Annotated in this window: 189 protein-coding genes, 3 tRNA genes, 11 pseudogenes and 4 riboswitches (1 of these 207 cut by a window edge); of the genes and pseudogenes, 106 read left to right on the top strand and 97 right to left on the bottom strand. The window is 72.8% G+C overall.

Annotated features, from left to right (window positions below):
• Positions 1-353, top strand: a pseudogene (locus MM438_RS13365) (hypothetical protein); the annotation flags it as partial.
• Between the two features lie 195 nt (positions 354-548).
• Here the strand turns inward: MM438_RS13365 and MM438_RS16980 are convergent.
• Positions 549-770: pseudogene (locus tag MM438_RS16980) on the bottom strand (DUF2382 domain-containing protein); the annotation flags it as partial.
• A gap of 155 nt (positions 771-925) precedes the next feature.
• On the opposite strand from MM438_RS16980, the gene MM438_RS13375 reads away from it, so the two are divergent.
• Positions 926-1,111, top strand: a complete 186-nt coding sequence (locus MM438_RS13375; RefSeq protein WP_241453981.1) for a hypothetical protein — start codon at positions 926-928, stop codon at positions 1,109-1,111.
• 54 nt (positions 1,112-1,165) lie between these two features.
• A pseudogene (locus tag MM438_RS16985) lies at positions 1,166-1,570 on the top strand (ATP-binding cassette domain-containing protein); the annotation flags it as partial.
• Positions 1,571-1,696: 126 nt separating this feature from the next.
• Here MM438_RS16985 and MM438_RS13380 read toward each other — a convergent pair.
• A pseudogene (locus MM438_RS13380) lies at positions 1,697-2,104 on the bottom strand (6-phosphofructokinase); the annotation flags it as partial.
• Positions 2,105-2,271: 167 nt separating this feature from the next.
• Here MM438_RS13380 and MM438_RS13385 point away from each other — a divergent pair.
• Complete coding sequence (locus tag MM438_RS13385; RefSeq protein ID WP_420914041.1) at positions 2,272-2,769, top strand: 6-phosphofructokinase; 498 nt, start codon at positions 2,272-2,274, stop codon at positions 2,767-2,769.
• Here MM438_RS13385 and MM438_RS16990 read toward each other — a convergent pair.
• The 5 genes and pseudogenes from MM438_RS16990 to MM438_RS13405 all read right to left on the bottom strand — a co-directional run.
• A pseudogene (locus tag MM438_RS16990) lies at positions 2,697-2,963 on the bottom strand (hypothetical protein); the annotation flags it as partial. The gene MM438_RS13385 and the pseudogene MM438_RS16990 overlap by 73 nt on opposite strands.
• A gap of 1,375 nt (positions 2,964-4,338) precedes the next feature.
• Positions 4,339-4,401, bottom strand: a complete 63-nt coding sequence (locus tag MM438_RS16995; protein ID WP_420914042.1) for a hypothetical protein — start codon at positions 4,399-4,401, stop codon at positions 4,339-4,341.
• A 1,816-nt stretch (positions 4,402-6,217) separates the two neighbouring features.
• On the bottom strand, positions 6,218-6,595 hold the full coding sequence (locus tag MM438_RS13395) for an iron chelate uptake ABC transporter family permease subunit (protein WP_241453534.1): 378 nt from the start codon (positions 6,593-6,595) through the stop codon (positions 6,218-6,220).
• Position 6,596: 1 nt separating this feature from the next.
• Positions 6,597-7,601 carry an iron-siderophore ABC transporter substrate-binding protein gene (locus MM438_RS13400; RefSeq protein WP_241453536.1) on the bottom strand — a complete coding sequence of 335 codons (1,005 nt, stop codon included), beginning with the start codon at positions 7,599-7,601 and terminating at the stop codon, positions 6,597-6,599.
• A gap of 137 nt (positions 7,602-7,738) precedes the next feature.
• A complete protein-coding gene (locus tag MM438_RS13405; RefSeq protein ID WP_241453537.1) occupies positions 7,739-8,632 on the bottom strand; it encodes a siderophore-interacting protein in 894 nt (297 codons plus the stop codon).
• A gap of 138 nt (positions 8,633-8,770) precedes the next feature.
• Here MM438_RS13405 and argS point away from each other — a divergent pair, with 138 nt between their 5' ends.
• From argS to MM438_RS16435, 4 genes are all read left to right on the top strand, one after another.
• Entirely contained in the window at positions 8,771-10,504 is a 1,734-nt protein-coding gene (gene argS / locus MM438_RS13410; RefSeq protein WP_241453539.1) for an arginine--tRNA ligase, read from the top strand.
• 123 nt (positions 10,505-10,627) lie between these two features.
• A complete protein-coding gene (locus tag MM438_RS13415) occupies positions 10,628-12,010 on the top strand; it encodes an NAD(P)/FAD-dependent oxidoreductase (RefSeq protein ID WP_241453541.1) in 1,383 nt (460 codons plus the stop codon).
• Between the two features lie 235 nt (positions 12,011-12,245).
• Positions 12,246-12,515 (top strand): hypothetical protein, encoded by a 270-nt coding sequence (locus MM438_RS13420; RefSeq protein WP_241453543.1) that lies wholly within the window; start codon positions 12,246-12,248, stop codon positions 12,513-12,515.
• A 349-nt stretch (positions 12,516-12,864) separates the two neighbouring features.
• A complete protein-coding gene (locus MM438_RS16435; protein ID WP_277628421.1) occupies positions 12,865-12,987 on the top strand; it encodes a hypothetical protein in 123 nt (40 codons plus the stop codon).
• 219 nt (positions 12,988-13,206) lie between these two features.
• Here the strand turns inward: MM438_RS16435 and MM438_RS13425 are convergent, their stop codons facing one another.
• Both MM438_RS13425 and MM438_RS13430 read right to left on the bottom strand, forming a co-directional pair.
• Positions 13,207-14,691, bottom strand: coding sequence for a cation:proton antiporter (locus tag MM438_RS13425; protein ID WP_241453545.1), 1,485 nt, complete (start codon positions 14,689-14,691; stop codon positions 13,207-13,209).
• A complete protein-coding gene (locus MM438_RS13430; protein ID WP_241453546.1) occupies positions 14,688-15,533 on the bottom strand; it encodes an SMP-30/gluconolactonase/LRE family protein in 846 nt (281 codons plus the stop codon). The genes MM438_RS13425 and MM438_RS13430 overlap by 4 nt, the downstream gene beginning before the upstream one ends.
• Here MM438_RS13430 and MM438_RS13435 point away from each other — a divergent pair.
• Positions 15,514-15,750 (top strand): nucleoside/nucleotide kinase family protein, encoded by a 237-nt coding sequence (locus tag MM438_RS13435; protein ID WP_241453547.1) that lies wholly within the window; start codon positions 15,514-15,516, stop codon positions 15,748-15,750. The two genes, MM438_RS13430 and MM438_RS13435, sit on opposite strands and share 20 nt — an antisense overlap.
• Before the next feature lie 27 nt (positions 15,751-15,777).
• Here the strand turns inward: MM438_RS13435 and MM438_RS13440 are convergent, their stop codons facing one another.
• From MM438_RS13440 to MM438_RS13460, 5 genes are all read right to left on the bottom strand, one after another.
• Complete coding sequence (locus MM438_RS13440) at positions 15,778-16,164, bottom strand: hypothetical protein (protein WP_241453549.1); 387 nt, start codon at positions 16,162-16,164, stop codon at positions 15,778-15,780.
• A 198-nt stretch (positions 16,165-16,362) separates the two neighbouring features.
• Positions 16,363-16,959, bottom strand: coding sequence for a riboflavin synthase (locus MM438_RS13445; protein WP_241453550.1), 597 nt, complete (start codon positions 16,957-16,959; stop codon positions 16,363-16,365).
• A gap of 91 nt (positions 16,960-17,050) precedes the next feature.
• Positions 17,051-17,857, bottom strand: a complete 807-nt coding sequence (locus tag MM438_RS13450) for a hypothetical protein (protein WP_241453552.1) — start codon at positions 17,855-17,857, stop codon at positions 17,051-17,053.
• 9 nt (positions 17,858-17,866) lie between these two features.
• Entirely contained in the window at positions 17,867-18,685 is an 819-nt protein-coding gene (locus tag MM438_RS13455) for a hydroxymethylpyrimidine/phosphomethylpyrimidine kinase (RefSeq protein ID WP_241453554.1), read from the bottom strand.
• Positions 18,686-18,741: 56 nt separating this feature from the next.
• Positions 18,742-19,140, bottom strand: coding sequence for a TfoX/Sxy family DNA transformation protein (locus MM438_RS13460; RefSeq protein WP_241453555.1), 399 nt, complete (start codon positions 19,138-19,140; stop codon positions 18,742-18,744).
• A gap of 364 nt (positions 19,141-19,504) precedes the next feature.
• Between MM438_RS13460 and MM438_RS13465 the strand changes: the two genes are divergently transcribed.
• The 4 genes from MM438_RS13465 to MM438_RS13480 all read left to right on the top strand — a co-directional run bounded on the left by MM438_RS13465 (position 19,505) and on the right by MM438_RS13480 (position 23,750).
• The gene (locus MM438_RS13465) at positions 19,505-20,380 is read left to right on the top strand and encodes a hypothetical protein (RefSeq protein WP_241453557.1); all 876 of its coding nucleotides are present in this window, start codon (positions 19,505-19,507) and stop codon (positions 20,378-20,380) included.
• Positions 20,381-20,908: 528 nt separating this feature from the next.
• Entirely contained in the window at positions 20,909-21,970 is a 1,062-nt protein-coding gene (locus tag MM438_RS13470) for a hypothetical protein (RefSeq protein ID WP_241453983.1), read from the top strand.
• A gap of 211 nt (positions 21,971-22,181) precedes the next feature.
• The gene (locus MM438_RS13475) at positions 22,182-22,850 is read left to right on the top strand and encodes a sortase domain-containing protein (RefSeq protein ID WP_241453558.1); all 669 of its coding nucleotides are present in this window, start codon (positions 22,182-22,184) and stop codon (positions 22,848-22,850) included.
• A 192-nt stretch (positions 22,851-23,042) separates the two neighbouring features.
• Positions 23,043-23,750, top strand: a complete 708-nt coding sequence (locus MM438_RS13480; protein ID WP_241453561.1) for a phosphatase PAP2 family protein — start codon at positions 23,043-23,045, stop codon at positions 23,748-23,750.
• Positions 23,751-24,030: 280 nt separating this feature from the next.
• Here the strand turns inward: MM438_RS13480 and MM438_RS13485 are convergent, their stop codons facing one another.
• Positions 24,031-24,438 carry a hypothetical protein gene (locus MM438_RS13485; protein ID WP_241453562.1) on the bottom strand — a complete coding sequence of 136 codons (408 nt, stop codon included), beginning with the start codon at positions 24,436-24,438 and terminating at the stop codon, positions 24,031-24,033.
• Between the two features lie 31 nt (positions 24,439-24,469).
• On the opposite strand from MM438_RS13485, the gene MM438_RS13490 reads away from it, so the two are divergent.
• The 3 genes from MM438_RS13490 to MM438_RS13500 all read left to right on the top strand — a co-directional run bounded on the left by MM438_RS13490 (position 24,470) and on the right by MM438_RS13500 (position 27,779).
• Positions 24,470-25,873, top strand: a complete 1,404-nt coding sequence (locus MM438_RS13490; protein WP_241453564.1) for a hypothetical protein — start codon at positions 24,470-24,472, stop codon at positions 25,871-25,873.
• A 254-nt stretch (positions 25,874-26,127) separates the two neighbouring features.
• The gene (locus MM438_RS13495) at positions 26,128-26,901 is read left to right on the top strand and encodes a histidine phosphatase family protein (RefSeq protein ID WP_241453566.1); all 774 of its coding nucleotides are present in this window, start codon (positions 26,128-26,130) and stop codon (positions 26,899-26,901) included.
• On the top strand, positions 26,898-27,779 hold the full coding sequence (locus MM438_RS13500) for an NAD(P)H-hydrate dehydratase (protein ID WP_241453567.1): 882 nt from the start codon (positions 26,898-26,900) through the stop codon (positions 27,777-27,779). The genes MM438_RS13495 and MM438_RS13500 overlap by 4 nt, the downstream gene beginning before the upstream one ends.
• A 39-nt stretch (positions 27,780-27,818) precedes the next feature.
• Here MM438_RS13500 and MM438_RS13505 read toward each other — a convergent pair whose 3' ends face one another.
• Complete coding sequence (locus tag MM438_RS13505) at positions 27,819-27,980, bottom strand: hypothetical protein (protein ID WP_241453568.1); 162 nt, start codon at positions 27,978-27,980, stop codon at positions 27,819-27,821.
• 405 nt (positions 27,981-28,385) lie between these two features.
• On the opposite strand from MM438_RS13505, the gene MM438_RS13515 reads away from it, so the two are divergent.
• A complete protein-coding gene (locus MM438_RS13515) occupies positions 28,386-29,132 on the top strand; it encodes a PIG-L family deacetylase (RefSeq protein WP_241453569.1) in 747 nt (248 codons plus the stop codon).
• Between the two features lie 59 nt (positions 29,133-29,191).
• On the opposite strand, the gene MM438_RS13520 is transcribed toward MM438_RS13515, so the two are convergent.
• A complete protein-coding gene (locus MM438_RS13520; RefSeq protein WP_241453570.1) occupies positions 29,192-30,553 on the bottom strand; it encodes a dicarboxylate/amino acid:cation symporter in 1,362 nt (453 codons plus the stop codon).
• A gap of 165 nt (positions 30,554-30,718) precedes the next feature.
• Here MM438_RS13520 and MM438_RS13525 point away from each other — a divergent pair, with 165 nt between their 5' ends.
• The gene (locus tag MM438_RS13525) at positions 30,719-32,107 is read left to right on the top strand and encodes a DUF2786 domain-containing protein (RefSeq protein ID WP_241453573.1); all 1,389 of its coding nucleotides are present in this window, start codon (positions 30,719-30,721) and stop codon (positions 32,105-32,107) included.
• Positions 32,108-32,517: 410 nt separating this feature from the next.
• Here the strand turns inward: MM438_RS13525 and MM438_RS13530 are convergent, their stop codons facing one another.
• On the bottom strand, positions 32,518-33,198 hold the full coding sequence (locus MM438_RS13530; RefSeq protein ID WP_241453575.1) for a uracil-DNA glycosylase family protein: 681 nt from the start codon (positions 33,196-33,198) through the stop codon (positions 32,518-32,520).
• 175 nt (positions 33,199-33,373) lie between these two features.
• Here MM438_RS13530 and MM438_RS13535 point away from each other — a divergent pair, with 175 nt between their 5' ends.
• On the top strand, positions 33,374-35,236 hold the full coding sequence (locus tag MM438_RS13535; RefSeq protein WP_277628422.1) for a phytoene desaturase family protein: 1,863 nt from the start codon (positions 33,374-33,376) through the stop codon (positions 35,234-35,236).
• Here the strand turns inward: MM438_RS13535 and MM438_RS13540 are convergent.
• A complete protein-coding gene (locus MM438_RS13540) occupies positions 35,127-35,570 on the bottom strand; it encodes an SRPBCC family protein (protein WP_241453576.1) in 444 nt (147 codons plus the stop codon). The two genes, MM438_RS13535 and MM438_RS13540, sit on opposite strands and share 110 nt — an antisense overlap.
• Positions 35,571-36,056: 486 nt before the next feature.
• A complete protein-coding gene (locus MM438_RS13545) occupies positions 36,057-36,479 on the bottom strand; it encodes a transposase (protein ID WP_407568213.1) in 423 nt (140 codons plus the stop codon).
• Positions 36,480-36,873: 394 nt separating this feature from the next.
• Between MM438_RS13545 and MM438_RS13550 the strand changes: the two are divergent.
• A pseudogene (locus MM438_RS13550) lies at positions 36,874-37,761 on the top strand (ISL3 family transposase); the annotation flags it as partial.
• Between the two features lie 8 nt (positions 37,762-37,769).
• Here the strand turns inward: MM438_RS13550 and MM438_RS13555 are convergent.
• Both MM438_RS13555 and ykgO read right to left on the bottom strand, forming a co-directional pair.
• Positions 37,770-38,595 (bottom strand): annotated as a pseudogene (locus MM438_RS13555) (transposase family protein).
• Positions 38,596-38,737: 142 nt separating this feature from the next.
• On the bottom strand, positions 38,738-38,860 hold the full coding sequence (gene ykgO, locus MM438_RS13560; protein WP_241453578.1) for a type B 50S ribosomal protein L36: 123 nt from the start codon (positions 38,858-38,860) through the stop codon (positions 38,738-38,740).
• 72 nt (positions 38,861-38,932) lie between these two features.
• Between ykgO and MM438_RS13565 the strand changes: the two genes are divergently transcribed.
• The gene (locus MM438_RS13565) at positions 38,933-39,940 is read left to right on the top strand and encodes a GTP-binding protein (protein WP_241453581.1); all 1,008 of its coding nucleotides are present in this window, start codon (positions 38,933-38,935) and stop codon (positions 39,938-39,940) included.
• A gap of 30 nt (positions 39,941-39,970) precedes the next feature.
• Here MM438_RS13565 and MM438_RS13570 read toward each other — a convergent pair whose 3' ends face one another.
• Positions 39,971-41,209, bottom strand: a complete 1,239-nt coding sequence (locus MM438_RS13570) for an oligosaccharide flippase family protein (RefSeq protein ID WP_241453583.1) — start codon at positions 41,207-41,209, stop codon at positions 39,971-39,973.
• 55 nt (positions 41,210-41,264) lie between these two features.
• Here MM438_RS13570 and MM438_RS13575 point away from each other — a divergent pair, with 55 nt between their 5' ends.
• The 5 genes from MM438_RS13575 to MM438_RS13595 all read left to right on the top strand — a co-directional run bounded on the left by MM438_RS13575 (position 41,265) and on the right by MM438_RS13595 (position 49,667).
• Positions 41,265-43,049, top strand: a complete 1,785-nt coding sequence (locus tag MM438_RS13575) for a hypothetical protein (protein ID WP_241453584.1) — start codon at positions 41,265-41,267, stop codon at positions 43,047-43,049.
• Between the two features lie 107 nt (positions 43,050-43,156).
• Positions 43,157-43,339: a hypothetical protein gene (locus tag MM438_RS13580; protein WP_241453585.1), complete on the top strand. Its 183-nt coding sequence runs from the start codon at positions 43,157-43,159 to the stop codon at positions 43,337-43,339.
• A gap of 33 nt (positions 43,340-43,372) precedes the next feature.
• The gene (locus MM438_RS13585; RefSeq protein ID WP_241453588.1) at positions 43,373-44,650 is read left to right on the top strand and encodes a glycosyltransferase family 4 protein; all 1,278 of its coding nucleotides are present in this window, start codon (positions 43,373-43,375) and stop codon (positions 44,648-44,650) included.
• Entirely contained in the window at positions 44,647-45,450 is an 804-nt protein-coding gene (locus tag MM438_RS13590; RefSeq protein ID WP_241453589.1) for a class I SAM-dependent methyltransferase, read from the top strand. Before MM438_RS13585 ends, MM438_RS13590 begins: the two co-directional genes overlap by 4 nt.
• A complete protein-coding gene (locus MM438_RS13595) occupies positions 45,447-49,667 on the top strand; it encodes an alpha-(1->3)-arabinofuranosyltransferase domain-containing protein (RefSeq protein ID WP_241453591.1) in 4,221 nt (1,406 codons plus the stop codon). Before MM438_RS13590 ends, MM438_RS13595 begins: the two co-directional genes overlap by 4 nt.
• Here the strand turns inward: MM438_RS13595 and MM438_RS13600 are convergent.
• Together MM438_RS13600 and MM438_RS13605 are read right to left on the bottom strand one after the other, a co-directional pair.
• Positions 49,654-50,616 (bottom strand): hypothetical protein, encoded by a 963-nt coding sequence (locus MM438_RS13600; protein WP_241453592.1) that lies wholly within the window; start codon positions 50,614-50,616, stop codon positions 49,654-49,656. The two genes, MM438_RS13595 and MM438_RS13600, sit on opposite strands and share 14 nt — an antisense overlap.
• 140 nt (positions 50,617-50,756) lie before the next feature.
• Positions 50,757-51,983: an acyltransferase family protein gene (locus MM438_RS13605; RefSeq protein WP_241453594.1), complete on the bottom strand. Its 1,227-nt coding sequence runs from the start codon at positions 51,981-51,983 to the stop codon at positions 50,757-50,759.
• A 195-nt stretch (positions 51,984-52,178) separates the two neighbouring features.
• Between MM438_RS13605 and pgfA the strand changes: the two genes are divergently transcribed.
• Entirely contained in the window at positions 52,179-53,213 is a 1,035-nt protein-coding gene (pgfA, locus tag MM438_RS13610) for a cell envelope lipid trafficking protein PgfA (RefSeq protein WP_241453595.1), read from the top strand.
• Between the two features lie 217 nt (positions 53,214-53,430).
• Here the strand turns inward: pgfA and MM438_RS13615 are convergent, their stop codons facing one another.
• Complete coding sequence (locus MM438_RS13615) at positions 53,431-55,632, bottom strand: glucose PTS transporter subunit IIA (RefSeq protein WP_241453597.1); 2,202 nt, start codon at positions 55,630-55,632, stop codon at positions 53,431-53,433.
• Positions 55,633-55,995: 363 nt separating this feature from the next.
• On the opposite strand from MM438_RS13615, the gene MM438_RS13620 reads away from it, so the two are divergent.
• Positions 55,996-57,066 (top strand): CAP domain-containing protein, encoded by a 1,071-nt coding sequence (locus tag MM438_RS13620; RefSeq protein ID WP_241453600.1) that lies wholly within the window; start codon positions 55,996-55,998, stop codon positions 57,064-57,066.
• 86 nt (positions 57,067-57,152) lie between these two features.
• Here the strand turns inward: MM438_RS13620 and MM438_RS13625 are convergent, their stop codons facing one another.
• Genes MM438_RS13625 through MM438_RS13670 form a run of 10 tightly spaced genes read right to left on the bottom strand, consistent with a single transcriptional unit; the run spans position 57,153 to position 73,543 of the window.
• Positions 57,153-58,589: an ABC transporter ATP-binding protein gene (locus tag MM438_RS13625; RefSeq protein ID WP_241453601.1), complete on the bottom strand. Its 1,437-nt coding sequence runs from the start codon at positions 58,587-58,589 to the stop codon at positions 57,153-57,155.
• Positions 58,583-59,305 (bottom strand): energy-coupling factor transporter transmembrane component T family protein, encoded by a 723-nt coding sequence (locus MM438_RS13630; protein ID WP_241453603.1) that lies wholly within the window; start codon positions 59,303-59,305, stop codon positions 58,583-58,585. Before MM438_RS13630 ends, MM438_RS13625 begins: the two co-directional genes overlap by 7 nt.
• Positions 59,302-59,970, bottom strand: coding sequence for an MptD family putative ECF transporter S component (locus MM438_RS13635; RefSeq protein WP_241453604.1), 669 nt, complete (start codon positions 59,968-59,970; stop codon positions 59,302-59,304). The genes MM438_RS13630 and MM438_RS13635 overlap by 4 nt, the downstream gene beginning before the upstream one ends.
• A gap of 53 nt (positions 59,971-60,023) precedes the next feature.
• Entirely contained in the window at positions 60,024-64,376 is a 4,353-nt protein-coding gene (locus MM438_RS13640) for a non-ribosomal peptide synthetase (protein ID WP_241453606.1), read from the bottom strand.
• Positions 64,373-65,467, bottom strand: coding sequence for a Gfo/Idh/MocA family oxidoreductase (locus tag MM438_RS13645; RefSeq protein ID WP_241453608.1), 1,095 nt, complete (start codon positions 65,465-65,467; stop codon positions 64,373-64,375). The genes MM438_RS13640 and MM438_RS13645 overlap by 4 nt, the downstream gene beginning before the upstream one ends.
• Positions 65,464-66,558: a saccharopine dehydrogenase NADP-binding domain-containing protein gene (locus tag MM438_RS13650; protein WP_241453615.1), complete on the bottom strand. Its 1,095-nt coding sequence runs from the start codon at positions 66,556-66,558 to the stop codon at positions 65,464-65,466. Before MM438_RS13650 ends, MM438_RS13645 begins: the two co-directional genes overlap by 4 nt.
• A gap of 17 nt (positions 66,559-66,575) precedes the next feature.
• Positions 66,576-66,926, bottom strand: coding sequence for a phosphopantetheine-binding protein (locus MM438_RS13655; RefSeq protein WP_241453617.1), 351 nt, complete (start codon positions 66,924-66,926; stop codon positions 66,576-66,578).
• Positions 66,926-68,263, bottom strand: a complete 1,338-nt coding sequence (locus MM438_RS13660) for a class I SAM-dependent methyltransferase (protein ID WP_241453619.1) — start codon at positions 68,261-68,263, stop codon at positions 66,926-66,928. Before MM438_RS13660 ends, MM438_RS13655 begins: the two co-directional genes overlap by 1 nt.
• Entirely contained in the window at positions 68,256-69,047 is a 792-nt protein-coding gene (locus tag MM438_RS13665) for a thioesterase II family protein (RefSeq protein WP_241453620.1), read from the bottom strand. Before MM438_RS13665 ends, MM438_RS13660 begins: the two co-directional genes overlap by 8 nt.
• Entirely contained in the window at positions 69,044-73,543 is a 4,500-nt protein-coding gene (locus MM438_RS13670; protein ID WP_241453622.1) for an amino acid adenylation domain-containing protein, read from the bottom strand. Before MM438_RS13670 ends, MM438_RS13665 begins: the two co-directional genes overlap by 4 nt.
• A 147-nt stretch (positions 73,544-73,690) precedes the next feature.
• On the opposite strand from MM438_RS13670, the gene MM438_RS13675 reads away from it, so the two are divergent.
• On the top strand, positions 73,691-75,436 hold the full coding sequence (locus MM438_RS13675) for an ABC transporter ATP-binding protein (protein ID WP_241453624.1): 1,746 nt from the start codon (positions 73,691-73,693) through the stop codon (positions 75,434-75,436).
• A complete protein-coding gene (locus MM438_RS13680) occupies positions 75,429-77,198 on the top strand; it encodes an ABC transporter ATP-binding protein (RefSeq protein WP_241453625.1) in 1,770 nt (589 codons plus the stop codon). The genes MM438_RS13675 and MM438_RS13680 overlap by 8 nt, the downstream gene beginning before the upstream one ends.
• Before the next feature lie 652 nt (positions 77,199-77,850).
• Here MM438_RS13680 and MM438_RS13685 read toward each other — a convergent pair.
• The gene (locus tag MM438_RS13685; RefSeq protein WP_241453626.1) at positions 77,851-78,504 is read right to left on the bottom strand and encodes a TenA family protein; all 654 of its coding nucleotides are present in this window, start codon (positions 78,502-78,504) and stop codon (positions 77,851-77,853) included.
• 72 nt (positions 78,505-78,576) lie between these two features.
• On the opposite strand from MM438_RS13685, the gene MM438_RS13690 reads away from it, so the two are divergent.
• Positions 78,577-79,485: an HNH endonuclease gene (locus MM438_RS13690; protein ID WP_241453629.1), complete on the top strand. Its 909-nt coding sequence runs from the start codon at positions 78,577-78,579 to the stop codon at positions 79,483-79,485.
• A gap of 69 nt (positions 79,486-79,554) precedes the next feature.
• Here MM438_RS13690 and MM438_RS13695 read toward each other — a convergent pair whose 3' ends face one another.
• From MM438_RS13695 to MM438_RS13715, 5 genes are all read right to left on the bottom strand, one after another.
• On the bottom strand, positions 79,555-80,052 hold the full coding sequence (locus MM438_RS13695) for a lamin tail domain-containing protein (RefSeq protein ID WP_241453631.1): 498 nt from the start codon (positions 80,050-80,052) through the stop codon (positions 79,555-79,557).
• Positions 80,053-80,173: 121 nt separating this feature from the next.
• Positions 80,174-81,394, bottom strand: coding sequence for a sensor histidine kinase (locus tag MM438_RS13700; protein WP_241453634.1), 1,221 nt, complete (start codon positions 81,392-81,394; stop codon positions 80,174-80,176).
• 18 nt (positions 81,395-81,412) lie between these two features.
• Positions 81,413-82,072: a LuxR C-terminal-related transcriptional regulator gene (locus MM438_RS13705; RefSeq protein ID WP_241453638.1), complete on the bottom strand. Its 660-nt coding sequence runs from the start codon at positions 82,070-82,072 to the stop codon at positions 81,413-81,415.
• Between the two features lie 243 nt (positions 82,073-82,315).
• Positions 82,316-83,524 carry an IS110 family RNA-guided transposase gene (locus MM438_RS13710; RefSeq protein WP_241453487.1) on the bottom strand — a complete coding sequence of 403 codons (1,209 nt, stop codon included), beginning with the start codon at positions 83,522-83,524 and terminating at the stop codon, positions 82,316-82,318.
• A 503-nt stretch (positions 83,525-84,027) separates the two neighbouring features.
• Positions 84,028-84,113: transfer RNA gene (locus tag MM438_RS13715), tRNA-Leu, on the bottom strand.
• A gap of 154 nt (positions 84,114-84,267) precedes the next feature.
• On the opposite strand from MM438_RS13715, the gene MM438_RS13720 reads away from it, so the two are divergent.
• The 6 genes from MM438_RS13720 to pknB are packed head-to-tail and all read left to right on the top strand — an operon-like array spanning position 84,268 to position 91,927.
• Positions 84,268-85,419: an FhaA domain-containing protein gene (locus MM438_RS13720; RefSeq protein ID WP_241453641.1), complete on the top strand. Its 1,152-nt coding sequence runs from the start codon at positions 84,268-84,270 to the stop codon at positions 85,417-85,419.
• Between the two features lie 8 nt (positions 85,420-85,427).
• Entirely contained in the window at positions 85,428-85,895 is a 468-nt protein-coding gene (locus MM438_RS13725; RefSeq protein ID WP_241453643.1) for an FHA domain-containing protein FhaB/FipA, read from the top strand.
• 5 nt (positions 85,896-85,900) lie between these two features.
• Positions 85,901-87,295 carry a PP2C family protein-serine/threonine phosphatase gene (locus MM438_RS13730; protein ID WP_241453925.1) on the top strand — a complete coding sequence of 465 codons (1,395 nt, stop codon included), beginning with the start codon at positions 85,901-85,903 and terminating at the stop codon, positions 87,293-87,295.
• On the top strand, positions 87,292-88,659 hold the full coding sequence (locus tag MM438_RS13735) for an FtsW/RodA/SpoVE family cell cycle protein (RefSeq protein ID WP_241453644.1): 1,368 nt from the start codon (positions 87,292-87,294) through the stop codon (positions 88,657-88,659). The genes MM438_RS13730 and MM438_RS13735 overlap by 4 nt, the downstream gene beginning before the upstream one ends.
• Entirely contained in the window at positions 88,656-90,125 is a 1,470-nt protein-coding gene (locus tag MM438_RS13740; protein WP_241453647.1) for a peptidoglycan D,D-transpeptidase FtsI family protein, read from the top strand. The genes MM438_RS13735 and MM438_RS13740 overlap by 4 nt, the downstream gene beginning before the upstream one ends.
• Positions 90,122-91,927: a Stk1 family PASTA domain-containing Ser/Thr kinase gene (pknB, locus tag MM438_RS13745; RefSeq protein ID WP_241453649.1), complete on the top strand. Its 1,806-nt coding sequence runs from the start codon at positions 90,122-90,124 to the stop codon at positions 91,925-91,927. Before MM438_RS13740 ends, pknB begins: the two co-directional genes overlap by 4 nt.
• A gap of 262 nt (positions 91,928-92,189) precedes the next feature.
• Here the strand turns inward: pknB and MM438_RS13750 are convergent, their stop codons facing one another.
• Genes MM438_RS13750 through MM438_RS13765 form a run of 4 tightly spaced genes read right to left on the bottom strand, consistent with a single transcriptional unit; the run spans position 92,190 to position 94,464 of the window.
• Positions 92,190-92,813, bottom strand: coding sequence for an aminodeoxychorismate/anthranilate synthase component II (locus tag MM438_RS13750; protein ID WP_241453651.1), 624 nt, complete (start codon positions 92,811-92,813; stop codon positions 92,190-92,192).
• 48 nt (positions 92,814-92,861) lie between these two features.
• On the bottom strand, positions 92,862-93,026 hold the full coding sequence (locus MM438_RS13755) for a hypothetical protein (RefSeq protein ID WP_241453653.1): 165 nt from the start codon (positions 93,024-93,026) through the stop codon (positions 92,862-92,864).
• Positions 93,026-93,694, bottom strand: a complete 669-nt coding sequence (locus MM438_RS13760) for a class E sortase (RefSeq protein ID WP_338155561.1) — start codon at positions 93,692-93,694, stop codon at positions 93,026-93,028. Before MM438_RS13760 ends, MM438_RS13755 begins: the two co-directional genes overlap by 1 nt.
• Positions 93,691-94,464 carry a DUF881 domain-containing protein gene (locus MM438_RS13765; RefSeq protein ID WP_241453657.1) on the bottom strand — a complete coding sequence of 258 codons (774 nt, stop codon included), beginning with the start codon at positions 94,462-94,464 and terminating at the stop codon, positions 93,691-93,693. The genes MM438_RS13760 and MM438_RS13765 overlap by 4 nt, the downstream gene beginning before the upstream one ends.
• A gap of 75 nt (positions 94,465-94,539) precedes the next feature.
• On the opposite strand from MM438_RS13765, the gene MM438_RS13770 reads away from it, so the two are divergent.
• Complete coding sequence (locus tag MM438_RS13770; protein WP_241453658.1) at positions 94,540-94,833, top strand: cell division protein CrgA; 294 nt, start codon at positions 94,540-94,542, stop codon at positions 94,831-94,833.
• A gap of 365 nt (positions 94,834-95,198) precedes the next feature.
• Here MM438_RS13770 and MM438_RS13775 read toward each other — a convergent pair whose 3' ends face one another.
• Together MM438_RS13775 and MM438_RS13780 are read right to left on the bottom strand one after the other, a co-directional pair.
• A complete protein-coding gene (locus tag MM438_RS13775; protein WP_241453659.1) occupies positions 95,199-96,101 on the bottom strand; it encodes a rhomboid family intramembrane serine protease in 903 nt (300 codons plus the stop codon).
• A gap of 198 nt (positions 96,102-96,299) precedes the next feature.
• Complete coding sequence (locus MM438_RS13780) at positions 96,300-96,785, bottom strand: peptidylprolyl isomerase (RefSeq protein ID WP_241453660.1); 486 nt, start codon at positions 96,783-96,785, stop codon at positions 96,300-96,302.
• A 153-nt stretch (positions 96,786-96,938) separates the two neighbouring features.
• Here MM438_RS13780 and MM438_RS13785 point away from each other — a divergent pair, with 153 nt between their 5' ends.
• Both MM438_RS13785 and MM438_RS13790 read left to right on the top strand, forming a co-directional pair.
• Positions 96,939-98,330, top strand: coding sequence for a hypothetical protein (locus MM438_RS13785; protein ID WP_241453662.1), 1,392 nt, complete (start codon positions 96,939-96,941; stop codon positions 98,328-98,330).
• Between the two features lie 169 nt (positions 98,331-98,499).
• The gene (locus tag MM438_RS13790) at positions 98,500-98,946 is read left to right on the top strand and encodes a DUF2871 family protein (protein WP_241453664.1); all 447 of its coding nucleotides are present in this window, start codon (positions 98,500-98,502) and stop codon (positions 98,944-98,946) included.
• Positions 98,947-99,071: 125 nt separating this feature from the next.
• Here the strand turns inward: MM438_RS13790 and MM438_RS13795 are convergent.
• The 7 genes from MM438_RS13795 to MM438_RS13825 form a co-directional block, all read right to left on the bottom strand.
• A tRNA-Ala gene (locus MM438_RS13795) sits at positions 99,072-99,144 on the bottom strand.
• 167 nt (positions 99,145-99,311) lie between these two features.
• Positions 99,312-99,388, bottom strand: a tRNA-Ile gene (locus MM438_RS13800).
• Between the two features lie 89 nt (positions 99,389-99,477).
• The gene (locus MM438_RS16830) at positions 99,478-100,092 is read right to left on the bottom strand and encodes a DUF3566 domain-containing protein (protein ID WP_241453666.1); all 615 of its coding nucleotides are present in this window, start codon (positions 100,090-100,092) and stop codon (positions 99,478-99,480) included.
• Positions 100,089-102,788: a DNA gyrase subunit A gene (gyrA, locus tag MM438_RS13810; protein ID WP_241453669.1), complete on the bottom strand. Its 2,700-nt coding sequence runs from the start codon at positions 102,786-102,788 to the stop codon at positions 100,089-100,091. The genes MM438_RS16830 and gyrA overlap by 4 nt, the downstream gene beginning before the upstream one ends.
• Before the next feature lie 66 nt (positions 102,789-102,854).
• Complete coding sequence (gene gyrB, locus MM438_RS13815; RefSeq protein ID WP_407568209.1) at positions 102,855-105,011, bottom strand: DNA topoisomerase (ATP-hydrolyzing) subunit B; 2,157 nt, start codon at positions 105,009-105,011, stop codon at positions 102,855-102,857.
• Between the two features lie 403 nt (positions 105,012-105,414).
• Complete coding sequence (locus tag MM438_RS13820) at positions 105,415-107,226, bottom strand: FUSC family protein (protein ID WP_241453670.1); 1,812 nt, start codon at positions 107,224-107,226, stop codon at positions 105,415-105,417.
• Positions 107,227-107,316: 90 nt separating this feature from the next.
• Positions 107,317-107,709: a PaaI family thioesterase gene (locus MM438_RS13825; RefSeq protein WP_241453672.1), complete on the bottom strand. Its 393-nt coding sequence runs from the start codon at positions 107,707-107,709 to the stop codon at positions 107,317-107,319.
• A gap of 59 nt (positions 107,710-107,768) precedes the next feature.
• Here MM438_RS13825 and MM438_RS13830 point away from each other — a divergent pair, with 59 nt between their 5' ends.
• Positions 107,769-108,164 (top strand): DoxX family protein, encoded by a 396-nt coding sequence (locus tag MM438_RS13830; protein WP_407568208.1) that lies wholly within the window; start codon positions 107,769-107,771, stop codon positions 108,162-108,164.
• Between the two features lie 86 nt (positions 108,165-108,250).
• A complete protein-coding gene (locus tag MM438_RS13835) occupies positions 108,251-108,979 on the top strand; it encodes a hypothetical protein (RefSeq protein ID WP_241453674.1) in 729 nt (242 codons plus the stop codon).
• A gap of 48 nt (positions 108,980-109,027) precedes the next feature.
• Here the strand turns inward: MM438_RS13835 and MM438_RS13840 are convergent, their stop codons facing one another.
• From MM438_RS13840 to dnaA, 5 genes are all read right to left on the bottom strand, one after another.
• A complete protein-coding gene (locus MM438_RS13840; RefSeq protein ID WP_277628423.1) occupies positions 109,028-109,684 on the bottom strand; it encodes a DciA family protein in 657 nt (218 codons plus the stop codon).
• Entirely contained in the window at positions 109,681-110,886 is a 1,206-nt protein-coding gene (recF, locus tag MM438_RS13845) for a DNA replication/repair protein RecF (protein ID WP_241453676.1), read from the bottom strand. The genes MM438_RS13840 and recF overlap by 4 nt, the downstream gene beginning before the upstream one ends.
• Before the next feature lies 1 nt (position 110,887).
• Positions 110,888-111,892, bottom strand: coding sequence for a phosphogluconate dehydrogenase (NAD(+)-dependent, decarboxylating) (gnd, locus tag MM438_RS13850; RefSeq protein ID WP_241453678.1), 1,005 nt, complete (start codon positions 111,890-111,892; stop codon positions 110,888-110,890).
• Positions 111,893-112,034: 142 nt separating this feature from the next.
• Positions 112,035-113,168 (bottom strand): DNA polymerase III subunit beta, encoded by a 1,134-nt coding sequence (gene dnaN / locus MM438_RS13855; RefSeq protein WP_241453680.1) that lies wholly within the window; start codon positions 113,166-113,168, stop codon positions 112,035-112,037.
• A 744-nt stretch (positions 113,169-113,912) separates the two neighbouring features.
• Positions 113,913-115,571: a chromosomal replication initiator protein DnaA gene (gene dnaA, locus MM438_RS13860; protein WP_241453682.1), complete on the bottom strand. Its 1,659-nt coding sequence runs from the start codon at positions 115,569-115,571 to the stop codon at positions 113,913-113,915.
• Positions 115,572-116,097: 526 nt separating this feature from the next.
• Here dnaA and rpmH point away from each other — a divergent pair.
• The 8 genes and pseudogenes from rpmH (at position 116,098) to MM438_RS13900 (ending at position 123,516) form a co-directional block, all read left to right on the top strand.
• Entirely contained in the window at positions 116,098-116,235 is a 138-nt protein-coding gene (gene rpmH / locus MM438_RS13865) for a 50S ribosomal protein L34 (RefSeq protein ID WP_013885212.1), read from the top strand.
• A gap of 9 nt (positions 116,236-116,244) precedes the next feature.
• The gene (rnpA, locus tag MM438_RS13870) at positions 116,245-116,646 is read left to right on the top strand and encodes a ribonuclease P protein component (RefSeq protein ID WP_338155563.1); all 402 of its coding nucleotides are present in this window, start codon (positions 116,245-116,247) and stop codon (positions 116,644-116,646) included.
• Entirely contained in the window at positions 116,643-116,933 is a 291-nt protein-coding gene (gene yidD / locus MM438_RS13875; RefSeq protein WP_241453686.1) for a membrane protein insertion efficiency factor YidD, read from the top strand. Before rnpA ends, yidD begins: the two co-directional genes overlap by 4 nt.
• Positions 116,934-117,008: 75 nt before the next feature.
• The gene (yidC, locus tag MM438_RS13880; protein WP_241453689.1) at positions 117,009-118,013 is read left to right on the top strand and encodes a membrane protein insertase YidC; all 1,005 of its coding nucleotides are present in this window, start codon (positions 117,009-117,011) and stop codon (positions 118,011-118,013) included.
• A gap of 85 nt (positions 118,014-118,098) precedes the next feature.
• Entirely contained in the window at positions 118,099-118,686 is a 588-nt protein-coding gene (locus tag MM438_RS13885; protein WP_241453690.1) for a Jag family protein, read from the top strand.
• The gene (gene rsmG / locus MM438_RS13890; protein ID WP_241453692.1) at positions 118,686-119,432 is read left to right on the top strand and encodes a 16S rRNA (guanine(527)-N(7))-methyltransferase RsmG; all 747 of its coding nucleotides are present in this window, start codon (positions 118,686-118,688) and stop codon (positions 119,430-119,432) included. Before MM438_RS13885 ends, rsmG begins: the two co-directional genes overlap by 1 nt.
• Positions 119,433-121,535: 2,103 nt before the next feature.
• A complete protein-coding gene (locus MM438_RS13895) occupies positions 121,536-122,378 on the top strand; it encodes a ParA family protein (protein WP_338155566.1) in 843 nt (280 codons plus the stop codon).
• A pseudogene (locus MM438_RS13900) lies at positions 122,375-123,516 on the top strand (ParB/RepB/Spo0J family partition protein). Before MM438_RS13895 ends, MM438_RS13900 begins: the two are co-directional and overlap by 4 nt.
• A gap of 203 nt (positions 123,517-123,719) precedes the next feature.
• Here MM438_RS13900 and MM438_RS13905 read toward each other — a convergent pair.
• The gene (locus MM438_RS13905; protein ID WP_241453694.1) at positions 123,720-124,670 is read right to left on the bottom strand and encodes a D-alanine--D-alanine ligase family protein; all 951 of its coding nucleotides are present in this window, start codon (positions 124,668-124,670) and stop codon (positions 123,720-123,722) included.
• Positions 124,667-125,974: an aminotransferase-like domain-containing protein gene (locus tag MM438_RS13910; protein ID WP_241453696.1), complete on the bottom strand. Its 1,308-nt coding sequence runs from the start codon at positions 125,972-125,974 to the stop codon at positions 124,667-124,669. Before MM438_RS13910 ends, MM438_RS13905 begins: the two co-directional genes overlap by 4 nt.
• Positions 125,975-126,146: 172 nt before the next feature.
• Between MM438_RS13910 and MM438_RS13915 the strand changes: the two genes are divergently transcribed.
• Entirely contained in the window at positions 126,147-126,908 is a 762-nt protein-coding gene (locus MM438_RS13915) for a hypothetical protein (RefSeq protein ID WP_241453698.1), read from the top strand.
• Here the strand turns inward: MM438_RS13915 and trxA are convergent.
• From trxA to MM438_RS13955, 8 genes are all read right to left on the bottom strand, one after another.
• The gene (gene trxA, locus MM438_RS13920; RefSeq protein WP_241453701.1) at positions 126,896-127,225 is read right to left on the bottom strand and encodes a thioredoxin; all 330 of its coding nucleotides are present in this window, start codon (positions 127,223-127,225) and stop codon (positions 126,896-126,898) included. The genes MM438_RS13915 and trxA overlap by 13 nt on opposite strands.
• A gap of 62 nt (positions 127,226-127,287) precedes the next feature.
• The gene (gene trxB / locus MM438_RS13925) at positions 127,288-128,307 is read right to left on the bottom strand and encodes a thioredoxin-disulfide reductase (RefSeq protein ID WP_241453704.1); all 1,020 of its coding nucleotides are present in this window, start codon (positions 128,305-128,307) and stop codon (positions 127,288-127,290) included.
• A 195-nt stretch (positions 128,308-128,502) separates the two neighbouring features.
• The gene (locus MM438_RS13930; RefSeq protein WP_241453985.1) at positions 128,503-129,309 is read right to left on the bottom strand and encodes a hypothetical protein; all 807 of its coding nucleotides are present in this window, start codon (positions 129,307-129,309) and stop codon (positions 128,503-128,505) included.
• Positions 129,310-129,382: 73 nt separating this feature from the next.
• Entirely contained in the window at positions 129,383-129,958 is a 576-nt protein-coding gene (gene sigM, locus MM438_RS13935; protein WP_241453709.1) for an RNA polymerase sigma factor SigM, read from the bottom strand.
• Positions 129,959-129,967: 9 nt separating this feature from the next.
• Complete coding sequence (locus tag MM438_RS13940) at positions 129,968-131,788, bottom strand: protein kinase family protein (RefSeq protein ID WP_241453710.1); 1,821 nt, start codon at positions 131,786-131,788, stop codon at positions 129,968-129,970.
• A gap of 252 nt (positions 131,789-132,040) precedes the next feature.
• Positions 132,041-133,957: a murein biosynthesis integral membrane protein MurJ gene (gene murJ / locus MM438_RS13945; protein ID WP_241453712.1), complete on the bottom strand. Its 1,917-nt coding sequence runs from the start codon at positions 133,955-133,957 to the stop codon at positions 132,041-132,043.
• Entirely contained in the window at positions 133,957-136,416 is a 2,460-nt protein-coding gene (locus tag MM438_RS13950; RefSeq protein ID WP_338155564.1) for a DUF6049 family protein, read from the bottom strand. The genes murJ and MM438_RS13950 overlap by 1 nt, the downstream gene beginning before the upstream one ends.
• Positions 136,320-136,793: an NUDIX hydrolase gene (locus tag MM438_RS13955; protein WP_241453944.1), complete on the bottom strand. Its 474-nt coding sequence runs from the start codon at positions 136,791-136,793 to the stop codon at positions 136,320-136,322. The genes MM438_RS13950 and MM438_RS13955 overlap by 97 nt, the downstream gene beginning before the upstream one ends.
• Before the next feature lie 161 nt (positions 136,794-136,954).
• Between MM438_RS13955 and MM438_RS13960 the strand changes: the two genes are divergently transcribed.
• From MM438_RS13960 to MM438_RS13970, 3 genes are all read left to right on the top strand, one after another.
• Positions 136,955-138,493, top strand: a complete 1,539-nt coding sequence (locus MM438_RS13960; protein ID WP_407568204.1) for a CCA tRNA nucleotidyltransferase — start codon at positions 136,955-136,957, stop codon at positions 138,491-138,493.
• A gap of 76 nt (positions 138,494-138,569) precedes the next feature.
• Positions 138,570-139,634 carry a non-hydrolyzing UDP-N-acetylglucosamine 2-epimerase gene (gene wecB, locus MM438_RS13965; protein WP_241453716.1) on the top strand — a complete coding sequence of 355 codons (1,065 nt, stop codon included), beginning with the start codon at positions 138,570-138,572 and terminating at the stop codon, positions 139,632-139,634.
• Positions 139,634-140,809, top strand: a complete 1,176-nt coding sequence (locus MM438_RS13970; protein ID WP_241453719.1) for an acyltransferase — start codon at positions 139,634-139,636, stop codon at positions 140,807-140,809. The genes wecB and MM438_RS13970 overlap by 1 nt, the downstream gene beginning before the upstream one ends.
• A gap of 12 nt (positions 140,810-140,821) precedes the next feature.
• On the opposite strand, the gene MM438_RS13975 is transcribed toward MM438_RS13970, so the two are convergent.
• Complete coding sequence (locus tag MM438_RS13975; protein ID WP_241453722.1) at positions 140,822-141,865, bottom strand: glycosyltransferase; 1,044 nt, start codon at positions 141,863-141,865, stop codon at positions 140,822-140,824.
• Positions 141,862-142,986, bottom strand: a complete 1,125-nt coding sequence (locus MM438_RS13980) for a glycosyltransferase (protein ID WP_241453724.1) — start codon at positions 142,984-142,986, stop codon at positions 141,862-141,864. The genes MM438_RS13975 and MM438_RS13980 overlap by 4 nt, the downstream gene beginning before the upstream one ends.
• A gap of 82 nt (positions 142,987-143,068) precedes the next feature.
• On the opposite strand from MM438_RS13980, the gene MM438_RS13985 reads away from it, so the two are divergent.
• Positions 143,069-144,058 (top strand): glycosyltransferase family protein, encoded by a 990-nt coding sequence (locus MM438_RS13985; RefSeq protein WP_241453726.1) that lies wholly within the window; start codon positions 143,069-143,071, stop codon positions 144,056-144,058.
• Positions 144,051-146,072, top strand: a complete 2,022-nt coding sequence (locus MM438_RS16835) for an acyltransferase family protein (RefSeq protein WP_241453728.1) — start codon at positions 144,051-144,053, stop codon at positions 146,070-146,072. Before MM438_RS13985 ends, MM438_RS16835 begins: the two co-directional genes overlap by 8 nt.
• Before the next feature lie 69 nt (positions 146,073-146,141).
• On the opposite strand, the gene MM438_RS13995 is transcribed toward MM438_RS16835, so the two are convergent.
• The 9 genes from MM438_RS13995 to MM438_RS14035 all read right to left on the bottom strand — a co-directional run bounded on the left by MM438_RS13995 (position 146,142) and on the right by MM438_RS14035 (position 156,524).
• Positions 146,142-147,938, bottom strand: a complete 1,797-nt coding sequence (locus MM438_RS13995) for an ABC transporter ATP-binding protein (protein WP_241453730.1) — start codon at positions 147,936-147,938, stop codon at positions 146,142-146,144.
• Entirely contained in the window at positions 147,935-149,113 is a 1,179-nt protein-coding gene (locus MM438_RS14000) for a glycosyltransferase family 4 protein (protein WP_241453733.1), read from the bottom strand. The genes MM438_RS13995 and MM438_RS14000 overlap by 4 nt, the downstream gene beginning before the upstream one ends.
• A gap of 148 nt (positions 149,114-149,261) precedes the next feature.
• Positions 149,262-150,341: a glycosyltransferase family 2 protein gene (locus MM438_RS14005; protein ID WP_241453735.1), complete on the bottom strand. Its 1,080-nt coding sequence runs from the start codon at positions 150,339-150,341 to the stop codon at positions 149,262-149,264.
• 175 nt (positions 150,342-150,516) lie between these two features.
• A complete protein-coding gene (locus tag MM438_RS14010; RefSeq protein ID WP_241453737.1) occupies positions 150,517-151,503 on the bottom strand; it encodes a Gfo/Idh/MocA family protein in 987 nt (328 codons plus the stop codon).
• Entirely contained in the window at positions 151,503-152,600 is a 1,098-nt protein-coding gene (locus MM438_RS14015) for a DegT/DnrJ/EryC1/StrS family aminotransferase (protein ID WP_241453740.1), read from the bottom strand. Before MM438_RS14015 ends, MM438_RS14010 begins: the two co-directional genes overlap by 1 nt.
• 7 nt (positions 152,601-152,607) lie before the next feature.
• Positions 152,608-153,231, bottom strand: coding sequence for an acyltransferase (locus MM438_RS14020; RefSeq protein WP_241453741.1), 624 nt, complete (start codon positions 153,229-153,231; stop codon positions 152,608-152,610).
• On the bottom strand, positions 153,232-154,566 hold the full coding sequence (locus MM438_RS14025; RefSeq protein ID WP_241453743.1) for a nucleotide sugar dehydrogenase: 1,335 nt from the start codon (positions 154,564-154,566) through the stop codon (positions 153,232-153,234).
• Between the two features lie 126 nt (positions 154,567-154,692).
• A complete protein-coding gene (locus MM438_RS14030; RefSeq protein ID WP_241453745.1) occupies positions 154,693-155,361 on the bottom strand; it encodes a GOLPH3/VPS74 family protein in 669 nt (222 codons plus the stop codon).
• A 71-nt stretch (positions 155,362-155,432) separates the two neighbouring features.
• Positions 155,433-156,524 (bottom strand): inositol-3-phosphate synthase, encoded by a 1,092-nt coding sequence (locus tag MM438_RS14035; protein ID WP_241453748.1) that lies wholly within the window; start codon positions 156,522-156,524, stop codon positions 155,433-155,435.
• 185 nt (positions 156,525-156,709) lie between these two features.
• On the opposite strand from MM438_RS14035, the gene MM438_RS14040 reads away from it, so the two are divergent.
• From MM438_RS14040 to rplI, 6 genes are all read left to right on the top strand, one after another.
• Positions 156,710-159,043 (top strand): transglycosylase domain-containing protein, encoded by a 2,334-nt coding sequence (locus MM438_RS14040; protein WP_241453751.1) that lies wholly within the window; start codon positions 156,710-156,712, stop codon positions 159,041-159,043.
• A gap of 43 nt (positions 159,044-159,086) precedes the next feature.
• Positions 159,087-160,511 (top strand): hypothetical protein, encoded by a 1,425-nt coding sequence (locus tag MM438_RS14045; protein ID WP_241453754.1) that lies wholly within the window; start codon positions 159,087-159,089, stop codon positions 160,509-160,511.
• 141 nt (positions 160,512-160,652) lie between these two features.
• Positions 160,653-160,940, top strand: a complete 288-nt coding sequence (gene rpsF / locus MM438_RS14050; protein WP_241453755.1) for a 30S ribosomal protein S6 — start codon at positions 160,653-160,655, stop codon at positions 160,938-160,940.
• Between the two features lie 69 nt (positions 160,941-161,009).
• Positions 161,010-161,618 carry a single-stranded DNA-binding protein gene (locus tag MM438_RS14055; RefSeq protein ID WP_241453757.1) on the top strand — a complete coding sequence of 203 codons (609 nt, stop codon included), beginning with the start codon at positions 161,010-161,012 and terminating at the stop codon, positions 161,616-161,618.
• Between the two features lie 112 nt (positions 161,619-161,730).
• Positions 161,731-161,967: a 30S ribosomal protein S18 gene (gene rpsR / locus MM438_RS14060; RefSeq protein WP_154592099.1), complete on the top strand. Its 237-nt coding sequence runs from the start codon at positions 161,731-161,733 to the stop codon at positions 161,965-161,967.
• 20 nt (positions 161,968-161,987) lie between these two features.
• Positions 161,988-162,437 carry a 50S ribosomal protein L9 gene (gene rplI / locus MM438_RS14065; protein WP_241453759.1) on the top strand — a complete coding sequence of 150 codons (450 nt, stop codon included), beginning with the start codon at positions 161,988-161,990 and terminating at the stop codon, positions 162,435-162,437.
• Positions 162,438-162,818: 381 nt separating this feature from the next.
• Here the strand turns inward: rplI and MM438_RS14070 are convergent, their stop codons facing one another.
• Positions 162,819-163,559: a GntR family transcriptional regulator gene (locus MM438_RS14070; RefSeq protein WP_241453761.1), complete on the bottom strand. Its 741-nt coding sequence runs from the start codon at positions 163,557-163,559 to the stop codon at positions 162,819-162,821.
• Positions 163,560-163,660: 101 nt separating this feature from the next.
• On the opposite strand from MM438_RS14070, the gene MM438_RS14075 reads away from it, so the two are divergent.
• From MM438_RS14075 to MM438_RS14100, 6 genes are all read left to right on the top strand, one after another.
• Positions 163,661-164,641: a substrate-binding domain-containing protein gene (locus MM438_RS14075; RefSeq protein WP_241453763.1), complete on the top strand. Its 981-nt coding sequence runs from the start codon at positions 163,661-163,663 to the stop codon at positions 164,639-164,641.
• On the top strand, positions 164,641-165,759 hold the full coding sequence (locus MM438_RS14080; RefSeq protein WP_241453764.1) for an ABC transporter permease: 1,119 nt from the start codon (positions 164,641-164,643) through the stop codon (positions 165,757-165,759). Before MM438_RS14075 ends, MM438_RS14080 begins: the two co-directional genes overlap by 1 nt.
• Positions 165,756-166,565 (top strand): ATP-binding cassette domain-containing protein, encoded by an 810-nt coding sequence (locus tag MM438_RS14085; protein ID WP_241453766.1) that lies wholly within the window; start codon positions 165,756-165,758, stop codon positions 166,563-166,565. Before MM438_RS14080 ends, MM438_RS14085 begins: the two co-directional genes overlap by 4 nt.
• 113 nt (positions 166,566-166,678) lie before the next feature.
• Positions 166,679-167,701 (top strand): Gfo/Idh/MocA family protein, encoded by a 1,023-nt coding sequence (locus MM438_RS14090; RefSeq protein ID WP_241453767.1) that lies wholly within the window; start codon positions 166,679-166,681, stop codon positions 167,699-167,701.
• A 30-nt stretch (positions 167,702-167,731) separates the two neighbouring features.
• Complete coding sequence (locus tag MM438_RS14095) at positions 167,732-169,105, top strand: mycothione reductase (protein WP_241453768.1); 1,374 nt, start codon at positions 167,732-167,734, stop codon at positions 169,103-169,105.
• Between the two features lie 61 nt (positions 169,106-169,166).
• Positions 169,167-169,982 carry a hypothetical protein gene (locus MM438_RS14100; protein WP_241453770.1) on the top strand — a complete coding sequence of 272 codons (816 nt, stop codon included), beginning with the start codon at positions 169,167-169,169 and terminating at the stop codon, positions 169,980-169,982.
• Positions 169,983-170,114: 132 nt separating this feature from the next.
• Here MM438_RS14100 and MM438_RS14105 read toward each other — a convergent pair whose 3' ends face one another.
• Entirely contained in the window at positions 170,115-171,503 is a 1,389-nt protein-coding gene (locus MM438_RS14105; protein ID WP_407568203.1) for an MATE family efflux transporter, read from the bottom strand.
• A 670-nt stretch (positions 171,504-172,173) separates the two neighbouring features.
• Here MM438_RS14105 and MM438_RS14110 point away from each other — a divergent pair.
• The 3 genes from MM438_RS14110 (at position 172,174) to MM438_RS14120 (ending at position 176,384) form a co-directional block, all read left to right on the top strand.
• On the top strand, positions 172,174-175,233 hold the full coding sequence (locus tag MM438_RS14110) for a replicative DNA helicase (RefSeq protein ID WP_241453959.1): 3,060 nt from the start codon (positions 172,174-172,176) through the stop codon (positions 175,231-175,233).
• Positions 175,234-175,663: 430 nt separating this feature from the next.
• Positions 175,664-176,047: a VOC family protein gene (locus tag MM438_RS14115; protein ID WP_241453772.1), complete on the top strand. Its 384-nt coding sequence runs from the start codon at positions 175,664-175,666 to the stop codon at positions 176,045-176,047.
• Positions 176,048-176,123: 76 nt separating this feature from the next.
• Positions 176,124-176,384: an ABA4-like family protein gene (locus MM438_RS14120; protein WP_241453774.1), complete on the top strand. Its 261-nt coding sequence runs from the start codon at positions 176,124-176,126 to the stop codon at positions 176,382-176,384.
• A 27-nt stretch (positions 176,385-176,411) separates the two neighbouring features.
• Here the strand turns inward: MM438_RS14120 and MM438_RS17000 are convergent, their stop codons facing one another.
• From MM438_RS17000 to MM438_RS14140, 6 genes and pseudogenes are all read right to left on the bottom strand, one after another.
• Complete coding sequence (locus tag MM438_RS17000) at positions 176,412-176,678, bottom strand: integrase core domain-containing protein (protein ID WP_420914043.1); 267 nt, start codon at positions 176,676-176,678, stop codon at positions 176,412-176,414.
• Positions 176,679-176,728: 50 nt separating this feature from the next.
• Positions 176,729-176,926, bottom strand: a pseudogene (locus MM438_RS17005) (DDE-type integrase/transposase/recombinase); the annotation flags it as partial.
• 118 nt (positions 176,927-177,044) lie between these two features.
• A pseudogene (locus MM438_RS17010) lies at positions 177,045-177,479 on the bottom strand (IS3 family transposase); the annotation flags it as partial.
• 27 nt (positions 177,480-177,506) lie between these two features.
• Positions 177,507-178,583, bottom strand: a complete 1,077-nt coding sequence (locus tag MM438_RS14130) for an ABC transporter ATP-binding protein (protein ID WP_241453778.1) — start codon at positions 178,581-178,583, stop codon at positions 177,507-177,509.
• Positions 178,580-179,662, bottom strand: a complete 1,083-nt coding sequence (locus MM438_RS14135) for a FecCD family ABC transporter permease (protein ID WP_241453780.1) — start codon at positions 179,660-179,662, stop codon at positions 178,580-178,582. The genes MM438_RS14130 and MM438_RS14135 overlap by 4 nt, the downstream gene beginning before the upstream one ends.
• Complete coding sequence (locus MM438_RS14140) at positions 179,659-180,873, bottom strand: ABC transporter substrate-binding protein (RefSeq protein WP_241453782.1); 1,215 nt, start codon at positions 180,871-180,873, stop codon at positions 179,659-179,661. The genes MM438_RS14135 and MM438_RS14140 overlap by 4 nt, the downstream gene beginning before the upstream one ends.
• A gap of 89 nt (positions 180,874-180,962) precedes the next feature.
• Positions 180,963-181,097: riboswitch (cobalamin riboswitch) on the bottom strand.
• 520 nt (positions 181,098-181,617) lie between these two features.
• Here MM438_RS14140 and MM438_RS14145 point away from each other — a divergent pair.
• On the top strand, positions 181,618-184,242 hold the full coding sequence (locus MM438_RS14145) for an alpha/beta hydrolase (RefSeq protein ID WP_241453784.1): 2,625 nt from the start codon (positions 181,618-181,620) through the stop codon (positions 184,240-184,242).
• A 91-nt stretch (positions 184,243-184,333) separates the two neighbouring features.
• Here the strand turns inward: MM438_RS14145 and MM438_RS14150 are convergent, their stop codons facing one another.
• The 4 genes from MM438_RS14150 to MM438_RS14165 all read right to left on the bottom strand — a co-directional run bounded on the left by MM438_RS14150 (position 184,334) and on the right by MM438_RS14165 (position 188,165).
• Positions 184,334-185,788 (bottom strand): GGDEF domain-containing protein, encoded by a 1,455-nt coding sequence (locus tag MM438_RS14150; protein ID WP_241453789.1) that lies wholly within the window; start codon positions 185,786-185,788, stop codon positions 184,334-184,336.
• A 183-nt stretch (positions 185,789-185,971) separates the two neighbouring features.
• Complete coding sequence (locus MM438_RS14155) at positions 185,972-186,967, bottom strand: SRPBCC family protein (RefSeq protein ID WP_241453790.1); 996 nt, start codon at positions 186,965-186,967, stop codon at positions 185,972-185,974.
• Entirely contained in the window at positions 186,964-187,224 is a 261-nt protein-coding gene (locus MM438_RS14160) for a hypothetical protein (protein ID WP_241453792.1), read from the bottom strand. Before MM438_RS14160 ends, MM438_RS14155 begins: the two co-directional genes overlap by 4 nt.
• Positions 187,225-187,313: 89 nt before the next feature.
• Positions 187,314-188,165, bottom strand: coding sequence for an FkbM family methyltransferase (locus MM438_RS14165; protein ID WP_241453794.1), 852 nt, complete (start codon positions 188,163-188,165; stop codon positions 187,314-187,316).
• A 458-nt stretch (positions 188,166-188,623) separates the two neighbouring features.
• Between MM438_RS14165 and MM438_RS14175 the strand changes: the two genes are divergently transcribed.
• The 5 genes from MM438_RS14175 (at position 188,624) to MM438_RS14195 (ending at position 193,938) form a co-directional block, all read left to right on the top strand.
• Positions 188,624-189,544: an SDR family oxidoreductase gene (locus tag MM438_RS14175; RefSeq protein ID WP_241453795.1), complete on the top strand. Its 921-nt coding sequence runs from the start codon at positions 188,624-188,626 to the stop codon at positions 189,542-189,544.
• Positions 189,545-189,883: 339 nt separating this feature from the next.
• Positions 189,884-190,090, top strand: coding sequence for a cold-shock protein (locus MM438_RS14180; RefSeq protein ID WP_241453796.1), 207 nt, complete (start codon positions 189,884-189,886; stop codon positions 190,088-190,090).
• 160 nt (positions 190,091-190,250) lie between these two features.
• Entirely contained in the window at positions 190,251-191,729 is a 1,479-nt protein-coding gene (locus MM438_RS14185; RefSeq protein ID WP_241453797.1) for a protein adenylyltransferase SelO, read from the top strand.
• 336 nt (positions 191,730-192,065) lie between these two features.
• On the top strand, positions 192,066-193,271 hold the full coding sequence (locus MM438_RS14190) for an IS110 family RNA-guided transposase (RefSeq protein WP_241453376.1): 1,206 nt from the start codon (positions 192,066-192,068) through the stop codon (positions 193,269-193,271).
• 82 nt (positions 193,272-193,353) lie between these two features.
• Positions 193,354-193,938, top strand: a complete 585-nt coding sequence (locus tag MM438_RS14195) for a hypothetical protein (protein WP_241453798.1) — start codon at positions 193,354-193,356, stop codon at positions 193,936-193,938.
• A gap of 100 nt (positions 193,939-194,038) precedes the next feature.
• On the opposite strand, the gene MM438_RS14200 is transcribed toward MM438_RS14195, so the two are convergent.
• Positions 194,039-194,936, bottom strand: a protein-coding gene (locus tag MM438_RS14200) for an IS5 family transposase (RefSeq protein WP_407568202.1) whose coding sequence is annotated in 2 segments (ribosomal slippage) — positions 194,039-194,575 and positions 194,577-194,936 — 897 coding nt in all. Because the reading frame shifts where the segments join, the coding sequence is not laid out codon by codon here.
• A 306-nt stretch (positions 194,937-195,242) separates the two neighbouring features.
• On the opposite strand from MM438_RS14200, the gene MM438_RS14205 reads away from it, so the two are divergent.
• The 4 genes from MM438_RS14205 to MM438_RS14220 are packed head-to-tail and all read left to right on the top strand — an operon-like array spanning position 195,243 to position 200,411.
• Positions 195,243-196,772 (top strand): ABC transporter substrate-binding protein, encoded by a 1,530-nt coding sequence (locus MM438_RS14205; RefSeq protein ID WP_241453802.1) that lies wholly within the window; start codon positions 195,243-195,245, stop codon positions 196,770-196,772.
• Positions 196,772-197,785, top strand: coding sequence for an ABC transporter permease (locus tag MM438_RS14210; RefSeq protein WP_241453803.1), 1,014 nt, complete (start codon positions 196,772-196,774; stop codon positions 197,783-197,785). Before MM438_RS14205 ends, MM438_RS14210 begins: the two co-directional genes overlap by 1 nt.
• On the top strand, positions 197,782-198,600 hold the full coding sequence (locus MM438_RS14215; protein ID WP_241453806.1) for an ABC transporter permease: 819 nt from the start codon (positions 197,782-197,784) through the stop codon (positions 198,598-198,600). The genes MM438_RS14210 and MM438_RS14215 overlap by 4 nt, the downstream gene beginning before the upstream one ends.
• A complete protein-coding gene (locus MM438_RS14220) occupies positions 198,597-200,411 on the top strand; it encodes an ABC transporter ATP-binding protein (protein ID WP_241453807.1) in 1,815 nt (604 codons plus the stop codon). The genes MM438_RS14215 and MM438_RS14220 overlap by 4 nt, the downstream gene beginning before the upstream one ends.
• Before the next feature lie 88 nt (positions 200,412-200,499).
• Here the strand turns inward: MM438_RS14220 and MM438_RS14225 are convergent, their stop codons facing one another.
• The gene (locus MM438_RS14225) at positions 200,500-202,203 is read right to left on the bottom strand and encodes a choline/carnitine O-acyltransferase (RefSeq protein ID WP_241453808.1); all 1,704 of its coding nucleotides are present in this window, start codon (positions 202,201-202,203) and stop codon (positions 200,500-200,502) included.
• Positions 202,204-202,539: 336 nt separating this feature from the next.
• Here MM438_RS14225 and MM438_RS14230 point away from each other — a divergent pair, with 336 nt between their 5' ends.
• Complete coding sequence (locus tag MM438_RS14230) at positions 202,540-203,904, top strand: polysaccharide deacetylase family protein (RefSeq protein ID WP_241453809.1); 1,365 nt, start codon at positions 202,540-202,542, stop codon at positions 203,902-203,904.
• Positions 203,905-203,911: 7 nt separating this feature from the next.
• Here the strand turns inward: MM438_RS14230 and MM438_RS14235 are convergent, their stop codons facing one another.
• A complete protein-coding gene (locus MM438_RS14235; RefSeq protein WP_241453815.1) occupies positions 203,912-204,250 on the bottom strand; it encodes a DUF2218 domain-containing protein in 339 nt (112 codons plus the stop codon).
• Between the two features lie 97 nt (positions 204,251-204,347).
• Between MM438_RS14235 and MM438_RS14240 the strand changes: the two genes are divergently transcribed.
• From MM438_RS14240 to MM438_RS14295, 12 genes are all read left to right on the top strand, one after another.
• Positions 204,348-205,277, top strand: a complete 930-nt coding sequence (locus MM438_RS14240; protein ID WP_241453818.1) for an exodeoxyribonuclease III — start codon at positions 204,348-204,350, stop codon at positions 205,275-205,277.
• Between the two features lie 166 nt (positions 205,278-205,443).
• A complete protein-coding gene (locus MM438_RS14245; protein ID WP_241453819.1) occupies positions 205,444-207,096 on the top strand; it encodes a metallophosphoesterase family protein in 1,653 nt (550 codons plus the stop codon).
• A 73-nt stretch (positions 207,097-207,169) separates the two neighbouring features.
• Entirely contained in the window at positions 207,170-207,535 is a 366-nt protein-coding gene (gene ligD, locus MM438_RS14250; protein ID WP_241453821.1) for a non-homologous end-joining DNA ligase LigD, read from the top strand.
• Positions 207,536-207,751: 216 nt separating this feature from the next.
• Positions 207,752-208,687: a sensor histidine kinase gene (locus MM438_RS14255; RefSeq protein WP_241453822.1), complete on the top strand. Its 936-nt coding sequence runs from the start codon at positions 207,752-207,754 to the stop codon at positions 208,685-208,687.
• Positions 208,684-209,382: a response regulator gene (locus MM438_RS14260; protein WP_241453830.1), complete on the top strand. Its 699-nt coding sequence runs from the start codon at positions 208,684-208,686 to the stop codon at positions 209,380-209,382. Before MM438_RS14255 ends, MM438_RS14260 begins: the two co-directional genes overlap by 4 nt.
• A gap of 149 nt (positions 209,383-209,531) precedes the next feature.
• Positions 209,532-210,029 (top strand): cytochrome c nitrite reductase small subunit, encoded by a 498-nt coding sequence (gene nrfH / locus MM438_RS14265; protein ID WP_241453835.1) that lies wholly within the window; start codon positions 209,532-209,534, stop codon positions 210,027-210,029.
• Between the two features lie 3 nt (positions 210,030-210,032).
• Positions 210,033-211,595 (top strand): ammonia-forming cytochrome c nitrite reductase subunit c552, encoded by a 1,563-nt coding sequence (locus tag MM438_RS14270; protein WP_241453837.1) that lies wholly within the window; start codon positions 210,033-210,035, stop codon positions 211,593-211,595.
• Between the two features lie 406 nt (positions 211,596-212,001).
• Entirely contained in the window at positions 212,002-212,997 is a 996-nt protein-coding gene (locus tag MM438_RS14275; RefSeq protein ID WP_241453838.1) for a tetratricopeptide repeat protein, read from the top strand.
• Position 212,998: 1 nt separating this feature from the next.
• Entirely contained in the window at positions 212,999-213,718 is a 720-nt protein-coding gene (locus tag MM438_RS14280) for a cytochrome c biogenesis CcdA family protein (RefSeq protein ID WP_241453839.1), read from the top strand.
• Between the two features lie 10 nt (positions 213,719-213,728).
• Complete coding sequence (locus tag MM438_RS14285) at positions 213,729-215,258, top strand: cytochrome c biogenesis ResB family protein (protein ID WP_241453841.1); 1,530 nt, start codon at positions 213,729-213,731, stop codon at positions 215,256-215,258.
• 2 nt (positions 215,259-215,260) lie between these two features.
• Positions 215,261-216,187, top strand: a complete 927-nt coding sequence (ccsA, locus tag MM438_RS14290) for a cytochrome c biogenesis protein CcsA (protein WP_241453843.1) — start codon at positions 215,261-215,263, stop codon at positions 216,185-216,187.
• Positions 216,187-216,813 carry a TlpA family protein disulfide reductase gene (locus MM438_RS14295; RefSeq protein WP_241453845.1) on the top strand — a complete coding sequence of 209 codons (627 nt, stop codon included), beginning with the start codon at positions 216,187-216,189 and terminating at the stop codon, positions 216,811-216,813. Before ccsA ends, MM438_RS14295 begins: the two co-directional genes overlap by 1 nt.
• 40 nt (positions 216,814-216,853) lie before the next feature.
• On the opposite strand, the gene MM438_RS14300 is transcribed toward MM438_RS14295, so the two are convergent.
• A complete protein-coding gene (locus MM438_RS14300) occupies positions 216,854-217,192 on the bottom strand; it encodes a DUF4288 domain-containing protein (RefSeq protein ID WP_241453847.1) in 339 nt (112 codons plus the stop codon).
• Between the two features lie 207 nt (positions 217,193-217,399).
• Here MM438_RS14300 and MM438_RS14305 point away from each other — a divergent pair, with 207 nt between their 5' ends.
• The 12 genes and pseudogenes from MM438_RS14305 to MM438_RS14355 all read left to right on the top strand — a co-directional run.
• The gene (locus MM438_RS14305; protein ID WP_241453849.1) at positions 217,400-218,446 is read left to right on the top strand and encodes a hypothetical protein; all 1,047 of its coding nucleotides are present in this window, start codon (positions 217,400-217,402) and stop codon (positions 218,444-218,446) included.
• A 56-nt stretch (positions 218,447-218,502) separates the two neighbouring features.
• Positions 218,503-218,717, top strand: a riboswitch (cobalamin riboswitch).
• 140 nt (positions 218,718-218,857) lie between these two features.
• A pseudogene (locus MM438_RS17015) lies at positions 218,858-219,847 on the top strand (EamA family transporter); the annotation flags it as partial.
• A 65-nt stretch (positions 219,848-219,912) separates the two neighbouring features.
• Positions 219,913-220,088, top strand: a riboswitch (cobalamin riboswitch).
• A gap of 37 nt (positions 220,089-220,125) precedes the next feature.
• Positions 220,126-220,839 carry a (2Fe-2S)-binding protein gene (locus tag MM438_RS16845; RefSeq protein WP_241453851.1) on the top strand — a complete coding sequence of 238 codons (714 nt, stop codon included), beginning with the start codon at positions 220,126-220,128 and terminating at the stop codon, positions 220,837-220,839.
• Positions 220,809-221,846, top strand: coding sequence for a FecCD family ABC transporter permease (locus tag MM438_RS14315; RefSeq protein WP_241453852.1), 1,038 nt, complete (start codon positions 220,809-220,811; stop codon positions 221,844-221,846). Before MM438_RS16845 ends, MM438_RS14315 begins: the two co-directional genes overlap by 31 nt.
• Before the next feature lie 7 nt (positions 221,847-221,853).
• Entirely contained in the window at positions 221,854-222,651 is a 798-nt protein-coding gene (locus MM438_RS14320; protein ID WP_241453854.1) for an ABC transporter ATP-binding protein, read from the top strand.
• A 1-nt stretch (position 222,652) separates the two neighbouring features.
• The gene (locus tag MM438_RS14325) at positions 222,653-223,705 is read left to right on the top strand and encodes an ABC transporter substrate-binding protein (RefSeq protein WP_241453856.1); all 1,053 of its coding nucleotides are present in this window, start codon (positions 222,653-222,655) and stop codon (positions 223,703-223,705) included.
• Between the two features lie 54 nt (positions 223,706-223,759).
• Positions 223,760-223,983: riboswitch (cobalamin riboswitch) on the top strand.
• Positions 223,984-224,098: 115 nt separating this feature from the next.
• Positions 224,099-224,611 carry a hypothetical protein gene (locus MM438_RS14330; RefSeq protein WP_241453858.1) on the top strand — a complete coding sequence of 171 codons (513 nt, stop codon included), beginning with the start codon at positions 224,099-224,101 and terminating at the stop codon, positions 224,609-224,611.
• The gene (locus tag MM438_RS14335) at positions 224,608-226,515 is read left to right on the top strand and encodes a methylmalonyl-CoA mutase family protein (protein ID WP_241453861.1); all 1,908 of its coding nucleotides are present in this window, start codon (positions 224,608-224,610) and stop codon (positions 226,513-226,515) included. Before MM438_RS14330 ends, MM438_RS14335 begins: the two co-directional genes overlap by 4 nt.
• Positions 226,512-228,731 (top strand): methylmalonyl-CoA mutase, encoded by a 2,220-nt coding sequence (scpA, locus tag MM438_RS14340; RefSeq protein ID WP_241453865.1) that lies wholly within the window; start codon positions 226,512-226,514, stop codon positions 228,729-228,731. Before MM438_RS14335 ends, scpA begins: the two co-directional genes overlap by 4 nt.
• Positions 228,724-229,740: a methylmalonyl Co-A mutase-associated GTPase MeaB gene (meaB, locus tag MM438_RS14345; RefSeq protein ID WP_241453866.1), complete on the top strand. Its 1,017-nt coding sequence runs from the start codon at positions 228,724-228,726 to the stop codon at positions 229,738-229,740. Before scpA ends, meaB begins: the two co-directional genes overlap by 8 nt.
• 229 nt (positions 229,741-229,969) lie before the next feature.
• A complete protein-coding gene (locus MM438_RS14350) occupies positions 229,970-230,593 on the top strand; it encodes a superoxide dismutase (protein WP_241453867.1) in 624 nt (207 codons plus the stop codon).
• Positions 230,590-230,686, top strand: the beginning of a protein-coding gene (locus MM438_RS14355) for a hypothetical protein (protein ID WP_241453869.1). Its footprint extends 203 nt past the window's final position; the window shows 97 of its 300 coding nt (coding positions 1-97); it begins with the start codon at positions 230,590-230,592; the stop codon falls past the right edge of the window. The genes MM438_RS14350 and MM438_RS14355 overlap by 4 nt, the downstream gene beginning before the upstream one ends.

The raw sequence follows: 230,686 nt of genomic DNA on the forward strand, positions 1-230,686 counted from the left end.
CAGGTCATCGACGCGGTCAAGGGCGTCACCCGCGGCGGCACCCGCTCTACCAGGCCGTTCGAGGCCTACACTACACCCAGAGCTGTAGAACGAGCCCGCACTACGTCAACCAGCTGGTGGTCCTCTCCGACGGCGAACCGGACAGCACCAGCCCGGACACGCTGGCCGACCTCCTGCGCACCTGGGAGAAGGCTCAGGACCCCGGCGACCCGTCCATCATCTGCCTCGGGTATGGCGCGGAGGCGGACATGGGCGCCCTGGCAGGCCATCGCCCTCCGCGACGGTGGGCGCGGCGGCGGGTCGGTCGCCGGCCGAGATGCCCCGCCGTGAAGTTCGCGCTCTTCTCGCTCTGACCGACCGCGAGGCAGGGGTCCGGCCACCGTGATCGGTGGCCGGATCCCTCGGCATAGACCTGGTCCTGCCGGAGCACGCGCGCACCTCGGTCGTGGCGATGCTGCGGCCGGTGGAAAGGCCGACCCCCTCGAGGCTTGCGGCCCTTGCCGAGACCTCGCGGTCCGAGCAGTGCTCAGACGCGATGCTCGATCAGATCAACCGATCTTGCCGTCGTTGTCGCGGTCCAGCTTGTCCTTGATCTTGTCGCCCAGGCCGACCTTGCCGTCGTGGTCGTAGTCCACGCCCTCGCGGCGGACGCCCTTGATGCCGTCGTGCTCGACGGTGATCTCCTCCTTGCGGAGGTCCTCGGAGACCTGCTGGTGCTCGGTGACCTTCTCCTTGCCGAGGGCAACCTGCTCCTTGGCGACGACGTTCTTGTCGACGACGAGCTCCTCCTCGTGGAGGCGGACCTCGGCGACCTCGTCGCCACCCCGATGCGGGCGTCGCCCACGTGACCGTCACGGCAGGGTGCGCTCGACACGCACCTCTCGCGGGTGACGGGGACGGTGACGGTCTCGCGCTCGGTGCGGACGTGCTTGCGCAGGCGGACGGTGCCGGCCTCGCGCTCACGGGCGCGCTCGCTCGTCCTGCCGCCGACCTCGGTGTCCAGCAGGCGCCACCCGTCGCAGGTCTGCCCGTCGGCGTGGTCACCGCGGCCCTCGGCGCCGAAGTCCTCGCCTCTACCCTGGGGCAGGCGTGGCGGCGAGGAACCCTGTGAACCCTCAGACCGGGAGGCCCATGAGCCCTGTCGATCCAGCTGACCGGCGTGACCGTGCGCCACGGCGACCTGGTCGCCGTCGACGACGTCACGGCCACCCTCCCGGCAGGCGGGTTCACCGCCGTCCTCGGGCCCAACGGTTCCGGCGGCAAGTCCACCCTGCTGCGCACCGTGGCGGGGATCCTCGCCCCGCAGGCCGGGACGGTGCGCATCGGCGAGCGGGCCCTGGCCGAGCACCCCCGTCGCGAGCTGGCCCGCACCGTCGGGCTCCTGCCCCAGCAGCCGCCCGCGCCCTGTGCTCGACCGTGGCCGACCTGGTGCGGCGCGGGCGACACCCGCACCTGCTCCTGGCTGCGCGCGGCCGGTCCGGCTGGGTCGTTCGGCCGTCGAGCGCGCGATGACCCAGGCCCACGTCCACGACCTGGCAGACCGCCCCTGACCGACCTGTCCGGCGGCCAGCGCCAGCGCGCCTGGCTGGACCAGCCCGACGAGCTGCGCGGAGACCCCGGCGGTCAGCTCCTCGGTCAGCAGGTCCACGGCGTGCGCGACGAGCCGGGTGGCCAGCACCCGGTCGAAGGGCGAGGGGTCCCCGCCCTGCTGCACGTGCCCGAGGACCGCCTGGCGGACGTCATACCGCTCCCCGCCCTCCTGGTCGAAGAGCCGGGCGAGGAAGTCCATCGTGTACTGCTCGCTCGCCCGCTCGTTGCGGACGGCGAGGAACAGCCGCCGCCCGTGGTCGAAGGACGCCCGGAGCCGTGCGACGTCCCGCTGGAGGTCGTCCAGGGCTACCCCTCGGTGGAGGTAGACCCGCTCGGCACCCCCCGCGACATCGCCTGCCGCAGTAGCGCCCCATGGTCTCGACCACGAAGCACCCCGCACGGAGGACCCGTGATCGTGCCGCTTCCCCGAGGGCGACGCGGCCCAACCCACGCTCCTCGAAGTCCTCGCCCACCCCGGTCGCGAACGTGCGGGCGGTCTACGGGCACCCGTCATACCTCCCGGAGGCAGTCATGGAGCAGGTCCCGCACATCGTCACCGAGCCGATCGACGCGCCCCCGCAGCCCGGCGCCGAGACGGTGTCCGCGAGGAGGTGCTCGGCACCCCGGTCGACGGCACCGGCAAGCGGATCGGTACCGACCAGCGGCGGCGACGCCCAGGGCATGAACGCCGCGGTCCGAGCAGCCGTGCGCACCGCCCTGCACCTGGGCGCCGAGGTCTTCGCGATCTACGAGGGCTACCAGGGCATGGTCGACGGCGGCGACGGCATCCGGCAGGTCGGCTGGGACGACGTGGGCAACGTCCTGCACCGCGGCGGCACGATGATCGGCACCTTCCGCAGCAAGGACTTCCGCGAGCGGGAGGGCCGTATGGCGGCGGCCCGGCACCTGCTCGAGCGCGGCATCGACCGGCTGGTGGTGATCGGCGGGGACGGCAGCCTCAGCGGGCTGGACCTCTTCCGGGCCCGCTGGCCGAGCTGGTCGCCCGACCGCGGATCGACATACGCCACATGGCTCGGGAGACCGCCGACGCCCAGGCCCTGCACGAGGGTGCGTAGCGTCAGTGCGCACAGGGTGAGCCGCGACTGCTTCGTCTCCTCCTGGTCGGCCTTGACGACCTGGACTGCTCGTAGCACCGACATGACCAGCTCGAACAGGTAGGTGCACAGCCGGTGCGGCTCGTAGACCGCGCACCTCGTCGACGCCATCGACGCGATCGCGGACATCGGCGGGCTCGGTGAGCCGGATCGGCGCGTCCTGCTCGGCGGGTCGGTCATCAGCGTGCGGAAGATCGACCGGATGGCTGGCGGCGGTGCTCGCGATCGGTAGGGGCCGGTGTTGCGGTGCAGGAGCATCCGGTCCAGGTCGAAGACGTAGTCCGAGTCGTGCGCCACGGACCAGGTCGGTTGTCGATCGAGCCGACCTGGCCCGCGATCATCAGGGCCGGGTGGGCGTCGGCGGTCTCCCGGTCGATGTAGGCCCGCGCGTGCTGCACCGCCTCGTCCAGCAGGTACATCAGCCGCAGCGGGGCGCCCAGCCGGGTCTTGAGGCTGCCGTCCCCAGCCGATCTTGACGTGCTCGACCTCGACCTGCTCCGAGCAGGTGCCGGGCCGCCGCCGTAGACCATCTGCCGGTGCAGCGACTGAAGTCCTTGCTACGTAGAGGATGCGGTCGGCGTGCAGGTCCTCGCGGTGCAGGACGTTGCCGACGTCGTCCCAGCCGACCTGCCGGATGCAGCGTCGCCGCTTGTCCTCGCGACCATGCCCTGGTAGCCCTCGTAGACCGTCGTCCTCGGCGCCGATCCCCTTGGCGCAGGGCGCAGATCCCGGCAGGGCGTCGTTGTAGGCCGTTCATGCCCCGGCCAGGTCGGCGTCGGTCAGGATGCCGATGGAGTAGACGCGGTTGAAGTAGCTCTTGGACAGGTGCCGAGCTTGCCCCACAGTCGCAGCGTCTCCGGGTCGCCGGCCTGCAGCCTGACCACGCGGGCCCGGTGACGATGTGCGGAAGACCTGTTGTCGTCGAACTTCACGCGCGCGGCCTGGTAGAACGCGGGTGCCCGTCCATCCAACCGCCCGCACGTGAACGCGACGTGACCGGCAGGTGCTCGGAGCATCCCGAGGAGCGTGGGTTGGGCCGCGTCGCCGACGGGGAAGCGGCACGATCACGGGTGGCCGAGGTGCTCCAGGGTCGCGGGCAGGCGATGTCGTAGGTGCGGCGCGAGGGCCTCGGGGGTGATCTCCTTGGCGACGTTGGGCGCGGAGTAGTCGATCGGGATGCCCCGCCCGCAGGAGCACGACGAGGTCGGCGTAGGCCGCGGCCTGGGACCTGCAGCACGGCGACCAGGAGTCGGCGAAGGGACTCCTGCAGCTCGGCGCACAGGTCCAGCAGCGCGTACTGGTGGGCCAGGTCGAGGAAGGTGGTCGACGATCGTCGGGCGCACCATCGCGGGGTCTCCTGCCGAGCACCAGGCCAGCCATGGCGGCGCTGACCTGGACGTCGGCGAACTGGCTGGGTCGCAGCACCGGATCTGCCAGGTCGTGGACGTGGGCCTCGCCGATCGCGCGCTCGACGGCCGCCTCGACAGCCGGGCGACCCGCCGCGCGCAGCCACAGGTTAGTGCTCACCATGCCCTGGGCACGAACAGGTCGGCCACGGTGAGGCCGGGCGGCACGGGCGGCGGCCGGGCAGGAGCCCGACGGTGCGGGCCAGCTCGCGACGGGGGTGCGCGGCCTACCGCCTGCACGACGTCGAGGTGAGCACCGTCCCGGCCTGCGGGGCGAGGATCCCCGCCACGGTGCGCAGCAGGGTGGACTTGCCGCACCCGTTGCTCGCCGAGCAGGTGACGACCTGAGGGACCTGCCCGGCGGCTGCGAAGGTGGCCGTGACGTCGTCGACGGCGACCCGCCGCCGTGCGCACGGTCACGCCGGTCAGCTGGAGCGACGCGAGGTCGACGTCGAGATGGTGCTTGCCGGGCCAGGGGCCGGGTCCCTCGCCGCCACGCCTGCCCCAGGGCGAGGGCGAGGACTCCGGTGCCCTGCCTCAGGCGCACCACCCGGACGGGCAGACGTCGGGATCGCCTGGCGCCTGCTGGACGGCGAGGTCGGCGGCGGGCGACGAGCGCGCGCGTGAGCGCGGCCGATCGCCAACGGCTCCTGGCCAAGCGCCCGGCGGGCGATCTGGGAGCGGCGAGCGCGACGAGGTGCCCATCGGCGGACCGTCCACGGCTGCGTGCCCCGGCGGGGGCGCCACCGACAGCAGGTCGCCCGCGACGGTCGTCAGGTCGGGGCGTCCGCCGAGGCAGTGCGCGGCGTCGTCACCGAGGGCGGCAGCCCGCGCCCCCGCCGCAGCGCCACGGTGGCGAGTGCCGCCAGGGCTGCGACGACACCGACCGCCTGATCCCACGAGCTCCGGGCGGACAGGCTGCCGGTCAGCGCGGCCGTGAGCGTGGCTGGCGGGGGAGAGCTCGGTCGACCAGCAGGAGGTGCTGGGTGAGCGGCGGGTGGGCCGCAGCGGGTGGCCTTCGTGGCCGATGCCCGCGATGATCACCGCCGACGGCAGGCGAGAGCCATCGCCCACCCGCATCCGTGAGCACATCCCGCGAGCGCCGCGCCCATCATGTCCAGCCCATCCCGCTCAGAAGGAACCATGCAGCACCTCTCTCCACCCCCCTGCCGCGCCGGCGCCGGCCGTGGCCCTCAGGACGTCCGGCCTGACCAGGTCGTTGCCCGGGCCCGCTGGAGCACCTCCTCCGCCAGGCCGGGCAGCTCGCACCGCCACCGGCTCCTCCAGCGCCTTCCCCGTGCAGGTCAAGCACGCGCAGGCACGCATCACCAGGCTGCCGTCCCCGGTCAGCAGGTCCTGCCAGGCGGCGGGCTGCTGCGACGGGAGCCATGCCGCGCTCGGCACCGTCGAGCGTGGGCACCGAGACCCGTCAGGAGGCCGACAAGGAGCAGGCACCTGCCGAGGGTGCGGGAGGCGGTGACCAAGGCAGGGCAGCCCCTGCCCACGACCTTCAGCGGGGCGAGCAGGTGGCGGTCGAGAAGACGGCGGAGCTCAAGCCGGACCTGATCCTCGCCCTGGTCCGGGGTGACCAAGGACCCGGCCGAGCGTCGAGCCCCGAGGAGCCTACGACCGGCCCGAGGGCGACTGGGACGGCGAGCTGCCGGGTGGTCGCCAAGGCCCTCGGCAAGCCCGCGGAGGGCGGGACGGCCAGGCCGACGAAGGCGATCGGACCGGTCGCCGCCCACGCAGTCCGCGGCGGTGAGCGCGGCGACGGCGGCACGCACGAGGACCCGCACCGAGCCGGGTGGGTGCCCCATGATCGCCAAGCTCGGTCTGACCCCCGACCCGGCGATCGCGTCGTTCGCGCCCGCGGCCGGCCGCCACGAGCCCTCATCGGCCTGGAGAACGCCGAGGGTGGCCAGGACCGGCCACGGAGACGCTACGAGGCCGCCGGAAGCAGAGCCGGCTCCCCAGTAGCGCAGCGCCTCGAAGGCTGCCGGGCTGCGCGGGGAGACGGCCTGGCTGCCTGCCATCAGCGATGATCAACCCGCGCCGGCGAGCAGCGACGGGCGCCCGACGGCTCACGACCGCCGGCACCGAGCAGCATCACCGCGGCGGTCGCCACGAGGCCGACGAAGGCCCCGCGGCGACGATCCCCAGACCGGAGGCCCCGGACAGGGTGATCACGCCGACGATGCCGGCCGAGGCCCCGGCCGACAGCCCCAGCATGCCGGGGTCGCCGAGCGGGTTGCGGGTCGCCGTCTGCAGGGCCGACCCGGCCGCTGCGAGCGCCGCGCCGCACAGCAGCCCGACCCCGGTGCGAGGCACCCGGGTCGCCCAGACCGCCTGGACGTGCTCGTCGCCGAGTCCCCGGGCCGCGTCCGCCAGCTCGGGCAGGGACACCGGTCGGCTCCCCAGGGCCAGGCTGGCGCCGACGGCGAGGAGCAGCGCGCCGACGAGGGCGCCGGCCTGCAGCGGCCTCATGTCAGGCGCCGAGCCGGGCGACCTGCGCGTCGATCAGCGGGGTGAGCCGCGGCAGGGCCCACGGGACGGTCAGCGGGTTGATCATCGACATGGCGGTCACCAGCTGTCGGTCCCCGGAGGTGACGACGGTGTCGCGACGCACGGCCGGTATGCCGGCATACAGGGGCTGGGCCAGGACCTGCTTCTTGGAGGCCTCGTCGAGGTACCACGTGAAGATCAGGTCGGAGCCCTTGAGCCGGTCGGCGTTCTCCAGGCCGATGAGGGCGTGGTCGCTGCCGTCCGCGGGCGCGAACGACGCGATCGCCGGGTCGGGGGTCAGACCGAGCTTGGCGATCATGGCGACCCGCTGCTCGGTGGGGAGGTAGACCCCGAGCGTGCCGGGGCCGGTCGTGTAGACGTAGGAGAAGGTCTTGCCGCGGAACTGCGGGTGGGCGGCGACCGCCTCGGCGAACCGCGCCTCGATGGCGCGGATCTGCTGCTCGCCCTCCGCGGGCTTGCCGAGGGCCTTGGCGACCACCCGGATCTCGCCGTCCCAGGTCGTGGCCCAGGGAGCCTTGTCGTAGGCCACGGTCGGAGCGATCTCGGACAGCTCGGCGTACTGCTCCTTGGTCACCCCGGACCAGGGAGCCAGGATCAGGTCCGGCTTGAGCTCGGCGATCTTCTCGACCGCCACCTGCTCGCCCCCGGGGAAGGTCGTGGGCAGGGGCTGCCCTGCCTTGGTCACCGCCTCCCGCACCCACGGCAGGTGCCCGTCCTTGTCGGCGCCCCAGGCGAAGGTCTCGGTGCCCACGGGGACGGTGCCGAGCGCGATGGCGGTCTCTGCGGCGCCCTGGCCGAGGGTGACGACGCGCCGGGGCGCGGCCGGGATGGTGGTGGTGCCCAGGGCGTGCTTGACCTGCACGGGGAAGGCGCCGGAGGAGCCGGTGGCGGTGCGAGCGGCACCGGCCGCGCCGGAGGAGGTGCTCGTCGGGCCCGGGCCCGACGAGCAGGCGGAGGCGAGGGCCACGACGGCCGCGCCGAGCAGCGCCCGGCGCGGCAGGGGGTGGAGAGAGGGTTCATGGTTCCTTCTGAGCGGGATGGGGTGGACATGATGGGTCGAGAAGACGCAGGGATGTGCTCACGGATGCGGGTGGGCGGGACCGCTCACGGATGGACGCGACCGCGACGCCAGTAGCCCATGAAGGCCACCCGCTGCCGGGGCCACCCGCGCTCGCCCAGCAGGTGGGTCCGTAGCTCCCGGACGACCGAGCTCTCCCCCGCCAGCCACGCGTAGTGGCTGCCGGGGCCCGGCTCCGGCTCCTCCCACAGCAGCTCGTCGGGCCCGGGCGGGACCGGCGGGTCGAGCCTGCTGCGGCGGCGGGGACCCGGCTGCGGCGGGGGCGCGGGCTGCCCGGTGTCCCGGACGGCCGTCAGCAGGGCGGTGCCGTGGGGACGACCGTCGCGGGCGACCTCGTGCACGGTCACCCCCGCCGGGGCACGCAGCCCCGGACGGTCCGCCGAGGTGGGCACCTCGACATACACCTGGCCCGTCGTGCTCTCCGGGAGCTCCGCCACGATATTGGCGATCGCGGGCAGCGCCGTCTCGTCGCCCGCGAGGAGGATCTCGGTGGCCGTGCCGGGGCGCCAGGCGATCCCGACGTCGTGGGCGTCCGGGTGGTGCGCCTGAGGCAGGGCGACGGCCAGACGGTCCCCCGGCGCGGCGGTGGCGGCCCAGGACCCGGCCGGGCCGGCCCCGTCGTGCAGCACCATCTCGACGTCGACCTCGCGTCGCTGCGGACGCACCTGACGGACGGTGTAGGTCCGCACGGGCGGCGGGTCGGTCATGGCCCGCCACCCCGCCCACCAGTCGCAGCCGCGGGGCAGGTCCCTCAGGTCGTCACCTGCTCGGCGGGGCAGGACCAGCTTGATCCGGCGGTCCAGGGTGCGCGGCGCGACCCGGTCGAGCAGGGCTCCGGTGACGGTCACGCGTCGCAGGTGCGGCGAGACCTCTCGGACAGCGCTCACCTCGACGTCGTGCAGGCGGTAGGGGGCGATCACGGGGGCGAAGTTAGCACACCCTGAAGTTAGGGGGGCCTAAGCGAGCGGTCGGCGCCTGCAGCACCGCTGGCCGCGACGAGGATCCGCGGACGTGGAACGTGTTCGTGCCCAGGGCATGGTGAGCACTAACCTGTGGTTATGGTTGCCCCGATCGAAGCCCTCACCCCGGCTGTCCAGTCCGCCCTCGTCGCCGCCTTCGGCGAGGACGTCCGTGGGGCCGATCCGGTGCTGCGACCCAGCCAGTTCGCCGACGTCCAGGTCAACGCCGCCATGGCCCTGGCCAAGCGGCTCGGCCAGAAGCCCCGCGATGTCGCCCAGGCGATCGTCGACCACCTCGCCACCGACGGACCGGTCGCCTCGGCCGAGGTCGCCGGACCCGGCTTCGTCAACATCACCTTCGCCGACTCCTGGATCGCCGAGCAGGCCCAGGCCGCGCAGGCCGACCCGCGGCTCGGGGTGGCCACCCAGGAGCGGGAGATCATCCCGATCGACTACTCCGCGCCCAACGTCGCCAAGGAGATGCACGTCGGGCACCTGCGCACGACGATCATCGGCGACTCCCTCGCCCGCACCCTGGAGCACCTCGGCCACCAGGTGATCCGGCAGAACCACGTCGGCGACTGGGGCACGCCCTTCGGGATGCTCGTCGAGCACCTGCTCGAGGTCGGCGAGGACTCCCCCGAGGCCCACGTGGTCGAGACCGACCCCAACGCGTTCTACCAGGCCGCGCGCGTGAAGTTCGACGACAACGAGGACTTCGCGGTCCGCGCCCGGGCCCGCGTGGTCAGGCTGCAGGCCGGCGACCCGGAGACGCTGCGACTGTGGGGCAAGCTCTACGACCTGTCCAAGAGCTACTTCAACCGCGTCTACTCCACCCTCGGCGTGACGCTGACCGACGCCGACCTGGCCGGGGAGTCGGCCTACAACGACGCCCTGCCAGGAATCTGCGCAGACCTGCAGGCCAAGGGGATCGCGACCGAGGACGACGGTGCGCTGGTGGTCTTCCTGCCCGGCTTCACCGGTCGCGAGGACAAGCCGGTGCCGCTGTTCATCCGCAAGTCCGACGGTGGCTACGGCTACGGCACCACCGACGTCGCGACCGTCAAGCACCGGGTCGAGGACCTGCACGCCGACCGCATCCTCTACGTCATCGGGGTCACCCAGTCGCTGCACCTGCAGATGGTCTACGAGACCGCGCGGCGGGCGGGCTACCTGCCGGAGCAGGTCGAGGTCGAGCACGTCAAGATCGGCTCGGTGCTCGGCGAGGACCGCAAGATCCTCAAGACCCGGTCGGGCGCCCCGCTGCGGCTGATGTACCTGCTGGACGAGGCGGTGCAGCACGCGCGGGCCTACATCGACCAGGCCCGGCCCGAGCTGCCCGAGGACGAGCGGGCCCGGATCGCCCGCCAGGTCGGGATCGGTGGTGTGAAGTATGCCGACCTGTCCGTGGCGCACGACTCGGACTACGTCTTCGACCTGGACCGGATGCTCGCCCTCACCGGCAACACCGGCCCCTACCTGCAGTACGCCACCGCCCGGATCCGGTCGATCTTCCGCACGCTGATGACCGACCCCGCCGAGCAGGACGCGCCGATCCGGCTCACCGAGCCCGCCGAGCGCGAGCTCGCGCTCAAGCTGCTCGACTTCGGCGGGGTCGTGGCCCAGGTGGGCGCGGTCTACGAGCCGCACCGGCTGTGCACCTACCTGTTCGAGCTGGCCCAGACCTTCTCGTCGTTCTACGAGCAGTGCCCGGTGCTCAAGGCCGACCAGGAGGAGACGAAGCAGTCGCGGCTCACCCTGTGCGCACTGACGCTACGCACCCTCGTGCAGGGCCTGGACCTGCTCGGGGTGGAGACGCCCGAGCGCATGTGAGGCGTATGTCGATCCGCGGCGGGCGACCCCTCTCGCGGGGTCGCCCGCCGCGCTGCTGCCGGCCTCGGACAGGGCTTGTGACAACTCGCACAAGCCCGCCGAGGTAAGCGTAGCCTCAGTGGCATGGCTCACACTCGTCCGCACGTGGTGATCATCGGGTCCGGCTTCGGAGGGCTCTTCGCGGCCCAGGCTCTCGAGGATGTCGACGTCGACGTCACCCTCATCGGCAAGACCGTCTACCACCTCTTCCAGCCGCTGCTCTACCAGGTCGCGACCGGCATCCTCAGCCCCGGCGAGATCGCCCCCAGCACCCGCGAGGTGCTGCGCGGCCAGGACAACGTGACCGTCCTGATGAGCGAGGTCACCGCGATCGACGTGGCCGCCCGCACCGTCACCGCGGAGGCGTTGGGACACACCACGACCCACCGCTACGACTACCTCCTCGTCGCCGCAGGCGCCGGCCAGTCGTACTTCGGCAACGACCACTTCGCGACCTACGCCCCGGGGATGAAGACCATCGACGACGCCCTGGAGCTGCGCGCCCGGATCTTCGGCTCCTTCGAGGTCGCCGAGCTCACCGACGACCCGGCCGAGCGCGAGCGCCTGCAGACCTTCGTGGTCATCGGGGCCGGTCCCACCGGCGTCGAGATGGCCGGTCAGATCAGGGATCTCGCCGTCCACACGCTCAAGGACGACTTCCGGCGGATCGACCCGGCGCAGGCCCGGGTCATCCTGCTCGACGGGGCGTCGGCGGTGCTCGGGTCCTTCGGCGAGCGCCTGTCCGGCAAGGCCCGGCGCGAGCTGGAGCGGATCGGCGTGGACGTCGTCCTCGACGCGCTCGTCACCGACGTCGACGAGGACTCGGTGACGGTCAGGCACCGGGACGGGTCGACGCAGCGGATCGAGGCCGGGTGCAAGGTATGGGCGGCCGGCGTGCAGGCCAGCCCGCTCGGGCGCCAGCTGGGCGAGCAGACCGGGGCGGAGGTCGACCGCGCGGGGCGGGTGCACGTCGCCCCGGACCTGACGCTGCCCGACCACCCCGAGATCTTCGTGGTGGGCGACATGATGGCGCTGGACGAGCTCCCGGGGGTGGCCCAGGTGGCGATCCAGGGCGGACGGCACGCGGCGCAGGTCATCGCCTCAGAGGTCCGCGGGGAGCGGGACCGGTCGCCGTTCCGCTACCAGGACCGCGGGTCCATGGCCGTGATCAGCAAGTTCGGGGCCATCGCGAGCATCGGGCCGCTCAAGCTGACCGGGCTGCCCGCGTGGCTGGCGTGGCTCGTCGTCCACCTGATCAACATCGTCGGCTTCAAGCACCGGGTGACGACGCTGCTGCACTGGGCGATCGCCTTCCTGTCCACCGGGCGGGCCGAGCGCACCACCACCCGGCAGCAGCTCGTGGGGCGGCTCGCGGTCACCCAGCTCGGGAGCGACTTCCGGCCGACGATCGGCGGGGTGGCGCGAGAGCAGGAGCCACGGAAGGACTCCGGGACGCCCCGCTGCTGACCGGTCGCGCGCCGGGCCGGCACCCGTGCTCGGACCGGTGCGCGCCGGTGCGCGCCGCACGGTGAGTGCCGCGCCTCTCCCCGTGGTGCGGGGCGAGGCGCGGCGAGCGCCCTGAGATCACGAGCTACCACGTCTTCACCTGCAGTGATCACTGAACGTAGTCTCTCGGCAGATGGCGTTGCCGGGAGGATGCACGACCGCAGGGACGGCGTCGTCGACGCCCACGCGGCGCAGCGTGCTCAGCGCCGGCCTCGGCCTGCCACTGCCGACGGACATCGGCCGCGAGCATCCGTCCGGCGACCTGGCGGGTCCGGGTCGGCTGGCCTGGAACCCTCCGGCGACCGTGTGGCGGACCACGAGGCATGGGTACGACCTGGGCCCGTGGTCGCCGTTCTTCACGACATACACCCGTCCCTGTCCGCTCGACCTCGATCTCGCGCCCGTCGGCTCGGTCGACGGACTCGTGCTCCAGGGCGGGACCGTGCGCTGCCGGATCACCGGCTGACGACCACCACCTGGTATCTCCTGCCGCAGCTCTGGTCCTACCGCCTCGACCGCGACCCCCGGCGGCTCGACCGGATCCTGCGGACCCTGGACCACGCCGCCGCACTGACCCAGGCCGACCACGCGACGGGCGCCACCTGGTGGGTGCACCGCGGCGACCACGAGGGCGGTGAGCTCGGGCTCGACCTCCGCGGCCGGGTCTCCGGGATGACCCGGATGACCCTGTCGGTGCTGGCCACCCTGTGGGAGACCACGGGCGGGCAGCAGTGGCGGGCCTTGCTGGACAGCACCTTTCGCAGCTATCGCCACCACCGGCAGATCACCCCGGCGGCCTTCGCGAGCACTGGTTCGTGGCGCACGAGCGCGCGGCGGACGGGAGGGCCGAGACCTTCTTCGAGGAGTACCCCTCGCCCGCGGCCGACAAGGTCGCCCACGTCGTCAACGGCTTCGTCTGCTCGATCTGGGGCCTGTAACGACTACCACCGCGTCACCGGCTACCCGCAGGCACGCGTCCTGCTCGACCGGTCGCCGGCCACGCTGGTCACCTCCCTTCCGCGCTATCGCGCTGCCAGGCGGGCGTCCGGGCGCGCCATGACCGACTGGGGCCACGAGGCCTGGGGCCGAGCCCGCCCCGGCACCGGTGCCACGGCCGACGCCCGCCCCCACGGGGCCAGGCTGGCCCCGTGGCACGATCAAAGAGGCGTCAAAACGTACTCAACGGGGCCAGCCTGGCCCGAGAACGCACGGGAGTGGGGGCGAGCAGGTGACCGGGCGGCGAGCGCCCGACGAGCGGGTGACCGGGGCGCGGGCGGGCGAGGCGCGGGCGGGGTCAGCGCTCGGCGCGCTGCTGCCTGCGCCCGACGCTGCCCGCCCCGCTCCTTGCGGCGACCGGAACGCGCCTCCCACCGGGCCCGCATCCGCTCGCGCCGCTCCTCCAGGTGATGCATGACCGGGGTCGCCGCCATACCGTGCACCACGACCGACAGCAGGATCGCGAAGGTCGCGGTCGCCCACAGCGTCCGCTCGTCGTCCCAGGTGTGCTCGCTGGTCGCGAACCCGAGGTAGTAGATCGTGCCGATCCCGCGGACGCCGAAGACTGCGGTCGTCCAGCGTTCGCGTGAGTCCAGGGTGCTGGTGCGCCACAGGGAGAGCCAGCCGGCGAGCGGGCGGACCACGAAGACCAGCGCGGCGGCGACGATCACGCCCGGCCAGGTGAGGCCGGCGAGCTGCCCGGAGCTGAGGGAGACCCCGAGCAGCATCAGGATGAGCAGGGTGAGGATGGCCTCCAGGTGCTCGATGGCCAGGTGCAGGCGTCCGTGGTACTCGTGGCCGCGCTCCGCCGCCCGCAGCGCCAGCGCGCACACGAAGACCGCGAGGAAGCCGTAGCCGTGGGCGAGCTCGGTCAGCCCGTACGTCGTGCAGATCAGCGCGATGCCGAGGAGCGGCTCGCCCACGTCCGCGAGGCGCAGGCTGTCCCAGTGGGCGCGGAACACCAGCTTGCCGAAGGCCCACCCGCACGCCCAGCCGACGAGCGCGCCGACGACGATCTTGCCGACGAGCTCCCAGGCCAGCCAGTGCCAGACCCACTCGCCGACCGGCCCCTTGGTGGCCAGGAAGATCGCGAACCACACGAAGGGGAACGCCAGCGCGTCGTTGAGCCCGGCCTCCGACGTCAGCGCGAACCGCACCTCGTCGTCCTCGTCGTCGGGTTCGCCCTCCTGACCGCTGACGGACGGACCGGCGACCTGCACGTCCGAGGCCAGGACCGGGTCGGTGGGCGCCAGGCAGGCCCCGAGGAGCATGGCGGCCGCGGGCGCGAGCCCCATCACCCACCACCCCAGCAGCGCCACCCCGGCGATGCACAGGGGCATGGCGATCAGCAGCAGCCGCCAGGTCTTGCCCCAGGTCCGCCAGGACCGCCACATCAGGGGGCGGTCGATCGCCAGCCCGACGCCCATCAGGGCGATGAGGACGGCGATCTCGGTGACGTGCGCGGCGAGCGACTCGTGGAAGGCTGGCGCGGCACGCAGCTCGTTGGGCACGAACCACCCCACGACCAGGCCGACGCCCACGACGACGATCGGCGCGGAGATGGCGCGCTCGTGGAGCAGGCGCGGCAGGAAGGCTCCGAGGAGCAGGCCGACGCCGGCGACGAGGTAGACGACCGCGGGGCTCATGGTCGCCAGACCTGGGGCGGGCGGCCGGTGGCGCCGGGGCGGACGGCGAACAGGCTTCCCGCCTGGGGGTCATCGCCTGCGGGGAGGTTCTCCCGGGAGGTGGTGACGTAGAGCGTGCGCAGGTCCGGTCCGCCGAAGGTGCAGGCGGTGACCTGGCGGGCGCCGACCTCGACGACCTGCTCGAGCGTGCCGGTCGGGGAGTAGCAGTGCACGACCCCGTCGCCGTTCAGCGCGGTCCACACGTTGCCGTCGGCGTCGACGGTGAGCCCGTCGGGGCTGCCGTCGCCGCAGTCTACGAAGGTGCGCCGGTCCGTCATCCCGCCGTGGTCGTCCCGGTCGAAGCAGCTGATCGTGCCGGTGGCGGTGTCGGTGTGGTAGCCGGTGCGGCCGTCCGGGGACCAGTCGAGGCCGTTGGAGATGGTGACGTGCGGCAGGACGACCTCGGCGACCAGGTCGGCCGTGACCCGGTAGAGCGTCGCGGCGCCCTCGGCCTGGTCGTAGGCCATCGACCCGCACCAGAACCGTCCGTCGGGGTCGCAGCCGCCCTCGTTGAACCGGAGGCCCGGGTCGGTGATCACGTCGGGGTGGGACTGCAGCTCGCCGAGGTCGTCACGCTCGGTGGTGACCAGTCCGCGCTCCACCGCGATGATCGCGCCGCCGCCCGCGCGGGGGCGCAGGCAGGCGGCGATCGTGCCGACGTGGGTGCGGGTGATCTCGCCGTCGGTGTCCATGGTGAGCACGTCGCCGGCGAGCATGTCGACCCACCGGATCGCCTCGGTCGGCCACCAGACCGGGCCCTCGCCGTGGTAGCAGAGGCTGTCGGTGAGTCGTTCGGCACGCATGGTGCTGATCGTATGGCGCTGCGCGGGCCTGCGGGAGCTCCTGCGCCGACCGCCCGGATCGCCGCCGCGGATGGCGCGGCCGGTGGCCCGCCAGGTCGCGCACGGCCGCTCGCCGGCGGCGGTGCTGGAGCGGGCCACCCGCGGGATCGACGCGGCCGACGCCCGGCTGGTGCTGGGCACGGCGGCTCGTGGGGATGTGGTGGTCGCCCTCTCCTGAGGGCGTGGGGGCCTCGCGCGCTGCTCGTCAGCAGTCGCCGAGGCGCAGGCTCTCCAGCACGGGGGTGGGGACCACGCCGCAGCCGACCTGGGCGGTGCCGAGGTCGGAGACCGTCCACCGGCCACGGGCGCGGTGCAGGACGGCGGTCGCGTCGTCGGTCTGGCCGTGGGTGGCGTGGACGGTGGCGCGGGCCCAGCCGGCCGCGGTGACCTCGACGTGCTCCAGGCGCCAGTCGGTGGCCTTCCAGCCGCGCAGGGCCGGGTTGGCGGCGACGGCGGCGTAGATCTGCGAGCGGTCCGACGTGCCGGCCGTGGTGGACGTGGACGGGGTGGCGATCGCGTGGCCGACGAGCCCGATGCCCCCCGCGGCCACGACGGCGGCGACGGGGAGGGCGACGGTGAAGCGACGAGTCATGGTGGGTCCTCGGGTCTCGGGGGAGGTGGGTGGTGATACCTCACCCTGCAGACGGCGGGGATCGCGGGGAGGTTGGGCAGCGGTGCGCCGCATCCCCCTTTCGGCGTATGGCCGTCACAGAAAAGGTCAGAGCGTCACTGCGGCCGTGTGGTGCGTGCCGTCGCGCCGGCCGGCTGCCCGCAGGCGCGCCGGACCGGGTCAGGCGTCGCCGTGGGTCAGCAGGCGCTCGACGTACTTGGCGATGACGTCGACCTCGAGGTTGACCGGGTCGCCGACCTGCTTGTGCCCCAGCGTCGTCAGCTCCAGCGTCGTCGGGATCAGCGACACCGAGAAGGTCTCGTCGGTCACCGCGCTCACCGTCAGGGAGACCCCGTCCACGGTGATGGAGCCCTTCTCCACGACATACCGACGCAGCGCCGCGGGCAGGGAGCAGGTCACGACCTCCCAGCGGTCGCCCGGCTCGCGCCGCAGGATCTCGGCGGTGCCGTCGACGTGTCCCTGGACCACGTGGCCGCCGAAGCGCCCGCCCGCCGCCATCGCCCGCTCCAGGTTGACCGGGGAGCCCACCTCCAGGGCGCCCAGGCTCGATCGCCGCAGGGTCTCGGCCATCACGTCCACCCGGAAGGTCTGCGCGTCGTGCTCCACGACGGTGAGGCAGACGCCGTTGACGGCGATGGAGGCGCCGTGCCGGGCGTCGCTGACCACGAGCGGCCCCCGGACCGTGATGACGGCGCTCTGCGCACCTCGCTCCATCGCCTCGATGGTGCCGAGCTCCTCGACGATGCCGGTGAACATGCTGCCTCCGCTGGGGATGGATGGTGGCGCCCAACCTATCGCGCGGCCGGGGTCGCGCAGGCCCGGAGCCTGCACGAGCAGGGTCGACCGGTCAGGAGCCGGTCGCGGCGGCCGTCAGGGTCAGCCGCACGCCCTGAGCCGCGACCAGGGCGGCGTCGAGCCGGGCGGTCAGCAGGGCGACGTCGTCGGTGGACAGGGCACGCCACTCCACGGAGGTGCGCGGGGCCGAGGACAGCAGCCGTGCACGCAGGGCGGTGGCCGTCCGCAGCCCCGCGTCGAGGCGATCCAGGTCGACCGGTCCGGAGCCGGCCGCCGTCGCCGCCTCCAGCGCGGAGTCCAGGGCGGTGATGGCCTGCCGGACCTGACCGGGGACGGTGCAGCCCTCCGTCGGGTCGTAGAACCCGAGGTTGCGGGACCGGGCCTGGTCGGCCGCAGCCCGCAGCGGCTCCGCCTCGGTGGGGGGCACCCCCTGGGTGGGCGTGGCCACGCCGGCCGCGACCAGCTCCACCTCGACGGGGCTGCCGCCGGACGTCTGGACCGTGGCGGGGGTCAGTCCCGGCCGGGCGCGCCGTCCGGGCAGCTCGTGGACGGTGACCGGGGACCCGACCGGCAGCAGCTCGGTCAGGGTCTGACGGGAGCGGTCGGCCAGGCACCCCGTCCCGGCACCGGTGCTGTCGGCGGGGGTGTCGACGTGGGCGAGCTCGAGCCGCTCGCGCTGCCGCACCCCGCCGACCTCGATCTCGTCGGCGGACACCACCTGGAGCACCCGCAGGTGCTCGGAGGAGGCCGCCTCGGGCGGGGTCCCGGCCCGCACCAGCAGGGCCACGGTGCCGACCACCACCAGGACGGCCGCCACCAGGTCCACCACCCGTGGTCGACGACGACCCGTGTCAGCCATGCGCGGACGTCAGCGCTGGCGGACGGCCTCGAACGGCGCCCGGGAGGGCATCCGGTCGACGATCGCCTGGCGCACGAAGGACTTGGCGGAGCGCGCCGCCTCCAAGGCGGTCGCGCCCTTGGCCAGCTCGGCGGTCACGGCGGCGGCGAGGGTGCAGCCGGCTCCGCTGACGGCGAGGTCGCCGACCTTGGGCTCGCGCAGCACCTCCAGGGTGGAGCCGTCGTAGAACACGTCCACGGCGTCCGGTCCGGCGAGGCAGACCCCACCCTTGGCGAGCACGGCCGCGCCGGAGCGCTCGTGGATGATGCGGGCGGCGCGGGCCAGGTCGTCCTCGGACTCGATGGCGTCGAGCCCGGACAGGGACAGGGCCTCGAAGTGGTTGGGCGTCACGAAGGTCACCAGGGGGAGCACCTGCTCCTTGAGCGCGGTGTCCGTGTCGAGGGCGGCGCCCGGCTCCTGCCCCTTGCAGATCAGCACGGGGTCCAGGACCAGCCGCTCGGGTCGCAGCTCGCGCAGCACCTGGGCGACGGTCTCGATGGTGACCGGGGTGCCGAGCATGCCGACCTTGACGGCGTCCACGTCGTATGTCGCGAGCTGCGCCTCCAGCTGGTCGGCGATGACCTGGGCCTCGACGGGGACGAAGCGGTGCCCCCAGCCGGCCTTGGGGTCGAACGACACGATGCAGGTCAGCGCGGCCATCCCGAAGGTGCCGAGGGCCTGGAAGGTCTTGAGGTCCGTCTGCGCCCCGGCGCCTCCGGTGGCCTCGGAGCCGGCGATGGTCAGGGCGACCGGGACACGACGGGCGGCAGTGACGTCAGGGGAGGTCATGGGCCCCATCCTCGCACCTCGCGGATGGCCGGCGCCCGGATGGTCGCGGCGGCCGCTCAGCCCGCCTGCTGGTCCGGCACGACGGCCAGGCCGCCGCGCTCCACGTGCCCGGGTCGGGTCGATCCCTCGGCGTCCGGCTCCTGGCCCGGGCGGGCGGGGGCGGTGCCGGTGGCCGGCTCGGGGGCGTTGTCCGGGTCCACGGCGAGCGCCACGAGGGCGGCCCGCAGCTCCCGGTCGAGGTCGTGCCAGCGCATCCCCTGCACGGCTCCCTCGAGAGCCTGGAGGGACATGGCGCAGTCGAACAGACCGCGGGCGCGCATCTGCCGCCATACGGGGATGGAGCCGCGACTGCGGAGCGTCTCGGCGTCGGGCACCCCCACCTGACGCAGGGCGTCGGCGAGCTTGGGCCCGATGTTGGGCAGCGCGTCGACGCGTTGGGTGGTCTTGGGGATCACGGGGGTACCTTCCAGGGAAAAGGGTTCTCAACAGGGCAAATGCGACTGACCTGCTGTGATGGTGCCGCAGGCGCCAGGGACCGTATCACCGGCCATACCCGCGCGTAGGGCCGATTCGAAGGAACTGACTCCTCCTGGTGCTGGTCACACCGGGCCATACCGAGATGGACCGTGACACGTCCGAACTAGCCCTTTTGGATGGCTACGGTGCGGTTCGCGGTCCACATGGGTCATTTCGACTTCCGTACGGCGGCTTGTCGTCCGATTCCTGAAGATTTGCCCAGAAAGAGATCACACTGATGGCGCAATAACATCGCATCGAGTCGTCGGGCGATTGCAGCCGACGTCCACCGGAAGGAACGCCATGTCCACTCACCGCACCTCTCGCCGAGTCCTGGCCGCGAGCGCGCTGGCCCTGAGCGCCACCCTCGCCGGCGGCACCACGGCGTATGCCGAGGAGACCTGCCCGCCCCCGGCCCCGACCGAGGCGCCCGCGCCCACCACCAGCGAGGCACCCACGCCCACCAGCACGGTCGCGCCGGCGCCGACGAGCACCGCCGCCCCGTCACCCACGAGCATGCAGGCCCCCGAGCCCAGCACCACGGCGACCACGACCCCGACCACCGAGCCCACGGTCGCCCCCAGCGGCACCCCGGAGCCCACCGCCGCCCCCACCGACTGCGGCGGGTGCCGGACCGTCACGCCGCCGACCCCTGCCCAGATCCCGGTCTGCGGCCCGAACAACGACGTCGTCTCCATGCCTGCCGCCGCCGGCGTGATCTGGGACGGCGGGAGCTGGGCCGACAACGCGATCACCGTCAAGGCGATCTCCGCGGACTGGTACACCTTCCCGACCGGTGACGTCGTCAGCTGGCCCTTCGTGGACCAGGCCGTGCCGTGCGACACCCCGACCGCGGGCCCCACGGTCGTCCCCAGCGGCACCCCCGAGCCGGGCACGCCCACGGACGAGCCCACCGTGGTCCCCAGCGGCACCCCCGAGCCGGACATGCCCACGGTCGCCCCCAGCGGCATCCCGACCACCGCCGCGCCGGCAGGCCCGCTGGGGACGCCCACCGGCCCTGCCGCCACCGGCGCCGGCGTGCCTGGGGCAACGGCGGCCGCCGCCCCGATCTTCGACTCCGGCGTGGACGGCGTCCTCCCGCTCGGGCTGGTCGTGGGTGGCGGCCTCGGCGCGAGCCTGCTGGCCATGGCGCTGCTGCGCCGTCGCGCCCTGTCCTGATCGACCCCGCCCGCTCCCGCACCTCCCGAAGGGGCCCCGCCACCCGGCGGGGCCCCTTCGGCCTGCCCGGGGCCACCCCCACTCAATGACGCTTCGTAAATGAAGAGTAACAGCCAGTTTGTCGATTGCCGTCATGGCGGAAGAGGACTGGTCATTTTGGGGGGAAATGTCCCACCGGGAAAATAGTCCTCCCCTATTTCTTGTGACCGTGCAGGAACGCTGCGTGAATATTTTGCCCGTGTGGCTCGGCGCGCTGCCTCTCGAACCCGGACGGATCGGCGTCATGGCTGGTCAAAGCCGTTGCAGGGGAGGAATGGGACATGGACGGAGAGTGATGATGCATTATCTTCGCGTATTTGTTCATCCCTGATCCAGATCATTTGCGAGGCATTCACCAGGGGCGCTCGTGGAATGACGCGTTGAATCTTGTCCAACGGGAAGTCGCACCGACAGCATTCCGGGTCCACGAAACCGGGTCGGGGCGACGCACGACGAGGGGCGCCAGCCCCCATCGAAAGGACAAGCACCATGACCCGCACCACGACCACCGGCCGTCTCGTCATCTCCGGCGCCTTCGCCCTCACCGCCGCCCTCGGCACCGCGGGCACCGCGTTCGCCGGCGGCCAGCACGCCGCCCCGGCCGCCACCGCCACCGTTCAGGCCGGGACCCACGGTGAGCAGACCGACGGCAGCGACCACGGCGCCACGGGCAAGCCCGCCAAGGCCGACCCCAACCCCGACAAGGGCAAGGACTGCCAGCTGCACGGCAAGAACGGCGGCATCAACGAGGACCACTGCGGCCCGACCACTCCGGCCACGCCCGAGCCGACCACCGAGACCCCGGCCCCCACCACGACCCAGGAGCCCGGCCAGGAGACCAAGCCGGTCAAGCCCACAAAGCCGGCCGAGCCGACCACCGAGCCCACCAAGCCCGCGGAGCCGACCACCGAGCCCACGAAGCCGGCCGAGGAGTCGCACGACTGCGGTCGCTGCCAGACCGTGACCCCGCCCGCCCCCGTGCTCGTGCCCGTCTGCGGCGCGGACAACGACAAGGTCGTCCTGCCCGAGGCCGAGGGTGTCATCTGGCAGCGTGGCGAGTGGCGCGACGGCACGCTCGTCGTCAGGGCGATCTCCGCGGACTGGTACACCTTCCCGAACGGCGACGAGGTGACCTTCACGCTGACCGACGAGGGCGTGGCCTGCGACACCCCGACCACCCCGGGCGAGGACTGCGACCACACCTGCCCCACCCCCGGCACCACCACGCCGGAGACGACGAAGCCCGAGGTGCACGAGCCGGTTGTCACCAAGCCCGTCGTGACCACCCCGTCCGTCGTCACGCCGGCCCGTCCCGTCGTGGTGGTGGAGCACCGCCCGGCCGTCAGGACCGGCAGGACGGCCCCCGCCCAGGTGGTGCCCGCCGCCCCGGCCCCCGCCACCGTGGTCGAGTCCGGCACCCCCGCGGCTCCGGTCTTCAACTCCGGCGTCGAGGGTGACGACCATGGTCGCCCGGGCGCCCTCGGTGCGGGCCTCGCGGTCCTCGCCGCCGCCCTGATGGCGCCGGCCGCCCGTCGCCGTGTGCACGGCTGACGACAGCAGCACCACGTGACAGGCTGGGCCCTGTCCGTCCCCGGCGGGGCATCGAGACCCTCGCCCCCGGTGCGGGGTGGGGGCCTCGGCCTTGCCCGGGCATGCCGCTCGTCGCGCCTCGCGGCGCGTCCGACGGCACCCGCGAACCGCGCCGGCGGCGACCACGAGACGCCTTCCGGCATACCACCTCCGAGGAGCCAGGAGCACCACGATGAACAGAGCGACCATCGCCGGCGGCGTCGCCGCGCTGGCCCTTCTCGGGGGGTGCGGGACCGACGCCCAGGTCACCCACCACCGCACCGACGTCGCCACGGAGCAGGCCGCGGGCCGCACGTCCTCGGCCGCCTCCTCCAGCACGTCGGCGCCGACCACCACCGGCGCGACCCGCCCGGTCACCCCCACCCGGCCCGCCACCACCACGGCCGCTGCCACGCCGGCCGCCCCCCGGCCCGCCACCACCATCCGCGACGACGGCAGCCGCCTGCTCGTCGTCCCGGTCCTGGGGGTGCGGGCCCCGGTCACCCGCTGCGCCACCGAGGACGGCACCGTCACCCCGCCCGGCGACGTCGGCGCGGTGTGCCGGTGGACGGGCAGCCAGCCCTTCGACGCGCGCACCGGCACCACGATCGTGGTCGGCCACTCCACGCGCAGCGAGCGGTCCGTCGGGGCGCTGGAGTACGTCCGGGAGCTGAAGGTCGGGGACACCGCCACGGTCGGCGGGCAGACCTGGCGGGTGGCCGAGGTCCTCCCCGGCGTCGACAAGCACCGGCTCCCGGTGTGGATCGTGGACCACGCCGGGCCCCGCCAGCTCGGACTGGTCACCTGCGAGACGACGAGTCGCACGCGCAACGACATCGCGCGGCTGGTCCCCGTCTCCTGACCCCGTCCGGCCGCCGTCGTCCGGCGACGGGCGGCGAGCACGGCGAACGCGCGCACCCTGGGTCGCCTTTCCCCAGGGTGCGCGTCGCCGTCCCTCCGTCGGCCCTGCCAGATCCCTCTTCCCCAGCGGAGCGCCAGGACGTCGCCCTAGCGTGGGTCCTTCATCCTCGACCTGCCCGCCGAGAGGATCCCCATGGACATCGACCTGACCGCCCCGCGCCGTGAGCCCCGGCGCGACGCCCGGTCCGCCCTGCCGAGCGCGGCCCGGACCCTCCCCGTCACCGGCCTGCTGGCCACCTGCGCGGCGCTGGCCGGGTTGTACGTCGGGGCCGTGCGCACTCGGCGCGGCCAGTGGTGGGACCACGTCGGGTGGTGGCTGCTGCACCGCCGGTCCGGGATCGACGGCCACCACGTCGGCGCCGTCATGCGCACCCTGATCACCCCCGTCCACCTCGTGCTCGCGCTCGCCGTCATCGCGATGCTCGCCGTGGTGCAGCGCCGCCGGTGGGCAGCGGTCGTGGCGGTGGTGTGCGCGGCCGGCACGTTCGTCTCCGCCGAGGTGCTCAAGGCGGTGCTCGAGCGGCCCGACCTGGGGACTCCCTGGGCGGTCGGCAACTCCTTCCCCAGCGGCCACACCGGGGCCGTGGCCGCACTCCTGGTCGCCTCGGCGGTCGCGCTGACCGGACGGTGGCGGACGGTGGCGGTCGCCCTGACGGCCGCGTCGACGGCGCTCACCGGCGCGGGTGTCGTGGTGGCGGGGTGGCATCGGCCCAGCGACCCGCTGGCCTCGGTGCTGCTGGCCGTCGCCTGGACCCTGGCCGGCCTGATCGTCCTGGGGCGGGCACAGCACCCGGTCCGCCACCCGAGGCAGGGTTGGTGGCGGACCGGACGCTGCTCCTAGCACCCACGTCCGGTCAAGAGGGAGGGGGGACCGACCGGTCGGGGGACCCGAGAGCCACCGCCTGAGCAAGGCGGCAGACGCCGTCCGGATGGAGCGATTCCGGACAGTGCCCATAGTCCGTTCAGGTGACGGGAGCGTCAATACCGACTCGGTTGCGGGCCCCGCACGGTGGGTGATCCATCCTGGTCAGACCGTTTCGCCTTCGCGAAATTCGTTGCTGCACACCATAAGTCGGCGCATCGCCCGCGGCTGGACCAGCCGGAGCGCTCGGCCCGGCGGATCAGCCCGCGGCGCGGAGTCGATCGCCGAGCTGCGCGATGGCGGCGTCCGCGGCCGACGTGTCCCCCGCCCGGGCCTTGGTGCAGGCCTCCACGTGCACCGGGGACTGCCCCTCCACGAGCCACGCCACGAGCACCACCGGCATCACCGACGTGCGCTCCACCCACGAGCAGCCCCACACACGAGCACCGTCCGCGTCGTCGCGAGGCTCCGGGGCCTCGCCGCGGACGGCCTTGAGGCGGGCCAGGCTGTCGGCATACGGCCCAGGCATCTCCAGCAGCGACGAGGAGGTGACGGTCGACAGCCGCCTGGCGACGAAGGACCCGAGCCAGCCACCCTGCTGGGTGACCCCGCTCACGGTCTGCTGCAACAACGACTCGGCGAAGGCCTCGGGCAGGAACGGATTCACGCGTCCCAGCCTAGGACGGCAGACTGGGGCCATGGCCTCCAGCGCATACCCGCACATGATCTTCGCGACCGACAAGGCCGAGCTCGACCGCGACCGGCTCGTGGCGCTGCTCGGCGAGTGCTGCCCCGGTGGCGAGGCCGAGCAGTCCTCTCTCAAGGTGACGTGGACCCGCGAGGGCTATGCGTTCACCTTCTGGTTCGAGGACGCGGACCGGGTGGGCGAGATGTATGCCGACTACCTGCCCGACGGCGCCCGGCGACGGCCGCTGGTCAACGCCACCACCGTGATCGACATGAGTGGCGCCGCGGACCCCGACGGGACGCACGAGGGGGTGGCGCGCGTGATCGCCCGCCACCTGGCGCAGCAGGACGGCGTGAGCGTGTTCGGCGAGGAGCGCAAGCGCTTCGTGGGGATGGCGTATGGCGACGAGGGGCCCGAGGAGCTCGCCGCGCTGACCGAGCCCGCGGTGGTCGCGGCGCCCGCCGAGGACGCTGGTCCTGCGCAGGGCGCGGCTCCCGCCGACCTCGCGGCTCCGGCCGACGACGTGACGAGCACCGGGGACGTGGCGTGCGTCGAGCCGCCCACCGTCCCCACGGCCGACGAGGCCCTGCCCCGGCGCGAGGAGAGCACGCCGCACGCCGAGGAGTCCGCCGCACCGGAGACGGCGGCGCCCCGCACCGAGGGGGCCGCGCCGCAGACCGCGGCCGCCGGGCCGTCCTCGGTCGACGAGCCCGTCGCCGCCGCCCCCGAGCACACGCTCGGGGCCGAGCCCTCCCTGTCCGGGGACCCGGAGCCCGGGACCTTCGGCGCCGACCTGGTGGAGTCGTCGCTCACCGGCCGGGGGGACAGGCCGCAGGGTGACCGGCCCCACGGCGGACCGGCCGAGCAGAGCCCGGCCCTGCCCCGGGCGGACGCCGCCGACGTCACCCGCACGCCGGGCACCCCGCCCGAGGCGGAGCAGACCCCCACCCCGGCAGCGCCCGCCGACCGGGCTCCGGGAGCCGACGCCCCTGCTCCCCTCCAGGCCGACGCCCCGGAGACCGACACGCCCAAGACCGACACGCCCAAGACCGACACGCCCGCGCCGGTCCAGGCCGACGCCCCGACCGCCGAGGGCCACCGGGCTCCCGAGTCCCCTTCCGCGGAGCCCGACCTGGGGGCGCCGCACCCGCCGACCGACGCCCAGCCGACCACCGAGGTCCCGGGTGGCGCCCTGGACGAGCAGCGCGTGGACGCCCGTCCCCTGGACGTCGAGCCCGCCGTGACCCCGGCGGGCGAGGGGGCCTTCGGCGGGGACCTGCCCCGCGAGCAGGCGCCCCAGCCCACCGCCGAGCCGCGGCCGAGCACCGGGCCTCACCCGAGCGACAAGCCGCAGCCCGAGACCGCGCCCAAGCCGGAGAAGGGCTTCTTCAAGAAGCTCTTCGGTCGCCGCTGACCCCCAGCCCTCCGAGCGGCGCACCGCCCGCACCGCACCGCGCTCGCAGCTCACCCACCGCACACCTCGGGACCTCGCCCCGCACGGGCACGCGGGCGGGGCCCCCGACCGCGGGCGGCGAGGCGGGCGGGCCCGCGCGACGTGCACACCCCGCGAGCGGCTGGGCGTCGCGGGTTTCGGCATACGGCCGGACGTGTGACCAGAGCGCCCTCCGGGTAGGAGCACCCCGAGATCGCCGAGCGAAGGAGAGACCCGTGCCCGACCAGACCGATCCGATCGCCGCCGGTCGCCGGGCGGCCCCGCGCCGCCTGGTGCTCGTCCGCCACGGCCAGAGCCTGGGCAACGTCGCCGACGCGGAGGCGCGCCAGGCCGGCTCGGGCACCCTCGACCTGGACTTCCGCGACGCCGACACGCCGCTGTCCGACCTGGGCCAGGAGCAGGCCGCCGCGCTCGGCGAGTGGCTGCGGGACCTGCCCGAGGACCGGCGTCCGGACGTCGTGCTCGCGTCGCCCTACGAGCGGGCGCGCACCACCGCGCAGATCGCCCTCGAGCGCGCCGGGCTCGACCACACCCTCGTGCTCGACGAGCGGCTGCGCGAGCGTGACCTGGGGATCTTCGACGGGCTGACCGGGGACGGGATCCGCGCGAAGCACCCCGAGGAGGCCGAGCGGCGCAGCAAGGTCGGCAAGTTCTACTACCGTCCCCCGGGCGGCGAGTCCTGGTGCGACGTGGCCCTGCGGGTGCGCAGCGTGCTCGCGGACATTCGCCAGGAGCATGCCGACCAGGTGGTGTGGGTCTTCAGCCACCAGGCCGTGATCATGAGCTTCCGCCTGGTCCTCGAGGGGCTGGACGAGCAGGGCATCATCACCATCGACACCGAGACGCCGATGCCCAACTGCTCGATGACGTCGTACGACGGGCGCGACGGATCGCTCGACCTGGACACCTATGCGCAGACCGCGCACCTGGACGAGGCCGACACCGCGACCACGCACGAGGAGCCCCAGGCTGCCGAGGCCGACAAGTGAGGCAGCCACGCCCGATCACGACGGGCCTGCTCCGCGACTGGGAGCTCCCGCGAAGCGGCGGCAGCAAGGAGTCCCAGGGTCGCGTCCTGGTCGTCGGCGGCAACGTCCGTATGCCGGGAGGCGTGCTCCTGGCCGCCGAGGCCGCGATGCGCGCGGGCGCCGGCAAGCTGCAGGTCGCGACGGTCGAGCAGGTCGCGGTGCCGATGGCGATGCAGGTCCCGGAGGCCTACGTGGCCGGGCTGCCCGCCGACGCCGACGGCAACCTCGCGCCCGAGTCCGCCGCGGAGATCGTCGAGCTCGCCGCCGACTGCTCCGCGGTGCTGCTCGGCCCCGGGATCATGTCGCCGGACAGCGCGGTCGCCCTGCTGTCCGAGGTCGTGCCGCAGCTCGCGGTGCCCGTCGTCGTCGACGCCCTGGGGATGGCCTACCTCACCGAGCACCGTGACGGCGTCGCCCATCTCGACGGTCGGGCGATCCTGTCGCCCAACCTCGGCGAGCTCGCCGTGACGCTCGGCCTGGACCAGGACGAGGTGTCCGACGACCCGCTCACGCACGCGCGCCGGCTCGCCACCGACGCCAGGGCGGTCGTGGTGACCGGCGCCGCGACCACGGTGATCTGCACGCCCGACGACGCCGCGTGCTGGCAGGACGAGTCCGGCGGCGAGGGCATGGCGGTCTCCGGGTCCGGTGACGTCAAGGCCGGCGTGCTGCTCGGCCTGCTGGGGCGGGGCGCGACGCCGGAGCAGGCGGCGGCGTGGGGCGCCTTCGTGCACGGGCGGGCGGGCGAGCGGCTCGTCGCGGTCCACGGTCGGCGCGGCTACCTGGCGCGCGAGCTCCTCGTCGAGATCCCGCGGACGCTGGCCGAGCTCGACGGCTGAGACTCGGGCTGCCCCGGGCGCGACGCCCGCTGCGGCGGGTCAGCCGTCGATGCCCTGGGCGAGGCCGTCCTGCGTGGGCTCGTCCTCGGCCAGGTGGTCGGCCTCGCGGGTGACGTGGCCGTCAGGGTGGACGACCCCTGCGGCCTCGGTGGAGGGGCCCTGGTCGTCGGGCACCAGCAGGTCCAGGTCGTCGTCGCTCATGCCCCCAGGATGCGGCTCCGGCACCGGACCGGCCAGCCCCGGCCGCCCCTCGGACACCCTTCCCGACATACGGTGAAGGCATGGACCTCAAGAACGCTCACGACGTCGCAACCGCTCCCCTGATGGTGCTCGGCCTGGCGGGCGGCTTCGCCCTGGCGCGCGAGACGGGCATCCGACCGCTCGGTGGCGTCCTGCTCGGCGGTGCGGGCCTGCTCGCGGGCCGCACCTGGCTGGCCAAGACCGACCCGGCGACCACGGCGGCGCTGTCGGCGGTCTACCTGGGCGGTTTCGTCGGGTCGCACAAGCTCGCCAAGGCGATCGGCGCCTGGCCGTCCGTGGCGGTGGTGACCGCGGCCTCCGCGGGGGCGGCCTACGCGCTCTCGACCGGCGCTGACCGACGCCGCCGTGTCCGGGCCCAACGCGCCGGGACCGTGGCTGGTCGTGGCGCCGCACCTGGACGACGCGGTCCTGTCCTGCGGGTGGCTCGTGGCGCGCGCCGACCCCGTCGACGTGCTGACCGTGTGCACCGGCCGGCCGGCGCCTGCCGTGGTGCGCGGCTGGGACCGCGCGTGCGGGTGGCGCGACTCCGACGAGGCGATGGCCGGGCGGCTGGCCGAGGACGAGGCGGCCTTCGCAGGCACCCCGCACCGACGACACCTGCTCGGGCTGCTCGATCAGCAGTATGTCGACGGCGAGCGGTCCTCCACGGACGCGCGCCTGCTCACCGGGTGGGTCGCCCGCTGGCTCGACGCCCGCCCCGAGGGGGTGGCGCTCGTCCCCGCCGCCACCGGCTGGGTGCCGCCCGACGACCCGGACGCCCTGGGCGCGCGCTGCCCCGAGCGGGACGTGCCTGGCGTCAACGGGGATCACCGGTGGGTCCGCGACACCGTGATCGCCGGGCTCGCCGACACGCACGCCGGACGGGTCGGGATCTACGAGGACCTGCCCTACCTGTGGGGGCGACCCGGTGCCGACGAGGTCGCACGGCTGCCCCTCCCCCTGGTCCCGCACGAGGTGCCGGTCGACCGCCGGACCAAGGCGCACCGGATCGCGGCCTACGCCTCGCAGCTGGACCTGCTCACCCACGAGGGGCGCCGGCTGGACGACCCCGACGTGCTGCCGCCCACCGAGCGCTGCTGGCTGCCCACCTGACCGCAGGCTGCCGGCCGGGCCGCGACACCGCCGTGGCCCGGCCGACGAACGCCGCGAGCTCAGGCCAGCGCCGGCTCCCGGGTGTCCGATCCGACCTCGGACACCGGGACCGTCGCCCGCGGCGCGTCGTAGGCCGCCTGGTCGAGCAGACCCTCGCGGCGAGCCACGACGACCTGCACCAGCACCTGGCCGGCGACGTTCACGGCCGTGCGCCCCATGTCCAGGATCGGGTCGATGGCGAGGAGCAGCCCCACGCCCGCGAGGGGCAGGCCCAGCGTGGACAGGGTCAGGGTCAGCATGACGATCGCGCCGGTCAGACCCGCGGTGGCCGCGGACCCGATCACCGACACGACGACGACGAGCAGGTAGTCCAGCGGCGACAGGGGCACGCCGAAGAACTGCGCGACGAAGATCGCGGCCACGGCGGGATAGATCGCCGCGCAGCCGTCCATCTTGGTGGTGGCGGCCAGGGGGCTCGCGAAGGCGGCATACTCTCGCGGCACCCCGAGCCGCTCGGTGACCTGCTGGGTCATGGGCAGCGTGCCGAGCGAGGACCGGGAGACGAAGCCGAGCTGGATCGCCGGCCATGCGCCCCGGAAGTAGCTGCGCGGGCTCAGCCCGTGGGCGAGCAGGATCGCGGGATAGAGCGCGAGGAGCACGATCGCGAGCCCGGCGTAGATCGCCAGGGCGAAGGCGCCGAGCTGACCCAGCGAGGACCAGCCGTACGTCGCGACGGCGCGGCCCACGAGCCCGATCGTGCCCAGGGGCGCCAGGAGGATGACCCACCACAGGACCTTCTGCACGATGGCCAGCACCGAGGCGTTGAACCGCAGGAAGGGCTCGGCGGCGTCGCCGACCTTGACGGCGGCGATCCCGACGACGAGCGCCACGACCACGAGCTGCAGGGCCTTGAACGAGACCGAGGACTGCAGCGCGCCGTCGACCTCGTGGATGGTGACGGCCAGGCCGAGGACATTGGTCGGGACGAGCTGGTCGACGAAGTCCAGCCAGCCGCCGTGGGTGCTCGTGGCCTGCGCGGCGGTCCGGGCGATGGTCGTGTGCCGGCCCGGCTGGATCAGCACGCCCAGGCCGACGCCGACGAGCACCGAGGCCAGGGCCGTGATGGCGAACCACAGGAGGGTCTTGCCGGCGAGCCGGGCCGCGTCGGCGACCCCGCGCAGGTTGGCGATCGAGGCGATGATCGCGGTCACGACCAGCGGCGGCACCAGCGCCTTGAGCAGGGTGACGAAGGTCGACCCGACGGTGTCGAGCAGGACGGTCAGCCCGTTGTCCCCGCCGTCGGCGGTGGGTCCGAGGGTCAGGGCCGCCCAGCCGAGCCCGAGGCCGAGCACGAGGGCGAGGACGATCTGCAGGGAGAAGGACGGCAGCCGAGGTCGGCGCGCGACGGATGAGGTGGGCATGAGGCCTTCCGAGGACGTTCTTGCATAACTGACGGTTCAACTTTGCATAACGTCAGATTATTTCTGGGAAGACGCCGCCGATGTGGTTGTGTGGGCGCGTCGACGAACGGGCCGGACCCGCGCGGGCCGCAGCGGCGCGCCCGGGCGGGCGGAGAGGTGGAGCTCATGGGTGACGCGACAGGGGGTCGCGGGGCGGCGCCGGACGAGCGGGCGGCGCTGGCGGAGCGGGCGACCCGGCTGGCCCTCGACGGTGTGACGGCACTGGTCCGCGAGGTGCTGTGGGACCTCGACGACGCGGTGACCGACCTGGTGATGCTCGCCGGGTCCGGCGGCGCCGAGGTGGTCGACCAGACCCTGACGCAGCGGCTGCGTGACGTCCTGCAGGAGCGGTGGCGCACCGGCTGGCAGCCCCTGGACCTGCACCACGTCGTCCAGCGGGCCGACCTGCACGTGCGCGCCGAGGCCCCGGTGATCGGGCGGGTCGCCGCGCTGGTCGGGGACCTGGTGAGCAACGACCTGAGCCGGTATGCCGCAGCGACGGTCGAGCCGCGCTGGCACGACCAGCTGGCGATCATCCAGGCCTCGGGCGACGGGGGCGCGGCCGGAAGCGGTGCCGGCCGCCGCGGCGCGGGCCGCCGGACCGCCGAGAGACACACCGCCGAGGGGCACCGCGCCACCACCTGGCTGGGCGCGCGGGCGTCGTCGTGGGGGCGGTCCGAGACCTACGAGGCGGCCCTGCGCCTGGAGCACGTCCTGCGCCGCGTCCCCCCGCTGCAGCAGCTCGGCGCCCTGCCCGGCCACGCCACCGCGCCGACCACCCGCCGCACCGACGTCGACGACAAGGTCCTCGCCCGGGTGCGACAGCTCCTCGCCAAGGCCGAGTCCACGACCTACGAGGCGGAGGCGGACACCTTCACCGCGGGCGCGCAGGCGCTCATGGCCCGGCACAGCATCGACCACGCCCTCCTCGCGGCGACCGCCGCCGGGAGCGGGCCCGAGGTCGGCGAGCGACCGGACGGCAGGCGGCTGTGGATCGAGACGCCATACGTCCGGGAGAAGGTCCTGCTCCTCGGGGTCGTCGCCGACGCCAACCGCGCCCGCAGCGTCTGGGCCAAGGAGGACGGCTACGTCACGCTGCTCGGCTTCGGGCCCGACCTGGACGCGGTGGAGACGCTCTACACCTCGCTGCTCGTCCAGGCCACGCGGGCGATGCACGGGGAGGGCAAGCGTCAGGACGCGTACGGCGGCTCGCGCACCCGCAGCTTCCGGCAGAGCTTCCTGGCGGCCTTCGCCACCCGCATCGGCGAGCGTCTGGCCGAGGTGACCGCGGCCGCGACCGAGCAGGCCACCGTGGCCGCACGCGAGCGGGGCGGGCAGGAGCTCGTGCCGGTGCTGGCCGCCCGCGAGGAAGCCGTGGAGTCCTATCTGGGAGAAGTGTTTCCGCAGCTGCGCACGGTGTCGATGCCGCTGGGGCGGGACCGGGAGGGTGACGCGAGGGGACGGCGCGCCGCGGACCGCGCCTCGTTGTCCTGGGGTCGCCCGCTCGACCGCTGACCTGCACCTGGGACCGGCCTCCGGCAGGGTTCGCGAGCCGGGAGCGGGACTGCCTGCCGGCTCCGGCCGACGGTGCGACCAAGGTCGCGGCGGGGGTCCCCCATGGGTGGAGGAGCTCGCGAGCAGGTCCATCCCCTGGGGGGATGCGAGCGGTCGGCCCCCGGCGCCATCCTGGAACCACATCCTCGCCACCCGGCGGCCTGCTTGCGTGGGATGAGAGCTCTCGCAGGACGACCTGCGCACGCGGGATGGCCTCCGGACGTGGGACGACCCGCTGGTCGCCGCCGGGTCGGCGGGGACCCGGTGGGCTCCGGCCGACCGGGGCCGGTGCGGCCGGTCTGGGGGCGGCCGCACCGAGCCAGGGCCGCAGCGCTCCTTCAGGGGGAGAGCGCTGTGGCCCTTTCGGACGCTCAGCAGGCCTGGGCCGCCTCGGCGAGCCGGGCCACCAGGTGCTCGCGGTGCGGCACCCCGTCACGACCGCGCATGTGCCAGGCGAGCGGGCTCGGCGAGGGAGCGGTCAGCACGGTCAGCGGCAGCGTCAGGAGGGCGGGCTCGGCCCGGGCCGCGGCCCGCCAGGTCGTGGCGGCGCCCCCGCCGAGGAGCACGACCGCCCGCGCGGACGGCAGCGACCCCAGCAGCTCCAGCAGGTATGGCGCAGCACGGCGCGCCTGCTCACCCACGCGCCGGCGTCGTCCGGGGGTCTCGTGGCGGTCGGGGTCCTCGACCCACCAGGGCACCACGTCGGCGAGCAGGGTCTCGGCATACGGCAGACCGGCCTGGTCGAGCGCCGTCAGCAGGTTGCCCGAGGCGGGGTCGTCGCGGTGCGCCGTGGCGAGACGGGCACCGCGGACGGCCGAGCAGCGAGGGTCGCGGCGCAGCAGCACCACGCGGGCCCGCACGCCCCCGCCGAGCGGGTCCGGCCAGGGCACGTCCTCGCCGGTCTCGTCCCGCAGCCGGCGCACCCGCTCGACCAGGGGTGCGACGTGCGGCCGGTCCAGCAGGGCGAGGCGTCCGTCGAGGGCGGCCTGGTCGTCGTCGGGGAGCAGCACCCCCGCGTCGGCGGCGGGACGGTTGCGGGGTGCGCGGGCCATGGCTCGACCCTAGGGGCCGCGGACGCGTCGGCGGGGACTGGTGTCGGCCGGATCCGGTCCTTGCCGTCCCGTCCCATCCCTCGCCGTCCCGTCCGTTCTCGACCCTCGGCGAGGCGCCGAGATCGCGGGTGGGCAAGGCGCCCGCTCGCCCCTCGGGTGCGGCATCGTGGGGGTCATGGCCCTCCGCCCCACCGCCCCCACCCCGACGGCCGACGCCACTCCCACCGAGCCCGCCCCGACCGGCGCCGCCCGCCCGACCCAGATCGTCGACGCCGTCGTCGTCGGGGCCGGTCACCACGGCCTGGTCGCCGCCACCACCCTGGCCGACGCCGGGTGGGACGTCCTCGTCCTCGAGGCGCGCGACACGGTCGGCGGCGCCGTCTCGTCCCGCGACGTGGACGGGTGGGTGATGGACGAGTTCAGCGCCTGCCACCCCCTGGGGGCGGCCTCACCGGTGCTGCGGGCGCTGGACCTGCCGGCATACGGCCTGCAGTGGGCGCACGCCCCCCGCCCGGTCGTGCACGTCGCCGACGCCGACGACCGGCACGGCTCCACGGTCGAGACCCGGGCCGAGGACACCGCCGCGCTGCTGGACGCCGAGCACCCGGGCGACGGGCAGACCTGGCTGCGGATGGTCCACCAGTGGGAGTCGATCCGCGAGCCGCTGCTCGCGAGCCTGCTCACCGCCTGGCCGCGGGTCCGACCGATCCCCGCGCTGCTGGCCGGGATCGGTGCGGCCCAGCTGCCGGACTTCGTGCGGTTCGCGCTGCTGCCGGTGGACCGGATGGGCGTGGAGCTCTTCGGCGGGGCACGCGGCGGCCAGATCCTCGCGGGCAACGCGATGCACGCCGACATCCCCCCGGAGGCGCCGGGCAGCGGCCTCTTCGGCTGGATCATGTCGATGCTCGCCCAGGACGTGGGCTTCCCCTCGCCGCGCGGCGGCACCCAGCGACTCGCCGACGCGCTCGCGGCTCGCGCCCGGGCGGCCGGCGCGCAGGTCGAGACCGGGCAGCGGGTGGCCCGCATCGCGGTGTCCGGCGGCCGGGCGCACGGCGTGGAGACCGTCGACGGCCGCCGCGTCCGAGCGCGCCGCGCGGTGATCGCCGACACGAGCGCCCCCGACCTCTACGACCGGCTGCTCCCCGCCGACGCGGTGCCCGCCGGGCTGCGGGCCCGCCTGGACCGGTTCGCCTGGGACCTGCCGACCCTCAAGCTCAACTACCGCCTGTCCGCGCCGATGCCGTGGCTCGCCGAGCGCGCTCGCGGGGCCGCCGTCGTCCACGCCGGGCAGGACCGGAACGGTCTCGTCCGCTGGTCGGCCGACCTCGGGTCCGACCGGGTGCCCGAGCGGCCCTTCGCCCTGGTGGGGCAGATGTCGACGATCGACCCGACCCGCTCGCCGGACGGCACCGAGACCCTGTGGCTCTACACCCACCTGCCCCGCGGCGTCACCGACACCGCCGCGGCCCGGCAGCTCACGCACGCCTCCGAGTCGCTGCTCGAGGACCTGGCCCCGGGCTGGCGCGACCTCGTCGTCGACCGCTGGGACCAGACGCCGGAGGGCCTGCACGGCAGCAACGCCAACCTCGGCGACGGCGCGGTCGGCGGCGGGACGATGCAGCTCTTCCAGCAGGCGATCTGGCGGCCGACCACCGGCCTCGGGGCCGCGCACCCACGTCGCCGGGCTCTACCTCGGCAGCGCCGCGGTCCACCCCGGCGGCGGGGTCCACGGCGGCTGCGGCTACCTCGCGGCACGGGCGGCCCTGGCGGACCGGTCCTGGTGGGGGCGGCCGGCGCGGCACCTGAGCCTGGCCGCGCTGCACCGCCTGCATGCCGAGCTGCCGACAGTGCGTTGAGCGCCCCCGCTGACCGCACGACGAGGGCGGCCCCCGCTCGGGGTGCCGGCCCCGTCCGCGGTGCGCCGACCCTCAGCGGGGCTCGGTCGCCTGCTCGGCGATCAGTGCCAGGCGCAGCAGCGCCTCGCGGTTGCGCCTGGCCACCCCGGCCTGGCGCAGCTGGTGCGGGACGATCTGGGTGACGCCGGCGACGGTGTCCTCGCGCATGCTGATCAGGGTGCCGCCGGACTCCGGCTCCAGGGTGATCTCGACGGCGGCGCGGGTGAACGGGCGGGCCTTGGCCTGCAGCACGATGCGGCGGCCGGGCTCCACCACCCGGACCGTGGTCTCGTCGTCGAGCAGGGTCGGCCAGGCGCCGACGCTGTGGTGCAGGCGGGCCCCGACGGCCGGCCAGTCCGCGGAGACCGCGCGCATCCGGGAGGCACCGACCACCCAGCAGGGATAGGTCCAGCCGTCGGCGAGGACACGCCATACCTCGTCGGGGGTGGCCGTGGTGCGTCGCTGCTCGGTGTGCATGGGAATCCTCCTGGTGCGGGTGGGTGTCCAGCATGCCCGGCGGTCGGCCCGAGCGGGGCCTTGTGAGCACGCCGCACGCGTGGCCCTGGTCGCCGCGTCCTCGACCCTCCCTGTGACGTCTTCCTGCGAACGTTCCACGCTGCCCGGGGACTCGTCCGCACGCGACGGATGAGCGCGGAGGGCACATGAGCGATCTCGGGGGTGACCCTGCTCAGGGGCGAGGGCCTGGTGGCCGATGCGGTTCAGCCGCTGCCATGGGCTGCGCGGGTCTCCGGGATGCCGTATCTACCGGGTGGCGGCCGGAACCAGGTGAGCACGCTTCGGGTGGTCCTGGAAGGCATCGACGACTCCGGGGGGAGATCTGTCCGCGGGCGTGGATCTGGGGGACGGCGCCACCAGGACTGTGGGAAGCCTGACCAAGAGCCCCACGTCGGTGGACCTGGTGACCACGGCCGACCAGGGTCGGGAGTGTCGCTAGCTCCTCTGTCAAGCGGCGAGGTAGAGCTGAGTTCGTTGGTCGGTTCGTAGGGCTTGGTAGATGGTCCTGGAGAGGTGGCGCTTGAGGACGCGCAGGGCTTCGCGGCCGGATTTGCCGCTCTCGACGCGGCGCTTGATGAGGTCCTTGGCGGGTTGGTGGTGGCGGGCCTGGGTGAGGGCGATGCGGTGGATCGCGGCGTTCAGTTGCCGGTTCCCGGTTCGTGACAGTCTGTGACGAGGCGCGTTCGATGACCAGACCGGCAGGGGCGCGGTGCCGTTGTAACTGGCGAACGCGTCGCTACTGGTGAAGCGCTCGATGCCGGCGGTCTCACCGAGGATCTTGGCGGCGGTCAGGGCGGCGCAGCCAGGGATGGCCAGGAGTGCGGGTGCGTGCTCGAGCGTGAGTTCTTCGAGCTCTTGCTCCAGGAGCATTTTTTATTTGGTGCTCTGACCTGCGGTGATGAGCATCCAGACTGCGGTGGTGATGGTGGTGAGGCGGTGTGGGCTGCCGCGGTAGCGGCGTAGGACGCGCCAGTTCTTCAGAAGGGCGTTGGCGCGTTCGCCGCGGGCTCGGAGCTTGGCTTGGGAGGCGTTGACGGCACGTTCGTTGACCGAGAGGTCTCGGCGTGCGAAGTGGCCGGTGTCGTGGTGGCGGTGGACGGCGCGGATGGGGGTGGTGACTCCTGGCGCCGATGCCGGTGTATCCGGCTCTTCCTACCTGAGCGTGGGTTGAGCACGGCGTCCGGCTCGGTGGTGGGGTAGGGGTCGAGGTCCCTGGCAGCATCAGAGGACTCTTACCTCTCCTGATCGCCGAAGGACCTCGACTGTGCCCGACTCTACTTCGCCGTGCCCTGCTGGTGGTTCGTGCTCGTCGTGTGACACGTGGTTGGGGCTGCCAGGCATGAGAGTGCTCGATGTCGCCGAGCGCGGTGGCGGGCTGGTGGTACGGGTCGAGTCCGTCCCCGAGGTCGCGGGCTGCCCGGCCTGCGGGGTCGTCGCTCACGCGCACGATCGTGACGAGGTGGCCCTGGTGGACGTGCCCTCGTTCGGTCGCCCGGTCCGGTTGGTGTGGGTCAAACGCCGCTACGCCTGCCCCGAACCGGCCTGTGGGGCAGGAACTTTCAGTGAGCAGGACGAGGCTGTGGCGGCCCCGCGGGCGCTGCTGACGACCCGCGCCGTGGCCTGGGCCGTCGAGCAGGTCCGCCGCGAGCACGCCTCCATCGCCGGCCTGGCCAGGCAGCTGGGCGTGCAGTGGAACACGGTGTGGCACGCCGTGCGTGCCCGGCTCGAGCAGCTCGAAGCGGACCCGGCTCGGTTCGACGGTGTCAGGATGCTCGGGGTCGACGAGCACGTATGGCATCACGTCGACCAGCGCGTGCGGGGCCCGAAGATGCTCACCGGGATGGTCGACCTGACCCGCGACGAGCACGGACGGGTGCGTGCGCGGCTGCTTGACCTCGTGCCCGGCCGGTCCGGTGCCGTGTACGGCGACTGGCTCACCAGCAGGGGTGAAGCCTTCCGCGCCGGGGCTCAGGTCGCGACGTTGGACCCCTTCCACGGGTACAAGAACGCCATAACCGAGCACCTGCAGGATGCGACCGCCGTCGTCGATGCCTTTCACGTGGTCAAGCTCGCCACGACCTGTGTCGACGACGTGCGCCGCCGCGTCCAGCAAGACACTCTCGGGCACCGCGGCCGCAAGGGCGACCCCTTGAGCCTTTTTCATCTGGTGCTCTGACCTGCGGTGATGAGCATCCAGACTGCGGTGGTGATGGTGGTGAGGCGGTGCGGGCAGCCGCGGTAGCGGCGTAGGACTTGCCAGGCCTTCAACAGGGCGTTGGCGCGTTCGCCGCGGGCTCGCAGGCGGGCTTGGGCCGCGTTGACGGCTCTCTCGTTCGCCGAGAGGGTCCGGCGTTGGAAGTGGCCGGTCGTGCGGTGGCGGTGGACGGCGCGGATCGGGGTGGTGACTCCTGGCGCCGATGCCGGTGTATCCCTTGTCCGCGAGGACGAGCAGGCCCTGGGCGGTCAGGGGCGCCAGGGCGTCGGGGACGTGGTGCTGCCGGGCGGCGCGGACATCGTGGCAGGCGCCCGGGACCGCTGGGGAGCACCACACGAGGTCACCTCGCCCGGAGGCGAGGACCTGCACGTTCATGCCGTGGCGGTGTGTCTTGCCGCTGTAGTGGGCCCGGTCGGCGCCCTTGGGTCTGGTCCGCACGCGGTCGGTCCCCGGTCACGGTGCCGCCCCTGGATCAGGTAGGCCTTCGACCGTGCCCGCTCCAAGGCGTCGTCGAGGGTGGGGGCCATGCCGGCGAGCACCTCGCAGGCCTCCACGACGTACCGGTAGACCGTGGCGGTGCCGATACCGAAGCCGGCCGCCGGCGCGGTGTACGTGTGGTTGTCGTGGCTGGTGGGCCAGGACCAGCAGTGCTTGCCGGGCCGGTGACAGCCGCCGCCAGGTGCCCCGACGGGCACGATCCTGAGCCAGGGCGCGGGTCAGGACATCGTGGGCGGTGGTGGACACGGGCAGCCCGACGGGATAGACAAGCACAGCGAAGCTCCTGGCACAGCGACGATCTAGTCAATCCCCGCTCCTACCAGGAGCTTCGCCCCACCCCACGCCACCACGCCGCCCACCCAACACCCTGCCAGCCAAGATGGAAAAGGCTCCTGGCCGGCAGCCCGGCGGGCAGTCAGCCCTGGCGTCCCTTGAAGCGCGGGTTGAGCTTGTTGACGACATAGATCTTGCCGCGGCGACGGACGACCTGGGCGCCGGGCTGGTTCTTGAGGGACCGGATCGAGGCGCGAACCTTCATGGACAGCTCCTTGTGAGATAATGATTCTCACTAACGATAGCAGTCGAGAGAGGGAGTCAGCACGTGGAGCCGGTGGGCGTCATCGCAGTGGTCGGGGCGTGCAGGCCGGAGCGGCAGCACCACACCGTGGAGCTGGCCCGACGGACGGGACGGGCCCTGGTGCCCGCCGCGGAGCTGACCGACCACGCCGACCCGCTGCACCACGCCGTGCGCCTCGCCTCCTGGGCCGACGCAGGCGCCGGGGTCGTGGTCGAGGTCCCCGACGTGGCCCCGCCCACCGAGCTGGTCGGGACCTTCGCCGATGCCGAGGGCGGCACCCGGCTGGAGGGTCTGGTGTGCGTCGTCGACGCGGCCCACCTCGTCGCCGAGCTGGACCGTGACGACTACCTGCCGCCCCGCGACAACGACGCGGCGCCCCTCGCGCGCGCCCAGCTGACCGTCGGGCAGATCGAGCTCGCGTCCACCCTCGTGCTCGTCGGCTGGGAGTCCCTGCCCTCCGGCGAGCTCGCCGTCGTCAGGGCGCTCCTGAGCCACCTGAGCCCGCTCGCCCAGCTCCACCTGCACCGGCGTCCCTCCCCGCCGGTGGCGACCACCGAGCCGTATGCCGTGGCGCAGGCCCGGCCCGGCTGGGTGAGCCTGCTCAACGGCGACTTCGACCCCCAGCAGACCGACCCGGGGGTCAGCGCCTTCCGCTACGAGCAGGTCCGCCCCCTGCACCCGGGCCGGCTGATGGCGGTGCTCGACCGGATCGAGGGCGGGGAGCTCGGGGTGCTCGTCCGCTCGATCGGCTTCTGCCGCCTCGCGACCCGACCGCACGTCACGGCGCAGTGGGAGCACGTGGGCCGGATGTTCGCCCTCACCCCGTTGACCCGCGACGACCGCCTCGCGGACGACGAGGAGCTGCTCGCCATCGGCCAGGACATCGCTCTCGTGGGCCTGCGGCTGGACCGGGAGGGCCTCACCGCCGCCCTGGACGGCGCCGCGCTCACCGACGAGGAGCTGGCCGCCGGGCCGCTGTCGTGGGCCGCGCTGCCCGACCCCTTCCCCCGCTGGGAGCAGGTCTCGGACCACGCCGACTGACGCCGACCGGCCCGAGCGACGGGCGCGCGATCAGGGAGCACGAGGGGCCGGCGAGGGGCCGGGGCTGCGGCGCACCAGGACGAGGGCGACCACGACCAGGACGGCCACGCAGGCGAGCACCGCGAGCACCACCGCGGCCACGCTCGCGTGCCACCAGGCGACGGCGGCGACCGCGGCGACCACGGTGACCCAGACCGCGGCTCCCACCCGGCGCCCGTGCACCGCGAGGTCGGCATACACCAGCACCTGCACCAGGGCGAGCAGCACCCCGAGCGCGGTGAAGGCCCAGGCCAGCGGCGCCAGCTCGCCGACGAACCGCGCCCCGCCCACGACCCGCACGAGCAGGTCCCCGAGCCCCGCCGCGAGCGCCACCCCGATCGCACCGACGCCGGCCGTCAGCCCCAGCGCGGCCCGCAGCGCGGCGGGGCGCTCGGCCGGCCGGGCCATGCGCGGGTAGTACAGCGTCGCGAGGAACTGCGGCCCCCAGAAGGCGACCTTCTCCAGGAGCGCGCCCATCGTGTAGGTCCCGGACCGGCCGTCGGCGAGGTGGTGCCGCGCGAGCAGCACGTCGAGGCTGGACAGCACCAGCAGCCCGGCGGTGGGCGCGGACGCGGCCAGGGCCTCGCGGGCGCGGGCGATCCCGTCGGTCCAGGTGCGGTCGTATGCCGGAAGGGTCTCCCCATCGCCCGCCCGCGTGCGTCGCACCAGCGCGGCGCCGGCCAGGGCGAGGAGCACCCAGCCGCCGGCATACCAGCAGGTGACGCCCAGGACACCCTGGCCGAGCGAGGCGGTGACGAGCGCCGCGAGGACCTTGACCACCCCGGTCAGCAGCGCGAGCAGCCCCACCGCACCGAAGGCCTCACGGCCCTGCAGCAGCCCGATGGCCGCCGAGGTGAGGGTCAGGGGGACCGCGGAGGACGCGAGCACGAGGACCGGCCACGGGGAGTCCAGGTGCAGGGCGGGGGCGACCAGCCAGGCGCACCCGGCGAGCAGCAGCGCGGGTCCCCCGCCGAGGAGCAGCGCGGCGCCGAGCAGGGGTCGTGCGCCCGCGGCCGCACCACCCGCCACCCGCCGCGCCGTCACCAGCTGCAGGCCCACGCCGGGGACGGTCAGGATCGTGGACAGGTTGACCAGCGAGCCGACGGCGCCGAGGTCGGCGGGGGGCAGGACCCGCCCGAGCACGACGAAGAAGGCATAGCCGAGGAGCGCCCCCGCGAAGGTCCCCGCGAAGAGCACCGCCCCGGCCGGCACGGCACGACGCGCGCGCATGGGGCCTCCTGGAGATCGCGGCTGCTGGGCCCGGTCAGCGTGCCATAGTGCCTGCATGCCGCGCCGACAGCCGGAGCCGCTCGGGAGGGGACGGCGGACGACGGGTCCGCTCGGGTCGCCTGCGCCGCGGGCCGCCCTGGCCGGGTGCGCGACCGCGCTGCTGGTCACCGCGCTGTGGCTGTGGCCGGCGCTGGGTCGGGGGCAGCTGCTCCACCGCGACTTCGTGCAGGTGCCGCAGCCCGCGCTGGGGGTGACGGCCCTCGGGCTCGGCGACCAGGGCCCGCGGGGGGTGCCGCTGGACGCGGTGACCGCGCTGTTCGCCACCGTGGTGCCCACCGCCCTGCAGCAGCAGGTCATGCTGCTCGCGTCGCTGGCCCTGGCCGGCTGCGGGACGGCGGTGCTGCTGCGGCGGCACGGGACGGCGGCCACGGTCACGGCGGCGGCACTGACCTGCTGGCATCCCTACCCGGCGGAACGGCTGCTCCTCGGCCAGCCGCCGACCCTGCTCGCCTGGGCGATGGTGCCCTGGCTGGTGGCGGCGGTGCGTCTCGACACCTCACGGGCCCGTCGCCTCGGGGCCGTGCCGGCGGCTGCCCTCCCCGCCGCCCTGACGCCGTACGGCGGACTGCTCGCCCTCCTCACCGTGGCCCTGACCAGCGCGCTCACCCGCCGCGGGCGAGACCTCGGGGTCCTGCTCGGCCTCGGTGCCGCCTGGTGCCTGCCCTGGGTCGTGGCCGGGCTGCGCGGCTCCGCCGGGACGGGTGAGCGGGCGGGGGCGGCGGCCTTCGCGGTGCGGACGGGCGGTATGCCGGACCTGCTGGACGTCCTCACCGGCGGCGGGGTCTGGGCGCCGGGGGCCACCCTGGCCTCCCGCGCGGGCGCACCCGCCCTGGTCGCGAGCGCCCTCCTGATGGCCGCGGCGCTGGGGGTGCTGCTGCGGCCGCACCCGCGCTGGGGCCAGGGACGGACTGACGACGGGCAGTCGGGCGACCGGAGCGAGGTCGACCGGAGCGGCGCCGGGCGCGAGGGCGCGCAGGACCACCACCGGGACGGACCTGGCGTGCGCCTGCTGCTCGGGCTGGCGCTGCTCGGGCCGCCGTCGCTCGCGCTGCTCCTCGCGACCGGCCCGGGGCTCGCGCTGTGGGGCGCCGCCCAGGCCGTCCCCGGCGTCGGGATCCTGCGCGACACCCATCGCTGGCTCGGGGTGAGCGCCCTGGCCCTCGCCGTCCTGGTGGGGCTCGGGGTGGCTCGGGTCCCGGCCCTGACGTCCGCGGACCGGATCCGCCCCACCCGGCCCGGGACCGTGCTCCCGACATACCGGCTGCCGCAGGTGCTGCAGGCCACCGCGACCGTCGTGGTCCTGGCGCTGGCGGCGCTGTCCTGCCCGGACGCGCCCGCCCGGCTGCACCGGGTCTATCGCCCGGTGGCCTGGCCTGCGGGCTGGGACCAGGCGGTGGCGGCGATCGGGGACCGGACCACGCTGGTGCTGCCGTGGCAGCCCCTGCGACGCCAGGGCTGGGTGGGCCCGGAGCCCTTCCTGGACCCGCTGCCGCTGGCGCTGCCCGGCCGGGCGCTCAGCTCGCGCGACCTGGCCGTGCGCCGGGACGGGCGCACCCTGGTGGTCGGTCACGACGACCGGCGAGCCGCGGACGCCTGGCGGCGGGGCGACCTCGCGACGCTGCGCGCCCTCGGGGTGCAGGCGGTGGCGGTGTGGACGAGCACGCCCGGGGCCGTCGGCTCCCCGCCGCCCAGCGCCCGTCAGGTGCCCACGACCGGCCCGCTGCAGGTGTGGCTGCTGGACGGAGCGTCCGTCGGCCGAGCCCCTGGGGCGACGCCGTGAGACAGTGGGGGACGGGTGGCGCCCGGCGCCTTACCCTACCTACCGGTAGTAGCCACTCCGCCGTAGCCGCTCGACTCCCCGGCCCCGCCGAGACGAAGAGGTCCCCCATGTCGCAGACCACCGGACGCGCCTCCGCCGCCCTGATCACCGCCGTGTGCTGCCTGCTCGGGCTCGGCGCCGCCACCGTCGCCGTCAACGCGATCGCCTCGTCCGCGCCCAACGACGCCAAGGCCGGCACCTCCCAGGGCAACCAGCTGACGGCCGACGAGCTGATCAACTACGGCGGCTGACCGCCCGTCTCGCTGATCACCCCCTGGTCCCCCGTGCGCATCGCCGTCCTCAGCTGGCGTGACCTCACGCACCCGGAGGGCGGCGGCGCCGAGCGCTACGCCCACACGGTGTGCGCGGGCCTGGCTGCCCTGGGGCACGAGGTCACCCTGCTGTGCGCCGACCACGGCGGCGCCCCCCGACGCGAGCGGCACCCCGACGGCTACCGGATCCTGCGCCAGGGCGGCCGGCTCGGGGTCTATCCGCGCTCGCTGCTGCGGCTGCGGTCCCTGGAGCGGGCGCAGGGCCGCCTCGACGTGGTCGTCGACGTGCAGAACGGCCTGCCCTTCGCCGCCCGTCTCGCCACCCGCACCCCGGTCGTCGTCCTCGTGCACCACGTCCACCGCGAGCAGTGGCCGGTGGTCTTCGGGCGGGTCGTCGCGACGCTGGGCTGGTGGCTGGAGTCCCGGGTCAGCCCGAGGCTGTATGCCGGCTGCCAGTACGTCGCGGTCTCCGGGCGCACCCGCGACGAGCTCGCCGAGCTGGGCGTCCGCCCCGAGCACGTGTCGGTGATCCACAACGGCACCGAGCTGCCCCTCGACCTGGGCGAGCCGCGCGCGGCGGAGCCCCGCCTGGTCGTCCTGGGGCGCCTGGTCCCCCACAAGCGGGTCGAGCTGGCCGTCGACGTCGTGGTGGCGCTGCGCGAGCGGCTGCCCGGGCTGCGGCTGCACGTGATCGGTGACGGCTGGTGGCGCGACGAGATCGCCGCCCACGTGCAGGCCGTCGGCGCCGGGGACGCGGTCGCCCTGCTCGGGCACGTCGACGAGGAGACCAAGCACCGCGAGCTCGCGGCGGCATGGGTCTGCCTGGCCCCGAGCCTCAAGGAGGGCTGGGGCCTGAGCGTGATCGAGGCCGCCTCCCACGGCGTGCCCACCGTGGCCTTCCACGGCGCGGGCGGGCTGTCCGAGTCGGTGCTCGACGGCTTCACCGGGCTGCTGGCCCACGACCAGGCCGAGCTCGTCGCCCACACCGAGCGGCTGCTCACCGACGACGCGACCCGCGCCGAGACGTCCCGGGCCGCCCGCGCCCACGCCCGCCGCTTCTCCTGGGCCGACACGGTGCGCCGCTGGGACGGGCTGCTGCGGCACGTCGCCGCCGGTCTCGACCCCGTCGCCGAGGTCGACCAGGTCGTGGCGACCCCGGCGGACCCGGGCCGGCCGGGGTCCGCGACAGGGCCCGACCTGCCCGGGTCGGAGCAGCCGGGGTCGGACCGTCCCGGACCCGAGCGCCCCGGACCTGACCGCCCCGACGCCGCCGAGCGGGTGAGCGCATGACCGCTCCGGCCTGCTCCCCGGCGCCGGTGCCGGCCCACCGGCAGTCGACCCGGCCGCTGCCGCCGCTCGCGCCGGAGGGATCGCTGCGCCGGTCGGTGCAGCTCTTCCGGGCGTTCACGGTCGAGCAGACCGACCCGGCCTACTTCTACGGCCTGCTCGCCGTCGACTCGGTGCGCGAGGCCCGCCGCTGGTGCGCCCTCGACGGGGCGACCATGGTCGACGTGGGCGGCGGGCCCGGATATTTCGCCGACGCCTTCCGCGCGGCCGGGGTGCGCTACGCCGGGATCGACCCGGACGCCGGCGAGCTGGAGCGCCGCGGCGACGTCGCCGACGACACCCTGCGCGCGTCCGGGCTGGCGCTGCCGATCGCCGACGACGCGGTGGACCTGACCTACTCCAGCAATGTCCTCGAGCACGTCCCCGACCCCGAGCAGATGCTCGCCGAGATGGTGCGGATCACCCGCCCCGGCGGGACCGTCGTCGTGTCCTGGACGCCGTGGCTGTCGCCGTGGGGCGGGCACGAGACCTCGCCGTGGCACTACCTCGGAGGCCGGCGCGCCGCCGACCGCTATGCCCGCCGCCACGGACACCGACCCAAGAACGACTTCGGCGTCTCCCTGCACGCCTGCTCGATCGCGCGGACCCTGCGCTGGGTGCGGGCGCAGGAGCGGGCAGGGCGCGTCTGGACCGTCGAGGTCCTCCCGCGCTATCACCCCTCCTGGGCACGCTGGCTGATCCGGGTGCCCGTCGTGCGCGAGGTGCTGTCCTGGAACGCCGTCGTCGTGCTGCGGGTGCGATGAGCGGGTCCGACCCCCGAGCCGCGCAGGTCGTCTGGCGGGCACGCGTCCTCGCCGGGTGCCTGCTCCTCGCCGCCGTCGCCTTCCTGCAGGCCGGGGGGCGGGTCGCGCCGGACACCAAGCTCGACCTGACCGTCGACCCGGTGGCCTTCCTGCTGCGGTCGCTCCACGTCTGGGACGCGAGCCAGCTCGGCCAGCTGCAGAACCAGGCCTACGGCTACTGGTGGCCGATCGGACCGGTCCACGCCGTGCTGCGCACCCTGCTCGTCCCGGAGTGGGTGACGCAGCGCCTGTGGTGGACGATCGTGCTGATCACGGCCTTCCTGGGCTTCTGGCGGCTCGCGCGGGCGGTCGGGGTCGGCGGGCCCTGGTCGCGCTACCTCGGGGCGCTGCTCTACGCCCTCTCCCCGCGCATGCTCGCCGAGGTCGCGGTCACCTCCATCGAGGTGTGGCCCTATGCCGTGGCCCCCTGGGTGATCCTGCCGCTCGTCGACCCCCGCCCTCGGCGACCCTGGCAGCGGATCGTGCTGTCCGCCGCGGCCTTCGGGTGCGTGGGTGGCGTCAACGCCGTGGCCACGGGGGCGGTTCTCGTCATACCGACGCTGTGGTGGGTCACCCGGGCCCGGTCGCTGCGCGCCGCCCGCGACGGGCTGGCCTGGCTCGGCGCCTGCCTGCTCACCGGGGCCTGGTGGCTGGGGCCGCTGCTCGTCCTCGGCCGCTTCAGCCCGCCCTTCCTCGACTGGATCGAGAACGCCCCGGCGACCACGAGCACGGCGAGCGCCTTCAGCGCCCTGCAGGGCACGACCGCGTGGCTGACCTACCTGCGGGTCCCGAGCGGCCCCACCTGGCCCGCGGGCTGGCAGCTGGTCGCCAAGCCGCTGCTCGTCGCGGTGAGCACCGCCCCGGCAGTGGTCGGCCTCGTCGGGCTGGCGCTCCCGCGGCTGCGGGAGGGAGCCTGGTGGCGCCTGTGCGCGCTGACCGGGCTGGTGCTGCTGACCCTGGGCTTCGCCGGGCCCGCGCACGGACCACTGGTCGGGGTGGTGCAGGACCTGCTCGACGGGCCGCTGGCCGCGTTGCGCAACATCCACAAGTTCGAGCTGGTGGTGCGGATCCCCCTGCTGATCGGGCTGGTCCACGCGCTGCACCGGCTCGGGGCCGTGACCTGGGCCGCTCCCTCCGGGCGCCGGTCGCTCGCCGGCCTGCTGCCCCGCCCGGTCGCCGGGGTGCTCGCCGGGGCCCTGGTGGTCGCCGCCGCCGGCCCGGCGTTCGCGACCACGCTGCCGCGCCAGGGCACCTTCACGCAGGTGCCGGACTACTGGCGTGACGCCGCCCGCTGGCTCGACGCGCAGCCCGGCCCGGGCAGCGTCCTGGTGGTGCCGGCCGCGCCCTTCGCCGAGCTGACCTGGGGTGCGCCCCGCGACGAACCCCTCCAGGCGCTGATGCGCCGCCCCTTCGCCGTGCGCGACGCGGTGCCGCTCGGGTCGGCAGGAGCCACCCGGCTGCTCGACGAGGTCGAGCGCTCGCTGCGCACCGGCGTCGCCGTCCCCGGCCTGCGAACCGCCCTCGCCGACGCGGGGATCCGTTATCTCGTGGTGCGCGGTGACCTGCGCGCCGCGGCCCGGTCGGCGCCGCCGCTCGCCGTCCACCAGGCCCTCGCCGACGCGGGGATCCCCCGGGCGCGCGCCTTCGGACCGGCCTCGGGCAGCACCCTGGAGACCCCGGACCTGACCCTGGACGAGCGCACCCTGCTGCCCTATCCGAGCGTCGAGGTGTATGACGTGGGCCCCGTCGAGCAGGCGCGTCTGATCCCCGTGGCGGCCCTGCGGTCGGTCACCGGCGGACCCGAGGACCTGCCCTACCTGGCGCGGGCGCTGCCCGCCCGGGTCGGGGTGCTCGGGCACGACGTCGACACGCTGCTGGGCGGCGCGACCGGGGGCGCCGTGCGGGCGGCCCTGCCGGGCGGGCGGCTGCGCGAGGTGCTGACCGACGGCAACCAGGAGCGCGAGGTGAGCTTCGGCCGGGCCTCGGACAACCGCTCGCCGGTGCTGGCTGCAGACGACCCGGGCACCACCGGGCGCCGGGTGCGGGACTACCTCGTGGACCCCCGGGCGCGGCGGACCGTGCTGCGCTGGGAGGGCGTCGCGGGGGTCGCCGCGTCGAGCTCCACCGCCGACGCCGGGTCGCTGCTGCACGCGAGCGTCGGTGACGGTCCGGCCGCGGCCCTGGACGGCGACCCCGCGACCCGCTGGCGCTCCGGGGTCGACCTGCCCGGTGCCCGGCCCTGGCTGGAGATCAGGCTCGACCGGCCGCGGGACCTGCGGGGCACCACGGTGACCCTGGCCCGGCCCGCGCCGGGGGCCGCGCTGCCGACCACCCTCGAGACGCAGACCGACTCCGGGACCGCCGCGACCCTCGTGCCCTTCGCGCGGCCGATGGATCCCCTCACGCTGCAGCTGCCCCCGGGCCCGACCACCCGGCTGCGGGTCCGGCTGCGCACCCTCGGCCCCGGCGCCGACGCCGGCCTGGCGATCACCCAGCTCACCGTCCCCGGGATCCTGCCCGTGCCTCGGCTGCAGCTGCCGGGCACGCCCTCCGGCACCCCCGACGTGGTCAGCCTGCGCCGTCAGGAGCCCGGCCGCGACGGCTGCCTGCGCCAGGGAGGTCGCCCGCTGTGCGCCGCCGGGCTGATCGTGGCGGGCGAGGAGCAGGTCGGGCTGTTCCGCGGGTTCACCACTGCCGCGCCGCGCCGCTACGCCTGGTCCGGGACCGTCCGCCCGCGCGCCACGCCGCAGGCCGCCGCGCTGCTCGAGCCCCCGGTCGGCGTGCGCGCCACCGCCACGTCCAGCCGGGTGCCCTCGCTGCTCGGCCGGCCCGGGGCCGTCGTGGACGGCGACCTGGGCACCGGGTGGGTCGCGTCGGCCGAGGACCCCGCGCCCACCCTGACCCTGCGGCTGCCGACCCGCCGCCGGATCGGCGGGCTGGTGCTGCGCGTGGACCAGCACCTCGCCGCCGCCCGGCCCACCCGGGTCACCGTGCGGCTCGGCGGCCGCGCTCTGGACCGCACCGTCGGCCCGGACGGCACGGTCCGGCTGCCCCCCACCGTCACCGACCGGGTGGACCTGGTCCTGCGCGAGCGTGAGGTGGTCCGCTCGGTCGAGGCCGCCACCGGCATCGTGCAGCACCTGCCCGCCGGGGTCTCCGAGGTGCAGCTCCTCGGCGCCCAGGACCTGGTCCGCGGGGCCCTGCGCACCGCCCCCGTGGGCGCGGCCTGCGGGTCCGGACCCACGCTCACCGTCGACGGCATCCCCCAGCCCACCCGCCTGGTCGGCACCGTCGGCGACCTGCTCGCCGGGCGGGCGGTGCGCTGGATCGGCTGCGGGAACGCGACGCTCGCGCTCGGAGCGGGCGACCACCGCGTCGACGCCCCGGCCGCGGCGGCCTGGCAGCCGGAGTCCCTGCAGCTCGTGGCCACCGACGCCGCGGTGGCTGCGGCGCCTGCCTCCGGCATACCGCTGCAGGACGGCCGCTATCGGCTGCCCGCGCGCTCCACCCCCGCGGTCCTCGCGCTCCCGCACAACGCCAACGACGGCTGGGTCGCCGTCGACGGGTCCGGCGCCCCGCTGCAGCCGGTGCGCCTGGACGGGCGGGCGCAGGGGTGGCTGGTGCCGGCGGGCGAGGCGACCTGGGTCCGCGAGAGCTATGCCCCGCAGCAGCCCTATGCCTTCGCCCTCGCGGCCGGGCTCCTGCTCCTGGCGGGTCTGCTCGTGCTGGCGGTCCGGATCCTGCGCCACCCCCGCGAGGGCTCGGCACCGCTGCCCGCGGCCTCCTGGGCGGGGCCTGCGGTCGCCGTGCTGGCGGTCCCGGCGCTGGGTCTGGCCTGGGGTCTCACCGGTATGACGGCCGCCTGCGGCGGCATCCTCCTCGGGGGCGCCTGCGGGTGGCTCGCCCGCCGACGCGCGGCCGGGCAGCCGGCGGTCCCGCCCGCACGGTGGGCGTGGCCGGCCGCGCTCCTCACGACCCTGCCGGCCCTGCTCGCGGGCTGCGCGGGTGCGGCGGCGGTGGCCCTGGTGTGCGCGCAGCCGTGGGGCGCGGGCGGGGCGGCTCTGCGGTCCTGGTGGGTGCAGGCGCTGGTGCTGGGCGGGTTCGCCCTGGCCGTGGCGCGCTCCTGCCCCGACCCCGCGCGGGGCCGGGGCAGGAGCGACGACGTCAGCGCCCGGTGAACGTGCGGTCCAGGGTCACGCCCTTGGTCGCGCGGTAGGGCAGCGCGGCATACTCCGGAACGGTCGCCGCGGCGCCGATCGTGAGCAGGTAGGGACGCATCAGCATGGTGCCGTCCCGGCCGACGCCCACCTGGCCCGCCCTGACGCCCCTCGGGTGGGCGGGGGACAGGTGGTAGACGTCGTACCGCACCGGGCTGCCGTCGCGGTCCGTCACCGCCACCGGCACCACGGCCGTGTCGCCCCGCACGCCCACCACCTCGGTGCTCGCGTCACCGTTGCGCCCCGGCCACGCGGACGGCGTGGACACGCGGTCCGCGGAGATCACGGACACGTTGCCGTCGTCGCAGCACCCGTGCCACAGAGCCAGGTGGTGGTTACCGAGCCAGGTCTGGACGTGAGGCACCTGGTACTCCACCGCAGGCTGGCCCTGGGCGTCCACCGGGAAGGTCTCCTGGGCGATGGTGCGCATCCCCCTGCCGGTCACCGAGCCGACCCGCACCGACCGGGTGCCCCGGCCGTCGTGGTTGACGTCGGGCGAGAGGACGGTGACCGCGAGCCGGGTGCCGTCGGGCGAGATCCGTGCCGAGGCGACGTACGGCATGACGGTGTTGACCCGGCCGTCCTTGATGCGGAGCAGCGTGCTGGAGTACGGACCTCCCTGCCGGCTGACCGCCCACACCGTGCCGTCCGGCGCGATGCCGGCGTCCGTGAACGGGTTGTTGGCGCCCTTCATGACGGCGGTCGCGAGGGTCCGGGTCACGACCCCGGTGCGCCGGTCGACGAGCTGCAGCCGGGCGGTGCGACCGGTGTGGGTCGCGGCGAGGTAGGACGTGGTCACGCTCGGGCGGACAGCGGCGGCAGCGGGTGCGGCGGGTGCGGCAACGGCTGCCGGGGAGCCGAGGACGCCTCCGGCGGTCAGGGCTGCGGCGGCGATCAGGGTGCGGGACATGGGTGCTCCTCCAGGTCTGGCGCCCTCCCCCTGGTGGGCGTCCGCCATCAGCATGTATGCCGAGAAGCCCCTCGCACCAGGCCCATCTTGCAGATGCCCCGGGCGGGTGGGGCCCGGTGTGGCCCGCGGCGACCCGGGGGCTAGCCGACACGCCCTGCCGATGACCAGGCGGACCCGTTGTCGCCCGTCGAGGCGCTGTCGGAGCTGCCCGGCGCGGCGGGCGCGGCGGGCACGGCCAGGTCGCGCCGGCGGGCCCACCGCAGGATCGGCCGCTCCAGCCAGCGGTGGCTCGCCCACGCCACCGGCAGCGTGACCGCCACCGTGAGGACCCACAGCAGCGGCCCGTCCCCCGAGAACGGCCGGTGCCCGAGGGCCCGCTGCACCAGCCCGAGCACGACCAGGTGATAGCAGAAGACGCCGTACGACACGTCGCCCAGCAGCTGCGCGACCCGCCCGCCCAGCACCGACACCACGCCCCCGGGCTGCTCCCGCCCCGGAGCCACGCAGGGCAGCACGGCCAGCACCCCGAGCACCGTGTAGCCCGTCGTCTTGACCACGGCCTCCATCGCGGTCGCCGGGGTCAGCCCGAGGGGACCGGCCACCAGCGTCGACAGCAGCAGGTAGGTGGCCCCCGCCAGCGCCCACACGGTCCCCGGGTGCGCAGCCAGCTCGTCGACGCCGGTGCGGGGCAGGACGCCCGCGAGGCGTGCCTCTCGCCATACGGCCAGCGCCATCCCGGCCCCGAACCAGCCGACGTAGCCCGGGAGCCAGAGGTTGGGCGTCCCGCTCAGGCGGTCGTGGGTGAGCACGGTCCACACCACTGCCACCAGCGGGGTCGCCGCCAGCGCGAGCAGGATCCGCCGCACCGACCCGAGCCGCGCGAGCAGCAGGACCGCGAGCGGCAGCACGAGGTAGAAGGCGCCCTCCGTCGCCAGGCTCCACATCTGGGTCAGCCCGGGGACGGACGGCTGCGGCGAGTAGACCTGGGTCAGGGTGGCGATGCGCAGGTAGGGCGCGCGGCCCAGACCGGCGGGCAGCAGCAGGGCGGAGGCCAGCACCGCGAGCCAGGCCGCGGGCAGCACCCGCAGCAGCCGGTGGCGGGCATAGCTGCGCCAGTCCCGGGCCCGGGCGGTGTCGGCGACCGACGCCGCCCCGACCCACGTGCGGGCGTGGGGGCGGGTCAGCAGCAGCCCGGACACCACGAAGAAGATCGGCACCCCCGCGTCCAGGCGCGCCAGGAGCCCGCCGTACGGCCCGCGCATCGCGTCACCGCTCGCGAACGCGACGTGGGTGGTCAGCACCATGAGCGCGCCGAGCGCCCGCATCCCGTCGAGGGCGGGCAGGCGCGTGGGGCGGGGTGCGATCACGACCGCGAGAGTAGGCTGTCCTCGCCACCGCCGCACGGTGATCGGTGCACGCGGGGTGCCCCGGAGGGACGGGGACGGTCTGCGCTGCTAGCGTCTGCGAGACTGCCACGTCTACCTACAGGTAGGCTCCGCGCCCCCGTGCGAGCACATCCCCTCGTCACGACACCGCCGCCGTTCCCGAGCAGGAGTCCTCCCATGCGTCGCATCCTCGGCGGTCTCGCCGTGTTCCTGGGCATCGTCGCCCTCGTCATCGGCCTCAACGCCGACGGCATCTACCACCGGCTCGCCAAGGTGCCGCTCGACATGAAGACCAAGCCCGTCTCCGAGGGCACCGGCGTCTCCATCCTCAGCGTCACCCGCCCGGAGGGCTCCACCACGCTCAAGGTCGAGCAGCTCACCGACCAGAAGGTCACCAACACCCGCAACATCGTCGGCATCCCCGGCAAGGTGCCCGACGACAAGCGCGACTCCACGGCCTACTGGCAGGTGGGCTTCCAGACCGGCATCACCGGCGGACCGTGGCTCGACCGCAGCGAGGACGGCGTCTCCATCGACCGCACCACGGGCATGGCGACCAACTGCTGCGGCGACTACGCCAGCACCGCCGGCAGCAACGGCACCATGCGGCGCGCCGAGATCGCCCACGAGGGGCTGTTCTTCAAGTTCCCGTTCAACGCGCAGCGCCGCACCTATCCCTTCTGGGACGCGCAGCTGCGGCGGGCCGTGGACGCGGAGTTCGTGCGCACCGACACGCTGCAGGGGCTGGACGTCTACGTCTACGAGCAGCGCATCCCGGCCACGCGCCTGCCCGGAACCCGGCCGGTGCCCCGCTCGTGGTACGGCTCGACCGAGCCCGGGGACACCCCGTCCTCCGTGGACTACGCCAACACCCGCACCTTCTGGGTCGAGCCCGCGACCGGCGTGATCATCAAGGGTCAGGAGCAGATCGACCGGCGGCTCGTCTCCGACCTCGGCTCGCTCACGCTGGTCAAGGGCACGATCGGGTATGACGGCGCGACGCAGCGCGCGTATGCCGACGAGTACGGCCCCAAGGCCCGCCAGATCGGCTTCGTCCGCGACCTGCTCGGGCCGATCGGGGTGGTCACCGGGGTGCTGCTGACGGTGCTCGGGCTGGCGCTGATCTGGCGCCAGGGTCGGCCGCGGCGGGCTCAGCACCGCGAGTCCGCGCCGACCGCGACGCTGGACGTGATCGGCGCGAGCCGCGCCTGAGCCGACGTCCCCGTCTGACCCCACCGCGTCCGTCTCAGCCCAGCGCGTCCGTCCGTGACCCGGCCACGGACCACCACGGGCACGGACCACCGCTGCCACAGACCACCCGCTGCCACCCGAGCCGACCGGCGCGTGGGGGCGGGCCGACGCCCCGGACGTGCGACGGAGCCCGGCACCCGAGACTCGGGTGCCGGGCTCCGGCCGTGCTGCGAGGAGGTCAGCCCTGCGGGTGCACCGCGATCACCGGAGCGCCTGCGGCGACCTCGCCGTGGGCGGCCTGCTCGACGGCGCCGTGCGCGAAGGCGTTGGTGACGAGCACCGGCGTGATCAGCGAGTAGCCCGCCTCCTCGATCACCCCGCGATCGACGGTCACGAGCGGGGTGCCCGCCGCCACGACGTCGCCCGCCGTGACGTGCACGTCGAAGCCGCGACCGTCGAGGTTGACGGTGTCGATGCCCACGTGGATGAGCAGCTCCACGCCGTTGTCCAACGCGAGCCCGAAGGCGTGGCCGGTGGACTGGGCCACCACGACCTTGCCCGCGGCGGGGGCGCAGACGGTGTCGGCCGAGGGCCGTATGCCGACGCCAGGTCCCACCAGGCCGGCGCTGAACACCTTGTCGGGGACCTCCGCCAGGGGCACGACGGTGCCGGCGACGGGGGAGCCGATCTCGATCACGCCGTCCGCCCGCGGGGCCGGCGCGGCGAAGCCGCCGCTCGCCGGGGTGGAGACGGGCGAGGTGGTGGCCGGGGCGGCGTCCGTGGAGCGTCCGGCGAGGGTCGCGCCGGCGGCGATCCCGCCGGTGGTGTCACCCGCCACCGCCTGGCCGCCCGCGGAGCCCGCGGCGGAGACGGGGGTGGCGGCGTGCGCCATACGGTCGTCGGTGCGCAGGGTCACGGTCTCGTCGGCGACCGGGTCCTGCTCGGGGATCGCGGTGTCCGTGGCGACCGCGGCGTTGGCGCGGGCGGCGAGCTTCTGCTCCTCGGTGCGGTAGTCGCCGATGATGACGAGCATCATCGAGGTCACGAAGGCCGCGAGGACGCCCGCGGCATACAGCAGGATGTTGCTGTCGAAGGCCGGGATCGTGAGCAGCGAGGTGAAGACGAAGGCCTTGGTGGTGACGCCGCCGCCGAGACCGATGATCAGACCACCGACGAGGCAGCCGACGAGCATGCGGGGATAGATCCGCTTGAACCGCAGGTGGATGCCGTAGAGCGAGGGCTCGGAGATGCCACCGAGCAGACCGGCCGCGAGGGCGCCGGTGGCCGTCTGGCGCATGGCCACGTCACGGTCCTTGATGGCGTGGTAGAGCACACCGGCGGTGGCGCCGAAGCACGCGAAGTTCCACGCACCCATGGGGCCCTGGATGAAGTCGTGGCCGAGGGTCTGGATGTTGAGCAGCATGATCGCGTTGATCGGCCAGTGCAGTCCGAGCGGCACCATGAAGGGATAGGCCAGCGGGATCACGATGGCGAAGATCAAGGGGCTGATGTCGTTGATGGCGCTGAGGAAGTTGCCGAGCGCAGCGCCGACATACACCCCGATGGGGCCGATGAGGAAGGCCGTCAGCGGGATCATGATCAGCATCGCCAGGAAGGGCACGAAGATCAGGTGCAGGTTGGGCGGGACGACCCGCTTGAGCAGCTTGTACAGCGGGCCGAGCACCGCAGCCATGAGCAGCGGCGGGAACACCGTCGAGCCGTAGCCGAAGATCGTCAGCGGCAGACCCCACACGTCGTAGATCTTGATGTCGCTGCCGAGGAAGTGCGCGGTGCGCGCGTGGTCACCGAGGGCCTGGAAGCCCGGCAGCATCAGCACGCCCATGATCGCGAACCCCACCCAGGGGTCGGCGTCGAGCTTCTTGGAGGCGTTGTAGGCCACCATCAGGGGCAGGAAGTAGAACACGCCCTGCCACAGCAGGTTGACCGCCGCCCAGCCGCCCTTGAGGGAGACGCGCGGGTCGGCCCAGTTGTCGATGGCGCCGATGGTCGACATCAGCGCCATGAAGGTGATGAACAGCGAGGCGCCCAGCAGCGCGCCCATGATCGGGCGGAAGGAGTCGCTGAGGAACTCGAAGAAGTTGTCCAGCCAGGCGCGGCTGCCGCGGGGGCCGCCGGCGCGCAGCTGGGCCTTGAGCTCGTCGTCGGTGCTGGCCTGGCCCGCGCCCTGCTTCTGCATGTCGGGCAGCGCCTGGATCGCGTTGTAGACGTCCTGCACACCGCCGCCGATGACCACCTGATAGCGCTCGCCGGACTGCGGGACGGCACCCATGACGCCGGGGATGGCCTCCACCGCGGGGGTGTCGATGCCGGAGGCGTCACGCAGCTGGAAGCGCAGCCGCGTGGCGCAGTGGGTGAGACTGACGATGTTGGACGGACCGCCGACTGCGTCGACGATCGAGCGTGCTGGGCTCGCGGCCATGTGATGCCTTCTGGTTGCAGGTGCTGGGCGGGGGGTCTGTTTCATTGTCGGGCCGCCGGGGCGCGATACCGCGCTGCGACGCTGCCCGGGTGAGTCCGCCTGATGCTGCGAATTCTACCGACGACGTCCGTTCGGACGTGATGGGGGCCACGCGCCGCACCCGGGTCGCCCCGGACGTCCTCCACCACCGTGAGCGGATCCGTTGGGGCAGCGAGACACTCGCAGCGCCGTCGGCAGGGTCGACATCCGCGCCACCCGCCCGGGCACCACGGGCGGTCCCGGTGACGCCACGCTGAGCCTCCGAATCCCTACGCGTGGGTGCTGAATTCACCAACGGCGTCGCCGGGGTGGTTGGGTGGCCGCATGACTAGCCCCCTGGCTCGTGCCCGCTGCGCCGCCGTCGTCGCAGCCGTGGCCTTCCTCCCCTGTGCGGCCCCGGCCGCAGCCGCCCCCGCCACCGTTCCTGCAGCCGTCCCCGCGGACGGCACCCCCCTCCCGGTCTGGACCACTGCTGTTCCCGAGCCGTCCCCCTCCCTGACCACGCCGTCGTACACATCGACCCCGTCGCCGACGGCGACCCCCGGCAAGGCCGACCCGACCGCGCTGGACGAGCAGGACGAGGTGGCGCAGTGGTTCCGCACCCGCTACCAGCCGGCCTTGACCGTGCCGGTGGGCTTCACCGGGGACGCCCGCGGCTGCCGCCCGGGCGGCTTCAGCCCGGACGCGCTGGCGGCGATGGACAAGCAGGTCAACGCCGTTCGTGAGCTGGTGGGCCTGGACGCGGTGCCGGTGCGCGCCGACGCCACCCAGCAGCAGTCGGCCCTGATGATGGAGGCCAACGAGACCATCAGCCACACGCCGTCGTCGTCGTGGCGGTGCTTCTCCCAGGGCGGGGCAGCCGCCGCCGGCCGCTCCAACCTGGCTCTGGGCTGGCCCTCGCAGACGGCGGGCAGCGCCGTCTCCCAGTACCTCTCGGACAGCGACGCCTACAACACCTTCGTCGGCCACCGGCGCTGGCTGTTCCACCCCTCGACCCCGGCCTTCCTCGTGGGCCAGACCGCCAAGGCCAACGCCTGGCAGGTCATGGGCGGCACGCCCCGCCCCGACGCGACCACCCCCGCCACGATCGCCTGGCCGCGGGCGGGCTGGTTCCCGACGCAGCTGGAGCCCGAGGGCCGCTGGTCGCTCACGGTCAACGACATCAACGCCACCTTCACCCAGCCCTCGGTGCGGATCACCAAGGGCGGCAAGGCCCTTCCCGCCCCGCGGGTCTACCCGGCGCAGCCGGGCTTCGGCATGCCCACGCTGGTCTGGCAGATGCCCCGGGGCGGCGCTGGCGACGGGGACTACGAGGTGACCGTCACCGGCGTGACCCGCCCGGGGCAGGCGCCGACCACGGTGACCTACACGACGCGGCTGTTCACGGTGCGCTGACGCGCGAGGAGGTATGCCGGGAAGGGGCGCGCACGCACCGCTTCCCGGCACACCGCTCAGCACTGGTCGGCCTCCGCAGAGGCCGCTCAGCCGCTCCCCGCCGGGGCACGCAGGGTGACCTGCTCGTCGGCGGCCAGGGACAGCAGGTCCTCGTCGTGGCTGATGAGCAGGGTCACCGCTCCGCCCGCCGCGACCTGGCGGATCTGGTCCGCGATCGAGGTCAGGTGCCGGCGGTCGACCCCGGAGCTGGGCTCGTCGAAGATCACCACCGGCCGCCCGCTCAGGCGCGCGGCCGCGACGACCAGACGCTGCTGCTGACCGCCCGAGAGGGACAGCGGATGGCGCTCCTCCAGCCTGGCCAGACCCAGCTCCGACAGGAGGCCGGCGGCGTCCGAGGCGGTGGTCGGGCCCAGCCCGGCGAGGTCGAGCTCGCGCCGCACGCTCTCGGTGAAGAGCTGCCGCTGCACGTCCTGCATCACCAGGGCGCAGGCACGCCGGCGGGCACGAGGCCGCAGCACCCTCCCGTCCAGACGGACCTGCCCCGTGGCCCGGCGCAGCCCGGCGACGACCCGGGTCAGCGTCGTCTTGCCGACGCCGTTGCCGCCGCGGATGGCGGTCACCTGCCCCCGGGGCAGCGTCAACCGCCGCAGGTCGAGGATCGTGCGCCCGCCGGCTCGGCATACGACCTCTCGCAGCTCCAGCGCGCCGTCCGGCACGACGGACACGTCGACCCCGTCCGCGACGGCGGGGCCGGCGGCCGGTCGCGTCGGGAGCTCGGCCGCAGCGACGTCACCCCGCAGCCCCATCCGTCGCAGCTCGTCGTCCGAGGTGGCGGCGAAGGTCTGTGCGTCCCACTCTGCCGAGATCACCCCGTCGGCGAGGACGACGACGCGGTCGAGGAGGTCGGCGAGGTAGCGCAGCCGGTGCTCGGCGATCACGATCGTCATGCCCGCGTCCTTGCACCGCCGCAGGGTCTCCTGCAGGCGCTCGACGGCCGCCGCCGACAGGTTGGAGCTCGGCTCGTCCAGGAGCAGCACGCCGGGTCGGTGCGCCGTCGAGGCCGCGATCGCCACCTGCTGCTGCTGGCCGCCGGACAGCCTGGTGAGGGGCACCTGCAGACCCATGTGCCGCTCGAGGTGGGCCAGCTGCTCGGCCACCTCCCGCCGGGTCTGCTCGCGCGGACACCCGAAGTTCTCCATGGCGAAGGCGATCTCCTCGCCGATGGTGTCGGTGAAGAACTGTCGCCGCGGGTGCTGCTGGACTGTCCCGGTGCGGCGTCCGATCACGTCGAGGTCCACGGTGGTGGTCACGAGACCGTCCACGCGGACCTGTCCGGTCAGCCGTCCGCCGTCGTAGAAGTGCGGCGCCAGGCCGTTGATCAGTCGCAGCACCGTCGACTTCCCGCACCCGCTGGCCCCGCAGAGCACCACGCACTCGCCTGCGGCCACCTGCAGTCGCAGCCCGGTCACCGCGTCCTGGTCGGCGTGCGGATAGCGCCAGCCGACGTCGTCGAGGGTCAGCACCGGCCCCACCACAGACCTGCGGTGACCAGCCCCACCGTCCCCAGCGCCCAGGCGGCGTCGACCCGCGTGAACCGGGGTGGGTGCAACGGCACGGGGTCGGTGCGCGAGCCGAGCCCGCGCAGGAGCGCCGCGGACGACAGGTCATCGCCGGCGCGCAGGCTGGCGGCGATCATCGGCACCATGAATCTCTCGATCATCAGCATCGGGTGGCGCAGGACGGCGCCCGGACCGGCGAGCCCCCTCAGGCGCAGGGCATCGCCGACGGCGCTCGCCTCGACGAGCACGACCGGGACGAAGCGCACCATCACCACGAGCGGCACGGCGACGGTGCGGGGCACCCGCACGGCGCGCAGGGCGGCGTGCAGCGCCGTCGGTGAGGTGGTCGCGAACAGGTGCGCGGCGACCGCGACGGCCACGCCGTAGCGCGCGACGTAGTCCAGCGGCATCACGACCGTCGCCGCGACGGCGGGCGAGGAGAACGGGAGGAGCGCCCGGGCCGTGGCCCAGGCGCCGAGCACCACGGCCACGGACCAGGCGGCGCGTCTCCACGCGTGGACGGAGACGGCCAGGGCCACGGCGAGCACCAGCGCGGGGAGCACGAGCCGGGCACCGTAGGGCCCGAGCACACCGGCACCCACCAGGAGGACCAGCAGCATCGTCGTGCGCGGGTCCAGCCCCGGCCGTATGCCGGTGGCCGACACCGGATCGCCGCTCACGCGAGCCCGGCTCGCACGAAGTGCTTGCGCAGCACCGCCGCCCCCAGCAGACCGCCCAGCAGACCGGCGACCAGGCAGGCCACCGCCAGCGCGAGCATCATCGGGACGGTGAACACCTGCTCGGCGGCGCGGACGTAGTCGGCCCCCATCGACTGCCAGGCGGCGCTGCGGAAGTAGCTCTCCCGGTCGACCAGCATCGGCAGGAAGGGCACGAAGGCCGTCAGCCCGAAGACCGTGCAGGCACCGATCCCCGAGGCCCGCGACGCGTACCTGCCTGACCGCGCGACGAGCTCGGCGCCGAGGCCGACGACCGGGGCGGCGAGCGCGCCGACCAGGGCCCCGCCGTGCAGGAGGAAGGCCAGGGCGAGGATCACCGAGAGCAGGAGCACCATGCCGGCCCGGCGGACACGCGCGTAGAAGAGCATGAAGGTGATCCCGTTGACGAGCACGGTGACCAGCACGCTGATCATCCAGGCCAGGGGGCCGAAGACCCCGATCATGCCGAGCAGGTAGGTGATGACAACGTAGATCGCGCCGAAGATCGCCACCGTGATGAGGTCGCGAGCTGCGAGTCCTGCCCGCTCGTCGACCCGTGATGCCCCTCCGGGCGGCGACGCCTCCTCGCCCTTGGCGTCGTCGCGGGGTGCACAGTTCGTCTCGGACATTCGATGGCCTTCCTGGGAGGTGGGTGGTCTGTGGTCGAGGGGTCGGTCGTCGTTCAGCGGTCGCGCAGCACGCGCAGGCCCCGCACCAGAGCACGCGCGGTCGTTCCTGCGTGCTCGCCGGAGAGGAGGGTGAAGTGGTCGCCTGGCGCACTCTCTGCGGCGACGTCCCCGATCAGGACGTCCCGCCACATGTCCAGTGCCCGCTCGTGGGCTCCCGGCAGGAAGCCGCGGGGGTCCTCGGGCTGGACGATGACGGCATCCGCCACGAGGGCGTCGATGCTCGGGACGCCGGCGCGCATCGTGTGGTGATACCGGCGCCAGCGTCGGCGCAGCTCGTCCACGGACCAGGACCCTCCGGAGGGCAGGACGTCTCGATAGGCGCACCACCGCTCGGCGTCCGGCATCTGCCCGAGACGCTCGAGCAGGGCCGGCCGGGACGAGGCGCTCAGGGTGCTCCCGTCCTCGGCCGCGACGTGCTCGAGGAGCTGTGCCAGCGAGCACCGGAACTCCAGCAGCCGCTCCGGCTCACCACCCATCGAGGCGACGAACATCACCTCGGCGAGTCGCTCCCCCAGGCCCGGTGGCACCGGATGAGGGTCGACGAGCCCGAGCGGACGGACCTCGGCCCCTCCCTCGACCAGGTGTCGGGCCGTCTCCATGGCCACGAGGGCGCCGAAGCTGTAACCGATGAGGCAGTACTCCGTGGCCTCCAGGTCCTGCAGCTCACGCGCCGTCTCGGCCCCCAGCTGCTGGACGATCTTCCCGGGGTCCGTCTCGCAGAACCGGTCGTCATCGGGAGCCAGGGCTGCCCACCAGGAGGACGGCTCTCCGAGCAGGTCCGTCACGTCGCCGTGACCCACCAGCGCCGAGACCAGGTGGGTCACGGAGTCGACCGCGGCCATGGAGTCCGAGAAGACCACCGTGGCCAGCGGTCCGTGCTCCGGCCGAGCGGACAGGGGCACCAGGGTGACCCGTCGGTCGGGCTGGTCCCGCACCTCCGCCTCGTCACCCAGGGCCGCCAGGGCCACCGCCGCCCGGGCGATGTCGGGGGAGCTGAGCGTGATGCGCAGGAGGGCTTCGAAGGAGACGCTCTCCGGGTCGGGGACCTGGTCTCGCAGCCGTCCCGCGACCGCCGCCGCCGAGACCGAGCTCCCTCCCAGGTCGTAGGGGTTCGCGGCCCACCCGGGATCGGCGTCGAGCTCGAGGAGATCCCGCCAGGCCGTGGCCAGGATCCCGGCCCAGCGCTGCGCGGGAGGCGACAGCTCGGGCAGCACCGCCGGTGAGGTGCTCGCGCCGTCCTGCCCCGGATGGTCCGCGGAGGTGGCGATCTCGGCGAGTGCCCGTCGGTCGACCTTCTGGTTCGCCGTCAGGGGCAGCCGCGGCAGGTGGTGGACGGCGACGGGGACCATGACGGCGGGGAGCCGGGTGCGTGCGACGGCCAGGATGTCGCCGTCCGCCTGCCGGTGGTCCTGGCTCTGGGCCTGCGCCGGGTCCGCGTCGCCGTCCGGGCCCACGACGAAGGCGTGCAGCGACCGGGCAGCGCCTTCGCCCGCAGCGACGACGGCCACGTGGCCCACCCGCGGGTCCTCGGCCAGAACGCTCTCGATGTCCCCCAGCTCGATGCGATGTCCCCGGATCTTGACCTGGTCGTCGAGCCGCCCGAGGATCGCGATCTCCCCGCCCACCAGGTAGTGGCCGAGGTCACCCGTTCGATAGACGCGGCCCAGTCGGTGGTCCTCCACGAAGCCCTTCCGGGTCTGCTCGTCGTCGTCATACCCCTCCGCGAGACCGCTGCCCAGGATCACGATCTCGCCGGGGACACCCACCGGGCGGTCCCGTCCTGCCATGTCCAGGACCGCGAGTCTCTGGTTGGCCAGGGGATAGCCGTAGGGCACCTCGCGGTCGGCCGGGTCCTCGGGCCCGACGGGGTGCGCGATCGACCAGATCGCCGCCTCGGTGGCTCCTCCCATGGCGATGACGCGAACGCCGGGGAAGGTCTCCTGCAGACCCTGCGGAAGCTCGCGGGGGATCCGGTCGCCCGACAGGATCCAGGTTCGCACGGTGCTCGGCACCGGTGCTCCGTTGCGGGCGGCGGTCAGCATCATCTGCGCCACGGCCGGAACGGTGTTGAGGAGGGTGCCACCGTGCTCTGCGACGGACCTCAGCCAGCCGGCGGGGTCCGGGTCGGCGCAGGCCGCCGGCAGCACCAGCGCCCCACCGCGGCTCAGCGGACCGAAGATGTCGTAGACCGACAGGTCGAAGCTCAGGTCGGCGAGGGCGACGGTGCGGGTGCCGGAGGTGACGCCGCAGCGGTCGTTGACGTCCTCGATCGTGTTGACCACGGCGCGGTGGGACAGCCGGACACCCTTGGGGCGCCCGGTCGACCCGGACGTGAAGATCACGTAGGCGAGGTCGTCGGGACCGACCTCGTCGCCCAGGATCTCTCCGGAGCCGCTCGGCCACTGCGTCGCGGTCGCCGCGTCGAGGTGAGGGACGTCTGCCAGGGCCTCGTCACCCGCGTCATGCACGACCACGCCGACCCTCGCGCTCTCGACCACGGAACGACGTCGTGCGAGGGGATGGCGCACGTCGATCGGGACGTAGGCCGCGCCCAGCATCAGGATCCCCAGCACCACAGCGATCTGGCGAGGGGAGCGAGGCACGCAGACCGCCACCCTGCTTCCCCGGCCGACTCCCAGCTCTCCCAGGGCAGCGGCCACGCACCGGGCGCGAGCCTGGAGCTCGGCGTGGCTCCAGGTCACGTCGTCGGCGACGAGGGCCGGAGCGTCCGGCGTGGCCGCGGCAGCCGCCGCCAGCCGCCCGTGCAACGTGCCACCGGGCAGCTCGCGCGCCGTGTCGTTGGCCTGCTCGCGCTCGCGCCGCTGCCACTCGGGGAGACGGACCGGGGAGGGCAGCTCCCAGGCCGAGCCCTGCGTGGACAGCGCCCGAAGCGCCGCCACCAGGCTGGACAGCATGTCCTGGCGCACGGCCGCGTCGATCGCCCCCTCGCGCCCGTCCCAGTGGATGTGCAGACCCTCCGCGTCGTCCATCACCTGGCAGTCGAGCACGGCCTGCGGTGTCTGACTGATGGTGTAGGTGATCGTCCCGGAGGGATCGCGGCCGGCTCCTCCCACCCCGATGGCGCTGGTGAAGACACAGGGCATGGCGGCGTCCTGACGGCCGCGCGCCCGCGCGATCTCACGCATGACCTCCACCCCGCTGAAGGCGCGGTGGTCCAGGTCCTCGAAGAGCCGGGACATCAGCCGCCGCGCCCGGTCGGTGAACGTGCCAGGGTCGTCGTCGACCTCCAGCAGGGTGACGGTGGTGAAGTCGCCCACGACCCCCGCCAGCTCCGGAAGCTCCGCGGGCCGGTCCAGCACCGTCAGGTTCAGGCAGAAGCGGGGCTCGCTCGCCCATCGGGCGAGCACGTCGGCGTAGCACGTCAGCACCACGGCCGTCGGGGTCAGGCCGACGGAACGTGCACGACGAGACAGGGCCAGCCACTCCTCACGGGGCAGGACCGCGCTGAGCCCGCTCCACCGGGGGACCTCCTCGGGGTGCGTCGTGCGTGCGTCGACCAGCGGGAGCACCGGGGCCTTCGGCAAGGAGGGGATCCGCCCCAGCCAGTGCTCCCGCGCACGCCGATGGGCAGGACCGTCACGGCGTCCCCGGTCCCAGAGCACGTAGTCCCGGAACTGGAGAGGAAGCGGCTCGGTCGTCCCCCTGCCGGCATACGTCTCCTCCCACTCCCGCAGCAGGAGCAGCAGGCTCGCCCAGTCGCCCACGAGGAAGTCGAAGGAGACGTGCATCGTGCTCGTGCCGTCACGGTCCCCGATCGACGGCTGGGTGAGCGCGATGCCGAACATCGGCCAGGAGCCGAGCGGGTGGACCGTGTGAGACATCTCCTCCCGGACGGCGAGGAGGTGTCGGGACAGGGTCTCGGGCTCCGCGTCGGCAAGGACGGTGACGGGGACCGGAAGGTCCGGGACCTCGGGCAGCACCTGCTGGTAGCCCGCCGGGTCCACCCGGACGCGAAGCATGTCGTGACGGGCGACCAGCGCCCGCCACGCCGCCACGGCCCGGTCGGCGTCCAGGCGGGGATACTCCACCTCGCAGTAGAGGTGGCAGGCGACCCCGCCGTGCTCGAAGGCCGCGGAACGCCCCATCAGGTAGGCCGACTGCACGTCCGTCAGGGCGAACGGCCGATGGCGTCCACCCTCGTCGGCGCAGGGGAGGGCGGCGGCGCGCAGGGCGGCGACGATCTCGTCCTTGTGCGCCTTCAGCGCGGCCAGGACCTCGGGCGTGACGGTGCCGCCGGGGGCGCGGTATCGCAGTCGTCCCTCGTCCTCCCAGAGCTCGAGGCCCCTCTCGCGACAGGTGTCCAGGAGTGTGCTGATGGTGCTCACGGGCAGACGTCCTCCTCCTCGGGTGTGGGTGAGGCCGCGCCGCGGGCGGCCTCGTGAAGGCGGTCGGTGAGCCTTCTGCGCTCGTCGACGCCAGACGTGGGGGCGGAGTCGGGGAACGCCACCCCCGCGGTGATCGCGTCCCACAGCGAGGCGATCCCCAGCAGTCGCTGCGCGGCGGACCCCGACATCGGTCCGCCCCGGGCAGCACGCATCGCCTGCACCATCTGGGTCGCGATGGCGCGTGGCCACAGCTGGTCCAGCGCCTGGCCGGACGTGAGCGGACCGCTGTCGTAGAGCACCGTGGTGGTGTCCTCGGTCATCAGCGACGCCGCGGACAGGCTCGGGTCCTTGCGCAGCCCCGGCGGCAGGTGCAGCGTGGGGGTCCACAGCACGGGCCCGTGCACGTCGCACAGCGTGAGGGTCCCGGTGCGGGCATGGAGGGAGAGCGAGGGGAGACGGACGTCGTTGTCGGTGTCGGTGTCGTCCAGGACCGTCGCGTACTGGAGACAGACGGGAACCTCGCCGAGGGTGCCGCTCACGACGGAACCGTGTGCGACCTGCAGGTCGACCGGCCGTCCCGCGAGCCCCAGATCCGTCAGGAGACAGGCGAGCGTGTAGGCCGGTTGGACGGACAGATGACCCCCGACGGCGACGGGAGGGTGCTCCTGCAGCAGGGCACGGCCGGCCGCTCGGAAGGCACGGACGGCAGGGAGCCACCGGTAGTGATCCGCGACCGCGACCACGGTGCCGCCGCGCCGCGCCGCACGGACGAGGGCTCGCGCGTCGACCTGCCCGACGGGCAGCTCGTGCAGCACCGGGATCCCTCGCTCCAGCAGTGCCGTCGCCAGGTCGGTGCCCGCTCCGCCGACCCCGCCGGAGCGGACCGCGATGCAGACGAGGTCGGTCTCGTCCGGCACCTGCTCCGGCGACGTCCACAGCCGGACTCCGCATCGGCGGGCAAGGTCCTGGGACCTGGACCCGCCTCGCGCCAGGAGACCGGTCAGCCGCACGTCGGGGAGGGTCTGCGCCGCTGCCACGTACCTCGCACCGAACGTGGATCCTGCCACCACCACGTCGTGGACCTGGTTCACAGCTCTCCCTCCTCCATCTCCGTCTCCGTCCACCGCACGCCCAGCTCGGTGAGGGTCTCGGGTGGGGGCAGGACGCTGCGCAGCACGGTGGTCTGCGAGCCCGGGCACGTCAGCAGCTCCAGCACCCTCGTGGGGTCGAGCGCCTGCGACGCCGCCGAGGCGCCCGGTGCCACGGCTCCCGCCAGCACCTCGACGGCCGCCGCGGCGGCCATGACCCCGGCGAGGGCCGCCTCGCCGGGAGACCTCAGCACGAGCTGCCTCGACCGGGTGCGGGCGCGTATGACGACGTAGGGACGACGACCGGCGGCCATGGCCGTGGTCGCATCACGCAGGCGGACGGCCCCCGCCGCGACCCCGAGCCCCGCCACCAGCCGCAGCAGGTGGGTCATCTCGTCGCCCACCATCGCGCTGTACCACGTCGCTTCGCGAAGCCCGTGGCCCTGGGCGATCTGCTCGCCCTCCGCGTCGAGGAAGGGGAACAGGGTGACGGTCTCGGGGAACTCCGGGAGGGTGACCGCCTCACGACGCTCGACCCCGCCGAGGAGGGGCCGCCCGGACCTCCACCCCGCCAGGGGGCGGACGTCGCCATGGTCCAGCCCCGCCAGGTAGTCCTCCGCACCCGCCAGCGTGAAGGCTCCACGGCCCCCCGCGCAGACCTCCAGCGTCGCCGTGCCGGGGTCGTCGAGCAACGCGGCCCGGGCCACGATCCCGGACACCCCGGGCAGGGCTCCGGCATACATCAGGACACGGCGATCACCAGGCGGCTCCAGGCTCGACACCGTGCGGGCGTCCGCGGGCCCGCCGACCGAGACGAGGTGGGCGCCCGCCCGGCCGACCAGCCGGGCCGTCGTCAGCGCACGCTCGTGCGACGGCCCGGTCGCGTCGATGACCAGGTCGACGTCGCCGGCGAAAGCCGTCAGCCCGCGCGGGTCGTTCACGTCCACGCGTCGCCCTGTCGACGAGGCCGAGCCCAGGACCTCCGGCAGGACCTCCGGACGACGACCCGCCACCAGGAGATCCGCGGTGGGGACGCCGAGCATGATCAGCGAGCGGACGACCCGGCGTCCGATGTCGCCCGCCGCGCCGATCACCCCTATCCTTCCCGCCGTCACAGGACACCCTCCTCCAGGCCGAGAGATCTCTGCGAGGTCGGCACCGGGTGCCGCCCCTCGTCGATGCGCCGGGCGACCGAGACGAGCCGGGGATCGGCGAAGAGGTCACGCATCGTGAGGGTCACCCCGAAGCGGCGCCGGACGAGCGTCAGCAGGCGAGTCGCCGCAAGGCTGTCCCCACCGAGCTCGAAGAAGGAGTCACCGCGGTCGGTCGGCGCCTCCGGCAGCAGCTCGCCCCAGAGGCGAGCAAGCTCGGTCTGCGTGCCCGGCTCGGGCGCACCCGCCGGCGAGCTCGTACCGCGGTGGCGGTCTGTCCTGCCTGCCAGGTCGTCGACGTGAGCGGTCATCACCACGGCCGGTGCAGGCCCGACGCGAACCCAACCCCCGCTGACCCCGGCATCGCGCAGGGCCGTGAGCCAGGTGTCGCGGGGGTGCACCGGGGTGCCGCGGGGTCTCCCCGGGGATCCACGAAACCACCGTCGAGCAGGCCGGCCACCAGGAGACCGAGCCCGCTCATCTCGGTCTGCTCGACCGCGACGAGGAGTCCCTGAGGAGCGAGCATCTCCCGCACCGCACGCGCCGCCTCCGCCGGGTCCGCCCAGCGATGCAGCGCGCCGATCGCCAGGACGACGTCAGCCTCGACCTGCGGGTGCGGGGGCCGTCCGGCGGGGACCTCGACGTGATCGGCTCCGGCCACGTCCATCGCGCGGCGCAGGATGTCGTTGTCCGCACCGACCCCGCCGACGTCCACGACGACGAGCCGACGGTCCGGGAGCTCACGGGCCCGGGCGAGCACCAGGACCGCCAGCTCCTCCCAGAGAGCGGCCAGAGCAGGCTCCTCAGCCATCAGCCGCGACGGTCGCAGGGACGGGACGTCGAGAAGGTCTGCGCTCGGAGCACGACCTGTCAGCACCCGCAGGACGAGATCGCGGTGGGCCGCGAGACGGCGGCCCAGGTCCCGCACCGTGGGATCGGTCACGGCCACCGGAGCAGGACGGTCGGGCCGCGACGTGAGAAGACCACCCACCTCGCGCATCGACCCGCGTGCCACGAGCCAGTCGAACCAGGTGTCACGAAGGAGCGTCAGGTCGTCGGAGCCCCCCATCCGGTGCCACCAGCTCTCCCGCGTGGTGCCTTCCCCGGGCACGTCGTCGAGGCCCAGCCAGTCGTGGACCAGGGTCTCGGCAGCCGACGCCTCCTGCTCCAGACGTGCGCGCCGACGGACCTCGCCGGGGCGGGGGAAGGGCTTCCCCCAGCCCTCGTCCCCGGCCGCCACCAGCTGGCAGACCAGCTCGGTGGCCAGTGGTGGAACGGTCGCGCGGATCCCCACGAGCGGCGCCGCACCGGGCGGCCGTCGCACGACGACCGCCCCGCCTGCTGTCCGTTCCAGCGCCCAGCAGGCCCGCTCCTCGTCGTCGACCAGCGTCCTGGTGTCCTCCCCGGACGCGTCCAGGGCGAGCAGCCGGGCCAGCACGGTCGCGTCCTCGTCAGCGGCCCCGGGACTCACCCGCACCGACTCCCCGCAGGACTGGTGCGACGCAGCCACCATCGCCAGCACCGCCAGGTCCACAGGTCGGCGCCCCATCGCTGCGGTCGCCTCGGCCAGCCCTGCGGCGGACTCCGCGTCGATGACCTCGACGGGCTCGGTCGCAGCTCCCGGCATCGCCGTCGTGGTCTCAGACATCGTCCTGGTCCTCTCGAGCCCTTCGGTCCGGTGCAGGAGGCCCGGCCGCGACCGCGGCCTGGACGACCGCGGCCAGCAGCCGCCCGTCCTGCTGGAGATACATGTGTCCGCCGGAGACCCGCGTCACGCGCAGCGCGCGGTGCGAGAACTCCTGCCATCGACCGACGACGGAGTGGTCGACCTCGGTGTCGTCGTCCGCGACGACGAGGTGCACCTCCTCGACGGCGCCCCCGGAGGGGCGGTACTCCCGCAGGAGGCGGTAGTCGGCGCGGACGGCGGGCAGGAAGAAGTCGCGCAGGGCCTCGTCGGCCCACACCTGCCGGGACGCGGGGTTCTGCCTGACGATGTCCGCGACGATCTCGGTGTCGGTCATGGGGCAGGGGACAGGCACCGTCCCCCGCGGCAACGGAGGGTTCTGCCCGGAGGCGACGAGCACGACACGGGAGTGCCGCTCCGCGCCGGCCAGGGCCAGGGCGGTCTCGTAGGCGACGAAGGCCCCCAGGGAGTGCCCGACCAGCAGGACGGTGGAGTCGTCGGCGTCCGGCCGGGACAGGACCTCGTCCGCCACCTGTCTCGCCAGCGTCTGGATGCTCGATGCCTCCCCGGTGTCCAGCAGGTGGTCCCGCCCCGGATAGGTCACGGCGTCCACCCGATGGTCACGCAGGTGCCCGGCGACGTGCTGATAGGCGCGGGGTGCCCCTCCGGCATAGGGGAACAGGACGACCGAGGACCCGGGTCCGGGGTCCGGCGCGCCGGGTGGCGTCAGGCTCGTCAGCAGCCTCACGGGATCTCCCTCCCGTCGACGGCCCCCGTCACCCGTGCGTAGAAGTCCACGAAAGCAGGCTCCACGAAGGCCGGGTCGAGGATGTCCTCGGGCATGTCCCAGCGGATCTCGATCTCTCCTGCGGGCATGGGCGTCACCTGGCAGTCGATCAGGACCGCGGGCGTGCGGGTATGGGTCCAGACCAGGCGCACCGCACCGCCGGCCAGGGGGCGGGACAGCGGTGCCCCCACCAGGCTGGTGAACACGACGGGATAGCGCTGACGTTCGGTGCTGCGGCCGGGACCGACGCGCCCCGCGCGCTCGATCGACCGGCCGACAGTCTCGTGCGTCTGTCGCAGATCCATGTCCCCGGTGATCTCGCACAGGGCGAGCCGGGTGAACTGCCCCATGGCGTCCGGGGCGTCGATCGGGCGGTGAGCGGTCGGGATGTTGATCGTCACGCCGGGCCGACCGGTCGCCGACGCGAGCGCCTGGGCCAGTCCCCTCAGCACGACGCTGCTCACCGTGACCCCCTTGGACCGGGCGAGCTCGTGGAGCGCGGTCACGGTCTCGGCGGGGAGGACCCGCGCGACGGAGGTGAACCCGACCGGGGTGGAGGGGATGGCAGCGGCAGGGATCCTGGGGGACGGGAGCTGCGAGGTCGACGGCGGGAGGGGGGCCTGTCCGGCATGGCGCCGGAAGACGTCCACGGGCACCGTCTCCGGTCCCAGGTCGGCACCGGTCGCCGATGCCGCCAGGTCAGCCAGGACCAGGGCGATGCTGGTCGAGTCGAGCGCCAGGTAGTTGAAGACCAGGCCCAGCTCGTCCGGTCGGTCCCGCCGGATGACGGCCCGCACCGCCGGGGGGCACGTCGCCTCGACGTCGAGGGTCTGCAACAGCTCGCGGAAGGCCTTGTCGTCCAGGGAGAACGGGACCTCGACGAGCTCGGCCTCGGCGCGGGGGGCGACCCTCTGCCGGAAGTCCTCCGAGCGGACCAGCGAGAGCGCGTCGTGGCGGCGGACGACGGCTGCCAGGGCTCGCCCCCATCGTTCCTGGACCTGAGGATCCTCGCTGGCGAGGACGACGGCTACGCAGGGGTTGGTCCGCACCACGCCCGGGATGCCGTCGGAGCCGAGGGCGTAGGACAGCTGCAGGTCGGTGAGGTCGAAGGCCTCTGACGGGTCGATGCGCTCGACGTCGTCCGTCAGGGGTACGACGTCCCCGACGGGTGCGCAGCGCTCGGCGAAGTCGCCGAACCGTGGGTGTCGGAACACCTTGGCGACGGACACCGCGACTCCGGACGACACCAGGTCCGCGCACAGTCGCGCTGCTCGCAGGGAGTCGCCGCCGAGCTGGAAGAAGTCCGCGTCGTCGGTGACGTCCACCGGCTGGTCCGCGCCGTCGGACAGGACCCGGTGCCACATCCAGCGGCACCACTCGACCAGCCCCGCGGTCTCCAGGGTCAGCCCCTGCGCAGCGGCGTCGTCCTGCCAGGGCGCTGCCTTCCGGGATCCTTGGGGCGGGTCGGTGGCGGGGCCGGGCGCTCCCCTTTCCCGGCAGGCGGCGGCGAAGCCTGCCGCGGTCGGGGCCCGGAAGAGGTCTGCGAGCTCGGCCCCGATGCCCTGGCCACGCAGCACGCTGCACATCCGGGTCGCTGCCAGCGAGTCTCCACCCAGCTCGAAGAAGTTCGACTCCGCCGTCGCGACGACGCCGAGCTGGTCACCCCAGGCAGCCAGGATCGTGGCCAGGTGGACGTCGAGGGTCGAGGGGTCAGCACCGTCCTCGACCGGGAGAGCACCGTCGAGGAGCTGCTCGGCCCAGGAACGATCGGTCTTGCCGTTGGTGGTGACGGGGATCTGCGGGACCGTCACGATGCGGGCAGGGATCATGTATGACGGCACCTGTCCACCGACGTGGCGCACCAGGTCCTCGACGTCGGGCCGCTCCTCGCCCCTCGGGACGACGACCGCCCCGAGCGCCGTGCGCCGGCGGATCGGGACCACCACGGCCTGGGCGACCTGGGGATGGTCGGTGAGCTTGGCCTCGACCTCGCCGCACTCGATGCGGTGACCGCGGATCTTGACCTGGCTGTCTCGGCGGCCGGCGAAGAAGATGAGGCCGTCGCACCACATGCCCAGGTCACCGGTGCGGTACCAACGCTCGCCGGCGGCATCGGTGACGAAGGAGGTGGAGGTCCGTCCCGGGTCGTTGTAGTAGCCGTCGGCCACCCCGAGGCCGCCGATGAGCAGCTCGCCGACGCGTCGGTCGGGAAGGTCTCGGTCGGCGTGGTCCACCACGCGGTACTTCTGTCCGCCCAGGGGGAGCCCGTAGGGCACCGACGGCCAGTGCGGCGGGAGGTCCTCGTCGGACTCGACGACATACTCGTTGGACCAGATGGCCGCCTCGGTCGCGCCTCCCATGGCCACGAAGCGGGAGGCCGGTGCCAGCTCGCGCGATCGTGCGGGGAGATCCAGGGGGATCCAGTCACCGGACACGAGGAGGACCCGCAGGCTGGGCAGCGGACCCGCGGCGGCCAGGAGCATCTCCAGCAGCATGGGGACCGTGTTCCACACCGTGACCCCGTGCTCGCGCACGGACCGGGACCAGGCGAAAGGGTCACGCCGCTCGGCGTCCTCCACCATGATCAGCCGCGCTCCCGCGGCGAACGTGCCGAAGATGTCGTGGACGCTGAGGTCGAAGTCAATCCCGGAGACAGCGAGCATGACGTCGTCCGCCGTGAAGCCGTGCCGCAGGCGCAGGTCGTCGAGGGTGTTGCGCGCGGCCCGATGGCTGATGGCGACGCCCTTGGGCTCTCCCGTCGAGCCCGAGGTGAACAGGACGTAGGCCAGGGCCTCGGGCGCCACCGGCACCGGCTCGGCGAGCGGCTCGGCACCCACGTCCGCCAGGTCGCCGCCGTCGTCGGTGACGAGCGCCGCCCAGCCGGAGCGCTTCCTGATGCGGTCCACCCGAGCCGCCGGGGCATCCGGTCCCAGGGGCAGATAGGCACATCCGGCATACAGCACGCCCAGGATGGTGGCGACCTGGTCGATGCCCCTGGACATCTGCACGGCGACCAGGTCGCCGGGCGCCGCGACGGCCGCCACCCGTCCGGCGACCTGGAGCGCGAGCTCGTCGAGCTCGCGATAGGTGATGCCACGGCCGCTCGTGGACTCCACCACCGCGAGCGCGTCGCCGTGCTGCGCCAGGTGGTCTCGCACACCCGAGTGCAGGAGGGCAGGGGGCTGTCCGGGGGTGGCGTTCGCGGCGTCGCGGACCGCGGCCTGCTCGGGCAGGAGCCAGTCCCCGGGGGCGCCGTCGGCGACGACCTCGTCGAGGTACTTCAGCAGGAGCGCGAAGATCCCGTCACGGACGTCCTCCGGGAGCGCGCCGTCGCGCACGTCAGCGGTGACCTCGACCTCGTTGCGCCCCACCCGGATCAGCCGGAGGTCGAAGGCGCTCTGGGGCGTCTGCGCCCAGGTCGTCGGGGTCCCCAGGACCTCGAGGGTGCGCGAGGTGAACACCTCCCTCTCCACCGCGTAGGTGAAGACGAATCGACTCGGCTCCACGACGCGATGCGCCACCTGGGCCTCACGCATCTCGGTCATGGCATCGCGCTGCTCCACCAGGCGGCGTCGCAGGTCGCAGGCCACGGAGTCGAGGGCATCGGTGAAGGACGGGGCGTCGAAGGCCCGGTGGGCATAGGCCATCGTCCGGTCCGTGACCAGGTCCTCGGTCCCCCGCACGTCCAGCCCGGCCACGGTCAGGCAGAAGTCCGGGTTGCTCGACCAGGCGCGGACCGCCCGTTCGTAGAGGGTGAGGAGCAGCACCGCCAGGCTCACGCCGTGCTGCTCGGCCCGGCGCTCCAGCACCGACCAGGTGAGCTCGTCCACGTGGTGCCGCAGGGTGGTAACCGTGCTCCCGGCCGCCACGTCGGTGGACAGACCGAGCACGTCGGCACCTCCCAGGAGCAGCGGGCCGTCGCCCGGTGCCTGACGGGGCCGTGGGCAGGCACGCGCGGTGACCAGCTCGCGGACCGCTGCGACGGAGGCGGGCACCGCGTCGCGCGCCTCTCCCGGGTCCTGGCAGGCACGGGCGAGGTCGTCGAGGACGACACCGATCGCCGCCACGTCGAGGGCCGCCAGCGAGAAGACCGTGTGCAGGACGCGGTCGTCCCCGGCGCCCTGGCTGACCGAGACCGACCAGTTGCGGCCCCGCCCGATGTCGATGCCGGAGCGCATCATGTCTCGTCGGATGCGTTCCCGGCAGCCGGCTGGGTCATGGGCGACGTCGTGGACGACCACCTGCGGTGCCGGCGCGTCCCCGTCCCGCAGCACCCCTTGCTCGACGTCGAGGACTCCCCGCAGCGCCGCATGCCGGTGCACCTGCTCGACGGCTCGCTGCAGCGTGCACACGGGAGCGGTGCCCCCGCGGAACTCGATGTACATCAGGCACTCGACAGCGCCCAGCGGCAGGTCGGGCAGACGCCCGACGGCATACGCGCGCTGCATCGAGCTCATCGCGACGGAGGTGCATGCCGTCGACCCCGAGCCATCTCCCTGGCCACTCACGTGGACCTCCTCGGACCTAGGCGCTCATGATGTGAATATCATTATCATATGCTTAGGTGAGGCTAACCTGATAGTCGGAGCTGAGGAGATGAGTCGATGACGGAACAGGCACGGACCCCGCACCAGGCGGGGCAGGCCGCTCTGGGGGAGCTGCTCGCCCCGGTCAGAGGGCAGCTCCTCGCCGCCCGGGTCCTGGGAGGGCTCTCGGCCCTGCTGGCCATCGCCCCCTACGTCGCGCTCGTGGAGCTCGGCCGTGTCCTCCTCGACGGAAGCCCGGACCCGGCCCGGGTCGAGACGGTGACCCGCTGGCTGGTCGCCACCTTCCTCACCCAGCTCTTCGTCCACTTCCTGGCGCTGACGGTCTGCCACTTCGCCGACCTGCGACTGGCCAGGCACATCAGGGCAGGGCTCGTCGACCATCTCTCCCGGGCACCGCTGTCGTGGTTCACCGCCGGCAACTCCGGGCGGGTGCGCAAGGCCGTGCAGGACGACATCAAGACCCTGCACCACCTGATCGCGCATGCTCCCGTGGACACCACCATGGCCGTGGTGACTCCCGTGGGTCTCGTGGCCTACGCCTTCGTCGTGGACTGGCGGCTCGGCCTGCTGTCGATCGCGACCCTGCCCGCCTACGTCGGCCTGCAGCTGATCAGCATGAAGGGGATGGGCGAGAAGACTGCGGCCATGGACCAGCGGCTGTCGGAGGTCTCCGCGACGCTGATCGAGTTCTGCGACGGGATAGAGGTCGTCCGGGCCTTCGGCAGGGCAGGAGAGGCCCACGACCGGTTCCGCCACGCGTCAGGTCGGTTCGTGGAGTTCTTCCTGGCCTGGGTGCAGCCGCTGATGCGCGTCTCGGCCTTGTCCGAGGCGCTCGTCAGCACGTCCGTGCTGCTCTTCGTCAACTCCGCCGTCGGTGCGCTCCTGGTGCGGTCCGGTCAGGTGCAGGTGATCGACCTGCTGACGACGACCCTCATCTCGCTGGTGGTGCCGGGCACCGTCCTGGTGCTCGGCAGCTCGGCCTGGTCGTACCAGCTGGCCGGATCCGCCGCACTGCGCATCCGGGAGCTGCTCGACACCCCCGCCCTGACCGATCCGGGCGTCGGGGACGGGACGCCCAGGCCGCAGGACGCCACGGTCGAGCTCGACCGGGTGTGCTTCAGCTATCCCGGGTCGACGGCGGAGGGCGCAGCACTCACCGACGTGACGGCGACGCTGCCGCAGGGGTCGGTCACGGCGCTCGTCGGCCCGTCGGGCTCCGGGAAGTCCACCCTGGCCACCATGGTCGCGCGATTCCACGACCCCACCTCCGGCTCCATCCGCATCGGAGGCGTGGACATCCGCGAGATCCCCGACGTCTACGAGCACGTCGCCTTCGTCCTGCAGAATCCGCAGCTCCCCGACATACCGATCCGGGAGATCGTGCGTCTCGCCCGACCTGATGCCGACGACGAGGCCGTCGTCGACGCCGCGAGGCGAGCTCGCATCTGGGACGACATCGCCGCGCTCCCGGAGGGCCTCGACTCCCGGGCCCAGCTGTCCGGAGGACAGCGCCAGCGGATCGCCATCGCCCAGACCATCCTCGCCGACCGTCCCGTGGTGATCCTCGACGAGGCCACCACGGCGACCGACCCGGACGTCGAGGCCGAGATCCAGGCCGCCCTCAGCGAGCTGGCGGTCGGCCGCACCGTGCTCGTCATCGCGCACAGCCCCGAGTCCGTCCTCGGGGCCGACCAGGTGATCGCCCTGGACCGGGGCAAGGTCGCCTGCGTGCTCGACCATCCCTCCCGGGAGGACCTCACCCGCCTCATGTCCTACGACCTTTCGGAGATGCCGCATGTCTGACCCGCACAGCTCTGGAGTCCCGACCTGGCGTGATCCGCTCCTCCTGCAGGCCCTGCACCCGCACCTGAGTCCCGAGGGCCGACGGGCCCAGCGGACGTTCCTGGTGAAGTGTGCTCTCGGCGGAGTCCTGGACGGCACGGCGGTGTCGCTGCTGATGCCCCTGTCCTCGGCACTGGCGCAGGACCGACCCGTGGGTCCCCTGATCGCGCTCCTGGGGGCCGTCGCGCTGGGGGCCGGCCTGCTGCGATATCTCTCCGCACGATCCGGCTACCTCACCGCCGTCGACTACCTGAACCACTCCAACGAGCGACTCGGACGCTGCCTCGCACAGCTGCCGCTGGGATGGTTCTCCCACGACCGAACCGCCGTGCTCGCGCGATTCGTGGCCCGGGACAGCGTCCTGGTCGCCGAGACCGCCGCGCAGCTGACCGGTCAGATCGTCACCCACGCGGTCGCGCTGGTGACCATGGTGGTGGGGACGCTCCTGTGGAATCCCCGCATCGGGCTGGGACTCGCCGCCCTCGCACCGATCATCGCGATCGTCCTGGTCCTGGCCCAGAGCGTGCTGCGGCGCTCCAGCACGATCAGCATCCCCAGCGAGGACGAGCTGGCGCACCGGCTGGTCGAGTTCGCCGCCTGCCAGCCCATGCTCCGCGCTGCGGGCCGGTCGACGCGCTTCGCACCCCTGGAGGAGGCCGCCCGCGACAACGACCGCGCCCGGCTGAAGGAGATGTGGCTCAGCATCCTGCCGATCATGATGAACGGCACGGCCCTCCAGCTGCTGGTCGTGACCGCGATCACGCTGGTGGTCCACGGCTCCCTGGGGGCCGTGACGACCGTCGTGTTCATCGGGCTCCTGCTGCGCTATGCCCGCACCCTCGAGCAGCTCGGCCAGCTGACCCTCGACCTGAACCCGGTCCGCCGGCCGCTGCAGCACCTGAACGCGGTCTGCTCCACCCCGTCGCTGCCCGAGCCGCCGAGCTCGGCGCCCCACCGGGGCCATACCCTGGAGCTGGAGCACGTGACGTTCGGCTACGACTCGGGCCGCCCCGTGGTTCGCGACATCTCGTTCACCGTCCCCGAGCGGACCATGACGGCTGTCGTCGGACCGTCCGGCTCCGGCAAGACGACGATCGCGCGCCTCGTCGCGAGGTTCTGGGACGTCGATGCCGGCACCGTGCGCCTCGGTGGGACCGACGTCCGTGACCTGCGCCATGCCGACCTGATGGCCCAGATGTCCATGGTCTTCCAGGACGTGTACCTCTACGACGACACGGTGCTGGAGAACATCCGGGTCGCCCGCCCCGACGCCAACGACGCAGAGGTCAAGGCTATCGCCGACCTCGCGGGCGTGACCCCGATCGCGGAGAGGATCGGCTGGGACGCCCGGGTCGGCGAGGGCGGCCGGGCACTGTCCGGTGGTGAGCGGCAGCGGGTGTCGATCGCCCGCGCCCTCCTCAAGCGAGCCCCCGTCGTCCTCTTCGACGAGGCCACCTCGGCCCTGGACGCCGAGAACGAGCAGAACGTCCTCGCCGCCGTGCAGCAGCTTCGCGCCTCCTCGACCTTCCTCGTCATCGCCCACAAGCTCGACACCGTGCGGGACGCCGACCAGATCGTCGTGCTGGACGAGGACGGCCACGTCGCCGAGGTGGGCACCCATGACGAGCTCCATGCCGCCCAGGGGGCCTATCGCCGCTTCTGGGATCGCCGTGAGGCCGCCGTCGGATGGCAGCTGGCGAGCGGGGACCCGCAGGGCTCGTGATGCGCGAGACGACGCTGGCGGCCTGTCACCCGGTCGAGGCGATGCGCCCCTTCCTGACGGTCGACCGGTTGGACGACGCCCAGCGCGCCCGGTGGGCCCGGCTGCGACGACGCCGTGACCGGGACGCCTTCGTCGCCGCTCGAGTCCTGGCGAGCCTGCTCTGGAGCTGTCTGCGTGGACGCCCGGCACACGAGTGCCGGCTGGAGCAGCGATGCCAGGAGTGCGGCGGCCCCCACGGTCGGCCCCACGTTCGCGACGATCCCGACGTCGCCGTCGCCTGGAGCCACTCAGGCGGTCTGGCGGCAGCGATCGTCGGCCCAGGACCGGTCGCGGTCGACGTGGAGACAGGTCTCCCCCCGGTCGAGCTGACCGGAGGACCTGGTCCGTCGGACAGCGCCCGCCGCTGGACGACCGCGGAGTGCTGGACCAAGGCCGGATACACGGATCTGGCCGAGGCCCTGCACCACCTCCGTCGGGGGACCGTCCCGAGCGCGCCCCGGGGGCTGCCGTCGCTGTCCGAGCTCCAGCACCGGTCCTGGACGCCGGCACCGGTCGAGCCATCCCCGCCCCACAGCGCCCTCTGCCTCCTGTCCCGCACCCCGACGCGCCTCGTGGCTGCCGTGCGGGTGCCCGCCGGCTCGCGGCACACGGCTCAGCGCTGGTAGGCCGCCTCGAAGAACGCCAGCTCGCAGGACACCGCCCGCCGGAAGGCCGCCTCCACCGCCGCGCGTTCGGCCTCGTCCTCGGGCACGTCGTCGTCGAGCTCGGCCCGCAGCCACTCCACCCACCCGCGGAAGTCGCGCCCCCGGTGCAGGTCGACCCAGCCGACGTGCTCGGGTCGCGTGGCGGTCATCGGCTCGTCGTCGGCGCGCTCGGCCCAGTCGCGGTCGAGCCACTCGGCGACGAGCAGCACCGCCACCACCTGGGCGTAGCTGCGGGAGTCGTTGGCGTCGCGCATGACCCGGTCGAAGGCGCGCGTCGCCTCGGTGAGCTGTGGTGCGGTGCGGTCCTGCTCGCCGACGCCGAGGGCGTCGAAGGAGTCGGCGAAGTAGGTGTCCTCGTCGCCGGCGAACACGCCGAGCTGGCGGGCGTACCGCAGGCGGCTGGGCAGATCCGGCGCGGTCGCGCAGGCCTGGCCGAGCAGCGCCACGAAGGCGTCGCAGAACTGGTAGTCCTGCACGAGGTAGCGGGCGAGCACGTCGTCCGCGACGGTGCCGGCGAGCAGCTCGTCGACGAAGCGGTGCTGCGTGGCCGCAGTCCACTCGTCACGGACGGACTCGCGCAGGGACTGGCTCCAGCTGGTCATGCCCCCACCGTATGCCGCCCCGAATCTCTGAGTCGGCGAGCTGGCCAACCCATCTCGTGCCAAGCTCGGGTCATGTGGTCCCACGAGGAGGACGCCGCCCTGCGCGTCGAAGCCATGCAGTGGCTCGCAGTCCGCACCCATGACGGAGAGCGAGTGCTGTCCACGGAAGAAATCGAGGAATTCCGCTTCCGGGGTGAGCCCTTCAAGCTGCGGGACCGGCAACGGGGCATCCGCAAGCCCAAGGAGCTCGGGTCTGCCTTGTCGATCACGACGGTATGGCGGCCGGAGGGCGCCGCCCGCCCCTACGAGGACGACCTCGGCTCAGATGGTCTGGTTCGGTACAAATGGCGAGGGGACGATCCAGACCACGCGGAGAACCGAGCCCTGCGCGCCGCGATGCGAGATCAACACCCGCTCATCTGGTTCTGGGGTGTGGGTACCGCGCTTTACAAGCCCATCTTTCCGATTTTCCTCGTGGACGAGGAGCCGACCCACCACCAGTTCGTGGTGGCCCTGGACGGTATGCAGCACCTACGACCTTCCGAGTCCCCTGTCGAGGAGATTCTCCGCCGCTACCTGCGATTCGAGACCACGAGACGGCTCCATCAACCGGTCTTTCGCAGCATGGTGATGCGAGCTTACGAGAATCATTGCGCCGTCTGCTCCTTGCGCCACCCCGTGCTCCTCGACGCGGCTCACATCGTCGAGGACAAGCACGAGCTCGGGGCCGCTTCTCTGCGGAACGGTTTATCATTGTGCAAGATCCATCACGCCGCTTACGACAGCGGGATCTTGGGGGTGACACCGGACTTCCGTGTGCAAATCCGAGCAGATATTCTCGATGAAGTCGATGGCCCATTGCTGGAGTACGGCCTCAAAGGGCTGCACGGCGACGAGCTGAGGTTCCTTCCCAGGCTCAAGCGCGAGCGGCCTGACCCCCACCTGTTGCAGATCCACTTCGAAAAGTTCCTTGCCGGCTGACGGAGGTCACTTCAGCCTGCCTTGAGGTGTGGGTGCGGCGGCGCCGAGCGGAGGCGCCGCCGCACGACGTCAGCAGTTGACGTAGCCCGCGGCGTTCTTCTTGTACGTGCAGACGTCCAGCCGCACGCTCTTGGGCGACAGCAAGGTGGCGGTCTCGCCGGTGTTGTTCCACACGTGCCAGCCCTGGTTCCAGTAGAAGCGACCCTTGCCGTTGGTCCCCCGCCCGCTGTAGACGGTCACGACGCCACGCGCCGGGATCACGGCGCCCCTCGGGAAGACGTAGCGGTGGCCGTAGGCGTCGCGCAGCACGTAGCCCGCGACGCCGAGAGCCTTGGCAGAGGTGTTGCGCACCTGGATCCACTCGCCGTTGACGTTGGCCTTGGTGTCCTTGACCTTGGTGCCGCCGGCGTCGGCCTGGAACCGGCCGAGCTGCAGCGGTGACGTGGCGGCCTCCGCGGCGGCGGCCGGAGCGAGCAGGAGCCCGGCGGCGACGAGGGCGGACAGAGCGGGTGCAGGACGATGTGCAGACATGGTGTTCCCCCGGATGTTCTTGTATGAGAACAACATCCGATCACTCACACGCCGCACGCGCCACCCCAGGGCCCCCGTCCGCGCCGGGTTTGCGCCCGGGTGGGCGGGACGGCGGAGCACAGACCTGGACAAGGGGCGCAGGACGGCGCGGGTGAGGTCAGCAGGCCCCCGCCATGGTCACCGTGCATCCCTCGCCCGGCGCGCTCGCCACGTGGGACCGGACCCCCTGGGCCGCCAGGTTGTCGTGCACCAGCGCCCGCAGCCCGTGCCCCGGCACCACCCGGTTCACGTCGAAGCCGCGCCCGTCGTCCCGCACCGTGACCTCCCAGCCGCCCCCGCAGGCGTCCGCGTGCACCACGACCAGGGCTGCGCCCGCGTGCTCGCGCACGTTGTGCAGGCAGGTCGCCACGGCCTGGGTGATCGCCGCGGCGACCGGGGGAGCGAGCACGACGCTCTCGGCGAGGTCCACCGCCAGCTCGATCGGCAGGTCGGCGAAGCCCTCCGCCGCGGCCCGCACCGCTCCGGCGAGGGTCGGGTCGCCGGGACCCGCGGAGCCGTCGGACGACCCGCCGACGGACGCGGGGGTGCGCACCGTGCGGGTGTCCGACATGAACGTCCGCAGCCGGACCGCCTCCGTCGCGGCCTGCTGTCGCAGCGCGGACAGCGCCTGCGGGGGAGTGTCCGGGTCGGCGATCATCCGCAGGATCGCCGCGGGGTCGTGCACCACGAGCCGCGCCCGGTCGAGGGCCGCCAGCTCACCCGCGCGGGCGGCCTCGCGCACCGCGACCGCTCGCAGGGTGTCGGTCTCCCTGGCGAGCGCCCGCCAGTTGGAGGCCACCACCCAGGTCGCGCAGGTGAAGCCCGTCCACATGGCTGCGTTGCTCAGCACCAGGGGAGCGGGCGCCCTGTTGAGCCCGAAGGCCACGAGCAGGTAGATGCCGATCATGGTGACCGCGCCGAGCAGGTCCAGCCGTCGGCGCGCCCATAGCCCCACGGTGGTGCACGCGTTGCCGCACAGCCCGGCCGCCCACAGCAGTCCCACGCCGGGGTCGCCGGGATCAGCCGGTGGCGTGACGAGGCCCAGTCCCAGGACGGAGACGGCGACGATCGAGGCGTCGGTGATCCAGCACAGCCGCGCGGGCATGATGCGCAGCACCAGCAGGCGCACGGTCAGCACGAGGGTCGTCCCGAAGGTCACCACCACGAGCGTGGCGTAGGCCGGCCTGTTGGTGGTCACCGCCCACCCCACCGACACGCTGAAGCAGGAGGCCGCCAGCACGGCCAACCGCGTCGCCGCCGCCCCCAGGGCCAGCAACCCCTCGACCCTGTCTCCCGACGCGCGCTCCGGGGACAGCACGTCGTCCCGCACCTCGGTCACGCTCGGAGCCTAGTCCCATCACTCCCCCTCCAACAGGTCGCCGGGACCGATCCCGAGCTGCCGCTCCAGGTCGGCCGGGGTGGCGCCCTCGAGGTAGGCCGCGAACTTCGCCGACGCGGCCGCCAGGTGCTCCCGGGCCACCGACTCGGTGATGAAGAGCCGCCGCGCGATCGACGACCAGGACTCGCCCCTCGCGCGCGCCGTCAGGACCTGCCGCTGCCGCGCCGTGAGCTGGGGCGTCCCCCCGCGACGGTCGACGAGCTCGGCCAGCCCGACGAGGGACTGCGTGATCACGGTCTCGCCGGCCGCGACCCGGGCGAAGGCGTCGGCGACCACCTCGGCGGGGTCGGACTTGTGCACGACCCCGTGCGCCCCCGCCCGCAGGCACTGCGCGAGCACGAACCTGCGCCGCTCGTCGCTGTAGAGGCACACCCGATAACCCATTCCCACCACCGCACGCACCGCCGCCGCCCCCTGGAGGCGCCCGTGCGGGTCGTCACCCACCAGCCGCAGGTCCAGGGCCACCACGTCCGTGACCGGCCGCTGCGCGGCGAGCGACTCCACGTCCGGGAGCGTCGCCACGAAGTCCAGCCGGGGGAGCATCACCGGCAGCCCCACCCGGATCGCCACCGAGTCGTCGACCAGGACGACCTGCAGGGGCGGGGACGGCGTGCTCACCAGGACATCATGGCGTGACCAGGCCGGAGGCGGCATACCCCCTGTTTCGGGGGTATGCCGCTGACCTGCGGCCGGGCGAGGATCGACGCACCAGGCCGGCAGCCGGGGTGACGCGCACGACGCTGGGGGGCGACGGAGCGTGTCGGTGGGTGAGTCTGCCTGGTGCGGGGGCCGAGGTGCTGGCGCGGATGGGGGGCGCCAGCACCTCTCCCCGGCCTGCGGGGGGTGTCCCTATGGGGTTCGTCAAGCCGCGGTAGCGGCCGTCGGGGCTTGGTAGGTGGTGCCGTCTCTGAGCATGGCGTAGAGAACGTCGCAGCGTCGGCGGGCCAGGCAGATGAGGGCGGCGTTGTGCTTCTTGCCTTGGGCTCGTTTGCGGTCGTAGTAGGCGCGGCTGGTGGGGTCGGACAGGGCTGCGAAGGCGGACAGGAACAGCGCGCGTTTGAGGTTCTTGTTGCCTGACCTGGAGGGGTGCTCGCCGCGGATGCTGGACCCGGATCGACGTGTGACGGGGGCGAGGCCTGCGTAGGCGGCGAGGTGCCCGGCTGTGGGGAAGGCGCTGCCGTCGCCGACCTCGAGCAAGATCCTTGCGGCGGTCCTGACACCGACGCCGGGCATCGAGGTCAGGACCGGGGCAAGAGGGTGGGCATCAAGGATCTCCTCGACCTGCGCCGCGACGGTCGCGCGTTGCTCGAGCAGGTCGGCGAGCTGGGAAGCCAGCTTCGGGATGACGAGCTCGGCCGCGCGGGTGCCGGGCACGGTCACGGTCTGGGCGTCCAGGGCGGTCATGACCTCGTCGACGATCCGATCGTAGGAGCGCGGCGCGCGGGGCTTGGCCACGCTCGTCAGCCGCCGCCGACCGGCCGTGCGTAGCCCGGCGGGTCCGCCGAACCTGGTCAGGAGCTCGAGGACAGCCTTGTGGTGCAGTCGGGGTCCGAGGGCTCGTTCCAGGGCTGGGTGGATCTGGGTGAGCAGGCCGTGCAGGCGGTTGGTGACGCGGGTGACCTCACCGGCCAGGTCGTCGTCGTACCCGACGATGACTTCCAAGTCGGCCAGGGCGTCGTCGTTCATGTCCACGCGCCGCAGGGTGTGGGGCATGGTGCGGGCCGCGTCGGCGATGACGTACGCGTCGCGGGCGTCGGTCTTCGCTGCGCCGGGGTGTAGGTCCGCGATGCGGCGCATCGCCAGGCCCGGCAGGTACGCCACGTCGACCCCGACGGCGCGGGCGACCGCGACCGGCAGGGCCCCGATCGAGGCGGGCTGGTCCACCACGACCAGGACCGGGCCGTGCGTGGACAGGTGCTCGTAGAGGGCGCGCAGCTTGGTCTCGTCTTGCGGTAGCGCCTTGTCGTGCAGCCGTTTTCCGGACGGGTCCAGGGCGGTGGCGTGGTGAGTTTCCTTGCCGACGTCCAACCCCAGGTAGACCGCGTAGGTGCGGTCGGGTAGCCCGTGCATCCTGTCCTCCTCGTTGACCGACGGACTCATGATCCGCTGGCCACAGGTCGGGCGTCAGCAGCCGGCAGCCACGTTACGAAGAGACCTCCCGAGCGCGGGGGCCGTGTCCCTATCAGCGGTCACACCGACGCCACCAAGCCCGGCGACAACACCCCCCGGATCATGCGCGACAGGGGCAAAGAGTCATACCAGACCTGGTGACCAGCACCCCCATCACCGAGGGCACGAAGAAGGTAACGGGCAGGTCTCTAGGGGGTGTCGGCCGGCAGGGGCCGACCTCCTTGGACCTCGGACGGACGCAGTCGTATGCCGGAGGACGGCACCCGAGCCCCCGCCGACCCTGCCGCCGGTCCCGCGCGCACCGCCGTCGCCCCTCTCCCCGCCGTCGCGTGCTCCGCCACCGGCCCCGGACGCGACAGCCGACGCCGGACGACCGCACATCGCCATACGACCTCCAAGAGACGACGAGGGCCCCGGATCAGATCCGGGGCCCTCGTCGTGTCTGGTGGGCAAGGGGGGACTTGAACCCCCACGTCCTTGCGGACACTGGCACCTGAAGCCAGCGCGTCTGCCATTCCGCCACTTGCCCGTGGCTGCTCGGGTGCGACCCCGTGCGACACCCTATCTTGCCCCACAGGAGCCTCAGTCACCAAACCGAGACCGTGCAGGCCGCTCACCTCCAGGAACCTGCCACCGTCCCCGGTTACGATGCCCAGGAACTGCGACGTGACGGAGGTGGGCCTGTGGGACTGTTCGACAACCTGGAGAACAAGCTGTCGTCGATGGTCAACGGCGCTTTCGCCAAGGCCTTCAAGTCGAGCGTGCAGCCGGTCGAGATCGCCAGCGCGATCCGCACGGCCATGGACGACAAGGCAGCGGTGGTGGGCCGGGGCCGCACCATCGTCCCCAACCTTTACACGGTGCAGCTCAGCTCCGCGGACTACGCGCAGCTGTCGTCGTACGCCGAGGGACTGACCGACGAGCTCGTGGCCGCGGCCGAGGAGCACGCGGAGTCCCAGCGCTATCACCCCGCCGGGCCGCTGCGGGTGGTGCTCAGCCAGGACCTGCAGCTCGAGACCGGCGTGTTCAAGCTGCGCCCGGCGAGCGCCAAGGACCCCTTCACCCGGGACGAGCCGGCCCAGGACGCGTACGACGCACCCCGGCACGACCCCTACGACACGCCCCGACACGACCCCTACGACACGCCCCGACACGACCCTTACGATGCACCCCGACACGACCCTTACGATGCACCCCGACACGATCCCTACGATGCACCCCGGCACGATCCTTACGACGACCCGGAGTACGACGTGCCCGCCCCCCGGGCCTCGCCGCAGCAGCGCCACGAGGCACCTCCCCCCGCCGCCAATCCCTATGCCCCCCCTGCCCTGACGGGCCGCGAGGCGGCCTACGGCGCGGGCGCGACCGCGATCCCCTCGGGCGTCGGCGACCGACTCACGGGCGACGACATCGAGGTGATCGACCCCTATGCCCCGAGCCCCTACTCGGCGCGAGATCCCTTCGCACGGGACTCCCACGAGCCCGCCGCCGCGACGTACGTCTACCAGCCGGCCCGCCGTCCCCGCCTGGACCCCACCAAGCGCCCGTGGCTGGACATCGACGGCGACCGCTACCCGCTGCTGGGGGCCATCACCGTGATCGGCCGCGACGGCATCGCCGACATCGTGCTCGACGACCCCGGCATCAGCCGGCGGCACGCGGAGATCCGGGTGACCAGCGAGGGACCGCGCTTCACCGGGTCGATCCAGGACCTCGGCAGCACCAACGGCACCTTCGTGGAAGGCCACCGGATCACCAGCCAGTCGCTGTCGGACGGTGACCGCGTCACGGTCGGACGCACCTCCTTCACCTTCCGCCTCGGCAAGCCCTAAGGACGCCCGTGAGCGAGCTCACCCTCACCATCATCCGGCTCGGACTGCTGGCCGGTTTGTGGTTCTTCGTGCTCAGCCTGGCCGGCGTGCTGCGCCGTGACCTGTACGGCACGCGCGTGGAGCCCAAGTCGTCGGTGCGTCCACGCACCCGCGGCAGCCGTCGACGCGGCGGCGCAGCCGGCAACGAGCCCGACCGGATCGTGGTGACGGAGGGCAGCCTGCGGGGCACGACCCTCACCCTCAAGCCGTCGGGCGTGCTCGTCGGCCGCAACCCGGAGTGCGCACTGATCCTCGACGACGACTTCGCGAGCGGGCGGCACTGCCGTGTCTTCCGCGACGAGCAAGGGTGGAAGGTCGAGGATCTCGGCTCCACCAACGGCACCTACCTCGGTGACGAGCGACTCACCCAGGTCACGCCGGTGCAGCTGGGCACCCAGCTGCGCATCGGCCGCACGGTCCTCGAGCTGCGACGGTGAGCGACATGCCCATGGCTCTGCACTATGCCGCGCGCTCCCACGTCGGCCTGGTCCGCGACTCCAACCAGGACAGCGGATATGCCGGCCCTCACCTCCTCGTCGTGGCCGACGGGATGGGCGGGCATGCCGGCGGCGACGTCGCGAGCTCGACCGCGATCGGGGCCCTCGCGCCCCTCGACGACGACTCCCACGGCTCCCGCGCCCTGCAGCACCTCGAGGACGCCATCGGCACCGCCAACGTCCACCTGCAGGAGATCGCGCAGGAGCAGCCCGAGCTCGCCGGGATGGGGACCACCGTCACCGCCCTGCTGCGCACGGGCAACAAGCTGGCGGTCGCCCACATCGGCGACTCGCGGGCCTACCTGCTGCGCCAGGGCCAGCTGATTCGCATGACGCACGATCACACCTTCGTGCAGTCCCTGGTGGACGAGGGCCGGATCACCGCCGAGGACGCCGAGCACCACCCGCACCGCTCGATGGTGACCCGCGTCCTGACCGGCCACGAGGGCGACGAGCCCGACGTCTCGTGGCGCGAGCTGCACCACGGTGACCGCTATCTCATCTGCAGCGACGGCGTCAGCGGCTTCGTCGCGCAGGACACCATCACCGAGATCATGGCCGACCAGCCCGGCCCCGACGAGGCTGCCGATCGGCTCGTCGACCTGGCCCTGCGCGCCGGCGGCCAGGACAACATCACCGCCATCGTCGCGGACGTGGTCCGCCTGTCCGACGAGGAGGGGCCGTCCACCCAGCCCCAGGTCGTCGGCGCAGCGGCCGCCCGCCAGCTCGACCGCGCGGTCCCCGACACCCCGGCCGCCCGGGCCGCCGCCCTGACCCGCACCGCCACCGGCGCGCCGGAGCTGGCGGCGATGCCCTCCGAGGACACCGCCGCCAGCGGGCGGGGGGCGGTCACCCGGCTCGTGCTCAGCTCCGTGCTCGCCCTCGTCGTGCTGGCGGGCCTCGGCTACGCCGGGTGGCTGTGGACCCAGCAGCAGTGGTTCGTCGCGGCCAAGGGCGACAAGGTCACCGTCTATCGCGGCATCGACCAGCAGGTGGGCCCGCTGTCGCTGTCGACCGTGGACCAGGTCACCGACGTCTCCCTGGCGGACCTGCCCGACTTCTACCGCAACCGCATCACCCAGGGCGTCCCCGCCGCCGGGCGGGACAAGGCCCAGGAGGTCGTCGCCGACATGCGCAACCAGGCCCAGGCCTGCATCCGTGCCAAGGCCGCCGGCCAGACCTGCGGCGACGGCAGCGCGGCCCCCACCACCACACCCACCACCACCGCCGCCCCGACCCCGGCCGGCGCAGGCACCGCCACGGTCACCGTCGTCGTGCCGCCCACCCCGACTGCCCCGGCCAAGGCGCCCGCGGCAGCCACCACGGGGGCGCCCCGATGACCACCGTGTCGTCATACCGCCCTCGGACGGGACGCACCATCGAGCTCGGCCTGATCGTCCTGGCCGTCGGGCTGATCATGCTGGCCTACGCCAACGTCGGCCTCAAGACCGCCGGCGCGCTCCCCACCGACATGCTGACCAACGGCGCCGGCCTGCTCGGCATCGGCGTCGCCTTCAACCTCGCCCTGCGCTGGCGCGCGCCCTACGCCGACCCGCTGCTGGTCCCCATCTCGATCCTGCTCAACGGGCTGGGCCTGGTGATGATCCACCGCATCGACCTGGAGCACACGCGCGACGGCATCCTCGCCCCGCACCAGCTGATGTGGAGCTTCGTGTCGGTGCTGTGCGCGATCGGGCTGCTCGTCTGGCTGCGCGACCACCGCCGGCTGCGGCGCTACACCTACACCTTCATGGCCGCCGGGGCGCTGCTGCTCGTCCTGCCGCTGCTGCCGTTCATCGGGGACCCGCACTACGGCTCGCGGATCTGGATCCGGATCGGCCCCTTCGGCCTGCAGCCCGGCGAGATCGCCAAGATCGTCCTGGCGATCTTCTTCGCGGGCTACCTCGTGCAGACCCGTGACGTGCTGTCCCTGGTGGGACGCCGGGTGCTGGGCTTTCCCCTGCCGCGCGCCCGCGACCTCGGCCCGATCCTGATGGCGTGGGCTTTCAGCCTCTGCATCCTGATCTTCGAGAAGGACCTCGGCTCGTCGCTGCTGTTCTTCGGTCTGTTCGTCGCGGTGCTCTACGTCGCGACCGAGCGGGTCTCCTGGATCGCCCTGGGCCTGCTCATGTTCTGCGGGGGGGCCTACATCGCCTGGCTCCTGTTCGACCACGTCCAGCAGCGCGTCAACCTGTGGTTCGACCCCTTCTACAAGGGGCTGACCCAGGTCGGGATGGGGATCATGGGGATGGCCTCGGGGGGTCTGCTCGGCGCCGGGCTCGGCGGCGGCCACCCGGAGATCACGCCGTTCGCCAAGAGCGACTACATCATCGCCAGCCTCGGTGAGGAGCTCGGTCTCTTCGGTCTCTTCGCGATCCTCGCGCTCTACGCCATCCTCGTCGAGCGCGGGCTGCGCACGGCGGTCGGCGTCCGGGACGGCTTCGGCAAGCTGCTGGCCGCGGGTCTGGCCTTCGGCATGGCGCTGCAGGTCTTCGTCATCGTCGGCGGGCTGACGCGCGTCATCCCGCTGACCGGCCTGACCACGCCCTTCCTGTCGGCGGGTGGCTCCTCACTGATCGCCAACTGGTCCATCGTCGCCCTGCTGCTGCGGATCAGCGACCAGGCGCGCCGCCCGATCGACGAGGGCGACACCGCCGGCATGCCCGCCGCGGCCGAGGTCACCCAGGTGGTGAGCCCGCGATGAACCCGCCCATCCGCAAGCTCGGCGTCGTCGCGGCCTTCCTGTTCACGTGCCTGCTGGTCAGCACCACGTCGATCATGTTCTTCCAGGCCAAGTCCCTGGCCGCCCGCGCCGACAACCGCCGCTCCCTGCTGGCGAGCTACGACCGCGAGCGCGGCCAGATCCTCGTCGGGGGCACCCCCATCGCCAAGTCCGTGGGCACCCCGGACGAGATGAAGTGGGAGCGCACCTATCCCCAGGGCCAGCTCTACGCCCACGTCACCGGGTTCTTCTCCTTCACGTACGGCGCCGGCGGCGGCGTGGAGCGCGCCGAGGACGGCATGCTGTCCGGGACCTCCGACACGCTGTTCTACCGCCGCATCACCGACCTGGTCAGCGGCCGCCAGCCCGCCGGCGCCAGCCTGGAGCTCACCATCGACCCCAAGGTCCAGAAGGCCGCCGACGACGCGCTCGGCGACCAGCGCGGCTCGGTGGTGGCGCTCGACCCGCGCACCGGAGCGATCCTGGCGATGGTCTCGCACCCGACGTACGACCCGGCGCAGCTGTCCAGCCACCGCCTGACCGAGGTCCGCCAGGCCTGGTCCTCGTTCAACTCCGACCCCGGCCAGCCGATGGTCAACCGCGCGATCGCGGGCAACCTCTACCCGCCGGGATCGGTCTTCAAGCTCGTGACCACCGCCGCCGCCCTGAGCTCCGGACGCTACGACGAGCAGACCCGCATCCCGGCGCCACCGCAGCTCAAGCTGCCCCTGTCCACGGTCCCGCTGACCAACTGGCAGAACGGCTCGTGCACCGGCTCCGACACGGTGACCCTGCAGCAGGCGCTCGAGACCTCCTGCAACTCGGCCTTCGGGTCGGTCGGGATCGACCTCGGTGCCCAGGCCCTCGTCGACCAGGCCGCGAAGTTCGGCTTCGGCGACGAGCTGCGGATCCCGATGCGCGTCACCCCGTCGACGGTGCCCGGCACGATGGACAAGGCCCAGTCCGCCCAGGCGGCGATCGGGCAGTACGACGTGCGGGTGACGCCGCTGCAGGTGGCCATGGTCAGCGCCGCGATCGCCAACAAGGGCATCGTCATGAAGCCCTATCTCGTCTCCACCGTGCGCGGCGACGACCTGTCGGTGCTCGACAAGACCAGCCCGGTGCAGCTGTCCAAGGCGATGTCGGCCGAGCAGGCGGGCGTGATCGGCCACATGATGCAGGGCGTCGTCGAGAACGGCACCGGCACCAACGCCCGCATCCCCGGCGTGGCCGTGGGGGGCAAGACCGGCACTGCCCAGCAGGGCAACGGCAAGCCTCCGCACGCGTGGTTCACCGCCGCCGCGCCGCTGGACGCCCCCGACGACAAGCCGCAGGTCGCGGTCGCCGTCGTCGTCGAGGACGGCGGCAGCGCCGGCCGCGAGACCGGTGGCAACAAGGTCGCCGCCCCCATCGCCCGCAAGGTCATCGAGGCGGTGGTCGGCTCATGAACCGGCTCGTGGGCGGTCGCTACGACATCGGCGACGAGATCGGTCGTGGCGGTATGGCGACCGTGCACGCGGCCTACGACACCAGGCTCGGACGCGCCGTCGCGGTCAAGATGCTGCACGCCGGACGCCTCGGCGACCGGACCTTCCAGGGCCGCTTCCGCCGCGAGGCGCACGCCGCGGCGAGCCTGTCCCATCCCAACATCGTCGCGGTCTTCGACTCGGGCGAGGACATCGTCGAGAACGCCGTGGGCGTCACCGAGGTCGTGCCGTACATCGTCATGGAGCTGGTGGAGGGTCACACCCTCAGCCAGCTCATGCACGACCAGGGGCCCTTCTCGCCCGAGGACGCCATGCGCATCGGCGAGCAGATCCTCGCGGGCCTCGGCTACTCCCACGAGCGTGGGATCGTCCACCGGGACGTCAAGCCCGGCAACGTGATGCTGACCGGCGACGGCATGGTCAAGGTCATGGACTTCGGCATCGCCCGGGGAGGCATGGGCCCGGACTCGACGGCGACCATGACCCAGACGCAGGCGGTCATCGGGACGGCGCAGTACCTCTCGCCCGAGCAGGCGCGCGGGCAGGTCGTCGACGGCCGTTCGGACCTGTACTCCGCGGGCTGCCTGCTCTTCGAGCTCGTCACCGGGCGTCCGCCGTTCATCGGGGACTCCCCGCTCGCCATCGCCTACCAGCACGTCGGCGAGGACCCCACGCTGCCGTCGACGCACGACCGCACCATCCCCCGCTCCCTGGACACCGTGATCATGCACGCGCTGATCAAGGACCGGGACCGGCGATACCAGACCGCCGAGGCCTTCGCCGCCGACCTGCGCGCCGCCCGGGAGGGTCGCCCGCTCAGCGAGGACGCCCGCACGACCGCGGCGGCGCTCTTCGATCCCACCGACTCCCTCGATCGCACCGAGACGATCCCCGGCAACACCTCGCACCTGGCGGGAGCCACGGCGGCGGTGCCCGCCATGACCGGGTCCGACCTGGCGCCGGTGCCCGGCCCGAGTCCTGCACTGCCGGGACCCCAGGGCTACCGCACCTCCTCCCAGCCGCCCGTGGCCGAACGCGGCCCCGGGCGCTACATCGCCTGGATCGTCGCGCTGCTGCTGCTCATCGGTCTCGTCGGCTTCGGCGCCTGGCGGGTGCTCAAGCCGCCTGCCAAGCAGGTGGTGCTGGTTACCGTGCCCGACCTGATGGGCGAGACGGAGAAGGTGGCCCAGGCCAAGCTCCGCAGCGTCGGCCTGGTGGGGGACTTCCAGCGCAAGCAGAGCAACGCGGCCAAGGACACGGTGATCGGGCAGAGCCCGGTCGGGGGCAGCCAGCAGGACAAGACCAACGCCGTCGCCATCGTCATCTCGACCGGACCGACCTCCGTGGCGGTGCCCGACGTGCGGAAGTACTCCCAGGGCTCGGCCCGGCAGCGCCTCGTCGACGCCCAGCTGCTGCCCGGCGTCGTGACCAAGGTCGACGACAAGGTGGTCCCCGCCGGGCAGATCGTCGGCACCGAGCCGGCCATCGGCACCACGGTGCCCGTCGGCAGCTCGGTCGGGCTCCAGGTGTCCACCGGGCGGGCCCCGGTGCCCAACGTCGAGGGCCAGGACTACGAGGCAGCCGCCAAGGTCCTGAGCGACGCGGGGTTCCGGCCCGCCCGCAAGGACCGGCCCAGCAGCCAGACTGTCGGCACCGTGCTGGAGCAGGACATCAAGGAGGGCACCCAGCCTCCCGGACCAAGATCACGCTCACGGTGGCCACCGCGCAGCCCGCCCCCCAGCCCACCGCCACGGTCACGGTGACGTCGACCGCGCCAGCCCCGGCCCCGCCGCCGGCGCCCGACAACCCCGGCCCGACCCCGGAGCCCACCCGGACCACCCTGCCGGGGCCCACCCGGACGGGGGGCAACCCGGGGCCGATCCCGCCGACGCCGCTCCCGACCACCGTGTCGAATCCCTGACGAGGCCGGTCGGCGTCGAGGCCCGGCCCCGCTGCTGCGGGGCCGGGCCTCGACGTCGGGACGACAGGTGGTGGGCCTGGGACCGCCGCCGGCTGTGGTCCGCCTCAGCGGGCGACGAGCGGGCTGAGACCCTCGCTCGCGGCGACCGCCGTGGTCGAGCCGCACAGCTCGAGCCAGTTGGCGAGGATCCGGTGGCCGCCTTCGGTGAGCACGCTCTCCGGGTGGAACTGCACGCCGTGGAGCGGCAGCTCGCGATGCCGGACCGCCATGACGATCCCGGTGTCGGTCGCGCCGGTGACCTCGAGCTCGGCGGGCACCGTCTCCGGCTCGATCGTCAGCGAGTGGTAGCGCGTCGCGGTGAAGGGCTCGGGCAGCCCGGCGAGGACCCCACGGCCCTGGTGGTGGACCAGGGAGGTCTTCCCGTGCAGCAGCTCGGGGGCGCGCGACACGGTGGCCCCCAGCACCACCCCGAGCGCCTGGTGCCCCAGGCACACGCCCAGCATCGGCTGCGCGCGGTCGGCGCACGCCCGGATCATGTCCAGCGACACGCCGGCCTCCTCGGGGGTCCCCGGACCCGGGGAGACCAGGACCCCGGCATACGCCTCGGCCTGCTCCGGGGTCACCGCGTCGTTGCGCAGCACCTCGCACCGTGCCCCCAGCTGCTGCAGGTAGCCGACGATGGTGAAGACGAACGAGTCGTAGTTGTCGACGACGAGGATGCGGGTCATGCGGGGCCTCCGGGCGGCGGGGTGGGACAGCCCAGGGTATGCCGGGGGTTACTCCTGCGAGCCCACCGTCTGGTCGTTGAACGGCATGACGTCCGCGAGGGCGGGGAAGACCTGCTGGAAGAGCAGCCACACCACGAGGGCGAGCAGGATCAGGCACAGGAGCACCCGCAGCCAGACGGGGCCGGGGAGGATCCGCCACAGCGCGGCATACATCAGCGGCCTCCAGGGACGGCGAGGTAGGCCTTGGGCGGGCCCTGCTCGTGCGGCACGACCTTCTCCAGCACCCCGTGGACGATCCACCGCTGCTTCGCGGCGTACTTCGGGTGGCAGGCGGTGAGCGTGATGTAGGCCCTGTCCGGCTTCACGCCCGGCCGCTCGGGCATCGGGTCGATCGCCGCGATGTGGCTCGGGTCGACGAGGGTGTGCGGGCCGACCTTGTAGACGTACCACGCCTGGGCGGTCTCGACGACGACCCGGTCGCCCGGCAGCACCCTCTCGATGTCGCGGAAGGGGCCGCCGTAGGTCATGCGGTGGCCGGCGATGGCGAAGTTGCCGATCTGGCCGGGCATCGCGGTGCCCTCGTAGTGCCCGATCCCGCGCCGCAGGACCGCCCGGTCGGTGCCCTCGATCAGCGGCACCCGGTAGTCCGCGCCGAGCGCGGGGATCCGGACGATGGCGAAGGCCTTGCCGTGCGGCACCTTCGCCGGCTCGGAGATCCCCTGGGCGAAGTCCTGGCCAAGCTCGTCCACCAGCTCGGTGTGGGCGGCGTTGGCAGCGACGTCGGTCCAGACCAGCTGCCACCCCACGAAGAGCACGGTGATCACACCAAGCGTGATGAGCAACTCACCCAGAGCGCCGATTATCCCTCGTGCAGTCCTCACTTCCCCACTGTGGCATGGTGCAGGGTCACGGAGCCGTCATATGCCGGAAAGGTCGCCCGGGGTGTCGTGCGGACGTCGTAGCCCAGGCTGACCGCCTCGACGTACTGCCGGAGGATCTGCAGCTGCGGGTCGTCGTCCAGGGCCTTGCGCAGCTTGTCGGGGTCACCCATGGCCTTGATGACGAACGGCGGGGAGTAGACCCGCTTCTGCAGGATCAGGGTGTTGCCGACGCAGCGGACGGTGCTGGTGGCGACCACCCGCTGGTCCTGGATCATCATCGCCTCGGCCCCGCCGCGCCACAGCGCGTTGACGACCGACTGCACGTCCTGCTGGTGGATGACCAGGTCGTCCGGCACGATGTCCGGCCCGAAGGAGTCGATCGAGCGCGGCGAGTCGGTGAGACTGACCTGCACGACCGGGCCGCTCACCGCCTCGAGGCCGGCGGGCCCGGTGAGCCGGGCGGCCTTGTCGGAGAGCTGCTTGAGGGCGGAGCTGCCCGGGGCGTTGCGGGCGGTGAGCGTCTGGACCTCGTGGCGCAGGGCCGCGACCCGCTCCTCCTTGGCCTCGACCGCGTGGTTGCGGGCGGCGACGACGTCGGCCAGGCCCCGGGTGTCCGAGGGCCGCAGCGAGGTGCCCTTGGCGGTCACCGCGCTCGCGGCGAAGAGGAGCCCGGCGAGCATGGCGACCACGGGCACGAGCATCCCCCATGCGCTCGGTCGTCCCCCGAAGAGCACCCGCAGCGTGCGTGCGCGTCGGTCTCGGGCGTCCACCACTGGCCTCCTGGGGCTGGATAAGGTTGTGGGCAGACCCACCGTACCCGTGGACCCTCTCGAGCAGGAGTCGTCGTGCCCGCATCCAAGAGCACCAACCCGTCCCCGTCGGACAACCCTGGCCGCCGCGGCCGTTCGTCCGCCGCCCCCGCCAAGGCGTCGCGCAAGGGCGAGACCGGGGTCAAGGAGCCGAGCCCGCGGTGGTGGGCGCCGCTGATGGTGACGCTGATGATCATCGGGCTCATCTGGGTGGTCGTGTTCTACCTGTCCCAGACGGCCTACCCGATCCCGCACCTGGGGTACTGGAACCTCGGGATCGGGTTCGGGCTGATGCTCATCGGCTTCGCGATGACGACGAACTGGCGCTGACCCCGCCACCACCCGACGGAGGGCCGCCCGCTCACGCGGGCGGCCCTCCGTCGCCGTCGGGGGACGGCGTGTCGTCCCCAGCTGTGCACAACGGGCACGTTATCCACAGGGTTGTCCCCATCGTGTGGGTAATTACACGGTTGTCATGCGTGACTACCCCCGAGTTATCCACAGGACCTGGGGAAAAGTACCCCCAAATCGGTGGACAACCCTGTTGACCAGCCTGGGGACGACCTGTGCACCGATGGGGATAACCGGTGATTCACACACCCATCCTGTGGGTAACTCAGCCGTCCTGGGCCGACGAAGGCCCCGTCATCCCCAGGCTGGGGGCGACGGGGCCAGGCCGGCCGGTGCCGACGAGATCAGGCGGCGCCGGGAACCAGGGCGGGAGCGAGGGCGTACTTCGCGATCGCCAGGCCCACCAGCACGACGAGCACGCCGGCCAGCGCCGGCCACTGCAGCCGCACCCGGTCCCTGCGGCGGGTGACCCAGACCAGGCCCGCGACGACCGCCCCGGTGACGAAGCCACCCAGGTGCGCCTGCCAGGCGATGTTGGGGACCATGAACCCGATCGCCACGTTGATGCCCAGGAAGACCAGCAGCGACCGGACGTCCCGGTGCTGCAGCCGCGCCAGCACCAGCTCGGCGCCGAAGAGGCCGAACACCGCCCCCGAGGCCCCCACCGTCGGGGTGAACCACGCCGAGCTCACGTCGTACATCGGGCTCACCGACGGCTGGGCCAGCAGCAGGTAGCCCACCGACCCGCCGATCGCGCTGATCAGGTAGAGCGCGAGGTAGCGCGGCTGACCCATGGCCCGCTCCAACGGCTGGCCCACCGTCCACAGCGCCATCATGTTGAACAGCAGGTGCGTCAGCCCGCCGTGCAGGAAGGCCGCGGTCACGAAGCGCCATGGCTCCAGGCGCCCCATCGCCGGCATGAACCACAGCCCCTCCTCCACGGCCGGGGTCACCCACTGCAGCAGGAACATCACCACGCACGCCGTCACCAGCGCCGAGGTCACCGGGGACTCGCCGAACGCCCCGCCGAACCCGCCCGCCGGGGCGCCCAGCGAGGTGCGGGCCTGCGGTGCGGTGCGCGCCGCCTCGCGGACACAGTCGACGCAGTGGATCCCCACCGGCGCCTGCCGCTGGCACTGCGGGCAGGTCGGTCGCCCGCAGCGGGTGCACCGCACGTAGGCCACCACCTGCGGGTGGCGCGGGCAGGTCGGGACCTGCGGGTCCGGCTCGGGCTGGCTCGTGGTCATCGGGTCCTCACGACGGCTGGCGGGGTGCTCGACCACGGGTTCGCCGGTCGGGCAGGCGATCTCAGGGTATGACGGGAGCGGCCCGCGCCGGGGCACCTGGGAGCAGGTGCGAGGGGCGCGGGCCGCGGGTGAGACCACGCGCCGGCTTCCGGCATACCGCCTGCAGGCGGACGGGACCGGGCCGACGCGAGGCCGGGGTCACTCGGAGACGGTGGTGCTCTCGATCACGACGGGCTCGACCGGCTTGTCCATGCCACCGGTGCGGACGGCGGCGATCTTGTCGACGACGTCGCGCGAGGCCTGGTCGGCGCACTCGCCGAAGATCGTGTGCTTGCCCTGCAGCCAGGTGGTGGGGGCGACGGTCACGAAGAACTGCGAGCCGTTGGTGCCGCGACCCATGCGCTTGCCGGCGTTGGCCATGGCCAGCATGTAGGGCTGGGTGAAGTTCTTGTCCGGCGAGATCTCGTCGTCGAAGGGGAACCCGGGCTGGTCGGGCTGGCCGGTGCCGGTGCCCTGGGGGCAGCCGCCCTGGATCATGAAGCCGGGGATGATGCGGTGGAAGGTCAGACCGTCGTAGTAGCCGTCCTTGGCCAGACCGGTGATCTTGGCGACGGTGGTGGGGGCCGCCTCGGGGAAGAGCGTGAGGCTGATGTCGCCGTGGTTGGTGTGCAGCGTCCAGTTCATGTCGGCCAGTCTCGCACGAGAGCTTCGCGTCGAGCAGGTCTGAGCACGCCCACCGGCGGGTAGGGCGAGAGAGAACGAGATGTGCGCACCCCCGCCCGTGTGGGCAAGATGGGTGCGACGCCCACCGCGTATCGATCTCCACAGGAGGACACCATGATTCGCAACAAGTACAAGATCGAGAAGAAGAGCAAGCTGGAGCTGGCTCAGGAGGACGCCGCCGCCAAGGCGAGCGACGTGCAGGCTGCTGCCGCCGGCCACGCCGCGACCGTGGCCGACAAGGCCACCGACATCAAGGACGCCGCCGCCGACCGCCTCAGCAGCGCCGCCGGCACCGTCAAGGACCACCCGGCCCCCACCGCGCTCGCCGCGCTGGGCACCGCCGCTGCCGCCGCCCTCGCCTCCGGCCTGGGCTCGCGGGAGGAGCACCACACCACCGACGAGCTGCCCGGCTACGGCACCGCCCGCACGTCCGAGCGCAAGGACCACGGCGGCCTCGTCGACGAGATCGTCCCGCTCGTGCTCAAGGCCCTCGTGGGCATGGCCGCCGCCGGCACCACCGCCACGGCCGCCAAGGCTGCCGCGGACAGCGACACCGACATGGGCGACATGGCCAAGAAGGCCGCCGACGCCGTGGGCGTCAAGAAGGCCGCCGACACCGTCAGCGACATCGACGTGACCGGTCTGGTCAAGGGCGCCGCCGGCCTGCTCGGCGCCAAGAAGGCCAAGGACGCCGCCACCGACGACGACAACGACTCCTCCGGCCTGGTCAAGGGCGCCGCCGGCCTCTTCGCCGCCAAGAAGGCCAAGGACGCCGCCACCGACGACGAGCAGGACGAGGACATCGACATCGAGGACCTCACCACCAAGGCTGCCGCCGCGGGCATCTCCAAGAAGGAGCTCGACAAGGCCGCCAAGCGGGCCTACAAGCGCGAGGACAAGCGCGCCGCCAAGCTCGCCGCGGTCCAGGCCAAGCTGGACGCCGAGCAGGCCAAGCTCGAGGCCCAGGAGGCCAAGACCGCCAAGGCCGCGAAGAAGGCCAAGAAGGTCGAGAAGCGCGAGAACAAGTCCGGCGGTGGCATGCTCATCACGCTCGGCCTGCTCGCCACGGCCGGCGCCGTCGCCGCCGTCGCCTACCGCCGCACCACCCCGCAGGACGACCCGTGGGCGACCCCGCTGGCCGACCCCTACACCGGCCCCGAGTCCACCACCATCGGCTCCGCCGGCACCGGCACCGTGGGCACGAGCACCGTGGGCACCGGCACCGACTACTCCACGTCGAGCTCGTCCACGACCTACTCGGCCCGTGACTACAGCACCGAGTCCTCGGTCGACCTGACCGACGCCAAGCCGCTGGGCTCCCACCAGCCCGCCGGCGACCCGCTGTCGGCCGTCTCCACCGAGCCGGTCATCCTGGACGCCAAGGACCAGGAGGACTTCGCCGCGACGACCCCGTCCACCGCGACCGAGTTCGACCGCGCCGACGACGGTGCCGGCCAGCACCTGGACCACAACGCCGGCTCGGACAAGCGCGCCAACGACATCTGAGTCCGCTGACTCCGACACCCCGCGACGCCCGGGCCTGACGGCCTGGGCCCGCACCTCGGGGGGCGGCGACCCGCAGGGGTCGCCGCCCCCCCGGCGTCTGCGGGCACGGGCGCGGTCCTGGTCCGTGCGGACCGGGTGCACCCCTGCCGGCATACGCGAAGATGGAGCCATGACCACGCAGACTCCGGACAGCACCCGTCGATCGGCCCTGACGACCATGTATCGCCTGGTGGTGATCTGGACCACCCTGGGTCTGGTCGGCGGTGTCTTCTATCGCGAGTTCACCAAGGCGCAGGGCTTCCACGGCCACACCCAGCTGTCCGTGCTGCACACCCACCTGCTCGCGCTGGGCACGCTGCTGGGCCTGATCGTGCTGCTGCTCGAGCGCAGCTTCCGGCTCAGCGCCACAGCGCAGTGGCGGCCCTTCCTGGTGACGTATGTCGCGGGCCTGCTCGTCACCACCACCATGATGGTGGTCAAAGGAGTGCTGCAGGTCCTCGAGAGCACCAACGCCGACAGCCCCGCCCTGGCCGGGCTCGCCGGGCTCGGGCACATCCTGCTCACGCTGGCGCTCGTCTTCCTGCTGATGGCCCTCGGCAAGCGCCTCCACGACTGACTCACCCCCCAGGGGGCGCGCGGACCCAGACGTAGGCCGGGCAGGAGGGACCGGGCGAGTCGTGCGGCGACCTCGGCAGACGCGCGTGGGCCCGGCACCACATCGGTGCCGGGCCCACGTCGGGGTGGAGCGTAGGGGACTCGAACCCCTAACCCCCTGCTTGCAAAGCAGGTGCGCTACCAATTGCGCCAACGCCCCGTGCTGGGGAACTATACCGGGCCGGTCGGCGAGCCTGCCGCAACGACCGAGCCCGCTTCCCCCGGTGCGGACCGGGCCGATGGCGGCCACCCGCCCGCACCCACCGCTCACGACGACGATGCCCCTAGCACGACGAAACCGCCGCCCGAGGGGCAGCGGCTCCGAGGTGGTGGGCCTAACAGGACTTGAACCTGTGACCTCTTCCTTATCAGGGAAGCGCTCTAACCGTCTGAGCTATAGGCCCGCACCCGCGCCGACGTCCTGGTGAAGATCAGGTGTCCAGCGCGGAGACAAACGTTACCCCAGGCACGGGGCGACGATCAAAACGGGTGGTCAGTCGTCCGTCAGCGTCTGGTTGACGCCGCCGACCAGGCCCGCGCAGATGTTGTAGAGGAAGGCCGCGAGGGTAGCCAGGGCGGTCAGCAGCAGCACGTTGATGAAGCTGATCACGATGGACAGGGACAGCACCCGGCTGAACCCGGCGTAGTCCATGATGTCGAACTTCTTGCCCGATCCGAGCAGGCTGGCGATGGAGTCGTTGACCGCCGAGAAGACGCCCATCCCGTTGAGGATCATCCACAGGACGGCCACGAGGACCACCCCGGCGATGCCTGCGGCGACGGACAGGAGGAAGGCCAGCTTGAGCACCGACAGCGGGTCGAGCCGCTGCACCCGCAGCTTGGCCTGGCGCGGGCCGCCCGCGGCGAGCCCTCCAGGGCCCGCGTCGCGTGAGCTGGTGGGGGCCGCACCGCGCGCCGCGCTGCGCGCGGCGTCGCGAGAGCTGGTGGGGGCCGCGTCGCGCGCCGCGGACGCGCCGCTCGCGGCGCCGCCCGCCGCACCGCCCGAGCTGGTGGGGGCCGCGTCGCGCGCCGCGGACGCGCCGCTCGCGGCGCCGCCCGAGCTTGCGGGGGCCGTCACCTGGGTGCGTTCCGGCTGCGAGATCGTCACTGGTCCTCCTGCGGAGAGTGGTCGTCGGCGTCAACGCTAGCCGCTGCGTCGATGCCCGCGCTGACAGCGGCCCCGTCGGACACCGAGGGGTCCGGGGCGGCCTGTTCGTGCTCAGTCTGCCCTACGTCCTGGGCAGCCTGGTCGCCGCCGGACGTCGTGGCGTCGTGGTGATCCCCAGGCGTGATCGCGCCGGCACTGGCCGTAGTCATCTCGCCGTTCTCCGGGTCGTCGTCACCCTCCCGCTCGGCGTTGCGGGCGACCGCCACGATGCTGTCGTTCTTGCCGGGGTTGGCGAAGGTCACGCCCTGGGTGTTGCGACCCGTGTAGCGCACCTCGTCGACGCGAGAACGCACGATCCGGCCGCGCTCCATGACGAGCATCACCTCGTCGTCCGGGGACACCACGAGCGCCCCCACGAGGTCGCCACCACGCTCGGACTTCTTGGCCACGAGGACGCCCAGCGTGGCCCGCCCCTTGACGGGGTACTCCGACGCCAGCGTGCGCTTGGCCAGACCGTTCTCGAAGACCACGAACACGTCCGGGTCGGTGTCCTGCTCGACGACGTTCATGGCGAGCAGCTCGTCGCCGTCGCGGAACTTCATCCCCGTCACGCCGGAGGTGGACCGTCCCATGGGTCGCAGCACGTCGTCGGAGGCCGTGAAGCGCACCGACTGGCCCTTGCGGGACACGAGCAGCAGGTCGTCCTCCGCGGACGCCAGAGCGGCGCCCACGAGCTCGTCGCCGTCGCGCAGGTTGATCGCGATCAGGCCGCCGGAGCGGTTGGAGTCGTAGTCGTCCAGGCGGGACTTCTTGACCAGGCCCCGGCGGGTGGCCAGGAGCAGGTAGGGCGCGTTGATGTAGTCCTGGATGGCGAGCACCTGGGCGATGCGCTCCCCGGGCTGGAAGGCCATGAGGTTGGCGACGTGCTGGCCCTTGGCGTCACGCGATCCCTCGGGCAGCTCGTAGGCCTTGGCCCGGTAGACCCGCCCGAGGTTGGTGAAGAAGAGCAGCCAGTGGTGGGTCGTGGTGGTGAAGAAGTGCTCGACGATGTCGTCGCCGCGCAGGGTCGCGCCGCGCACGCCCTTGCCGCCGCGGTGCTGCGAGCGGTACTCCCGGGTGACCGTCCGCTTGGCGTAGCCGCCGCGGGTGATCGTGACGACCACGTCCTCCTGGGGGATCAGGTCCTCCATGGACATGTCGCCGTCGAAGGGGACGATCTCGGTGCGCCGGTCGTCGCCGTACTTGTCGACGATCTCGGTCAGCTCGGAGCCGATGATCTGCCGCTGGCGCTCCGGCTTGGCCAGGATGTCGCGGTAGTCGTCGATCAGGCGCTGCAGCTCGTCGTGCTGCTCGATGATCTTCTGCCGCTCCAGGGCGGCCAGCCGCCGCAGCTGCATGTCGAGGATGGCCGTCGCCTGGATCTCGTCGATGTCGAGCAGGTCGATCAGCCCGTCGCGGGCGACCTCGACGGTGCGGGAGGCCCGGATGAGCGCGATGACGTCGTCCAGGGCGTCCAGCGCCTTGAGCAGGCCGCGCAGGATGTGGATGCGCTTCTCGGCCTCGCCGAGGCGATAGGTCGTCCGGCGGACGATGACCTCGACCTGGTGGTCGACCCAGTAGCGGATGAACGCCGACACCGGCAGCGTCCGCGGCACCCCGTCCACCAGCGCCAGCATGTTGGCGCCGAAGGACTGCTGCAGCTGCGTGTGCTTGTAGAGGTTGTTGAGGACGACCTTGGCGACGGCGTCGCGCTTCAGCACGATCACCAGGCGCTGGCCGGTGCGCCCGGAGGTCTCGTCGCGGATGTCCGCGATGCCCTGCAAGCGACCCTCCTTGGCGAGCTCGGCGATCTTGAGGGCCAGGGCGTCCGGGTTGACCTGGTAGGGCAGCTCGGTGACGACCAGGCAGGTGCGGCCGTGGATCTCCTCGACGTTGACCACCGCCCGCATGACGATCGAGCCGCGCCCGGTCCGCTGCGCCTCCTCGATCCCCTTGCGCCCCATGATGAGCGCGCCGGTCGGGAAGTCCGGGCCCTTGATCCGCTGCATCGAGGCCTCGAGCAGCTCCTCGCGGGAGGCCTCGGGGTGGGCGAGCAGCCAGTGCACGGCGTCCGCGACCTCGCGCAGGTTGTGCGGCGGGATCTGGGTGGCCATGCCGACCGCGATGCCCGCCGAGCCGTTGACCAGCAGGTTGGGGAAACGCGCCGGCAGGACCGCCGGCTCCTGGGTCTTGCCGTCGTAGTTGTCCTTGAAGTCGACGGTGTCCTCGTGGATGTCGCGCACCATCTCCATGGCCAGCGGCTTCATCCGGCACTCGGTGTATCGCGGCGCGGCGGCCCCGTCGTTGCCCGGCGACCCGAAGTTGCCCTGCCCGTCGATCAGGGGATAGCGCAGCGACCACGGCTGCACCAGGCGCACCAGGGCGTCGTAGATCGCCGAGTCGCCGTGCGGGTGGTAGTGCCCCATGACGTCACCCACCACGCGGGAGCACTTGTTGAAGCCGCGGTCGGGGCGGTAGCCCCCGTCATACATGCCGTAGACGATCCGCCGGTGCACCGGCTTGAGCCCGTCCCGCACGTCCGGCAGCGCGCGGCTCACGATGACGCTCATGGCGTACTCGATGTAGCTGCGCTGCATCTCGGCGTTCAGGTCGACCGGCTCGACCCGGTCGACGATGGAGGGGGGCTGCTCGCTCATGTCTGCTGGGACCTCTCGCACGATGGCGTATGACGGAAAGGCTGTCGGGGGTGGACGCGCGCGGGGTCAGGCGTCCAGGAAGCGCACGTCGCGGGCGTTGCGCTGGATGAACGAGCGGCGGGACTCGACGTCCTCGCCCATCAGCACGGAGAAGATCTCGTCGGCCGCGGCCGCGTCGTCCAGCGTGACCTGCAGGAGGACCCGGTGGTCGGGGTCCATGGTGGTCTCCCACAGCTCCTGGTAGTTCATCTCGCCCAGACCCTTGTAGCGCTGGATGGGCGCGTCCTTGGGCAGCCGGCCGCCCGTCGCCTGGCCGGCGGCGACCATCTCGTCGCGCTGGCGGTCGGAGAAGGCGAACTCGTGCTCCCGGTTGGTCCACTTGATGCGGTAGAGCGGGGGCTGGGCGAGGTAGACGTAGCCGGCCTCGATCAACGGGCGCATGAACCGGAAGAGCAGCGTCAGCAGCAGGGTGCGGATGTGCATGCCGTCGACGTCGGCGTCCGCCATGATCACGATCTTGTGGTAGCGCGCCCGGGAGATGTCGAAGTCCTCGCCGACGCCGGTGCCGAAGCCGGAGATCAGCGCCTGGACCTCCTGGTTGGCGAGGACCTTGTCGATGCGGGCCTTCTCGACGTTGAGGATCTTGCCGCGGATCGGCAGGATCGCCTGGGTCATCGGGTTGCGGCCCTGGGTGGCGGAGCCGCCGGCCGAGTCGCCCTCGACGATGTAGACCTCGGACACCGAGGGGTCCTTGGACTGGCAGTCCTTGAGCTTGCCGGGCAGGCCGCCGGACTCCATCAGGCCCTTGCGGCGGGTGGCCTCGCGGGCCTTGCGCGCGGCGATGCGGGCGGCGGACGCCTGGACCGCCTTGCGGACGATCTCCTTGCCCTCGCCGGGGTGCCGCTCCAGCCAGTCGCCGAGGCGGTCGGTCATCGCGCTCTGCACGAAGCCCTTGACCTCGGAGTTGCCGAGCTTGGTCTTGGTCTGGCCCTCGAACTGCGGCTCGCCGAGCTTGACCGAGACGACCGCGGTCAGGCCCTCGCGGATGTCGTCGCCGGTGAGGTTGTCGTCCTTCTCCTTGAGCAGTCCCTGCTTGCGGGCGAAGTCGTTGATCAGCCGGGTCAGGGCCGCGCGGAAGCCCTCCTCGTGGGTGCCGCCCTCGTGGGTGTTGATGTTGTTGGCATAGGTGTGGACCGACTCGGAGTAGGCCGTGGTCCACTGCATGGCGACCTCGACGGCGAGGGCCTTGGCGGTGTCCTCGAGCTCGAAGTCGATGATCTCGTCGTTGACGACCTCGGTCCGCTTGGACCTGTTGAGGTGCTGGACGTAGTCGACCAGACCGTTGTCGTAGCGGTAGGTCACGGTGCGGCCCTTGGCCTTGCCCTTGGCGTCGGTGGCGACCTCCTCGGTCACGCCCTCCGCGGTGTCGGCGGCCTCGCCCTCGGTGGCCGCGCCGGCCTCCTCCGCCTCGAGGTCCCCCTCGGCGACGGCGACAGCCTGCTCGCGCTCGTCGGTCAGGCAGATGGTCAGCCCCTTGTTGAGGAAGGCCGTCTGCTGGAAGCGCGCCCGGATCGTCTCGTAGTCGTAGACCGTGGACTCGAAGATCTCCGGGGAGGCCCAGAAGGTGATGGTGGTGCCGGTGCGGTCCGACTCCTCCTCCTTCGCGAGGGGGGCGACGGCCACACCGTGGTCGAACTCCATCCGGAAGGCGTGGCCGAGCTGGTGGACCTCGGCGAGCAGGCGGGTCGACAGGGCGTTGACCACCGAGGAGCCCACGCCGTGCAGCCCGCCGGACACCTTGTAGCCGCCGCCGCCGAACTTGCCGCCCGCGTGCAGCTGGGTGAGGACCAGCTCCACGGTGCTCATCTGGTACTGCTCGTTCATCCCGGTCGGGATGCCACGTCCGTCGTCGCTGACCCGGACCCCGCCGTCGGCCAGCAGCGTCACGTCGATCCGGGTGGCGAAGCCCGCCAGGGCCTCGTCCACGGCGTTGTCCACGATCTCCCACACCAGGTGGTGCAGACCGCGCTCGCCGGTGGACCCGATGTACATCCCAGGCCGCTTGCGCACGGCCTCCAGGCCCTCCAGGACCTGGATCGAGCTGGCGTCGTAGTCACCCTCGACGGCCGGGGCCTTGCGCTCGAGCTCCTGCGCGAGCTGCTCGACCGCCTCCGGGCCGGTGGGTCGCTCGTCGTCCGCCACGGTGCTCCTCACATCTTTCATCACGTATGACGGCCCGCTCCGCGGGCGACGACCACCACCCGCCCGGCGCTGCCGGGCACCGCGGGGGTGGACGCGCACCGTGAGTAGGGTCGCTCCTGGCCGCCGGCGTGGCAGCCGTCCGTCAGTCTATCGGTCCGTGGGGACAAATCACGCCCACGAGGGCCCCTGCAGGCGGTGTCGACGAAAAAACAGGTCGGGTCTCGTGTCCCCCCACGTCACAGGGGCGTCCAAGGCCGTGCACAGGCCATCTGCCGGCTCGCCCGGAGGCCCGCCGTGGTGCCGCCCTTCGGCCGTTCTCGCCAGAAACGCCCACGGAGCGTGACGCGGAAACCACAGATGGCTCGACATGCCCCGTCTGCACCCTGCAGGGGCAGCCGATCCCGGGCTCCTGCGGGCCCGGGCGTCAGCGCAGGCGCGCCACCGCCGCCTCCACCGCCTGGACGTCCCGCTTGATGTCGGCGGCGGCCCGCGGGCGGGTCACCGGCTCGGCGAGGACCCGCCGCAGCGACACCCGCGCCTCGTCGACGCTCGCGCCGGCGGTGCGCAGCTCGGGGTGCCAGCAGGCCCCGAGGACGAGATAGCCCAGGCGGGACACCGACCGCTCCATCTGACGGTAGGCCGCCACCGCGGCGGGCGCGTCCGACAGCGCCCTGCTCGCCACCTGGTCGCACTCGAGCAGCTCGAAGTAGAGGTGGCGCCGGTGGTCGACCGCCTCGGGTCGCTCCAGCCCGCCCGCGGCCAGGTCGGCCAGCACCCGGTCGACGGCCACCACGACCCGTCGGGCGTGCCCCCGCAGGACCAGCTCCGGACCCGTCCGGCCGGTGAACCACAGCGCCGCGAGGGCGCAGCCGATGCCGATCACCGTGTCGGTGAGCCGGTCGACGAGCGTGTCGACGACCGGGGCCCCGGGGGCGGCCGCCTGCCCGATGGTGAGTGCCAGCGGGGTGATGACGACCACGGCCAGGGCGTAGTTGCGGGTGATCAGCAGCTCCACGGCGAGCATGAGCAGGACGAGCACGCCGACCAGGGCCCACCCCTGCGGGGCGAGTCGCACGAGGAGCAGGTAGGCCCCCAGACCGACCAGCGTGCCGAGACCGCGGTGCAGGGCCCGCACCGTCTGCGCCTCCCGGGTGCCGCCCTGGTGCAGCAGCAGCGCCGCGAAGGCCACCGCCCAGTAGGCATGGCCGCGGTGGGTCAGCAGAGCCAGGCTCCCCGCGACCACGGTGGCCATCCCGACCCGGGCGGCCACCAGCAGCACCTCCGAGGGCCAGCTCGCAGCCTGTCTCAGCAGGTAGCCCGCACCCGGGCGGCCCAGCGAGCTGTCCCGCAGCTGCTCGGCGTCGACCTCGTCGGTGCTGCCCTCGTCGGCCAGCAGCGAGCGGTCGTCCGGTCCGCCGGCGCCGTCCAGCCCCAGGACGTGCTCCTCCTCGGCCGTCGCGTCGTCCACCGAGCCCCAGGGGTGCGGCTCCTCCAGGTGGGCCCGGACCCGGGCGGCGGCGTCCCGGGCCACTGCCGCGGCATACCGGGACTGCACCTCGCCCATCAGCGCCCGGTGGGCCGGGCTCGCCCCGTCACCGGCGGCGGTCCACCCGCGGTGCAAGGCCGACGACGCCTGGGCGCGGGCCTGGGCTCGCTCGTCGCCGACCGCCTCCGCGTAGGTCGTCACCGCCCGGTCGGCTGCCGCGACCGCCCGGTCCTCGGCCGCCCGCGGGGCCACGAGCAGGTCGCTCATGCCCACCAGCCAGGATCCCAGCGCCCCGGCGGCCGCCGCCCCGACCGCCACCAGCGGCGGGCGCCCCGAGCTCTGCGCGAGGTTGGCGACGCCGAGGACCAGGACGAAGAAGTACGAGCCCGGCGGCCCGACCTTGAGGCTCACGCAGACGAAGGCCGCCAGGACCGCCACCAGGCACAGCAGCACCAGGGTCAGCACCGGGCTGCCCACGGTGAGCGTGCCCAGGGCCACGGACCCGACCAGGGCGAGACCGACCAGCGCCAGCAGCCGGGCCCGGAAGCGCCCCGGCGTCGTCGGGCCGTAGAGGATGGCGAAGGCGCCCAGCCCGGCCGCGAGGCCGAGCGACAGCCGACCGGTCAGCTGCCCGACGACGAGGGGGCCGCCCATCGCGGTCGCCGCCTTGGCGGCGACCAGGCGGCGGGGTGGGGAAGGGTCGAGCCGCACCAGGGTCTCGGCATACCGGCGCAGGGGAGGCGTGGACATCCCGCCCATTGTCCCGCAGCCAGGGGCCGCGCCGTCCCGACGCGCGGGAGGCGGGCGAGGTGCCCGCCTCCCGGGCCAGGAGACCCCGGATCAGTCGGCGTCGATCACCGAGAAGGTCGCCACGCCGTGGGCGACCGGCTCGTCGTCCTCGACGCGCACCACGTCCGCCTCGAGCATGATCAGCGAGCCGCCCTCCTTGCGGACCTCCGCGCTCGCGAGCAGCTCCTCGCCGACCTTGGCACCGTTGAGATAGGTGACCGTGAGGGAGACGGTCACCGCGGACTTGTCGTCGGGCAGGTGGTCCCGGGCCGCCTGGCCCATCGCCGAGTCGAGCATGGTGGCCAGCAGCCCGCCGTGGACACCGCCGTTGACGTTGGCATGCGCCTCGGTCGGGGTGACCCGCAGCCCGGCGTCGTCGCCCGGTCGGCCGGTCTCGTGGGGATCGCCGGCGGTCACGCCGAGGGTGTCCATGAAGTTCGCCATACCGTCTCCTTGCCCTGACAACCCGCGCCTGAGACGTGCTGCGACCTATCGTGACGGTCATGTCCGATACCACGACCGCTCCCGCCGCCCGCCGGGCCCGGCGATCCGCCCGCACCATGGCCGGCTTCCTCACCGGCATGGGCGTCCTCCACCTCGTCAAGCCGGAGCCCTTCGACTCGATCATCCCCGCGTGGGTGCCGGGCAGCGCGCGGTCCTGGACCTACGGCTCCGGCGTCGCCGAGCTCGCCACCGCGGCGCTCCTCGCCGTCCCCCGCACCAGACGCGTCGGCGGCGCCGTGGCCTCGGCACTGTTCGTGGCGGTCTTTCCCGGCAACCTGGAGATGGCCCGGCAGTGGCGGGACCGCCCCGCCCACCTGCAGGCGATCTCCCTCGGCCGGCTACCGCTCCAGGCCCTGATGGTGGCGCAGGCGGAGGACATTCGGCGCCACGCGTGACGCGAGCGGGTGCGCCTGCCCGACGCGGGCGAGAGCAGGCCCCGGCCGACCCCCGCCGACGGTGCGGCTCGACTAGCGTGGCCGTCATGCGCCTGCTGCCTGCTCTCGCCGCCACCTGCGTCGCCCTCGCGGCCTGCTCGTCCGCAGGAGGCGACTCCTCGACCCCGGGATCCGGGGCCGGCGCCACCACGAGCACGAGCGGTATGCCGAGCGGCTCGACCACGACCGGGGCGCCGGGTGCTCTCACCACCCGCAGCGCAGCCCCCTCGGTCGCCGTCAAGCCGGTCGCCCTCCCGGCCGGGCACCGGTGGATGCCGATCCCGGCGCTGCACACCCGCCTCGCCCTGCCCACGACCTGGAAGGTCATCGACCTCGCCACCGTGCGCGACCAGCGTGGGACCCCCGCCTTCGCCGCGACCGCGGCGGCGCTGGGCTACACCGAGCAGGAGCTCGCGGACTTCGCGGCCTCGGGCGCCGTCGCCATGGCCGTGGGGCCGGACGCGGGCGACACCGCACCCAACCTGCTCGTGAAGTCCGTCGCGGGGGAGGCCTTCGCCGACGGCGACCACCTCACCTCCGCCGCCCGAGGCGCCACCGGGGTGCTCGACGAGCAGTCGGAGCCCGCGTGCCCGGCAGGCCCGTGCGTCCGCGGGGACTTCCATGCACCGCTCGGGGACGGGACCGTCGCCCAGATCTCCCAGCTGGCCGTGACCGTGGACGGCCAGCAGGACCTGGTCACCGTGGCAGCCGCCGACGCGGCCACGCGCGACGGCGTCATGGACGTCGTGGCCGCGACCTACACGCCCGCTCCCTGACGAGCGCCCGGACCGGAGGCCGACCCGCCGACCGGCCCGGCCTCGCCCTCAGCCGTAGGTGTCCCGCGGCCCTCGCCCGTCCGCGGACCGACGGCGACCCCGGCTCCAGCGGGGTGCGCTGGGCCCGACGACCCGCAGGTCCTCCACCACCCCCTCGCCGACCTCGGCCGTGAGCCGGCCCAGGATCGAGGAGGTCATGAGCCGCAGCTGCGTCGCCCAGGCCGTCGACGAGGCGCGCACCGTGAGGATCCCGTCCTCGAAGGTCAGCGGTTCGCTGTGCTCGGCCACCTCCGACCCGACGACCTGCGACCACCTCCCGATCACCGACCCGACCTTGACCTCGGACTGCCAGCCCCGGCCGGCGACCAGGTAGGCCAGGGTGTCCCCGAGGAGCAGCGGGTCGCGGCCGGCGGCGTCGACGCCGGTCCCGCTCAGCATGATCTCGGCGGGTCGTCGCTTGCGCCGCGGGCGGGATCCCGGACGCAGCCCCTTGGCCTTGGCCACCGAGCGGGCCCGTTGCAGCGCCGCGGCGGCCGCGGTCTCGGCGGCGTCCGGGGCGAGCCGTGGATCCGGGTCCTCGAAGGTCTCCTCCGCCAGCTCGGCGACCAGCTCGCCGGAGGGATCGTCGAGCAGGTCCTCGGCGAGGAGGTCGTCGGGCGTCCTCTCCTGGTCGGCTGCGCCGAGGTCGTTCGGCAGGTCCGTCATACCGCCGTCACCTCTCCCCGTTTCACGTGAAACCGAGCACCCTCGACCAGCTCCGGGGGCACGTCGTCGCCGACCGCAGCGGTGATGAGGACCTGCTCGCAGTCGGCGATCATCCCGGCCAGCCGGCTGCGGCGTCCCGCGTCCAGCTCGGCGAAGACGTCGTCCAGGACGAGCACCGGGTCGTCGCCGAGGTCGTGCCGCAGCAGCTGGAAGCTCGCCAGCCGCAGCCCGAGGGCGAAGGACCACGACTCGCCGTGCGAGGCATAGCCCTTGGCCGGGAGCTCGCCGAGCTGGAGCAGCAGGTCGTCGCGGTGCGGACCGACCAGCGTCACGCCCCGCTCGATCTCCTGCTCCCGCACCCGCAGGAGCGAGTCGGTCAGCAGGTCGGCGAGCTCGGTCGGCTCGGGCACCTCCCCGTCGGCGATCCGGGCCGTGGCCTCCTCGTGCAAGGACGAGCGATAGGTGATCCGCGCGTCCGACTGGCCGGCGCTCACCTCGTCGTACGCCTGGGACAGGTAGGGCCCCAGGTCCCGGACGAGCCGCAGCCGGGCATACAGCAGGCTGGCCCCCACCTGCGCGAGGTGCTGGTCCCACACGTCCAGGGTGTGCAACGCGCCCGCCAGGGCGTCCTCGACCGGCTCCTGTCCCTGGCCGTATGCCGACCGGCGGCGACCACCACCCTTGCGCAGGACGGGCGCGGCCGACTTGAGCAGGGCGTTGCGCTGACGCACGACCTTGTCGTAGTCGCCGCGCACCCCGGCCCAGCGGGGCTGCCGCTGCACCAGGAGGTCGTCGAGGAAGCGTCGCCGCTCGGAGGGGTCACCCTTGACCAGGGCCAGGTCCTCGGGGGCGAAGAGCACCGAGCGCACGGCGCCGAGCACCTCCCGGGTCCGCGACACCGGGGTGCGGTTGAGCTTGGCCCGGTTGGCCCGGCCCGGGGTGATGGCAAGCTCTACGAGGGTCTCGCGGCCGTCGCGCACCACCACGCCGCGCACGACGGCCTGCTCGGCGCCGTGGCGCACGAGCGGCGCGTCCTGCGCGACGCGGTGGGACGACAGGGTGGCGAGGTAGCCGACGGCCTCGACCAGGTTGGTCTTGCCCTGGCCGTTCAGACCCTCGAGGGTCGTGACACCGGGCGCCAGCGGGAGCTCCGCGGCGTGGTAGCTGCGGAAGTCACCGATCGACAGGTGCCGGAGATGCACCTCAGTGCTGCTGCAGGTCCCCGGTGCCGGAGGAGCGGCTGCCCTGCTCCTGGGCCGAGCCCTTGGCGCCGGTGTCGTCCTGCTTCTCCCGCGCGCCCTCGTGGACGTCGGACAGCGGCGTGCCCTCCAGCATCTTGACCGCGTGACCGCCGAACTGGCCGCGCAGGGCGGCGACCGCCTGCATCGCGGGGGAGTTCTCCTGGCGAGACTGGAAGCGGGCGAAGAGCGAGGCAGCGAGCACCGGCATCGGCACGGCGAGCTCGATGGCCTCCTCCAGGGTCCAGCGGCCCTCGCCGGAGTCGGTGGTGAACTCCGAGATGCCCTCGAGGTCGGGCGTCTCCTCCAACGCCTTGACCATCAGGTCCAGCAGCCAGGAGCGGACGACGGTGCCCCGGGTCCAGGCCTTGAAGCAGCCGTGGACGTCCTCGACGATGTCCTTGGCCTGGAGCAGCTCGAAGCCCTCGGCGTAGGCGTGCATCAGGCCGTACTCGATGCCGTTGTGGACCATCTTGGCGTAGTGGCCTGCGCCGACCTGGCCCGCATGGACGAAGCCCTCGTCGCGCGGCCCCTCGGGACGCAGCGCGTCGAAGATCGGCATCGCCCGCTCCACCAGCGCCTCGTCGCCGCCGACCATGAGCCCGTAGCCGTTGTCCTTGCCCCAGATGCCGCCGGAGACGCCGCAGTCGAGGTAGCCGATGCCCTTGCCGGCCAGGTGCTCGGCGTTGACGACGTCGTCGGTGAACTTGGAGTTGCCGCCGTCGATGACCAGGTCACCCTCGGCCAGCAGGCCGGAGAGCTTCTCGATCGTCTCGCGGGTGGGGTCACCGGCGGGGACCATGATCCACACCGTGCGGGGGGTCTGGAGGCGTCCGACGAGGTCCTCCAGGGAGGTCGCGTCGCTGATCTCGGGGTTGAAGTCGTAACCGATGACCTCGTGGCCGGCGGCGCGCAGGCGATCGCGCATGTTGCCGCCCATCTTGCCGAGGCCGATGAGTCCGAGCTGCATGGAAGGACCTTTCGTGGGAGCAGGGTGCGATGGGTGCTTACCCACCACACCTCGAGGCTAGGCGACGCAGGCGGCACCGGCGCCGGGCGGCCACCGACGGCTGACGCCGGGGCCTGAAGGTCGGCCGCCGGGGCGCCGGCCGTCAGGCGGGGAAGCGCACGGGCATCAGCACGTAGCGGTAGCTCAGGTCGGGCTCCGCGTCGGCGTCGGCCTGCCCCACCAGGACGGCCGGTCGGCTGGCCTGGGTGAACTGGAGGCGGCAGTGGCCGGTGCCGACGGCACCCAGCCCGTCGAGCAGGAAGTGCGGGTTGAAACCGATCTCGATCTCCGGGCCCGTCAGCGAGCACTCGACCGCCTCGCTGGCCTGCGCGTCGTCGCCCGCGCCCGCCTCGATCGACAGCTGGCCCTCGGTGAACCGCAGGCGCACCGGGGTGTTGCGCTCGGCCACCAGGGCCACACGCTTGACGGCCTCGACGAGAGCGGCCGTCTCGACGACGGCCTCGCTGTCCACCGAGGTGGGGAAGATCGAGGTGACCTTGGGGTACTCGCCGTCGAGCAGGCGGGTGGTGGTGCGGCGGGTGCCGGCCTCGAAGCCGACCAGGCCGTCGCCGCCCGCGGCGTCGCCCAGCGCGATCTCCACCGACCCGGAGGCCCCGAGGGACTTGGCCGTGTCGGACAGCAGCCGCGCCGGGATGAGCGCCACGTGGGCGGCGTCGGAGGCGCTGGGGGACCAGGTGAGCTCGCGCATGGCCAGCCGGTAGCGGTCGGTCGCCAGGAGCGTCATGGTCTCGCCCTGGATCTCCACGCGGACCCCGGTGAGGATCGGCAGGGTGTCACCCCGGTCGGCGGCGACGGCGACCTGGGCGACCGCCTGGGTGAAGGTGGTTCCGTCGATGGAACCGCTGGGCTGCGGGCTGCTCGGCAGCGTGGGGTACTCGCTGACGGGCATCTGCAGGAGCGCGAACCGGCTGGACCCGCACGTGAGCTGGACCTTGGAGCCGTCGGTGGCGAGCTCTGCCGGACGCGCGGGCAGGTTGCGGCAGATGTCGTTGAGCAGCCGGCCGTTCACGAGCGCCGACCCGGCCTCGGTCACCTCGGCCGCGATGGTCAGGCGCGCGGAGATCTCGTAGTCGAAGGCCGACAGGGTGACGGTGTCGTTGTCGTGGGCCTCGATCAGCACCCCGGCGAGGACGGGGGTCGGTGGGCGGTTGGGCAGCGCGCGGGCGACCCAGGTGACGGCCTCGGTGAGCACCTCGCGCTCGAGTCGGAACTTCACCTTGTCACTCCTCGGTCGTTCGGGCCCCGGGGACGGTCTCGACGGGTGGCGGCGGACGTGCGGGTCCGCGCCGGGCCGCGCCGGTGTCGTCGGGGCTGTGTGGATGGCGGCAGGCGTGGCCTGTGCCTGGGACGACAGTAGTGCACAGGGGTGACGGTCGTCGGTTCACGCGCGGGTGTGCCGAGCAGCTGTCCCTGTGCGTGGTCGGAGGCCTGCTGCTCGCGTTCGAGGGCAGGCAGGGCGGCCTGTGCGTGAGTCATCCCCAGATGTACGTGGGGCGGATCGATGCAGAGAACCAGGGTTAGTCGTCATCATCGGGCCTGTGGGAACTGTGGATAACTCATGACCTCGCACGTCACGACCTGGATCGCCCTGTGCATGGCTTGTGGATCCAGCGGTGGACGCGCTGCGTGACCTGTGGACAGAGCTTTTTCATCCACAGGCGGTCCACCGTTCTTGTCCGGTCGTCCCCAGGTGCGTGGGAGTTATGCCCCGGTTGTCCACCGGAGGCGGTGGATATCTGCAGATATGTCCGCCCGGGCCCGAGCGGTGGTGTGAGGTTTCATCACACTATGTCGCTATACGCCGAATGGGTGGACCAGTCGAGGGATCGTCTTGACTGATCGTAGTTGGTAAGCCTATTGGGGTGATCGACCACAGGCCTGTGGACAACCCTGTGGAAACGCCGATCCCCGGGCTGGGGACCAGTCCGGGGATCGGCGGGTGACGTGCCGCGTCGAGGGCTCAGCCCGGGGTCGACTTGATCCGGGTGGTGAGCTCGGTGACCTGGTTGTAGATCGCCCGCCGCTCGCTGAGCTGCTCGCGGATCTTGCGGTCGGCGTGCATGACGGTCGTGTGGTCGCGTCCCCCGAACTGCTGGCCGATCTTCGGCAGCGACAGGTCCGTGAGCTCGCGGCAGAGGTACATCGCGATCTGGCGGGCGGTGACCAGCACCCGCGAGCGGGAGGTCCCGCACAGGTCCTCCACGGTCAGGCCGAAGTACGACGCCGTCTGCGCCATGATCGTCGCCGGGGTGATCTGGTTGGTCTGCTCGGCCGGGATCAGGTCCTTGAGGACGATCTCGGCCAGGGTCATGTCCACGGCCTGGTGGTTGAGGCTCGCGAAGGCCGTGACCCGGATCAGGGCGCCCTCGAGCTCGCGGATGTTGGTGGAGATCCGGCTGGCGATGAACTCCAGGACGTCGTCCGGGGCGGTCATCCGCTCCTGCACGGCCTTCTTGCGCAGGATCGCGATGCGCGTCTCCAGGTCCGGGGGCTGGACGTCGGTGAGCAGGCCCCACTCGAACCGGCTGCGCATCCGCTCCTCGAAGCCGCTCAGCAGCTTGGGCGCCACATCGGACGTGATGACCACCTGCTTGTTGGCGTTGTGCAGCGTGTTGAAGGTGTGGAAGAACTCCTCCTGCGTCTGCACCTTCCCCTGCAGGAACTGGATGTCGTCGATGAGCAGGAAGTCGACGTCGCGGTAGCGCCGCTGGAACTCGCCGGCCTTGTTGGACCCGATGGAGTTGATGAAGTCGTTCGTGAACTCCTCGGAGTTGACGTACTTCACCCGCACGTTGCGGTACATCTGCTGGGCGTAGTGACCGATGGCGTGCAGCAGGTGCGTCTTGCCCAGCCCGGAGCCGCCGTAGATGAACAGCGGGTTGTAGGCCTTGGCCGGCGCCTCGGCCACGGCGATGGCGGCGGCGTGGGCGAAGCGGTTGCTCGAGCCGATCACGAAGGTGTCGAAGGTGTACTTGGGGTTGAGCTTGGCGTCGCCGCCGTCCTCCGCGCTGAACGGCTTGCGGAAGATGTCGCGGATCCCCACGCCCTCGGCCATGAGCTCGCGCTCGTCGTCCCGGTCGTCGTCGATGCCGTGGCCGACCCGGGCCGCGACGTTGTCGGACACCAGGTGCAGCTCCACCGGATCGGCGTGGAAGCGGTCGGAGTAGGCCTCGCGGAAGCCGTCGCCCCCGGACCGCACCGCCCGCTCGTCCCGAGCCAGCCTCAGCCGGTCAGTCTCACCGTGCAGGGTGCCGGGGCCGCCGTCGGCGAGTCGGTCGGCGGACGTCAGGACGGTCGGGTGCTCACCAGCCGCCCGCTGGGGGTCGTCGTCGCGGTCCTCCGCCTCGCTGAGCTCCAACGAGCTGTCGATGGTGACGGCGAGCCGCACGTCGCGGCCGAGCTGCTCCTGCAGGGCGGAGACGAGCTCGGTCCGGATGTCCCGCTCCACCAGGCCGCGGGTGTAGTCGTTGGGCACGGCGATCAGCGCGGTGCCCTCGAGCAGGCCGACCAGGCGGCTGAGTCGCAGGAAGCCGCGGTGCTTGGCGGAGATCCCGTGGGACTCGAGGGTGCGCAGGGTGTCTCGCCATACGCGAGGGACGTCGACCTGGGCGTCGCTCACGGTGCCTCGTTTCGCTGGTGCGCGCGGATCCCCGGCGCACGGGGTGTGGACAGTCGGTCGGTCGGTCCCCCGGGCCGCCGCAAAGGCGCTGGTAGGAGGGTGATCCACATGGTTGTCCACAGGGTGTGGACAACCAGCATAGACAGGAGTGACCGACGCCACGGGAAGCCACCACGCTAACAACGGCTGTGTCGCGGCACAAAAGGCGTGGGGGCACGCCTGCGGGCGGTCCGGAGCCGGCCGGGCGCGTGTCGGTGGCGGGGCGGTGCAGGGGCGACGCCGGGACGGCGGCGGGACGGCGGCGAGACGGCGGGCGGCCGGCCCGCCCGGGCCGTCGTGGTCAGCGGGTTTGACCCCCTGGTCTGCGCTGACGTATTTTGGAGGGCCGTCGGCTGTGCCGACGAGTTCTGCATGCCACCGCCTCTTGCACCACGCGGGCGGGGTGCAGGACGCACCCGCCCGACCAGTCGCCGCAGGACGCCTCGCGCCCTGCCCAGCGACCCGACACCGTCAACGGAGTTCTCCCGTGAGCAAGCGCACCTTCCAGCCGAACAACCGTCGTCGCGCCAAGACGCACGGCTTCCGTCTCCGCATGCGCACCCGCGCCGGCCGCGCCATCCTGGCCGCCCGTCGCCGCAAGGGTCGCTCCGAGCTCTCCGCCTGAGACGCCCTGGTGCTGTCTGCGCAGCACCGCATGCGGGACAGCGCGGACTTCGCCACCACGGTGCGCGGTAGCACCTCTGTCCGTGCCGGCAGCCCGCTGCTCGTGGTGCACACCAACATGACCGACACGCGATCGGCTCGGCCGCCGCGGGTCGGTTTTGTTGTGTCCAAGTCCGTCGGCGGCGCCGTCCAGCGCAACCTCACCAAGCGCCGGCTGCGGCACGCCGCCCGAGCCCGGGTCGCCGGTCTCCCGGCCGGCATCGACGTCGTCGTCCGGGCCAACCCCGCCGCGGCCGAGGCAGGCTACGCCGCCCTCGACGCCGAGCTCGGGCGACTCCTGGCACGCTGCCTCGCCAAGGCCGGGGCACCTGACCGGGGCCGAGCGCCAGCCGGGGGCGGGGTCCTGGGATGACCGGGGAGCAGCCTTGGTGGCGGGGGTGGCGCTCCCACCCCCTGCGGGCGCTCGCCCTCGGCCTGATCCGCTTCTACCAGCTGTGGATCTCCCCGCTCACCCCGCCGAGCTGCCGGTTCTACCCCACCTGCTCCACCTATGCGCTGACGGCGGTCGCCCGGTTCGGCCCGATCCGCGGCTCCTGGCTCGCTGCCCGTCGCCTCGGGCGGTGCCATCCCTGGAACCCCGGCGGTGTCGACCACGTTCCAGAGGCGGACGAGCACGGCCGTCCGCGTCGCACGCCGTAGGCCCCGCCGCGGCGTCATACTGACAACGCCCCGCCGCTCCACCCCGGCGCCCGAGCGCCCGACCCTGAGGACCACATGAGCTTCTCCAGCCTGCTGTACCCCATCGAGGTCGTCGTGGCCTGGATCATGTACGGCTTCCACCAGATGTTCTCCTCGATGGGCATGGACCCGGCAGGCGGTCTGACCTGGGGGCTGTCGATCGTCGGTCTCGTGGTGGTCATCCGCATCCTCATCACGCCGCTGTTCGTCAAGCAGCTGCACGCCTCGCGCAAGATGACGCTCATCCAGCCCGAGCTGCAGAAGATCCAGGCGAAGTACAAGGGCAAGACGGATCCCGAGTCCCGGCAGCGGATGACCGAGGAGACGATGGCGCTGTACAAGGACTCGGGGACCAATCCCTTCTCCTCGTGCATGCCGATCCTGCTCCAGATGCCGATCTTCTTCGCGCTGTTCAACGTGCTCAACGGGCTGGGAGGCATCGCCAGCGGGGCGCGAGGTGCAGTGGGGCCGATCACCGCGGCCGTGGCCCGGCAGGCCGAGCAGTCGATGGTGTGGGGCGTCCACCTGTCCGACAAGTTCACCACCAGCAGCGACCTCAACGCCAAGGTCATCACCATCGCCATGATCGTCCTGATGTCGATCACCCAGTTCGTCTCGCAGCACCAGGCGATGACCAAGAACATGCCGGCGTCAGCCATGGACAACCCGATGTTCAAGCAGCAGAAGATGCTGCTCTACATCATGCCGATCATCTTCGCGGTGTCCGGTGTCAACTTCCCCATCGGTGTCCTCATCTACTGGCTCGTGACCAACCTGTGGTCGATGGGCCAGCAGTTCTACACGATCGGGCGGATGCCCACGCCTGGCTCGCCCGCCTACGAGCGGCTCGAGGCCAAGCGCAAGGCGCAGGGCAAGGCGATGCCGGGTGCCGACAAGCTGCAGCGCAAGCAGCCGGTCGCCGCCACCGACACCGTGGTGGGCGAGGTCGTCGAGGACGCCAGCCCCCGTCCGAGCGGCCAGCGCCAGCAGCCCCGGCGCACCAAGAAGCGCAAGGGAGGCGGCGGGTCGACCCGCGCCTGATCCCCAGCGCCGCAGCACACGTCCGGGTGGCGCCTCCGGGACGACCCTCGTCCTACCGCCGCCCCACGAGAGAAAGGGTTTCCCCGTGAGCACGAGCACCCCTGAGCACGCCCCCGAGGTCGACGACGACGCGACGATGGCCCCCGACCACGCCGGGGAGAGCCCCGCGGAGGCCGCGGCGGGCACCGGCAGCCGTGCGGCCCGTCTGCAGCTGCTCGAGCGCGAGGGCGAGGTGGCCGCCGACTTCTTGGAGACGCTGCTCGACATCGCGGACATGGACGGCGACATCGACGTGGACGTCGACGGCGACCGCGCGTCGGTGGCCATCGTCGACTCCGAGGAGGGCCGCGTCCCCCGCCGCCTGGTCGGCGACCACGGCCGCGTCCTGGAGGCGCTGCAGGAGCTGACTCGCCTCGCGGTGCAGGCCGAGACGGGCGAGCGCAGCCGGTTGATGCTGGACGTCGCCGGTCACCGGGCGGCCCGCCGCACCGAGCTGATCGAGCTGGCCCGCGACGCCGTGCGCCGGGCCAAGGACACCGGCGAGGAGCAGGCCCTGGCACCGATGTCGGCCTTCGAGCGCAAGGTGGTCCACGACGAGGTCCTCGCCGGTGGCCTCAGCTCGGAGTCCGAGGGTGCCGAGCCCCATCGTCACGTCGTGGTCCTGCCGGCCTGATGGCCGAGCGTCCGTCCGACGGCGCCGTCCCCGAGGTGGGGGCGGCGCTGCCGTCTGTGCCCCCCGAGGCGCTCCAGGTGTATGGCGATCACCTGGAGCGGGCCGAGGCCTTCGTGGCGACGCTGGGAACCTCGGGGGTGGAGCACGGCCTGATCGGTCCCCGGGAGGTGCTGCGGCTGTGGGAGCGGCACGTGCTCAACTGTGCGGTCGTCGCCGAGCTCGTGCCCCCCTCGGTCGAGGTGGTCGACGTCGGCTCCGGTGCCGGTCTGCCCGGACTGGCTCTCGCGATCGCGCGTCCGGATGTCCGGGTGCATCTCGTCGAGGCCCGTCAGCGGGCCACCGACTGGCTGGGAGCGACCGCCGCGGCCCTCGACCTGGACAACGTCGCTGTGCATCACGCCCGGGCCCAGGATGTCGTGGGGCGGATCGAGGTGCCCTTCGCGACGGCCCGCGCCGTGACCCGGCTCGGCCAGCTGACCCGGTGGTGCGCTCCGTTGCTCGCGCCCGGTGGGGTGATCCTGGCCCTCAAGGGCCGCAGCGTCCAGCAGGAGCTCTCCGATGAGGACGCCGAGCTGACGGCGGCGGGCGTCGTGGCGGCAACGGTGGTCACCTGTGGCAGCTGGCTGGACGAGCCCACCACGGTGGCGCGGCTGCGCCTCGCCGACACTCATCGACCCGGTGTTCCCATCGAGACGGTGTCTGCGCTGCGACGGGGGCGGGCGGGCAAGGGCAGACGCCCGCGCTGACCCGTGGGGTGGGGCGACGCCCACGCCGCGCCTCGGGTCGGTGCCATCCTGGCTCGCCGTGTCCCGCCGGACCAGGCGGGACGACCTGCTTGGTGCTCGCGATCAGGCCGGCGATCGAAGCGATCACGAGCACGGCGTTTCACGTGAAACGCCGTGCCGAGCGCGCGACCGGCGGGCCGCGTCGCTCCCGATGGAGCGCCAACTCGCCCTGGTTCGCGGTGATATCGCCATCGCTCCGCGTGTGACCCCGCACGCCTCCAGGCGACAGGATAGGTTCACGTGGACGGTCACGGATGACCGAGACTGTGGAGGTTTCACGTGGAACGGCAGGCCGACGAGCCGACGCCATCGCGGGGTTCACGCAACTCCAAGGGCGTCTGGTCCAGCTTCCGCCGGCGGCTGGAGTCGACGCTGGGCATGCGGCACGACGAGCGTGGTGGCGCCCTCTCCAGCGTGGCGCCGCACCCGCACCCGCGCCCCGAGGTGTCTCAGCGTCCGGGGGTGCACAGGGCGGACAGCCCGGCGCAGCCCGGGGTCAGCTCTCCCGCCAGGCTGCACCTGGGTCCGACGGCACCGTCCGGCGGTCCGGGGGCGGCACGGCAGCCGGGTGATCCCGCGGCGTCCGGCGCCGGAGCTGCTGACGGAGGGGCCGACCCCTCGGCCCTGACCCGCCCCGGTGCGCCAGGCGCGCCGACCTCGACGGCCCACCCCGACGGTGACGTCTCCGGCAGGTCGGCCGAGAGATCCGGGCTCGGGCTCATCCGCGACGCCGCGGGGGCCGCTGACCGCTCCTCGGTCGCCACGCGCGGCGGTGTCCCGACCCCCTCCCCGCTGGAGACGCAGCGGGTGCGCGCCCTGCTGCACGCCGAGGGGGCCAGGGGATCGGCCGCCGAAGCCCCCAGTGGCACGGAGACTTCCGCGCGCGCCGTTCCCGCTCGCGGGGAGGCGTCCAGCCGCTCGGCCGCGCCCGCACCGGGGGGAACGTCCGGCGGCTCGGCGGCTGGGGCGGCCACCGGTTCGCAGCGTGTGCCCACCCCTTCCGAGATCGAGACCCAGCGGGTCCGTGCGCTGCTGGAGGCCGAGCAGGCGCGACTGGCGCGATCGCGACGGAACGACGCCGGCGTGAACAAGCCCGTGGTGATCGGCAGTGGCACGCCGCTCCTGGTCACCCGAGGGGATCGAGCTCCCGCGACCGAGCACCAGGGACCCGCCACGAGCGGCGCCGAGAGCGCGCCGCCCACGAGGCAGGGTGACAGCCCGCGGGCCCAGGGTCTCGCAACCGACGCCGCCCGGGACGACGAGGCCGGGACCGAGAGTGCCCGGACCGACCGGCCGACGGGGGTTGCTTCTCGGGCCGACAGCGCCCACCGTGATGGAGCCCCGGACGACCGGTCCGAGGGCGTGACCACCGACGAAACGGACCCACGGTTCGACGAGAGCACCCGGGTCCGGCTCAGCCCTGCACCGGCTCCGACCGCTTCCCGCGTGGTGGGCCGTGGTGGCCTGGTCGACTTCGTCGCTCCGGACACCATCACCCTCCCGGTGATCAAGGCTCCTTTGGCGAGCGATCCGGACATGCCTGATGATGATGACGATGATCTCGCGCCCGCGGCTCGAGATCTGGGGGACGGCATGGGCGACGGACTAGGAGCCCTGGCCCGCTCCTGGGACCGGGACCTGCCTCGCGAGGGGCAGCCTGTCGAGCTGCGGCCGCGGACCCACCGCCCGCGTGGGGCGGAAGCTGCTGCAGACGCACCTGTCCGGAGCAAGTTCCTCGGTCACGCGGGGTCCGACCTACGCAAGTCCCGCCTGGCCTCTGCCTGGCACGAGTCCAAGGAGCGTCCTGTGGCTGATGCCGCACTGTTCGGTGAAGGTGGCGGCGCCGCCCGGCTGGAGCTGGCCAAGGTCGCCCCGGTCGTCACGACGGAGGGGCCGGTTCCACGTGAAACCGCGCGCATCGACGTCGTCGCCGCCCTGACCGCGCAGAACCCCACGGAGACCGACGTGCGTCGCGAGCGTCCGCGCCCCGTGCCCCAGGCCGAGAGCGGCTCCCTGACGGACGAGGCCGCCGGCACGACGCCGGGGGCACCTCGGCCCGCCGGCATCCACGTGGTCACCGAGCCGCTCCCGCGGCCCGCCCGGACGCGCGTGATGACGGTGGCCAACCAGAAAGGTGGCGTCGGCAAGACCACCACGACGGTGAACATCGCCGCGGCGCTGGCGCTGGGCGGGCTGCGGGTGCTCGTGATCGATCTGGACCCCCAGGGCAACGCGTCCACCGCGCTGGGCATCCCGCACCACGCCGAGGTGCCGAGCGTCTACGACGTGCTCGTGGATGGTCTGCCGATCGCCGATGCCGTGCAGAGCTGTCCGGACATCGAGGGCCTCTACTGCGCCCCGGCCACCATCGACCTGGCGGGCGCCGAGATCGAGCTGGTCTCTCTCGTGGCCCGCGAGATGCGCCTCGAGCGTGCGCTGACGGCCTACCTGCGGACCATGGAGGACAGGGGCGAACGGATCGACTACGTGCTGGTCGACTGCCCGCCCAGCCTTGGGCTGCTGACGATCAACGCCTTCGTCGCCGCCGAGGAGGTCTTCATCCCCATCCAGTGCGAGTACTACGCGCTCGAGGGCCTGTCGCAGCTGCTCAAGAACATCGAGCTGATCAAGGCTCACCTCAACCCCTCGCTGCACGTGTCGACCATCCTGCTGACCATGTATGACGCCCGAACCCGGCTCTCCTCCCAGGTGGCCGACGAGGTGCGGCGTCACTTCGGGCGGCAGGTCATCTCCGCCAGCGTGCCGCGGTCCGTCCGCATCTCCGAGGCGCCCAGCCACGGCCAGACCGTCATGACGTACGAGCCCAACAGCACCGGAGCCAAGTCCTACGCCGCGGCAGCGGTGGAGATCGCCCGGCAGCCTGCCGGGGACGGAGGGAAGCGATGAGTGACAAGCGACGCGGGCTCGGTCGCGGCCTGGGCGCCTTGATCCCTCAGACGGCTGCCGGGGACCGTCCCGTCGATGTCTTCTTCCGGGACGCGGAGACCCCCGGCGCCACCTCGACCGGGACGCCGGGCGGGCAGCGTCCCGGGGGGCACGCGGAGCGCACCGACCGGCGGGACCGCCCGGAGTGGCGAGCCGAGCACCTCGCCACGGCCACCGCCCTGGGTCTCGGGCGACGACCCCTGGACGCGGAGCCGGTGACCGGGACGGCGGGAACCGGAACGGGCGGCGACGAGGACACCGATGCGTTGGCCGCCGTCCCCGGTGCGTCGTACGCCGAGCTGCCGGTCCGGTCCATCCAGCCGAACGCCCGTCAGCCGCGCACCGTCTTCGACGACGACGACATGGCCGAGCTGGTCCACAGCGTCCGAGAGCTCGGCGTCCTCCAGCCGATCGTCGTCCGTCCCCTGATGGGGGAGTCCTCGGAGGAGCACGCGGAGGCGGAGTACGAGCTGGTGATGGGTGAGCGCCGGTGGCGCGCCAGCCAGGAGGCCGGTCTGGAGACCGTGCCCGCGATCATTCGCCGTACGGACGACGACGAGATGCTGCGGCACGCCCTCCTGGAGAACCTTCACCGCTCTCAGCTCAACCCCCTCGAGGAGGCAGCGGCCTACCAGCAACTGCTGGAGGACTTCGGGTGCACCCACGACGAGCTGGCCAGCCGGCTCGGCCGCTCGCGCCCGCAGATCTCCAACACCGTTCGGCTGCTGCGACTTCCCCCCTCGTGCAGCGGCGGGTGGCCGCCGGCGTCCTCAGCGCGGGGCACGCCCGAGCCCTCCTGGGGCTGGAGGACGGCGCGGCGATGGAGCGCCTCGCCCAGCGGATCGTGGCGGAGGGGCTCTCGGTGCGCTCCGTGGAGGAGATCGTCGCGCTCGGCGGGGACGGCTCCGCCGACAAGCCTGCTCGTCCCGGTCGAGCCGCCCGGACGCCGCCCGAGCTGGAGGAGGTCGCCAGCTCGCTGGCGGACCGCTTCGAGACCCGCGTGCAGGTGGCCATGGGCAAGCGCAAGGGCAAGCTCACGGTGGAGTTCGCCTCGATGGACGACCTGCAGCGGATCCTCACCCTGATGGGCCGCGAGTGACCACCGGTGTTTCCCGTGAAACCGCCGCCACCGCGACGGCGTTCCTCGTGAAACCTGACCGAGACGCATCCCGTTCCACGTGAAACGCCGGGCGGTTCCGCCCTCTCCGTCGAGATCGGCCGTCGGCGGTTCCACGTGAAACGGAGACCGGTGTAGGAGGCCCCCCGGCTGCGGCCGGGGGGCCTCCTACATGGTTCGGGGTCTCAGGCGTCGTGCTGCGCGACGACCCGCTCGGCGATCTCGGCATACACGTCCGCCGGACGCAGGCCGGTCCCGGCGAGCGCGATGGGCACCTGGCTCGTCTCGGTGAGGCCGGGGGAGACGCTGCACTCCAGGAACCACGGCACCCCTGCCTCGTCGACGATGAGGTCGGTGCGGGACAGGTGCCGGTGATCGAGCACCTCGTGCGCCGTGAGGGCCGCCTCGCGGGCCGCCTCGAGCGCGTCGGCAGCCAGCCGAGCCGGGGCGAAGTACTCCGTCTCGCCGGCGGTGTACATGTGGTCGTAGTCGAAGATGCCGTCGACCGGGCAGATCTCCACCGGCGCGAGCGCGCGCCGGGCACCGTCCGCCTCCTCGAGGACCGTGACCGAGACCTCGGTGCCCGTGACCACGTGCTCGACGAGGGCGAGGTCGTCGTAGGCATAGGCATCCACGAGGGCAGCCCCGAGCTCAAGGGAGGTGGTGGCGAGGTGGAGACCGAGGGCGGACCCGCCCCGGGCCGGCTTGACCGCGAGCGGCAGGCCGAGGTCGGCGGTGATGCGCTCCAGCACGCTGCCCGCGCCCAGCTGGCGGAAGGTGCTGTGCGCCACGGCCACGTGGGCCGGGGTGGCCACCCCGGCCCGGGCGACCAGAGCCTTCGCGACCGGCTTGTCCCACGCCAACCGCGCGCCGGGACCGCATGGACCGACGTACGGCACCCGCAGATGGTCCAGCACGTCTCGCAAGGACCCGTTCTCGCCCGGGCTGCCGTGCAGGGTGGGCCACACCAGGTCCGGCCGCAGGGAGTCGATCAGGGGCAGCAGGCCGCGATCCAGATCGGCGTGGTGCACCTGGAAGCCCTTGCTGCGCAGGGCCTCTCCGAGGCGACGACCCGAGCGGACCGAGACCTCACGCTCGTGCGAGAGGCCGCCGGACAGGACGAGGACGGTGGTCATGACACCTCCGGGGAGGGCAGGAGGACCCGGGGGCCCTCGTGGCTGGTGCGGGCACAGGGACCGAAGGTCTCGAGGAGCTCCTGCTCCCGCTCCACGACGGTGGCGAAGCGGCGCACGCCCTCGTGGATGCGGTCGGGAGCCGGATAGGAGAAGTTGAGGCGGGCGTTGCGGCGGCCGGAGCCGTCGGCGTAGAACCCCGTGCCCGGCGCGTAGGCCACGAGCTCCTTGACCGCCAGCGGAAGCATCGCCTTGGTGTCCAGACCCTCGGGCAGCTCGATCCAGAAGAACAACCCCCCGCGCGGTCGGTGCCAGGTGGCCTGGGGCAGCAGGGCGGTGAGTGCCTGCGCCATCGCGTCACGCCGCTCGCGATAGAGCTCGCGCAGCCCGGCGGTCTGCTTCTGCCAGTCGAGCTCGGCGAGGTAGCGGGACGCGACGGCCTGGGTGAAGGCGCTGGGACACAGGATGGCCGCCTCGTTGGCGAGCACCAGCTTCTCCTTGACGGCGTGCGGCGCCACCGCCCAGCCGACCCGCAGCCCGGCGGCGAAGATCTTGGAGAAGGTCCCGAGGTAGATGACCCCCTCCTCGTCCAACGACCGCAGCGCGTCGTAGGTGCGGCCCTCGAAACCCAGCAGGCCGTAGGGATTGTCCTCGACGACCAGGACGCCGTGCCGGCGACAGACCTCGAGCACGCGGGGGCGCCGCTCGTCGCAGAGCGCGGTGCCGGCGGGGTTCTGGAAGGTCGGGACGGTGTAGAGGAACTTGATGCGCCGGCCCTGGGCGAGCAGACGCGTGAGGTGCTCGTCCAGAGCCTCCGGGACCAGCCCGTCGCCGTCGCAGGGCACGTGCACGACATCCGCCTGGTATGCCGCGAAGACCCCGAGCGCCCCGACGTACGAAGGAGACTCGGCGACCACCACGTCACCGGGGTCGAGGAAGACCCGAGACACCAGGTCCAGGGCCTGCTGGGAGCCCGTCGTCATGACGATGTCGTCGGGATGGACGTCCAGGCCCTCCAGCCGCATCACGTCCAGCAGCTGCTCGCGCAGCACCGGGTCGCCCTGGCCGGAGGAGTACTGCAGCGCCGTCAACCCCTGCTCGCGCAGCAGCCGGTCCACCGTGGCGCCCACGTCGGGCAGCGGGAGGGCGTCGATGCTCGGCATGCCGCCCGCAAGGGAGACCACCTCCGGTCGCGAGGCGACGGCGAACAACGCCCGGATCTCGCTGACCTTCATGCCGGTGGTCCGTGCGGCGTAGGACTCCACCCAGGGGTCCAGCCGGGAGCCCACGGGGTGCTGGTCGGTCATGGTCGTGCTCCTCGCGCTCTGACCCCGCCCGCGGTGGCCGGGTCTGCAGGACGGCTGCGGACACCTGCCCTCGCCGTTAGCCTGGGTCTACCTGAGACGAGCAGTGTCCCACGCTGTCCGTCGCCTCGCGGAGCGGTCCGCGCAGGGACCGTTCTGGCCGGAGGTGCGCCGCATGGGGAGTCGCGAGGTGGTGCCGCTGTCGGTGGCCACCGTCGACCTGCTGCGCGAGCCCTGCCGTGGCTGCGTGCGCTGGCTGCGCGATCCCGTCGAGGCGCACGCCGGCCAGGAGCGCCGGTCGACCCCCCGGCAGCGCGCCTGGGTGGCGGAGGTGACGCGCGAGTGGGGCCCCCCGGGGGTGCTCGTCCGTGAGGGCGACCGCACCCAGGCCCACGTGGTCCTGGCTCCGCCGGCCTATGTCCCACGCGCGCTGCTGCCGGCCACGGCGCCGATCGGGCAGGACGCCGTGCTCCTCCTGTCCTTGTCCTCGGCCGGCCGCAGCCACAGCAGGGTCGCGGTCCAGGCCCTCTCCCGGGACCTCGTGCGTCGGCGCGTCCGCGCGGTCGAGGCGTATGGCGGACCGGAGACCGTGCCGGGATGCCTGCACCTGCCGTCCGGTCCCGTCGCCGCCGACCCGGCACCCGCAGGGGGGCCGGTGCCGGTCCCGGGGCGGCGGCCGCGGTCCGACGGGCCGTGGCCGTCCCCTGACCTCTGTCGGGTGCCGACCCGCCTGCTGCTCGACCTCGGCTTCGAGGTGGTGCGCGAGCACCCGACCGTGCCGCGGCTGCGGCTGGACATGCGCTCGCTCGCGATGGTGGTGGACCAGCTGGGGGCCCGGCTCAGCCGGTGGTCGCCCGCGCACGCGACAGCGCCCGCCACGACCTGGGGTCATGGGCGGGCGCCGGCGTGGGATCCGCGGCTGGGTCAGGAGAGGTAGTCCTCGAGCTCCTTGAGCAGCTTGGGCTTGGGCTGGGCGCCGACGATGGTCTTGACGACCTCGCCGTTCACATAGAGGTTGAGCATCGGGATGCTGGTGACGCCGTACTTCGCAGCGGTCTGGGGGCTGGCGTCGACGTCGACCTTGACCACGTCGATCTTGTCGGCGTGCGCGCCGGCGATCTCGTCGAGGATCGGGGCGATCTGGCGGCACGGGCCGCACCAGGTGGCCCAGAAGTCGACAAGGACGGGCTTGCTGCTCTGCAGCACGTCCTGCTCGAAGGTCGCGTCGGTGGTGTCCTTGGTGTTGGCGCCCATGGGCTTTCCTCTCGTTGGGTGGGGACTGCTCGTGTGGTGGTGCTGGGAGAACTGGTGGCGGCTCAGCGGGACGGGGCGGAGCCCTGGTCCTCGGTCCGGTCGTCGGGCGTCGTGTCGGCGGGCGGGGTGGCCCCCTCCTCACGGGCGGCGAGCCAGCGCTCGGTGTCCAGGGCGGCGGCGCAGCCCGAGCCCGCGGCGGTGATGGCTTGACGATAGGTGTGGTCGACCAGGTCACCGCAGGCGAACACGCCGTCGAGGTTGGTCGCGGTCCCGCGCCCCTGCACCAGGACATAGCCCTCGTCGTCCAGGTCGACGATGCCGCGCACCAGCTCGTTGCGCGGGTCGTGGCCGATGGCGACGAAGACTGCCGCGGTCTCCAGCTCGCGCTCGGCCCCGGTCACGGTGTCGCGCAGGGTCACCGACTCGACCTTGCTCTCGCCGTTGATGGCGACGACCTGGAAGTTCCACGCGAAGTCGAGCTTGTCGTTGGCCTGCGCGCGCTCGGCCATGATCTTGGAGGCTCGCAGCTCGTCGCGGCGGTGGACCACGGTGACCGAGCTGCCGAAGCGGGTGAGGAAGGTCGCCTCCTCGATGGCCGAGTCGCCGCCGCCGACGACCACGATCGGCTTGTCGCGGAAGAAAGCCCCGTCGCAGGTCGCGCACCAGGACACACCTCGACCGGAGAGGCGCTGCTCGTCCTCCAGACCGAGCTCGCGGTAGGCGGAGCCCATCGCCAGGATGACGGCGTGGGCCCGGTGCTGGTTGCCCTCGCCGTCGGTCACGACCTTGATCTCGCCGGCCAGGTCGACCTGGGTGACGTCGTCGCGGACCAGCTCGGCACCGAAGCGCTCGGCCTGGGCGCGCATGTTGTCCATCAGGTCCGGACCCATGATGCCGTCACGGAAGCCGGGGAAGTTCTCGACCTCCGTGGTGTTCATCAGGGCTCCGCCGGCGGTCACCGAGCCCTCGAAGACAAGCGGTTCAAGATTGGCGCGGGCGGCGTAGACCGCAGCGGTGTAGCCGGCCGGGCCGGAGCCGATGATGATGACATTGCGGACGTCGTTGGTCATGGGGTCCTTCATCCGTGATCGTGGGTGCGACGCCGGGGGGCGAGCAGCGCCGCGGGAGCGAGACCACTGTCCCATCCTCTCCGCGTGGACGAAAACCCGGTGTGCGCCTAGGACATTCCCGCAATGCAGGGGCCCGGGCCCGACGTCACCGCGTGTTTCACGTGAAACACGCGCTGTCCATCCCGGTCGATACCTGGGGCCTGCGGGTCACCGGGTGCCGGTGACGGGTGGGGTGAGCAACGTCGCGGAGCCGCGCACGCAGGGGAGGTTCGCGGCATACACCACGACCCCCTCGCCCTGGTGGGTCGCGAGCACGACGGCGGGCTTGCCGGCATAGCTCGTGACCTCGGCGGCCAGCAGGCGGGACGGGGTGCCACCGAGGGCTGCCAGGCACTCCCGGACGCCGTCGGGAGTGCCGATCGGGCCGACGTGGGGCTGCTCGAGCGTGTGCGGGACCGGAGGCGACCAGCGGTCGGCGAGCATCGTCCGCCCCTCGCGCAGGAGGTCGTCGCCGGGCACCGTGCGGCTCAGGCGCACCTGCACGGGGACCAGGTCGGGCGCCACCGCCACGGCCATGCCGGGAGGCGACTGGCGGGCGGTGGCGGAGGTGTCGAGGGTGGCGGAGACGTCCGAGCGGCCGTGCAGCTGCTCGAGGAGGGCGGGGGTGGCGAGCCCCACCGCGGTGACCGCGGCGGCTGCGCCGAGCAGGAGCGGGATGGTGCGGCGGCCAGGGCGCCGCCGGGTCCGGGTGGCACCGGACAGGGGAATGACGGGGGCGAGCTCGACCGGGGGGGCCGCCGGGATCTGGCGGCCGCGCGCCTCGGCCTCGAGCGACGCGGTGATGCGGGAGACCAGGTCCGCCGGCATGGGCCCCGGGTCAGGAAGGGCGGCGAGCAGCTCGCGGACGCCCGTGGGGTCGTCGTCGGTGCTGCGTGGCGGATCGGGGACCTGTGGTCCGGACGGGGCATTCGGGCGGTCCGGTCGCTCGTCCCCGATGGGGCGGGTCGTCGTCACGGGTGGGCACCTCCCTCGGCGTGGGTCCGGTTGGTGTCGGCCGCCTCGCGGCTGCCACGTGTATGACGCGTCCTCACGGCCGATGGTTCCCGGCGGCCTTCGGCTGACCGGTCCGCAGCCCGAGCAGGCTCGCCATCGCCGTCCGGCCGCGCGCGCAGCGGGACTTGATGGTGCCCTCGGCGACGTCGAGGACCTGGGCGGCCTCGGCGACGCTGAGCCCGTGCATGTCGACCAGCACGAGGGCGAGCCGCTGTCCCTCGGGCAGGCGCTCCAGGGCCTCGCGCACGTCGAGGGCGACCTCGAGGGAGGCGTGCTCGTCGCGCCCGTCGGCGAGGTCGAACTCCGGCAGCTCGCTCGTCGGCTTGAGCCGCCGCAGCCGGTCCAGGCAGGCGTTGACGACGATCCGGTGCAGCCAGGTCGTCACGGCCGCCTCGCCGCGATAGGACCCCGCCCTGCGGAAGGCCGCCACGAAGGCGTCCTGCACCGCGTCGGCTGCCAGCTCCCGGTCGTTGCAGGTGCGCATCGCGACGGCCCACATCCGGTCGCGGTGCCGGCGGTAGATCTCGCCGAACGCGTCCGGGTCGCCGGCCAGGTGAGCCGCCATGAGGGCCCGGTCGTCGGCGGTCTGCAGGTCGAGAGGGGTGTCCATGGTGACGGCTCAGGAGATGGTGATCTCGGACAGGGCGGCGTAGTGACCGCCCATCTGCGCGGGGCTGTTGGTGAACCAGACGACGACGTAGGACTTGCCGGGGGTCCCCGGCTTGACGTCGACGGTGACCTCGCCGGAGGCGCCCTTGGCCGAGCCCAGCGGCAGGGCGCCGTCCTTGGACTCCCCGTCGCTGGCGTAGACCGTCAGGTCCTGGCCGGGGCTGTCGGGCAGCGTGAGCTTGATCTGGTGCAGCGTCGGCTTGTTGTCCCCGAGGTAGACCGCGATGCCGACCCCGGACTTGAGGTTGCCGAAGGTGTCCGAGGAGTAGCGCTGGCTGCGCCAGTAGGTGTCGGCCCGGCCGTCGCGGACCTTGTTGGCCATCGCGTTGTTCTCGGCCTCGTCGCTGCCCTCGGGGTCGAAGGCGGTCAGGCCGACGATGGCGACGGGCGGCGCCGCGACCGGGGGTGCGGTGGCCGAGCGACTGGCCAGCACCTGGCCGCCGGAGCCCACCGTCACCGTGACGGCCGGCGCGGTCGAGGTGTAGGTCCGGGCGACCGGGGGAGCGTCCAGCTGGCGCTGGATGTTGTGCACCATCGCGTAGATCCCGATGAGCCCCCCGACGAGTGCGAGGACGAGGCAGCCGGCGATCAGGGAGAGCACGAAGTTGGCCTGGCGGGGCGAGGGCGTCCCGGTCGGCACGTCGCTGACGAAGACCGGGGCGACCGGCTCGGCCTGGTGGGCCTCGGTCGTCAGTGCCTCGACGGGGGTCTGCCCGGCCCGGGCCTCGGCGCGCTGCTCGGCCCGGCGCTCGGTCCGCCGCTGCCAGGGGCCTGCGGCGGCCTGACCCAGCTGGCGGGCGCGGACGGCGGTCGCGCCCACCGCTGCCATCGCCGCCGCCTGCGCCTTGGTCGGGGGGTGCTCGATGTCGGTGCGCAGGTCGTCGGCCAGCTGGGGGAAGGGCGGGGCGGCCGGAGCAGCGGGGCCGGCAGCAGGCGGGGGTATGACGGCTGTCGCGGCTGCGGCGCCGGTCGAGGCGACTGCGGACGCCGGGGCCGCGGCTGCTGGGGCTGCGGGCACCTGACCGGGAGTGGCCGAGGGCTCGGCGCCCGCCACGGTGGGCTCGGCCGGTGAGCCGCCGGCGGGGCGGGTGCTGGGGACCGCGCCGGAGGCGACCACCGCGATCTGCTCGGTGGGCACGACCGGCGGCGTGCCGTCACGCAAGACCTGCGCGAAGGCGCCCGGGGAGGTGGCCTTGCCGCGGCGCCCCAGGGTCTGGGTGACCAGGTGCTCCAGGTCGTCGGGCACGGCGGGGACCAGCTCGGACGGCGGCGCGGGGGCGCCGGCGACGCGAGGCGTGGGGCGCAGCCTGCTCCGGTCGATGCCCGGCCAGGTGGCGGTGAGGGCGGCGTGCAGCAGCGCGGCGAGGGCGACGGCGTCGGTGCGGGACGCCTGGACGGCGTTGAGGTGGTCCCGTCCGGCCAGGGCGGCCTCGACGGCCACCCCGTGCACGGCAACGGACCCGTCCCTGCGGCGCAGGACGTCGTCGGGTGTCAGCTCCAGGTGGTGCAGCCCACGACTCGCGGCCGCGTCCAGCACCTCGGCGACGTCGAGGACCACCCGGCGGGCGCGAGCCGCGGGCAGGCCGCCCTCGGCGAGCAGGGCGGTCAGCGTCGTGGCTCCCTCGGGGGCCTCCTCGACGATGTGCACGAGTCCGTCCTCGCTGCCCGCGTCCAGGACCGCGAGCAGGCGCGGGTCCGTGAGCGACGAGACCCGCCTGGCCGCGTCCAAGGCGCCGGCCGCGGCCGGGTCCTTCTCCGGGATTACGGTCACCAGCACTCGGCGACCCAGAGTCGTGTCGTCGGCCTCCCAACGCTCGAGGCGCGCGGTGTGCGTAACCCGTTGGCGCAGGTGATACCTGCCTCCGATGGACGTGCCCGGTCCCACTGCCGGCATACGCCTGTCCCCTTCCGTCTCACGCAGCGGGCGGGGTGGGCGTCGGGCCCGGGGCCCGGGCCCGTCGCGTTCACCGCATTCTAGGTGGTGCCTGGTCCCCAGACTCTGGCACGGGGCTCCTCGGAGTGGCTAGGTCCTCGCCGGGACCGGCAGGCGGGAGCGCAACCGCCGGGTGACCGGGCTCAGCAGGTCGGCCACCTCCTTGACGTGGAAGGTGTGCGAGAGGACGAGGAACACCGCGAGGAAGATCAGCCCGCCCACGAGCAGCTGGGTGAGGAAGGACAGGAAACCGATCCCGACCACCACCTGGATGCCCTCGATCAGACCCCACGTGAGCAGCCCGGCGACGGTGGAGATGATCGCGAGGCGCACGTGCAGCCGCACGATGCGGTTGAGCGGGAGCCCACCGACGCGCCGCTGGGCGATCAGCACGAAGGTCACCCCGGCGACGAGGTTGCCGAGGGTCTGGCCGATGGCGATCATCGCCACCGAGTGACCGGGCGGGCCCCACAGGGCCCCCACGGCAAAGACGACCTGCACCCCCGTGAGGAGAACCTGGAGCCACAGGTTGGTGCGGCCGTCATCGGTGGCGAAGAGGAATCGCGCCTGCAGGGTCGTCCATCCGAAGGGGATGAGCCCGAAGATCATCACCCCGAAGACGATCGCGGTCTCGCGCAGCGAGCCCTGGCGCAACAGGCTGGGCATCGCGACCCCCAGGCCGGGGACGGCGAGCACCAGGCCGGCGACGGTGATGGGGACGAGCGCGACGGAGGGCAGGGTCAGACCGCGGGTGAGCAGGACCCGCAGCTCGGACCGGTTGCCCTCGTTGGCCGCCACGGACATCGGGGGATAGAGCGCCGTGATGATGGACGTGGTGATGATCGAGTGGGGCAGCATGAAGAACAGGAACGCGACGTTGTAGACCATCACGCCGGCCACCAGCAGGTGGTCGTGCGAGGCCCGCGCCTGGACCGTGAGCATGACCTTCATGGTCGCCCAGCCGCCCACCTGGCTGACGAGGAGCGCCGCGAAGGCCCACCCCGCCGTGCGCGTGGCGGACCCGAAGCCGTGCCCGCGCAGCCCCCACCGGGGCCGCCAGCGGTAGCCGGAGGCGCGCAGGGCGGGGACCAGGGCCACCGCCTGCAGGACGATCCCGAGGGTGGTGGAGACGCCCAGCAGCAGCACCATGTCGCGCGTCCACTGCTCCGGCCGCAGGTGGTCGGACCCCGGATAGAGCATCTGGAAGGCCAGCAGGCCGGCGATCTGCACGACGTTGGCGAGGACCGGGGTCCACATGAAGGCGCCGTAGCTGCCCCGGGCGTTGAGGACCTGCCCCAGGATGGCGTAGGTGCCGTAGAAGAACAGCTGCGGGATGCAAAGGTAGGCGAAGTCGACGGCGAGCCGGACCTCCGGCCCGTGGCCGCGCAGGCCGTAGAGATTGACCAGCGGCGCCGCGGCGACGGTGGCCACGATCGTCGCCCCCAGCACCAGCGCGAAGCAGGCCGTCAGCAGCCGGTCCACGAGGTGGTCGCCGTCCGGCTGCTTCAGCGCCTTGGTGATCTGGGGGATGAGGACGGCGTTGAGCAGACCGCCGGAGATCAGGATGTAGATCAGGTTGGGCAGGGTGTTGGCGACCTGGAAGGCGCCCGAGCTGATCGTGAGAGATCCGATGCAGTACGTCAGGAGCGACTGCCGGATCAGCCCGAGCATGCGGCTCACCAGCGTGCCGGAGGCCATCAGCGCGCTGGCGCGGCCCAGGGTCTGCTTCTTGACGGGCGCCGATCCCTCGCTGCGTCGGCGCTCCTGCTCCAGGGCCAGCGCCTGGGCCCGAGCGCGAGCGCGGTGCCGGCCCACCTCCAGACCCGTCTCCCGGGCGGCGCCCGAGGGGCCGTCCGGATCGGCGATGTGCCCGAACTCCCCGGTGTAAGCACCGTCCGGGAACTCGTGGCTGTAGACCGAGAGGGGGATCTCCTCGGTCAGCGAGGCCTCGGGCGGGTAGCCGCGGTCGTCGTCGCTGAAGCGGTCGTAGGGGCGGAAGCGGCTCATCACGGATCCTTGGGGGAGCTGTCAGCGCCGAGGACTGCCTCGGCGACGGCGTCGTGGTCACCGAGCTCCCGCTCGGCGCGCGTCGGGCCGCCGCGGCGCAGGGCGCGCGCCAACCCGAGCACGAGAATCCCGCCGACGATACCTGCGATGAGCGCGAACACCCACGCACTGGTCGGCCGGACGTTCATGTTGACGGTACTGGGCGAGCCCAGGACGACACCGTCGGGGGTGGTGAGCCGGGCCTCCAGCGGGACGGTCCCCGCGGCCCGCGCCGACACCTGCACCCGCGTGGTGGTGCGGCTGCCTGCCGCGATGGACAGCGGCGGCGGCGCCTTGTCCACGCGGAGGGTCCCGATCCCGGGGACGAGGTCCAGGCGCAGGTCGTGGACGGCATACGGCAAGGAGTTGGTGACGGTGATCTGGATGACGCCGGTGTCGGCGAGGAAGTTGAACGTGCTCGGAGGCACCTGCACCCCCCGGCGCACCTCGTCGACGGACTCCTCCAGGGTATGGCGCAGCCCCTCCCACTCCTGCGGCCGACCCCGCCACCGGGCAGAGGCGAGGTCACGCAGGGCCGTCGTCCAGGACGTGGTGAGGCGCTCCTCGCCCGGGAGGATCTTGCGCAGACCGGTGACCGCACGTGCGCCCTCCGCGAGCTCCTGGGTGGTTTGCGGGGTCAGCGGCGACGCGGCGGCGGGCCGCAGCCGCGAGGGCGCGGTAGCCCGGCTGCCGGCGCTGAGGAAGGTGCTCGCGTCCACCTGACGCAGCCACGGCACCGCGCGGGTCGCCCGCCAGAGCCGCCGCAGGGCGGCCGGGCTCAGGGCCGCGTCCCGGGGCACGGCGACCAGGGTGGTGCGACGGGTGCCGGGGCGTTCGCCGAGCAGGGTCAGGGACTGCCCCAGGAACTCCTGGACGAGCTCGGCGTCCGTGCGCGTGCGCCGGCCCGACGTGACCAGGCTCAGCCGCTCGTCGTAGGCCAGCAGCGGCAGTCCCTCGGAGCTGCGCTGCCCGGCGCCCGGGGTCAGGTCCGGGGAGCTGCGGATCGCGCTGGTGGAGACCAGGGCGGCCGCCGGGGCCGTGCGCGCCGTGGCCGCCTGCCAGGACGCCGTCCGCCCGTCGGGCCACAGCCCGTCGGCGGGCCAGGCGACGGAGTCCGGGACGGAGCGGCCCACCGCGCTGTCGAGCGGCGAGGCCTGCTGGGGCCACAGCAGCGGCCGCAGCGAACGCGGGTCTCCGGCGAGCAGGGCGGCGGTGTCGGGGTCGCCCGGGGGCAGGGCCCACAACGGCTGGGTGTCGTCGAGCGCCCGCAGCCGGGCGGCGAGCTGCTGGGCGTCGCGGGCCGCCCCCGCCAGGGCACTGGCCCCGGAGCCGGGGTTCGCCGGAGCGGAGGTCGTCGGGGAGGGGGTGGGCGTCGGGTGGCTGCCGGCCGGGGGACGGCCGGTGGCCCCGACGAGGGGGTGCGGGGGCGAGGTGCCGGCCGGCGTGGACGTGGTCCGGGTCCTCGTGGGGGTCGGGGGCAGGGAGGGCACGGCCGTCGGATCGGTGATCAGGCCACCCGGACGGCTCGGCGGGGCGAGGACGGAGGGGTCCACGAGCCAGGTGACCGGCGTGCCGGCGGCGGCGTCGAGCCGCTGCTGCAAGGGTCCCTGGGGCCCCACCGCCCGGGACCAGGCCGCCCCCACCTGTGCCGCCGTGCCCGCCGTGAGCTCGGGGTCGGCGGGGAGCGTGATCGGGGCGATCCAGGCCAGGCGGAGGGGTTCGTACTCCGGGGTGGCCCGCAGGCCCGGCAGGACCGAGCGCAGGACGCCGGCGCGGGTCGTGCCCGAGCGCACCTCGACGGCCAGGGGGTAGGCACCGAAGGGCCGCCCCCTCGGCACCGCGGTCGCCGGGATCGCGAGGGTGAGCGTCGAGGTGCCCCGCGCCGCCAGCGGCGGGATCCGCCCCTGCGCCACCTCCCGGGAGGTCAATGGGCGGGGCGTCGTCGCGTGCAGCCAGGAGTCCAGCACGGCCCGGCCCGTCACCGGCGTGTCGCCCACCAGCAGGCGCGCGGACAGCGGGCCGGTGGCCGCAGGGGCCGCGACGGTGAACCGGACCTTCACCTCCTCGCCAGGCCGAGCCACCACGGGGGTCACGTCGTCCAGGGTGATCGACACCCGGGCGGCCGTCCTACGCACCTGGGGCGCCGCCGTCACGGAGCCGGGACGGGCCGAGGCGGCAGACGGAGCCACGGAGGGCACGGCCTCGTGGGGGCTCGCGGCGCCACGGGAGGGCGCGGCTGCCGCCGTCGGCATACCGCCGAGGAGCGGAACGAGCGTGGTCAGGGCCGCGGCGAGCCTCGCCGCCGCCCCCCTCGCGCCTCGGATCACCGGTCGCCGGCGAGGCGCTGCCAGGCCGTGGCCGCGATGCGCCGCTCGTTGGGGAAGGTCAGCTCGGTCGTGCGGTCGCCGAGTCGCACCCACGCCACGTCGATGGCCTCCTGGTCCGGATCGTTCTCGATCGTCAGCTGGCCGCCGAGGGCCTCCAGCAGATAGTGGTGCACGACCTTGTGGACGCGCGACGTCGCCGTGGTGAACCAGTAGTCGATGGACCCCAGCGGGGCGATCACCCGCCCGTGGATCCCCGTCTCCTCGGCCACCTCGCGCACCGCGGTCTGCTCCAACGTCTCCAGGCCCTCGATGTGCCCCTTGGGCAGGCACCACTCGACGCGGCCCGCCCGGTTGCGCCGGGCGATGATCGCCAGCTCCGCCAGCCCCCGCTCCACCCGGACGATCACCCCGCCCGCGGAGACCTCCTCCACGGCAGGCAGTCGCCGCGGGAAGCGGGCAGCCGGGCTCATGGGGTAGGGACTGGACACCCCAGCACTCTAACGAGTACCCCTGGGAGGGCGCCTGCTGCCACGTCGGGACGATGTGAGGTGAGCGCTGAGTGATGATCGCTCGCGCGCAGCAGTCACGGGCCGACCCGCGCCACCGGGGGACTCTTCTAAGGTGGGGTGCTGTGCCTGGACCCACCACCACCCCTGACCCGCTGCTCGGCCAGCAGCTCGACCCGCCCGCCGAGCCCGAGCTGCTGGCCGCCGCGGCGCGCCACCTCGCGCCCGTCTCCGGGCTGCTCGGCGATCTGGGCGAGAGGTTCGCCGCGGCGGGCCACGAGCTCGCCGTGGTCGGCGGCCCGGTCCGCGACGCCGTGCTCGGGCGGGTGTCCACCGACCTGGACCTCACAACGAGCGCCCGCCCGGAGCAGACCGAGCGGCTGCTGCGGGGCTGGGGCGACGCGCTGTGGGACGTGGGACGGGCCTTCGGGACCATCGGGGCGCACAAGGACGGCTGGCAGGTCGAGATCACGACCTACCGCAAGGACGCCTACGACCGCACCACCCGCAAGCCCGAGGTGTCCTACGGCACCACCCTCGAGGACGACCTGGTCCGTCGGGACTTCACCGTCAACGCCATGGCGCTGCGGCTGCCGGAGATGACCTTCGTCGACCCGCACGACGGGCTCGGCGACCTGGCGCGCGGCGTCCTGCGCACCCCGGGCACCCCCGAGGAGTCCTTCGGCGACGACCCGCTGCGGATGATGCGGGCGGCGAGGTTCGTGGCGCAGCTGGGGCTGGCGCTCGACGACGAGGTGCGCGCGGCCATGGTCGAGCGGGCGGAGTCGCTGCGGATGATCTCCGCGGAGCGGGTGCGCGACGAGCTCGTCAAGCTGCTCCTGACCGACCGGCCCCGTGCCGGCCTCGAGGTCCTCGTCGACACCGGCTTGGCCGACATCATGCTGCCCGAGCTGCCCGCCATGAAGGCCACCGTCGACGAGCACAAGCGGCACAAGGATGTCTACGAGCACTCGCTCACCGTGCTCCAGCAGGCGATGGACCTGGAGCTGGCCGAGGCACCCGCCCGCGGCACGGACGAGCCCGAGGTCGCCGACGGGGGTCCCGTCGTACGGCCTGATCTGGTCCTGCGCCTGGCCGCCCTGCTGCACGACATCGGCAAGCCGGCCACCCGCCGCTTCGAGCCGGACGGCGGTGTGAGCTTCCACCACCACGAGCTGGTGGGCGCCCGGATGGCGAACAAGCGGCTCAAGGCGCTGCGCTTCGACAAGGAGACGACCAGGGCGGTCAGCCGGCTGATCGAGCTGCACCTGCGCTTCCACGGGTACGGCGACGGCGAGTGGACCGACTCCGCCGTGCGTCGCTATGTCACGGACGCGGGTCCGCTGCTCTCCCGCCTGCACCTGCTCACCCGCGCCGATTGCACCACCCGCAACGCGCGCAAGGCCGCCCGGCTGCGCCGCACCTATGACGACCTGGAGCAGCGGATCGAGCGGCTGCAGGCGCAGGAGGAGCTGGCCGCGGTCCGGCCGGAGCTCGACGGCAACCAGATCGCCGAGGTGCTCGGCATCCGACCCGGACCGGTCCTGGGGCGGGCCTACAAGCACCTGCTGGCCGTCCGGCTGGACGAGGGGCCGATCGGGCGGGAGGCGGCCGAGCAGCGGCTGCGCGCGTGGTGGGCGGAGCAGCCCGAGTCCCGGGGGTGACCAGGTTTCACGTGGAACGGTCCCGGTGGGCGCCGCGGTTTCGGAGGCCCGGGACCGGGCCCGTTAGGCTGTCCGCGTGAAGATCTTGAGCGTCGTCGGAGCCCGCCCGCAGTTCGTCAAGCTCGCGCCCATCGCTCACGCGATGGCGGACGCCGGCGTCGAGCACGTCATCGTGCACACCGGTCAGCACTACGACCACGCCATGAGCGACTCCTTCTTCGAGGAGCTGCGGATCCCGGCGCCGGACGAGAACCTCACCGTCGGCTCCGGCACCCACGGTCGCCAGACCGGCGCCATGCTCGCGGGGATGGACGGTGTGCTCGAGAAGCACCAGCCCGACTGGGTGCTCGTCTACGGCGACACCAACTCCACGCTCGCCGGCACCCTCTCCGCGGTCAAGATGCACGTGCCGCTCGCCCACCTCGAGGCGGGCCTGCGGTCCTTCAACCGGCGTATGCCGGAGGAGCACAACCGGGTGCTCACCGACCACGCCGCCGACCTCTGCCTCGCGCCGACCGAGGTGGCCATGCGCCACCTCGCCGAGGAGGGCATCACCGACCGCGCCGTGCTCGTGGGTGACGTGATGACCGACGTGCTGCACGAGGTCCGCGACCGGGTCGCCGGCGACGAGATCCAGGTGCCCGAGGGCATCGACTCGACCCGCCCCTTCCGGGTCGCCACGCTCCACCGGGCGGACAACACCGACGACCCGGCCACCCTGCGCACCATCGTGGACAACCTCGCCTCCCTCGACGTGCCCACCCTGCTCCTCGCGCACCCGCGGCTGCGAGCCAAGGCGCAGGAGCACGGCATCGACCTCGGCGCCGGGTCCGTCGTGGTCGCCGACCCGCTCCCCTATCCCCAGCTCGTGCGCGCCGTCATGGGCTCGGCCGGGATCATCACCGACTCCGGCGGCCTGCAGAAGGAAGCCTTCCTGTTGCGGGTGCCGTGCACCACGGTGCGCACCGAGACCGAGTGGGTCGAGACCCTCGACCTCGGCTGGAACGTGCTCGTCACCGACCCGGCCACGCTGGCGCGCGACGTCGACCGGCCGGCCCCCACGCCGACCGATGCGGCGCCGTACGGCGACGGTCACGCGGCGGCCCGGGTGGTCCAGGAGCTCCAGCAGCACGCGCGCTGATGAGCACCCGCACCGACACCCTCCCCTCGGCCGGGGGATCCCCGGTCGCGCCCACCTCCGCCCCGGTGGCGCCCCCGCAGTCCGCGCCCGCCGACGGGCCGTCCGCGCACCGGGCCGCCCGCGCGCCGATCGCCTGGGTCGCCTGGGTCCGGCTCGTCGCGATCCTGGGCGTCATCTCCATCCACAACGCCGGCGCCAACGCCGCGGCCGCGCGGGCGGGCGACCACCGGCCTGCGCACCTGCTGGGTGTGGCGCTCGACCTGCCGTTCAGCGTGGCGGTGCCGGTCTTCGTCATGGTCTCCGGGGCCCTGACGCTGAGTCCGGCGAGCTTCCGCGGGACCGGTCACTACCTGCGCAAGCGGGTGCTGCGGACGGTGCCGGCCATCGTCGTGTGGCACCTGGCCTACGTCGCCTTCCTCCAGCTGTGCTGGTATCCCGAGCCGTTGGCTGCCCGCGACGTCGTCCAGCGGATCCTCACCGGGCGGCTCGCGCCGCACCTGTACTTCCTGTGGATCGTGCTCGGGCTGAGCCTGATGGCGCCCGTCCTGATCCGTTGGCTCGCCCAGTCGAGCCGCCGCGAGCAGGTCCTGACCGGCGCCGCGCTCGCCGCCATGCCGGTGCTCTCCTCCGCGACCCGCTCCTGGCGCGCCACCCAGGCGGTGGCCGTGGAGACCCCCTGGACCTGGTGGGTCTGCTATCTCGGGCTCTTCGTGCTGGGGTGGGCGTTGCGGGACGTGGTGCTGCGCGGGTCTGCCCTGGCGGTCGCGGCGGCGCTCGGGATCGGCCTGCCGGCACTGGTGAGCTGGCAGTACGCCAACCCCGGCCTGGCCCCGCGCCTGGACCAGCTGCTGCCGGTCAGCTACTACGGCGGGAGCGTCGTGCTGGGCGCGGTCTGCGTCTTCCTCGTCGCCCGGTCGACCATCCGCCCCGGCGGTGCGCTCGGCCTGCTGGCCCGGCCCGGCGTGGTGCGGTGGGTCAACCCCCTCGCCATCGCGTCGCTCGGCATCTATGCCTGCCACATCCTGGTGATGTGGACCCTGATGAAGGTCGGGATCCTCGGCGCGCCGGTGCTGTCCGGGCCGGACCTGGTGCTGCGGCTGCTGCTGATCGCGGTGATCTCGACGGTGATCACCCTGGTGGCGCGGCGGATCCCCGTGGTCCGGCAGGTCTTCTGACGCCGGTCCGGGTCAGGCGGGGACGCCGAGCCAGGGGCGCAGGGCCTCGGCGGCGGCCCGGCCGTCGTGGTGGCGGGTGACGTATGCCGGGCCCTGCGCCGCGCGCTCGGCGGAGCCGTCCCGGTCGGTGAGCACGCGGCGCAGCACGGCGTCCAGGTCGGCCGGCGTGGCGTCCACGACGGGGATCTCGTCGTCGACGAGGTCCCGGGACCCGAGCACCGAGGCGACCACGAGCCGCCCGGCCGCCATGGCCTCGACCGCGGTGGTGCCGTAGGAGTCGCACAGGACCTGGTCGACGACCACGTCGACGTCCTTGATCAGCTCGACGAGCTCGGCGTGCGGCATGTGGTCGGGGGCGAGGTAGTCGCACAGCCCCTCCGCGGCCAGCCCGCGCAGCACCGGGTCGATGACGTCGGTGCCCTTGATCGCCGGGCGGCGGCGGCTCGGCAGGTGCAGCACCCGCGGCAGCCGGTCCTGGGTGAACGCCGGCGTCGTCCCCGCCCAGGGGGCCAGGTCGACGGTCAGCGGCAGCCAGGTCGCGCGGGGCACGTCGTGCAGCAGGTCCGGGGTGGACACGTAGACGGGGCCGTCGAAGCCGAGCAGCACGGCCCGGTTGCGGGCGACCGCCGCCGCGCCGAGCGCGAGATAGGGCACCCCTGCCGTGCGGAACCACGAGTGCCGCACCCGCAGCGCGTGGCCGAGCGGGTCGCGCACGTCCGAACCGTGCGCCACCAGCGCCGGGCGGACCCCGGCGGCTGCGAGCTCGGCCAGGTCCCGGCCCGGCCGCCCGGCGACCTGACCGCCGGACAGGGCGAGGAAGCCGTCGAGGGCGACGTGGGTGGCGCCCGACCACGCCGGGGCGACGGCCGGGTCGCTCACCGGGACCCGGCGCGACAGGGCGCCGCCGCGGGCCGGCATACGACGGTCGACGGGGAAGGCGAAGCCCTCGGTGCGGGCGAAGGACCAGGCCGGCACCCCCAGGGTGCGCTGCACGGCGGCGGCCCAGGCGCTCGCCTGCCCGGCGTAGTTGGCCGGCCCGACGGCGAGGGCGGTCATCGGGCCATCAGCGCGGCGATCGCGAGGTCCCACACCTGCACCTGCTCCTCGGCGGACAGGGCGTGGGCGGCGGCGTGCGAGGCGGCCTTGAAGCCGGCGACCGACTCGGGGGTCAGCGTGTCCAGGGCGGCGGCGAGGGACTCTGCGGTGAAGTCCTCGGTGACCACGCCGAGGCCGTGCTCGCGGATGATCCCGGCCATCTCCGGCGAGGGGGACAGCACGAGCGCCAGCCGGGCCTGGACGAAGTCGAAGAACTTGTTGGGCAGGGCCCAGCGGTTGTTGAAGTTGACCGGGGGCAGGACGTAGATCCCGGCGTCGTGGTCGTTGAGCACGGCGAGCAGCCGGTCGTAGGGCACTGCCGGGTGGATCCGCACCCCGTCCAAACCCGCCGCCCGCTCGGCGAGGGTCGCGCGATAGGCCTCGTCCTCGCCGGTGAGGTAGAAGTCGAGCGTGAACGGCCGGGTCGCGAGGCGCACCGCGTCGATCATCAGCTCGAGGTAGCGGTCGGGGCGGGCCTGCCCGGCGTGGACCAGGGCGATCGGCTCGTGCACCGGGGTCGGCGAGAGGTCCGCGGCCGGCGAGGCGTTGGTGACGACCTGCGCGTCGATCCCGAAGACCTTGCGGTACTCCTCAGCGATGCCGCGGCCCACGGTGGTCACCGAGTCGGCGCGGGTGACGTGCCGGGCGCACAGCCAGGTCATCAGCGGCGCCACGAAGAGCCGCCAGCGGGTGACGTCCTCCTTCATGCGCGGGGCGTACTCGTGCAGGTCGGCGTGGACGCCCTTGCGGGCGCGCAGCGACAGGGCGAGCGGGACGGTGTCCACGTCGTCGGCCAGGACCACGTCGTAGGCACCCTGGGGCAGGACGCCGCGCAGGTAGGCCACGACCGGGTTGCGCCAGTAGGCCAGGGCGAACCGTCGCGCCAGCACCAGCGGCCGTGGATAGCGCCAGTAGACGAGCTCGTCCGGGATCCGCACGTGGTCCACCACGCCCTCCGGCGCCTCCCCGTAGCCCACCGTCGTCACGTCGTACTGCGGCGTGAAGAGGCGGATCTGCTTGAGGACGCGTGCGTCGGACCGCAGCCCGGAGAAGGAGATGATCAGCAGCGAGGGGCGGGCCATGCGCCCATTGTGGCAGCCGGAGCCGGGCGCACCGTCGAGGCGGTATGGCGGGGCGGGCACCCGGGCCTCGTAGGCTAGGCCGGTGACCGTCGAGCCGCGCATCCTGCACCTGAACGACTGTGCCTTCGTGGGGCGACAGCTCGTCGAGGCCGCCGCCCGCAGCGGGCGCCGCTGGGACTACCTCCCGCCCGAGCGGGTGCGCCCCGCGACCGTGCCGGCCAACCCGCTCCTGGCCAAGGCGACCTACGCGCGGTTCGTCGCGGACCGGGCGCTGCACGTGGGGCGCGCCGACGTCGTGCACGTGCACTACGGCACCACCGCGCGGCTGCTGCGCGAGCGCGGGATCCCGCGCCGGCCCTATGTCCTGACGCTGCACGGCACCGACATCCGCGAGCAGTGGCAGGACCCGCGCTTCCACGACGAGATCCAGCGCGGCATCGACGAGGCGGCTCACGTCTACTACACCAACCTCGACACCGTCGAGCAGGCCACGACGGCCCGCGCCGACGCGGAGTACCTCCCGGCCTTCGTCGACCTCACCCAGCTGCCCGCCTGGACCCCCGACCCCCGCCCCACCGTCGTCTTCGCCTCGCGCTGGGACGACATCAAGGGGGCGGCCGCCAACCTCGACCTGGCCCGAGCCCTGGGCCGAGCCCTGCCCGAGGTGCGCCTCGTGGGTCTGGACTGGGGCGCGCACGCGGCCGCGGCCGGCGAGCTCGTCGAGCTGCTGCCGCGCACCGACCACGCGGGCTACCTGTGCCTGCTGGCCACCGCCCACGTCGCGGTCGGTCAGGCGCGGGACGTGCTGGGGGTCAGCGAGTTCGAGGCGATGGCGATCGGGGTGCCCACCGCGATCCTCGGCGAGCGGATCCCACGGCCCGACGACGGCACCACGCCGCCGGTCCTGGAGGGCACCGTCGACGAGGTCGTCGCGCAGGTCCGCGAGGCCCTCGCCGACCCGGCCGCCGCCTCCGCCCGCCTGGACGCCCGCAGCTGGGTGGCCGAGCGCCACGTCGCCGACCCCGTGGTCCCGCGCCTCGTCGCGACCTACCAGGCGGCCGCTCGTGGCTGAGGCACCCGACCACGACGCGACCGCGGCGCCCGACCGGACGCCGACCACGGGACCGGACCAGACGCAGGCCGCCGCCACGGGCCTCACCCGGCGCGACGCCCGGCCCCAGCACGGGGGCCGGCTCGACGCGCTCGACGGCCTGCGCACCATCGCGGTCTTCCTCGTCGTCCTCTTCCACGCCGAGGTGCCGGGGATGCACAGCGGCTTCCTCGGGGTCGACCTGTTCTTCGTGCTCTCGGGCTACCTCATCACCGCCGGGCTGGTCCGCGGGCTGATGCGCGGGCGGGGCGCAGGGCTGTCGAGCTTCTGGTCACGGCGGTTCAAGCGCCTGCTGCCCGCCGCCCTCCTGGTGTGCCTCGCGGTCCTCGTGTGGTCGATGACCCTGGCTCCGGCATACCGCCGTCCCTCCCTCGGGGCCGACCTGTGGTGGACCAGCCTGTATGCCGCGAACTGGCACTTCATCGAGTCCGCGGGCTACTTCGCGGCGCAGGGTGCCCCCTCGCCGCTGCTGCACATGTGGTCGCTGGCCGTGGAGGAGCAGTTCTACCTCGTCTGGCCGCTCGTCCTCGCCGCCACCTGGCACCTGATCGGCCGAGGGCGCCCCGGGCGGGCCCGCCGCGCGGTCCTCGTCGTCGGCGTCGCGCTGGCCGTCGGGTCCGCCGTGCTGTTCGTCCGGGTCGCGGGCTCCGGCGCCACCGACCGGGCCTACATGGGCTCGGACACCAAGGCCTTCGAGCCCCTGCTCGGGACCCTCGTCGCCGTCCTGCTCGCCGACCCCCGCGCGGGAGAGCTGGCCCGCCGCGTCGCCCCGGTCATCGGGTGGATCGGCGCGGTCGGGCTGGTGCTCGCCATCCCGCAGCTGGGTGACTCCACCGGCCCCAGCCCGTGGTACTTCGGCTCGGGCGCCATCGTCTTCTCGCTGCTCTCGGCCGCGGTCATCGTGGCGCTCGCCCGCGGCGAGGTCCCCGGCCTGTCGGCGGTGCTGGCCCTGCCCCCGGTGTCCTACCTGGGGCGCATCTCCTACGGGATCTACCTGTGGCACTGGCCGGTGGCCTGCTGGCTGCCCGGCGAGGGCTTCGCGCCGTGGCGGGCCGTCGCCGTCGTCGCGCTGTCGGTGCTGCTCGCGGCCGCGTCCTACCACCTGGTGGAGCTGCCGGTCCGCGACGGCAGCCTGAGCCGCCGGCTCACGCCCCGGCGCACGCTCACCTCCAGCGCCGGGATCGTGGGGGTTCTCGCGCTCGCCGCCGCCGTGCTCGGCGGCACCCCCGCGTCGGCCGCGGTCAACAGCATCGTCCGCCTCCCCGCCCCGCCCGGCGACAAGGTCGTGCTCGTGGTCGGCGACTCCGTGCCCCAGCGCCTGCTCACGGACCTGGCGGCGGCCGCCGACCAGCGCGGGCTCACCCTCGTCTCCGCGACGGCGGGCGGCTGCTCGCCGCTGGGTGCGCACACCGAGATCTCCCCCGGCGAGCGGATGGGACTGAACTGCCTCTCGGTGCCGGGCAAGATCCGCACCGCCGTGGACACCTACCACCCGGGGACCGTCATCTGGTGGTCCCGCTACGAGCTGGCGGACCGGTATGACGGCAGCACCCTGGTGCGGGCCACGGACCGAGCCTTCTGGGACGTGCAGCGCCGGGACCTGCGCGCCCGGATCGGGGATCTCACCACCCACGGTGCCACCGTGGTGATGGTGGAGACCGACCGCGTGGGCGTGGGCATCCGCAGCCGGTGCACGCCCCAGCGGTGCCACCCCTTCCTGGACCGGCTCGTCCACCACGACGAGCTCCGGCACACCTGGAACGACCTGGTGGCCGACGTGGTGAGCCTGGACCACCGGACCCGGCAGATCGCCATCGATGACGTCTACTGCCACGACGCCAAGGCGCCCTGCGACGACCGGGTGGCCGGGGGTGTGCCGGCGCGGCGGGACGGGAGCCACTTCGACGACCCGCGCACCCGGGCCGCGGTCGCGGGGGCCCTCTTGGACCGGGCCATGGCGGCCCGCCACCGCTGACCTGCCGCCGGTGGTCGGACTCGCCTGGAGCAGGTGAGCAGGCGGAGCGACCACCGCCGGCAGGTCGGGTCAGACGAGACCGGCCAGCCGGGCCTGCTCCGCGAACTGCGGCGACGCCGCCACGACCTCGTCGAAGGTCCCCCGCGCGGCGATCCGCCCGTCCTGCATGAAGCACACCTGGTCCGAGTGGCGGATCGTGGACAGGCGGTGGGCCACCGCGACGACGGTGACCTCGCCGTGCATCTCGCGGATCGCCTGGGAGACGGCCTCCTCGGTCGCGGTGTCCAGCGCGGAGGTGGCCTCGTCCAGGACCAGGACGAGGGGTTCGACGTACAACGCCCGCGCGATCCCGAGGCGCTGGCGCTGTCCGCCCGACAGGGTCAGGCCCCGCTCGCCGATCCGGCCGTGGATGCCTCCCGGCCGCGCCTCGACGATGTCCAGCAGCTGTGCCCGGGCGAGCGCGGACCGCACCCGGGTCTCGTCGACCTCCTGGGACCAGGTGAGCGCGACGTTCTGCGCGATGGTGCCGTCGAAGAGCGTGACCTCCTGCGGAACATAGCCCACCCGCTCCCGCCAGGCGTGCAGCACGTCCTCGAGGGACTCCCCGTCGATGGCGATCCGGCCGTGGGTCGGGGTGATCAGGCCGAGCAGCAGGTCGACCAGGGTGGACTTGCCCGCGCCCGAGCCCCCGACCAGGGCGAGCGACGAGCCCATGGGGACCCGGAGGTCGACGTCGCTGACGGCGGGCCGGTCGGAGCCGGGATAGGTGAACTCCACGTCGCCGAGGGTGAGCTCGTGCGGCGTGTCGGCGAGCGGCTGGTGCCCGACCTCGCGGTAGGTCCGCAGGTAACCCTCGGCCGAGCGCACGTCCTCGATGATCGTGTCGGCGAAGGGCGCGTTGGCCTCGATGGAGGTGACGTAGTTCTGCAGGCGGGTGATCGACGGGATGATCTTGAAGCCCGCGATCCCGAAGAGCGCGAGCGACGCCATCGCGGAGGGCATCCCCGCGCGCAGGTAGTTCGCGCCGCCGATGAGCAGCAGGCCGCCGACGAGCGCGATGTCGGTCGCGAACTTCGGCACGGCGGTGAGGAAGCGGATGTTGGCGCGGGAACGCGTGACCCGGCGCCGGACGGCGTGGATCTGGTCGCCCATCTCGTCGGACTTGTCCCGCAGCGTGATCTCCTTGAGCGCGGAGACCATCTCGGCCATCAGCTGGTTCATGTGCAGCGCCGAGTCGCGGTTGACCCGCCCCGCGATGCGCGCCTGCCGCCCCACCCAGGCATAGATCACCAGGGCGATCACCCCGAGGTAGGCCACCGTGAGGCAGGCGGTGAGCGGGTCGCGGACCAGGATGATCGTCGTGACCGACAGCATGGTCACGATCTCGGTGGGCAGCTGCGCGGCGGGCAGGAGCACCCCGGCGATCATGTTGGCCAGGCCCACGTCCGCGAGCGAAGCGAGCTGGGTCGACGAGCGCTTGAGCCGCTCGGTCCACGGCGACCGGATGTACGCCTGGAAGAGCTGGCGGCCGATGGACAGCTCGTAGGTCTCGAAGGTCCGGGTGGAGTGGAACTGCAGCGCCAGGACGAGCAGGGCCTTGACGATCATCAGGGTGCCGGCGGCCAGGAGCAGCCACGCCACGGCGGACCCCTCGACGGTGCCGAGGAGGGGGACGCCGCTGACCCGGGGCACCCCGCCACCGGGGGTGTTCATCAGCGGCTGCAGGACGAGGGCCATCATCGCCAGGGCGGCGGTGTCCAGCAGGGTCAGCCCCGCGGAGGTGATCGCGAAGAAGCCGAGGTAGCGCCGGGCACCCGCCGGGAGCAGCGTGAGCAGACGGCGGATGGTGGGGATCAGGTTCTTCATCGGCGGCCCCCGGTCCCCCGCAGGCGCGCGATCACGGCGACCGCGGCGTCGTGGGTCCGCGCGGTCAGCGAGGCGTGCGTCCGGGTCCAGGCCACCAGGTGCTCCGGGTCCGGTATGCCGAAGGACGTGGTCACCGAGTCCATGGCGACGGCGACCGCCGTCGGCGTGAACTCCGCCGCCAGCCCCAGCCGCTCGCCTCGCACCAGCTCGGCTCCCGCGGCGTCGGTCGCGCCGGCGAAGATCACGGGCGTGCCGGTGGCCGCGGCGGCATAGATCTTGGTGGGGCGGGCGAAGTCGTAGCCCAGGCCGGGCTTGATGGACACCAGGGCTGCCGTGGCGCCGCGCAGGTAGCGGGCGGCGACCTCGGGGGCGACCACGCCGGGGAAGTCGACGGCGCCCGGGACCAGGCGGGCGGCCAGCTCCTTGAGGGCGGGCAGCTCGCTGCCCTGGCCGAGAAAGACCAGCCGGCAGCGGCCGCCGCGGCGACGGTGCTCGGCGAGGGCCTCGACGAAGACGCCCGCGCCCTGCCACTCGCTCATCGTGCCGGTGTAGACGAGGTAGGGCTCCTCGCTCTCCTGCCGTGGGCCCTCGGGCGTGAACACCGTGGTGTCTACCCCGTTGCCCACGGTGATGACCTGCTCGCGGGGGACCCCGAGCTCGACGAGCCGGTCGGTGACCGCGTCGGACACGGACAGCACGACGGCGGCGCCGCGCAGCACGGTTCGCTCGACGAGGCGCAGCCCGGCGACCACGGGGGCGGGTGCCCCTGCGGAACCGGCCGCGTCGGACCAGATGTCCGCGGCGTACCAGACGTAGGGGACCTGCTGCAGCCGGGAGACCGCCAGCATGACCGCCCCGGTGGTGGGCGGCGGCTCGACGACATACAGGTCCGGCCGGCCTCGCACGAGGGCGCGCACGACGAGCGGCAGGTCGAAGGACAGGTAGGGCAGGTAGCCACGGATCACGCCGTTGTCGTCGCGCAGGGCGGGCCAGCGGGACACCCGCAGGGCACCGTCGTCGCCGGCGGGGGAGCCGGGCGCGGGGGTCGAGGTCAGCACCTCCACCTCGCAGCCCAGGGCGGCGAAGGCGTCGGCGAGTCGGCGCTGTCGGAAGGCCCCTGCCGCGACCTCCGGGGAGAACAATCGGGAGGTCACTCGCACGAGAGGTCGACGCATGGCCCCCATCGTAGGTGTGCCGCGTGGGGACCAGCTGCAGGCCCGCCTGGAGCACGGGTCGGGCGCCGGGCGGCGGCCCGGCGACGGCGGCGGCGGCGAGGGCCGACCGTGGTCCGTCGCGGCCGGCGGCGAGGGCTTGCTCAGCGCCTCAGCGCATCAGCAGGGAGGCCACCATCAGCCGCAGCGGCGCCTGGGCGCCCAGCAGGTGCTCCGGCTGCGGCGTCACCAGGGTGGGGGGCAGCCCGTGGCGCCGTCGCGCCTGCGAGGCCACCACGAGCCGGGCCGCCGGGATCGCGGGATCGAGCATGGCGTCCAGCAGCCGGCGCTCGGCCACCGAGAGGGCCTGCAGCGCCTGCGGGGCGGCAGCCAGCACGGCCCGCGCCCCGTCCCGGGCGGCCATCCGGTCCTCGGGGGTCCAGGCGGTGACCCGCTCGCGATAGGCGGCGATCCCGAAGAGGTGGATGCGCACCAGCTTCACGCCGACGGCGGTGCGGTGGGCGGCCGGCAGCCCGGCGAACCACGGCCGCTCCACGAGGTCCACCACGGCGGCGAGGTCGTCGGCCACCGGGCGCACCGAGGTCGTGATCCGCTCCTGCTCGTCGTGGCCGATGACATATGCCGGCGCGTCCGCGGCATACCGCAGCCGTCGCCCGAGCGACCACAGCCGGGTGGAGAAGGCCAGGTCCTCGCCGGTCGCGAAGCCCTCCGTGAGCCGGATGTCGTGCTCGCGCAGGGTCGCCGTGCGCATCAGGCCGAGCGGCGCCGTGCGATAGGCGAGGCGGTCGCGGGCCAGGTCCAGGTCGCCCCCGCGCAGGCGCAGGGCCCGGACGGGCGGGGTGCGCAGGACGCCGCCGGTCGAGTGGACGACCCGGGCGACGACGGCGGCGCTGCGATGCTCGTCGGCGATCGCGCGCCAGGCCTCGACGGCTCCGGGCTCCAGGGTGTCGTCGCTGCCCATGACCCCGACGTAGGTCGCGTCGCTGGCGTCCAGCCCGGCGTTGAAGGGGCCACCGGGCGCGGGGATCCCGTCGACGTGGCTGATCACGCGGGTGCGGTCGCGGATGGCCTCGGGCAGCAGGCCGCGCACGGTGTCGACGTCCAGGCCGTGGCCGACGACGAGCGGACAGATGCCCGGGCCGGAGCCCTGGAGCACGCTCGCGGCGGCCCGACCCACCGGCCGGTCGGTGCGGTGGACGGCGATGACGATGTCGACGGTGCTCGCGCTCACGGCCGCCATCCTCCCACCCCGCCCCGCGCCTACCCACCAGTGGCACGTGGTGGCGACACGCCGGGTGTCTCCGGCCACGTGCCCCTGGTGGCGGGTCCGAGGGCAGGCGCGGGTGCGGGTATGCCGACGCCCGCCGGTCCAGCGACCGGCGGGCGTCAGGTGGGTCCGGAGGGACTCAGAAGGTGATCACGGTGCCGTTCTTGGCGGACTCGATCATCGCCTCGGCGACCTTGACCGTGGCCAGGCCCTGCTCCATCGTCACGATGTCCGCGTCCTTGCCGAGGACGGCGTCGCGGAACTGCTCGTGCTCGGTGCGCAGCGGCTCGGGCTTGGCGAACGCGAAGCGCACCATGTCGCCCTCGGAGACGCCCCGGAAGCGGGAGACGTCGTCCCAGGTGGTCTGCACGGAGCCGTTGGCGTAGAACGTCAGGTCGGCGTGCAGGGTGTCGGCGATGAAGGCGCCCTTCTCACCGGTGATGACCGTGGTGCGCTCCTTGAGCGGCGACAGCCAGTTGACCAGGTGAGACGTGATGGTGCCCTTGGAGAGCTGGCCGACGGCGGCGACCATGTCCTCGTGGGGGCGGCCCGAGCGCGTGGTGGTGCGGGCCGACACCGAGGTGAAGGTCTGCTGGGTGACCCACGCGGTCAGGTCGATGTCGTGGGTGCCGAGGTCCTTGACGACCCCCACGTCGGCGATCCGGCCCGGGAAGGGACCCTGACGGCGGGTGGCCACCTGGTAGAGGTCACCCAGGTCGCCGGCCTCGATGCGGGCGCGGGCCTGCTGGAGGGCGGGGTTGTAGCGCTCGATGTGGCCGACGGCGCCGACCAGCCCGGCGTCCGCGAAGGCCTTGGCGAGGCGCTCGGAGGACTCGGTGTCGTGGGCGAGGGGCTTCTCGACCATGCAGTGCACGCCGGCGGCGGCGAGCTTGAGGCCGATCTCCTCGTGCAGCCCGGTGGGGGCGGCGACCATGACGTAGTCGAGCTTCTGCTCGATGAGCTCGTCGATGCTGGACAGGACCGGACGGCCACCGGCGACGCCGTGGACGTCTCCGGCGGGGTCGGCGACGGCCACGAGCTCGACGCCCTCGAGGGAGCCGAGGACGCGGGCGTGGTGGCGGCCCATCATGCCGAGGCCGATGAGGCCGGCGCGCAGGTCTGCCATCACGCACCAGCCTTCGCGAGGGTGTTGACCGCGGTGACGATGCGCTCGAGGTCACCCTGGCTGAGCGAGGGGTGGACCGGGAGGGACAGGCACTCGCGGGCGGCCTTCATGGTCTCCGGGAGCTGGGCGTCGTCGGTGGTGCCGGCGAAGGGCTTCAGCTGGTGGTTGGGCACGGGGTAGAACATCCCGGACCCGATGGAGTACTCCTCCTTGAGGGCCTTGGCCAGGCCGTCGCGGTCGTCGGCCACGCGGATCGTGTACTGGTGGTAGACGTGCACGGCGCCCTCGGCGACCGGCGGCGGGGTGACGCCCTCGAGGTGGGAGGACAGGAAGGCGGCGTTCTCCTGGCGCTTGGCGGTCCAGGCGTCGACCTTGGTGAGCTGGACGCGGCCGATGGCGGCGTGGATGTCCGTCATCCGGTTGTTCAGGCCCACGACCTCGTTGTGGTACTGCTGCAGCATGCCCTGGTTGCGGTAGAGGCGGGCGCGGCGCTCGATCTCGGGGTCGGCGATGGTGATCATGCCGCCCTCGCCCGAGGTCATGTTCTTGGTGGGGTAGAGCGAGAACATGCCGAAGGTGCCGAAGGACCCGACGGGCGTGCCGTGCAGCGAGGCGCCGTGCGCCTGCGCGGCGTCCTCGAAGACCTGGAGGTCGTGCTTCTTGGCGATCTCGACGATCTGGTCCATCTTGGCCGGGTGTCCGTAGAGGTGGACGGGCATGATGCCGACGGTCTTGTCGGTGATCGCGGCCTCGATCGCCCGGGGAGAGAGGCAGAAGTCGTCGGCGTCGATGTCCGCGAAGACCGGCGTCGCACCGGTCAGCGCGACCGAGTTGCAGGTCGCGGCGAAGGTGAAGGACGGGACGATGACCTCGTCGCCGGCCTTGACGCCCGCGGCGAGCATGCCGATGTGCTGGCCGGACGTGCCGGAGTTGACGGCGACGGAGGCGCGGCCGAGCTTGAAGTGCTCGGAGAACTCCTTCTCGAACGCAGCGACCTCGGGGCCCTGGGCGATCATGCCGGAGCGCATGACGCGCGCGACGGCCTCGATCTCCTCCTCGCCGATGAGCGGCTTTGCCGGGGGGATGAAATCAGCCATGGTTTCCTTACTCCGTCTCGGTCGTGGCCGCGGAGGCCTCGGTGAGGGTCTCACCGTTCTGGATGTACTTCTCACCCGTCTGCGGACAGGTGAACTCGTCGTCGCCGGTCTGCTCCAGGGGGACCCCGGCCTTGCCGACCCAGCGCAGCCGCTTGGCGGGCACGCCCGCCACCAGCGCGAAGTCGGGCACGTCCTTGACCACCACGGAACCGGCGGCTACCAGGGCCCAGCGGCCGATGGTGACGGGGGCGACGCAGACGCTGCGGGCACCGATGGACGCGCCCTGCTTGCAGGTGACGCCCACGGCCTCCCAGTCGTCACCGCGCTTGAGGGTGCCGTCCGGCGAGATCGAGCGGGGGTAGTGGTCGTTGGTGAAGACGACGGCGGGGCCGACGAAGACGCCGTCCTCGAGACGGGCGGGCTCGTAGACGAGGGCGTAGTTCTGCAGCTTGCAGTTGTCGCCCATGTGCACGCCGGTGCCGACGTAGGCGCCGCGGCCGATGATGCAGCCGGTGCCCAGCACGGCGTCCTCGCGCACCTGGGCGAGGTGCCAGATGCTCGATCCCTCGCCGATCTGCGCGTTGTCGGCGACGTCGGCGGAGTCGACGATGCGGACGTTGTCGCGGGTCATTCAGCTCTCCTTGGTCTCGGGGAACTCGCCGACGTGCTCGGCGGTCCCCACGGTGAGGAGGCGGACGCCGTCGAAGCCCGCCTGGTCGAGGATCCTGCGGCCGTCGACGACGACCGTCGCGCCCGGGAGGTCGCGCGCGGTCAGACCGGCATACTCCCGGTGGTCCGCCTGGACGATGGCCACGTCGACCTGCTCGCCGAGGTGGTAGGGCGTCCAGCCGAACCGCTCGATCTCCTCGTCGGTGTACATCGGGTCGTGCACGGCGACGACCGCACCCTGGCGGGTGAGCTCCTCGACGGTGCCGAAGATGCCGGAGAAGGCCGTCTCCTTCACCCCGCCGCGGTATGACGCGCCGAGGACGGCGACCTTGGTGCCCGTCAGCGATCCGCCGAGCGCTCCGGCGGCCAGACCGACGGTGTATGCCGGCATCGAGGCGTTCGCCTCCCGGGCCGCCCGCACGACGGTGGCGTCGGGGTCGTTCCACAGGTAGAGCCGCGGGTAGACCGGGATGCAGTGGCCGCCGACGGCGATGCCGGGCCGGTGGATGTGCGAGTAGGGCTGGGAGTTGGAGGCCTCGATGACCTGGTAGACGTCGATGCCGTGCGCGGCGGCGAAGCGGCCGAACTGGTTGGCCAGGCCGATGTTGACGTCGCGGTAGGTCGTCTCGGCGAGCTTGGCCATCTCGGCGGCCTCGGCGGAGCCGAGGTCCCAGACGCCGTTGCCGCGCTGCAGGTCGGGGCGCTCGTCGAACTCCAGCACCTGCTCGTAGAACTCCGTGGCCCGGCGGGCGCCCTCGGGCGACAGCCCGCCGAGGAGCTTGGGGTACTTGCGCAGGTCGGCGAAGACGCGCCCGGTCAGGACCCGCTCGGGGGAGAACACCAGGTGGAAGTCCTGGCCCTCGACGAGTCCGGAGCCCTGCTCGAGGCGCGGCTTCCAGCGGGTGCGGGTGGTGCCGACGGGCAGCGTGGTCTCGTAGATCACGAGGGTCTGGCGGTCCTTGTCCAGGCCGCGGGCGATGTCGTCGGTGGCGGAGTCCATCCACCCGAAGTCGGGGCGGGCCTCCTCGTCGACGAACAGCGGGACGACGACCACCACGGCGTCCGACTCGCGGACGGCGGCGGCGGTGTCGGTGGAGGCGGTCAGCCGACCGGCGGGGACCACCTCGGAGAGGTACTCCTGCAGGTGCGCCTCGCCGGGGAAGGGCTCGGTGCCTTCGTTGACGAGGTCGACGACCCGCTGGGACACGTCGGCGCCGATCACCTCGTGCCCCGACCTGGCGAACTGGACGGCGAGCGGCAGGCCGATCTTGCCGAGACCGACGACGGTGATCTTCACGAGACTCCTCGGGCGCGTGGCGGTGGTTCGCGTCGATCCTAGACGCACGCACGAGGCGCGCCGGGGCACCCCGCCCTTGTGCGGCGGGGAGTCTGCCGCTCGCCCCGGGGTCGGGAGAGTCGTCGGTCAGTGCCCCATCAGCTCGTCCACCGCGGCGAGGACCCGGCCGCACGGGCCGTGCACGTCGGTCAGCGCCCGCACCTCCAGGGCGGTGCGCAGCGCGGTCTCCTCGTCGGCCGCCAGCTCGGGCAGCGCCACGAGCAGTCCGTCGATGGCGTGCAGCAGGCCGATCAGGTGCCGGGCCCGGTCGTCGGGGTCGGCGTGGCGCAGCAGCACGTCGGCGATGTGCTCGCGGACCTCGTTCTCGTGGCTGGAGTCCACGGCCACCCAGGTCGTGCGGGGGACCATCGACCGTCGGGCGGGGGCCTCGCGGCGCAGGACGCCCTTGGCCTCCAGGTCGCGGTGCAGCAGGGGATACAGCGACCGGCCGAGGATGGGCAGCACGTTGGTGAGCTTGCGCCCCTGCATCCCGCGGAAGCCCTCGAGCGCGGCGTCCAGCACCGGGTCGGGCTGGTGCTCGACCTCGTCGTCGATCACCAGGCGCCCGGACTGCACCGGCTCGCCGAGGGAACCCGTCACGTGCTCGTGCTCGTCGACGACGCGCACCCGCTCCACCGCGCCGAGCTCGCTGAGCGCCCCGCCGGCGACGGCGAGGTCGAGGACCCGCTCGGGGACCGTCATGCGGCCGGTCTCATCGTCCGTGAGCAGGAGCAGGAGTTCCTCGGCGAGCTGCATGCTCCGACCGTAGACCCCTGCCCCTGCCCACGCAGCGGATCAGCGCCCGCTGCGACGCATCGCCCGCCGGGTCAGCGGGGCTCGCTGCCCGCGATGAAGGCCTCGACGCGCGCGCGGCCCTCCTCGTCGGGGCGCTGCTCCGGGGGCGACTTCATCAGGTATGCCGCGGGGGACAGCAGGGGGCCGCCGATGCCGCGGTCCTTGGCGATCTTGGCCGCCCGGATCGCGTCGATGATGATGCCGGCGGAGTTGGGCGAGTCCCAGACCTCCAGCTTGTACTCGAGGTTGAGCGGCACGTCGCCGAAGGCGCGCCCCTCCAGGCGGACGTAGGCCCACTTGCGGTCGTCGAGCCAGGCGACGTAGTCCGAGGGGCCGATGTGCACGTTGCGGTCGTCGGTCTTCCCGGCGAGCGAGCCGGTCAGGTTGGACGTGACGGCCTGGGTCTTGGAGACCTTCTTGGACTCCAGGCGCTCGCGCTCGAGCATGTTCTTGAAGTCCATGTTGCCGCCGACGTTGAGCTGGTAGGTCCGGTCCAGGGTGACCCCGCGGTCCTCGAACAGCTTGGCCATGACCCGGTGGGTGATGGTGGCGCCCACCTGGGACTTGATGTCGTCGCCGATGATCGGCACGCCGGCCTCGGTGAACTTGGCCGCCCACTCCGGGTCGCTGGCGATGAAGACGGGCAGGGCGTTGACGAAGGCCACGCCCGCGTCGATCGCGCACTGGGCGTAGAACTTGTCGGCCTCCTCCGAGCCCACCGGCAGGTAGGACACGAGCACGTCCACCTGGTTGTCCTTGAGGACCTGGACGACGTCGACCGGCTCGGCCGGGGACTCGTCGATGGTCATCCGGTAGTACTTGCCGAGCCCGTCCAGGGTGGGGCCGCGCTGCACCTCGACGCCGAGGGTCGGGACGTCGCAGATCTTGATCGTGTTGTTCTCCGAGGCGTCGATCGCCTCCGACAGGTCCTTGCCGACCTTCTTGTCGTCGACGTCGAAGGCTGCCACGAACTGCACGTCGCGCACGTGGTAGTCGCCGAACTGGACGTGCATCAGGCCCGGCACGGAGTCGTGGGGGTCGGCGTCCTTGTAGTAGTGGACGCCCTGGATCAGGGACGTCGCACAGTTGCCGACGCCGACGACGGCGACGCGCACTGCTGGCATGGGAGTTCTCCTCGTCGAGAGTGACATGACAAAGTGTCACTTTGTCATGTCCTTCCCATGGTCGTCCACACCTGGTCGGGGGCAGGGCGTGACGAGGAGATGACGTGACAGGCACGGGACGCCCAGGTTGGATCGGCATACTGGAGTGACCTGTGATCACGCCAGGTGCCCCCGAAGGAGAGCTCGTGACCCCAGCCACCGGCGCCGACGGCGCCTACACCTACGGCGCCCGGCGCACCACAGGCCAGCCCGCGCAGCGTCGTCGCCCCCTGTGGGCCCGGCTCCTGGGATGGTTCCTGCTCGTGGTCGTCCTCGTCGGCCTGGTCGGCGTCGTGGCGTTCGGCTACCTCTACTCGGTGACCGAGATCCCCGAGGCCAACCCCGCCAGCAAGGCCCAGATCTCCACGGTCTACTTCGCGGACGGCAAGACCGAGATGGGCCGCCTCTCCGGCAGCACCAACCGCGAGAACGTGCCGCTGAAGCGCATCCCCCTGCACGTGCAGCGCGCCTTCCTCGCGGCGGAGGACCGGTCGTTCTACACCAACAAGGGCGTGTCCCCGAGCGGCATCGGCCGGGCGGTCAAGGTCGCCCTGCAGGGTGGCCAGACCCAGGGCGGCTCCACGATCACCCAGCAGTACGTCAAGAACACCTTCCTGACCCGCGACCAGACCATGCAGCGCAAGCTCAAGGAGCTGATCCTGTCCCTCAAGCTCGACCAGCAGCGCAGCAAGGACCAGATCCTGCAGGACTACCTCAACACCATCGACTTCGGTCGCGGTGCGAGCGGGATCCAGGCCGCCTCCCGGGCGTACTTCTCCAAGGACGTCTCCCAGCTCGACCCCGCCGAGGGCGCGCTCCTGGCCTCGGTCATCAAGGGCCCGGCGCTCTACGACCCCTCCCGCTCGGCCAAGAACCTCGGGCGCAGCAAGGAGCGCGTCGCGTGGATCCTGGACGGGATGACGCAGGAGGGCTGGCTGACTTCCGCGCAGCGGGCGGCCGCGCGGTACCCCACGGTGGTGAAGCGCAAGCCGATAGAGATCACCGGCGGCACCAACGGCTACCTCATCGCGATGGTCACCAAGGAGCTCACCGGGCTCGCCAATCTCGACGACGACCAGGTCAAGACCGGCGGGCTGAGGATCGTCACGACGATCGACAAGAAGCAGCAGGACGCGATGATCGCGGCGATCCACGAGTACGGCGCGACCGAGGACATCCCCGGGGCGCAGACCGGCATGACCGCGATCAAGCCCGGGACCGGGGAGATCCAGGCGCTGTACGGCGGGGAGGACTTCCGCAAGCGCCCCTTCAACAACGCCGTGGACGCCCACCTGTCCGCCGGGTCGACGTTCAAGGCCTACACCACCGTCGCGGCCCTGGAGTCGGGCTTCTCGACCCGGTCGCGCGTGTCCGGGTCCTCGCCCTACGAGTACGGCCCGGCCAAGGAGGACAAGGTCGAGAACGAGTACAACCAGCAGTACGGGTTCATCGACATCCGGGGGGCGCTGGCGGACTCCGTGAACACCGCGTTCATCCGGATCAACGAGAAGATCGGGCCGGCCGCGACCAAGAAGGCCGCCCTCCAGGCCGGCATACCGGCCACCCCCGCGGTCGGGCTGCAGGACAACCTCACCAACACCCTCGGCACCGCGACCCCCTCGGTCCTGGACAACACCAACGGCTTCGCGACGATCGCTGCCCAGGGGCGGCGCGCGACCCCGCACCTGATCCGCACGGTCAAGAGCACCGACGGCGAGGTGGACTACACCGCGTCCACCGAGTCCAAGCAGACGATCGACAAGGACATCGCCATCGACACGACCGAGGCGCTGACCCACCCGATCACCGAGGGCACGGCGGTCAAGGCGCAGCGCCTGCGTCGTCCGGCCGCGGGCAAGACCGGCACCGCCGAGGACCACAAGGAGGTCTGGTTCATCGGTTACACCCCGCAGCTCGCCGCGGGATGCGCGATCTACAAGCCCCAGGCCGACGGCGCCGGCAACGAGCCTCTCGGTCGCAACGTCGGCGGCTTCAAGTACTGCGTGCCGATCTGGACGGCCTTCATGCGCGAGGCCCTCGACGGCCAGGACAAGGAGTCCTTCCCCAAGCGCGTGGGGGTCAACGACGACGGCCGCAAGAACTTCTCCAAGGGCCAGGTCTCCGACCCCGGTGACGGCACCCACCCCGGGACCGACGGGACGACCGGCGACACGAACCCCGACGGCAGCCCGAACGGCAGCACCGGTGACGGCGGCTGGCCCGACGGCTCGTCGCGGCCCACGGACCGGCCCTCCCAGTCCATCCCCTCGGACGGGCCCACGCCCTGGCCGACCCACACGCGTCATCGCCGTCGGCCCACGGCCACGGCGACGCCGCAGGACCCGGGACCGCTGCCGCTGCCGGTGCCCGGCCCGGGTCCGGACCAGCCCGAGCCTGCGCCGCCCCAGCCGGGGCCGCCCGAGCCGGCCCCGCCCGCGCCGGATCCGGTGAAGCCGGTGGCGACGACGGCCCGCGGCTGACCGCCCCTCCCGTCGCCCGAGCAGTTGCGGGCATGATGGGCCCATGCAGCTGACCGACCCCACCCGCACCGTCGCCCCCACGCGCGAGGACCCGGTCGCCCGGGCCGCCAGCGAGTGGCTGGGCGGCCCCACGGGACGACTCGCCGCGGTCGGTCGTCGCGGCCTGCGCCCGGCCCTGCTCGCGCTGACGGCCGCCGCCACCGTGGCGATGGTGCTGTCCACCCTCCTGCGGGGACACTGCCTCGCCCACGGGTGGCGGGCGGGCGACCAGTTCTGGCACATGTGCTACTCCGACATCCCGGTCGTCTACCAGAGCAGCGGGCTCGCGGACGGCGGCTTCGCCTACGGCGACGGCTCGGGCGTCGGCCAGGCCGCCGGCACGGGCATCGTCATGTGGCTGGTGTCCCTGCTGGTCCCCGGCGGGGAGCAGGGCCGCACGCTGGCCGCGGCCCAGGCCTACACCGGCCTGTGGGCCGGTCTGCTCACGATCCTGCTGGTCCTGCTGGTGGGCCTGCTGGTGCGGGCCACGCCGCGCACCCGGTGGAACGTCGCCCACCTGGCCCTCAGCCCCGTGGTGGTCACCACGGCGCTGGTCAGCTTCGACCTGGTGGCGGTGACGCTGGCGATGGCCGGGCTGGTGGCATGGAGCCGTCGCCGGGCCGTCGAGGCGGGCCTGCTGCTGGGGCTGGCGATCACCTGTCGCACCCCCGCGGTGCTCCTGCTGGTCGCCCTGGGCCTGGTGTGCCTGCGCGCGGGACGGATCGTGGACTGGTGCCTCACGGCCGGGGTCGCGCTGCTCACGGCCGTCGCCGTGATCGGGGGCATGGTGGCGTATGCCGGCAGGCAGGTCCTGGACGTCTACACCCGGTGGGCCGCCGCGGAGCCGGGCTACGGCTCGATCTCCTACCTGTTCACCTCGCTCGGCGTCACGGTGCCGTCGGGCCTGGCCACCGGTCTGGCCGTGACCGGCTGGGCGCTGGCGGTCCTGCTGGCGGTGCTCTTCGCGCTCGGGGCGGCCCGTCGCCCCGGCGTCGCCGAGGTGGCCCTGCTGCTCCTGGTGGTCGTCGGCCTGACGGGTCGATCGGTGCCGGTGCAGTGGTCCCTGTGGCTCGTCCCGCTCCTCGCCGTGATCGGCGTGACCTGGCGCGAGCACCTGGTGTGGGCGGGCGTCGAGGTCGCCTACTTCGTCGGCCTGTGGCTGCACATCGCCGCGGGCCAGGCTCCCGACCGGGGTCTGCCCGCAGGGTGGTTCGCGGTGCTGACGGTGGCGCGGCTCGCGACCTGGGCCTGGCTGGCCTGGCAGGTGACCCGCCGGGCGCGCGACGAGGTGCCGGACCGCGAGGCCGCCGCCGCGACGCCGGAGCCCGGGTCCGGCCGCGCGACCCGCCTGGGCGGTCGGGTGGAGCGCGACCCGCTCGCCGGTGTCTGCGCGGGCGCGCCGGACCAGGTGCTGCTCGGGGTCGTGTAGCCTAGAAAGGCTTGCATCCTGCCCGTCCGCACTGCGGCTCCCGCCGTGGCGTGGACGTCCGGGCCGGTTGCCGGCATACATGCACACCCTCCTGCCACGGAGAGACCGTGGCCGCCGAGACCAGAGGAGGTGGGTTAACGCATGCGTCAGTACGAGCTGATGATCATTCTCGACCCCGCTCTCGAGGAGCGCACCATCCAGCCGTCGCTGGAGAAGTTCCTCACCGTCATCACCAAGGACAAGGGCACCGTCGACAACATCGACCTGTGGGGCAAGCGCCGCCTGGCCTACGAGATCAACAAGAACGCCGAGGCCTACTACGCCGTCGTGAACTTCACGGCTGAGCCCGCCACGGCCAAGGAGCTGGACCGTCAGCTCTCGCTGAACGAGTCCATCCTGCGGACCAAGCTCATGCGCCCCGGCGCCTGAGTCGTCCCATCGCTCGATCACCCCTGACCCACCCCTGACACCCGCGACGCACGGATCGAGGAGAGCACCATGGCCGGAGAGACCACGCTGACCATCGTCGGCAACCTGACCCAGGACCCCGAGCTGCGGTTCACCCCGTCCGGGGCGGCGGTCGCCAACTTCACCGTGGCCTCCACGCCGCGCACCTTCGACCGGCAGAGCAACGAGTTCAAGGACGGCGAGACGCTGTTCATGCGGTGCTCGGTCTGGCGCGAGGCCGCGGAGAACGTCGCCGAGTCGCTCCAGCGGGGCATGCGGGTCGTCGTCACCGGCCGACTCGTCTCCCGCTCCTGGGACGACAAGGAGACCGGTCAGAAGCGCTCCGTCATGGAGATGCAGGTCGACGAGGTCGGTCCCTCCCTGCGCTACGCCACGGCCAAGGTCACCAAGACCCAGCGGGGCAACGGCCAGGGTGGCGGTTTCGGCGGTCAGCAGGGCAGCGGTTTCGGGGGACAGCAGGGCGGCGGCCAGCAGGGTGGCGGCTGGGGCGGCGGCAACGCCGGCCAGTCCGACGACCCGTGGTCGACCGGTGGCGGGCAGGGCGGTCGCGCCCCGGCCGCTCCGGCCCAGGGCGGCGCTCCCGCCCAGCAGGGTGGCGGGTGGGGCGGCGCGCCGTCCTACGACGAGCCCCCCTTCTGATCCGTCCCGATCGAGCATCGGCCGACCAGGCGCGAGCCCGCGTCGGCATACCTCTTGAGCCGTGGCCCCAGGCCCGGCACCACCTCTCGTAGACCACGCAAGGAGAACCACAATGGCCAAGCCCGTTGTGCGCAAGCCCAAGAAGAAGGCGAACCCGCTCAAGGCCGCCAAGGTCGAGAACATCGACTACAAGGACACCGCGCTGCTGCGCAAGTTCATCTCCGACCGCGGCAAGATCCGCGCTCGCCGCGTCACCGGTGTCTCCGTCCAGGAGCAGCGCCTCATCGCCAAGGCCGTCAAGAACGCCCGCGAGGTCGCCCTGCTGCCCTACTCGAGCTCTGCTCGCTGAGCCCAGGGAAGGGAACTGACATGAAGCTCATCCTCACCAACGAGGTCACCGGCCTCGGCACCCCCGGCGACATCGTCGAGGTCAAGGACGGCTACGCCCGCAACTACCTCATTCCCCGCGGCTTCGCGACGCCGTGGACCAAGGGTGGTCAGAAGCAGGTCGAGGCGATCCAGAAGGCCCGCGTCGCCCGCGAGCACAAGTCGATCGAGGAGGCCAAGGACGCCAAGCAGCGTCTCGAGGTCAAGGCCTACAAGGTGCCGGTGAAGTCCGGCGACGCCGGCCGCCTCTACGGCTCCGTCCACAGCACCCAGATCGTCGACGCGATCGTCGCTGCGGGCGGCCCCAAGGTCGACCGCCGCAAGCTGGAGGTCCAGGGCGCGATCCGCACCCTCGGCGTCTACACCGCGACCGTTCGCCTGCACCCCGAGGTGCTCGCCACCGTCAAGCTGGACGTCGTCGCGGCCAAGTAAGCCCCGGCGTTCGTTCGAGACCCGTCACCCCCCGGGGTGGCGGGTCTCGTCACGTCCGGCCCGGCCCATCCCACGCGCCGTCTCGTCGCCGTGCGGCGCTGCCTTCCCACCTGCTCCCTGACTTCCCACCTGCTCCCTGCCTCCTCCCCGTCGCGCGGCGCCGACGCCCCCGTGCCAGCCCCGCTGGGGCGGACGTCCGGCGTTCCCCTCGTGCGCTCGCAGCTCGACAGGTGCCCGTCCTCGGCCCCCGGTCGCGTCTTCACCGAGTCGGCGAGCGCAGGCTCGGCCGGGCGTGGGAGAGGTTCGGCCGGGTGCAGGGCGAGGGTCGCCACGCAGCGGCGCGGACGAGGCCGGCGGTATGGCGGGGCGCGAGGCGGGGGTTCAGGGGTTGCGCAGGGTGTTGTCCACGACGTACTGGTCGCCGCGGTAGGCGTGGTCGCCATACTCGATGGGCGTGCCGTCGGGGGCGTAGGACTGCCACAGCACGGTCAGGACGGCGTCGGCGCGGGTGAGCTGCAGCTGTCGGCGTTCGGTGAGGGTGGCCATCCGGGCGCCGAGGCGCTGGCGGGCGAGGTCGGCGACGACGCCACGCCTCGCGAGCAGCTCGTAGAGCCCGTGCTCGGCCAGCTCGGCGGTGGTGAGCGTGGAGAACTGCGGCGGGAGCCAGGAGCGGAGCACCACGAGGGGTCGGCCGTCGGACCAGCGGACCCGCTCGAGGTAGACCAGGGGGGTGCGGGGGTCGAGGTCGAGGGCGGTGGCGGCGACCTTGTTGCGGCGGGCGGGCACCAGGCGGACCACCTGGGTCGTCGGGCGGCGGCCGGTGCGGTCGAGCTCGTCGTACAGCGGTGTGAGGTCGTCACGCCGGTGCACCACCGGACAGGCCACGCGGGTGCCGACGCCGCGGTGACGGACGAGGAGCCCGTCGGCGACCAGCTGGGCGATGGCCTTGCGGACGGTCGGGCGGGAGACCTGCAGACGGGCGGCGAGGGACAGCTCGTTCTCGAAGGGGTCGCCCGGCTGGAGCACGCCGCGGTCGATGGCTGCGCGCAGCTGAGCGGCCAGCTGGTCGTAGAGCGGCGTCGACGACGAGCGGTCGAGAGTCAGGTCGGCCAGGGGACGCACAGGGGCAGGGTAGTGCCGGAAGGACGTGGCGGAGTGTCATCGCGGCCGGTCATGGGTGACAATGCTGGTGTTTGTCACCTCCACGACCTCAGAAGGACCCCATGAGACGCCGTCCCGCCATCGTCGTCGCCGCGGCCGCCGCGGCGCTCAGCCTGGCTGCCTGCTCCGCCACCGGGGGTCGCAAGGCCGTCGAGGAGGCTGCGGCCGCCGGCGGCAAGCCCGCCAAGACCATGACGGTCACCCTGATCACCCACTCCGCGCCCGGCGACGACTTCTGGGACCTGGTCCGCAAGGGCGCCGACGACGCTGCGGACAAGGACGGCATCACGCTGGAGTACCAGGCGAGCCCGGACGGCGCTGAGCAGGCCAACCTGGTCCAGGCCGCCATCGACAAGAAGGTCGACGGCATCGCGGTGACCCTGTCCAAGCCGGACCAGGTGGGCCCGGCGGTCACGAAGGCCGTGGCGGCCGGCATCCCGGTCACGGCGCTCAACGGCGGCGTGGACGCGTGGAAGGCCTTGGGCGTCAAGGGATTCTTCGGTCAGGAGGACCGCGTCGCGGGCCAGGTGACGGGCGAGCGGCTCAAGGGCCTGGGCGCCAAGAAGGTCCTGTGCATCCTGCACGAGCAGGGCAACGTCGGCAACGACGCGCGCTGCACGGGCGTCAAGGCGGCCCTGCCCACGACCGAGACGTTGTACGTCAACGGCGCCGACACCGCCGACGTCCAGTCCAAGCTGACCGGCAAGCTGCAGCAGGACGAGGCGATCGACTGGGTCCTCGGCCTCAAGGCCTCGGTCGCGCTGACCGGGGTGCAGTCGGTGAAGGAGGCCGGGTCGGCCGCCAAGGTCGCGACCTTCGACACCAACGCCGAGCTGATCAAGGCGATCAAGGCCGGTGACGTGCAGTTCGCCGTCGACCAGCAGCCTTATCTGCAGGGCTACCTCGCGGTGGACGCGCTGTGGCTCTACAAGACCAACGGCAACGACGTCGGTGGCGGGCAGGCGACGTTGACCGGTCCGGCCTTCGTCGACAAGACCAACGTCGCCGCCATCGAGAAGTTCGCCGCCGCGGGGAAGCGCTGATGTCGCCCGCCACCGCCGGAACCGCCGCCGCGCAGACGACCGCCGCCGACCTGACGCCCACCGACGGCGCCCCGCCGGCCCCGGAGCTCGAGGTCGACGACCGCACCACCCGGCCCTCGCTCGCCACCCGCCTGCTCGTCCGCCCCGAGATCGGTTCGCTGATCGGCGGGCTCGCGCTGCTCGTCTTCTTCCTGGCGATCGCCCCCGGCTTCCGCAACGTCAGCAACGTGGGGACGATCCTCTACAGCGCCTCGATCATCGGGATGATGGCGGTGCCGATCGCCCTGCTGATGATCGGCGGCGAGTTCGACCTGTCCGCGGGGGTGCTCGTGACCACGGCGGGCCTGGCGGCGGCGCTGCTGGGGTGGTACTTCAACCTCCACGTGTGGGTGGCCGTCCTGGTCGCGCTGCTCGTCAGCCTGGCGATCGGTCTGGTCAACGGGCTGCTGCTGACCCGCACCAAGCTGCCGAGCTTCCTCACGACGCTGGCGACCTTCTTCGTGCTGCAGGGGGTCAACCTCGGCATGACGCGCGAGATCTCGGGCAACGTCGCGTCCCGCTCGATCGCCGACATGGACGGCTGGGACTCCGCCAAGGCGGTGTTCGCCGCGGAGACGACCGTGCACCTGGGCGACGCGGCGATCAACCTCAAGGTCACGCTGCTGTACTGGCTGCTGCTGACCGCGGTCGGCGCCTGGTTGCTGCTGCGCACCCGGCAGGGCAACTGGATCCTGGCGGTGGGCGGCGACGACGGCGCCGCCCGCGCGTCGGGCGTCCCGGTGCGCCGCACCAAGGTCGCGCTGTACCTCTTCGTGGCCTTCGGGGCCTGGCTGTCCGGGATGCACCTGCTGTTCGGCTACGGCGTGGTCCAGTCCGGCGAGGGCGTGGGCAAGGAGTTCGTCTACATCGTCGCCGCGGTGATCGGCGGCTGCCTGCTGACGGGTGGCTACGGCTCGGTCGTGGGTGCCTCGGTGGGTGCGCTGATCTACGGCATGGCCCAGCTCGGCATCAACTACGCCGGCTGGAACCCGGACTGGTTCAAGACCTTCCTCGGCGTGATGCTGCTCGCCGCGACGCTGGTCAACGTCTGGATGAAGCGGAAGGCGGAGCGGCGATGAGCACGGTCCAGCAGGAGCGCCACCCGGTCGAGGAGGCTGAGCAGGCCCCGATCCTGGAGCTCGACGACGTCGGCAAGTCGTACGGCCACGTCGAGGCGCTGCGCGGGGTCTCCCTGACGGCGCGGGCCGGCGAGGTCACGTGCGTGCTCGGTGACAACGGCGCGGGCAAGTCCACGCTCATCAAGGTCATGGCCGGGCTGCACGAGCACACCTCGGGCGTGGTCCGGGTCGAGGGCGACCCGGTGCGCTTCACCTCCCCGCGGCAGGCGCAGGCGGCAGGCATCGCCACCGTCTACCAGGACCTCGCCCTGGCCCCGCTGATGGCCGTATGGCGGAACTTCTTCCTCGGCAACGAGATCACGCGCAAGCCCTTCGGGCGGCTGGCGATCGAGGAGATGAAGGCCAAGGCCGACGCGTCGCTGCGGGAGCTCGGGGTCGTCATACCGGACCTGGAGACCCCGGTCGGGGCGCTGTCGGGCGGGCAGCGGCAGTGCGTGGCCATCGCCCGCGCGATCCACTTCGGGGCCAAGGTGCTGATCCTGGACGAGCCGACGGCCGCGCTGGGCGTCAAGCAGTCGGGCGTGGTGCTGCGTTACATCGCCAAGGCCCGCGACGCCGGGATCGCCGTCGTCTTCATCACCCACAACCCCAACCACGCGATGCTCGTGGGCGACCACTTCGTGGTGCTCAAGCTGGGTCGGGTCTCCCTCGACCGGGCCAAGGCCGACCTGACGCTGGACGAGCTCACCCACGAGATGGCGGGCGGCGGCGAGCTGGACGCCCTCGCGCACGAGCTGCGGCGCTGACGCCGGCACACGACCGCATCGACGCAACTGGACCGGCCCCGGGCTCTCGACCGCCCGGGGCCGGGGCGCGCTCCTAGCCTGGGCAGATCATCCCCTCGACGAGGAGTGCACCGATGTCGCTGCCGCTGCCGTCCCCCGACCGTCTCCACCCCCTCGACGGGCCCGTCGTGCGCTGGGGGATCCTCGGCACCGGTTGGGCCGCCGATCGTTTCCTCGGGTCGGTGCTCAGCCACACCAACCACCAGGTCGCGGCGATCGGCTCGCGCGACCTGGCCCGCTCCACCGAGCTGGCCGAGCGCCACGGTGGCCGGCCGTGCGGGTCCTACGAGGAGCTCGTGGCGCAGGACGACGTGGACGTGGTCTACGTCGCGACGCGCCACCCGCACCACGTGGACCACGCGCTGCTGGCGATCGAGGCGGGCAGGCACGTGCTGGTCGAGATGCCGATGGCCGTCGACGCGGCCGGTGCCCGGCAGATCGCGGCCGCGGCGCGGGCGCGAGGCGTCTTCTGCGCCGAGGCGATGTGGTCGATGTTCCTGCCGAAGTTCACGGTGCTGCGCACGGTCCTCGACGAGGGGCTGCTCGGCGACATCCACCTGCTGTCGGCCGATCTCGGGGAGTACTTCGACGACGACCACCGGATCAACGACCCCGCGGCTGCGGGCGGCGCGATGATGGACCTGGGCACCTACCTCGTGGCCTTCGCGACCTGGGCGCTCGGCCGTCCCACCGAGATCCACGCGCAGGGTGTGCGTGGCCCGTCCGGCGTGATGGCGCAGACCGTGATGGAGCTGCGCCACGGCGACACCACCCAGTCCGCGCTCGAGGCGACCTCGCTGGTGCGCACCCCGACCAGCGCGTCGATCAGCGGCAGCAAGGGTTTCGCGACGCTGGAGGGGCCCTTCTACAAGCCCGGACCGCTCACCGTCCGCACCCGCGACGGCCAGGTGCTGCGCCACGAGGAGACCCCGATCGCGCACGCGGCGTTGTTCTACGAGGCGCTGGAGGTGGCCCGCTGCCTGGACGCCGGGCTGCTGGAGACCCCGATCCGGCCGCTCGACGCGACGATCCTCACCCTGGAGGTCATGGACGAGGTGCGGGCGCTCACGGGGGACGCGCTGGTCGGGGCCCGCTGAGCCCCCAGGCGCCCCGGCTAGCCTGAGCCCATGGCGGACAGGCACTTCGACCTCATCATCATCGGCACCGGCTCGGGCAACTCGCTGCTGACTCCCGAGCTCGAGGGCCGCGACGTGGCGATCCTCGAGCGGGGGGTCTTCGGCGGGACCTGTCTCAACGTCGGGTGCATCCCGACCAAGATGTTCGCCTATCCCGCGGACGTGGTGACCGAGGCCGCGGACCTGCAGCGGCTCGGGATCTCCTATGCCGATCCCCAGGTCCGCTGGCAGGAGATCCGCGACCGGGTCTTCGGCCGGATCGACCCGATCGCCCGCGGTGGCGAGGACTACCGCCGGCAGGACCCGCACGTGACGGTGTTCAGCGGGAGCGCGCGCTTCACGGCGCCCACCGAGATCGACACCGGCACCGGCGCGACGATCACGGCCGAGCAGATCGTGATCGCCGCCGGCGCCCGCCCGACGATGCTGCCGGTCGACGGGCTGCGCGAGGTCGACCCCGACGCCGGGATCCACACCTCGGACACGGTGATGCGGATGCCTCAGCTGCCGCGGCGGATGGCCGTGATCGGCGGGGGCTACATCGCCTGCGAGTTCGCCCACGTCTTCGACGCGCTCGGGGTCGACGTGGTCTGGCTGCAGCGCTCCGACCTGCTCCTGCGCAGCCAGGACGAGCTGGTTTCCCGGGTGGTGACCGACGCCGCGGCCGAGCGCTTCGACCTGCGGCTCGAGACCGAGGTGAGGTCTGCGACGCGGCAGGACGACGGCTGGCACCTCGCGCTGTCGACCGGCGGCGAGGTCGTCGTCGCCGCCGTGCTCGTCGCGGTCGGACGCACCCGCAACGGCGACCAGCTCGGCCTGGCCGAGGTCGGCTACCGCATGGAGGACGGGCGGCTGTGGGTCGACGAGCACCAGCGCACCTCGGTCGAGGGAGTGTGGGCGCTCGGGGACGTCTCCTCGCCATACCAGCTCAAGCACGTCGCCAACCACGAGGCCCGCGTCGTCGCCCACAACCTCGCGCACCCGGACGACCTGCGCAGCACCGATCACCGGTTCGTGCCGGCGGCGGTCTTCGGGCACCCGCAGGTGGCGTCGGTGGGTGCGACCGAGCGCGAGCTGCGCGCGGCCGGCCGGGACCACGTCGTCACGGTGCAGCGATATGGCGACACGGCGTACGGCTGGGCGATGGAGGACCAGGCCGGCGTGTGCAAGCTGCTCGCCGACCCCCAGACAAAGCAGCTGCTCGGGGCGCACCTGGTCGGGCACCAGGCGAGCCTGCTCGTCCAGCCGCTCGTCCAGGCCATGTCGCTCGGCACGACGGTGCCGCAGATGGCGCGAGGGCAGTACTGGACCCACCCGGCCCTGGTCGAGGTCGTCGAGAACGCTCTGCTGGGCCTGGACCTGTGATGGGGCCGCGAGCTGTGACCGGCTCCGTCGGGACGCGACTCGTGCCGGGGCTGGTGGGCTGATGGGTCTCGGTCTGGCCGCCGCGCTGGCGGGGATGCTGCTCTATGCCCTGGCCTCGGTCTCCCAGGGGCTCGCCGCGTCGCGGGCCGAGGGCTCCGCGGTGCTGCGGCACCCGGCCTATCTCACCGGCCTGGGCTGCGACGCCCTCGCCTGGGTGGCCTCGCTGGTCGCGCTGACCCGGATGCCCTTGTTCGCCGTGCAGTCCTTGCTCGCCGGATCGCTGGCGATCACGGTGCTGCTCGCTCGGGTGGTGCTGCACGCGCGCACCTCCGGGCGCGACTGGGCGGCCATCGGGGTCGTCTCGCTCGGTCTGGTGCTGGTGGCGCTGTCGTCGGGCGCCGAGTCCGACGCCGGTGCGCCGCAGGGCTATCCGACCGCCGTGACGGTCCTCGCCGTCGCGGCGGTGGTGGCGCTCGCGGCGCTGTGGCGACGCGGTCCCGCGCTGGTGCTCGGCGGCCTGGCGGGGGTGGGCTTCTCGGGGCTGGCGCTCGCGGCGCGGGCGGTGCACGTCGGCGCCGGTGGGCCGCTCGACGTGGTGCGGGAGGTGGCGCTGCAGCCGGCCGCGTGGGCGCTGGTGGCGTCCGGCGTCGTGGGGGCGGTGGCCTATGCGCGGGCCCTGGAGCGCGGGTCGCTCGGCCCGGTGACCGCCGTGATGTGGGTGGTCGAGGTGCTCCTGCCCGGCGTCGTCGGGGTGCTCGTCCTGGGCGACACGGTGCGTCCGGGGTGGGGTCTCGCGGCCCTCGCGGGTGTCGCGGTGGCGGTGGCCGGGTGCGTGGTTCTGGCCTTCAGCCCCGCGGCGGAGGCGGCGGGCGGCTGAGGGCGGCGGTGCGGCGGGCGGTGCGGCCCCGGCCGCGTCATACCTCGCCTCGGTCCCAGACACGACGGTCGGCGACACGATCGACGGGCCGGACCGGCGGCCCTGTCGGGAACCGTCGCACCTGCGGCCGGGTCAGCGGGTGCCGGTCACCAGCCAGGCGTCGCTGCGGGCACGCAGCTGCAGGGCCACTCCCCGCAGCGCCATGAACGTCGCGAAGCCGGCCCACAGGCAGGTCATCGCCAGCTCGGGCGTCCCTCCCGTCGCCAGGTGGCGCACGCCCAGCACGATCGGGAGATAGGCCGTCAGCAGGCCCACCTGTGCCCAGGCGAGCCAGCGGCTGTCGCCCGCCCCGATGAGCACCCCGTCGAGGACGAAGACCCACCCCGAGATCGGCTGCGACAGGGCGACGACGACCAGGCCCGCGGCCAGCGCCTGCCGGGTCGCCTGGTCGGGGGTGAACAGCGCGGGCAGGACGGTGTGCGTCGCGAGCAGCGCTGCGCCCAGGACGACTCCGGCCACCAGGCCCCAGCGCACCATCAGCCTGGTGGCGGCGCGCGTGCCCGCGGTGTCGCCCGCGCCGAGCGCCTTGCCGGTCAGCGCCTGCGCCGCGATCGCCAGCGCGTCGAGGGCGAAGGTGAGGAAGCTCCAGACCGTCGCGCTCACCTGGTAGGCCCCGAGCGGCACGTCCCCCAGACCCGCGGCCACCCAGGTCGTGAGCAGCAGCACCGCCCGCAGCGCGAGGGTGCGGACCAGCAGCGGTATGCCGTCGCGCGCGGCGCGCAGGACCCGGGCCGGGTGCGGGTGCACGGGGGCGTGGAGGCGGCGGGCGGCGCGCCCCACGACCAGGAGCAGCGCGACCGCCATACCCCACTGGCTGAGGACGGTGCCCAGCGCCGACCCGCCGATGCCCAGGTGCAGGCCGTGGACGAAGAGGACGTTCAGCGCGATGTTGCACGTGAAACCAGCCACGCTGACGACCAGCGGCGTGCGGGTGTCCTGGACCCCGCGCAGGATCCCCGTCGCGGCCAGGGCGACCAGCATCGCGGGGAGTCCCAGCGCACTCAGCCGCAGGTAGATCGCCCCCTGGTCGAGTGCGGCCGAGCTCGCGCCGAAGACCGCGAGGATCGGTCGGGCCGCGGTGGCCACCAGGACCGCCGTGACCAGGCCGAGGCCGCTCGCCAGCCAGACCCCGTCCAGCCCGGTGGTCACCGCGCCGCGCTCGTCGCCCGCACCCACGTGCCGGGCGACCACGCTGGTCGTGCCGTACGCGAGGAAGACGAAGACGTTGGCGGCGGTCAGCAGGGCGGCGCTCGCCACCCCGAGGCCGGCGAGCTGGGCGGTGCCGAGGTGACCCACGATCGCGCTGTCGGCGAGCAGGAAGAGCGGCTCGGCGACCAGGGCGAGGAAGGCCGGGACCGCCAGCCGCAGGATCTCGCGGGCCGGTGACGACTCGGTCGGCCGAGGTGCCGGCGGGTCCTGGTCGGGGCCCGGGCAGGTCTGCTCGCAGGGGTCCGTGGTCACCACCGCAGGATAGGTGCTGCTGCTCACGGAGGGTGTGGGTGAACGCCGGGTGGACGGCACGTCGACCAGGGGCGGTTGTCCACAGCGAAGAGGCCGTTCGGGTGCGTGATGTGGAAAGACGGTGGTCAGCCCGGGTTACTGATCCGTAAAGTAACCAAACGATCACGGACAGCGACAAGATGTCCGGTATGACCTGGTAGCGGTCCGGCCTGCTGTCCGATTTGTCCACACTGTCCCGCGTGTCCTCCCGGATGGAGCAATCCCCAGGAGTCAATCTCTGTGCACAGCGTGTGTGTCGCTTTTGCCCAGGTCAGAGCTGGTGTGAGCGACTTGTGGCCGAGGAAGTCACATCCTGTCCACAGCCCTGTCCACAGCGTTACCCCTATGCGTCGCCGCTTTGTCCACACGTTGTCCACAGGCTGTGTTTGCCCGAGGTCCCCGGTCGCACCGCCCTTTCCGGCGGGCTGGCGGGATCCAGGCTTGACCGTTCAAGGCTCCAATTATCCACACCCTCTCCCCAGGGGTGCCAGATGAACGGACCGGATCGGTGCCCTCGACGTCGGTGGTGGGCACGCGCCCTTCTCGTGGCGAATTTGTCTGCGCTCTGTGATGGACTGACCCCACCGCCGGGCAGGGCGGCCGAGCGCGGACGAGGGAGCGGCACGTGTCGATGGACGACCACGACGGTCAGGGCGCCCCGCGAGGCGGGGACGACCGGCTTCCGCCGCAGGACGTGCACGCCGAGCAGTCGGTGCTGGGCTCGATGATGATGTCCAAGGACGCCATCGCCGACTGCGTCGAGACGCTGCGTGGCAAGGACTTCTACCGCCCCTCCCACGAGTCGATCTACGAGGCGATCCTCGACCTCTACGGCCGCGGCGAGCCGGCCGACGCCATCACCGTCGCCGACGAGCTGACCAAGCGCGGCGAGATCCAGCGGATCGGTGGCCAGGCCTACCTGCACCAGCTCATCGACTCGGTCCCGACCGCCGCCAACGCCGGCTACTACGCCGAGATCGTGCAGGAGCGCGCGGTGCTGCGGCGCCTCGTCGAGGCCGGCACCCGCATCGTCCAGCTCGGCTACGGGCAGGACGGCGACGTCGAGGACATCGTCAACGCGGCCCAGGCTGAGGTGTATGCCGTCGCGGACAAGCGCGGCGGCGAGGACTACATCTCCATCGGGGAGATCCTCGAGAGCACCATCGACGAGATCGAGCACGCCAGCGGCAAGGGCGGCGAGATGGTCGGCATCCCCACGGGATTCACCGAGCTCGACCAGCTGACCAACGGTCTGCACCCCGGTCAGATGATCGTGATCGCCGCCCGCCCGGCGATGGGCAAGGCGCTGGCGCTGGACACCCCCCTGCCCACACCGACCGGGTGGACGACGATGGGCGAGGTCCAGGTCGGCGACGAGGTGATGGGGGCGAACGGGCGACCCACCCGCGTCGTCGCGGCCACCGAGGTGATGGTCGACCGGCCGTGCTACGAGGTGGTCTTCTCGGACGGCTCCTCGATCGTGGCCGATGCCGAGCACCAGTGGGTCACATCGGCCGACGGCTCCGAGCAGGTGCGGACCACCGCGCAGATCGTCCAGGCGCATGCCGAGGGCGGTGCCCGCCATACCGTCGCCTCCCGTCGAGACTGCGAGACGTGGACGATCACGGGCGTGACGCCGATCGCCTCGGTGCCGGTGCGGTGCATCCAGGTCGCCGCGGCGGACCACCTCTATCTCGCGGGCCGCTCGATGATCCCGACGCACAACTCGACGTTCGCCATGGACATCGCCCGGTCGGCGGCCATCCACGCCGGCCACGCCGCGGTGTTCTTCAGCCTGGAGATGAGCAAGACCGAGATCACCATGCGTCTGCTGTCGGCCGAGACGAGCATCTGGCTGCAGAAGCTGCGCAAGGGCGAGCTGCGCGACGACGACTGGACCAAGATCGCGCGGGCGACCGGTCGGCTGTCGGAGGCGCCGCTGTTCATCGACGACTCGCCCAACATGTCGCTGATGGAGATCCGCGCCAAGTGCCGGCGGCTCAAGCAGCGCAACAACCTCAAGCTCGTGGTCATCGACTACCTGCAGCTGATGAGCTCGGGCAAGCGCGTCGAGTCGCGTCAGCAGGAGGTGTCGGAGTTCTCGCGTGCGCTGAAGCTCCTCGCCAAGGAGATCGAGGTCCCCGTGATTGCGCTCTCGCAGCTGAACCGTGGACCCGAGCAACGTCCGGACAAACGCCCGATGGTGTCCGACCTGCGCGAGTCAGGGTGCCTGACGGCGGACACCCGTGTGCTGCGTGCCGACACGGGGGCCGAGACCACGATGGGTGAGCTGTTCGCGTCCGAAGCCCGGGACGTGCCGGTCTGGGCCCTGGACGAGTCGCTGCGTTACGTGCGGCGTCACCTCACCCACGTCTTCTCGACCGGCACCAAGCCCGTGCTCCGTCTGACCTTGGCCTCCGGCAAGACCGTCCGGGCCACCGGCAACCACCCCTTCCTGACGTATGCCGGATGGCGCGCCCTGTCCGATCTCGTGCCTGGCGACCGGCTTGCGGTGCCCCGCCACGTCCCCGCGCCGGAGCTCGAGTCCGATTGGCCTGATGACCGCGTGATCCTGCTCGCCCACATGCTCGGGGATGGGTCCATGCTGCGGCGTCAGCCCCTGCGCTACGCCTCCATCGACGAGGCGAACCTGCAGGCGGTCTCCAAGGCCGCGCGTACCTTCGGGGTCCAGGCGGTGCGTGACGAGTACGCCGCGGCCCGCTGCACCGTCCTGCGCCTGCGTTCGCCATACCGCCTGACGCATGGCGTCCGTCACCCGATCGCTGCCTGGTTGGACGAGATCGGCGTCTTCGGCCTGCGGCGCCACGAGAAGTTCGTCCCGGAGCAGGTCTTCCATCTGCCCAAGAGGCAGATCGCCCTCTTCCTGCAGCATCTGTGGGCGACCGACGGCTCCGTCACCGTCACCAAGAACGGCCGCGGCGGGCGGGTGTACTACCACTCCACGAGTCGTCGACTGGTGGACGACATCTCTGTGCTCCTGCTGCGTTTCGGGATCTCGACTCGCACGCGCACCGTGCACGAGGCGGGCTGCCGGGCCGGGTACACCATCGACATCTCGGGGTGCGACAGCCAGCGGCGCTTCTTGCAGGAGATCGGGGTGTTCGGGGGGCGCGCCGTCGCTGCCTCTCGGCTCCTGGAGATCGTGCGCGAGCTCGACGCCGACACCGACGTCGACACCATCCCCGTCCAGGTGTGGGACGACGTCCGCAGGGTCCTGAGCGAGCGCGGGACGACCACCCGTGCCTCCCAGGCGGCACGCGGCACCGCTCACCGCGGTTCGTCGCTCCACCAGGCCGCGCCGTCCCGCGAACGACTGGGGCGCGTTGCGACGATCCTCGACAGTGCCGAGCTGGAGCTGTATGCCGTCAACGACGTGCTGTGGGACAGCGTGGTGTCGATCGAGCCGGACGGCGAGGAAGAGGTGTACGACGCCACGGTGCTCGGGGGGCACAACTTCATCGCGAACGGCATCGCCGTGCACAACTCGATCGAGCAGGACGCGGACATGGTGATCCTGTTGCATCGCGAGGAGGTGTACGACAAGGAGACCGCTCGGGCAGGCGAGGCGGACATCATCGTGGCCAAGCACCGTAACGGTCCGACCGCCACGATCGGGGTCGCCTTCCAGGGGCAGTGCGCCCGCTTCGCCAACATGGCGACCGGTTTCTGAGAGCGGTCGCCATGCCTCCTGCCGTGGGACGGCGGTTGGCGTGATCCGTGTCGAGATGCAGCGATCTGTGAACGATTGTTCAAAGTAGCGGTTTGGAACGTTCCCCTCGGCGCCGCCGATGGTGCGGTAGAGCCGATTGGCTCCGGCAATTCGACGTGGGAACGGTTCTCCCGTGCATGGTCCCCGCGCGGCGCCACACGTTTGTGCAGGTCAGGGCGATTTCAGTGAGGACCGTTCTCGATTCACAGGTTGGGGGCTGAATCTTCCTGTGAACGTCAGGCAGCACCCGTCACGGAGAGTGCCCGCGGACGCGGCGACCGGATGAGGTCGGCGTGCGCGGCCGACCGCTACCCGCAGCCTGTGAAGGGTCGTGGCAGCTCACTCATGTTGAGGAGCGCATGCCATGTATGGCTCCTCCTAGAGTGGCGCCATGGTTGCCGTGGGGAGCATGACGCAGTTGGTGCTTGAATGCGCTGATGTTCATGGCCTGGCGGAGTTCTGGGCCGAAGTGTTGGACCTCGAGCACCCTGCCGCTACCGACGACGAAGACTGGCTCACCCTGGAATGGGCGCCGGTGGGCCGGCTGTCTTTCCGCCGAGTGGACGGCTACCAGCCTCCCGCGTGGCCAGGGTCCTCGGGCGAGTCCCAGATGCACTTCGATCTTCTGGTCCCCGACTTCATCCAGGCTGACCTGGCGGTGCTGGACGCCGGCGGACGGCCACTGACCGAAGTGCTCGATCCTGGCCCGAAGGCTTGGCGCGTCTATTCAGACCCTGCGGGTCACCCCTTCTGCCTGGTCTCTGTGCCGGAATAGACGCACATACCGTTGACGTCGCGAGGTAGCGTCCGCTCCTGCCGCATACTGGGCTCGCTTGGCTTACGGTTGGGTCATGGAGTGGCTGTTATGGCTGGCTGCCGGTGTCAGCGGTGTCGTCGCGCTGGACCTGGTTGGTCGACGGGCTGAGCGTCGAGGGTGGATCTACTGGCGCTCCCGGCGGCGGGGCAGCATGGGTCTCGTCGCCGGACCGCTGCTCGAGGTATTTAGCCCGGCCCACGCTCACGTCGTCGAGGAGCGAGATCGGCAGCGTCTGCAGATTCAGCAGACCGAGCGCAGCGAGCCCGACGAGGCGCCGTGCCCCGACGGGCCTTGACCCCCGGATGGTGGACACGGTGTGTGATTACGCGGCGGGTGCCGGCGTAGTGGTGGTGAGTGTTGTCTCGAAGGTGTTGGGGCTGAGGTGGCCGCACCAGGAGTGCCGGCGTCGGGTGTTGTAGCGGGTGAGCCAGGCGAAGGAGGTACGTCGGCAGGTGGGCTCGTCGGTGAAGGCCCGCTGGTCGCGGAGCACCTCGCGTTTGAAGGTGGCGTTGAAGGCCTCGGCCAGGGCGTTGTCCGCGCTCGTGCCCACGGTATCCATGGACTGGGTGACATCCAGGTCGGCGCACAGGCGGGCGTAGGCCTTGCTGGTGCAGACGGCGGGTTCAACCGGTCGGCGTGGAAGATCACGCCGCTGGTCGGGCCGGCCGCGGGGTCGCGGAAGGTCACTGCGCGGCGCAGCGCGGTCTCGACGACGTCGGTGTGCAGGCTGGCGCTGAACGCGTACCCCATCACGCGGCGGCTGCACGCGTCTCGCACCGCGCACAGGTACAGCCAGCCCTGCCCGGTTGCCAGGTAGGTGATGTCCGAGGTCCACACCGCGTCGAGGCGTCCGCGGTCGACGTCGCGCTCGACCCGGTCGGGGATCGAGTGCGGGCTCGGGGCGACGCCCAGGGCCAGAACCGGATTCCACGTGCGCGGGCTGATGCCCGCGGATCCCGTTGGCGCGCATCAGCTTTGTCACGGTCTGGCGGGACACGACCTCACCCTCGGCGCGCAGATCGGCCAGGAGTCGTGAGGCGCCGTTCACACCGCCCGACGCCTTGTGTGCGGCGACGACCTTGACGGCCAGGTCTGCAAGCCGCTGCGCCCGCGGGCCCGGCCCGCGGCGCTGCCGGTCGGACCAGTCGTCGTAGCCCGACCTGGACACGCTCAGCAGCTGACACGTCCGCGTCACCGGGATACCGGCGGCCCCCGGGGACCGGGTCGGTTCGTTGGTGGCCTTCTCCGCGTGGATCAGCGCGTAGGCGGCATCGGCCGCGACGACGCGCTCTCCGCCATGACGAAGGCCGCTGCTCTTTTCAGGAACTCCCGGTCCATGCGTAGCAGGGAGCACCGTGGCCCGCGGGTGACCGTGCGCGGTAGGGCGCATCTCGACAACGCACCGTCACCGACCAGGTCATGCCCTCGGCTCCTCCCCGGCGGCCAGCATGCCGCAGGCGAGGGAGTGCAGGTCGACGAGCGATCGGAGAGGAGGCAGGTCGGGTCTGTCGTGGACGATCCACCCCTCCGGGCCCTCGGACACGGTGAGGACCGCGGGGACGCCGTCATCGACGGCGAGGCCTGCTCGGCGCAGGCAGTGCCGTGCCAGGTGCGCGTCGTCGCTGTGCCCGTGGACGTGGCACCCGGGGCGATCGGGGTGAACGGCCTCGAAGGTCAGGCTGTCCAGCCTGAAGCGCACCCCGGGCGTCGCGAAGGGCGCGCCCAGGAGCCCTTCCTGGGCCAGGACCTCGGGCACGCCGACGTGCATCACCGGATCCCGTCCCGCGACCCAGACCTGGTCGGCATAGGCGAGGATCGTCTCGATGTCGTGCGTGCACACGACGACGGCCAGACGGCGTGCGGTGCAGATCTCGCGCAGGAGCTCCAGGAGGTGGATCCGTCCGGGCGGGTCCAGGAAAGAGGTGGGCTCGTCCAGGAGGAGGACCTTCGGCTCCTGTGCCAGGGCCCGCGCCACCATCACCCGTTGCCGCTGGCCGTCGGAGAGGCTCGCCAGCTCGCGCGTGCCCAGGGCCAGGGCGTCGACGGCGGTGAGCGATGCCGTGATCACCTCGTGGTCGCGCGCGGAGAGGCGCCCCGAGGCCCCGCGGTGAGGATGCCGTCCGAGGGCCACGACCTCGCAGGCCCTGAGACGTCCGGGATCGAAGCGATCTGTCAGGACGGCAGCCAGGCGGCGTGCGAGGTCCCGGCTGCGCAGGGTGCAGGCGTCCTCGCCCTCGAGGAGCACCCGTCCTCGCAGGGCCGGCTGCAGCTGGGCGATGGTGCGCAGGAGGGTGGACTTCCCCGAGCCGTTGGGCCCGACGAGTGCCACCAGCTCGCCAGGTCCCACCTGGGCCGAGACCGCGTCGAGCACCACGGCCGGGGGACGTCGGCGGCGACGGTATCCGGCACGGACGTCGTCCAGGGTCAGCAGGGCTGGGGCTGCGCCGGCCGGGCCAGGGGACGCGGGGTGCTGGGCCTGCGTCATCGATCTCATGCGCCCGCTCCTCCGTGGCGGCTCAGCAGGATGTAGATGACGACCGGGGCCCCGAAGGCGGCATTGACGGCGTTGAGCGGAAGCACGCCCTCACCAGGCAGCTGGGCCAGGATGTCGGCTGCCAAGGCCACCTGCCCCCCGGCGAGCACGCACCCCGGCAGCAGGACGCGGTGGTCGGAGGAGCCGAAGAACCCACGGCACAGGTGCGGGATCGCGATGCCCAGGAAGCCGATCGGACCGCAGAAGGCCGTGGCTGCCCCCGCGAGCACCGCCGTGGTGAGGACGATCGAGGCTCGGGCTCGCCGTAGGTCGACGCCCATGGTCCGGGCGTAGTTGTCGCCCAGGAGAAGGGCGTTGAGCCAGGTGGCGAGCAGCATGGACAGAAGCAGGCAGAGCCCGAGGACCGGGGCAAGGACCGTGAGGTTGCTCCAGGTGACACCGTGGTAGCTGCCGAAGCCCCAACGGGTGTACTGCGCGATGAGCTCAGGTGTGGCCCCTGCGAGCATGACGGTCACCGCCGCGGAGACGAGATATCCGAGCATGACCCCGAGCAGCAGCAGGGTGCTGCTGGATCGGAGGAACCGACCGGCCGCCAGGACGAGGCACATGACCAGCCCGGAGCCGACGGCTGCAGCGAGGACGACGCCGAGGTCACCGGTCAGCCCGAGCCCAGCGGTGAGCGAGGCGGCATACGCCGAGGTCCCGGCCAGGAGGATCACCACGCCCACACCGAGGCTGGCCCCCGAGGAGAGGCCGAGGACGTAAGGGTCGGCGAGCGGGTTGCGGAAGAGGGTCTGCGTCTGCAGCCCGGCGACCCCGAGGGATGCGCCGACCAGCAGCGCGGTGACCGTGCGAGGTCCGCGGATGTCATGGAGGATCGTCGCGGAGACCGGGTCGACCGGACGGCCCAGCAGCCAGTCGACGACCTCGCGCAGCGGCACGGACACCGCGCCCAGCGCCAGACCGGCGGCCGTCGCGCCCGCCGCCGTCAGGGCGAGGAGTCCGAAGCGCAGGGCCAGGCCGCCCGGAGCGGTCCCCGTGACCGGGCAGGTCCCACGCTCGTGCCTGGTGGCGGTCACCGTGTCGGCACCTGCTCGTAGTAGGTGAACTGGTGACCAGGCATCAGCTCGGGGTGCAGGATGGCCGCGAGGTCGGCGAGGACGAGGTCCGGACGCACCACACCGCTCTGCCAGTAGTCGTTGCCGCCCCCGGCGTTGATCCGCCTCGTCGCGACCCAGACGTTGCCTTGCCGGACCGCGGCGAGCTGGCCCAGGCGGGCATCGGACCTGACGATGTCGGCGGTGGTCTTCCACTCCTTCAGGGTCGTGCCGTTGAGCCAGTACCTCGCCTGGGTGCCCTTGGCCAGCACCACCTCGAGGTCGAGGGTCTTGCTCCCGGTCCCACTCACGTCGCTCATCACGTACTGGCCGCCCGCATCCTTGACGGAATTGGCGACATAGCCGTCGGCGGCCGCGGCATACCACGTGCCCTTGCTCATCGTGCCGAGCAGCACGGTCGGTCGGTCCGCGACCGTCCTCGTCCTGGCCGCCACCGCCCTGTAGTCCGCGGCGATCTTGGCGTAGACCCCGTCCGCCTTCTTCTCGGCGTTGAGGAAGAGAGCGGTGTACTTCATCCACTCGGCTCTGCCCAGGGCGGTGCTCTCCAGCCACTCCGCGTTGGCCACCACCGGAATTCCGAGCTCCTTGATCTTCGCGTTCGCGGGATCCGAGGTGCCCATGGTGACGAAGAGATCGGGGCGCACCGCGGCGACCGACTCGGCGCTGACGCCGTGGTCCTCGTTCTTGAAGCCCTTGATGGCGCCGCGGTCGATGGCGGACTTGATCTTCCCGTCGCTCACCCGGTCGGTGCTCCCGACCCCCGCGACGGCATCCACCCGGTCGAGGATCTCGTAGGCCGGCAGCTGGGTCGTCGACGAGGCAGCCACCTTCGCGACCGGGATGGTGATCTGCTGGGCCGAGGCGGCCTCGCCCTTCAGCGCCGGCTTGGGAGCGCCGCACTGGACCAGCACGTAGGTCTGGGCAGGTTCGCCAGGAGCAGGTTTCCTGACGGTGACGACCTTGTAGGACTTCTGGTACTCGACCGTCACGTTCTTGGCGTCCTCGAAGGTGACCTTGTCCGGGAAGTAGTCCTTGTCGGGATCGAAGTCGGTGATGCACCCGGCGCCGGTGGCCGCCGACGAGGTGGTGGACGTCGTGCCCGAGTGGCAGGACGAGAGGACAAGGACCAGCGCGCCCACGAGAGGCGGGAGCAGTCGTGAGGCGGTGGACATCGGCGGTCTTCCTTCGAGACGGAAGGAAGGACCGGTGAGGATGCGGCCACGACGACCACGTCGACGCTCGGCCCTTCCTTCGAGGGCAGATGAGCTCGGACAGGCGCGGAGGCGACCGGGCTCGTCCTCCGAGGAGGCATCACCGTTGCGGGACAGCGTCGGGATCACACCGACTTCGCTCCAGGCCTGTCGTCCGGTGGCGACCGGACCTGCTCAGTCTGGCACGCGGGTGACCACTGCTTCCTCGGGGGTCGGGAGAGTCATCGCCGGGCCATCGGTGCCGAGTCCCGCGAGGAGGCCCGGACCGACAGGGGTCCGGTGGGATTCGCCGAGGTCAGGAGCGGTATGTCGTAGCGGTCCCGGCAGCCGGACGAGGGCGGGGATCCAGGAGCGCCACCGTTCGCCGGCGCGCAGGGCAGGGGTGCACGGCGAGCGCATGGTGGTCCTCACGCCGGCGTGGATGCGTGAGCCCGAGCGTGACTCAGGCAGGTTCGCCGCTGCTGAGCACGAGCACCTCGATGGGGCGTTCCCCGACCGCGACAGCCCGACAGGACGGCGAGCTGCCACAAGTGCGCGCGACACGCCGCCGGGATCCCGCCACTTGCCCCTACTGGCGGGAACGCGGGGCGGGGCGGGCGAATCGTTTCACGGGTCAACGGTGCTCACCGTCCGTCCAGGCTCCGGGCCTAGCGTGACGAGCAGTCGGTGCTCGAGACCGCGGGCGCCCCACGGTGAGAAGGTCCCATGCCTGCCCGATGCCTTGCCAGCGCCTTTGCCGTCCTCACGGCAACCGCCCTCGTCTGCGCCCCCGCCGCTGCGGTGGCTGCGCCCGCTCCGACCCCGTCGCCGGGTGCCTCCGCAGCGGGCGACACGCCGCTGCCGGTGGCCCCGCCTGGGTGGCGAGTCCTCCCGGCCGTCAAGGGTTTCGACCTGGTGCGGCTGCCCCTGCGGCACGCCCCCATCACCGACGCCCGCCCTCACATCGCCACGGCGGCGGGCGACCTGGGCCCCGCCCAGACCCTGCCCGACGGCTCCGTCACCATCACGGTCGACCGGCTGCCGACGGACCTGCCCACGCTGGTGGTGCGCTACGGCCACGCCACCGAGGCCGAGCTCCTCGCGCGACAGCCCCGGCGCGGCGCGGGGAATGACTCCGACAAGGGTTTCGCCTCGCCGCCTGCGGCCGGGCCCGGCGTCGTCACGACGACATACACCGCTCCGGCCCAGCGTCTGCCCGGTCTGACCCAGCCACAGGCCATCACCGGACGCGTGGTCGCTCCCGCGACCGGGACCAAGCTGCCGGTCGTCCTGCTCCTGCACGGGCGCCACAGCTGGTGCGACGGGGGCGACGGCTCCTGGCCCTGCAAGGCGCCCGGCAAGCCGGTGCCCAACCTCGAGGGCTACCGCTACCTGCAGGACGAGCTGGCCCGCCGCGGCTACTTCACGGTCAGCATCGACGCCAACGCGGTCAACGCCCAGGACGCCTGGCTTAGCGACCTCGGCATGACTGCCCGCTCCGCGCTGGTGCGGGCTCACCTGTCGCTGCTCGGGTCGTGGCGATCCGGCGCGTCGGCGCCCTTCGCCGGCACGGTCAAGAGCCGGTACGACGCCACCAACACCCTCCTCGTCGGACACAGCCGCGGCGGTGAGGGCGTGGCCTACGCCGCGATCGAGCAGGAGCCCGCCAAGGGTTACCAGATCGGGGGGCTGGTGCTCCTCGGCCCCACCAACTTCTTCCACACCTCCGCGTCGACCACGCCGACGCTGACCGTGCTGCCGGGCTGCGACGGTGACGTCTCGGACCTGCAGGGGGCCGGCTACGCCGATGGTGCGGACTGGTATGGCGCACAGCACGCCTTGTCCTCGGTGGCCTACCTGCCGGGCGCCAACCACAACTACTTCAACACCACGTGGACGCCGCCCGCGAGCACAGGTCAGGACGACGGAGCCGGCACGCGGTGCACCGCCGCCTCGCGCCTCACGCCCGCGCGGCAGCGCCAGAGCGGGGTGTCGCTCGTGGCCCTCGCGGCCGACCGCTTCCTCAAGGGCAAGGGGGACCCGGCCGCGCTCGACGGCACCGGCACGCTGCCCGCGGACCAGCGCTGGATGAAGCTCGTCACCTCCGCGACCGGTGGGGCCCGGCGTCGCCTCGCGGACCCGCAGACCGGGGGCTGGACCATGAGCGGCGCCACCGTCTGCCGCGGCACGGCCTGCGCACCCATCCACCAGAGCGGTGCCTCCACCGGCGTCCACTGGAACGGCTATCCCCAGGAGAACCCGGCCGGCTGGCGCTGGGACCTCGGCAGCTCCGCGGCGCTGACCCTGCGGGCCGCCAAGCCCGTGTCGGTCAAGGGATCGGCCTACCTCGACGTGCGCATGGCGCTCGCGCCCACGGCGAGCCTCACCCCCACCCTGCGGCTCACCGACGCCGCCGGGCGCCGGGTCGCCCTCAAGCCCCAGGGTCCGGCGACCCGCGCAGGCGTGTCCGGCACCGGCGACGGCCTGCGCGGTCGCGTGGTCGCGCAGAACGTGCGGTTCCCGCTGCCGGCCAAGGGGATCGACCTGACCCGCATCACCGCCGTCTCCCTGGAACGAGGCAAGGCTGCGGGATCCGCCGTGGTCCTGGACCTCTCGGCGGCGAACGCCGGCACCGCCCCCGCCGCGGCCCTGCGGCCCTCGGTGCTGCGCATGCCTGCCCGCACCTCCGTCGTCGAGGGCGCCAAGCCGTGGACGCAGGTCGTGCACGCCACCTTGTCCTCGCCTGCGCCCCAGCCGCTCTCGGCGCTCACGGTGGTCAACGGCCCGGGTGCGTCGGTGCTCAGGACGGTGCCCGTCCCGTCCGGCAGCCGGCAGGTCCCGATCGCGATGCCCGTCGCCGGCAACACCGTGTGGAACACGGACCAGGAGATCATCGGGCAGGTGCGGGTGCGGGGGCCGGTGCTCGTCGCCACCCCCGCGACCGAGCTCGTGGTCAAGGACGACGACCCAAAGCCCGTCGGCACCCTGACCCCCGCGGCCACCGCCAAGCCCGGCGGCTCGCTCACCTGGACGTTCACCCTCGACCGGCCCAGCGGCGAGGCCGTCGCCCTGGAGATCGTGGCCGTCAAGCCGGCCGGCGCCGGTCTGCGGATCGCGGACGTCGCTCCTGCCGCGCGCGGTGACTGGAGCGTGGACCCGAGCAAGGACCTCCCCCTCGACCAGGCCGACGCGCGGGCCTACCTGATCATCGCCCCGGGCGACAGGACGGGTCGGATCACGCTGCCGCTGGCCAAGGACGCCCGTGCGGGCCGCCAGGTGGCGCTGGCCGTCTCCGTCGAGGGCGCCGGTGTCAAGGGTGGCACCCGGCTGACCGGGACCGTGGTGAAGTAACCCGCGGGACGAGGGGCCGGTCGCTCGTGGCGACCGGCCCCTCGGGCTGCCGCGGTGGTCGGGCACGCGCGCTCCGGCGGCCGGGCCAGGATCAGCTCCCCGGTGCCTCGGGGGAACGCCGCTCGTCCGCCAGCAGCTGGGCGTCCGGGGAGCGCTTGGCGGCATACATCAGCTCGTCGGCCCGCTCGAGGGCCGCCTCGCAGCCCCGCTCGTCCGACCACGCCACCCCGATGCTGGTCACCACCTCGGGCAGCCCCACGTCGTCGTGGCCGCGGACCCGGGTCGCCGCCTCCAGGTCCTCGGCGAGCAGGCCCTCGGCGCCCGCCGGGCGGACGACCACGAACTCGTCCCCGCCATACCGCGCGAACGTGTCCCGGGGACCGCACACGTCCTGCAGCACCTGGGCCAGCCGGCGCAGCGCCTCGTCGCCCGCATGGTGTCCCGACTCGTCGTTGATCGTCTTGAAGTGGTCGACGTCGACGAGGGCCACCTGGTGCCCGGCCCCGTCGAGCTCGGCGAGCACGTCGACCAGGTGACGGCGGTTCCACAGGCCGGTGAGGAGGTCGCGTCGGCTGCGGGCCCGGAGCCGCTCGCGGTCCCGGTTGAGCTCGGCGAGCCGGGCCTGCAGACGCCGGGCGACCTCCGCGGCGGTGCGGGCCTGCTCCTCGGCGCGCTGGGTGCGGTGCCACACCTCCAGGGCCCGCACGGCGACCCGGGAACCGTCCACGTGGTGCTCGGTGACGAGCGCGTAGCGGCGCTCGGCGGCCTCCAGCGCCGCCTCGAGATCGCCTGCCGCACGGTGCATCTCGACGACGTCGCCCAACAGCTCCAGGGCGAAGGCGGGCGGCAGCCGGTCGATCATCTCGGTCAGCGTCTCCAGCGCCTCGTCCGGGTGGCCGGCCTCCCGTCCGAGCCGGGCCAGGGCCTGGGCGACCAGCGAGGCGTTGGTGACGTCGCGCATGCCGCGGGGGTCGGGCAGGTCGGAGGCGAGCCGGTGGGTCTCGTCGGTGTCCCCGGCCTCCAGGGCGACCTGGGTCCGGAGCGCGCGTATGGCGGCACTCAGCTCGGGCCAGCTGCGACGCGTCAGCTCCTCCGCCTCGGCATACCCCGGCAGGCCCTCGGGCAGGTCCGTGTCGTAGGTGTCGCGCAGTCCGCGGAGGTTGACGACGGCGAGGGCCTCGAGCGCCAGGGCGTCGGTCGCGGGCTCGTGCTCCTCGGCCACGACGATCGCGTGGGCGCGGGTCCAGGCCTCGACGAAGTAGGCGGACGCCCGGTCCGGGTCGCCCGCGCCGTAGTTGACCCCGAGGTCGTGGATGGTGGCGGCCACCGCGATCGAGTCGGTGCTGCGGGGGGCTTCCTCCAGGGCCCGCAGCAGCGACTCCTGCGCCTCGCGGGGCAGACCGATCTCCAGGAGCACCGCGGCCTGGACCGCACGGGCCCGCACCGACCACAGGGCGGTCAGGTCGTCGGACTCGAGCAGCGGACCGAGCAGGGTGAGTGCCTGGTCCGGTCGGCTCTCGCGCCAGGCCACGAAGGCCGCCAGCACCGCACGTGGGGCCCCTCCGGCACCTCGGGCATGAGCGCTCGCATGGCCGCCGGGTCGGAGAAACGCACCGCCCAGGCGCGTGCGGCCGCGCCGTCGCCCGGGAGCGGGGGCCGGAGGAGGTGATCCACCTCACCGAGACTAGTGCGACCTGGCCGACGGGGACGGGAGGTTCGCGGCCACCGATCAGCGTCGGTCGCCGAGGTCGTCCGCCACGAGCGCGAGGTCGTGCAGCATGGACCCGGTCGAGAGCGGGGTCAGGGCGGCGCCGATCCGGCGGAACACCCCGCCCATCGGCCCGTGACCCCGGAAGCCTCGGGTGAGACGCACGTGGGTGCCACCGGCCATCGGTGTCAGCGCCAGGTGCACGTAGGCGCCGCGCGGGTCGCCGCCCTGCGACGGCGGGGTGAACTCCTGCCACGCCACGGTGTCCACGCCGTCCAGCCGGCCCAGCTCGCACCGGACGCGGCGCAGCTCCAGGGCGGGGACGCCCCGGGCGCGGTTCGTCCGCAGCGTGGCCTCGTCGAGGATCCGGACGTCCTCGTGCCACCCGAACCACCGCGTGACCACGGCCGCGTCGCACGCCGCCTGCCAGACGTGCTCGATGGGGACGGGCACGAACCGCGTCGTGGTGGTGGTGCTCTCCGCGAGGCCGTCGAGCAGCCCCGGGACGGGCGGGCAGGCGGTGAAGCCCTCGACGGGGCGGTCGGCCTCGGCGTGCGCCGTCTCGAGCACCCCCTCGACGTAGACCCCGGCGTGGCGCAGCGCCTCGGCAGGAGTGCCGGAGGGGTGCTCGAGCAGGTGCGCCAGCAGACGCATCTCGGTGAACGGCGTGATCTTGAGGGCCTGCTCGACCGCGGGGGAGAAGGCGATGTCGCCCGCGACGCCGCGCTGCCGGTCGCGGGGCTCGCGGCGCCGGCGGGTGGCGCTGCGAGGGGCGCCGGCATCCAGGCCGCGCAGGTCGGCCTGGTGGCGGTGCAGCACCGCCCGGCGCAGGATGTGGAGCCGGACCCCGTTGCGCGCGAGCAGCTCCGCCGCCGGCCCCCCGGAGACCAGGAGTGCCAGGAGCAGATGGTCGAGGGTGACCTCGCGGCTTCCGCTGCGGGCGGCCTCGCGCCACGCGGTGTTCTGGATCGTGAAGCTGCGGCCCGTGCTCGCGCTCAGGCGAGAGGCAAGGCTCATCGTGGGTCTCCCGGTCGACTGGTCAGCTCGGGACGGACTCGCCCCTTGAACTTCTTGTGGACGGCTTGCCGGCTGACGCCGAGGGCGTCGGCGATCTCGGCCCAGCTCAGGCCGGCTCCCAGGGCGGCCTCGACCTGTGCCAGCTCCAGCCGGTCGGCGAGCCGACGCAGCGCGGTCACGGCTCGCAGACCCTGCCGGGGGTCGCTGGTGTCACCCGCTGTCCGTGCGATCCCGCTGCCGTCCACGGCGTCAACCATGGTTGACCATTTGGGTGACTGTCAAACTCGCCCAGAGTGATTCGGTATGACGGTCCGAAACCACGTCCGGGCCCCTGGTGGTCTGCGGATCAGGCCGGGCGCCACCGCTGCTCGACCCCGGCGACCGCGCCCCGGGAGGTCAGCTCACGCACCGCCCGCAGGGCCACGCCGTCCGCGGCATACACCTCGTGGGCCACCAGGGCCAGGTGCCGCAGCTGCTCGTCGTCGAGCCGGTCGAGGCGGGCGAGGTCGCGGACGTAGAGCACGTCGGCCTCGACGAGCTGGCGGGCCTGCTCCTGGTCGGGGTCGGCCCACTGCACCGGCGCGAGCGGCCAGTCCTTGGTCGACACGAGGCGGTGCGGCACGAAGCCCTGCGCCCGTAGCTCCAGGTCGACGTCGGCGAAGGTCGGCTGGTCGCGGTAGATCCGGTGGAAGCCCAGCTCGACCTGGATCGTGGTGAGCCCGGCCAGGACTCGCCGCCCGTGCCGGAAGATGTCCAGCTCGGACCCCTGCACGTCGATCTTGAGGTGGTCGGCGCGCTCGATCTCGGCGACGTCGTCCAGGCGGGTGGTGCCGACCGGGACCTGCTCGACGACGGTCGCCAGCCGGGGGAAGTCGACCAGCAGGGCGAGCTGGTCCGGGTCGGGCTCGTAGAGGCTGGAGAAGCCCGGCGACGCGCAGACGTGCAAGGTGTGGTCCCCGCCGTCGCCGACGGCATACGGCAGGTAGCGCTCGAGGTCGTCCGCGGTCGCCCGCAGCCGGGCCAGGCCCTCCGGCTGCGGCTCGAAACCCGTGACCCGGCACCGCTGCTCACGCAGCATCGGCAGGTATGGCGGCGTGTCCTCCAGCGGGTTGGCCCCGATGTCCACCACCTCGGTCAGGCGGGCCGGCTCCAGGAGCTCGCGCAGGTCAGGGCGTGGTTGCTCGACGTCGTACGGCACCGGTCCAGTCTCGGGCACGGCGCGGTTCGGGGCACCAGGAGCTCGCCGTCGCCAGGGTCGGCGCCAGCTCGGCGAGAACCCCGCCGGCGGGCCCACCTCCCACGTCGCCCGCACCGGTGTCCGCTCCCGCGCACCTCCCACCCGCTAGTGAGCCACCTCCCACGTCGCCCGCACCGGTGTCGCCGGGGCCAGGCTGGCCCCGATCGATACGGAATGAGCCCTCTTTGAACGTGCCACGGGGCCAGCCTGGCCTCACGTGAGCGGGTGAGCGGGGTGGAGCGGGTGAGCGGGGTGGAGCGGGTGAGCGGGGTGGAGCGGGTGAGTGGGTGAGTGGGGGCGGGGTGGAGCGGGCGACCAGGACTGGGCGATCGGTGGCGTCTCGGCATACGGCCCGCATGGTTGCCACCCGACCCGCCGGGTAGGTGGACGGTGAACGACCACTCGAACCAGGAGGACTCATGGCGTCCCAGGACACCGACCAGACCACCGTGGACCAGCTGACGCTGCAGGACCCGGTCAGCCGTTACCCCAAGATCACGCCTCCCGCGGAGGCGCTGCCCGGCACCGGCCTGGACGCGCAGATGACCCCCAAGGCGGACCTGGGCGAGAAGTCCTACCGCGGCACGGGGCGGCTGCAGGGACGCAAGGCGCTGATCACCGGCGGCGACTCCGGCATCGGAGCGGCGACCGCGATCGCCTTCGCCCGCGAGGGTGCGGACGTCGCGATCACCTACCTGCCCGAGGAGGAGCGGGACGCCGCCGCGGTCGCCACGGTCGTCGAGGCCGAGGGCCGCACCTGCGCCCGCATCCCGGGGGACCTGCGGGACAAGGACTTCTGCATCGAGGTCGTGGAGAAGGCCGTCGACGAGCTCGGCGGGCTGGACATCCTGGTCAACAACGGCGGCAAGCAGGTCGCCACCGACAGCATCGAGGACATCGACGACGAGCAGCTCGAGGCGACCTACGACATCAACATCCTGGCGATGTTCCGGGTCGTCAAGGCGGCCCTGCCCCACCTGCCCAAGGGCGCCGCGATCATCAACACCACGTCGATCCAGGCCTACTCGCCGTCCGAGACGCTGGTGGACTACGCGTCGACCAAGGCGGCCATCAACACCTTCACCAAGGGTCTGGCCCAGCAGCTGGCCCCCCAGGGCATCCGGGTCAACGCCGTCGCCCCCGGCCCGATCTGGACCCCGCTGCAGCCCTCCGGCGGCCAGAAGCCCGAGGACCTGCCGGAGTTCGGCCACGCCACCCCGCTCGGCCGGGCGGGCCAGCCGACCGAGATCGCCCCCGCCTACGTCTTCCTCGCGTCGCCCGAGTCGAGCTATGTCGTCGGGGAGACGCTGAACGTCAACGGCGGCATGCCCACCCCCTGACCGGCGCCCCGCACCGACCCGCCGAGCACGCCCGAGACCCCTGACCGACCTGATCGGGGGCCTCGGGCGTGGCATTCTGAAATACTTTCGCCGCTGGAGTCCGTGCAGGTCAGGGACCTGCGATGGGGGTCGAGGGCCGCGCTGGGGCGACGCCGGATCACGATCTGGTCACCGGGTCCGGTCGATATGGCCTAGTGTTGAGCCCGTTGACGTTGGTAGTGCAAGGAAATGCGGGAAGCTCCGACCGGAGCGGACCGGCTTACCTGAGCTATTGGTGAGAAACATCATCGACAGACCGTCCGACACGCGGATGGTCGTCTCTCAGGAAGAGGAATTTCCATGGCTACTGGCACCGTGAAGTGGTTCAACTCCGAAAAGGGCTTCGGCTTCATCGCCCCCGACGACGGCTCCGCCGACGTCTTCGCCCACTACTCCTCGATCGCCTCCTCGGGCTACCGCTCGCTGGACGAGGGCGACAAGGTGCAGTACGACACCGAGCAGGGCCCCAAGGGTCCCCAGGCGTCCAACGTCTCCGTGATCCGCTGATCACCCAGGACATCTCCCGGGCCTAGCGCCTGGATCCGAACGGCCCCGCACCTCACCGGTGCGGGGCCGTTCTGCTGCGCCCCGGCCCACGAGGGCCCAGCCGCACGACGACGTGACCCGCGAGCCCCCACCGGGGCGGCGACCCGTCTAGGCTCGCCGGATGAGCCACGCCATCGGCCCCTTCCGCCTGGAGCACTCCTACGCCGAGGCCGTGCCCGAGCTCGCGCTGGCCTGGCGTGCGGCCCCCGTTCCCGACCCCGAGCTGCTCGTCCTGGACGAGGACCTGTCCGCCGAGCTGGGGGCCGACCCCGACGAGCTGCGCACCCCGGACGGCATCCGGCTGCTGCTCGGCCAGGTGCCCGAGGAGATCCCGACCTACGCGCAGGCCTATGCCGGGCACCAGTTCGGCGGGTGGTCCCCGCGGCTGGGCGACGGGCGGGCCCTGCTCCTCGGCGAGGTCGTCGACCGCGCCGGCGTGCGCAAGGATCTGCACCTCAAGGGATCCGGCCGCACGCCCTTCTCCCGCGGCGGGGACGGCAAGGCCGCGGTCGGCCCGATGCTGAGAGAGCACCTCATGGGGGTGGCCATGCACGCCCTGGGGATCCCGACGACGCGGGCGCTCGCGGTGGTCGCCACCGGGGAGACGGTATGGCGCCAGACCCCGCTGCCGGGTGCCGTGCTCGTGCGGACGGCCGCGAGCCACCTGCGCGTGGGGACCTTCCAGCTCGTCGCGTCCGCCGGCAGCCCGGAGGTCCTGCAGCGGCTCACGGCATACGCCATCCAGCGGCACCACCCGCAGGCCGCCGAGGCGGACGACCCCGCGCTGGCGCTGCTCGACGCGGTCGTCGCCGCCCAGGCCGAGCTGGTGGCGCGGTGGATGCAGGTGGGCTTCGTCCACGGGGTGATGAACACCGACAACGTCACGATCTCCGGCGAGACGATCGACTACGGCCCCTGCGCCTTCGTCGAGAGTCCCGACCCGGCAACGGTCTTCAGCTCCATCGACACGGGCGGGCGGTATGCCTACGGCAACCAGCCCGCCGCGACCCTGTGGGACCTCGCGCGGTTCGCCGAGACGCTGCTGCCGCTGGTCCGTGTGCGGGGGACCGCCGGGTCCGTCAGCACGACGCGGGACGCGCAGCCGGACGAGGCGGTGGCGCGGGTGACCGCGGTGCTGGAGCTCTTCCACGAGCGGTATGACGACGCGCTGGTGCGCGGCTGGGCGGACAAGCTCGGCCTGGTCGAGCCTGACCGCGAGCTGGTCACCGACGCCCTGGAGCTGGTGCGCACCCAGGCCGTGGACCTGACGACGTTCTGCCGCAGGCTCGCTCGTGACCAGGCCCGGGAGCTCTTCGCCGACCCGGGGCCATATGACGCCTGGGCGGCACGCCGGGCGCGGCTCGTGGGCCCTGATCCTGCCGCGACGGCGGCACGGATGGACGCGGTCAACCCGGCCTACGTGCCGCGCAACCACGTGGTCGAGGCGGCGCTGGAGGCGGCGACCGCGGGCGACCTCGCGCCGTACGACCGCCTGGTGACGGCGCTGCGCAAGCCCTTCCAGGAGCGGCCCGGTCTGGAGGACCTGGCTGACCCGGCGCCCGCGGACAGCGCCCCGCACGTGACCTTCTGCGGCACCTGAGCCCTGCTCGGCGAGGCATCTGAGACGCTCCCCGAGCAGCCTGTGGTTGCACCGAAGACCGGCGAAAGTTTTTCTCTTCCAGGTGCAACTGATCGCCCGTTACCTTCTTCGTGCCCTCGGTGATGGGGGTGCTGGTCACCAGGTCTGGTATGACTCTTTGCCCCTGTCGCGCATGATCCGGGGGGTGTTGTCGCCGGGCTTGGTGGCGTCGGTGTGACCGCTGATAGGGACACGGCCCCCGCGCTCGGGAGGTCTCTTCGTAACGTGGCTGCCGGCTGCTGACGCCCGACCTGTGGCCAGCGGATCATGAGTCCGTCGGTCAACGAGGAGGACAGGATGCACGGGCTACCCGACCGCACCTACGCGGTCTACCTGGGGTTGGACGTCGGCAAGGAAACTCACCACGCCACCGCCCTGGACCCGTCCGGAAAACGGCTGCACGACAAGGCGCTACCGCAAGACGAGACCAAGCTGCGCGCCCTCTACGAGCACCTGTCCACGCACGGCCCGGTCCTGGTCGTGGTGGACCAGCCCGCCTCGATCGGGGCCCTGCCGGTCGCGGTCGCCCGCGCCGTCGGGGTCGACGTGGCGTACCTGCCGGGCCTGGCGATGCGCCGCATCGCGGACCTACACCCCGGCGCAGCGAAGACCGACGCCCGCGACGCGTACGTCATCGCCGACGCGGCCCGCACCATGCCCCACACCCTGCGGCGCGTGGACATGAACGACGACGCCCTGGCCGACTTGGAAGTCATCGTCGGGTACGACGACGACCTGGCCGGTGAGGTCACCCGCGTCACCAACCGCCTGCACGGCCTGCTCACCCAGATCCACCCAGCCCTGGAACGAGCCCTCGGACCCCGACTGCACCACAAGGCTGTCCTCGAGCTCCTGACCAGGTTCGGCGGACCCGCCGGGCTACGCACGGCCGGTCGGCGGCGGCTGACGAGCGTGGCCAAGCCCCGCGCGCCGCGCTCCTACGATCGGATCGTCGACGAGGTCATGACCGCCCTGGACGCCCAGACCGTGACCGTGCCCGGCACCCGCGCGGCCGAGCTCGTCATCCCGAAGCTGGCTTCCCAGCTCGCCGACCTGCTCGAGCAACGCGCGACCGTCGCGGCGCAGGTCGAGGAGATCCTTGATGCCCACCCTCTTGCCCCGGTCCTGACCTCGATGCCCGGCGTCGGTGTCAGGACCGCCGCAAGGATCTTGCTCGAGGTCGGCGACGGCAGCGCCTTCCCCACAGCCGGGCACCTCGCCGCCTACGCAGGCCTCGCCCCCGTCACACGTCGATCCGGGTCCAGCATCCGCGGCGAGCACCCCTCCAGGTCAGGCAACAAGAACCTCAAACGCGCGCTGTTCCTGTCCGCCTTCGCAGCCCTGTCCGACCCCACCAGCCGCGCCTACTACGACCGCAAACGAGCCCAAGGCAAGAAGCACAACGCCGCCCTCATCTGCCTGGCCCGCCGACGCTGCGACGTTCTCTACGCCATGCTCAGAGACGGCACCACCTACCAAGCCCCGACGGCCGCCGCGGCTTGACGAACCCCATAGGGACACCCCCCGGAGCTGCTCTACAGGTCAGAAGCGGACGTCGGGTCCGCTCTGAATATGGGGGAATGTCATGAACACCAACGCTCTTCGCGCTCTCGTCCTCGTCGGTGCCGCCACCGTCGGCCTGTCCGCCTGCGGCTCCGCCGCGGCCACCTCCGCACCCGCGACCGCCATCACGTCGACGCAGGGTGCGGCGCCGGTGGCAGCCGCTCCCGCCGCCCGGGGTCAGGAGCGGCCCGTCGCCGAGGCCTTCGCGGCCCAGCCCGCGTCCGCCACCCGCTCCGGCACGAAGGCCGCCGCCACCCGCTGGGCGGACGGCAAGGCCGGCGGCCAGGTCAAGGGCGCGACGGGCGACCTGAAGGCCTTGCTCCTCAAGCAGCTGCGCACCATCAACGCCGGTGACGGTTGCGACGTGGACGCCATCGTGGACAAGCGGATCGGCGGCTATGCCAGGGGTCAGTACTGGGCTGCTGGTTGCGGCGGCGCGGCCGCGATCTGGGCCAAGGGCAAGAGCGGCTGGGTCGAGGTCTTCGCCGGGCAGGAGGCCCCGGCCTGCTCGGTCATCGCCAGCAAGGCGCCCATGCTGCCGGAGGCTCTCGGGGTGGGCTGCGTGAACGAGGCCGGCAAGGCCGTGACCTACCGGCCGGGCATCTGATCGACGGACCGGGCCGTATGCTGGCGGCCGACCCGCGAGCGAGGGGGACCTCGCGGGTCGGCCCGGCCCGAGCCCTCGACCCGTGCGGTCATCGGAGCGCCTAGGGCGTGTCTCTTAATGCTGGTAGCCAGAGGGTGATGGCGCGTAGGAGGATGCCGGCGCGGTAGGTGATGGCGAGCTTGTCGTAGCGGGTCGCGATGGCGCGCCATTGCTTGAAGCGTTCGAAACCGTTCTCGACGACGTGGCGTTTGGCGTACAGGCCAGGGTCGGTCTTCGGGGGGCGCCCACCGGCAGAGCCGCGGCGTTTGCGGTTGGCGCGTTGGTCGCGGGGCTCGGCGATCGCGGTGGTGATCCCGCGCCGCCGGAGCAGCGCGCGGTGGGCTCGACTGGAGCAGGCCTTGTCGGCCATGACCGCGTCCGGGGTCGTGCGTGGGCGGCCCGGGCCTGGGCGCGGGACCCGTACGGCGTCGAGCAGGTTGGTGAACATCCGGCTGTCGCTGCCCTGACCAGGACCGAGCAGCACCGCGATCGGTCGCCCCTGGCCGTCGCACAGCTGGTGGACCTTCGTGGACAACCCGCCGCGTGACCTGCCGATGGCGTGGTCAGCCGGCTCGGACAGCAGATTCTTGTGATTCGACAGATCCCCCCGCGAGGCGGGTGGTGTTCGTCGCGTGCTGGTGGGCGCGGTTGATCGTGGAGTCGACAGCGACGTCCCAGTCGATGACCCCCGCCGCGTCCGCACGGGCCAGCAGAGCCGTCAGCACCCGGTCCCAGGTCCCGTCACCGGCGAACCGGCGGTGTCGCTTCCACACGGTCTGCCAGGGCCCGAACTCGCCCGGCAGGTCCCGCCACGCGATCCCGGTCCGGTACCGGTAGATGATCGGCTCGACCACGGTCCGGTGGTCACGAAATCGCCTGCCCCGCTTGCCATCCGCGCACGGCATGAACGGCTCGATCAGCACCCACTCGCTATCCGAGAGCACCTGCATCCGCGACATGACACCGACAATCGCGTGTCACCACGCTCACCTTTGGGAGACACGCCCTAGGTCGACGAGTGGTGGCCCGCCGCCCCAGGACTCGTCTGCGAGGGGACCCGATGACGTCTCCACGGGGCATCGCCACCCGCTCGGGCTCGCCTTCGACGCGCAGGGGCGGCTGCGGCGGCCGTCTCACGCTGAACGGACCCGATCCCCACCGTTGCCCGCTGTGCACCCATGCACCCGTACGGTTAGGTTTGCGGTCAACCCGAGGGGAGGGGGTCCATGAACCTACCCGCCACACACCCGGACTCGTCATCGGCGATGAGTCGCCGCCGGGCCCTGCAGCTCGGGGCCGGGGCGCTCGCCGCCGCCACCGGCGGCCTGCTGAGCGGATGCGCCACCTCGTCCGGGACCGTCACCAGCGAGCTGATCCACGGCGCCACCGGTGGCGGGCTCAAGGACTCCCTCGACCCGCACTTCCCGGTGACCATGCCGGACATCGCGCGGGTGCGTCAGCTCTACGAGCCGCTGCTGCGGTTCACCCCCGACTACCGCGTCGAGCCCGGCCTGGCCACCGCCGTCGAGCACAACCCCGACGCGACCGAGTGGACCTTCCACCTGCGCGAGGGGGTGACCTTCCACGACGGGCGACCCCTGACCGCGTGGGACGTCAAGGCGTCCATGGAGCGTATGGCGAACCCGAAGAACCCCTCCGGGATGCTCACCGACGTGGCGCCGCTCGTCGACCTCGCCCGCTGCCGGGCCGTCGACGACCGCACCTACCGCGTGGTGCTCAAGGAGCCCTACGGCATCCTCGACCAGCTGCTCGCGTCCTACACCCTCGGCATCGTCCCCGCGGACTTCGACCTGACCAGGCCGGTGGGCACCGGGCCCTTCCGGTACGACACCTTCCTGCCCGGTCAGCGCAGCCACTTCGTGCGGCACGACGGCTACTGGGACCGCAAGGCCGCCGTGGACTCCCTGACGATCCTGGACTTCACCGACGACGCGGCCAAGGTGTCCGCGCTGCTCGCCGGCCAGGTCCACACCGTCGACAACCTCCCGCCCTACCTCGCCGGGGCGATCGAGCGGCAGGGGGCGCACCCGCTGGTCTCCGAGACGGGCGGCTGGGTGCCGTTCACCATGCGGGTCGACCAGCGGCCCTTCAGCGACGTGCGGGTGCGCCAGGCGATGCGCCTGGTCGTGGACCGGCAGCAGCTGATCGACCAGGCGCTCAGCGGCTTCGGACGGGTCGCCAACGACCTCTACGGCCCCTTCGACCCGGACTACATCGGGGACGAGCTGCCCCAGCGCCACCAGGACATCGCGCAGGCGCGCCACCTGCTCAGGGCGGCGGGCGCCGAGGACCTGCACGTCGAGCTGGTCACCTCCACGGCGGTCGGCTCCGGCGGCGTCGAGGCCGCGAACATCCTGGTCCAGCAGGCCGCCAAGGCCGGGATCACCGTCACGCTCACCAAGGCCGACGCGGGCGTGTTCTACGGCGATCGCTACCTGAAGTGGGGCTTCGCCCAGGACTTCTGGTCCACCCGGCTCTACCTGCCCCAGGCGATCGCCTGCGCGCTGAAGTCCTCGCCCTACAACGAGACCCACTTCGACGACCCGCAGTTCACCGACCTGGTGGTCGCCGCCCGTCGCACCACCGACCCGGCTCGGCGGCGCACCCTGCTGCAGGATGCCCAGCGCATCGAGCACGAGCGCGGCGGCCTGATCGTCTGGGCCTTCGCCAACCAGGTCGACGCCTACGGCCGGCAGGTGTCGGGCCTCGTGCCGGCGCGCGAGCAGCCGTGCTCGTCATACCGGTTCAACCTCGCCACCCTGAGGGAGTCGTGATGTCCGGAGCCACCGTCGCCGTGCGCGTGCCGTGCCGGTCGCCCGCCCGGGCGTGGACCCGCTGGCTGGCGCGCCGGCTGGCGCTCGCCCTGGTCACCCTGCTCGTGGTCTCCCTGCTGGTCTTCGCCGCCACGTCCGCGCTCGGGGACCCGGTGCGGGCGATCCTCGGCAAGGACTACGCCGTCAGTCCTGATCGCGTGCAGCAGATCCGGGACGTGCTGCACCTGGAGCAGCCCCTGCCGCAGCGCTACCTCACCTGGCTGGGCGGGCTGCTGCGCGGCGACCTCGGCACCTCGGTCACGAGCGGCCTGCCCGTCGGCGAGGTGGTCGGGACCAAGGTCGCCAACAGTGCCTTCCTGCTCCTCGTGGTCGCGCTGGTGATGGTGCCGCTGTCCTTCGGGCTGGCGGTCCTGGCCGCCCACCACCGCGGGCGCGCCGCCGACCACGTCATCCAGGTGATCACCCTGGCGCTCGCGGGCGTCCCCGAGTTCGTCACCGGCATCCTGCTCGTCGCCCTGCTGTCCACGAGCGTGCTGCACGTGCTGCCCGCCGTGACGGTGCTCCCGGCGGGCGCGATGGCCTGGCAGCGTCCGGCGGCGCTGATCCTGCCGGTGGCGACGCTGGTGCTCGCGATCGTGCCCTACCTGACGCGCATCCTGCGGTCGACGCTGGTGGAGACGCTGGACTCGGACTACGTCGAGCTCGCCCGCCTCAAGGGGATCCCCGAGCGGCAGGTGCTGCGCCGGCACGCGATCCCCAACACGCTGGTGCCGACGGTGCAGGTCACCGCGCTGCAGCTGGCCTGGCTGCTGGGTGGCGGCGTGCTCGTGGAGTACCTCTTCGCCTTCCCGGGCCTCGGGACGACGCTGGTCGACGCGGTGCGCAACGGCGACCTGCCCGTCGTCCAGGCCCTGACGATGCTGATCGCCGCGGCCTACGTGCTGGTCAACCTGCTCGCGGACGCCCTGTCGATCCTGCTCACCCCGCGCGCCCGGACGGGGATGGTCGCGTGAGCCTGGTCCGGAGCCTGCTGCGCGACCCGCGCACCGTCGTGGGGCTGCTGCTGACCCTGCTCGTCGTCGCCCTGGGCGTGGTCGGCCCGTGGGTCGCCCCGCACGGCGAGCACGACATCGTGGGGCGGCCGTTCATGACCGGCGGTGGCCTGCTGGGCACGGACTACCTCGGTCAGGACGTGTGGTCGCGGCTGCTGCACGGCGGGCGGGCGATCCTCGTCGCGTCGGTGCTGGCCAGCGTGCTGGGCGTGGTCGTCGGTGCGCTCTACGGCGTGCTGGCGGCGTATGCCGGTGGCTGGCTCGACGAGCTGCTCATGCGCGCCAACGACGTCCTGCTCGCCCTGCCGCAGATCCTCGTGGCCCTGCTCGTCCTCACCGCCGTCAAGGACCCCTCCTGGTGGGTGGTCGTGCTCTTCGTCGCCGCCTCGCACGCCCCGCGCGTCGCCCGGGTCGCCCGCGGCGTGGCCCTGACCTACGTCCACCAGGACTTCGTCACGGCCGCCGAGGCGGTCGGGGAGAAGCGTTGGCGGATCGTGGCCGTCGAGCTCGGCCCCAACCTCGCGGTGCCGCTGCTCGCCGAGGCCGGCCTGCGCCTGACCTACTCGATCGGGATGATCGCCGCGATCGGCTTCCTGGGCTTCGCGTCCGACCCGGGCGCCGCCGACTGGGGGCAGATGACCAACGAGAACCGGCTCGGTCTGCTGGTCCAGCCCTGGGGCGTCCTCGCCCCCGTGCTCGTCATCGCGGCCTTCACCATCGGCACCAACCTCGTCGCCGACGCGATCGGCGCCCGGACCGCGAGGGGATCGCGATGAGCGACCGACCCACCGCCCACCCCGGCCCTGACCCCGAGCCCGTCTGCGTCGTCCGCGACCTGCGCGTCGGGCTCACCAGCGGCCTCGACGACGTGGTCGAGGGCATCGACCTGACCATCCGCCCCGGCGAGATCGTCGGCCTGGTCGGCGAGTCCGGGTCCGGCAAGACCACGACGGGCACCGCCATCTTGGGCTACGCCCGGCCCGGCGCCGAGATCATCGGCGGCGATCTCCTCGTCGCCGGCCACGACCTGCGCGCCCTGCCCTGGGAGCAGGTCCGCCAGGTGCGCGGCACCGAGGTCGCCTATGTGCCCCAGGACCCGAGCAGCGCCCTCAACCCGGCGATCCGCATCGGCGACCAGCTGCGCGAGCTGCTCGACCTGCACGCCGTCGGCACCCCCGCCGAGCGGGACCGCCGCATCCGCGAGATCCTCCCCGAGGTGGGACTGCCCGGCGACGACGAGTTCCTGCGGCGCTACCCGCACCAGCTCTCCGGCGGCCAGGTCCAGCGGGTGGCGCTCGCGATGGTCTTCCTCCCGCACCCCGCGGTGCTCGTGCTCGACGAGCCCACCACCGGGCTCGACGTCACCACCCAGGGGATGGTGCTGCAGACCCTCGCCGACCTGTGCCGACGGTTCGCCGTGGGGGCGCTGTACGTCACCCACGACCTGGCCGTGGTGGCGACCGTCGCCGACCGGGTGGTGGTCATGTATGCCGGCGAGCTCGTCGAGCAGGGTCGCACCGCAGACGTGTTCGCGGCGCCGACCCACCCCTACACCCGATCGCTGCTGCGGGCGATCCCGCACCTGCACCAGCCCTACCGGCTCTCCGGCATACCCGGTCGCGCCCCCGCGCCCGGTCGACGACCCTCGGGCTGCCGCTTCCACGACCGCTGCTCCTTCGCCGTCGCGGAGTGCGCGCAGGTGTCACCCCCACCCGCCCCGGTCGGGGCCGGGCACGTCGCCCGGTGCCTGCGGATCCCCGGGCTGCCCGCCTGGGACCCCGACGACCGCGCGATGGCCGACACGCCGCCGGACCGGGCCCGCGAGGTCGTCCTGGCCGTCGAGCACCTGGACATCCGGTATGGCGCCAGCCAGGTCGTCCACGACGTGTCCTTCGACCTCGCCCGTCGCGAGATCGTCGCCCTGGTCGGCGAGTCCGGGTCCGGCAAGACCACCACCTCGCGCTGCGTCGCCGGCCTCCACCACGACTGGACCGGCCGCGTGGTGCTCGACGGGCACGAGCTCGCCCCCTCGGCCCGGCGCCGCAGCCCGGCCGAGCGCAAGCGGGTCCAGTACGTCTTCCAGAATCCCTACCAGTCGCTCAACCCGCGCCGCACCGTCGAGCAGATCCTCACCCGGCCGCTGGCGCTCTTCGGGATCGCTCGCGGCCGCGCAGGCCGCGAGCGGGCCGCCGAGCTGCTGGAGCAGGTCCAGCTGGACGCCTCGCTGCTGCGGCTGCGTGCGGGCGGGCTGTCCGGCGGGGAGCGGCAGCGGGTGGCCATCGCCCGGGCGCTCGCCGCGGAGCCGGACGTGCTCGTGTGCGACGAGATCACCTCGGCGCTGGACGTGTCCATCCAGGGCTCGATCGTCGCGCTGCTCGAGCAGATCAAGGCCGAGCGCGGCGTCTCGATGCTCTTCGTCACCCACGACCTGGCGCTGGTGCGGTCCGTGGCCGACCGGATCGTGGTGCTGCAGCACGGGCGGGTCGTCGAGCAGGGCCTGACCGCGCAGGTGCTGGACGCGCCGCGCGAGGACTACACCCGGCAGCTGCTCGCGCACACGCCGGTGCCGGCCAGAGCCTTCGGCTGAGGCCGGCGTCCCTCGGTCGGGCCGTCGCCCCTCGGGCGAGGTCGGCGCCGGTTGCCCGGGTCGGCGCCTCGGTCGGCGGCGCCGCCCATCACCCGGCGCCGCAGGTCTGCAGCAGGGCCCAGAGCCGGGCCACCCCCTCGTCCAGGGCGTCCAGGAAGTCCTCGACCCGCTCGGCCGCGCCCTCGGCATACGACACGGAGAACTCGAGCCCGCCGTCGACGGCGACGTAGTAGACGCCCAGGCCGCCCTCGCTCGTGGCGCAGAAGGCCGCCCGCACGATCCGGCCGACGTCTCCCAGCGAGGTGGTCGACAGGAAGTCCGTGGTCAGCCGGCGATAGGCCTCGTCGGCGAAGACCGGCGCCGCCCAGCCGTGCTGCTCGGCCATCAGCCGCAGGCCGAAGAGGTGCCGGTCGATCGCCTGGCCGCTCTTGCACCGCTTGACCTGCTCGCGGTGCGCCGCGAGGTGGGCCTCCAGGAGCTCCCGGGTGGCGGTGCCGTCGACGAGCGCGTGGGCGAGCGCGACGTTGGCGGTGGTGGCCGGGCGCAGGCACTCGGTGCGTCCGCCGAGGTACTCGCGCATGTCCACCGACTCGTAGGTGCTGCGGATCCGCCCGTAGGCCGCGAGCTGGGCGTAGCAGATCACCGCCTGCAGGCAGGCGTCGAGGCTGAGCCGCCAGGGCAGCTCGGGCAGGTCGGGCGTGGCGACACGTCGGATGACGTGACGCTGGCGGCCGGCCTGCTCGGCATACGACCGCAGCGCGTCGCGGAGCCGCGCCCGCTGGTCGTCGGTGAGCCGCCAGGCGATCTCCGCGGCGGCCGCCGGCTCGTCGTCCGGGCCGCCGTGGACCGGTGAGACCTGCTGGGCCCGGCCGAGGATCGCGACCAGCGTGGACCCGTCGAGGGTCGAGTGCTCCAGGTGCATCCCGGTGAAGTCGTCGGCCAGGTCCACGTGGAAGGTCACCGGCTTGAAGGGATAGGCCAGACCCGCCTCGAAGGCGATGCGCACGAGGTGCTCCTCGAGCTCGCCGCCGCGGTCGTCCAGGCCGATCAGGAAGAGCAGCTCGCGCAGCCGGTCGTGGGTGCGGGCGTTGTGCTCGTCCCGGCGCAGCTCCTCGAGCAGGTCGGCGCCGTCGTCGCTGGACAGGTAGCCCGGCGCCGTGAAGCCCGGCTCCTCGGCGGCGTCGAGCTCCACGACGCGGTCCAGCGCCCGACGGATGCTGCTGACCGAGAGTGGTTGCCCGGCGTGGTCGCTCACGCTCATGGCGACGGCACGGCCCCGCCACAGCACGCCGACCTCACGCCCGGCGGCGCCGTCGGACCCGGGCAGGAAGACGTCGAGCTCGTGGCGAGGATCGCGCAGGCCGCCCGCCACGTGGTCCCACTGCTGCTGGCACAGCTCCTCGCCGCGGACGCTCAGGTCGGCGCCGCCCTCCCCGCGCAGGTGCGCGAGATAGGCCGTGGCGCAGCGGTGGACGAGCTCGGCGGCCCGGTCGAGCCCGGATCCCGCGGTGGGCACGACGATCTCGAAGCCGACGTTGCTGACGAGCGGGAGCGGGGTGCGGGTGCGGTGGTAGCCCTCGAGCCAGGCGTCCCACAGCCACGAGCGGCCGGCGGTGTTCTGCTGCTCGGCGAGGTCCTCCAGCGCCTGCTGGCAGCGGGGCCCGTCGCCGTCGGCGAACTCCGCCACGGCGCAGCGGGTCCGGTCGAGCTCGGCCGCGGTGAGCAGGGGGGCGACGGTCTCGAGGTAGCGGTCGAGGGTCTGGCGCAGCGGGGGAACGGGCAGCGTCTTCATGGGGGCCTCCTGGCGGCAAGCCTAGGGGTCGTGCCACCGGGTCGCCCGTCGGTGCCGCGGGCTCGTCGGAGGCCGCGGCACCGGAGGAGACGACCACCCGGCGACCGCCGTCGTGGACGGGGTGCCCGAGGCTCCGGTCGATCACGCAGGGTGTCGGTCGTGACTGGGTAGCCGTCGACAACCACGGTGGCGGGGCAGGGTGCGGGCCCCGTGATCCCGCTCGCGCACCTGCTCACAGCCGCCTGGAGGACTTCTCTCCGCGGGGCTGGCCTGCTGTCTCACCTCGCACTACTATCACTCTCAGTAATCGCTGTAGTCCGGGGGAACCCTATGTCGATGCCAGCAGCCGGCCCGGCCCACCGACGTGTCGCGGGTCGTGTCGCGGCCCTGCTCGGGGCCCTCGTGGCCATCACCTCGGCCGGGTGCTCGGTCGAGCCACGGGGCGCCACCACGACGACCGGTGCCGGGTCCGGGCGCGCCGCCACGAACACCCCGAGCCCCACGAGCACCCCGAGCCCCACGCCCACCGTCGACGTGGTCGCCCAGGCGCGCACCCAGGCCGCGCAGCACGACTACGACGCCGCCATACGCACCCTCGCCGCAGCCACGACCCCGCAGGCCAGGGCCGAGCTCGCCCGGGTGCAGGCGCTCAAGGCCAAGGCCGTCCGCTGGCCCGACAACACCACCATCCCGCACCTGTTCTACCACTCGGCCGCGGTCGACCCGCGGCGCGCCTTCGCGGCGCCGGGCAGCGAGGCGGTCGGGTTCAGCCAGTACATGACCTCCGTCGGCGAGCTGCGCAAGCAGCTGGAGCAGATGCACGCCCGCGGCTGGGTCCTCGTCCACCCCCAGCGGATCGCCGCCCGGGGTGCCGACGGGATCATGCGGCCGCAGCCGATCCTGCTCCCGCCGGGCAAGAAGCCCGTCGTCCTGTCCCTGGACGACCTGTCGTACTACGAGTACATGGTCGGCAAGGGCTTCGCGAACGTCCTGGTGGCCAAGCCGGACGGCCGGGTCGTCAACACCTACACCGACGTCGCGGGCAGGACCGTCGAGGGGTCCTTCGACTGCCCGCCGATCATCGACGACTTCGTGCGTGAGCACCCCGACTTCTCCTACCGCGGGGACAAGGGCTCGATCGCCATGACGGGCTACAACGGCGTCCTCGGCTATCGCACGAGCATCCGCACGTATGGCGACACGCCGGCGACCCGGGCCGCCCAGGCCGAGGCCACGGTCGTGGCCGCCGCCATGAAGCGCAACGGCTGGCAGTTCGCCTCGCACTCCTGGGGCCACATCAACATGACCCGCAGCGACCTTGGCCGGATCAAGGCCGACGCCGCCCGGTGGGACGCCGAGGTGCGCCCGATCCTCGGGGACACGCCCCTGATGATCTATCCCTTCGGTGCCGACATCGGCGACGCCAGCCCGTACTCGCCGGGCAACCCGAAGTTCGCGTTCCTCCACGGCACCGAGAAGTTCGACTACTTCTTCGGCGTGGACGGGACGACGCCGCACTGGGTGCAGCTGTCGGGGCAGGTCTTCCGCCAGTCGCGCGCCAACGTCGACGGCATCAGCCTGCAGCGAGCCCTGGACGGCAGGCGCACCGCGATCACGCAGTTCTTCGACGCACGGCCGACCATGGACCCGGCCCGCCCGCTCCCCGTCCCGTCGGTGGGTGGCCCCCGGGCCGGCGGCTGACCCGGGCTCAGCTGCGGCGCAGGCGATCGATCGCGCGACGGAGGCGCCCGGTCGGGGCCGAGCCCTCCGGGACCCCGGACAGGTCCGGGTCCCAGGTGACGTGCAGCTGCGCGCGCTGCCCGAAGCGCTCCAGGTGTGCGGCCACCACGCGCGCGAACCCCGGGTCCTCCAGCCGGATCTCGAGGGCGCCCGGCGTCGGGGTCAGGAGCACCACACCCCCGTCGGCCATCGTCAGCCGGGTCGACCCGTCCGGGTCCTGCGTCGCGGTGCAGCGGGTCGCCCAGTGGCCGGCGAGCTGGCGGGCGTAACGCTCGGCGCGGTCGGTCGGCATACGGCCGGTGATCATCTCGTCCCCTCGGTCCGGTCCACGCCAACCTATCCGTCCTGCTGCGGAGGAGCGGCTCGTCCGAGCCGCTCCTCCGCAGGGGCCTTAGGATCGGCCGGTGCTGCGCGTCGCGACCTTCAACGTGAACGGGATCCGGGCCACCCGGCGTCGTGGGTTCGACGACTGGCTGGCCCGCCGCGAGTGCGACGTCGTCGCCCTGCAGGAGGTCCGCTGCCCGGTGCCGCTGCTGCCGGACGGCGTCTTCCACGACTACCACCTGACGTATGACGCCGGCCGGCTGGCCGGGCGAAACGGCGTCGCCGTGCTCACCCGCGAGGCGCCCGCCGCGGTCCGCTCGTGGGGCGCCGGCGCGCTCGTCCGCGCTCCCGGCGACGCCCACGTCGAGCTTCGCGAGGAGGCCGAGCGGGGCCCGCTGGCCCGCGAGCTCAAGGCCTTCGCCCACGAGGGCCGTTATCTGGAGGTCGATCTCGCGGACCAGCCGCTCACCGTGGCCTCGCTCTACCTGCCCAAGGGCGGGCTGCCCGCCCACCTGCAGGTGCCCGGCAAGATGCGCGAGGAGCCCGACGGCGGCGCGAAGTACGAACGGAAGATGCGGTTCCTCAAGGGATTCGGTCGTCACCTGACCGCCGCGCGGCGGGCGGCCAAGGCGCAGGGCCGCGAGTTCCTCGTCATGGGCGACTTCAACATCGCCCACACCGAGCGGGACCTGAAGAACTGGCGCACCTCCAGGAGGTCCGAGGGCTTCCTGCCCGAGGAGCGGGAGTGGTTCGGGTCGATCCTGTCGCCGCGCTCGCTGGTCGACGTGGTGCGGCGGCTGCACCCGGACGAGCAGGGGCCCTACTCCTGGTGGAGCTGGATGGGCGGCGCCTTCGACCGGGACACCGGCTGGCGCATCGACTACCACCTGGCCTCGCCGGGTCTGGCGCGGACCGCGGTCGCCGGGGGCACCGACCGGGAGCCCTCGGCCGAGGAGCGGCTCAGCGACCACGCGCCCGTCGTCGTGGACTACGACCTGACGACGCTCTGAGCACGCGGCCCCACCCCGCCGCGGTCTCACCGCGCCTCCCCGTCACGAGCGCCGCGGAGCGGACTGCCACGACCTGGTGGTGACGCGTTCAGACCGGTGACACCGGAGCGTCACGCGGCAGGAGCATGGTCGAGCCCGATCCCGACCCGCGCCCCGAGGAGCCCCCGTGAAGTCCGCCCTGTCCCTCGTCACCGCCGTCGGTGCGGTGCTCGCCACCTCGCTGACCGCCACCTCCTCGGCGGCGACCGTGCAGCCCACGGACCGGCCGGCCCCGCAGGCGGCCCGGTCCGGCGCCTCGACCGTTGCCTCGACCGACGCCCCGTCCGGCGTGGCCCGCGGGCTCGCCCGACAGCCGATGAACGAGCAGGTCCTGTGGCGGGAGAGCTTCGACGGGCAGGCGAGCCCCACCGGCTTCACCCACCGCGCGCCGCGCGGCTGGACGATCGCGAGCAGCGGCTTCACCACCGGCGAGCAGCGCTGGGCCGGCTGGGCGTTCACGAACGTGCGCGACTGGACCTGGGCCGTGGGGACCGAGCGGCGGCACTGGTTCACCGGCGCCCACGACACCGTCGCCGTGGTGGAGAGCAAGCACCAGCGCCTCGCTGCGCGCGACCACCTGACCACCACCCTGACGTCCCCGCCCGTGCAGGTCGCCGGGCAGCGCGACCTTGCCCTGCGCTTCGACTCGCACTACGCGCAGGGCAAGGCTCCGCAGAGCGCCTACGTCACGGTGAGCTTCGACGGTGGTGCCCCCCAGCGCCTGCTCACCCTGGACGAGGACCGGCTCAGCGCCCACGAGGACCTGACCGTCACGGTGCCCCGCGGCGCCCGCACCGCCCGCTTCGGCTGGACCTACGACCAGGGCCGCAACGACCTGTGGTGGGCGGTCGACAATGTCGCGCTGGTGCAGGCACCCCAGCCGGTCCAGGGCGCGCCGATCGCGACCTTCGACGTGCTCAGCGACATCCACGCCCCCCGCGGGAACGCGAAGTACGCCAAGGCGATCCGGCTGCTCACCTCCCAGCCCGACAAGGCCGGCGCCCTGCTGCTCGACGGCGACGTGGTCGAGCTGGGCAAGGCCGAGGACTACGCCTCCGCCACCCAGATGCTCACGGCCACGCCGCACCCCTCCGGCAGGGTCCTCATGGGCTCCGGCAACCACGAGTTCCTCGGCAAGGAGGGCTTCGCGGCCTACCAGAAGCGCTTCCTGGCCCTGGCCGGTCGCTCCGTGCCGTGGGGCGAGGTCACCGTCAACGGCGTTCCGGCGCTGTCCTTCTCGACGGAGTACTACAGCGACGTCGACCGGGAGGGCAAGGAGCCCTACGTCACCCTCGGCCGGCAGCAGCTCGCCTGGCTGGAGTCCCGCCTCGCGACATACGCCCGGCGCGGCACCCCCGTCGTCCTGATGAACCACCACCCGCTGCCGCAGTCGGTGTCCTTCACCCACTCCGCCTGGTACGGCAACGACTTCGCCGACCTGGAGGCGGTCGACGCCGTCATCGCGAAGTACCCGAACGTGATCTACCTGTCCGGGCACACCCACGCCTGGCTGGGGCTGAACGACTGGTGGGGTCGCTACCGCGTCGACGGGTCCGGCAACCCGGACGGCTTCCCCGCGGTCAACACCGGCGCGGTCCTCAACGCGGGCGTCCCGGACGACGACCACGACGAAGCCACCCTGCCCGGCGAGCACACGACGGGTCTGCGGCTCAAGGTCTTCCGCGACCGGGTGCGGGTCGAGGCCTGGGACGTGGAGGCCGGGACCGTGATGAAGCACCAGGACTTCCCCGTGACGCGGGCCTTCGCGCAGGGCCGCTGAGTCCCCGGACCCGCACCACCGGCCTGGGGTATGCCGACCGGGCCCGACGCGCCTTCCCGGCATACCCCTGCTCGTGGCCCCGACCTGCTGGACCGGACCGCATGACCCCGAGGCATCGCCCGCCGTCGAGATCGAGGTCGGCGGCCGCAGCGTCCGCGTCAGCGACCCCGACCGCGTCTGCTTCCCCGAGATCGGCGCCACCAGGCGCGATCTCGTGGACTGCTACCCCGCCGTGGGGGACGGGATCGTGCGCGCGCGGCGGGACCGGCCGGGCATGGTGCACCGCTATCCCGACGGTCTGGCGGGGGAGAAGGTTCACCAGAAGGCCCTCCCGGAGGGGGCACCGGACCGGGTCGAGACGGTGCCGGTCTGGTTCCCGCGGTTCCGGCGGACGGTGCGCGAGCTGCTCGACGAGCTGTCGATCACGGGTCGTCCCTAGACCTCCGGCGGCAGCGGGCTGCACGTCTACGTCCGGGTGCGGCCCGCCCACGAGCACGCCGACATCGGTGCGTGACCATGTGCCTACCCACCGATCGGTGCATACCGTGGGTGCAGGGGTGGGAACCATCCGTCAGATGATCTAGATTTAATCCTGTTAATTCTGTGCCCATACCGCCCGGCTGGACCGGACGGCCCGGAGGAGGTGCTGTCCTCGGTGGACTCCCCGTCGCCCCGGGAGGACCTCGCCTCCCCGGCGTCCCACCCTGATCCCCGGCGCGAGCGAGACCTGTGGTGGCGCCAGCTGCGCCTCGTCGGCGTGGGACTGCCGGCGCTGTTCATCGTGGTGCTGCAGGCCGCCCGCCCGCTGGTCTTCGACCGGCTGTGGCCCGTGCGCTCCGACCAGATCGTCAGCGGCCTGACCGCGGTCGCGGCGATCGCCTTCGGGCTGATGATGTTCACGCTCATCGACCAGCTGGTGGAGGACGACCGCTACCGCTCCACCGTCGCCGAGCGCGACCGCATCGCCCGCGAGCTGCACGACTCGCTCGCCCAGGTGCTCGGCGCCACCAACCTGCGCCTGCAGGCGCTCGCCTACCAGCCGGCCGTCCACTCCGACCAGGGTCTCCAGGAGGAGCTGACCGACATCGCGAGCGGCTGCCAGGAGGCCTACCGCGACGTGCGCGAGGCGATCCTCGGGCTGCGGGAGGGCCCGCGCGGTCAGCACACCCTCCTCGAGGGCTTGCGGACGTATGCCGAGAAGTACAGCCGCCAGTCCGGGATCCAGACCGACGTGGTGGCCCGCCTCGACGGCGAGCCCGTCCTCACCCCGCACCGGGAGGTCCAGGTCATCCGGATCGTCCAGGAGGCGCTGACCAACGCCCGCAAGCACTCGGGCGCCCGCCACGCGCGGATCACGGTGAGCGAGGACGGCGACTGGACGCGCTTCCTCGTCGAGGACGACGGGCAGGGCTTCGTGCCCGAGTCGTCGCGTGGCGGCGAGGGGTTCGGGCTGCACTCGATGCGCGAGCGGGCCGAGCTCGTCGGGGGTCGCCTGGACGTCAGCTCCGGGCCCGGCCTGGGGACTCGTGTCGTCGTCGAGGTGCCGCGTGGCTCTCGGGGCCCCCGACTGCAGGCGATGATGTCCGGATGACGACCCCCGCGCCCGAGGCCGCCGCTCCCGTCCGGGTGCTGCTCGTCGACGACACCGCTCTGTTCCGCCGCGCCATCGCCGCCCTGGTCGACCAGCAGCCCGACCTCACCGTCGTCGGTCAGGCCGACGACGGGCTGCGCGGCGTGGAGCTCGCCCGCGAGCTGCTCCCCGACGTGGTCCTGATGGACATGGAGATGCCGGTCATGACGGGCCTGGAGGCCGCCGGCCTCATCCTCGACCAGCTCCCCACGGTCAAGGTGGTGATGCTGACCGTCTGCGACGACGACGAGCGGCTGCTCGGGGCGATCCGGATGGGCGTGCACGGCTACCTGCTCAAGGACCTCCACCCCGAGGACCTGTTCTCGATGCTGCGGGCCGCGGCGCGCGACGAGACCCCGGTGTCCCCGCAGCTGGTTGGTCGCCTGCTGGCCGAGCTGCGCGGTGGTTCCCGGCACACGACCGCATCTGCGTCCCGCCAGGAGGAGCAGCCGCACCTGTCCGCCCGGGAGATGGAGATCCTGCGGCACGTGGCGGCCGGCCTGTCCAACCGCGAGATCGCCCGCACGCTGGTCATCACCGAGGGCACGGTCAAGAACCACGTGCACAACGCCCTGCACAAGCTGGGGCTGGAGTCCCGGGTCCAGGCGGCGGCCTACATGGTCCGCTCGGGGTATGCCGCCCCCCGGCCCGACTGACGCCGGACCGGCGCGAGGGATACAGCGCCGACCGTGGGGGGTGTACCCCGGATCTACCCATCGACGGATGGTCCCGGTCGTGCTCCTGGGCGCAGCATGAGTGCGATGGATCAGTCGACTGGACCGGTCCGCGTGCCTGAAGGACGGTGATGAGCGTGGCCGGCACGGACGGCTCGCGCCTCGGGTGGCTCCGGTCGCCCTGGGGACTCTTCTCCGTCTTCCTCGCCCTGGGCATCGGCACGCTCTTCGGCGTCGTCCTGTTCACCTTCGGCTACGCCAACGGCGCGTCGTACTTCTCGTCGGACCCCAAGGCCTGCGTGAACTGCCACGTCATGAACACCGAGTACAACGCCTGGACCAAGTCGAGCCACGGCAAGGTGGCGACCTGCAACGACTGCCACACCCCGCACGACCTGGTCGGCAAGTACCTCACGAAGGCCGAGCACGGGTGGAACCACTCGCTCGCCTTCACCACCGGGGACTTCCCGCAGAACATCCAGATCAAGAGCCGCAGCCTGGCCACGGTCGAGGAGAACTGCCTGCGCTGCCACCAGCAGCTCGTGTCCGGGATCGAGCACACCAAGCCAGTCGGCCAAAGAATCTCCTGCGTGCAGTGTCACGCCGACGTCGGGCACCGAAGGGGCTGAACGATGAGCACTTCCACCACCAAGCAGGGCACCGGGTCCTCCGGGGCGCCATGGGGCGGCCGCAAGGGCCTGCTGCTCGGGGCCATCGTCCTCGCCACGGCCCTCGTGACCATCGGCGTGGTCGCCCTCCTGCTGAACATCTTCCAGCACAAGCAGGAGGCCAAGCAGACGAGCTTCGCGGTGACGCAGCTCGACGACACGGTGGTCGACCCTGCCGTGTGGGGCCGCAACTTCCCCCTGCAGTACGACATGTACCTCAAGACCTCGGACCAGAGCCGGACGAAGTTCGGCGGCTCCGAGGCGCTCCCGCAGACGCCCTCCCAGGCCGACCCGCGCTCCGTGGTCGCCGGCAGCAAGCTGGAGAAGGACCCCCGCCTGGTGCAGATGTGGGCCGGCTATGCCTTCAGCAAGGACTATCGCGAGAAGCGCGGCCACGCCTACATGCTCATCGACCAGCGCGACACCAAGCGGGTCCAGGACTTCAAGCAGCCCGGCACCTGCCTGAACTGCCACGCGTCGATGGTCAAGGTCTACAAGGACCTCGGCAACGGTGACATGAACGCCGGCTTCGACAAGATCAACCACATGACCTATGCCGAGGCGACCAAGCTGGTCGACCACCCGGTCGCCTGCATCGACTGCCACGACCCCAAGACCATGCAGCTGCGGATCTCGCGTCCGGCGTTCATGAACGGCATCAAGGCGCTCAAGGCCAGCCAGGGCATCCAGAACTACGACGTCAACAAGCAGGCCACCACGGCCGAGATGCGCACCTTCGTCTGCGCCCAGTGCCACGTCGAGTACTACTTCAAGGGCAAGGAGAAGACCCTCACCTTCCCCTGGGCCAAGGGCGTCAACCTCGACGACGAGTTCGCGTACTACCAGGAGCAGGGCTTCACCGACTGGGAGCACAAGATCACCGGGGCGCCCATGCTGAAGGCCCAGCACCCGGAGTTCGAGATGTGGAACCAGGGCGTGCACGCCAAGGCCGGTGTCTCCTGCGCCGACTGCCACATGCCCTACACCGCTGTCGGTGCGCAGAAGGTCTCCGACCATCAGGTCCGCAGCCCGATGCTCAACGTGAACCGCTCCTGCCAGGTGTGCCACCACGCCTCCGAGGACGAGATGAAGGCTCGCGTCGACACCATCCAGACCCGGGTGCAGAAGACGCGCGACTCGGCCTTCGACGCGCTGACCCAGCTCATCGCGGACATCGACGCGTCCAGGAAGGCCGGCGTGGCCCAGGACCGGATCGAGGCGGCCCAGAGCTGGCACCGCAAGGCGTCCTTCTACATCGACTACGTCGTGTCCGAGAACTCCACCGGCTTCCACGCACCCGAGGAGAGCATCCGCTACCTGCAGGAGGCGACGGACGCGGTCCGCAAGGGCCAGCTCGCCCTCGTCGGCAAGGAGAAGATCGACCCGACCGCGGTCAATGCCTTCCAGATGTGGAAGGCGAAGAAGGCCGCCGACGCCGCCGCGGCCGCGAACCCCGCGGCGACGGCCACCACCCCGACGCCGGTCGCGAACCTGACGGACGCGGCGACGCCCACCCCCTCGCACTGAGGGACCCCGGGGAGGCCGGCTCGGCCTCCCCGCCACCGGACCAGACCGCCTCGTGGGGACGAGGCGGTCTGCTCCGCGTCCGGGGACTCGGCGCGCCGATCCGAACCGGTGACGGGGCCACCGTCCCACGGGCCAGGCTGGCCCCTTGGCACGTTCGACGAGGGGGCAGAACGTGATCGGTGGGGCCAGCCTGGCCCCACCGATCAGGGACGTGGAGGAGCGTCGGCCCGTGGTGCTGACGCACCGTGCCCGAGTGTGCCTTCTCTGTACCCCTCTCTATCCTTCAAACCCCGACTCTCTATCTCGACCGTGACCCCTGAGGGATGGCCGCCCTGGCGCAGGCGGGGGACAGTGGTCTCATCGGACTCCCCGCGGCCCCTGGGCCGCCCGACGCACAGGACCTTCCATGACGCAGCCCACGACCGGGGCGACGACCCCGGGCGCACCACCCCCCTCCCCTCAGGCGCCGGTGGTGCCGCAGCACGAGGCGGGTGACCTGCGTCAGGCCCTGCTGACCTCGCTGGGGCTGCCCCGGGACGCCACTCCCGACGACGTGGACGTCGCCCACGACCGGGTCGCGGCCTACCTCGCCGCCGCGCCCGCCGAGCTGTCCGTCTGGGCGCACCAGCAGGCCGCTGCCGCGGACGCGGCGCACGCCGTCCTCACCGGCAAGGCGGGCGACGTCCTGGCCCGGCGCGTCGCGGCCACCTCCGCGAGTCGTCCGGGCGCCACCGCCGCCGCGCCCGCCCGCCGCACCCTGCCGACTCCGCTGCTGCTCCTCGCCGGGCTGGCTCTGATCACCGGGATCGTGCTGGGCGTCTACAAGTTCGGGCCCGGAGCGCAGACCACGGCGACCAAGCCTCCGGTCACCATGGGCGACCAGGGCAGCGGGCAGGACGCGACGCCTCAGGGCATGCCCACCCAGGCCAAGCCCACCCCCGCGGACCCCGCCAAGATCAAGGCCCTGCAGGACAAGGTCGCCAAGAACCCGCAGGACGTCTCCTCGATGGCCCAGCTCGGCGACCTCTACTTCGGCGCCGACGACTTCACGAACGCCGCCCTGTGGCGGGACAAGCTCGTCGCGCAGCGCCCGACGGACACCGACATGCTGCTGGCCGCCGGCGTCGCCCACCTCAACGCCGGTGACCGCGCCCAGGCCAAGGCCCAGTGGGAGCGGGCGATCGCGCTCGAGCCCAAGAAGGCCGAGGCGTACTACGACCTGGGCTTCCTCTACCTCACCCAGACGCCCCCGGACTCCGCCCGCGCCAAGCAGATGTGGGACAAGGTCGTCGAGCTCGACGGCAACGGCCCGCTCTCGCAGAAGGTCCAGAACCACATGGGCGCGCTCATGACCCCCGCCCCCGGCGGCGCGAGCACCCCCGCTCCGACGACCAGCAAGTGACATGGACGGGGTCTCCCTCCCGCTGGCGCTGCTCGCGGGGATCGTGGCCTTCGCGTCACCGTGCTTCCTGCCGGTGGTGCCGGTGTTCGTGAGCTGTGTCGCGGGCACCACCCCCGCCGGCGGCCACCGGGCCCGGCGGGCCGCGGCCACCCAGGCGCTCGCCTTCGTGCTGGGCTTCTCGATCGTCTTCACCCTGATCTGGGTGTCCATGGGGCTGATCGGCGTGGTCGCCGGTGGTCACCGCGACCTGCTGCGGATCGCCGGCGGCATCCTCCTCGTGGTCATGGGGCTGCACGTGGCCGGGCTGATCGAGATCTCGGCGCTCTACCGCGAGGTGCACGCCCCGGTGCGGGGCACGACGGGCCGACCCGGCGAGCAGCCTCCGTCATACACGAGGTCGCTGCTGATGGGCCTCGCCTTCGGGGCCGGGTGGACCCCCTGCATCGGCCCGGTCCTCGGCGGCGTCCTCGGCCTGGCCACCGCGTCGGAGTCCGTCGGCCGTGGCGCGCTGCTGCTCGTCGCCTTCTCCCTGGGTCTCGGGATCCCCTTCGTGCTCGTCGCGATGGGCGCCTCCGAGATCACCGTCCGTCTGCGCTGGCTGCACCGTCACGAGATGGCCCTGTCCTTGGTCTCCGGAGCCATGCTGATCGGCATCGGCTTCGCCATGATCACCAACCTCCTCGGCAGGCTCTCGGGCCTGGTCCCGGCCTTCGGCTTCTGAGAGGCCCATCATGAAGCTCCGTCCCACCAGCTCCGCACCGCCCGCCCCCGACGAGCCCACCGAGGGCTCCCTCGCGGGCGACACCATCGAGGCCGCCGACACCATCCGGATGCCCGGGCCCCTGCACCGGGTCTACCGCTTCTTCATCTCCAAGCGCACCGGCATCGGCCTGATCCTGTCCATGGCCGTGCTCACCCTGCTCGGCACCATGCTCGTCCAGTCCACCGCCGACCAGCGCGAGGACCCGCAGCTCTACGCCGAGTGGCTCGACACCGTGCGCCCCAAGTACCAGGGCTGGACCGACATCCTGGACTGGCTCGGCCTGTTCGACGTCTTCGGGTCGTGGTACTTCAAGGCCGTCAACATCCTGCTGTGCATCTCGATCCTGTGCTGCGTCGTGCACCGCGTCCCGCTGCTGCGCAAGCGCGCGACCCGGCCCCAGCTGCACGTCACCGAGCCGTTCTTCGCCCACGCCGGGATCCACCACGACCTGACCGTGCCGGTCCCGCCCGAGCAGGCCGAGACCCGGGTCCGGGCCGCCCTGTCCGCCGCGCGCTACCGGATCCTCGAGGACCCCAAGGGCCCCGGCCGCAACACCTACGCCGACAGGTTCCGGTGGATGCCCTTCGGCACGATCATGGCCCACGTCGCCTTCGTGATCATCCTGCTCGGCTGCCTGATCACCGCCAACACCGGCTTCAGCGTCGCCAGCCTGCCGATCACCGTCGGCACCCGCACCGACGTGGGCCACGGCACCGGGCTCAGCATCGAGGCGACGAGCTTCGAGGACGCCTACTACGACGACGGCCGCCCCAAGGACTACGTCAGCCACCTCGTGCTCTACAAGGACGGGGTCAAGGTCAAGGAGCAGGACACCCGCGTCAACGAGCCGTTGCGGTACGACGGGGTGAAGTTCTTCCAGGCGGCCTTCGGCTTCGCGGCCAAGGTCTCGGTCAAGGACCGGACCGGCACCGTGATCTACCAGGGCGGCGTCCCGCTCAAGGTCAGCACCCCCGACGGCGAGCACGTCTACGGCAAGGTCGCCGTGCCCGGGCGCGACGTCGACCTCTTCGTCGTCACCTCCGCGTCCGGCAAGGTCGACCCCGAGCTCGGACCCGGCGCCGCCGTCATCCGGATCATGCCCACCGACAAGGACGAGAACCTCGGCGAGCAGGTCGTCACCCAGGGCCAGTCCGCGACGATCCGCGGCCTGACCTACACCTTCGAGCGCGAGGCGCAGTACACCGACCTGATGGTCTCCGACGACCCCGGCGCGCTGTGGGTGTGGATCGGCTCCGGCATGATCCTGGTCGGTATGACGGTCACGATGTTCCTGCGGCACCGTCGCCTGTGGGTGCGCGTCGTCCCCGCCGAGGGCGGCTCCCGCATCCGCATCGCCTCCTCCGAGCGGCACGACACGGCCTACGAGGGCTGGGCCGCCCGACTCGTCGAGGGCATCGCCGCCGACCTCGGCGCCACCCCTACCTCCGCCGCGTCCGGGTCCGACCGGGCCGCCCGTCACAGCACTGTAGGAGCCTGACGATGTTCCAGCTCTCCCAGTACGCCCTCGTGGCGGCGACCATTCTGGTCGCCCTCGGCGTGGCCGCCACCATCGCCAACCTCACCCGCCACCCCTCGCGGCGGGATGCGCTCGCACCGGCGCCCGCCACCGTCGGCGGCGGGGGTGGGGTGGCCCTGCACCCCGGCCCGGGCGCCGGCGGGCCTGGCGGGGCCGTCCTCCCGCCCGACGGCGGGGTGCGGCTCGCGGGCTACGCCTCGCTCGTGACCGGCCTCGCGCTCCTCGCCCTGACCCTCGGCCTGATCTTCAGCGCCCTCGCCACCGGCCACGGCCCCTTCTCGAACCAGCACGAGTTCGCCGTGGCCTTCGCCTGGGGCATCCTCGCCGCCAACCTCTTCTTCGAGTGGCGCTACCACGCGCGGGCACTCGCGATCTTCGTGCTCCCCTTCGCGCTGGCGATGCTGGTGTATGCCGTGACCATCGACGCCAAGCCCGGCCCGTTGGTCCCCGCCCTGCAGAACTCCCTGCTGCTCACCGCGCACGTGTTCACCGCCGTCCTCGCCTACGGCGCCGCCGCGGTCGCCTGCGCCGCCGGCACGCTGTACCTCCTCGCGCCGCACATCCGCTGGCACGGCATGCCCAAGCAGTCCTTCCTCGACGAGCTGGGCTACCGCGCGGTGATGATCGCCTTCCCGCTGATGACCGTGATGATCATCCTGGGCGCCATCTGGGCCGACGTCGCCTGGGGCCACTACTGGAGCTGGGACCCCAAGGAGACCGCGGCTCTCGTGACCTGGCTGATCTACGGCGCCTACCTGCACGCCCGCGTCTCCCGCGGGTGGCGCGGCGACCGGTCGGCCTTCCTGCTGATCCTCGGGTTCGCCGCCGTCATCTTCACCTTCATGGGCAACTACTTCTTCACCGGCATGCACTCCTACGGGGGCAAGTGATGGCGACGGCCGCACCCGAGCCGACCCAGGAGGACTGGCGCAGCGGCATACGGGGCAGTCGTCGCAACCAGCTCCTCGTGCTGCTGGTCACCGCGCTGCTCGTCGCCGGGGGAGCCTGGCTGCTCGGCGGCCGCACCGGCAGCGGCAGGAGCGCCACGGCGGGCGGGCAGTCGGTCACCGTGACCGGCGACCGCTCCGGTCCCGCTCCCGAGGTCGGGAAGGCCCCGCAGGACTTCACCGCCACGACCGTCACCGGCGAGCGGGTGAGCCTGGCGTCCCTCAAGGGCAAGCCGGTCTGGCTGACCTTCGGGGCGTCCTGGTGCACCGCCTGCCGCGCCGAGGCGCCGGACCTCGAGGCGGCCTACCAGGCGGCCAAGGGGCAGGGGCTGCAGGTCGTCGCCGTCAACCTGCAGGAGAAGCCCGCCGACGTCCTGGCGTATGCCGGGCGGGTGGGGCTGACCTATCCGCAGGTCGCGGACCCGGAGACGGCGCTGGCGTCGCGCTTCCGGATCGCGGGGCTGCCGACGCACTTCTTCGTCGACAAGGACGGGGTGCTCCGCAAGATCCACGTCGGCGGGCTCACCCGTGCCGGGATGGGCGAGCAGATCGCTGCGATCACCCGCTGAGCACCTGGGGCCGAGCCGTGCGGTCACCCGGCCGCCGGTCTCAGGGCTCGTCGGTCAACGACCGGTCGAACCGGACGTAGGCGTCGTGGTCCCGGAAGTGCCGGGTGTAGAGGTCGGCGTCCTGCGCCAGGTCCTCGTCGAGCAGCGGCGCCACGTCGACCACCCGGTCGAAGGTCCACACGATGCTCTCGCCACGATCGTTGCGGTAGCTCGTGGCCGCGGCCCGGCCGCGCTCGGCGGCTCGTGTCCGCGCCTCCTCCGGCGAGTCGGCGTGGATCAGCACGAGGTCCTCCGACCACAGGGGCACGTAGCCCTGGGCCTGCGAGGACGAGTGGCTGAGCAGCACGGCGACGAACCGGGTGGTCGTGGGCTCGTCCATGGCGAATCTCCTTGGCCTGCTGGGCAGTCGGCAGTCACGAGGGTATGCCGGGGGCGGGCCGGGTGGCGACTGCTCTCGTGTCGCGGGCGGAGCAGGGGCGGCGCATCGCGGCAGCGGCGGGGGAGGGCGAGAGGGAGCCGCGGCCGGGGAAGGCGCGTCCCACTCGCAGCGTTGTCATCCGAGACGACCTGCTGGAGGAGAGACGCCGTGATCGTGACCGCCATGCTCGTGGGCACCGGTGCCGTGGCCGTGACGGCGGGGGTGGGCCGCTACGCGCGGGAGCGCTGGCGCACCCGCCACCAGCCGACCGAGGGGCGCCTGGCACCCGGGGTCGCGCTCACCGCCGCCGGCGGCGCCCTGGTGATGTCGCCCGACGTCCTGGCTGCGGTCGGCCAGCTTCCCGTCGACGACCCGGCGTCCGCCGTCGTCCTCGCGCTCTACAACGTCCTCGCCCTCGGTGGCCTCGGCACCGTCGGCGCCGGGATGTGGCTGTCGAGCCGCCGGGTCACCCGGGCGGTGCGTGGCGGGGTCGAGTCCGTCGTGGACGGCATACCGCTCGTGGCGCGGCGCCGGGCCCTGCGCCGCGGCACCCCCGCCGACTTCCCGCGCGAGTGGGCCGGTCTCGTGGCGCTGGACACGGAGCTGACACATCGCTTCCTGCGCTACGAGCGCGACCTGGAGGCGGCCGTGAACTTCCCGGTGATGACCGACTACACCGACCCGCTCACCCGCGGCGCCCTCGACGCCATGCTGCGGTGCCGCGAGCTGCGGTCCCCGGTGCCGCCGGCCGGGACGCGCGACGTCCGCGACACCGACTACGCCCGGGCCGTCGCGGACTTCGCGACCGCGCTGGAGGCGGCCGAGGCCAACGCCGAGCGACTCGTGGCCAGCACCTTCAGCGAGGACGAGCGTCGGGTGCTCGACGAGGCCGCGGCGACGCTGGAGTTCATGCGGGCGGCCACGACGACGCCGGCGGAGCGGCAGGCGGCGTACGAGCGGGTGGCGGCCCAGCTCGCGGACTTCCCGCGCCGAGCAGCCGGAACGACCGCCACCGGGACGGCTGCCGCCGACCCCACGCCGACCGCGGCCACCACCTCCAGGGCCTCCGCCACCGAGGCCGGCACTCCGGGCGTGCGCGGCGAGCAGCTCGCCGTCGCGCCGGACGGATCGGTGCACGTCGTGGGCGAGTCCGGGGCCACCCGGGTCGCGCGGCCCCATCCCTTCCTGGACGTCGAGGACCGAGCCCGGCGCTGACCAGCCGCCTCGTGAACCGCTGCGGGGAACCCGGCGGCCCGCAGCGGTCGGGCGCCTCCTAGGCTGCAGGGGCTGGTCCGGCCGCTCCGACCCGGGGTGGCCGGGGCAAGAGGGAACCCGGTGCGAGTCCGGGACTGCCCCGCAGCGGTGAGTGGAAACGAGAGCCGTCATGAGCACTGGGTCCTGACCCGGGAAGCGACGGCCGGTAGGCCAGCGTCGAGCGCGACGTCCGTCCACGAGTCCGAAGACCTGCCAGCAGCCGTGCACGCCGTGCACGGTGTGGTCGTGGCCTCGAGGGTGGGCTGCTCGACCGGGCGTCCCGCAGGTGTGCTCGGAGCCGTGCTCGCGGGGGTGTCCGACCGAGCGCGCTCCTCCTGGTCCGACCCCCGGACCGCTCGCGAGGAGAGAGCCATGGCCGCAAAAGCAGCTCCCCACCCCACCATCCCGTCACCGCCCTCCGAGGGCGGGCTCACCGAGGTGTCCGGCGCCGGCGGCAGTCCGCTGCCGCCGGCGCCGGAGCGCCCCGCACCGTCGTCGTCCGTGGCCGTCGGCGTCGTCCTGGCGATGGTGTCGGCGATCGCCTTCGGCACGAGCGGTCCCTTCGCGAAGGCGCTCCTGGAGAGCGGGTGGTCGCCGGCCGGTGCGGTGCTGGTCCGCCTGAGCGGCGGGGCCCTGGGGCTGGCGGTCCCGACCCTGATCCTGCTCCGGGGCGACCTGCGGCCCTTCGGCGCGAGCTGGAAGGTGGTGTGCGGCTACGGCGTGGTGGGGGTCGCCTGCAGCCAGCTCTCCTACTTCATGGCGGTCTCCCACCTGTCCGTCGGGACCGCGATGCTCCTGGAGTACTTCGCACCCGTCCTCGTCGTGGGATACCGATGGGCCCGGGACCGAGAGGTTCCGCGCCCGGGCGTGCTGCTGGGATCTGCCCTGTCGGTCTGCGGCCTGTGCCTGGTCGTCGACGTCGCGGGTGGCATCACCGTCGATCCTGCGGGTCTGTTCTGGGGGATGTGCGCGGCCTGCTGCAACGCGGCCTACTTCGTCCTCGGCGCCAGGCCCACCCGGGGCCTCCCGGCGGTGGGCTTCGCCGCCGGGGGCATGGCGGTGGGAGCGCTCGTCATCGGGGCCGCGGGCCTGCTCGGCATCGTCCCGGTCGCCGTGGCCACCGGGGAGGTGACGCTGGCGGGAGGCTCGCGGCCGTGGTGGCTGCCTGCTGCGGGCCTGGCCCTGGTGTCGGCAGCGGTGGCCTACGGCTTCGGCGTGGCGGGAAGCCGTCGGCTGGGATCCACGGTGGCGGCCTTCATCGGGCTCAACGAGGTGCTGGCCACGATCCTGCTCGCCTGGCTCCTCGTCGGTGAGGTGCCGGGTCGGATGCAGCTCGCCGGGGGCGCCACCATCCTCGTGGGCGTCCTTGCCGTCAAGCTCGGTGGCCTCCCCGGCCGGTCGGCGTGTTGCAGGCTCGACGAGGCCAGGGCTAGGGTCGGTGGGTCGGTCGCACCCGAGGGGTGCCAGGGAACCCGGTCGGAGTCCGGGACTGACGCGCAGCGGTAGGGGAGCTGCGCAGGGCACGATGCCACTGGCGAGAGCTGGGAAGGCGCTCTGCGTGAACGATCCCGAGTCCGAAGACCTGCCGACGTTCGACCCGATCGGGCCTCGCGCACGGGCCCTGGCGAGAGTTGGTTCTGGTGTCTGCCTCCGACCTGTCGGTCGGCGACGCGCTGGTGGCCGCGGGCTACCCGGTGATCGTCGACCCTGACGTGCACGAGCCCCGTGCCGGCCTGTGGCTGCCTCTGGCGGAGGTGCGACGGCCGGAGCGGGTCCTGGAGCTGGTGGAGCGATACACCGCGTGGCTCCGGGTCCCGCACCGAGCCGCCGGCGGGGCCTGCGCTGGCCAGCACTACGCCGGACGCGTCGCCGGCTATCTCGTCGGCACCTGGGCGCTGACCGGCGGGATCGCCTCGCTCGAGGACCCCCGGCTGCTGGCCGAGGTGGACCAGCACGGCCGGACCCTGCGGCTGATCGTCCCGCGGGACCCCCGGACCGCGCCGGGAGGGGCGCCGGAGCTGGTCCGCGGCCTGCAGAACCACCTCGCGCCCCTGCTCGACGTCGTGCGGGTGGCCGTCGGCGTCACCCCACGACTGGCGTGGGGCGGGGTCGCCACCTCGGTCGCGGGCGCCTTCGGCCGCGCCGTGCAGACCGTGCCGATGTCCCGCCGGGCCGAGGTGGTGAGCGGGGCGCACGCCGCGCTCGACCCCGCCCGGTGGCCCGGGGAGAGGCCACTCGTGACGCTGGCCGCCGACGCGACCAGCCACGGGCGGCACACCTGCTGCCTGATCTTCCTGTCCGCCGACCACGAGGAGTGCCGCACGTGTCCTCGCCGCGTCCGCCTGCAGCCCTGACCGTCGTCGTCCTCGCGGTCGCGCTGGCGGCCAGCTGTGTCGTCTCCCTCGCCTTCGGATCGGAGCCGTTGCCCCTGCCGGACGTATGGCGGGTCGTGGCCGCCCGGCTCACCGGGGGCACGACCGATCCCACCTACGACGCCATCGTCTGGGACCTGCGAGCCCCGCGCTCCCTGCTCGCCGCCGTGGCTGGCGCCGGTCTCGCGGTGGCCGGTGCCGGGATGCAGACGCTGGTGCGCAATCCCCTGGCCGATCCCTACCTGCTCGGGGTCTCGTCCGGAGCCTCGGTGGGGGCCACCGCGGTGATGACGACCGGCGTGCTGTCCGGGCTGGGGGTCTGGGCGCTGTCGGGCGGGGCGCTGCTGGGGGCGCTCGCCGCGTCGGCGCTGGTCTACGCCGTCGCCATGGCGCAGGGCGGGCTGACGCCGCTGCGCCTGGTGCTGACCGGGGTGGTCCTGTCGTCGGCCTTCAGCGCGATCGCCAGCTTCCTCGTCTTCCTGTCCAACGATCCCCGGGCCGCCCAGTCGGTGCTCTACTGGCTGCTCGGCAGCGTGGCCGCCGCCACCTGGGAGCTGCTGCCGCTCGCCACCGTCGTGACGCTGCTCGCGGTGCTCGCGATGGGCGCGGCATCCCGGTGGCTGGACGCCCTGGCTGCCGGCCCGGACCTCGCGGCCTCGCTCGGGGTGCCCGTGGGGGCCCTGCGGACGGGCCTCTTCGTGGGCCTCGCGGCTCTCGTCGGGGTCCTGGTCGCCGTGTCCGGCGGCATCGGCTTCGTGGGGCTCGTGGTGCCGCACCTGGCCCGCATGGTCGTGGGGGCTCGACACCGGGTGGTGGTCCCGGTCGCCGCCCTGGCCGGCGGGCTCTTCCTGGTCTGGGTCGACGTCCTCGCCCGCGTGTGCGTCCGGCCCCAGGAGATCCCGCTGGGGGTCGTCACCGGGCTGGTGGGGGCACCGGTCTTCCTCCTGCTGGTCGGGCGACGCCACTACCGCTACTCGGGGAGCCGCTGACGTGCGGATGCAGACCCACGACCTGACCGCCGCGGTGGACGGCCACGTCGTCCTGACCGGGGTGGACCTCGACCTGCCCTCCGGCGGCGTCACCGCGCTCGTGGGGGCCAACGGCTCGGGCAAGTCCACCCTCCTGCGCACCCTCGCCGGCATCGCGGCGGCTCCCCGAGGGCACGTCGTCGTCGGGGGCGACCGGGTCGACCGCCTCCGCCCCCGGGAGCGCGCCCTGCGGATCGCCCTGGTGGCCCAGGAGGACTCCCCGCCCGACGACCTGCTCGTCGGCGAGATGATCGCGCTCGGCCGCATCCCCCACGCCCGCCCCTGGAGCCTCGGTGGCGCCGAGGAGAGACAGGTCGTCCTGCACGCCCTGGCCCAGGTGGGGCTGCAGGACCTGGTGGACCGGCCGTGCCACGCCCTGTCCGGCGGGGAGCGTCGCCGAGCCCTCCTCGCCCGGGGACTCGCCCAGGACGCGCCGGTCCTGCTCCTCGACGAGCCCACCAACCACCTGGACGTCGCCCAGCAGCACCAGCTGCTGCGGCTGGCCAGAGCGGCCGGTCGGACCGTCGTGATGGCGATCCACGACCTCGACCTCGCCCACCGCTACGCCGACCACGTCGTCGTGGTGGGGGAGGGATCCGTCCTCGACCAGGGACCGCCCGCCACCACGTTGACCGGCCCTGCGGTCGCGCACGCCTTCGGCATACGCGCCTCCACCCTCGTGGATCCCGCGACCGGACGGACCCACCTGGTCTGCGACCCGCCCGATGAGGAACCCATCCCCACCAACCCTCCCGAGGAGAGCTGACATGAACCCACGCCCCGTCGTCCTTGCCGGCGCCCTCGCCCTCGCCCTCGTCTCCGGCGCCTGTGGCGCCCCCGCCCCGCGCGGTGGCGCCGGCGGTGCCACGGCCGGCGCCACCGTGGAGGTGACGAACTGTGGTGAGAGCGTGCGCTTCCCGACTCCCGCGAAGAGAGTCTTCGTCAACGACGGCAACATGATCGCGATGGCGCTCGCCGTGGGCGCGCAGGACCAGCTGGTGGCCGTGACCAGCCTCCAGAAGGACACCCCCGTCCTGGAGCAGGTCTACGGCGACGCCGCGCGGCACCTGCCCGACACCGGCGCGGACTACCCGACGCTGGAGGGGGTCCTCGCCAAGCGTCCGGACGTGATGGTCGCGGGGTTCAACTACGGCTACAGCGAGTCGCGCAACCTCATGCCGGACCTGCTGCGGAGCAAGGGAGTCGCGGCCTACGTGCTGTCGGAGAGCTGCCGGCAGAAGGCCGGGGAGAAGGCGCGCGGCACGATGGACCCCTGGTCCGCGCTGCGGGCCGACCTGACCAACCTGGGTGCCATCACCGGTCATCGGGACCAGGCTCGCCGGGTCACCGACGACCTCGACGCCCGGCTGGCCGCCCTGCGCGCGGCACCGCAGGCGACGCGGCGGCCCGTCGTGCTCCTCTTCGACAGCGCCAAGGGCGCGGTCTTCACCAGCGGACGGTATGGCGGCCCCCAGGGCATCATCGACGCGGCCGGCGCGGCGAACCTCGCCGCGGACGTGGCGGACACGTGGACCACCGTCTCGTGGGAGAAGGTGGCGACGGCTAAGCCCGACTTCATCGCCTTCGTGCACTACGGGCAGCAGACGATGGCGGACAAGATCGCCCAGCTGGAGGCCAACCCCGCCACCCGAGACCTGCCCGCCGTCCAGGAGAAGCGCTACCTGAACCTGCCCTACGCGGCGTGGACGAGCAGCCCGCTGAACGTCGACGCGGCCGAGAACCTCCGCAAGGCCCTGGAGGAGGCGTCCCTGCTGCCTGCCTCCCAGATCACGCCCCGGCACGACCTGCACACGGGCTGACCTGCGACGACGACCGCCCCGGTGGGGGGCCTGCAGCGGGCCGACGGAGATGCGATACGTTGGCGGTGCTGGTCCTCCCGTCCTCGGTCGGGAGGGGAAAGAGGGAACCCGGTGCGAGTCCGGGACTGCCCCGCAGCGGTGAGTGGGAACGACATCGTCATACGCACTGGGACGACCACCTGGGAAGCGACGGTGAAGGACTTCGCGACGTGAGTCGCGGTGAGCCGCAAGGCTCGACGCCCACGAGTCCGAAGACCTGCCAGTGTGCCGCGTCAGCGGTTCGCCCGTGTCCGCGCCTCGAGGGAAGGCCAGGACACCCTGCCCGGCAGGCGTCGTCCCGTCGGCAGCGGCGTCCTCGGTGCACCTCGGGCTCATTGCTGGGAGGTCACCTCCATGAACACCCTTCCCTTGCCTTCGCCCCGCCCGGGCATCCGCTTCGTGCTGTACCCGGGCCACGAGGCCCTGCACATCACCGACGAGCTGCAGCACCTGGAGCTCGTCGGGGCCCGCGTCCCCTTCCGCACGGGGGGCGACAACCCCGACTGCTCGTCCTGGCTCGAGTCCTGCACCGCCGAGAGCGGGTTCCGGCTGGTGACCATGAGCATGGACGGCCTGCTCGTCGGGTTCGCCGCAGGGGTCGTGGCCGAGGGGCTGGTCGACCTGCGGCACCTGGTCATCGCCTCGACGGTGCGCACCCGTCACCCGGACCTCGTCGGACTCCTCGTCGAGGTGTTCGTCGACTCGGCGGAGCAGCCCTGGGCCGACGTGCTGATCCCGCGCGCCTGCCCCGCCCTCGGCCACCTGCTGCAGGCGGGCTGGTGCCCCAGCCTGCGGACCGGCCCCGCCGTCGCCGCCTCGGGCGACCTCGGGGAGTCCCTGCGGCTCACCGCGGCGGCCGGCCGATGAGCGGCGCCGCACCGGACACGGAGACGGTCGTCCCGCCCGAGATCGGGCTCGCCGAGGGCTTCGAGGTCCTCGACCGGGCGGCCTGGGCAGCGATGGCGGCCGACGTCCTGAACAAGCGCCGTCCGCCGGACCGCCGGCTGACCGGCGAGCAGGCCGAGGTGAGGCTGCGCACCACCACCCTCAGCGGGATCGCCATCGACGCGCTCTACACCCGGCCGCAGGAGGCGCGGCCCCTCGGCCGACCGGGGGTGATGCCCTTCGTGCGAGGGTCCTCGGTGCGCAGCGGCGCCGTCGACGCCTGGCAGGTGCGCCAGTGGCACGACGACCCCGATCTCGCGCGGGGGCATCGAGCCGTGCTGACCGACCTGGAGCGCGGCGCGACCGCGCTGTGGCTGCAGCTCGGGGCCGACGCGATCGCCATCGACGACCTGGGATCGATGCTCGACGGTGTCCTGCTCGACCTGGCACCCGTCTGCGTCAGCAGCCACGACGACCAGATCGGCGCCGCCCGCGCCCTGATGGCGCTCTGGGCGCGGGCCGGGCTCGAGGGCTTCACCGTGCAGGGAGCCCTGGGGGTCGACCGGCTCGGTGCCGTCGCGCTCGGGCAGGGCGCCCCGCCGCGCACCGAGGTGCTCCGGCTCGTGCGTGACTGCCTCGGGAGCTATCCCTCCGTCCGCTCCCTCACCGTGGACGCGACGATCCACCACGAGGCCGGTGGCGGGGAGGTCGAGGAGCTGGCCTGCGCGGTCGCGACCGGGGTGGCCTACCTGCGCGGGCTGGAGGAGTTCGGGGTCTCGGTGACGCAGACCTTCTCCCAGATCGAGTTCCGGGTGGCGGCGACGGCGGACCAGTTCCTGACCATCGCCAAGCTGCGCGCCCTGCGGCGGATGTGGGCCCGGGTCGGCGAGGTGAGCGGCGTCCCCGACGTCCAGCGGGGAGCGCGCCAGCACGCCGTCACGACCCGGCGGATGCTCACGCGGGACGACCCCTGGGTCAACATCCTGCGCACCACGACCGCCTGCTTCGGTGCGGCGGTCGGCGGTGCCGAGGCGATCACCGTGCTGCCCTACGACACGATCCACGGGCTCCCGGTCGAGTCCTCGCGTCGCATCGCGCGCAACACCCAGGTCCTCCTGGCGGAGGAGTCCAACCTGGGCCGGGTCACCGATCCGGCCGGGGGCGGATGGTATGTCGAGGCGCTCACCGACGCCCTCTGCGAACGGGCCTGGGCGTGGTTCCAGCTGCTCGACGCCGACGGCGGCATGGAGGCCGCGCTGCGTGACGGTCGGGTCGTCGACCGGATCGCCGAGGTGCGCGACGAGCGCGACCGGCGTCTGGCCACCCGCAGGCTGCCGCTCACCGGGGTCAGCATGTTCCCCGCCGCGACCGAGACGCCGGTCGACCGGGAGCCCCGGGTGGTCCTCGCACCGGCCACCACCCCGATCCTGCCGCCCACCCGCGACGCCGAGGTCTTCGAGCGGCTGCGGGACCGGGCGACGGCCGCGGCCGCGCAGGGATCGCCCGCCACGGTCCTGCTCGCCTGCCTGGGCACCCGTCGCGACTTCGGACCCCGCGAGACCTTCACCAGCAACCTCCTGCACGTGGCGGGCATCGACACCCCGCTGTGCGAGGGGGGAACGCCGGAGCAGGTCGCGGCGCGCCTGCGAGAGGTCGGGGCGCAGGTCGCGGTCCTGTGCTCCTCCGCGGGCGTCTACGCCGACCAGGGCGTCGCGGTCGCCGAGGCCCTGCGTGCCGCCGGCGTCCGTGAGGTGCTGATCGCCGGCCGACGCACCGAGCTCGGCCCCGAGGCGCCACCAGGCGCCGTCGACGGCGAGCTCTTCGACGGCATGGACGTCGTCACCTTCCTGTCCACCCTCCTCGACACCCTGGGGGCCCCGGCATGAGCACGATCCCGTCCTTCTCCGCCGTGCCGCTCGGCGACGGCGCGCCTCCGCCCGGCTCCACCGAGCAGTGGGAGCGGCTGGTCGCCATGACCGGGGGCTGCTCCCACGGGTGGCAGACCCCCGAGCACATCCTGGTCCCTCCGCTCTACACGGAGGAGGACCTGGTCGGCCTGGACTTCCTCGACACCACTCCGGGGGCCCCGCCCTTCCTGCGCGGCCCCTACGCCACGATGTACGCCAGCCAGCCGTGGACCGTCCGGCAGTACGCCGGGTTCTCCACCGCGGAGGAGTCCAACGCGTTCTACCGCCGCAACCTCGCGGCCGGGCAGAAGGGCCTTTCCGTGGCCTTCGACCTGGCCACGCACCGCGGCTACGACTCCGACCACCCCCGGGTGGAGGGCGACGTGGGTATGGCGGGCGTCGCGATCGACTCGATCTACGACATGCGGCAGCTCTTCGACGGCATACCGCTGGACCGGATGAGCGTCTCGATGACCATGAACGGCGCCGTGCTGCCGGTGCTGGCGCTGTACGTCGTCGCCGCCGAGGAGCAGGGGGTGCGGCCGGAGCAGCTGTCGGGGACCATCCAGAACGACATCCTCAAGGAGTTCATGGTCCGCAACACGTACATCTACCCGCCGGCGCCGTCGATGCGGATCATCTCCGACATCTTCGCCTTCACCTCCGAGCACATGCCGCGGTTCAACTCGATCTCCATCTCCGGCTACCACATGCAGGAGGCGGGGGCCACGGCCGACATCGAGATGGCGTACACGCTGGCCGACGGGGTGGAGTACCTGCGCGCCGGCGAGGCCGTCGGTCTGGACGTCGACCGGTTCGCGCCGCGGCTGTCGTTCTTCTGGGCGATCGGGATGAACTTCTTCATGGAGGTCGCCAAGATGCGCGCGGCCCGGCTCCTGTGGGCCCGCCTCGTGCGTGACTTCGACCCCAAGAACCCCAAGTCGATGTCCCTGCGGACGCACTCGCAGACGTCGGGCTGGTCGCTCACGGCGCAGGACGTCTACAACAACGTCGTGCGCACCTGCGTGGAGGCGATGGGCGCGACGCAGGGACACACCCAGTCGCTGCACACGAACGCCCTCGACGAGGCGATCGCGCTGCCGACCGACTTCTCCGCCCGCATCGCCCGCAACACCCAGCTGTTCCTGCAGCAGGAGTCCGGGACCTGCCGGGTGATCGACCCCTGGGCCGGGTCGGCGTACGTCGAGAAGCTCACCCACGACCTGGCCCGGCGTGCCTGGGGGCTGATCCAGGAGGTCGAGGACGCGGGCGGTATGGCGAAGGCCATCGAGGCCGGCATCCCCAAGATGCGCATCGAGGAGGCCGCGGCCCGCACGCAGGCCCGGATCGACTCCGGCCGCCAACCGGTCATCGGGGTCAACAAGTACCTCGTGGACGGGGACGAGGGCATCGAGGTGCTCAAGGTCGACAACGCCTCCGTGCGCACCAGTCAGCTCGCCAAGCTCGATCGGCTGCGCGCCGAGCGGGATGAGGAGGCCTGCCGGGCCGCCCTCGACCGGCTGACCTGGGTCGCCGAGCACCCGGGCGAGAGCGGCAACCTGCTGGGCGCGTCGATCGACGCCGCCCGAGCCATGGCGACCGTGGGGGAGATCTCCGCTGCCCTGGAGCGGGTCTTCGGCCGCTACACCGCGGCGATCCGCACGATCTCGGGGGTCTACAGCAGCGAGACGGGAGGCTCGGCGGCCATGGCGGAGGCGCACGACCTGGTGAGCGAGTTCGAGAAGGCCGAGGGACGACGGCCCCGCATCCTCGTGGCCAAGATGGGCCAGGACGGCCACGACCGTGGCCAGAAGGTCATCTCGACGGCCTTCGCGGACCTGGGCTTCGACGTCGACGTGGGCCCGCTCTTCCAGACCCCCGCCGAGGTGGCCCGGCAGGCCGTGGACGCGGACGTGCACGTGGTCGGGGTCTCCTCGCTCGCCGCTGGGCACCTGACCCTGGTGCCCGCCCTGCGGGCGGAGCTCGACGCGATGGGACGCCAGGACCTGATGATCGTCGTCGGCGGGGTCATCCCGGCGCAGGACTTCGACGAGCTGCGGGAGAAGGGCGCCGACGCGATCTATCCGCCCGGGACGGTGATCCCGCGGGCCGCGTGCGGTCTGCTGCGGCAGCTCCTGGAGCACCACCACGGCATCACCGTGCCGGAGCGGCCGGAGGCCACCCCGGATGCATGAGGCCCTCTCCGTGGACCGGCTCGTCGAGGGGGTGCGCGCCCGGGACCGCTCCGTGGTCGCCCGCGCGCTCACCCTCGTCGAGTCCGCGCGAGCAGATCACCGCGAGCTCGCGCGGGACCTGCTGCGGGAGCTCGCTCCTGGGGCGGGTCGTGCGCGGCGGGTGGGGATCTCCGGGGTCCCGGGGGTGGGCAAGTCGACCTTCACCGACGCCTTGGGGACCAGGCTCGTCGAGCGCGGTCATCGGGTCGGGGTGCTGGCCGTCGACCCGTCGAGCTCGCGGACCGGCGGATCGATCCTCGGGGACCGGACCCGGATGGCGGCCCTCGCCGCCAGCGACGACGCCTACATCCGTCCCGCCCCGTCGGGCGGGCACCTGGGAGGTGTGGCCCGCGCGACACGGGAGTCGATGGTGGTGCTGGAGGCGGCCGGGTTCGACGTCGTCGTCGTCGAGACCGTGGGCGTGGGCCAGTCCGAGGTGGCGGTGTCCGGCATGGTCGACACCTTCCTCTTCCTGGCGCTGGCCCGCTCCGGCGACCAGCTCCAGGGCATCAAGAGGGGGATCCTGGAGCTGGCCGACGTCATCGCGGTCAACAAGGCCGACGGCGAGCACGCGGGCGAGGCGCGGGTGACGGCGCGCGAGCTGGCGGTCGCGATGCGGCTCATGTTCGGTCCCGACGAAGGACGGCCCCAGGTGCTCACCTGCTCGGCGCTGACCGGTGACGGTCTCGACGAGGTGTGGCAGGCCGTGGTCGACCACGGTGATCGGCTGCGGTCCGCAGGCACCCTCGAGGAGCGGCGGCGTCGCCAGCAGGTGGACTGGCTGCGGGCCGTCGTGCAGGACGAGCTGCAGCTGGTGCTGTCCGGTCCTGGGCACGCCGGCAGGGCCACCCGGGCCGCGGAGCAGGACGTGGAGTGCGGCACGCTCACCGTCCCCGAGGCCATGGAGCGGGTGCTGGCCGCTCTCGCCGGCGACCTGACCGAGCGAGCCCGAGGTCCGGCCCCCGGGTGACCACAGATCTCCCGCGGCTGCTGGACTCGCCATTCGCACGCCGCGGGACCGCGAGTCCACGCTGCCAGCCATGCACCTGGACTCGTGCGGGCCCGCAGGAGGTCACCCGGCCCCCTGCGGGTCCGCTCCGGCGTCCCCTCCACCGGGCGGCTTGCCCTGCCGGTGGCAATGAAATCGGTTGTGGAAAAACGTCTTTCGTTTTCAGTCAGGCGCGGGCAGGATGGCTGGCATGAGCATCTACGCGCTGCCGGACCTGCCCTACGACCATGCCGCCCTGGAGCCCTACATCTCGGGCGAGATCATGGAGCTGCACCACGACAAGCACCACGCGACCTACGTCAAGGGCATCAACACCGCCGTCGAGCAGCTCGCCGAGGCGCGGGAGAAGGGGTCCTTCGAGACGCTGTCGACCCTGGAGAAGAACTTCGCCTTCCACCTCGGTGGCCATGTCAACCACTCGGTGTTTTGGGCGAACATGTCGCCCGACGGGGGTGACAGGCCCACCGGTGACCTCGCGGCCCGCCTCGACGAGGACTTCGGCTCCTTCGACGCCTTCCGGGCCCACTTCCAGGCCGTCGCCCTCGGCGTCCAGGGATCGGGCTGGTCGGTGCTGGCCTGGGACCTGGTCGCGCAGCGCACGTACGTCGTCCAGCACTTCGACCACCAGGGCAACCTGCCGATGTGCCTGGTGCCGCTGCTCGTGCTGGACATGTGGGAGCACGCCTACTACCTGCAGTACCACAACGACAAGGCGACCTTCGTGGAGCAGTGGTGGAACGTCGTCAGCTGGGCCGACGTCCAGGAGCGCTACGCCCGGGCCGCCGCGCAGACCACCGGCCTGATCCTGCCGTGACCGAGCACACCTGCGGACCTGCCGGACCCGATCCGCACGGGACGGGACCTGCCAGGCTTGTCGAGCACGCCCAGCTCGCCGCGGGGATCCTGG

It is taken from the genome of Arsenicicoccus dermatophilus (genome assembly GCF_022568795.1).
In the GTDB taxonomy this organism is placed as follows: Bacteria; Actinomycetota; Actinomycetes; order Actinomycetales; family Dermatophilaceae; genus Arsenicicoccus; species Arsenicicoccus dermatophilus.

Coding starts and splice junctions, on each gene's coding strand:
- MM438_RS13600 (WP_241453592.1), bottom strand. CDS start 50,616: ATGTCCCGCACCCTGATCGCCGCCGCAGCCCTGACCGCCGGAGGCGTC.
- MM438_RS14015 (WP_241453740.1), bottom strand. CDS start 152,600: ATGGCTGATTTCATCCCCCCGGCAAAGCCGCTCATCGGCGAGGAGGAG.
- MM438_RS14280 (WP_241453839.1), top strand. CDS start 212,999: ATGGACGGGGTCTCCCTCCCGCTGGCGCTGCTCGCGGGGATCGTGGCC.
- MM438_RS13480 (WP_241453561.1), top strand. CDS start 23,043: ATGGACATCGACCTGACCGCCCCGCGCCGTGAGCCCCGGCGCGACGCC.
- MM438_RS14140 (WP_241453782.1), bottom strand. CDS start 180,873: ATGTCCACCGCCTCACGACTGCTCCCGCCTCTCGTGGGCGCGCTGGTC.
- rpsF (WP_241453755.1), top strand. CDS start 160,653: ATGCGTCAGTACGAGCTGATGATCATTCTCGACCCCGCTCTCGAGGAG.
- MM438_RS13830 (WP_407568208.1), top strand. CDS start 107,769: ATGTCCGATACCACGACCGCTCCCGCCGCCCGCCGGGCCCGGCGATCC.
- MM438_RS13955 (WP_241453944.1), bottom strand. CDS start 136,793: ATGAGCCCGGCTGCCCGCTTCCCGCGGCGACTGCCTGCCGTGGAGGAG.
- argS (WP_241453539.1), top strand. CDS start 8,771: ATGGTTGCCCCGATCGAAGCCCTCACCCCGGCTGTCCAGTCCGCCCTC.
- MM438_RS14010 (WP_241453737.1), bottom strand. CDS start 151,503: ATGGCAGACCTGCGCGCCGGCCTCATCGGCCTCGGCATGATGGGCCGC.
- MM438_RS14350 (WP_241453867.1), top strand. CDS start 229,970: ATGAGCATCTACGCGCTGCCGGACCTGCCCTACGACCATGCCGCCCTG.
- MM438_RS13820 (WP_241453670.1), bottom strand. CDS start 107,226: ATGTCCACGCCTCCCCTGCGCCGGTATGCCGAGACCCTGGTGCGGCTC.
- MM438_RS13595 (WP_241453591.1), top strand. CDS start 45,447: ATGAGCGGGTCCGACCCCCGAGCCGCGCAGGTCGTCTGGCGGGCACGC.
- MM438_RS13790 (WP_241453664.1), top strand. CDS start 98,500: ATGACCACGCAGACTCCGGACAGCACCCGTCGATCGGCCCTGACGACC.
- MM438_RS14090 (WP_241453767.1), top strand. CDS start 166,679: ATGTCGCTGCCGCTGCCGTCCCCCGACCGTCTCCACCCCCTCGACGGG.
- MM438_RS13425 (WP_241453545.1), bottom strand. CDS start 14,691: ATGAGCCCCGCGGTCGTCTACCTCGTCGCCGGCGTCGGCCTGCTCCTC.
- yidD (WP_241453686.1), top strand. CDS start 116,643: ATGACCGGGGAGCAGCCTTGGTGGCGGGGGTGGCGCTCCCACCCCCTG.
- MM438_RS13580 (WP_241453585.1), top strand. CDS start 43,157: ATGTCGCAGACCACCGGACGCGCCTCCGCCGCCCTGATCACCGCCGTG.
- sigM (WP_241453709.1), bottom strand. CDS start 129,958: ATGGACACCCCTCTCGACCTGCAGACCGCCGACGACCGGGCCCTCATG.
- MM438_RS13445 (WP_241453550.1), bottom strand. CDS start 16,959: ATGTTCACCGGCATCGTCGAGGAGCTCGGCACCATCGAGGCGATGGAG.
- rsmG (WP_241453692.1), top strand. CDS start 118,686: ATGGCCGAGCGTCCGTCCGACGGCGCCGTCCCCGAGGTGGGGGCGGCG.
- MM438_RS14275 (WP_241453838.1), top strand. CDS start 212,002: ATGACGCAGCCCACGACCGGGGCGACGACCCCGGGCGCACCACCCCCC.
- MM438_RS13505 (WP_241453568.1), bottom strand. CDS start 27,980: ATGAGCGACGACGACCTGGACCTGCTGGTGCCCGACGACCAGGGCCCC.
- MM438_RS13825 (WP_241453672.1), bottom strand. CDS start 107,709: ATGGCGAACTTCATGGACACCCTCGGCGTGACCGCCGGCGATCCCCAC.
- MM438_RS14115 (WP_241453772.1), top strand. CDS start 175,664: ATGGTTGCCGTGGGGAGCATGACGCAGTTGGTGCTTGAATGCGCTGAT.
- MM438_RS14155 (WP_241453790.1), bottom strand. CDS start 186,967: ATGAGCCTTGCCTCTCGCCTGAGCGCGAGCACGGGCCGCAGCTTCACG.
- MM438_RS13450 (WP_241453552.1), bottom strand. CDS start 17,857: ATGGCTGACACGGGTCGTCGTCGACCACGGGTGGTGGACCTGGTGGCG.
- MM438_RS13530 (WP_241453575.1), bottom strand. CDS start 33,198: ATGGCCCGCGCACCCCGCAACCGTCCCGCCGCCGACGCGGGGGTGCTG.
- MM438_RS14035 (WP_241453748.1), bottom strand. CDS start 156,524: ATGCCAGCAGTGCGCGTCGCCGTCGTCGGCGTCGGCAACTGTGCGACG.
- MM438_RS14225 (WP_241453808.1), bottom strand. CDS start 202,203: ATGAAGACGCTGCCCGTTCCCCCGCTGCGCCAGACCCTCGACCGCTAC.
- MM438_RS14285 (WP_241453841.1), top strand. CDS start 213,729: ATGAAGCTCCGTCCCACCAGCTCCGCACCGCCCGCCCCCGACGAGCCC.
- MM438_RS14235 (WP_241453815.1), bottom strand. CDS start 204,250: ATGATCACCGGCCGTATGCCGACCGACCGCGCCGAGCGTTACGCCCGC.
- MM438_RS14075 (WP_241453763.1), top strand. CDS start 163,661: ATGAGACGCCGTCCCGCCATCGTCGTCGCCGCGGCCGCCGCGGCGCTC.
- MM438_RS13415 (WP_241453541.1), top strand. CDS start 10,628: ATGGCTCACACTCGTCCGCACGTGGTGATCATCGGGTCCGGCTTCGGA.
- MM438_RS13840 (WP_277628423.1), bottom strand. CDS start 109,684: ATGACGGACCTGCCGAACGACCTCGGCGCAGCCGACCAGGAGAGGACG.
- MM438_RS13535 (WP_277628422.1), top strand. CDS start 33,374: ATGGCCCTCCGCCCCACCGCCCCCACCCCGACGGCCGACGCCACTCCC.
- MM438_RS13730 (WP_241453925.1), top strand. CDS start 85,901: ATGCCCATGGCTCTGCACTATGCCGCGCGCTCCCACGTCGGCCTGGTC.
- trxB (WP_241453704.1), bottom strand. CDS start 128,307: ATGAAGGACCCCATGACCAACGACGTCCGCAATGTCATCATCATCGGC.
- MM438_RS13680 (WP_241453625.1), top strand. CDS start 75,429: ATGTCTGACCCGCACAGCTCTGGAGTCCCGACCTGGCGTGATCCGCTC.
- nrfH (WP_241453835.1), top strand. CDS start 209,532: ATGAGCGTGGCCGGCACGGACGGCTCGCGCCTCGGGTGGCTCCGGTCG.
- MM438_RS13670 (WP_241453622.1), bottom strand. CDS start 73,543: ATGAGCTCGATGCAGCGCGCGTATGCCGTCGGGCGTCTGCCCGACCTG.
- MM438_RS13980 (WP_241453724.1), bottom strand. CDS start 142,986: ATGGCCCGCCCCTCGCTGCTGATCATCTCCTTCTCCGGGCTGCGGTCC.
- MM438_RS13540 (WP_241453576.1), bottom strand. CDS start 35,570: ATGCACACCGAGCAGCGACGCACCACGGCCACCCCCGACGAGGTATGG.
- MM438_RS13520 (WP_241453570.1), bottom strand. CDS start 30,553: ATGCCCACCTCATCCGTCGCGCGCCGACCTCGGCTGCCGTCCTTCTCC.
- MM438_RS14300 (WP_241453847.1), bottom strand. CDS start 217,192: ATGGACGAGCCCACGACCACCCGGTTCGTCGCCGTGCTGCTCAGCCAC.
- MM438_RS14175 (WP_241453795.1), top strand. CDS start 188,624: ATGGCGTCCCAGGACACCGACCAGACCACCGTGGACCAGCTGACGCTG.
- MM438_RS13430 (WP_241453546.1), bottom strand. CDS start 15,533: ATGCGTGCCGAACGACTCACCGACAGCCTCTGCTACCACGGCGAGGGC.
- MM438_RS13905 (WP_241453694.1), bottom strand. CDS start 124,670: ATGACCACCGTCCTCGTCCTGTCCGGCGGCCTCTCGCACGAGCGTGAG.
- ykgO (WP_241453578.1), bottom strand. CDS start 38,860: ATGAAGGTTCGCGCCTCGATCCGGTCCCTCAAGAACCAGCCCGGCGCC.
- MM438_RS14295 (WP_241453845.1), top strand. CDS start 216,187: ATGGCGACGGCCGCACCCGAGCCGACCCAGGAGGACTGGCGCAGCGGC.
- MM438_RS13685 (WP_241453626.1), bottom strand. CDS start 78,504: ATGACCAGCTGGAGCCAGTCCCTGCGCGAGTCCGTCCGTGACGAGTGG.
- scpA (WP_241453865.1), top strand. CDS start 226,512: ATGAGCACGATCCCGTCCTTCTCCGCCGTGCCGCTCGGCGACGGCGCG.
- MM438_RS13755 (WP_241453653.1), bottom strand. CDS start 93,026: ATGTATGCCGCGCTGTGGCGGATCCTCCCCGGCCCCGTCTGGCTGCGG.
- pgfA (WP_241453595.1), top strand. CDS start 52,179: ATGCGTCGCATCCTCGGCGGTCTCGCCGTGTTCCTGGGCATCGTCGCC.
- trxA (WP_241453701.1), bottom strand. CDS start 127,225: ATGGGCGCCAACACCAAGGACACCACCGACGCGACCTTCGAGCAGGAC.
- MM438_RS13470 (WP_241453983.1), top strand. CDS start 20,909: ATGACCCGCACCACGACCACCGGCCGTCTCGTCATCTCCGGCGCCTTC.
- MM438_RS14085 (WP_241453766.1), top strand. CDS start 165,756: ATGAGCACGGTCCAGCAGGAGCGCCACCCGGTCGAGGAGGCTGAGCAG.
- MM438_RS14130 (WP_241453778.1), bottom strand. CDS start 178,583: ATGAGATCGATGACGCAGGCCCAGCACCCCGCGTCCCCTGGCCCGGCC.
- MM438_RS14335 (WP_241453861.1), top strand. CDS start 224,608: ATGAGCGGCGCCGCACCGGACACGGAGACGGTCGTCCCGCCCGAGATC.
- MM438_RS13910 (WP_241453696.1), bottom strand. CDS start 125,974: ATGACCGACCAGCACCCCGTGGGCTCCCGGCTGGACCCCTGGGTGGAG.
- MM438_RS13970 (WP_241453719.1), top strand. CDS start 139,634: ATGAGCACCCGCACCGACACCCTCCCCTCGGCCGGGGGATCCCCGGTC.
- MM438_RS14020 (WP_241453741.1), bottom strand. CDS start 153,231: ATGACCCGCGACAACGTCCGCATCGTCGACTCCGCCGACGTCGCCGAC.
- MM438_RS13475 (WP_241453558.1), top strand. CDS start 22,182: ATGAACAGAGCGACCATCGCCGGCGGCGTCGCCGCGCTGGCCCTTCTC.
- MM438_RS14095 (WP_241453768.1), top strand. CDS start 167,732: ATGGCGGACAGGCACTTCGACCTCATCATCATCGGCACCGGCTCGGGC.
- MM438_RS14260 (WP_241453830.1), top strand. CDS start 208,684: ATGACGACCCCCGCGCCCGAGGCCGCCGCTCCCGTCCGGGTGCTGCTC.
- MM438_RS13975 (WP_241453722.1), bottom strand. CDS start 141,865: ATGACCGCCCTCGCCGTCGGGCCGGCCAACTACGCCGGGCAGGCGAGC.
- MM438_RS13525 (WP_241453573.1), top strand. CDS start 30,719: ATGGGTGACGCGACAGGGGGTCGCGGGGCGGCGCCGGACGAGCGGGCG.
- MM438_RS14080 (WP_241453764.1), top strand. CDS start 164,641: ATGTCGCCCGCCACCGCCGGAACCGCCGCCGCGCAGACGACCGCCGCC.
- MM438_RS13440 (WP_241453549.1), bottom strand. CDS start 16,164: ATGACTCGTCGCTTCACCGTCGCCCTCCCCGTCGCCGCCGTCGTGGCC.
- MM438_RS13835 (WP_241453674.1), top strand. CDS start 108,251: ATGCGCCTGCTGCCTGCTCTCGCCGCCACCTGCGTCGCCCTCGCGGCC.
- gyrA (WP_241453669.1), bottom strand. CDS start 102,788: ATGAGCGAGCAGCCCCCCTCCATCGTCGACCGGGTCGAGCCGGTCGAC.
- MM438_RS14330 (WP_241453858.1), top strand. CDS start 224,099: ATGAACACCCTTCCCTTGCCTTCGCCCCGCCCGGGCATCCGCTTCGTG.
- MM438_RS13655 (WP_241453617.1), bottom strand. CDS start 66,926: ATGACCGCTCACGTCGACGACCTGGCAGGCAGGACAGACCGCCACCGC.
- MM438_RS13620 (WP_241453600.1), top strand. CDS start 55,996: ATGACTAGCCCCCTGGCTCGTGCCCGCTGCGCCGCCGTCGTCGCAGCC.
- MM438_RS14190 (WP_241453376.1), top strand. CDS start 192,066: ATGCACGGGCTACCCGACCGCACCTACGCGGTCTACCTGGGGTTGGAC.
- MM438_RS13785 (WP_241453662.1), top strand. CDS start 96,939: ATGATTCGCAACAAGTACAAGATCGAGAAGAAGAGCAAGCTGGAGCTG.
- MM438_RS14205 (WP_241453802.1), top strand. CDS start 195,243: ATGAGTCGCCGCCGGGCCCTGCAGCTCGGGGCCGGGGCGCTCGCCGCC.
- MM438_RS13575 (WP_241453584.1), top strand. CDS start 41,265: ATGCCGCGCCGACAGCCGGAGCCGCTCGGGAGGGGACGGCGGACGACG.
- MM438_RS14000 (WP_241453733.1), bottom strand. CDS start 149,113: ATGCGTCGACCTCTCGTGCGAGTGACCTCCCGATTGTTCTCCCCGGAG.
- MM438_RS13695 (WP_241453631.1), bottom strand. CDS start 80,052: ATGTTGTTCTCATACAAGAACATCCGGGGGAACACCATGTCTGCACAT.
- MM438_RS13635 (WP_241453604.1), bottom strand. CDS start 59,970: ATGTCCGAGACGAACTGTGCACCCCGCGACGACGCCAAGGGCGAGGAG.
- MM438_RS14220 (WP_241453807.1), top strand. CDS start 198,597: ATGAGCGACCGACCCACCGCCCACCCCGGCCCTGACCCCGAGCCCGTC.
- MM438_RS14210 (WP_241453803.1), top strand. CDS start 196,772: ATGTCCGGAGCCACCGTCGCCGTGCGCGTGCCGTGCCGGTCGCCCGCC.
- MM438_RS14160 (WP_241453792.1), bottom strand. CDS start 187,224: ATGGTTGACGCCGTGGACGGCAGCGGGATCGCACGGACAGCGGGTGAC.
- MM438_RS14325 (WP_241453856.1), top strand. CDS start 222,653: ATGAACCCACGCCCCGTCGTCCTTGCCGGCGCCCTCGCCCTCGCCCTC.
- MM438_RS13690 (WP_241453629.1), top strand. CDS start 78,577: ATGTGGTCCCACGAGGAGGACGCCGCCCTGCGCGTCGAAGCCATGCAG.
- pknB (WP_241453649.1), top strand. CDS start 90,122: ATGAACCGGCTCGTGGGCGGTCGCTACGACATCGGCGACGAGATCGGT.
- MM438_RS13615 (WP_241453597.1), bottom strand. CDS start 55,632: ATGGCCGCGAGCCCAGCACGCTCGATCGTCGACGCAGTCGGCGGTCCG.
- MM438_RS14030 (WP_241453745.1), bottom strand. CDS start 155,361: ATGCAGCTCGCCGAGGAACTCCTGCTCCTGCTCACGGACGATGAGACC.
- MM438_RS13455 (WP_241453554.1), bottom strand. CDS start 18,685: ATGACCTCCCCTGACGTCACTGCCGCCCGTCGTGTCCCGGTCGCCCTG.
- rpsR (WP_154592099.1), top strand. CDS start 161,731: ATGGCCAAGCCCGTTGTGCGCAAGCCCAAGAAGAAGGCGAACCCGCTC.
- MM438_RS13780 (WP_241453660.1), bottom strand. CDS start 96,785: ATGAACTGGACGCTGCACACCAACCACGGCGACATCAGCCTCACGCTC.
- MM438_RS14180 (WP_241453796.1), top strand. CDS start 189,884: ATGGCTACTGGCACCGTGAAGTGGTTCAACTCCGAAAAGGGCTTCGGC.
- MM438_RS13710 (WP_241453487.1), bottom strand. CDS start 83,524: ATGCACGGGCTACCCGACCGCACCTACGCGGTCTACCTGGGGTTGGAC.
- MM438_RS13995 (WP_241453730.1), bottom strand. CDS start 147,938: ATGAAGAACCTGATCCCCACCATCCGCCGTCTGCTCACGCTGCTCCCG.
- MM438_RS14320 (WP_241453854.1), top strand. CDS start 221,854: ATGCAGACCCACGACCTGACCGCCGCGGTGGACGGCCACGTCGTCCTG.
- MM438_RS13740 (WP_241453647.1), top strand. CDS start 88,656: ATGAACCCGCCCATCCGCAAGCTCGGCGTCGTCGCGGCCTTCCTGTTC.
- MM438_RS14230 (WP_241453809.1), top strand. CDS start 202,540: ATGCCAGCAGCCGGCCCGGCCCACCGACGTGTCGCGGGTCGTGTCGCG.
- MM438_RS13660 (WP_241453619.1), bottom strand. CDS start 68,263: ATGTCTGAGACCACGACGGCGATGCCGGGAGCTGCGACCGAGCCCGTC.
- MM438_RS13735 (WP_241453644.1), top strand. CDS start 87,292: ATGACCACCGTGTCGTCATACCGCCCTCGGACGGGACGCACCATCGAG.
- meaB (WP_241453866.1), top strand. CDS start 228,724: ATGCATGAGGCCCTCTCCGTGGACCGGCTCGTCGAGGGGGTGCGCGCC.
- MM438_RS14185 (WP_241453797.1), top strand. CDS start 190,251: ATGAGCCACGCCATCGGCCCCTTCCGCCTGGAGCACTCCTACGCCGAG.
- MM438_RS14120 (WP_241453774.1), top strand. CDS start 176,124: ATGGAGTGGCTGTTATGGCTGGCTGCCGGTGTCAGCGGTGTCGTCGCG.
- yidC (WP_241453689.1), top strand. CDS start 117,009: ATGAGCTTCTCCAGCCTGCTGTACCCCATCGAGGTCGTCGTGGCCTGG.
- MM438_RS13590 (WP_241453589.1), top strand. CDS start 44,647: ATGACCGCTCCGGCCTGCTCCCCGGCGCCGGTGCCGGCCCACCGGCAG.
- MM438_RS14055 (WP_241453757.1), top strand. CDS start 161,010: ATGGCCGGAGAGACCACGCTGACCATCGTCGGCAACCTGACCCAGGAC.
- gyrB (WP_407568209.1), bottom strand. CDS start 105,011: ATGAAAGATGTGAGGAGCACCGTGGCGGACGACGAGCGACCCACCGGC.
- MM438_RS14270 (WP_241453837.1), top strand. CDS start 210,033: ATGAGCACTTCCACCACCAAGCAGGGCACCGGGTCCTCCGGGGCGCCA.
- MM438_RS14195 (WP_241453798.1), top strand. CDS start 193,354: ATGAACACCAACGCTCTTCGCGCTCTCGTCCTCGTCGGTGCCGCCACC.
- ccsA (WP_241453843.1), top strand. CDS start 215,261: ATGTTCCAGCTCTCCCAGTACGCCCTCGTGGCGGCGACCATTCTGGTC.
- MM438_RS13750 (WP_241453651.1), bottom strand. CDS start 92,813: ATGACCCGCATCCTCGTCGTCGACAACTACGACTCGTTCGTCTTCACC.
- MM438_RS14100 (WP_241453770.1), top strand. CDS start 169,167: ATGGGTCTCGGTCTGGCCGCCGCGCTGGCGGGGATGCTGCTCTATGCC.
- MM438_RS13545 (WP_407568213.1), bottom strand. CDS start 36,479: ATGCTCCTGGAGCAAGAGCTCGAAGAACTCACGCTCGAGCACGCACCC.
- MM438_RS13385 (WP_420914041.1), top strand. CDS start 2,272: ATGAACGCCGCGGTCCGAGCAGCCGTGCGCACCGCCCTGCACCTGGGC.
- MM438_RS14145 (WP_241453784.1), top strand. CDS start 181,618: ATGCCTGCCCGATGCCTTGCCAGCGCCTTTGCCGTCCTCACGGCAACC.
- MM438_RS13915 (WP_241453698.1), top strand. CDS start 126,147: ATGGGGAGTCGCGAGGTGGTGCCGCTGTCGGTGGCCACCGTCGACCTG.
- MM438_RS13570 (WP_241453583.1), bottom strand. CDS start 41,209: ATGCGCGCGCGTCGTGCCGTGCCGGCCGGGGCGGTGCTCTTCGCGGGG.
- MM438_RS14110 (WP_241453959.1), top strand. CDS start 172,174: ATGGACGACCACGACGGTCAGGGCGCCCCGCGAGGCGGGGACGACCGG.
- rplI (WP_241453759.1), top strand. CDS start 161,988: ATGAAGCTCATCCTCACCAACGAGGTCACCGGCCTCGGCACCCCCGGC.
- MM438_RS13490 (WP_241453564.1), top strand. CDS start 24,470: ATGGCCTCCAGCGCATACCCGCACATGATCTTCGCGACCGACAAGGCC.
- murJ (WP_241453712.1), bottom strand. CDS start 133,957: ATGAGCCGCTTCCGCCCCTACGACCGCTTCAGCGACGACGACCGCGGC.
- MM438_RS13465 (WP_241453557.1), top strand. CDS start 19,505: ATGTCCACTCACCGCACCTCTCGCCGAGTCCTGGCCGCGAGCGCGCTG.
- gnd (WP_241453678.1), bottom strand. CDS start 111,892: ATGCAGCTCGGACTCATCGGCCTCGGCAAGATGGGCGGCAACATGCGC.
- MM438_RS13675 (WP_241453624.1), top strand. CDS start 73,691: ATGACGGAACAGGCACGGACCCCGCACCAGGCGGGGCAGGCCGCTCTG.
- MM438_RS13395 (WP_241453534.1), bottom strand. CDS start 6,595: ATGAGGCCGCTGCAGGCCGGCGCCCTCGTCGGCGCGCTGCTCCTCGCC.
- MM438_RS14045 (WP_241453754.1), top strand. CDS start 159,087: ATGCAGCTGACCGACCCCACCCGCACCGTCGCCCCCACGCGCGAGGAC.
- MM438_RS13775 (WP_241453659.1), bottom strand. CDS start 96,101: ATGACCACGAGCCAGCCCGAGCCGGACCCGCAGGTCCCGACCTGCCCG.